Origin of the sequence: Providencia alcalifaciens (assembly GCF_020271745.1) — a bacterium.
Taxonomy (GTDB): Bacteria; Pseudomonadota; Gammaproteobacteria; order Enterobacterales; family Enterobacteriaceae; genus Providencia; species Providencia alcalifaciens_B.
The window spans coordinates 3689432-3920117 of record NZ_CP084296.1; the positions used below are offsets into that span (position 1 = coordinate 3689432).

Below are 230686 nucleotides of genomic sequence, written 5' to 3' on the forward strand. Positions count from 1 at the left end.
TTAGACATAGAATTTCCTTTAATTTTTTAAGTTTGCCATAAGGCATATTAGGTTTGTTTTTTATTTTTACTTATGGGAATTAATTAGAAGGAATTCGCAATGAAGGGTATCTTAGATAACGCTAAATGGTGAACGACTTTAAACTGACTAGCATAAATAGGCCTGTACTTCCAAACCAGTTAAACCATTAGGCCACACAAACACAATAATAGCAAATTTTATATTTCACTCCTTTTTCAGAAAAGCTTACTATTGATAGTATAAATGCAAATTAAAAAGCCATATTTAGCGATTTATTTGAATTCGTTATACCACTATTTATACAGCTAGAGCATATTTTTACAACTTCATAACCTGATTTTTTAGCCATTTTAATTGCTTGCATAGCATTTAAAAAGTTACCCAGATAAAATCTATTTACAGCTATAGGCATATTCTTACATCCAATCTTATGCATTTTATAACTACCCTGTGGTTCCATCATTGTCTGAATGTAATAGTTCATTTTTTCTCCATTAAGCTATACGAGAGGAAGCACACTAACAATCCCCATAATCGATGGTTTTAAACCTCTACACTTAGTTTTCAGAGGCTAAATACCTTTTATTTCCGTGATCTGCAGAATAGTCTTACATCCAGTATACAAGTGAAAATGCAGCTAACAGTAATACAACTATTATTAAAGCATTTCCTGTAAGTGATAAAATGTTTCGGTACAATGTAGATAAATTCATAGGTAGTCCCTTAGGAATTACTTCCCTTGGATACCGCATCTATTTGTTAGATAAAAGCTTGCGAAGGCAAGATTTGCTTTTATAGCAATGAGGCATGATTATTTAATGTACTATAACATACTATCTATACATTAACTTAATTAATAATTTTATAAATGAAAACATTTAGTTAGGAAGCATTTCATGCAAAATACTCTAATAATTAAAATGCTTACTCACTATACATACAATTGATAACAATTTTTTATTAACTTTTTACTTTTAGCTAATTTTATTTTTAGAAAGTAAATTCTATATTTATATTTTATTCATGCGCTTAATAATAACTTAACTTATTGATTCATAATTATTTAAATGGCATTAACCCTTGGTTTTATGCCATTTTCAACTATCATTTAACCTCTTGATTTAACGATATTATTTAAATGGTTTTGGGGAAGTCATTTTCTTAGCCATAAGATAAATTTTACCTTATTTCTTGATCTCCATTAATATTTTACTGTATATAATCACAGTTATTATTTAACTGTTTTTATATACAGCGCTTTATGCAAGGAGAATGTACGATGGTTACTATTAAAGTTCGCTTCGCTGCAAGCATGAAAGGTAAATTACCTGTGGGGACTTTCGACGCATTGAGCAATGAGATCACAAAAAGATTGAACCCCAAATACCCTGATTTAAATATCGATATTAGTTGGGGATCTCAAGCTAATGTTTCTATTGATGGCCTTGGTAAGAACGAAAAGAAAACCTACATTGAAGAAACGCTGGAAGAAATTTGGAATGATGGAGATTGGATGCCTGAAATGAAAGAAACTGAGGAAGTAGAGTATTTCGATAAATGATTAGAGTGCGCCAACTACTCAAGCTGGCGCATTTATATTTTAATTATAGCAATGTGTCATTATCACCAAGGTCATATTGTTTACGTTCCGTAGCTTCCTGTTCTGCTCTTTCCGCTTCTTCTGCTGCTCGTTTAGCTTCTTCTTCAGCTAATCGCTCTGCTTCTAGTTTAGCAAGCCTCTCAGCTTCAGCTAGCTTCTGATTGTAGATAGAATCACTCGGCATATTCACACGAATATCAATCCAGTGGCCATTGGGAATATCACAAGGCTCACCCGGAGTTAACTCAACCATTTCCCCATCGACTTCTTTAAGAAATTCAGGGTAAAGCTTGAATCGCTCATATTGAATATTCTGCGGCAAGTCATGCTTGCGATATGTCGTATAAAGCACGATATCGCCATCCTCATCAGGCTCAACTATGCGACCATCGAATGGGTGCGGTTTACCTTTTTCAAGTACATCATAAAGCGCATACACAAGTGGAAGCTGGTTGATGCCGCATGGAATTGTGATACCACCATTAATACCTCCCCAACTAGCATCAGAGTGAAGGCCAAGAACACCGTGTAACTGATAGATGCCTGTATGCAGTTTTTTGAGCGTTACACCTTCTGCTTCTTCATTTGGATCGACATCGTTAGCGAAAACTCTAACAATCGGAGATGCTGCTTTTAAGTTTCCGTTTGCATCTTTAGTGGTATTTGCCGTGCCATATAAAGTGTTCGCTTTGTACGTTGTTGTATTAGCTGTAATACCAGCACTCGTCTTAACAATGCCAGTATATATATCAACCCCGATGTTAGCGAAAGTGTCACCCGTTTTGAACATAAGATTTGGACAGTATCTAAATGTCCAATCGTTAGTAGCTTCTGTTCTCCATATTGTAGATGCATTAGCCCTGAAGTGTTCGGTAACACTAGCTGTAGTCCAGTTTTGCGCTGTCCCCTCCCCTTTGCCACCCCAGCCGAAATCGCCCGCTAGTACCGCAGTGCCACTTCTGTTAGGGAATGCAATCACAGCGATATTAGCGTTATTTTGATTACGGTGAATTAGGTTAGTCATATTGCCATTGCTGGGGACGTCTGCCTCTAGGCTGACATACGTATCGTCCGCTCTTGCTAGAGTGACGCGCGGATAGTTGCCTGATGCGGTTACTTTCATTGTGTCCCGCGCTTCAACATTACCGTATTTGTTGGCTGTCGCAAGAATTCTAACATTCGATATGTAGTAGGAAGATTTCACCCCGTCATTGACGGGAACGAGTGTCTGGTCCGATACATGCTGAGATATCTCAATGTCCCCCTGCGTATTAGCCAGACAAGTGTAATTAGTGTACGGCGCCCCCCTAAGCCAGATTTCTGCTTTATATGCGTTAATTTGCTTTATTAGAACTGGCGCTATAGTTGCGCTGGCTATGTCAAAGTGGCTGGTGCAGAAGTATGACCCCAAGATATTCTTCTCGGGTTTTGTCCCATTGCCGATAGTAAGATTCAAAATACCGAAGTGCTGGGGTTCTTCGCTGCCAGTCCCAGCTGATGAATAACCAGTAGAGGATGTGTTAGTAACAAAAATTTGGTATCTCTGCGCCCCAGATGAACCGTCTCCAGCACCGATAGTGCAAAGCTTTATGAAAGTTGCCCCTGCGCCAGATTGCCCCGCAAACCAGCTTGCCGCCGCTCTAGCTTCACCGGTAACACGGTTTAATGCAGCAAGGTCTCTACCCTGCCAAGTTAGCTTTCCGTCCTCTGTTAACACTAAAGCTGTTCCAGCGATGTCGTTAACGAACGCAAGTCTATCCTTATCATTAGGAGCGCCGATATACCCGCGGCGTTTCCCGTCCATCTTCTGAAAACCCAAAAATAGTGCTTGATTTTCAGAAGTATTTCTTAAGTTTAACGCATCGCTATTTTTTGTTATTGTCCCGCCAGTTTTATTCAGCTTACCATCTATCTGCTTTTTCAATTCAACAAGACTCTCAAGCCTTACCGTTTCCCCCGTCGGAGTTTTTACCTCAACAATGCCGTCCTGCGTCATCCATGTGTCCATATTTCGCAAGAAATACTGAATATACTGCTGATTTGCTAGCATCTTTCGAACGCCATCGCTCATGCTGTCCAAGACGAATGTCGCAATCTGATACTTCGCCGCTGAAGCGGCAACCGGTACAGGATAAGTGAGATTAATCTCTGTATCTGAGTTCACGGATAACACTGTGTTCATGTAAACAACGTTATTGATGAGATAAGAGATTGGACAACCTTCTGAGATGCCGGCTAAGTTATCTTTCCAGCCCGTTCCTGTGCCGGTAATTTTAGTCTGACCCGCTGTCGTTTTGATTGTGCCTGTTTGATAAATCATATTAACTCCAAAATTTGGACGCAAAAAAAACCGCAATTAAGCGGTTTATCGTTGAATTGAGTATTTAGAAGTAGTCGTTGAAATCGATGCTGTAACATCCCGCATAAACGATTTGGTTGAACATAGAGTTTGCGTACGATGGGTAGCTATCTAGTGTCCACATCTTCGTTGCCTGTATTCGGTTTCCTGAAACAACAAAGCCAGACATATAACAGTTTATTGAGTTCCTTTCGTTCTCCAGCCATGTATTAGGGCTGTCCATAGTGAACATCGGGACGCTGAACTTGCTTGTCGCCACATTGTTGCTTGTATTAACAATTTGTCCGTTGTTATAAAATGGACAATAATCTGATGAAAAAGCTACACCACCGTTTTTATTCCAAATCGTTAACCCATCTGCTGGTTGTAAATTCAATCCATACGCAAAGATAACCACATAAACGTACCCTGCATTTCTCGCAATGACTCTGGAATTGGGTCTATCATAGCGAAGCACTTGACCTGACGATTCCGGTCTTAAAAAAACTAATGCAGATCCACGATTAGGGATATCAGCCGGTATACTCCAATACCCTTTACTGTATTTATCCACATCGATATAAATTTTTTTACGGTACACGCAGTAAGCTACCGTGGATTCTTGCGTGATTGCTCTGAAATTATCAATCGCGGCATCTAGCTGCGAGTTAATGAACAAACCGTACGAATCTTGCGGAGCTTCCTTCAGTACGCCATACAAAAAAAAGTGGGAGTTACCATCACTCCCAGGCAACCAACCCGAATCACCGCCCCACCAGTCATAGTTACAATAGAATGTATCGCCAGACACCCAATAGCTTCCGATACTCACGCCCTGCACAGAACCATAAGCAAGAAAATGACACAATGCTGAAGGCACAATGACCACATTGTATTTCGACATCCCCGGTACATTAACTGACTTATTTTTTTGATATCGCTGAGGCTCAAGTGGGTGAATAACAATATGCTTTAAAAAGGTTAGAGGATAGGAATTGTTAGTGATTTCAATCGGCTTTCCGCCATCCTTTGGGTTTATGAATAGCCCATAATCATCACTCATGCTGGACGCCTCCCCACTTTCACGGCCCATCTTCCATTTTCGTCATAGACTGTCATTCCGGTACCATCGACTAACACCCTACCTGCATCCCCAACGATTTTAAAATCCCCGCTGATGAGCAGTTTGTTAAACTCAGCGTCGCCAGTTTTAGCGTCAATATTAAAACCAACTTTGCCGGGAACGTAATTTGCTGACGTCATTTTGTCAGTTACAACCACGCTATTGAGCCACGCTTTATCGATGAACGTTTCTTTCATGAAAATCTGACCATCTTTCATGTACATAAACGTTTCAAATTTACCGTTTGTAGGGTTGATGAAGGCAAAGTTATTGGCCATAAATCCGATGTAAGTACTGACTTTTCCTGCCTTCACTTCGGCGCTAATAACCATACCTGCTTTATAGAATTGCTTGTTGTACCAAACACCTGCGTTCACATCCCACGTTGCGTAGCCCTCACCTTTTGCCGTAAATTCGGTTGTCGCTTTGGTGTTAACAATCGCCATCTGTTCATCAAGCTTTGACTGAACCTGCGTTTGTGATTCCGCAAACGACTTGTTTAATGACGCGATAGCCTGATCGTTTTTAACAACTCCGGATTTCACTTCACCAATTGAGCTTTCTAATTCAGTGACAGATTTAGAAAATGCTTTGTCTAAATCAGCAATGGCTTGGTCATTCTTGATAACGCCTGCTTTAACGCCATTTATTGATGCATTAACTTCAACAATAGATTGAGCCCATGCCAACTCAGCGCTAGCAAACACACGATCCAGACGCTTAATCTGCGCCACTGATTCGCCGTGTTTTGTGAATAAGTCTTGCTGAACTTCAAAGGTGGCAGCGCTGTTTATCAAGTTAGATTCATTGACCCAATGAAGCTGGTCTTCAAGCCTCTTGCCGGCTTCAGTAGTCATGAACTGACCACCCATTTCATCAATGATATCTTTTGGCAATGCATCTGCTTGCCCAACGGCTTCAACAAATAGTGACTTTCCGTAACTGTTGACTGTTCGAACATAAAACCAATAATCGGTACCCGCTTTTAAACTCTCTTTCGTCCAGAACTGTCCTTGCCCTAACCGATTAGATTTTGTTGTAACTTCCAAATCGTTAGTGTTGGCCAGTTTCTTGTCGCTGAACCAGAATTCAAATGTATAGCCGTGTTGTGCGGATTCACCAGCACGTGGAACGCACGTCAATGAGAACATCCCGCCAGTCACTTCAACACTGACAGGCTTAGGTGGTGCTTGAATATCAAAATCAATAATGGAGGGTGCAGACATGGCGCCAGCGGCATTAATTGAACGAACTTCAGCGCGATAGGATCCGCGAACAAGTCCTGATAAATCGACCCTATCTTGCGGTACCTGAATTGATTGAATCACTTTCCCATCTTGAATAATGTTCACTGTATTGTAGCGAATGTCTGCAGCAGCTGATTTCCAACTCAGATATCCCTGAACAATCTCGCCGATACTAACCGGCACAAATGAGAGGTTTAACGGTGGCGCCACACCGCCCGTCGGCAATACAGTAAACGGTGGTCTAACAAATGGCTTACCGATGACATCCTCATAAATATAAGCACCATCCTCCTCGAGGAGGATATCAACTCCTTCCTGCGGATGAAATTTCCACTCAGCGACACGAAACTCAAGGTTTTGAATACCAATATGAGGAAGATTTAATAAAACAACCTCTCCTGGTCGGTAAGCGTAACCATCCATATTCATGCGCAATTGAATACGGCGACCTGCACGCTTTTCCGTAGATATAAATAAGAAAGTCTAGCTGCTTGGTATGGGCTAGTGACAAACCGGTAATCCATGTTCTCTTTGATTTCTAACCCATCTTCATCAATCCATTCTTCGATAATCACAGGCTCAAAGTCAGTTTTGATGTACAACTGCTCAGCATCAACAAACGTCCCATAAATCGCATTAGTGGCATCGCGCAAAGCCAGTTCCGGCGTGATATTAACGGTATCAATGATTTGATTCGGTTCAATGCGCAATACTGCTGGGCCATTGTAAACCTGCATTAAAATCCCGTGCTTGCCGGCTACATAGGTCGGCTCCGCTGCAATGCATTTGTGCATGTGATCGAGTATCGATGCTGGAGATTCAGAAAGTTCATAGGCCCCATTAATTGTGTAGCGTGGTTCGGCAACACCTTCTGGGCTAACGACTTGTTCGTCACACAGATCTGCAGCGACCTTGAATGATTCAAAATCAATATCAGCATCAGGCACACCAAGATAACTACGATAAAAATCGAGAACTACCAGTGCACCATTGTTGCTCCAGATTGTTTTATTCGTGCGAGGATCGAATAGCTGCTTACCCCAAACCTCTACTTTGACGTTTGGCACACCGTACGGGAATTTTTCAGCATCGTATCTCAGTGTTAATCGTAACCATGCCAAACCATCCCCGATCATGTCCTCTTTCCATGATGGTGCATTCTTTAGCATGTATGGGTCACAATCAGTCCGGGAGTTATGAAACTCATAACCCGCTTTATCGCCGAAAACTCCTATCAAATCATCATTCAGCCAAATCTTGCCGATGTGATCAACTTTGTGTGCAGCAATGGCTAATGCCATAAATAGACGTTCATTTTCATCTTGTTCGCCGCGCTCTTCTTCTGCGAAAAACAATAAACCAGAACACACCGTTTTCCCCACAATAATAGTTTCTGATGCAACCGCAGAGCGTAGAATTTGTTTTCGTTCAGATTGGTCCCGATAGCTCATCGATGGCATTTTATCTTTGAAGATCATGGTACCAGCAGCTTGCACAGCAATACCCGCTACGATTAATGCTGTACCCAATCCACCTGTGGCAATGACCCCTGCAATCATCAACCCAGCAGAGACAATGTTAGTGACCGTCTTTCCCATTTACTCTACTCTCCATGCTTTGACTGGTTGATGATTAACTGGCATTGCTCCTGACTCGGTAACCGCCCAAACTTTATTTGCCCATATAACGCCAAGCGTCTTCCCATCATCGCCGTTAAACATGACGATATCGCCACGCATTGCTTGATTAACTGGAATTTCAAGAAAGTGATTTAAAAGCGCAGACTCAATATCACCGAACTCCGTTTTTAAAACACGCATTGCGCCGGTGCGAGTTTTATATCTTCCACGCACTTTTTCACAGGGATCAAAATCACAGAGCGCAATCACACAATCCGCAGCAAATAAGCAGCAATCGTGCTCACCCCATGAAAATGGCGTTTGTGTTGCTTTTTGTAAGGTTTCAGGGAGTCTGGTTGTCCAGTTAGGATGTCGCATTGCTGATCTCCGGGCATAAAAAAACCCGCCGAAGCGGGTTTATGGAATTCGAATAATTATTTTTTGCACATTTCTAATATGGCTTTATCTTGTTCAGCACTATTAGAAATAATTACAGATCCAACATCAATGTTATACCCATCTATTGCCACTGTGGATATAAACATTCTACTGCCAGCATACCCACCATATATGTTTTTGGAATTCACATACCCACACACAGTAACATTTTTTGATTTACCATTAGACTCATTTGAGTGAGATTCAAAATCTCTAAAAATTGCTGATGAAGGATCCGTCATTTTACTAGAAACTTTTTTCTCTACAGCTTCATATATGGATGACTGAGATACAGAAGCCTCTCGATAAATAAAAACAGCGACAACCACGCCAACTACAACTGCAGAGCTAATCATTAATTGTTTGTTCACTCGAATATCCTATACAGTTTTTTTCAAGAGTAACGACAAATCACTTATAAATAAATGCTGGCGCATCTTTTTTGCTACCCCAATAGATAGCACGCTCCGCCATTTGTGCAACATAACGAAAAATACGATCACCCGTGTGCCTCTTTGTCCATGATTCATCGGTGAATCTATCAGGCAAACCTTGTGACCATCGCTCAAAGCGGTTTGATACCGTCACGGCAACTTCGTTATTATTACCCGTAGTCACACCAATATTTGATATTTGACCAGCGAACACAATTTCAGCTACAGCGGGTTTCCCATCACCACCTAAAGCCACCAGCATTAAACTGACATTTCTACCACGACTTCGCTCATTCATAACATCGGCAATTAAAAGTGAGTCAAAACCAGAAAGTGACAAGATAAGTTGTTGTGGGCTTGTGGTGTTACTTTCCGAAACTGTTTCTATGCTCCCCAAAGAACCCACGCCTAAATAGACTTCCCCCGCAATAATCAAATTGCCAATCCCGGTATGGGCTCTTGTTACCCCTGACTTCAAATCAAGTTTTGCAGCAATGACTAATTCAGCCCCATCATTAATTGCTTTGACCATGCTGTTAGAAAATGGATGATAAAGCATTAGAATAACGCCTCCTCAAACGTAATTGTTACATTAGAAAAGACGCCCGGTCTGTATTGAAAATTACCCTGATCATTGCTGGTTAATTTAAAAACTCCAAATGGACGCACAGTTTCTAATTTATCATTGGCTGCTGGAGAAACCCTTAACATAGGTGAAATAGGGATAACTGCATTCCCTTCTTTGTCACTAATGACATTATCAGTGACCATTTTCAACTCATTACCAACCGTCAAATAATCGCCTTTACGCAATATAATTGAACTAGCTATCCATCCTTTAGTTTGTAATATTTTACCTGTTTGATTGGCGGTACTTATTCTTGCTTCACCTTTTCCAATCAATCCTTGACGCAACCAATTACTAATTTTTACTCGGCCACTTTCACCATCAAGCGCCGCCATAAGAACCTCTAGATCGCGTGATAATTGCTCGGTAAGATTATTAAAGGTTAATGTGCAGCGCCAACGGCTACCAGGAAAGCGCACTGTTTGCACGCTTCCGGTAAAAACAGACGCAAATGATTTACTATTGCTGATTAATTGCCAGTTCATTGTTGCTGGCACAACGGCTTCTGGCCACTCTAATACCATGATTACCTCTCAAGGGATCCTCGGATTTTTCCTCTCGTCATAAAATCACGCTGTATTTTAGCTAAAGCGTCATCTGAACCTTGCTTTGCCCCCATCTTTGCAGCTTCTTGCATTGCATCATAAAGAGCCTGATCACCATTGCCAGTAACGTGGAATGTTTGATGAATAATAATACTTGGCGCGGCTGATTGTGCTTGCTCCAACCCTAGAACCCTAACGCCTAGCGAACCATCCCTTCCGCGAGTTAATGGCATAATCGCCTCTGGTCCAGCCTCACCCATTAACCCCATCCCAGGAACGCCACCCTTAGCAAAAGGAAATAACGTTGGAGATTTCACAATACTATTACGATGGGCGCTTAATCCAGGAGACTCATAAGTATTACCTTTGGCATTTGGTGTGGCTTTTAGTCCCATTGCATCACCAAAAGCGGTACCAGTAAAACCTGCTTTTAGAGCATTGAAGATCATCATCTGGAAGATCATTTTAGTAATTTCAGTCACTACTGATTGGGCAAAATCGGCAAAGTTTAATTTCCCTGTCGCAACGAAGTTAGCCAGCATACCTGACATGTCACTGAGGGCTGAATTACTAATAGATCGCATTTGGTCATAAACATTTTCAGCTGTATTGCCAAAATCTTGCACACCTCTAGCCATTCCTTTGTAAGCATCCTTCTGATCTCTAGATTTATCTTTCGACGATTGACGAACAATTTCTAACTGCTTTTGCTCTTCTTGAAGTAAAAATGCCGTTTGGTCAGCATAGAGTTGAGATTTTTTATCTGAAACTTCCTTGTCCAATTGATAGCGTCTTTGCCTGAAATCATCTTGAATACGCTGCTCTTCAAGCATTAAATCATAAGCATTTTGACTCATCGTCATTTGCAAGATTTGATTTGTTGCATCTTGACTAATTTTTGACGTTTTTTGCATAACCTCAAAATTTTGGTCATCAAATTTCTTTCGCAACTCCTTAAATTTAATTTCTTTTTCTAACTCAGCGTTTTTTAGTAACTGTGTGCGGATCTCAACATGGTGTGATTGGATGCTTTTTTGTCGAGCATTTAAATGCTGCCCTTGCAATCCAATTAATTCTTGTTCAAAGGAAGCAAGCTTACGCTCTGATGCAGTAAGACCTTCAGTTTCTTCCAATTGAGCTCGTAGTGCGGCACCTTGTTGCAAAAGCTGTTCTATACGCTGCTTTCCTTCATCAACAACAGGGTTGCTACCTGTTTTCTTTGGGGCAGTAAATAACTTATCCAGCCCTTTTATGGCTTGTTGATATTCATTTGCGGAAATAGTGCCCTTATCCAACATCTCTTTGAATTGCTTTTGCCTTTCAGAGCGTTCCTTTTGCTGATCTGTTCCTGCTTTAAATGCTGCATTAAAATTTGTAGTTATCTCAAGTTGTTTATATGCAGCTTCTTTTTGCTCTAATAATTGCTTTTCTTGTATTTGCGCCTGTTCTTTTTTTAGTTTTATTGTTTCCTCTAAGAATGCATTATTCACTTGTGTATTTATTTTTACATAATTACTACCGTTAGTTACCTCATATAGTCCTTGATAGCTACGCCTAAGAGATTCAACCTCATTTTTTTGTGCTTTTAGCACTTCACTTTGCGTATTTTCCGCTTTTACCTTAGCTTGCAGTGTCGATATTTGAGCTAATTCGGAAGCCTCTCTTGTTTTTCCTTCCCTTTCAAGTAGCGCGATGCGCTGAACAATATCTGATTCGACAACAACGCCTTCATCAATTAGTTTTTTTATTCCAGTTAATGGCTGTTCACCTATAGAAACCAATTTACTAATAAGCAAATCAACGCTACCACCAGACTTTTCCATCTGAACACCAAGCTCTGAAACTTGGTGAAGCAAATCACCAGAAAAACCCGCACTAGCTGCGGCAGTCACAGATTTATAAGCTTCTGCAGTTCCACCTAGCTCATTCGCTAGATTTCGTAGATCATAGGCGGTTGTTACAAGCCCTAACCCGCCTTTTTGCAAGGCTGCATTGAAGGCTTTTTGGCGCTCTTCGGCTTGCTGATATTGAGAGTATAAATAAGTAAAGGCACCCGCTGACGCCATAATGCTAATACCAACAGCGCCCCCCATCATGCCCCATGCACTTTTAAACAAACTGGCACTATTCGCCGCTGCCCGCTGTGAGAAGGTTAGTTCTTTGCTGGCATCGGATAATTGAACTGTCGCAGCTGCTAGATTTTTCTTACCATCAAGCTCGCTTTTATCAGCCAAAATAATGGCATTAGACGCACTCTGCATTCGCTTCTTGGCATCGGCTTCGGCAATATTTGCCTCACTGATAATGCGTGCGTTTTTAGCATGATCCTCAGCATAGCTGACTGATATACCATGCTGCTTATTCACTTCAACTTGTCGCTCTAAATACTCATCGAGTGCAAAAGCTTGCTCTCTGCGGGCAATGGCTTCATCACGCATTTTTGCTGCAAGATTGATTTTTTCTTGGGCGCTTTTTCTATCCGCTTGAGCCCCTTCGATTTGAGCACGAGATAAATTAATAGCCTCTCTCGCGGCTTCTTGTGCGACTCGCTGCTGTTCTGCTAAAGAAAATTTAACACTGTTGACGTTCTCTAATGAGCGTTCCAGTGCAGGAATAAAACCCCCAATTAAACTACTGGTCGCTACCGATGAACCCGCAGAAACACTGGTAAGTGCATTTCTTAGTTGAGCAAATCCAAGTTGTGAGTGTCTCGCCAATTGGCCAGAAGCAGATAAATCAGCACCCGCCTTTCTGGCACTGGCTGACACTTCTAATAATCTTTCCGCTGTGTTACCCGCATCTTTCGTTGCTGCTTGTGCGAATTTTTGGGATTCTTTTCGCGCAGAGTCATACGCATCAAAGACTTGTGATTTAAAAGAGGCTGCGTTGAGGTGTAACGCAACCGCTAAACTTGCAACGTCAGCCATTTAAGATCCTCATGACATTATTACACTGCTCTTCCACATTTGATGGAAGCGGTGTTTGGGTTATTGGAGGGTGTTCGCCTTGCTCCGGCTCCTGATCAGGCTCATGAGAGAAAAAAGCCTGCCAGTGAGTGATAATATCTGCAGGCAATTGTGCTATTTTGCGTGGGTCTGGCTCACCCCACCTGTCAGCCAGTTGGAAAATCAACTTAAGATAGGGTGAGTTGGTTAGTTTTTTTTAGCTTCCTCAACCGAGCCATAACTGTATTTTTGTACGAATGCCATCGCAGAAAGTAGTGTTGGCGTATCGTGTACCGTCACTAATTCATCCGCTGTAGGTAACTCATCTTCAGGGATTGGATTACCTTTTTCATCGCAAATCGCTTTTAAAATCAACTTAGCACCAGCCTTACTAGCGTCTGAACTAAATCCGGTTTTTTGAGCTTCCTGAAGGTCATGCTCATATTCATCAAGCTCAGCAATTGTTAGCCGGCGAAGAAAGACTTTGGTACCTAAAATTGAATGTTCTTCAATGTGGGGTGTAGGTTTCAGAAGAGATGACTTCAGAGACATTATTCTGTACCTCCAGCAGTAGCAACACCCCATGTGATGTTATTTTGCTTACCTTTTACAGTAATTTGGATAACCTCATTCGCAGGCGCTTCAAGGCTATTCATTTCCCAGCCAGATAATGCCAAAATCATGGTTGCTGTACGTTTGTTAGGTAGCTCAAGGTAAAACTGCACTACTTCACGGGCATTCGCAGCGTTCAAAAATGCAGCAAAATCCGCATTCTCTGGATCATCGATAAACCCAAGTGATTTTTCAGGTCCATCCGGTAAATCAGAGATTGATTGTTTGTTTTTATCGATAAGCGTAGTGCAATCAACAAACCCGCCAGTTAGCCCCGTTGCGCCTGTTGCTTTGCAGTTTTCCAGTGCTTTCATCTGCTCAACGGTATCACCCGGTTTACCAAATTTAACGATAGTGCCGGCAGGCAACATTGCATATTCAGGGGATGATTTTTTATCAGCCATATTGATAGCTCCAATAGTTTAATTAACGATATTTTTCGATGCTTGCACGTATTTCCGATGCAAGTGTGTTGAGAATAAATTGACGGTTATAATCCAACGCAGGTCTGATGAATGGATTCGGTATCTGTTTGATGGTGCCAAATTCTTGCGCCTTTGCTTTCATATAATGCGCTTTAGTAGGACCCACTCTTACTGTCATGACAGAGAGTGTTTTGTTGTCCTTCATTCGGCTTGTGGTCGTAATTTTGATGCTGTCTCTCATGTGTTCAGCTTCGCTTGTCGCATCATAACCAGCATGCTTTTTCATATCGTCCAACACGGGTGTCATTGCCTCTCGCCCCGCTTGCCTTAACACCTTTGTGGTAATTTCTTCTCCTAGTTTATTTAGCTCATATTCCAGGTCTTTTAACCCCTTCACTTCGACCGTCATTCTCATGTGGCGTCCTCTGGATAAGTAAGAACAAAATCACGCATCACTCTGAAAATAACGCGCTTATCTGTCTGCTCCTCTCGTGACTGCATGAAGGCCCCACGCTGAACGGTTTGTACTGGATATGATCCGATATGACCGTGCGTAATGTTTTCCCAATCTTTAAGTACTAAGGCCTCTAGCTTCAATGCTTTGGCATAATCATTGGGGATCTGGAAGGTGATTTGAAAGCGCGATTGAACAAGGGAGGTTTTAGCGAGCCCAGTAAGCACTTTAGGGTCGCTGATGCGCTGATAAATAACCCCTTCCAACACATCGGATGGCAGCCCTAACGGATATGCCTTTAATCCAGTTAGTCGCTCCAAATCGGCTTTAATGTCAGTTTCTATCATGCTGATTGTCAGCCTCCGTCGTTATGATTAGTCGGTCTGACTGGTTTCTATCAACAGCGCGAACCGTGAAGTTGCGGTTTTGATAAGTGATGATCCACCCGATATTAACGTCGCTGCGTGGTCGAATAGTGAATTGGTACGTTTCAATAACCTGCTGTTGATCGGCGGTGCGTATTTTCCGGTTAGACATCGCCTCCGCTTTTGCCCAAACCTCTTTGACTTTCACCAAACTAGATTTAGGGACGCCGAACTCATCCCTCACTTCCTCGATACGCGATAACAAAATCCGCTTATTGAGTTCGCCCGCTTTCATATCACCCCCCCTAAATATTAATATAGCGATATGGCTCCAATAGAGCTTTAAACCCGGCAGACATTCCCGTTGTTTCTCTATTTTCATAGAAATGACCCACCGCCAGCATAATGGCCAACTCAACATCCTCCGAGATCTGCAAACCATCTGGATCGGATTCAGGAATATCACCGTCATAAAGCGTTCTATTGATGTAGTTTTCTGCCCGCTTCTTAGCCGCAAGCATATACGTGATCAGCAAGTCATCTTCTGTTGCATTGTCATCGTCAATCCGACATTGCGCCTTTAACTTCTCCAATGTGGGTAATGGCATGTTTTCACCTTAATGCCTGCGACCATGACCAGATCGCAGGCACAAAAAAACCGCAATTAAGCGGCACTTGACTGGGGGAGATTAATAATTATTTTGTGGTGCCTTTACCGACCAGCGCCTTAATCGCTGAAGTATCTTCAAGGACACAATCGAAGCGGTGGAACGCCAAAAATGCGGTCTGATCATACTCTGCATAACGCTCAACTAAACGTTTCAGAGTCATGTAGGTCACACGACGCAAAATGAATCGGTCAAAGTCACCGCAGAAGATGAATTTCTTACCCGCTTCCATTTTATCAATGGCCTGATCAACCACATATTGCATACCCAAGATAGTCGAAGGAGCAACTCCGGCAATCGATGGCAACCACAGTGGGCGTTTTTGTGCATCCTCCATTTCTTTCAGGTTTTTTAATGTGTCATCGTTGAACGCTAAACGGAACTTAGGTCCATTTCGGTAGGCAGGGTCTAACGCATGTTCTAAAGCGTTAATATCTTTCCACCCAAACGTTGCGGATGCATCAATCGTACCAGTGACGGAAGCATCTAGCCCTTTAGGCTGCAGCGGCGATCCAGTCCCTGTGCCTTTAACTAAATACTTCGCTTCACCGCGACCAATCCGCTGAGCAATACGGCTACCTAAATATGCTTCAATATTCACGCCGCTATCTTGAAGTAACTCGTTTGATACGCGAATAATTTTAGAGGAAAGCTTTTTCGCACCTAAGATTGCAGTGCCAAATTCTACATCTTGTTCGCTAGCCGCTGTATTTTCGCCTAATAATTCCCCTTCTTCCTCTGTGCCATCCGAAGTGGACCATGTAATACCTTGTCCTGTTGATGTTGTTAAAATTTGTGCGACGCTGGCAATGCCACCATATGCCTTCATCTGCTCAATAATTTTATTCAGCATTTGTGTCGGTACGGTATACCCGCCTTTTTCATCCGGCGATGTTCCCTGCGCACGTAATTCTTTAAGCGCTTGACGCTCTTCCGTTGATAACTCACCGAACCCGCTACGCACAAAGCGATCAAAGGCTAAATTACGACGTTCGACTTTTGCCGCTTCAGGGTCATTTTCAGGATTACGACGCTGCTCTTGCTCTTTATCGTCAACAAACTCCTGGTCTAATGAACGAAGCTGCTCTTCACGCTCAATTTGTGCTTCCAAGTTTTCAAGCTCTGTTTTCGCTTTATTCCACTCGGTGCGCTGCTCATCGGTCATCACACCTTCACCCACTTTTTCGTGAATAGCACGCATATCGACAGCGATGGTGTTACGTTTCTGTTTTAATTCATGAAGCTTCATAGTCATAGTATTACCTTATGCATTGAGTAAAGTTAAAATGCGCTCACGCGCTAATTTTTGATTAATCGCTTTTTGCAGATCACCGCCGTTTCTGGCTTCCTTCCAAGCTTCCATCGAGCGAACTGCGGCACCGGCGTCTTGATAGGCTGGGTAGGTCACTGGACTCACATCGAATAAGCGCGAGAATTTGTGAATTTCACGAATAATCACGCCTTCATCATCTTGATACCAATCTTCACCATCTCGGGCGACACGAAAAGCAAAAGAACTTTGGTTGATATCGCCACGCTGCATCGGGGCTAGCACTAAATCACGGATAGTTTGGGTACCAGGGGCGGTAATGTCATAAACCAAGCCACGCTCGTTCACACTTAAAGACAGCGTTCCTGCCGCTGTTCTTCCGAGAATATAGTTAGGATCATGATTGAATAATCCGCGAACATCATCATTAAGCACGTCATCAAACGCCCCCGGCTTAATAATTTCTTTAAATCCATACATCAGCTCAGAACGAGAGTCGAAAACAGAGCCTAACCCAATAATATGGGTTGCTTGATTCTCATCTCCAGGTTCAGCTCTCACCTCCCCCATATAGCAGCGAGTTTCTTGATTACTGCTCATCATTATCTCCTTTGGGTTTTTCTGTTTGACTTCCCACAGGCTGAGCAGCGTTAACACTGACTAACATTTCGTCCAGCCCATCAACTGGGTTCATATCTTCAAAAGCACGCACTTCATTTCGACTCATCCAACCATCAGTAATGGCATAATGATAAAATTGCGCGCGCTCTTTCGCGGTACCACGTAATAAACCCGCCAAATTAAAGCGAGCATAAAACCCTGCCACTCTTTCTTGTCTTGTGAACAAGCGTCGATTAAGTTCCTGCTCCCAATTAACCACCCACGGCATGATGGTATGGCGAACAAACTGAATGGATTGCTCAGAAATATTAGAGTAAGTCGCCTTTTCAAGGTCATTAATCATGTGAGCAGGAACGTTAAAGATCCCCGCAATCATAGAGCGGTTTAATTTCAACATATCGATAAGCTGAGCATCGACAGGGGAAACGGTTAACGCTTTGTAGTCTAGATCTGCGGGGATAAGCATAGTTTTATTCTCCTGACTACGGAGTGAGGCACTTGCCTTTTGCCACATATCTTTTATACGCGCCCAGCCGTCTTTATTTAGCTCACCTTTAACAGACAAAATACCAGCCGGTCTTGCATTTCCTCCGAAAAAAGAGCTGGTGTATTTCTGTCCGCTCATTCCCATACCGATAGTTTCAGCATGCTGGGCAATAGGGCTTAACCCCATGCGTTGGTTATTGCCCAGAGCTCGAATGTGGATCATGTCATCAGGACTGATGGCAAAATTACCGAGTTCATTGTAAACACCGTAGGTATAACGCCCGCCTGTATTCAATAGGGTAGTTTCCCACGGCATACATGCCTCGAGATTGGTCACTTCCCCTTTGCGGTTACGTACGACCTGCGTGTAACCATTTCCCCAGCCTAAAATGTGTCGATGTTTCGTTTCTCGCCATTTATAGCTGGTTTGCCACTCGTTAGGTTCATCGTGAACAAGATGAAATAAGGAATGGTCGCGCGCTGTTTCAACTTTATTGCCCGATTTACGCATAATATGTAATGGCATTTGAGCAATAGATGAAGAAAGCACGTAAATACACGCATACACTGCGGCAAGCTTCATCGATGTTTCAGGGCTAACATGTACATCAGCAGTGAAAATTCCATCGGTATCAATGGAATCTGAGGTAATAGGTACCGATGGATTTTCAATGCTTGTCAGTTCATCATTACGAAATAACGCATTAAGAAGCACGTTTCCCCCTCATTGCCGCCACTAATGCATAAACCACCAGCACGGAACCGCCGATCATTAATGTATTGGGGAGCCCATAATTTAGATAACAGCCTGCCATCACCGCCCCAAAACCAATCAAGGCAGTCAAATCAAGAAATAAATTTTTCATAGGAATAGTATGTCTTCGTCAGGATCAAGAGAGGAAAGGAAATCGGATGATTCATTCAGCATGGCTCGGCCTACACCCATCATGGCAGAAACAGCACCATCAATTTTATTTTCATTGCCATCTTTGGTTGGCCTAACAACATCATCGCTACCCGGCAAATACTTGCCAACCACATTTTGGAAGCACCACGTCATGATAGGGTTACCATCATGATGAAATCGACCAGCAGCAAGTGCGGCTTCAATCTCTTTCATTGGGTCACTCATGTTTGTGTAGTTTTGCGTAATCGAAATGGGCTCCAGTCCTTCATCCTGCAATCGATGCGAAAGCGCAATGGCACCAGAGGGGTCGATAGGGCTTGAAACGATGTTGAAATGCGCTCTCAATTTTAAAATTGAGTCCTCAATGAGCCGATAATCAACTTCTGCACCATCGCTAGGAATGAGAACACCTTGATTGACAAAACTTTGATAGCGTTCAGCGGTTCGTAACTTGTCAGTATCCGTTGAATAAATGGTATCTTCAGGCGCAAAAAATAAGGGTGACACTGAAAAGTAATGTTTTTTACCGTTAATTTCGCGCTTAAAGATAGGTGCGACACAGTTCAAGTCCAGCTTTGTTGCTAAGTCGATCCCCAAATAAACATCTTCACCGTAGAAATCTTCAATTTTTAGGCTCTTGTCCTCCGCTTTTCGCCAGTGGTCCATGTTATAGAACGCTGACTTAGCGGTTACCCAAATATTGAAATGCTTTGTTTTGATTTTATTGGTTTGCCTCGGCGTTGTAATGCCAAGCTCTTGTTTTGCCAAGAGATAGTCATACTTAACCGAAACACCACAATTTGGGTTAGATTTGATGACCGATTCAGGTAATTTCCAATCATCGTCTTTATCAATCGTGTAAATAATGCCAAAGATTTGATCATTGGCCCCGCCAGTACGAATCCCCTCAAGAATTTCAGTTACTTGGCTGCGTTTATCATAACAAGGGCTTTGAATATCAAAACCTGCCGTCGTGATAATGAGTGTAAGCGGTTGCTCACGCGCTCCCATCCCCGTTGTCATTGTCGTATACAGCGCATCCGTTGAATGCTCGTGGTATTCATCGATAATGGCACACGTTGGGTTATCACCATCACCGGGATCACCAATTAAGGGCGCAAATACTGAACCATCTGGGCGAGTCATTTTTTCTGCCCACGGCTTGATTTGAAAGCGTTTTCTTAATGATGGAAGCTTTTTGACCATCGCTAAAGCAGGTTCAAAGACTTTCCATGCTTGCTTTTCAGTGGTAGCGCCACAATACACCTCAGCGCCGTACTCACCATCAGCACAAAACATGTAATTACCGACGGCGGCCGCAATGAGCGACTTCCCATTTTTACGGGGTACTTCAACATACATTTCTGTAAATCGACGATTACCACATTTCTTTTTTACCCAACCAAAAACCACACAGAAAATAAATAGCTGCCATGGTTCAAGTGTGATCCGTAACTTTCGTTTTGCCCAGTCACCTTTGGTGTGCGGCATAAGTTGAGCAAAACGACAAAACCGCTCAGCCTTATCTTTATCAAATCGATATGGCCAGTTTTTATCTTTCGCTTTCTGGAGATCATCTAAATGCCGTTGGCATGACTGTTTGACGTAGATACATGATGGAATCTTTCCGCTAACAATATCTCTAGCATATTGATTTGCCGCGTTGACGCTCGGATAAGTAGCCATAATTAAAACTCATCGAATTCGTTTCCATCATCATCTTTCTCTTTTGCGCCAGTGCTTCTCATTCGACTCAACGGGTCTAGGCCGAGCAATGATCCCAGTCGTGCTATTTGCGAAACGCTGTCATTTCGAACGGCAACAGCAGGATGTTTTTTCAGTCCACCCATTCCACTCATTTCAGTAATACCGCCACTTTCCAAATCTGCTTTGGCATGTTTTAAAATAACTTGTTCCGCTGTTAGCATCAGTTGAAAAGCATTGCAGTACGCGACTAGCAACGGAGCATCTTCAAGTTCAAACGTGCCGCGCTCAATTAAAATCTTACTTTGTGTTTTCCAAAGTTTTATTGCTGCATCACCCATTAATTCATCGGGTGGGGCGATTCGAGTAATGCTGCTTTTTCCGTTTTTAGCAGGTAAATTTTTGTGTCGACCGCCACCCGAGGCACGGATACCAGTTGCCATTTAGCCTCCTAAAAAATGTTAAATTTGTTAAAAATATCGAAAAAAATAATCCTTATTTCGCGTCCGTAAAAATTGACTTAAGGCGGCGGTACTACAAGGCGAAAGTGGTAGGGATTTGCCCCGCCCCTCCCCTTGTGAGTTGTCGCTCGTATAGCGGCTATCTTCTGGTTCGTTCGCTTGCTGTCTTACTTCTATGACATAGCCAGCACAACGATTGCAGGTTGCTATCATCATCGGTACCACCATGCGCCTTGGGTTTGATATGGTCCACTGTCCTTGCTTCTGTTGGTCTACCTGACTTCAAACACTCTTGGCATAGATGTTTATCACGATACAAAACGCGAGCACGTATCTTGTCCCACTTGGAGCCATAACCGCGCTCATGACGGCTCTTGCCTTGCTGGTGGTTTTCCCATCCTGTATTCATGTGCTCTTGACAATAACCACTACGGTCAGTGGTTGTTTTACTGCAGCCATGCTTGCGACAAGATCGAGGTATGCGAGGCGGCATAATTTTCTCCACAAATGAAAAAGCCACCAGTGATTAGCTGATGGCTATAAACCTTTACAAATATAAGGTAGCTATTATGTAGGTAACCGCGTACTGTTGCCGCGTTGAAGTATGCTTTAGCTTTGAATCCTAAACATGCATGACCTTTCAACAAAACCTAAAAACAATAAGTTCTATTAAAGCCTACGACATTAAGACCCTCTTTAGACACGGGGTCTATTTTTTAAATCTAATCTTCCAGTTGCAGAACGCCATGCTCTTCAGAGCCTTAATAAGCAATCAGACCTCCATAAATAATTTCGTCACCATCACGGATAGTGATTACTTCATGGTGTAACACAACTGACCATCTTATTGTGTAAATTCATGTAGTGATTAATTTGCGCCTGTATCTTAATGAATCTCAGCACCTTGAATGCCATTAAAACTAATGCCCTCGAAATGAGTCATGCGGTCAAGTACCACTACGACACTCGAATTGTATCCGGAGCCATAAGACGGAAAGCTGTAGGTTTTCACTATGCTGTTATCTCCGCATTAATTTTCAAATGTTGGAATAATTATACCAATTAAAAAGCCCCGTATTGCGAGGCTCAGATTTGTAATATCCGCTTGAGATTACTACTTTTTTAATGTTGTGGTCATTCACGATTAACGTATAGTGAAGCTCTATTCATAAGCAGTTATTCTCATTTAGCCCCGATATCTGGGGTATTTTTATTTATCAAAAGCAAAAAGCCACCGGTGATTAGCCGATGGTTATGAACCTTTACAAATATAAGTTGGCTATTATTTAAACAATGGAGTACGTTGAATAGGCTCGCTTACCAAGCTAATACTAGCCGCGAGCATGCATGGCACGTCTACTCAGACAAAACATAATAAGACTTAAACTATCCTATACATTCAGACCCTCATTAGACACGTGGGTCTATTTTTTAATTCTCTCAGCTTCAATTTCCTGTATTGCTTTAAGCTGCTCATTCGCCTTCTCTATCGTTCCTAGCAATAATCTGTTCCATAATACAGACGCTTTGAATGATAGGGTTTTACCATCACTGTCAGGCGGCAATGGCGGTACCACAGAGTTAGTTAACGTCGATGGAATTGGAACGCATTGCGCGCTCTCGTAGCTCGTTTGTGTACTCGAACAAGCCATCAGTAACAAGCTGAGGCACAAGAGAATCACAAGAAGACTCTGCTTTGAGTATCGTTTTATATTCAATGATTTTCTCCTGTGCTTTCGCATCAGCTTGAATGCCGTTCCGGTATGCTGTTGTTGCTATCTGATTGAAGCGATTGAATTGAAATGACTGACGGGCAATGACTGCGCTTTGTTTGATGTTATCTTGCTTTAACTTGTCGTTGTCGCTCTTAACTGCAGTGTTGTTATCATAAAGCGTTAATGCCAACCAGCTAACAGCAACTAACATTAAAAAAAGCCAAAACGAGTTATCTATCTTCATAAGTTAACCTGCCGGGCTTTGTTGTAATTAACCGCACTTTGGCAGCGTTTTTCTAAACTTACCTTGTCAGTGCCACCACAGGTATTGTCATTGAGTGCGTATATGCCAGCTGCCAAACAGACGGGGATTCCGATAATGAAAGCGGATAAGCATAAGCAAACTCGCCATGGCATACGGCGTTTTCTATCTCTCTGCGTGTTATCAAGCCTTTCCACTCTTTACCCCCTGCGTATGTCCAGCGTTTAAGTTCGTTGCAAGCGCCAGCGATATCACCAGCGTTTAGCTTCTTCAGCATCGTAGAACGAGCAAAAGCACCTGTACCTACGTTGTAGGCAAACGAATAAATAGCGGCTCGTGTGTTATCGTCGATATCAACTTTGATTAGAGGGTCCACACCCTTTCTGACTTTGTTGAGGTCTTTTTCAAGCAAGGCTAAACATTCTGATTCTGTATAGGTTTTGGTGGGAATAATGTCTGCGCCGGTGTGCCCAAAACAAACCGTGGTTACGCCTACTACGTCTTTGTATGGCTTATATTCAATGCCTTCAAAATAAGCAATCATTCCGACTGTTAATGAAATTAAGCCACCAGCAGCGGCAACCTTGATTTTATTTGGTATCTTTGCCACTGTTAGCCTCTCTTAATTTGAATTCTTTCCGCTTGTAGTACCAATTCACCAAAAATGTGGCGACTGTACAGATGATCCCAATGAGTACCGCCCACTGATCTAACGATAAAGCCCCGACTGCAGTAGTGATGACTCCGAGAGCATAAGAAAAGGGGCTAGAGTATTTTTCGTGCATACGCATATCCACCCCCTGCGGAGTGTTCCGATGTTTTAGTTAATTGGTAGCCACCAGCAACTTCAATGTAGTAATTAAACATGTTGAACTTGATTTGCTGTGGATAATATGAAGAAAGCCGCACTAGGCGACTTTATGAAATGAATGACCGTTTCCCCTGGCTAACGCCATTTAGTGTTACTCATCCACAAGTCGGGACTTACTATGGCAGCATATCCATTGTTACCACTTTCTGTTTATTTCCTCGAATTCAAGGAAATTAAAATAGAAAGGTACACCATATAGCCATCGACGAAAACCTCATCTGATGACCATCACAACACAACTCTCAAAAATGAAGAATGTGCATATACTATAAAGCCCCACAGACGTGAGGCTTTATAGTTATTTGGTCCGCCATCGAGGCATCGAACCTCGACTCTTAACCTTAATTAAGCTAAATACTCTTCCAGTTGAGTTAATGGCGGGATGTACTTACTTTAGCCAATCTAACGTTACGTAGATCACTAAAAACATAAGTGCAATGATAAAAACATTTTTGATGAACCTAAAAATACAGTCATAAATAATAGATCCTGCCATGGTTTTTCCTTGGGCATTTTCCCGCCGGATACCACATCTATTTTTTAGATAAAAACTTGCGATTGCAAGGCTTGCTATTTATAGCAATGAGGTATGTTGTCTTAAACACCATAGCACACATATCGAATGGATACTCAATTAATAACAAAAATGCCGATTGACGAGGCTTCATCCTATAAGTTAGGTAACAACGTATTCACTCTTATCAGATTGGCACCTAAAATTCGTAGAATAAAGTATGTAGCCACACCCAATAGCAGACTTCTCAAGACCCCAATAGCAGCCCATTGCGCCGATGAAAAACCATCTAATAATTGCTTTAACCAGTAAACGTTGAACCTGTCGAAGCAGCATCGGAGGCGTCAGTCGTTAATTTATCCATATGCATATACTCCTTCAGAGTGTCCGATATTTAGTTAATAGAAAGTCACCAGCAATAACAGCTAGAACTGAATAGTTGGCAGACGCAACTCCGCCTTATGCGCAGCTATCTATTTCTCTACATGGGGTTTTCGATAAATTCATGAAATACTGCTCGCCAATAAACTTTGTATTTGGAATCGGTGAGGAAACAACGGAATGACCAAGAGAGGCTTAATTTCTTTTTTGCTTTACCAGATAACTTATTACACAGATTAATAAATAAATTTTTCATTTTTTCTTCAATAAAAAAGGTCACCGAAGTGACCTAATATTTTGAAATTAAGTTATTGGAGTCATTTACCTAGGATACTTTGTTCCAGATAAAATCGTCACTTTGTAATTTATGTGAGCCATAATGCACTTTATAGCCATTACCTAATAACGATGCTCTCAATTCCGCTTGAGTTTTAGTAGCATGTACGCTATCAAGATGCCACGGGTTATATTTAACCACTCCCCATCCCAAAACTGAATTTATATTGTCTGGGTCTGGCAGTAATTCACTATCTACAAACATATCTATTTCCTTTATTGGGTACCCAGAGATAGATTATTGTATTTACTGCTAACTAGCTAATGACTTTAACTGAGATATCTGTGGCGTCACTATCACAATGAGTGGTCACAATGGCTACCTCACTTGAAATACAATCAATATTGTATTTTTTGTTAAATTTAGTATCCGACTACCGTTAAAGGTATCTTGTACCAACAGATTACCTTGTTGGTATATCTCAAATGAAATTACCCATTAAGCTTAGTTACGGTGACTAGGATTTTTTCACTCGATACTTCTCTTAAATAGAAAAAGGCATACGCTATGCGCAGCCCTTGGAATATTTTGTTGTTGAATTACTACCTATACTTAAAATGATAGTAACTAGTATTTATCGTTTTTTTTCAAAAACGCTATTCTCAGCTTGCATATTAGTCATGCATTCAGGACAACTAACAACAGTGCTCGCAGTCATGCTTTCAACTTTCTGTACTGCGCCATATTCACCAAAATAATAACCAACATAAGCAGCATTACTGTGTTGAATAAGTTGCGGGCATACTTTTTTATGTAATACGACTATTCCATCGCGATCACTTTTCGTTAAATAATAATCCATAACGCCCTACCTTATTCTTTTCCCCGTTATTTCAACCTAGCAAATAGACGGCTTCACATCAATGAATAGATCTAACGCAGATAAATAATTGGAAGAATATATGAGTAGGTACTCAGCATTCGCGTTATCCACAATGAAAAGGTAACTCCTAGCTTTGCGGGTCGATTTAAAGAGTGGCAGACCTACCATTTAAACGTTATAGAAAATAAATAAAACGTACCGACCGACTTTATGGATTACTTTGTACTTCACTCTTAACCTTTGGTAGCATTAATAATTACCCTTTAAAAACAGGATAAAGAGTATGCGTAAAAACAAAGCTATATTAGTATTTTTTATTATCGCCTTAGTAACAAGTTGTTCATCGAACACTAAGCCCCAAGCTAAACCAGATACTTGCGTGATAAAGATGGATACTCCCGAGGGTAACTTACCGGGTAAAATAGAGCAATCCAGTGGAAATGGTCCTGAATGTAAAGCGATTGAAAGAGCTATAGATAAAACTATCTAGCATATGAATTAGACAGAAGATGGCAAATAGAGCTTTCATTATTGAGAAAGCAAAAAACCCCGCAGATGCGAGGCCTTAAATTTGTTTACTGCCTTGCTTGTACAGCTTCGTGCAGCATATACGAAAACTATAACTTTATCGGCAAAATAGTCAAGGCTTATTCACTATAATGATACTTATGGTCGAATTCGTCACACATTGGGCGATATAACATAAACTCGGCAACACTTAACCACGCCTTAACTCTGTCCTGATATGTACGAAGGCAGTAACGCTCTTCTTTATCACAAAGCTTCAGAGCAATCTCATGCTGAGATTTTTTATAAACATAATGCTCTTTTAGAATATTCAATAAACCAGTATCAGCATTCATGACCTCGCAAATGACTTTATCCATTTTGCTACCTTCAGCATCAGAGCAGAACCACATACTACTTAGAGTTTTTTTATCCTTAAACTCTTCAAGAAACATTAATAGCGTTTCTTTGGATAGCCCTGAAGTACGCATTCTTTTCATTGCGTCTCTTAATGCTTTTTTGGTGATTGTTGGCCCATCCAATAACTGATTAAACATTCCTGCTGCACTCGGAACCTTACTAAATGCTGCCCATCTTCCCCACATTTTTAAACGCCCACGGATCCACACGCTTTCCAGTGTACGTAATTTTAAATGTTCTTCGCCTTTGCCTGTTGTTAATGGATAAATCACTTAATACCTCTTTAGCAGACCGCACTCTGCATTAACCGAATACACCTAGACCAATAGAGCGATCTAGAAATTTAAATAACAAAACTAACTGGCTACCGTTTTCTTGTTCCCACTGCTTTGGATCCTTGTGTAACTCGCTGTGGTGAATTCGACACAGTGGGATAGTGAACAAGTCATGAGCTTTTGTGCCTATGCCACCTTGCCCGTAGCCGATAATATGATGGGCATCGTCAGCTGTGGCGCCACAAACGCAACAAGGCTGTGATTTAACCCATTTCAAGTAGTCGTCATTAGTCCAGCGCTGGAGCTTAGGAAACTTCATAAAGCTTGCTGTTGGCTCAGGATCTATAGCTAAGTTCATTACTGGTGTTAATGCTTCAATCTCATTCAACTTGTCGCTGAGGTATTGTTGAGAAAGAGAGATAAGCCCCGATGGTTTATGCTTTAATTCTGCAGGCAAAGTCATCAGCAACATTCTTCCGCTGAATGTATTCATGTGCATACCTGGCTTAAAAATCACAGCGCCAATTTCTGGTACCAATATTGGCGTTAGTATCCATTGATAACTCATGCTATTCCCCCATCTACGCAACCGCACTTGCGCTTTCATGCAAACTGATTGTTATTTCAAAACGACCGCCTTTGACAACTTCACACCACTCCATTTCCAGTCTCTTCACTTGGTCATCATCTTTCCAAATATTGGCATGTGTTAATGCGTCAAACGGTGCTTTTAAATAGTTATCAATGTCTCGCTTGTGATTTGTTGGCGGATACATTTTCACCTTTACAGAAACGGGCTGAGTTATCGCTATCGGTTTACGCTTCAATTGTTCATAAATAGCAACAATCGCACTCCCCCGAAATTTACGCCCCTTTTCACTGATTAGTGTTCTGCCATTCACATTACGCCAGCATGCATTTACGCTCGGTGGAAATGGCAATACGAGTGATATGCTCATCCTCTGACTCCAGCCAGTAGTGCATCAAATTTCCGAACTAAAGCGAATAAAGCAGATTCAGCAGCAATCCCGTTTGCACTCGCAGAGGAATCATGAGAACGAAATTTCCCCTCTTTTAGCATTTGCTCACAATTAGCAGATACACGATAAAGCCCGTCCTGATCTTGATAAATCAATCCATAGTTCAATAAAGATTTGATGATAGCTGTCGCTCCAGCCCGTTTTTTCATGTTGAATTCATTGAAAAGATCATCGCGGCAAAAAGCCCTACCATTGAAATGTGTTGTGTACTCAATATACCGACGCTTTTGTGCTGAAATCATGCCATCACCTCTTTCGCTTCTTGCTCTGCTGCCTGTTGCCAAATACCTGCCCATGCCTTACGTCCAACAAAATCACTCATTCGACGCACACCAGATTTACCTGCTAACTCCGCTGCAATTTCTTCGATGCGATTTCGAGGCTTAGAATGTGAGCCGATGATGCGAGTGAATGCCTCATCACGCTGAACTTGGTCGATGGAAACCTTTTGCTCCCCCGCTAAACGGAGGGTTAAATCATCCCACTGGGTACGCAGTGTTCTTGGACACTGAACGTTTTTCTTCCAGAACTCATCATGGCTAACACGTTTGTAGAATTGGCAAATCTCTTTGTGGGTGCGACCGTCTTGGCTAACCATCAGGCGAACATCGTTAGCCCACTCAGTGAAATTTGGTTCTTTCGGTTCTTGCAGCCCAAGCTCTTTGAAAACTTCACACTTGCGGCTAAACAGCCATTCAGCACACTTGAGATCATCCGCAGCTCCCCATTTCTGGAAGTTAGGACTGTAAATCACCGCCTCTGGGTAACGATTTAAAAAATCAATTTTAGGCTTGTCGCTGGATTCGCTAGAATTCTGCGACGAAGGATTAGTTCTTGATGGATCTTGTTTTGAAGTTACTAACGGATCGCCCCCAGATTCTGACGGGTCAAAACGATTATTTTTGCTCGATTCTGACGGGACGGATTTTGATGCAACAGATTTTGACGCGTCAGAATTTGACGTATCAGATTCTGCTGGTTGAGGTAATGCGGCTCTCGCTGCTGAAGCTAATTTATTAACATTAAGCTGATAGATATTGCTCGCATTACGGTTGCCTTTGCGACGCTTTTCTCTCGATAACCAACCATCTTTTTCTAAATCTTTGATGGCGGTACGTACAGTGCTTTCACCCGCACCGATTTGACGAGCAATTGTCGGTACCGATGGCCAACACACGCCCTCATCGTTTGAGAAGTCAGCGAGACGAGCCATGATAGCAACCGAGGTTATCTTCAAACCTGCTGGCGCACAGCCATCCCAAACATAACTTGATAGTTTTACGCTCATAGTTGCTACCTACTCGACTCTTCTGAATTCATCTTTAAATTTGTATAACGGAGCAAAGCATTCATGCTCATAGCCTTCTCGCATGTAAATGACCCACATTTTTTCCCGGTCATAACGAACAACACGAACAGGAATGCCGCGCTTGTCGAGATAAATGCGATTGAGATTATTTGGATCTTCATCAGTCATGTGCCTCGTCTTTGCTATTGAAGTAAAAGTTAGCCCAGTCACTTCTCAACTCAGCGATATCTACCAATTTCTCATTTCTCTGGTAGTTGCCCGACTCATCTGCTGACGTTATGATTTCTACATATTGAAGCGAACCTTGTTTCGAGACTGGTAAGCATCTAAATTGCTTTATTGGTTGAATTTGGCATACACTATTCATGCTAGTAGTTGCTCCACAAAAGTTGTTATTAGCACCGACGCTCGGGACCGCATATCCTGAGCGTCAACCTTCCTAAAATTAGTCATTACGCTTTAACCCCATAAACAACAGGTAGTGAATCAATAAAGTGCTTTGCATAAGCAAAAACCTTTTGAGATTTTTTGTTTATCGCGGTGATTTCATCGCCAGTTAAAATGCCATCAGCTATGCTTTCTTGAATTAAAACGGCAAGCGCCCCCTGCATTGCACCTAACTTCATTCGAATATCAAACAGCTCAACCTGATCGAGTTTTTCAGCTTCAATGGGTTCCATCGCTGTCATGCAATGGCGATCTAGGTGATACTCCACCAGCAACTTAGTTCCCGACAGTTCTTCTATTGCCTCTAATTCGTCATGCTCAAAGAATCGACAACCATTCTTTTCATACAGCTTATTGTTGAAAGTGGTTTCAGATATTCCCAAAGCACCCGCTATCGCTGAACGACCACCAGGGAATGCTTTGCACATTTCTTTCACAACTTCTTTTAGTGTTTTTTTGCACATATCTACAATTCCGTTGTTTTGTTTGTAGTTAACTCTGTTAGTTGTTATTTGTAGAATCTACCCGTTGTTATGGATAGAGATCTGGACGTAATGTATTTCGTGAAACCCCTGATGCCCGTTCAACTATTAGCACCTTGTCTGCCGGCACTCGTTTGTTTCTGTTCAGCCAATTCCAGATTTGCTGCTGCTTTACTGGCTTATTTGAAATGTCACTGATACGTTTTGCTAATTGAGTCTGCCCGCCTGTTGCATCAATTGCCTTTTGCAACCCGATAACGCACAACTCGACAATTGAGTTACCCATAACTCCCCCTTAAGTTGTAAAAACAACTTAAGGTTAATTCAAAATAACAACTTTGACAACTTTTAGATGTTGGAACTCTCAACACTTAAAGTTGTAAAATGTCGAATAAATGGGAGGGATCACAATGTCTATAGCTAAACGGTTGTTAGATGCGCGAATAAAAGCCGGAATGAGCCAAGCAGATCTGGCAGAAAAAGTCGGTGTTAGTCAGCAATCCATTCAAAAGATTGAAGCGGGTCAAACAAATTCACCTCGTCGAATTGCTGATATCGCGAAGGCTGTTAATGTATCTGCTCAGTGGCTGCAGTTCGGTACCCATGATGGAAACGGGTTAAAAACAGAGTTTGAAGTAAAGGAATGGGAAGAAATCCCTAGTCATGGCAATGTTGAATTTGTCGATATTCCGGTACTTGATATTGAACTAGCAGCAGGAAGCGGATCTAGCGCAGAACTTATTGAATTAGAAGAATATACCTACCCATTCAGAAGGGATGAATTACGTAAATATGGCGTTTCTGCAAGTAATGCAAGGATAGTTAAAATAGTTGGAAATAGTCTCTACCCTGTTCTTAATGGTGGTGATTTAGTAGCCGTTGATATCACCAAAAGAGATATCAAAGATGGGGATCTTTATGCAATAAGAGATGGTGTTTTATTGCGCGTTAAGATCTTGATATATCGACCTGATGGCGGACTAATAATACGTAGCTTTAATAGGGACGAATACCCTGATGAGCAGCTACCTAGAAGTGAAGCTGTCACCAGAGTTCATGTTATTGGTAGGGTCTTTTGGTCATCAAGAAGCTGGTAAGAATTTCATTAAAATATCTTCTGTAGTTATTTTAATACTAGATTTACCACTATCTCTATCTTCAATAGCCTTCTCAATTTTTCGCCCGTGGCTGGAGTACCTCCAATCGCGGGATGATAGAGCTCCAATTACAAGGTAATCAGCAGATTGTGTCACCCTATCAATAACTTTACCTCCTGCCTTCTCTATAATTTCTGAAACTAAAGATCTCTTTCCTGTCACGAAATTTCCAGTCAAACAAACTGTTGCACCAATTACATTGAAATTATCAATGTCGTCACATGGTAAATGGCATGAGAGTCCGTCAACAATCCCGCTATCTAGATCTGTACCAGAGAAATCAACCATGGCTTTATAAAGCAGCTCACTTTCGCTTTTCTCTATAATTCCATCCTCTTTAATGGATTTAATTAGTTCATATAAGTGCTTGCCAGGATAATTTCTCTTTAGCATTCCATTCTGAGTAAGCCACCAGTCAAGATAATTAATCTCATCAATGCCCAACTGTCTATCCGCAACTATTCCTTTGCACAAGCCATTGAGTAGATTGATATCTGACTCTTTTGAATATAAGTCAATATTTGGCATATCCATTATTGACCGCTGAACCTCTAGTAAAACGCCTTTCAATTCTTCTCTTTCATCTGCTGTAATCACTCCATCATCCAGAACTCTTGCTATTCTTTCCTGTAAAAGCACTACAAATGGGTTGTCTGAAATTTGCTCTGAGTCAGAAAGCCATGTGGTCATGTAAATAATTTCAGAATCTGATAGTTCATTGTCTGATAAAACGCCATCGATAATAGAAATTAGGTTCGCAAATAGCTTGTCTCTATTCTGCTTATAGTTAAAAGCTGGGTTGATATTCATAGTCTCTCCTATTTTCTCTATCCTTTAATTTTCTTTAACTTAAATCAAACAACATAAAGTTGTTGACTTTAGTTTTGAATACAACTAAATTACAACCAAATGGTGTTTTGAGAAGTTATTCTTATATACAACTTTGACAACTTAGGAGTACTTATGCATACCACTCCAATAGAACCAATCGTAACCTTTAGCGTGCCAATGTCTCAGGAAGATGCGCAGGCGTGGATCCTTCAAAAGGCCGCTGAATTTAATACCCTTGAGTCACTTAAGTCTAAACAGGCTCTGTACGAGCAAGAGAAAGAAGATTTGCAACGCAAGATTGAAAAACTCGATGATGAGATTTTCGACCAAGTAGAACGCTGTAAAGTCATTATTAGTGCTTAGTTGATTTAATTTTGTGGGGTAATTGGTATGTGCGGAACTACTAACGAAAAGAAAGTAATAAGGTTCTACTCTCTTGTTTTTCATAAGAATGCATTAACACTGTCAACCGACAATCATGAAGACTTTTGGTTAGAGCTTCACTCAACTGTCGGTTGGGTTAAATTTAAAAAGATAAATAATGAAGATGAATTCACTAAGGGTGGAGCACTGTTTGTAGCCACTGAACTGCGTTCGGGATCTGATTCAGTCCCTTGCCCAATATTTCAAGCACGATGTGTTTTGTGGCGTCAGCGGGAAGCTCTTTTAAGCGCTGCAAATACCCTTTCTTTTCTTCTGGGTCGGTAACGTTTTGATTAATGAAGTCACGAAGAACGGCTAAGGTATCATCATGCAATTTTACAGTGACGATTTTTAATGATGCCGAGATACTTCCATCTTCGCTTAATAAATTAATAGCATGTTTTGTCGCTTTAATAAGATCTATGGCTGCATCAGGACCTTCCATATATCTTTCGATACCACCAGTAATTAATCCCTCCTCTTCGAGGTAGGCAATATTTGCACATAGTTTTTTGTTATCTATGTCATACAGTTCTTTGGGAATATTTTCAGGTTCGATTTGATCAGGGTAATCATTTACAGCTAGCTCTAAAATTTTAAATTGTAAGTCTCTATCGAAATTAGACATTTCAAATTCTCTTGGTTGTGTAGGGCTTCCAAGAATACCACAGCCGCCTGATGTGGCTAAGTTAGTTCAGGCTCTCATTATCATCTCTATTGGTGTTTTAGTTATTGATAATTTTTGGCGGTGCCATGCCGTCTCTTTTTCTAAATATAAATAAGACCATTGGCATCAGTCCATACGGGTAAATATGTACTTAATTACTGCCAGTGGTCTTATTTATATTGTGGCTAAAATATACTTAATCTGTATGCGGCAGAATGTGGAGGTAATTATGCAAATGCTAACTTTGGAGGAATGGGCGAGCGAACGTTATAGAAGTCGCCCTCCTCGACTGGGGACATTACAACGCTATGCTAGGAGTGGCTTGTTCTATCCACCAGCACAAAAAGAAGGTGGTATTTGGCGCGTGAGAGAAGATGCCGACTTAGTCGGTAATTTGACATCACCGGTTATCAATAAGAGTGATAACCCTAAATTACAAAGGATTTTAAACGATGGCTGCCCGTCCACGTAAAAATAACGTCAATATCCCTAATCTCTACCCACTATTTAGCAGAAAAGCTAACAAGGTTTATTGGCGTTATCGCCACCCTATAACTGGCAAATATCATGCACTCGGTGACAATGAGGCTGAAGCCCGTGAAATTGCTATTGAAGCTAATAACCGATTAGCGGAACAACGCAGCCGTCAAGTCATGGCAATCAGCGATAGAGTAGCAAGAATTAAAGGTAAAGAGATCACCGTAAATACTTGGCTAGATCGCTACTGGGTAATACAAGAGGAGCGCCTTGCTGACGGTGATATAAAACAAAACACATATAAGCAAAAAAGAAAACCTGTGGACCTAATGCGCCACTCTCTCGCAATGAAGCCTTTGCCAGCAGTTGATGCGAGAGATATCGCATCAATACTCGATGAATATAAATCTAATGGCCAACATCGTATGGCACAAGTTATTCGATCCGTATTAATCGATGTGTTTAAAGAGGCACAACATGCTGGTGAAGTTCCACCAGGGTATAATCCTGCACTCGCCACTAAGCAGCCAAAACGGCGGATCACCCGCCAGCGCTTAAACTTGGAAGAATGGCAAAAAATATTTGATATTGCTGATAAACAACATAAGTATTTAGGCAATGCAATGCTATTAGCGGTAATTACTGGACAACGACTTGGCGATATTTCAGCAATGAAGTTTAGCGATATTTGGGATGACCATTTGCATATCACACAAGAAAAGACCGGGAGTAAATTAGCTATTCCATTAGCGCTAAAATCTGATGCATTAAATATGTCATTGAGAGAAGTTGTTTCAAGATGTCGTGACCGCGTTGTTAGTCAGTATCTGATCCATTATTTCCATACAACTTCTCAAGCAAATCGTGGTGAGCAAGTCACAGCAAATACAATAACAACAAATTTTAAAAAGGCGCGAAATAAAACTGATATTAATTGGGGGGAAGGAACGCCAGCTTCATTTCATGAACAGCGCTCTTTATCTGAAAGGCTATATCGCGAGCAAGGGATAAACACTAAAGATTTGCTGGGTCATAAAAACCAACAGCAAACCGATAGGTATAATGATGATAGAGGTAAAGATTGGTTGCTAGTTAAGCTTTAGGGTGGATGCTGCAGTAATTCTCATCCAAATCATCGATTAGCGCAAAAATATCATCTATCTCCTTAATAGTTAAATATATGTTCTTATGCCTGTACTCCTTTCTCTTAAATTGTGCAAAGAAAATAGGATTATCAATTGTACTTTGTGTAGTATCTAGAGCAACCATAGTGACCTCTTGGCAGTATGGTTCTCTTCTAGCTATCTCTGCCAATTTAAATAAGTAAGGCTTATATTTACTCCATTTCTCATCTAAGCTTTGCACATCAATAGCATGTTCATCTATAGGGGAAATTGAATATTTGTATTTTTGTTTTGTAGGATATAAATCATCAATGGGTTGATGTGTCAACTCATATGAATTGGCTTTCAATTGCATTTGGAAATATTTAATTCCCCTTCCTTGAAGGGTTTCCATAATCAACCGTATATTTTTCTTTTCCATTCGCAAACCAAAATAAATAGACCTTACAGCTCTGAAATCGTAATACTGTTTACCCTCACTTGGAGTGATAATTCTGATTTCTTCTTCATACTGCCATCTCTTAGATTTTACACTTGTTAATTTTTGGAGAGTCTTGTTTTGATTTTCTGAGGCAAACATGCTGTCAACATTCATTGCCGGTGGCTTATTTTGATATATGACATCAAAAATAGAATATTTAGTACTTTCAAAGTCGCACAATTTATCTAAATCATATTCAATACAAAAGCCATAATGGCTATTAGCATAATGCGCCCATAATAGTTCATCAGTAAAAGTTTTGCTTAAAGAGTAAATTCCAGACTTATCTTTAATAGCAATTAAATCTCTAAATGCCTCTTTCACTGAATCAAATGAAATAAAAGAAGCTTGTTCTGCATTAGCAAACACATTATTTAAAACATTTAATTGTTCAAAGACTTGGTCTGTTAGTACTAGACCTTCACATGGGTCATTTAGGTTGCCATAATTAGGAGACCAAAAATAATCCTGTTCTAATGAAGATAAGTCCCTTGAAAACACCTTATCATCCCCAGCTCTATACTTAAATACTCTCATACCAAATCCCCTTAGGACGATATCATTAAGATATAAATTATCAGTAGATAATATAGGCTATTTTGATAATTCGTTTTGATAACTTTTTGATAACCATTTCAAATGTGACAATAAAAAACGGGAACTATTAAGTTCCCGTTATTAATCACACTACGTAATAAATTACATGTGTTTAATGATTGCGTCGCCGAATTCGCTACATTTCAGTAATTTAGCGCCTTCTAATTGACGTTCGAAATCGTAAGTTACAGTTTTAGCCGCGATTGCGCCTTCCATACCTTTAACGATTAAGTCTGCCGCTTCAACCCAACCCATGTGGCGCAGCAGTATATCCCCAATTAAACTCTATCACATTGATTTTAAATAAATTTAAACTTTATTTTTTATGGTTTTAAACGATTCAATTATACATATAACATGTTGATTTATATCGTAGTGATAAATAGTTTTGGGGAATGGTTTTTTGGGTCAACTAAGATTTGCAATTTTATAATTTACTGGTTATAAATGTACTGTATAAATAAACAGTTAAATGAGAGGTTACATTATGCCACGCATTGAAATTCTCTTTGATAAAGAATCAAAGCAAAAGCCTTCTGACAAAACTCGCAACGCCCTGCAGGAACAAATTATAAAAAGGATTGGTGACCGGTTTGGTCCATTGAGTTTACGTGTCGCTATGAGTTCCTCACAATCACTAACTATTAGCGGCACTAAAACAGATGATGAGAAAGAAGAGATAGGTCAAATTTTGGAAGAGATTTGGCAGGATGATTCGTGGGTGTCCGCATGAAAAATGACGAATGTGTAGAGCTTGAAGCTGATAACGCAGAATTCATTCCGAAACTGGAGAAAGCACAGGTATCTATTGATAACCCACCCGGCTTTGTTTTCATGAAATTTGTTTTTTCTGATCCTAGACTCAATGAAGAGACACGAGAAATGCAAAATATAGAAAGGGAGCCTGTACAATCTTTTATGGTTGAAAGTGTCGCTAAAGATTTGTTAACCCAGCTGGAGCGGCATTTTTATGGTAGCTCTGATTCCGATAAAATTGAGTTTATAAAATACCTTATGTGATAAGAAGCCACCATACCTCGGTGGCTTTTTTATCGATACTTATAAAGCTTTTTATTTTCATTGTCTAAAAATGTCATTAACGCTATGATCACAAAAGATAATTACCTAATGAGATAAGTTGAATGCGCTTTGCGTTACAAAATTTAAAGAAGATTAACATTCTAAATTTCTGTATTTTATTATTTTTTGTTTGTTTGTCGCATCTTGCCCTCGGGTATGAATTTAAGGCTATTTACGCATTCGCGGTGTTTTTATTATTGCTTGCCGTAAATACCAATAAATTTATATACTTAACATCAGTGTTCCTTTTGGCATTTATCGCTGCAATTTATTACCCAACGGCTATGTTATACGGGGAGCCAAGCTTCAATATCGCAACAGCAATGTTATATACCGATAGAAAAGAATCATTAGAATTCGTTTCTAATATCCCATATTACTATTATGCAGTGTCATTCCTCATATTATTGCTTGGTTATGCTTCAATCCGCTTCAGATTTGAAATTTCAAATAAATTTCGATTAATTTTCATTTCAATTTTTTCTATTATTTTCCTTCAAGCGCCTATAAAAACAGCCATTAGCGATCATCATTTTTCTTTATTAGATACAGGCATTCCGGAAGTTAAATTTTTAAAGCAGTCTGTAGCAGCCATTTCATCAACAATTGAAGAACACAAGCGCATTAGTGAAATGCTAGCTAAAGATGATGATTACCCAAAATTAACCAGCGCTGGAGAGTATGATACTTATGTTATTGTTATCGGCGAAAGTGTTAGAAAAGACTTGCTACATTCCTATGGATTTGAATTAGAGAACACCCCGTTTTTAGATAAAGTAAATGGGAAAATTTTCACTAATTATATATCAGCTGCACCATCCACAGTTCCGTCTTTAACACACACCATTTCAGAGCATGTGAAAATTCAGAACAACATCATTACCCTCGCTAAAAAAGCCGGTTTTTATACCTATTGGATCTCGAACCAAGGCTCCATCAGTGGTGCAGATACTCCTATTGCCAGCATAGGAAAGCGAGCAGATAACCCAATTTTTATCAAAAAAGGTTCTTTCACATCTAATGAAAATGATAACGAACTTATCCCTTATATTGATACAGCTATTAAGCAACAAGTGAAAGGTAAAAAGCTGATCGTTGTTCATTTAATGGGAAGCCACACGCCAGCCTGTGAAAGAACAAACAATGAGTATGATGATTTCTATCTTAGTAACCGAGTTTCTTGCTATGTTAAATCAGTGAAGAATACAGATCGCTTACTGCGCACCATTTACAATGATTTGAAGTTAAGCAATGAACGATGGTCTATGATGTATTTTGCCGATCACGGTGTCTCTTTCTCAAATAGAGACATGCCATCTAAACTCGATTTAATTCACGGGGATGAATATAAAGAAAACTACGCGGTTCCTTTTTTTCTTACATCTTATAATGATGTAAATAGAGAGTTCATTACCGCACGAATCAGTGGCATGAACTTTCTTTCTCTCTACTCTGAGTGGCTTGGTATTAGTTTGTATAAAAAAGCTAACTGTCAATTTATCTCAAATCAAGACTGCAAATTTAGCAATAGCGTTTTAAATTTTAAAAATAATGTAGTCAGTTTTGATAAATTACCTAATGATATAATTCCTCATCATTAAATATTAAATGGGGCAACCGCCCCATTTCCATTAACTAATTCTATACCATCCCATTAACATGATATATGCGTTAGTTACTGTTATCGCCGAGCCACTACCAGCGTTGCCAATCGTTCCTGTTACCGTATGTGTATGAGCCCCGCTATTTGAAGTATCTCCACTCCACGTTTTAGACGCATCTAAATTAACTTGCGAAACAGAACTATTCACTGTGCCAGACGCAGTATTCACTTTTAATGTACGTGTAGTTTTACTAAATGCACCTTCCACAAATCCGGGGGCTTCACCTTCTGACTTTCCACCACCTAATGCAAATGCACCAGTTATGTTCATCGTACCTCGCGAATGCGTGTGACCTCCAGCGGAAGCAGTCGTGCCTGAGAAACTATGGTTGTGTACTGGCATTTGAGATGCATTTAAAGTTATCGAGTCAGATCCACCTGTAGATAAGACATTGTTACCACTCGACGAAGCTAACCGAATGGTTTTATTTTCACCAATATATTGCCATTTAGTATTAGGAAACAAATTATTAGGGTTTATATTTTGAGCAAACCAAACTACGATACCAACAGGGTAGATAGTATTGAGATTAACGGCATTTTGTAAGGCATCGGTAACCGCTTTCTGACTCATTACATTGGCTGTTGAACTCCCTGTTCCCTGAGCTACATTACTTGTATTGAGTTTTGTATTTAATCCGTTGGTTAGTGCAGTATTAGTTGCATAATCACCAGCTGGTTGATAATTCCCTTTCGGCTGTAATTTTCCAATTTCAGCCGTAAACAAACCCAGGCTAGGCACGTTGTCATTATCATTGCCCTTCGTGACCGAAATGTTAGCTTTGTCGAACTTTTTGTTAAGTTCTAAGTTCATTGCAGCAGTAGTTGAATACTTATCTAGACCAAGAAAGAGTCCAAGTGTTGACCATGACGCCTGTGATTTATCTGGTTGCTCACCTTTAGTTTCTTTAACTGATACATAAACAATGCTATTAAATTGAACAATGGCAGTTTTTGGGTATGAGAGCGATGCATCCCACTCGGCCACGCCGCGTTGAGTTAAATACATCAACCATTCATCGACGCGCTTACCGATAGCATTGAACCATTCCAATGGTGGCTTGCCCGCTGTTCTCTCTAAAGTGATACCCCATCCGCGTAAGATGTCAGGGAATGATTCGATTTCGCCAGTTTTGGCATCCTGAGCAAATATTTTTAAGTCTGGTTTTTTAATTACTGACATTCATGAGCCTCGTAAATTTTCCATCACCAAATCCGAACGCATAGGGATCATGACTGAATCCAAATGGGTGAGAGTCTGTGATAACTAAATATTTATAATTAACGCCAATCGGTCTGACTAAGATGTCTAAGTTTTTGATGGCGTGAAGTCGGAATGGCGTTAAGTAATCTGCAGGAACAACGATATTCATCGTCATGTCGTAGTTATCAATGATAAACGTCTGCTCGCCTAACAGAGTTCTTACTGAATATGTGATATTTTCTATTGTCGGATGTTGGTAATTCTTAGTGATTTTCGCTCGAATAAAAAAACGGTAATCGTCATCATCCAGTTTTGATGACTCTTTTAACGAATCACCATATCGGTAAAAAACACCAACATTAAACCCAAGCGCACCATCGATACCTAGGAATCCAAAATAGTCCTTTGGGATGAATGACTTCATTATGCGAGTGATACCGACATGCTTACCTATCAGATCCAGCCCATATCCTGACGACTTTTCAACATCTAATACCGTTGATAGTTGGATGACGGATTCAAAGGTTTTCTTAGTTTCAGATAGCAAAAGCCCGACTGTTTGTCGGGCCTTCGGTTTTCCTCTGTATTGCCAGATCAAAAAATCTTCTCTCTGCTTACTCAATCAACACCTCCACATCTTCAGGTCTGATTTGAGCACACTGTCGAATACCAATGCTGACAGAGGCAGTGCCATTGACAGTAATGGATTTAATATAGAACCCTTGCACAGAATTCACTTGGCAAGTTAATCGCATGGCATAGACAGATTCCCCAATTTCGAACTTAGTTGATGCTAATGCTGACTTTATGCCATCTGTATCGATATCATGAAAGCCGCCGACACGCTCAAGAATCAGTTTCACCTTAATATTTGCGATGCTAGCCCTGTCAAACCTTACCGTCCTTTCCGCGCCAGCATAGTTCTGTGTGCTACTGATGCTACCAAACACACCACAACCACCTATTTTTTTCTTTAAAATAGTCATGGCAATATCATTATCTGAACCACCAATAACAACCGCATTCAATGAGTGCGCAGGAATACCATTGACATTAGTTGCCCCTGTAAAGTTTTCATACACTCGAGCTTGTTTAACGTCTGGAATATCCAGCAATGCGCCTTCTAACCCCTGACGATCATCATGATTATTAATCGAATGGGAGCGCATAAAACGCATTAGTAAATCACCATCCGTTTCCGCAAAAGTGCCCGCTTTGGCTTGCTTTGTTGTCACGGCTTTTTCAATGCCGACAGTCACGGTGTCCATTTTTAGTTCTTTATTCGCAGGCAGAGTAAATGAACCAAATTCTCGGCTGCGCATATTTACCCTAACGGAACCATTCTCACCAGACACAACATCATTCAGTGTTACCCATTTAGTATTGTTGTCATCGGTAAATACGCTGTCTTTGCGTACTGTAACGCCTCGCTTGCCGGTAATGATGACATCATCAAGATAACTGTAATCAGCACCGCTGCGAACAATCCCTGCATACATTGCGCGTTGTTCTAGCCATGAGCCTGTCGCTTTATAGGGATCGAGCATTTGCACAACCATCGCAATAGCCTGGTTAATGTTTTCTATCTCTTGCGAAAACAAACCAATCATTTGACCATCAGGGCTATCAGCATCGAGATTAATATCATCCCCATAAATACGTTTAAACCCTTCAGTTAAACGTTGGTGAACCGCTGTTAGGCTATCAATGACAATGCCCGTTTCAGTTATTTGGAGCATTTGTATTTACCTCATTTTCATGGCCATAAATGTCGATGTAAGTAACGGTAATTGTCATTGCGCGAGTATCCGCATTCAGCGTGATATCAAACTCTGTGATTTTATCCACGCCTTGCGTGTTTAATACCGTACTTTTAATTTCTGATTCCATCGCAATCATGTTGGGATTTTTGCGTAAGTAATCGAACCAACGAACACCATGCTCAAGGTTGAGAAACCAGTCGTTACGCAATGATAGCAATCGTGTTAGGACCGACTGACTAATGGCTTCAGATTGCATAGCATAATCTGCACGGCCGCTGCCAAACGTCCAATCATGGTTATCATCTAATCGTCTTACCTTCATTTATTGGGTTCCCCTGTGTTACCGCCATGACTATCAGGGTGATTGTGTTTTTCAACATCGACACCGCCAAATACCCCAACGGCAGCAGAAATTTTACCTGTTGATTTAGCCTCGCCTTGAGTCTGACTCCAGTTTCCTTTCTGTTCGTGTTGCCCTGTCTGCTCACTATTACCCACATGCTCTATGTCGCCCTTTATTTTTATTTTCCCTTTTTGCATGCGGATATAAGTAGAGCCATCATCGGTCTGCATCGATAGAGAATCACTGGAGTAATCCGATATTTTATTTGGTTGACTACTACCTTGCGGGAAGAAAAAGGCATCAGAGAGATCATGAAATCGGGTATCGAGAGGGGCTGATTGATTTCCAGATGCATACCACCCGTCAATACAACGCTCGGCAAATATTGCCAACCCCTCATCACCGGCTTCTAGAGGTACAGTGACGCAAAATCCACCCCCTCGATAAAAACCAACTGGAACATCTACCAAAGGCGGCAGCGCTATTGAACTACCATCTTTCATTAAATGGCTGATCATTAATTCAACCGTGACACTGTGTCCATCGCAAGAAACAACTTTAGCCGGTAATGCGGTATGGATATCTTGGCGCTGGTTTTCAGCCTGTCGATTCATTACATCGAGTAGAGTTGGCTCTGTCATTTCTCAACCTTCTTAAACTTACCGCCAATGCAAGTGACCTGCGAATACCATTCATCACCCATAAAATCACCCGAATGGCTCAATTCAGTGATTTTAAAATCACCGTTATATTCCGGCATGATTGACTGGACTCTGACCAGTCCTCCAATCCGCAAGGCAGGGTTGTACAAGCACGTTAAATGAAGACCATCATCCGACTTTTCGGGTGATCCAATCATTCCAGTCTCTTGTGAAAGCACAAAGCCTTCATTGTCTGCAAGCACCTTATCTTTCGGTAAGACCGTCATTTGTCCGTCTTGAATTGACCACTGAGCATTATTATTTTTGGCTATTTTATGGAGTAACTCACGAGGATCACCGAACATAACTTTACCTCGCGGTAGTTGTCTGTCCTTTGGCAAATCTGTCACGCCCGTTTCAATCCCCATCGCTTGCGTGTTCTCTTTGAGGATTTCAGAGTCACTTTTACCTGCAGATAAAGTTTTATTGATAAGCTTGGTGGTATAGGCTTGAAACCCATCACCGCATATCAGCTCACTAATAAAATCCTCACCATCTCTCAGTGTGTTAGCTTCAACAATATCCCCCGCGTAGATTTGCCGTAGATCTTCATAGCCAACAGATAACAAGGCCCGATTAAATTCTTTGCTTGTTAGTAAGTTTCGATGAGATGCGTTGAGGTTATAAATGCGGATAACTGCGGGATTGGGTTCTGGTGTTAATGTTTTTTTGACTTCAAAGGTGACTCTAAGGTTTGTTATTTCCAGTGATTCTTTATTACTACCGATCACAAGCTTAAGCTGTCGTCCGAATTGCCTCACGCCAAGCCTCCTTATCGACAATGTAGAGCAATAGTCGATTACCTAACTCATTCTGAGAAATGGAATTAATGCCGAACTGTGATTTATCAGACAACATCAGAATAAAAGGCAAATCCTTTTCCAATAATGACGGAGCATTAACAGCTAATCCCTGACGTTGAGTGATCACCTTGTTTTTATCTGCATCGAACAAGTCAAACTGCCAGCCTTTTGACACTGAGTTAAAATAAATCGTTAATCGAAGATTCATATCAAAGAGCGTGAACATTTGCTCTTGAATGGGTTTGTTTGATACCGGTATTTCGTAAATCATCCAAAAATATCCTTCAATGTCGATTTGTTACTTCCCTTTGACTCTGTCCCTTTGCTCTTCGGCTGTGTTCTACCCATACTTGATTTTTTAGGCTGGCCTTTTAAATCAGGATGAAGCCCTTGAGCAGATTGATTCTCAACAATAAATATCTCCTCAAGCGTTAGAGTGATTTCCGCAGATCCCGGCTTATCTTGTGATGACCCAATATTCGTTATCATCATGTTTTTGTATAAGCGGATCCCCGTTTGAACATCTATCGTCTCACCCGATTTTTGTATGACTAACAGGCAGTCATACGCACGACCCACTCTGTCTAATGTTTGGGATTGATCTGCGCTGCCAATCCCTGAATTTGGATACCATGGTGCGATAGCTTTAGTCGCTTTATCCTTTACTGACTCTCCCAGCGACATATATTGTCCCAAGATAGCTTCCGCTTGATTTACTGATGCGGTGATCTCAATAGGAAGTGGGTACTCATCTAAAATACTCGTATCAAATCCCAGCTTATTTTTAATATGCTGCGGGGGTTCATACCCAACAACAATTCCCGTCACGGTTAATACTTTTGGCTCCAATATCGCGTGATCCGCAATATCAGCCCCAGACTCAATCGGGTTCTTTGTTATTCGTAATGAAGATTCATGATCTTCTCTAACAGTACAATCGAGCATGAAGTCACCAATAGTTCGAGTGATAACAGAGGCTCGCCCCGTGTATAATCCGCTTGTTAAGTCCATCGGTGGCTCCAACATGAAATCCCCGGTTAAGAGGCGTGATGATTTTGAGTCAATAAAAAACCCACCGAAGTGGGCTAGTTTCCTATGGCGCTATCCATTGCTCGATAGGCGAGCTTTTGGCTGTTTTTATCAATACTGTTTGCGGCTATTGATGCGGCTTTATCGGGCGTGTTAGCCGAGATACTTTGTGTTACGTTCATATCCCCTTGGTTAATAGTGATAGATTTGTTACTCACCATTTCACCTGCAGAACTAGGGAGATTCGCGCCATACATTGTCGTATTGATGACTGAGCCAACAAAATTCCCTGAAGCATTAACACCATCGCCCATGCCGACCATTTCCTTCAGCTTACCCACACCATCTGTCACTGCTGTAACGAGTGATCCAAATGTTTGATTGACCCAATCAAATGCAGCCTTAAATGGGGCTTTAATCAACTCAGTGACTTTATTGAACACATTGCCTATACCATTCACAAACTGCGCGGTATCCGCATCACTGATGCCAAAAAGACTTTTCACCAACTCCCACCCGGCTTTAAAGGGTGCAAGCAAGAAATCTTTTATCGCAGTGAACACCTTACTTAATTTTTGAGTCCATGTTGTAGAATCATCGGTAAAGATACCGTACAGTGATTGAATTAATTCGAACGCCGCATTAAAAGGCGATAACAAAAAATTCTTCACTGCTGAATAAACCCGACTCAATCCATCGACCCACTGAGTGGTGCTTTGCGTAAACCTATCGTAGATGGATTTAATTTGATTAAATGCCGCTTTGAAAGGGTAAAGCAGAAAATCAATAATTCTCGCGAAGATAGCTTTAACGCCAGAGATAAAACGACTGGCTTGTGATTTTATCCAATCAAACGCTTTTCCTGCGCCTTTTTTGATGCCTTCCCATGCGTTATTGGCTGCGCTTACTGCAACGCCCCACATGACTAAAAGGAAATCAAAGAACGCACTGAAATACGCTTGCAGCCCATCCCATATCTGCATGAAGCTATCGACCATACCTTGCCAAGCTTCAGCCATCATTTCACTGTCGCCGGTGAATAACCCGACAAGGAATTTTAGGCTATTGCCAAGGTATTTCATCAAGCCGCCAAACACTGTCATCATGGCGTCAATTGCTCGATAGAAAATATCGGCTAAAGCGTCAAACGTAGCTTTGTTCTCAGTGTAGAACTTATTCCACCATGCCATGACGGACTTCACCCACTCAATCGCAGGCCCCCAAAACTCACCAAAGAGCGAGTCCCCACCCTCTAAGTAAACCATGAGATCATCAAGCAACAGCATTAAGCCCACAATACCGGCGATGACCCACGTTATCGGGTTAGTAATAAACGCCATGAGCATTGAGCGTTTTAATACCGCGAGAACTGCAACTAAAACACCGAGCGCAACTTTCCAACCAACCGTTTTATCAATCAGCATCGCAATCGCTTTGATGGAGTTAACCACCATTTGAATGCCTTTTGCGCCCCACTTGATAACTTGAGTCAATCCTTCTGAGATTAATTCTTTATTCGAGCCTAGCCAGTCATTAAAGCCCTTGGTCACTCGGGTTAATTGCGGCACTAAATTTAGGGCTATCTTAGTTTTAATGGAATCGATAGATAGTCCTGTTTTTTTCATCGCCTCCTGGTATTCGTCAGCTTGCTTTAATTCTTGCTGAGAAATTTTAAATAACGCCCCTTTCTCATTCGCTAAATCTTTAGCACCCGCCAGAGAACTATCAATAAACCCTAGCACCTTAGCAGCGGCTAAACCGACAACGGCAGACACCCCCAATGCCAGCATTTTCAACTTACTGATACTAGAGCCTGTCTCTTTGGCTTTTTGGGTCGCTATTTCAGTGCTTTGAATGGATTGTTCGCCAACCGAATCAAGGGTTTTATTCACTTTGTTGGCTTCGTTGGCAACTTGAGTCGCAGCCGCGCCGAGGGCAACAACGACTTCTTTTATTTTGGCCGCTTGTGACGTATCAACGCCGATGGCGACCAGAAGCTCTTCGATTTCCATCATCTGCCCTCTGCTGAGACAATAAACGCTCGACATAGGCTTCATGAAAATCAAGCACATCTTCGAGCGTTGCTGTCGTTCTTAAGTCATGCCCTGTATATTTGCCTTCCATAATTGGGAGCATCTTGAACCAATCAACGGTACTTACGCTGTCAGCGCCGCCAAGTTTGGTATATTGACTTTGGATGCAACCCCAGCGGGCAAAAAATCCGCGAAGTGAAATTGAATGCCATCGAGAACCAAAGCGAAGTAATGAGAGCGGTATTTATTAAAGTGAGCATTGAATACATCCACTTTATCCAGCTGAATAACATTGCCTTCTTCATCTTTAGCGGTGACCCATTTTAAGATGAATTTCTCAATGGTTTGCATATCCGGTGAGCCAATGTTTGCTAGAACGCCGCCCACATCGATATCGACTTTATCCCCCTGCAAAGTAATGCAGCCTTTCAACACACCAAGCAATTTCATTGAGTTGGTTTTCGCTTCAATAAAGTTACTGTGGCGATGTTCGTAAGTAATATTATCTTTTTCCATCAGTTCAGCGCTCCTTTGGCTAATTTCGTTTTGATCCGTTCAAATTGAATGGTCCATGTGTTTGGGTTATGGCCCGTACCACGACTGTGGGTTGGTGGCGTTGTAAAGAATCCAGCATGTCCAACAAACTCATCGCCGTTCCACGTATCTTTCATGTACATTTCAATCGGTGTTGGCGCAGACTGACTGCTGAGGATCTGGTTTCTTAAGTCAGATAGAAATTTATTATCTTCTGAGTGTTGGAGTAGCTTAAATGTTAATACACCCGACTCATTGCCTGTGAATACAAATACCCCGTTCCCAGCTGCGCCAATGGTATATGCACCATCGTCGCCAATCGGCGAAAGGGAGAATGAATCTGTTGACTCATCCCATGCTGTAATTTCATAGCCGTTCAGTGTTAAAACACTTCGGTCATGTCGATAAATAGCCATCGTTCCCCCTAGCGATTAAATTGAATGAGCAGATCTGCCGAATGCCCCGCGCCGGCTAATTTAATTGCACACATAATAGGCATCATTTTTCGTGCTTCACGATCTGCCTGTGACTGCTTATCGAAGCTGTCTGAATAAAAATAGAATCCGTCATCGAGGCGGTCACCGTATGTCAGCTCACCAACATCATCCCCGCGCCAGATACCACCGGCTAAGAATCCGTTACGCACAAATTCATTACCAATAACGACCAAAGAACCGATAAGGCGGGATTGGCCCTTATCTGTTTGAGGAACTTTCGTTGGAGTTGCTTGCAGGGTTGTGAATGCTTGTTTTTGGCAAGAGTCCAGAAAAGCATCCAGCCCCATCACTTCATCAATAAATGTCCCGCCGAGCATAGTGCCTTCAGCCAACATATTGATCCCGTCATAGTCGGTGTAAAAGTTGATACCGAGGCGACGACACTTTTGCGCTTCGTTTTGAGTCACTCGGTCATCAGAACGTACTGAGGTTTGCTGCTTAAACTTCACTGTTTTAGCTGTATTTTGAGCATTCCAAACCGTTGAGACTGCAATGGCCAGTAATTCTGCTGCGGCGTGGTCATCACCTGTTTTATTGAACTGAACCATCAAGCGTCCGCTGTTCTTATCAAACAGCTTCTTCAACATGTTATCGTTGTTCCACTCAATTTGTTCATCACGCGTAGCGGTATAAGCCATGACTTTCAAATCAGCCGACGTGATCCAAGTGTGCGCATCATCTATCTGTTCGTCCGTCAGCGCATCAGCAAAATAAGCGCCGTACCAGTTTTGGTATAAGTCTTCAAGATTATGCAGTGCTTCTGATGGACTTTCTGCTTTCACCGTCACAGCCGCTTGGCCTGTCACGATTGTTGCTTGCCCATCTTCCAGCTTAAGCATGCTACCAACATAGGAACCTTGCCCCGCTGCTGTTGCATAACCAATACGTGTCGCTGGGTATGCCCCTGCGGTTTGCGCTTGAACAATAATCCGATGGCCTACGATGTCCCAAATAGCCTGTAGGTTTAAATCCTCTGGCAAGGTAGCACTAATGACTTGTGCAATATCAGAAAAATCAATGGCAGCGCTAAAATCCATTCCCGTTAGTTCTGTTGATTTCCCACCGACATTTAGCACCATCGAGCCATCCGAGATGGCTTTGAATGCATTAATACCCGTGGATAATGGCGAGCCTTTTAACGCATTCGCGGTTGCTGGTATTTCTTGTTGCTCTTTCACGAATCGAGCAACCATTGCACGCTTAAGCTTTGGTCTCGCTGAAAATAGAGACATTGACGCTTTATGTGCGTTCGAGTTTGTTCCGAATAGGTTTGCAACATCGTCAGGGGTAGAAACAAAAACATAACGTGTCGAGGCATCCTGAAATGCCACGCCCACCTCTGATGTAAAAATGGCGACCATACTTAAATCTCGGCGTTGTGCCGCTGCCGATTGTGGCAAGATTTGAGCGTTGATCACCTCTTTGATTGATAAACTCATGGATTAACCCTTTTGAGTAGTGATAACGACCGACTCACCACGATTGAGCGGTGCTTCGATACGATGATTGTGAGAAAGTGTTAAATCGATTTGTGCCCGTTGTTCTTTGCCACCGGCGACTGCTGTCGGTAGGTTGCGAATTTGAGATTTACGGACAATGCCAGCGCCTATTGATTTGAATAGTTGCTGAGCAAAAGAGGTATTCAGTGATGACTCGAAGGTTTCTAATAACTGATAGGCATTTTTACCGAAAGCATTGATTGAGATAATGGTTTCTCGCGTTGTCGTAATGATTTCTTTTTCATTCGAGCCATCAAACTTAATTTCCGTCCCTATGGGGTCAGAGTTAAGCTGATTCACTGAAATAAAATACTTCCACTCCGATACATCCGTCTCGCCATTACCATCAATCACCTTGTCTTCAGGTAATTGGGAAACCTTCGCTATCGCCAGTCTGACTGCCTTCATATCGAGTCGCAAGAGTGTCGTAATAGCCATAATCGTTCCATAGAGATTTGCTGATCACTCGCCAACGATGACCATTCCAGTAAAACAGGTCTTTGCTCTCAATCTCCTCCTGTGTCATTACGCGAACGGTAGGGTTATAACGGTCACCTTCCGGCAAAATTTGCAGGTCATCATTACTGGCTGGCTGAATAATGCAGGTCAAGGTGCGCTTAACACCGGATTCGGTTTCGAAATCACAATCCTGACCGAAGAACGGATCGGAAAAGATATCTGCAACAAAATTATCCATCATTTATCGCGCACCTCGTAAGTGATTGACTGAAGCAGGTTGCCAGTGTCAATAAGCGGCTTAGAAGACCCTTTTCGCTTTACTGTTTTTGGATCAAGAGCAGGGCTAATGCCAGACTGTATTTTCCGTTTAACCTCAGCAGAGAGCTTTTCACCAACAATCGAAAAAGCCTTGCCGGAAAAGTCCCCCTGAGCGATATCGGCTTTTAGTTCTCGAATTAGAAAACCCGCTGCCTTATCTTTATTCCCTCCCAATGTTGACCGCAGGAATGAGCGTTCAGGGATGTGACCAGGAACACCAAATTCATGCGCCGCGGCAATGGTTGCATTACTCAGCCCATCTTTGCGCTCGCCATTCGTTTCCGCCGGCACACCAATCACAACCTTTTTCTTACCCATTGCACGAATGCGAGCCTCTAAAGCTTTCAGGCCCGTACCATTTAATTTGCCAGAGTTTTTAATCACGGAACCACCATCACATGAATACCCACCAACTTACGAAGCCGGAGGTATTCTTGCCCATAAGAGCTTGACGCATACCCATCATGATTAGCGCCAAATCCCGCATCAGGAGCAGAGTAACCAACCGATAAACCACCGGCACTTTTACTCGTCGCCGTTTGGATAGGTTTTCCGTTGCTGTGACCTGAGCGGGTTAATGCGCCTGATTGATACAAAAGATGAGCGGCAAGTGCGTGTTGACCTTGTTCGTATAACTTGCCCCACACTTTGCGACTCATCTGATTAGATGCATCCTGTAAGGCAAGTTCGATTCGGGGCTGTTTAGTTTTGGCAAACTCGGGGTAACGTGTGAGGAAAGTCATATTACCCCCAAAGGCTAAGCTTTGTAATCTACGTAGATAAAGCGATCTAACTTACGGATGATGGCACCAGTAAATTGTGCCTCAACAGGAATTTCAAAGCTCGTACTTGAACGTTGGAATACCGCACCTGTTGACGGTGGGCGTGCCCAGTCAGTAAAAATCGTTTGCTCGTCATTGGTATAGACGGCCGCTCGGTTGACACCCGCTTTAGCAACACCTTGAGCAAACCCCATAGGCACACCCACGATTTCAATAGACTGACCTGCAAATTCATTTAGAGACTGTTTGATCGCTTGCAAAGCATTAACGTTAGTCGCTCCGTTAGTGATCGAGGAATCGTACAAACCTGATAATGTCAATAAGTCCATGTTATCAATAGCAATCGTATTAGGCATGATAATTTCATCACTGGCCTGATAGCCTAATTTGATGAGATTAATAAACCACGCACGGGCTTCCTCACCGGTCATTTCAGAAATCGACTTAAGCTTTGACATATCCTCGATATTAACTGCACGATTATTTAGCATGCCAGTGACATCAGTACGTCGAGCATGGCCGATAAGTGCAGTCTTTTGAATGGTACGCAAACACACACCGCGTAGGTTTTCAAGTTTTGATGTATCCAGTTGAATGCCGAGCTTTTTAGCACGCTCAACGCCCAGTCGGGTATAAACGACCACTTTACCCCAATCGATGTAACCCATTTTTTTGGCTTTGATGTTCACATCTTCTGTTTCTAAAGAAGTTGTGCTTTCATCAATCACACCGTTGTCGAGATCTTGAGTACCCGTTTCTTCCCCGTAGGCCACATCCGTAGTTTGAACATTACCCTTATTGGTAATCGTCATAAACTTACCCAACTGAATATCGGGGTACTCTTGTTTTTCAAACGTTTTATCAAAATCAACTGCTGTTTGCTCTAAAACGTCTTGAACTTCTAATTCATCCATTATTACTCTCCTGTACCTGCTGCTGCCGGTGTAACTTCGTTACGCATAATCTTGGCAAGGCTGCCATTGACATCTGTAACATAGAAATTGGTTTTGATATCGCCATTGTGACTTGCCGTGCCGATATCTTTACCCTTCGCAACGACGGTAACCGCATCACCAAGCGCTAACGTACTATCCTCTGCCATCTGTACGACAACTTCAGAGCCGTGAGGTAATGTCATTGGAGACAAATTTCTACCCGGCTTAAATTCATGGTGTACGCCAATCACCATCGCAACACCGAGAATTTTATCCGTTGCTGAAGTGACGTTCTTACACCCTTGAGCCACATTGCCCATCGCCACAAAATAGCCGCCCTTAATAGGCGTATCTCCAACATTGATATAAGATGGAGCAACAATGCCAGACTCACCAGCTCGTGCCACTTGACCAGCAAACCAGCGTTTTCCTAAATAACGATTTTTTCCGGTTTCCATTATTTACCCCCGAATTTTTTAGTGAAATTGCGCGGCTCTTCTGGCTTGGCATCGTTAAACAAATGCTTACCAATATCGCTGCGTGGTTTAGTTGACACCTGTAAGGCCACATACGCTGAACGGAGTGCCTCATCTGTCATGCTTTTAACTGCAGAGTCATTGAATACACCACGCTGAACTAATACCGCAGAGTGAATATCACGCTCTGACTTTGCATCTTTGAGATTCACTTTCGGGAATCGCGATTTCGCATCATTTAACGTAGTTTCGGTTGATTGTGCGTTTTTAAGACGTTCTAACTCATCTTTGAGCGAGTTATTCTCTGTCTCTAATTCCGTCACTTTGGCTTGTAGCTGCGCATTTTGCTCTTTCAATGTAGCAACATCATCATTAGAGCTGCCATCTGCATTGCCATCATTGTCATTTGGCCCCGCTTTCATTCCTTCGAGCTGCGCTTTTAATTCAGAAAGTTGCGTTAATACCTCCTGTGCTTTTGCAGCAGCTTCTTCAGTGCCTTGTCCGTTCAAATCCTCCAATGACTTCTCAAGAGCAGCAATCATGCCTACAATTTCATCGGCTGTTAGCGTGGCACCCTCTGCGTCATTAGCTCGCTTACCTTTAAGCAGGTTAACAAGGTCTTTTAATGTGTATGGTTTTTTCATTGCCTTACCTTTTTTGTCATTTAATCGGCATTCAGAGCCATAACGCCCATCAGCCACTACCGCAACATGATTGCCGCGAATATTGATTTGATATAACTGTCCTGACCGCTCTTCGATTTCAGCGGGTTCATACCCGACAGACACCTCTCTAACGTCTGTATCCTCTAATGTTTTGATTGCCAGTGCGTCAGTGATGTAAACGTCACAGACAACCTCATCACCATCAATTCGTACATTTTGAATATGACCTGATGATTTCTCTTTGTGATCCTGCGCAGTCACCTCTCCATCATCAGGATGAGTTAACGTGAGTGGCAAACCTTCAAAGGATTTAAGCGTTTCTGATTTTGAGAGTTCTGAGAGAGTGCGGATGATTGATATTTTTTTGTTGGCATCGCTGCCGGTAAGCCCAATTTCATGACCGTAATACTCAATCGGCCCTGCTCGGGTAATTGTCGCAGTGGTGACAACGTACCCCTGCGGTGTTTTTTTCCATGCCATTGATTAATCCCATGAGACGTAAGGGAGAGGTACGCATCGACAACCATAATCCTGACCAGGATTACCCTCGAATGCTCCAATTGATTTGCGCTTTTTCCAAGTCTTCCCCAAATCATCTGAGTAAACAGTAGGATCGGAGTATTTACACAGCATGCCATTCAACACAAAATGACTATCACGCTCTCGCTCATCACCAGCACCGCCCCACTCGTACAAGTCGAGACCAAGCGCACGACTACGTGATTCTGTAAATGCGGCGTTAAGCTTTGCTGTTTGGTCACGCGCGATAAACTTGGCACGCACTTTCGATACTTCGCCACGCTCTTTGATAATTGACGTCAGATTTTCATGACGCCCACCGCGAGATAGGTTCGTAAAAACCTTCTCACCAATCTCATTGATAAAATCGGTTTGAATCGACGTAATTAAATCCACATTCTCTTTTACCGCTTTATCCATATCCTCACGTATGGCGCCATCACCCAAAAGCCCTGAAAGGTCAATCCCAAAGGCTTGATTATAAATTCGCTGGGTTTGTTCTTTGTTTTGCTGATTAGCTCGGTTTACCAATCCAAATGACAAACGATTAGCAATATCAGCAATAGAAAGGTTGGCAACTTTTTGTATGGCTCGGGAGAGTTTTGCAGTAATACTGATCGGTGGTGTTGGTGAGTCATTTAATGTAAGGCTTTCCAGTTCGTTGATGACAATATTCGTCATCTCATCAATCACAGCGTAGAGCCGTTCTCGATACCAGACCTCTGCCCGTTTACTCTGTTTGATTGGTTGCATTCGCCGGCGGCGAGGCTTACGTCTCCCCTGCTTGCGCACCAAAAGTTGCTGAAGCTCCATTGTTGACCTCATTAGTTCCGGCACTGACGATAATAGACTCAATATCTTTTTCTGTTACCGTCGTGAGTAATCCTCTTGCGATCATTTCACGCAAGATCGTTTTCTCATCCAGAATATAATCTTGAAACAGCGTGCTAAAACCTGACGCATACGCAGTAAAACGAGTTGCCAACTCTGCTTCATTGATACTATCGATAGAGGGGTATGTATATTTTAGTTCATCCACAATCGCCAATTTATCGAGAATAAATTGATCGATAAAATCCTGAATAGGCCGTAAACGCGATTCCTGCCGCCCATTGATATCTTCGTAATAGGCTTTGTTGTCCTCTTCGCCAGAACTAAACCCTGTTGCTGATTGTCCAAAAAGGATTGATAACGGTCGACTTAATGCCCCTGCTAGCACACTAAACATTTTTGTAATCACATCCGAAAGACCGGCGAATTGAGCGTTCTTCTGTTCATATCGACCTTGAATCGATGAGTCCCCTGCATCAATAGCTAGAATGCCTGTTGATGATTTACCTTCTTTCATGATGCGTAAATAACTTAGAACCTTATCTTCCTGCCCTGCTGCTATTTGCTCATTCATATTTGGTATAAACAACACATCAACGTTAGCTTCTTGAATTGTGTCCCCCGTACTTACAATTGCAGTATCAAAAATCTTGATGGCTTCGTAGGAGGCTTGTATATCTGATGTGCCAAACTTACAGCGATCCTTGATGCTATGTTTACCCAACTTAATGCGATGGCATCGTGAATGGTGGAATTTCAGTTCACCAGTACCAATATCGATATGATAGATAATTGGTTCACCAAGATGCGGGGATTGAATATCACAAATCACTTTAGAGTCAGGGGTGTATTCTCCCTTACGTAGCACCAAGAATTTGACGATATTTTCATTTTGCAGATCAAGAGGTGACACTATTTGAACATCATCGCAATCAGTAATTGCAACAATCAACGCATCACCCAGCAAGGATGACCATGTTAGCGCATCATGTTTAATTTGATATGTGCCAAGTTTCGTTTCAATGTCCTCAATTTGCTGCTTTAGAGAACTATCAATATCACCAATAAATACACGGGGAACCTTAAGCATATCGTCAGCGGTTTTATTAATGTACTTCGCTACCACCCACGAATTTTCATACATCGCCATAAGTTCTTTATCAGACACTTTTGGTTTTTTATCGCTATAGATCACCGCTCCAATTTTTTCACCAAGCGATGTGATCATGCTGCTCAGGCTATCTTTCAATCGCCCGATAAATGTTGTCTTTGTCATATTAAAGGATATCCAGAGGGCTGATTGAATGCTTTTGATACAAATCACGCAATGCCTGCGTCATAGCATCCACTGTGTCGTCATTGCCAGCGAACGGGAATGTGGTAATTTCTTCCACTGTTTCTACAATCCACGGAGCAATATCTTTGTGCGGTAGCCACACATTTCCCGCTTCCCATTCCGCGGTGCATGCGTGGGCGCGTGCAATTTTGCTGCCATCAGGTTCAACAGGAATCAAGCCCGATACTGTAGATTTCAATGAGTCTATAACTGCTGGGCCATTGGCTTTATCTTCCACCAGCTTACGCCTACCTTCGGGAAATTTTTCTGCCAAAAGCTTCACTGCATCTTTCGTTTGAGTAAAGCTCATGCGTTTTCGAATTTGGTACAGTAGATACGCATTGGCACCTTTCTTGCCCCAAACCTGACCAACCACATAGTCGGTACCGTCGCTATCTTTAAAGGTCATATCCCAACTATGAATAACCTTGTCGAATTTTTCAGGCAGGTCTTTAGGTAAGTAATAACGAACAAATTCTTCATGGAAGATTTGCCCATCACCCGGCTTCGGTGATTGTTGATACATGGCAGACCAGAAGTAATCTCCAAGGATTGCTTTGGTTTCCAGTAGTTTGTCAATTGGGTGTAATTCTGGTACCAGCGCTTCACCTTGCTCGTTGATAGCAGGAAATGCAAGCACCTTAGTTTCAGGTGCTTTATCTTTTAATTGACCAGATAAGTCATCCGTCGCCCAGCGGGTCGCCATGATGATCTCGCCACTGTTTTTTGATAAGCGGGTCTTAAAGGTCGATACGTACCAGTTCCAAATCGATTTTTTAACTGTCGGGCTAAGTGCTTCTTTCGAGTTCTTTATCGGATCATCAATAATACCAAGGTCAACTTTCTTCCCCGTTAATGGGCCACCGACACCCGCACACACATAGCTGCCTTTGTGATTGGCAATACCGAACTCGTCAGAGTTACGTTTAACAGCAATGCCATTTTCAGGCTTGTTGCCTAACCAGCTCTTAGGAAACAAGGCACGATATTCAGCTGACATCATAATCCGCTGAACATCGGTATTCATATCACCGGCTAAATCAGAGGAATACGATAACGCCCCAACCCGCATGTTGGGGTATTTTCCAAAGAAGTAAGCAGGAAGATAGCGGGAAACAATATCAGACTTACCATGCTGTGGCGGTGCACCCAATATTAATTTAGGGCGCTTACCTGCCATCATATCAACCAAGAACTGGTCTAGCGCATCACACACCGTTTGAGAGAAATGGCTCGTGATGTATTCAGGGTTTATATACTGAATGAATTCATGCAAACTACGGCGTGCTATCTCCCTTTCGATCTCTTCATCAAATAAGCTGAAATCGATATCCATAGTCACACCTAAAATGTAATAAATAGCCCTTTCACCTCAAAACGACAGTGAAATGGAAAGTAAGTTTTTGATAACAAATTAGCAACAAATAAAAAGCCCAAATTCAAAGAGAAGATTTAGGCTTTTGTCGGTTTAGGGTGACATTTTAATTGAGTTGAAAAGTCGCAGGGCATGTAAGCACCATTATGTTAAATAAGGCTAGTTTTTTGATTTTTTTCTCAACTGCATGAGCTGTTCAAAACTCAAATGACTAAGGTCAATTCCTGTCGATTGAATAGGCCCACCATCAGCGCCGGTTATCTCAGTCTTGTTCTTAACCATCCCCAAATGCTGTGCAACCATTTTAAGCGCATCATCTTGATTACGAGTGATCACCTCGATACCAAACTTACCCTCTTTCACACCAGCGAATAAACGACGAGCAGCGCCAGTTAAATCGCGTGTATCATGAAAATGCGCACGACCAATACCAAAACCACTACAGCGAGGGCAATCAGGATTAGGATCAAGTGAATTGTCATAACCGTAACCGCCATTATCATTCGGTATCTTTTTCTTTTTAGCCCTAGCTTCAGTAATAGCATCCTCAAATTCTATCGCATCGCGCCACTGATAATTAAATCCGAAGCCCCAACAATGACGACAGCATAATCGGCGATATTCAGTTAGCTCATTTACGTCTGCAGTTGCAATATCCCACCACATTTTTAATACGGCATCTTGGGTTATTTCAGTCCGACGTTCTCGTTCTGCTAGCGCGTCCGCGATTGCTCTTGAAACCTTAGCATTTCTTAGCATTCGAGTAGCATTTACATAAGCTGTATTGCCCTCGCCTTTATAACCGGCTCGCTTATATGCAGCAGCTCGATTTAAGTCGATAAGATACTCATTGACGAATTTGACTTGTGAGTCATTAAGCCCGTAGTTGCGCACATCAAAGGTATTTTCATCATCGTGCGCATTATCTTGCTCTCTACTCTGCGCAGTTCGTATTGTGCTATTACATATAGGCTCTTTTGCACATTCTTTATCGTGAGCAGTGCGCAATTTCTTTTGCGCAGTTTTTTGCGCACTCTGCGCATTTGATATCTTGATGTATCGTCGCGCAGTTGCGTAATTGAGTCCCTGGTCTTCACACCACTCTTTAGGGGATATTCCTGATTTAGCATGGTCAGACAGGAACTGTTTTTGTAGCTCGCTCCAATCCGGCTTAGCCATAATGTTTCCCTCATAACAAATTAAAAAGCCGGCTCACTCGAACTGGCTTTGTGATTGGTTATTCCGCTACTTCATCGTTGAATAACGTTTTCTTTGTTTCCTGCACTCGTTGATAGACAAAGACCCATTACCTAAATATTGGCTCGATGTTTTTTAGATGTGTGTGCATGTGGTGCTCAGGGTGAAATGCGTACTACTGATTACAAACCTTGAATAAACGTAACCTTATTTTACCTTTGCTTTCGTTACGTGACCTTGGGATAGGTATATTGGCTCCATCGCAATAAATCCTTTTTTCATATAAGCCCCAATCCTTTCAGCCTCTAACCTATGGAGGCTATTTTTTTGTCATTAAAAATCCCCGCATTTAGCGAGGCTCAGATTTGTAACATCCGCTAAGGATTACTACCTTTTTAAGGTTGTTGCTATTAATGATTAACGTATAGTGACGTTGTATTCATGAAATATTATTCTCTACTTTGCCCCAGATATCGGGGCATTTCTTTAGCGTCAAATTTCACGCATTGCTAAAGCAAAATACATACCAAATTAAATCAACAAGTTAAAACAGGTACTCATATAGGGAAACCAACCCCATCGATAACCTTAACTTAGGAGATTTACATGGTACGAATTACTGAATTATTAATTAAGCTCGTTGCTGCCGTAGTTGTTTATTTGTGGCTACGGAATAAGAAACCAGAGCACGCCATCGCTCTAGCCGTTTCCATTCTTGACGCCTAACCTATCAACTTCAATTTCCCGCATTGCTTTCCTGTTAAAAATATACTTAACTAATAGGTTAATTTTTCATTGCATAAGAGGGAGTATCAATATATGTATACCAATCCAATTACTCTCTTAGTCATATTTCTTCCTATCCTTGTCTGTATCTTATTCATTATTGCTCAAGATAAAAAACCATCAGACGTAATGACTATTTTTTTGAAGTTCTCTATCTACTTGTTAAGCGCTCTTACTTTCATAAATTTATTTTTTTTTGCAAGAGCATTTACTGATTGGTATTAACGTAAACAGTCAGTTCTAATGTGGTTTTGAGTTACTTCTAGCCGCTTCAATATCTCGAATGGCTTTCTTGTCGAGGTTGCACTTTGCTATTGAATTCATAGCACCAACGAGTAGTTGCGGCATATCACCCCAATCCACGTTTTCAGGGATATTTGGCTGTTCACAGTCAGCGGTTAAGTGCGGGGGTATCGGTACTGGCTGAACGGGAATCAATACCTCTTTTGTACTTGTGCAACTCACTAACAACATCATCGGGCACAGCAGTATTAGCGCACTCATTGTCTTTGAGCACTGTTTTGATAACAGTCTTAACTTTGACATGTTCTGAGTCCTCTAGTTGCTTTGCTTTGATGTTATTGAGTGAAACTTGATAGTGAAGAGTTATTGCGGATTGGGTTACTTTGTTTAGTAGCTGGCTTGCGGATAGTTCGTTAGACTTTTTGTCATATTCAGCCTTTAACTTATCAAAGTCATTCATAACCCAGATAAGCCAGAACAACAAGATTGCGCAAGAAGCCATCAATACTTTAGTCAGTACGCTTAATTGCTGCCCCATCGTGCTTTATATCCTCTCACATCAATATGCGTGAATGTCTTGTAGCGACCAATGCCGTAGCTGTCAGGAAACTGAGATTCAAGATAATCAGCGACCATTTTCGGCGCCACATCTTTAATCTTGATATCTGCCGCCGTACCTAATAAGTGCTGAGATTTAGGAGCGCCACCTACTTTACTGTTGTGCTTAGCACAGCGACGACCGCTAACAATCACTACCGGCTTGCCAAAATGGGCGCGAACACCTTCAAGAATCTCAATTAGCTTTGATTCAACTTGTTTTGATCCACACCCGTCTTTACATGCAAATTCATTGCTATCAAAATGTTCACTTAATTTCATTTCTTCACCTTAGAAGTAAAAGGTCGCATCATCAGCAACCCGATTGATTTAGCTTTTTCTATAAGTTTGCTGATAACGACAATGGACATAATGTTGCCACCAGCAGAGAAAATAATGAGGAAGATAACGCCATCAAAAAGCACATCTGATGGTGCAGAAATACGATCACCAACTAGGGTTTCGTATATTTGATAAACCCAGCAAATAAACAGCGCGGTACCAACAATGGAGTCACTATGTTTTGCATACCGACAAAGAAACACTGTTATTGCAGACGCCAGCAAAAGAAAAACATCGACAGTTTCGAGTGGGTGACTGTCTACCCATAGCGAAATACTATTTAAGTAATTAAGGACGGTACTCATTAGCTACCTCCTTTATTTCGCCAATCTTTAATGGCTTGCGTGATACTGTTGAAGTTTTTATCTATCGAGGTAAATGTACGGCTAAATAATTTTTTGAGGTTATCTCTATTTGCTGCAAGAACGAGAACAGGGATAAGTAATGCCGAAATAACAATTGCCATTATTTTGGGGCTAATATCCCAACTCCATATCTGCGAAATAACATCGGAAGCCTCTTTAGCGATAAGGATCCCCGCACCAAGAGCTAAAATAAAATGAAGTATCTTTCTCCGGTTATTATCTCTGGATGCAATAACTGAGGCTGATGCTCCGATAATAGCTCCTAGCACGACGCCATAGTCGGCACCAATAAGGAACCCACCCATAGCACCGCCACCAGCAGCACCGAGGGTTATCCCTATTGATGTGCTCATAAATTATTTGTTCTCTATGGAATTTAGATAATAAAAAAGCTACGCATTGCGCAGCTTAGAATAAGTGCCAGTTGAGCGACTGGCAGCGCTTTTCCTTATCTGATCATTTCAAATCAAAAACATTCTGTAGGCTCAGAACTACCGTAGGCTGCATTGCTATATTTATCCATACGCATGACCTCTCCCGACGATTGCCTGTATTATATTTACTCAATGAATGACGAGCCAAAAACTAATAATTCCTGTTCTTTTGACAATCTCAATATAAAGACTTTAAATACCTATGAATTATAACTAGACTGGCCCCTTAGATCTCCAGACAGTTGGTATCACTTAAATTAGTGATAATCTTAATACTAGTTTTTAGACTAGTTCTTGGAGATAACATGATCGAGATATTAGGTCCTGAACGTAGAAAACGTCGTTCCCCACAAGAAAAAATGGCGATTGTTCAGCAAAGCTTTGAGTCGGGTATGAGTGTTTCCATGGTTGCCCGCCAACATGGCATAGCAGCAAGCCAGCTTTTCCTTTGGCGTAAACAGTATCAAGAAGGAAGCCTGACTGCAGTGACAGCAGGTGAACACGTTGTTCCTGCCTCTGAGCTAGCCTCAGCAATAAAGCAAATTAAAGAGCTACAGCGTTTACTCGGCAAAAAAACAATGGAAAATGAACTTCTTAAAGAAGCTGTCGAGTATGGCCGTGAAAAAAAGTGGATAGCGCTCGCGCCCTTATTACCCAAGGATGGAAAATAAGTTTAGTGAGTCGAACATTACGTGTGTCACGAGCACAGTTATACGTTTTAGCGAAACGAAAAAGTGATTGGAAGGATAAGCGAGGTAGATGCTGTCAAGATGATAGTGATGCGCTTGCTCGTATACATAATGTCATTGATAAGCTGCCTACGTATGGTTATCGCCGCGTCTGGGCAATACTTCGTCGGCAATCTGAGAATGAAGGTATCGCGATGATTAATGCCAAACGCGTTTACCGTCTCATGAAGCAATCCGCATTATTATTGGAACGTAAACCTGCAATGCCAGTCTCAACGCGTGCTCATACAGGAAAAGTATCGGTGAATGAAAGCAACCAACGTTGGTGTTCAGATGGTTTTGAGTTCCGATGTGATAATGGTGAAAAACTGCGCGTCACGTTCGCTTTAGACTGTTGTGATCGCGAAGCCCTGCATTGGGCAGCTAGCACGGGAGGCTTCGACAGTGAAACCGTGCAAGATGTCATGTTAGGCGCTGTGGAGAATCGCTTCGGTAACGAGTTACCCTCAAAGTCAGTTGAGTGGTTGACAGACAACGGTTCAGCATATCGAGCCCATGAAACACGGAGGTTCGCTAAACAAATTGGCCTATCACCGAGACATACGGCGGTACGGAGTCCACAAAGTAATGGAATAGCAGAAAGCTTTGTAAAAATCATGAAGCGTGACTACATAAGTCTCATGTCAAAACCGAACGGATTAACGGCAGTGAAGAATCTTGCGGCAGCCTTCGAGCATTATAATGAATGGCATCCCCACAGTGCACTGGGTTATCGTTCACCGCGAGAGTACCTGCGGCGTCGAACCCATAATGCAATAAGTGATAAAAAGTGTCTGGAAATATAGGGTCAAATACAATAACTAAGGAAATCATATGAATAAAAAAGCTTTGTACTTCATAGGGGCAGTTATTGCTCTTAGTGGATGTAGTTATAAAAATGAATTTTCTGGCGTAGACAAATCTCACTGCGATACTATTTATAATGAATTTAAAACATCTTTTGATTCCGCAGATGCTTGTATTGATGAGAATTTATCTAAGCTGTATAACGCAGGAACAAATCAGGAGCTTCTCGAAGTTATCTATCACAAATGCAGAAAAGATCTGAACACATCGAATAAAGCGTATCTACATTCTATCTATTGTAAGATGGCGCAGGATAATAACGAATCTTATTTTACAATAAATGAGAGTATTTCTGAGCAAACAGAATACGAGTATTTAAATAGGATAGAGCAAGATACAAAACACGAAATTCTTGAAAAAATAATGAAGTACCGTTCTGAAAAATAAACAAAAAACCCAGCACATTGGCTGGGTTAATTCGTCACGGTTACTAAAACGGCAACTTATACGTAAATAGTGGATCATTGGCTCAAAGAAGTCAACACGTTCTTGCTATTATTTTTCTTTTTCAACTCATTTTCGCGTATTTTAAACGCATCATAGAGATGTGGGTATATTAAATACTCCGCATAAGCAATGATTTCTTTCGATTCACGTCTGCATGTAGACATTGAGGGTCTTCTATATTCAATTGTTCGATTTCTACGGACCATTTGCCGTGGTTGAGAGATACCATAATAATAACGGGCGATAGCACGATCAGAACTCACAAAAGCATAACGTAATAACAGCAATGTAAATGCGACCCTGTCTATATGATAAATTTTATCGACTACTTTGGTAATTAACATTCCGTCATCGTCATTACACATTTCCCTTTCTGGATAGTCGCGTCTTTCGACTGTTGCCATAAATTCAGCGATGATACTACTCTGCCGTTTTTCTAATCTACCGCTGTAAACCCAAGCGCCGAATTTGGATAGCCAACCTTGCAACCAAGCTTCTTGCTCAGCATCAAGTACAAGCCCATCAGAAATATTTTTTATACTCGACATGCTCGCAGCTCCATGACTTCTCTTTTGGTTTGTTCTAATAACTCGATTTCGGTACCGTGAATTTCTTGCCATGTTTTTGGCGCTGCATGAAAACCAGTATCGTAACTAGGTCTGTGATGAGGTGGACATAACGGTAAAACATCTTTATGGCTAGCTCGCTGCGCCATTCCCTGCCCCGTTCTTACATGATGGATTTCCGCAGGGCTTGCTCCATAGCCCATATTTCGGCAGCAAATACAGCCAAGTTCTGCTACATCTGATAGCCACTGTTTATCTTCTTTGGTCTTTGATTTGGTCATTGGTCTTGCCTCTAGGTAAAATCTAATAACTGGCCAGCTGCATTTTCAGCTGCTTCTTGTGTGGGGAATTTACGGAACAGAATGAAGTTCCAGAGTACATCGAGGGTTGATTTATAGAGTTCGCCAAAGGCTAAGTCATCCATTTTGGCAAAGCTGATTGATTTAGCAACGCGGCGCAAGCTGCCATCCGGCATTTCAAAGGTTTCGTAGTGACCAGATTGCTCAACGACCCAGTAGCGAAAGGCATCAAAGGATTTAGCGGCTGAAATATTGCGAGCGCGTTTCTGTGCTATATCATCGAGATAAACATCTGCGGCAGATTGGAGGGCATCATCATTATCGGTGTAGTGAGCGAGGAATTTAACGTAACCACGAACCAATTCTCTTTCTTCAGGCGAAATGGTACCGCCGGTTGGTTCCCAGTATTCATATCCTAGGTTAAGCAATGCGAAGTATTTACGGTGGAATCGTGGGTTTCGTGCCTTCTTAAAATCAGCATAAAGCACATCACCACACTTGATTTTTGAATGCAAAAAATCTCTCGCAGCTGGGTTAGCAGGTACAAGAGTATCGTTAGACATTTTGATAAAGCCATGCTGTGCCATACTTTTTCTCTCAGTAGACACAGCAAGTGTTTAGGGTTGGGTGTTCAGACCAATAGGAAAATTATACAGTAAATATGGTTATATAACCAGTTTCAGTTCATGCCATCCCTGTGTTATCCAACACTCTGAATCACCATCAAGACAGCATTCCTTTACTGGTAACCGTTCACCACATTTACCACAGCAACGGTTGGATAATTCCGCAATTTCGCGCGTAAGTCTTGTATTATCATTTCGTATTAGCATCTGAATATATTCACTTTCATCATATGGCTCACGCCCTGGTCTACGCAATGCACAATTACGCTTAATCATTTCATGTTCTTCAGATTCAACTTGCCACTGTGGGATAACAAAGCCAGCTTCACGTTGGCGTTTGCGTTGTGCAGCTTTGCGTTCTGCTGCTGATTTAGTCATTGGTCTTGCCTCTAGGGTGACATTCAATCATTACTACCCGCTGTGTGTCTCCATCAATAACAGCAATTAAGCTATCTGATGATTGGACGTATTCATCTAATTCATGGAGTGAACACTTGATATCCATAAAATTAAAACATCCATAAGTAACACTATATTGGTTCATAAATTCACCTCTGGGAGGTGTGCCCATGCGATTACATCAACATCAATTAAAGGATCGATGCCTCCACCAAATGCTTCTTTGACATACGGAGCACTTTCATAAAAATCATCATGCCGATCACGATAGCCAACAACCATACAATCATGAGTTTTAAGCAGTACACCAACATCTTGCGGTGGTAACTGTTCTTTGCACTTAGTCCATGCTTGAGGGTAATTATCTCGTGATGCTCTCCACACTAACCACATCGCATATTCAGCCATTTCACTAGCTTCTGGATGATTATCTTTAACCCAGTTTTCAAATTGCTGTCTTGATTGATCTATTTGTTTACTCATACCTTCATCACCTCACGCCAATGATTTAACCTATCTCTAAAAAATTCCCGATGTACCTCTGGTGCTTTTTCAATTTCCACCAGCACTCGCTCTCTGTTTATTTTTCGATGTTTCAGTTGCCGAATTAGCCGGCTAGCGAATAAATCAAGTTGCTCCAGTTCGCGATATTCTTCTGGCCATAAAGCACGATTGTGAGGAAGTCCATCAGGTAAATATTTACCTGACATAACTACCTCGGCTTTTGTGGTTTTAAAATTTGCTGATATGGCGCCCTAGTTCTTGCTCGCGCAGCTGATTGAATACGCTCAATGTGGCATGGTGTATGATCCAAACCATCATCAAGTAATATGGGGTGATTGCTCCGGACGAGTGACTCGCCGGTGATTGGGTCTTTAACTGTCATGGTCTTGCCTCTAATTACAATTCAATGGCTTGGTCGAGCCGAAATAATCACTTAAAACTCTTGTAGTTCTTGTTGCCCTTTTTTGACATATGAGCGGCTATTTACTTGCCCCTTCATCGCCAATCGCTCAGCTTCACCTTGGCTGATATTTTTGATGTATGAATCTACCAGTTGCCCATAAGCTGTGCCTGTATTACCGTCACGGTTTAAACGTAAAATAATCTCCATTAGTGAACTGTCTGCATTTTTGTTATAGACCGCATCGCGGTATAAGCCAATCCATACATCACAGTCTTGCTCTATCTGACCTGTATCGCGACTATCTGCGGCGGTAGGTCGTTTATCAGCTCTCTCTTCCAGCTTTCGGTTTAACTGGGTAAGAAGCAGCACCACACAGTCCATTTCTTTAGCTAAGTTTTTTAAGCCGGTTGTAATGTCGCCATAGGCAATATCACGGCGCTCTGCATTGCCCGCCTTAATTAAGGTTAAATAATCGACGGCAATTAACCCTACCTGCCCTTTGATTCGTTTTATTTTGCGGCATTCTGAAATAATGTGGTTCAGATCAACGCCCGGAGTGCTGTCGATGTACATATTCGACTCTGCAATTTCTTCAGCTCTAGCCAGTGCTCGAGCCATTTCCATTTCATCATGTGCGCCAGTGTAAAAAATATCTGAAGATACTCCTCCCTCTTGGGCGATCATCCGTTCAATGATCCCTCTGTCTGTCATTTCCAGACTAAACAACAGCGTGGGTAGTCGATGATTTAGCGCAAAATGAGTCGCTACACGATTGTAGAATGCAGTTTTACCCATTTTAGGTCTGGCACCAACGACGACTAAAGAACCTCGTAGCGCTTGTTTGGGTGCCATTATGCTATCAAGTGATTCTATCCCTAAAGTAAAACCAACCGCATTCTGAGGATCATCAAAACGACGTTCAACCTCACTAATCCAATCACCAACAACATCACGGGCAGATCTTAAACCTTTTCGCTTCCCATTTTTGGCATGCTCGATGATGCTAGAAACTACTTGCTGGACGCTTCCAAGCTTATCGCTGATGTCCATGCCATCATTTGTCATTAACATTTCTACGCAAGTATTTAGGTTATTAATGGCATATCGCTGGACCGCTTTGTCACGCACAATGCGAGCATAATTAACTATGTTAGCGGCTGAAGGTATCCGACAAAGCTCAGCCACATATGCAAAACCGCCAACGTTGTCTAAATCACCATTCGCATTCAATGAGTCACTCACAGTAATCACGTCAGTTGGCTGATTGGTTTTAATCAATCTCACAATCTCAGCAAATATCCGATTATGTGACCATTGATAAAACGACTCAGGCTTAACCAAAGAAATTACATGCTGTCGCTTGTCTTCATCGGTGCTGATCATTAACCCACCCAGTACAGCTTGTTCAGCTTCAAGGCTGCTTGGTGGAACAAATAAATTATTTGTCATTGGCACGTTCCTCCTTGACTGCAACGTAGCAACGCTCAGTGATCAAGTAATCCAAATTCTTACGGCGCCATGTGCCACCACGCCCATTGTCACGATCTTCCATCATCCACCGACAGTGGCTCCCAATGTACGATAAATAATTTACCCAGCGTTCCTGATTAAATTTAAATTTAACCCAGAAGCTTTTCAGTTTTCGCTTACGCTCATCAGTCAGAACTTTGACAGCTGGCATATCTGGTAAAATTTCGTGATATGAATCGATAATTTTTTCATAATGCAATTTAATTTTTGGTGAGGGTTTGTTGTCGTCAGGTTCACCTGACGTACCATCAATAATCTCTGTAGTAGTCTCTGTAGTAATCTCTGTATTTGTCTCACGTTTAGAAGTGGGGGCTGTCACTTCTGTATGTGGGGGCTGTCCCGTTTCAACGTACCCCCTATCACGTTTAGAAGTGATACCTGTTACAGAAACAGGTTCTTTTTTTGTTTGATTATTAATCAATGGGATAGAGTTTGTTATTTCCTGAATACATTCAACAACTGGCTCAAGAAATACCACATTGTTGCACAGTCCACTTACTGTATTTATGGTGCGAAATTCAAGCGTAATAACACCTTTTGCCTTCAACCGTTTTATCGCTTCGGTAACTTCCCGCTTTGTAAAACCAAATTGATCCGCAAATGATTGATAGCTACGTTGCAACTTATCGCTTTGAAACCGCTTGCGCCACCCTTGAAGTTCACCAGTAAACTCGTCCCGAATTTCTGCTGGTCGGTACCAGTAAATAATTTCTGAAAGCAATATGATCCCAATATTATCAGGCTTGCCACTTGGCATTTTGATGTGATGCCACCAGTTCGCAGGGATCACATTACCAGTTATGTTCATGCGCCCTATTTGATTAACGGTTTCTGTCATTAATAAATTATTCACTTTAAACCCCCAGTGCGCGTGCAATATCACGGCAGGCGTTCTGGTACTGTTCCGGCGTGAGTTTCTTTGAAAGCAGCTTTTGTTTTTGTTGTTCGTACTGTTCCCATACGCTTAGCGCAGCAACTCTTCTACCCTCGAAAACGTCTTCGATTTTCTCTCTATCCGCTGGTTCTCCGTTTAACAAAAAACCATTGCGATAGGTTATCTTCTCAATTGTTCTTAGCATTGGTCTTGCCTCTTGAATTAATGCACGCTGGTCTGACGTGGTATCGCATTTAACGCAATGACTGCATTATTAATATGGTGTGACATGTCACGACCCTCTAATAAAATTTCGCTAATTGCCTCAGCAAATCGCTGTATTGCAATTGAAGCTAGGTAATTTTTTGTATCACCACGAACGCGAGCTAATCTCGATGCTGGTAATGCAATTTCTATTGCCGGCATTAACTCAACTATTTTTCTGATAGATGCGGGGGAATCACCACGCAACCAACGAAATATCTGTTGCCGGTTATTATTAATCGCTTTCCAATCAGCCCTGCCCGATTCGTCTTCAATCACATGCAAACGCCCTTGTGACCTGTTTTTTACAATGCCTAAATAAGCACGGCTAACCTCAATAGCGACATGCTCTTGACCTTGCTCCGCTGCCCAATCCTCAATTTCAGAACGGACAATATCGATATCAAAATTCATCTACTCGCGTCTCCTGTCGCAAAATTGATTATTAAGAATCAGTTTTTATTTTTTAATCAAATACACTAATAAACAGTGAGCTGCATATGTTTAAAATAACAACATGATTTTAGGCAACATTCTTACTACCGCTGATTAACCATGATGGTTCGCACTTTAAAGCACTTGCGATCTCAATAATAAATCTAGGTTTTTTTATAAGTCCTGATTCAATTTGCTGGATAGATTGCTGCTTCAATCCAACCATATCTGCAAGTTCTGACTGAGTTAAATTGAGTTCAACTCGGCGACTCTTAACTCTTTCTGAAAGCGTATTCATTTGCGTCTCCTTTTTAACAAAGTTTCTTGTATTTAAAAACAAACTAACTTGTTTGTCAATTACAGGTTTTCTTGTAATCATCTTCTTGTATTTTTTAGGGGGTTATATGTCGATTTCTGAACGAGTTAAAAATAAAAGAATTCTTCTCAATCTGACTCAGGCAGAGTTAGCTGAAACCGTTGGAACTACCCAGCAATCGATAGAACAACTAGAAAGCGGAAAAACTAAGCGCCCTAGATTTTTACCTGAATTAGCAAAAGCATTATCTTGCTCAGTTGATTGGCTTGTCACAGGAAGAGAAAACAACAATGACTCACTCCCTCCGGAAAATGAGTGGGGAAATATTAAGTCATGGGATAGTAAAACCCCATTAGAATCTGATGAGGTTGAAGTTCCTTTCTACAAAGATATAGAGTTTGCCTGTGGTAATGGCAGCTGTATTGATATTGATTATAACGGCTTTAAATTGAGATTTTCTAAGTCAACACTACGTCGAATTGGCGCACCTACTGATGGGTCAACTATTGCATGTTTTCCTGCAAATGGGGATAGCATGGAACCAGTAATACCTAGCAATGCAGCTGTAGCAATTGACATGGCAAATAAAAAAATAATTGATGGTAAAGTCTACGCTATAGACCAAGACGGTCTAAAACGCTTAAAAATGTTATATAGAAGACCAGGTGGAAAACTAATTATTCGCAGTTATAACCGTGATGAATATGAAGATGAAGAAGCTGATGAAGACAGCGTGACGATTATCGGCAGAATGTTTTGGTATTCTGTTCTTGATTACTAAGGTAACTCTATGGAAAATTTCAAGTTAAAGCTTAAAAATCATGTGGACCATGTAAAACAGGTTGGGCAACACTGCTCAACAGAGGAAACCACAAAACAGGCGTTAATACTGCCTTTTCTCGATATCCTCGGCTTTAGCCCTTATGACCCACAAAAAGTTAAGGCAGAATACGGCGCTGATTTCCCTGGTGTAAAAGCAAATGAGCGTGTTGACTATGCGCTCTTTTGCCAAGATGTTCCCGTTATGTTCATTGAAGCCAAATGTTATTTTGAAAAATTAGATAACCATTGCCCTCAACTTTCTAGATATTTCAATTCCACACCTGAAGTCACTATATCAGCTATAACTAATGGATTGGAATGGCGTTTCTTTACTGATTTGAAACAAAAAAACGTTATGGATCCAACTCCATTCTTACGCATTAGAATGGATGAAATTAGTGATTCAGATGCAGGTCAATTATTTCGCTTTAGACACGATAAATTCAAACCTGAAGCATTAAGAACTCTAGCTGAAGAGAGCGTATATCTATCTGCTTTCACTAAAACTATTAGTTCAAGTCTAAGAGATGTTGATAGTGAGTTTGTTCGCTATGTTGCTAGCCGCTCGAATGTTGAAAGACAATTAAATCAGCGCTTTATCGATTCTATAACCCCTCTAGTCAAGCAAGCTGTTGAACGTTCTGTCAGTGCAATGGTAGTTTCAGGCTTATCTGGTAAGTTTACTTATGGCGAAGAGCCCGTAGAAACAGCAACAGAGGAAACTCAAGAGTCTAATGAATTAAAAGATATTATTGATCCTGATAATCCAAACATTATTACCACCACTAATGAATTAACTTTATTTGAAAAAATAAAACAGATCACCGGGTGTAATGAAATTGAATATAAAGATACTGAGTCTTACTTTGGTATCCTATATCAAGGTAAAGTTAATCGTTGGATAGTTAGATTCTACGATAAGAAAAATAGTGCTTATCTCATGGTTCCGATAGAGATTACTGACCTATTAGGTAATGAAATAAAGCGCGCAGGTTTAGAGTTAACAAATAACCGCATCACAATTCAATCCCCTGAAGATATATTAAGAATAACAGGTATCATTCTTGATTCGTTTGAATATGTAAAAAACGATGAAAACTTCAGAAAAAAATCAGCTAGTGAATAATTATTGTGTAATACCTTTCTGCCCTTGCTTAACGTAAGGGCTTTTTGTTTCCTCCTATCCTCTGTTTCTCTATTCACACCTCATTCAATGGAAAAACCATTTCTGCATACATTGATGTGATCCCCACCTCTTTTCCACAAAATTAAACAAAATAAATATCCTCATAAAAACAACCAACTACAAATAAATAAACAAAAATACAAATTTAAACAAGTTTTTCCATTTACTTTAATACAATTTATCTTGTATATTACAAACATCGAAACAAACAAGACCTCACAGCAAGTGTTTTGATAGGTGTTCAAACCAAATTTAGTTTTGCTGTTATGGCGTAGGAGAACCGTCGCACTCATAGCGACTGACCATGATTACCACGACATAACAGTGAATTTTTGCAGTACCAGGGAATTTAATTAGTTACCGACCAAAGCTACAAGGCAAGACCTGACAGCTCGGAAAGACGGGCATTATCATAAATGACAGGAGACATATTATGTATGTAGGTAAAAATGAAATGAAAAACATTAAATTAGCTGCTGTTTTAGCTTTTTGTAAGCTATTTCCTGAAGCCGTATACCACTGCTGTGGCGACAGTAAGGTTGTAACTCTTGAGTTTGATGAAGGCGTAAAAAAACCCACCTGAGTGGGTTCCTTTACCTCGGGTCGCCGACCAAAGCTAACCGAGAGTTCTACTAGCGCGACCAAACGCTAGAAGAGGCAAGACCAATGATAAATCACTGATCACAGTTATTTTAAAGGAGCTGCTATGAAAGCACAACCTAAAACCCTAAGTGTCACCCTTTACATTCATGCACAAAAGCAATTCGACGGTTCATATCGATACCGACCACTTCCATTCAAATACGATATGGAGTCAGGTTTAGGTTTTGTTGTATCTGAGCATACCGTTGAAATTCCATTTCAAGAGCTAAGTACTGAACAGTTAGTGAATGCTGAGATTGAGTCCTTACGCGCAGAACAAAACAAAATACTGGCTGATGCGCAGGTGAAATCCAGCTTACTGGAAGATCAGATCCAGATGCTGCTTTGTTTAGAAGGCAAGCCAATTTCTAAAATCGACGAAGAAATCCCTTATTAAGAGGCAAGACCAATGAAAACTTTTATTTGTGTATTTGAGCCAACGACCGAGGCTCGCTCCAATGGAGCAGTACCATTAACTATCGCTTTAAATGCAACTAACGAAAAGCTAGCTAGCGCATCAGCAATGATCAAGCTTTCAGAATCTTATCCGGAAGCCATGGATAATTTCAACACTGACGAACCTATCGTTTGTGAAGATGCTATGGGCTCCCCTCGCCCTGCTATCGGTGAGTTTGATGAAGTATTTGCTTCTCAAAATGAATTTAACGGCACTAGCTGGCAGCCTATCGTTTATAAAGACTTTAATAAATTAGCGCCGATGGTCCGTATTGCTGCAACCCTGCTATATGGCAAAACTCAGTTTACAGATGCGGAATATAGCCAAGCCATCAAATTCGTGCACGAAGGTAGCGATCAGCCAAAAATCCGTAATATCGGTAAAGGGCTGGCTAAAATCAGTGCTGTATGCACGATGGATGCAGAACAAACTATCGAAATTGCACAAGCCGTTTCTGAGTTCGCGGATGATGAAATCACCATTGAAGATGCTACCGCCCTCGGTGAAAGTTATTTGAAAGAAGAACCTAAGCAGGAAGTGACATCCGCAACAAAAAGTGAAAACGATGAGCCAATTCTCAAACGTGACTACGCCACGCTTGATATGGAGGTTGCCCTCGCATTAATTGGTGATGTTGATTTTGACGCTATCCGTAGTGCTGATATCCGTAAAGCTAAAGAATTAATGGCAGCTGAAGATAAAGCATGGAAACGTTTATCAATGGACTTGCGCGCACTCCCTAGCGTTCTCGATATCCCTCGCGAAAGTATCTTTTCACTAGTGACCGAAGCAAGAGTGAAACCAGAGCTATTTGATGATGCTAATGCCCGTAAAGCGTTTATTGATGCAAAACTTGGTACCGAAAATCCAAAAGTAACATCCTTGGGTAATGGTCGTTTTTCAGTTGATAACTTAGGTACTAAACCTGCTAATGATGGAGCGCCGGAAGAAACCATAAAGCAAGAAAAACAAAAGCGTACAACCAAGAAAAAGGACGCGCCGGCAAAAACTGAAAAAGAACCAGATTCGATTGTTATCGAAGTGGAACAAGCACCAGTAATTACTGAACAAGTTATCGTTGAGTCTGATGATTTTGAACAACGTGCGGACATCTTAGATGGACTTCTTAAAGATGGCTGCACTAACACTAAAATCTGGAAAAGCGTACAACGCACAGACCCTAGATTCACGAATCCTATACCAAATTCAAGTTATAACAAGACTGGAATTGGCTCCTACTATATGTTCATGCGCGCCACTGAAACATTTGGCCCTATTGGACAAGGTTGGGGATATGAAATACTAGAAGATAAAATGGTTGATGGAAACCCATTATTCGAATCTGTTTTTAATGATAAAAAAGAACAGGTTGGAGTGAGATATCTTAGAGATAATGACGGAAAATTAATTTTCGAATTAAATCATTCAGTCAAAATCAAATTTTGGTATCTAACACCAGATGGGATGCGCGGTGAATTTGAAAGTTACGGTGCTACAGTTTATAGAGATAAGAGAAAGAGTGGACTTAACTCAGATGAAGAGGTTTTTAAAAAATCACTTACCGATGCAATAAAGAAAGCACTATCAATGCTAGGTTTTAGTTCCGATATTTTTATGGGGATGTATGACAACCCAGAATATGTAGCAGCAAGTAAACTTGAATATGATATTAAAGCGGCAGTAGATGATGCCGATGAGATGGCTCGCATTAAAAAAGAGTTAGACGATAAGCTAACCAATAACGCTAAAGCAATGGAAAACGCCGTTACTAAAAGTGAGCTAGAAGGTATTTCCAATTCAATTATTCGCGAAATTAACATTCATATCAAATCAGCCAAAGAACGTAGAGACCAAGAAGTTGAAAAATACTTACGTGGTCGCTTACGTCGATTACAAGAAATTAAAGATAAGCGTTTAATCCAACTGGAACAAAAAGAAGAGGCAATCTAATGACCAAGACAACCGCTATTGCAATGGCTGCTGACTACAGCAAATTACAATTACTCGTCGAAAATGGCGAGTTTACTGCCGAAGATATCGCTGACACACTTCAAGGTATTGAAGGTGAATTAGGCGATAAACTTGACGCAATCATGCTCTACGCTCGTAATTTAGAAGGGCAAGCAAAAACATTAGATGAAGAATCTAAACGTTTGACTGACCGTAAAAAATCATTCGAAAACCAAGTCAAAAACCTGAAAAAATACGCGTTAGATTGCTTGTTAACATCGGGATTGGACAAGTTAAAAACAACTAAAAATACTTTCACGGCTCGCGCCGGTATTGTGCGGGTGATCATCGATAACGAAGCAGCTCTACCGGATGCATTAGTTGATGTTCAGATTATTACCGCACCAGATAAAAAGAAAATCAAAGAAGCAATTGAAAATGGCACTGATGTACCCGGTGCTCACTTAGAAATTGGCGATCGTTCATTGATGGTTCGTTAAATACTTTAGCGCCCAGTAATGGGCGCATATCAGGAGATATTTTTATGGACATGAAATTAGAAGTCATCATTACTCATGATGAAACCAGCAATAAATGCAGTGTTGAGTGGTCCACTGATACAACTGAACATGTGACAACTCAAGAAGAACATACGCTATCAATGGTAAAAAAAGCCGTTTTACTGCAACTAGGCTACCCAGCATCAACGGTAATTATTCACTAGCGTGACATGTCACAAACGAGGCAAGACCAATGCTAAGACATTTTCATAGTAACCAGAGACCAACCGTAAAATTGACCATGCCTGACGGTTCTGTAGGGTTTATAACGACAAATGACCGTTGTTATGTCGTTTATGATTTACCTAAAAATATCAAGATTGAGCCAGTAAAAGAGCCTCAATCCAAAGGGAGCAAATCATGATGTATGCTTTGTTTTTACTGATTTGCAGTGGTGCTGATTGCCTGTATAAACCTTACGGTTATACCTACCCTGACGAACAAAATTGTTTAATGGATAAAGCTACCTTAACTCAAAAAGGTATCTTATCTGAATGCTATCCAATTGATGAAATTATTTCGGTTGATTCTTTTAAGACTGGTAAGTGAGGGAATTATGTCAGGTCACCCACATGCAGACTTAATGGCCAAAGCAGCAGAAATAGCAAAGACAGATAAAGAGTGGTGGAAACACTTTGAAATCAGATTAACAAGGGGTCGTGTTTTTGAATGGCATCAGTTTCATTCTGCAGCGGTATTTTACCCTGATGACGTCTACCGATTCAGCCCGAAACCTAGCACTATAAAAATAGGAGATTACGATGTTCCTGAGCCAGTACGGAAACCTCTTGATGCTGGTCAGAAATATTGGGTTGTTAGCCTTGAATATGGTGCGTGTCCCCATATATGGACAGGCTCCAGTCTGGAAGTATATGGCTGGCTTGCGCGAGGGTTAATCCACCTAAACGAAGAAGCAGCAAGAACTCATATTTCGGCCCTACTCTCTTTTACAAAAATTGATTAAGCATAATCAGTTTTGTTCTTTAGTAATAATTAACATGGTGGTTTATTCAATAATGGATGACCACCATGAAACAACCACAATTAACCCCTTGGAGAACTGGGGAACAGTTATTAACTGAATTCGATATCAAACTAGGCAAGTTAGCTGCAAGTGTAAAAAATCGACCATGCACTGAAGCTGAAATAAAACATGCTTGTGATACTGCAGATAAGATCATTTTATTAATGATGAGGCAAGACCAGAATGAGAAAAAATATCACCGGAGGCTATGATGTCTCGAATGATTAAGCTAGAAGCATGGGCGCAATTAGAATTTGGTGATAGTGCCCCCACCCAACAAGTCTTAATTAAATACGCCAAAGCCAACATGATGATCCCCCCTGCTTTAAAGGTTGGTAAGCGTTGGATGATTGACCGTGATTCAAGGTACGTAGGTTTAGTTTCTAAACCTCAATTACCAGAACAAGCAAATGAAAAATTACTGAGGATTTTATCAGATGGCAGCAAGACCACGTTCTCATAAAATCACCATTCCAAATCTATACCGAAAATTAGATAAACGAAATGGAAAAACATACTGGCAGTATAAACACCCCTTAACTGGCGTATTTCACAGCCTCGGTACAGATGCCGAAGAAGCTACTCTGATTGCATCTCAAGCTAATACCATTATTGCAGAGCAGCAAACAAAGCAAATTTTAAGCATTAATGATCGCCTATCAAATATCAAAAATAAAAAAGTAGGGATCAGCGTTTCTAATTGGGTAGATAAATATTTAGAAATACAACAAGAGCGCGTTGAGCTTGGTGAATTAAAACCTAATTCATACAAACAAAAAATTAAGCCGATTAATTTATTCAAGCAACACTGTGGGTTATTTTCACTTAAAGACATTACAGCTTTGGAAATAGCTAAAATAACTGATTCAGTAAAAGCATTAGGTCATGACCGAATGGCCCAAGTAGTACGTATGGTTTTAATAGATGTATTTAAGGAAGCACAGCATGCAGGTCACGTTCCTCCTGGTTATAACCCTGCACTTGCGACAAAACAACCTCGAAATAGAGTAAAACGTGAACGTCTAACGTTCGAAGAGTGGAAAGTTATTTATGAACAAGCCAAAAACCATCCGCCATATTTGCAGTGCGGAATGTTACTAGCACTTGTAACTGGTCAGCGTATAGGTGATATAGCCAAAATGAAATTTTCAGATATTTGGGATGATATGTTGCACATTGAACAAGAGAAAACTGGATCTAAATTAGCTATTCCTCTTTCAATTAAGTGTGATGCAATTGATATGACACTTAAGCAAGTTATTTCAAAATGTCGTGACTCCGTTCTTAGCCAATATCTCGTGCACTATCGCCATACGACCTCTCAAGCACAGAGAGGTGAACAAGTTACAGCAAACACATTAACCACAACCTTTAAAAAAGCGAGAGATAAATGTGGGTTAACATGGCCAGAAAGATCGGCACCTTCATTTCATGAACAACGTTCTTTATCGGAAAGACTCTATCGAGAACAAGGTATCAATACTCAGAAACTTCTTGGCCATAAATCACAGAAAATGACTGATAAATATAATGATGACCGAGGTAAAGAATGGCAAATTATCGCGATCTAAATAGCCTATTATTTGAGCCGTTTTGGGGAGGGATTTTGGGGGAGTTTTGGGGAAGATTTTAATTGAACAAAAAATAAACGGGAGTTTTTATGCTCCCGTTCTTAATTACATCACGTAATAAATTACATGTGTTTAATGATTGCGTCGCCGAATTCGCTACATTTCAGTAATTTAGCGCCCTCTAACTGACGTTCGAAATCGTAAGTTACAGTTTTAGCCGCGATTGCGCCTTCCATACCTTTAACGATTAAGTCTGCCGCTTCAACCCAACCCATATGGCGCAGCATCATCTCTGCAGACAGAATGATAGAGCCTGGGTTTACTTTATCTTGACCAGCATATTTCGGTGCAGTCCCGTGAGTTGCTTCGAACAGTGCACATTCAGAACCAATGTTTGCGCCCGGAGCAATACCGATACCACCAACTTGCGCCGCTAATGCGTCAGAAATATAGTCACCGTTCAGGTTCATACACGCGATAACATCATATTCTGCTGGGCGCAGCAGGATTTGTTGTAAGAATGCATCTGCGATAACATCTTTAACAATGATATCTTTGCCAGTTTTTGGATTCTTGATTTTAACCCATGGACCGCCATCGATTAATTCACCGCCGAACTCGTCTTGTGCTAATTGGTAGCCCCAATCTTTAAATGCACCTTCAGTGAATTTCATAATGTTGCCTTTATGAACCAAAGTCACTGAATCACGGTTATTATCAATTGCATATTCAATCGCCGCGCGAACTAAACGTTTTGTGCCTTCCTCAGAACATGGCTTGATACCAATACCGCAATCTTGTGGGAAACGAATTTTCGTTACGCCCATTTCGTTTTGCAGGAATTTGATCACTTTGTCTGCTTCTGCGCTACCGGCTTTCCACTCGATACCTGCATAGATATCTTCTGAGTTTTCACGGAAAATCACCATATCTGTAAGTTCAGGCTGTTTAACTGGGCTTGGTGTGCCTTTGTAGTAACGAACTGGACGTAAGCAGATGTATAAATCAAGCTGTTGACGAAGTGCAACGTTGAGGGAACGAATGCCGCCACCAACTGGAGTGGTTAATGGGCCTTTAATAGAAACGCGGTAATCGCGGATTAAATCGAGGGTTTCTTGTGGTAACCAAACATCTTTGCCATATAACTGAGTGGATTTTTCACCCGTATAAATTTCCATCCAAGAAATTTTACGCTCACCGTTATAGGCTTTTTTAACTGCTGCATCGACAACTTTTAACATTGCTGGAGTGACATCAACCCCAATACCGTCACCTTCAATGAAAGGGATAATTGGGTTGTTCGGAACATGTAATTTGCCTTTTGCATCAATGGTAATTTTAGCGCCTTCTGCCGGAACTACTACTTTGCTATCCATTAACCTCTCCTTCACTTGCGTATTTTGCTTGTTAATTTTTTGTAAGAGACCTGTCAATACTACTGCAATCTGCGTCGAACGCCAATGATTACTAAACTAAGCTTTAATGCAGATCGCATTTAACGCATTATTTCCGTGTCTAAACACTCAACAAAAAAGAAATAAAACCAAATAAAATCAATATATTAAATCAATCCCAAGAACTATGGAAAGTTAAAATCCAAGCTAAATCATGGCCTAAATACTGAACGACCTTATTCCATAGCTTATCTAAAATACCCTATCCAAACATTCGTATTGCTCACAGAAATTAATATATTGTCATATTATCTTTATGATTTAATAGATTTAATTAAATTATTCGCACTTAATGGTTTTAATGCACACAACCCAAAACTGTATTGATTTTAAACAATTTTAAATTATTTTCGATTTTATTGAATTCTATTTAAATAAATAATGAGGCTCCTTAATAGATTAAGAAAGATAAACTTTTATTCATTAAAAATATAATTATTAATTCAAGATAAATATAAAGGTGAGTATATGGAAAAGTTATCTGACTTAATTAATCTCAAGCAAAAAGCATTTTCACAGCATCCTTTTTTTCTAAAACCCATCAACCCATCCTTGTCAGCCAAAGAGTCTCTAGCATTTTTACCGAGACTTACGTTCTTTATTTTGGCGTTTGGTGATATTAATAAATACATTCTTCCCTTTGAAAATCCTCAAAATGATTTAGAAATAGCGGTGAATAATCATGCTTTAGAAGATTCCGATCATTGGTATTGGTATATCGATGATCTCCGCACATTGCGAATGAATGAGCCACAACTCTTTACGGATACCTTAGTGTGGTTGTGGTCACCACAAATGGAAGCTAACCGTAAGCTCGTCTATGAATTAATCAGCGCTATCGCCAATCAACCCGCTAAAATTCGCTTAGCCGTCATTGAATGCATGGAAGCAACAGGGCGTACATTCTTCACTTACGTCAATCAAATCGCTAAATTATCGCCAATACCACTGAAATATTGTGGGGAGCTTCATTTAGTCCACGAATCTGGTCATGCTATGGGCAGTGATGCAGAATTAATTGATACCATTAATTATACGGGAGAAGAACACGCTCTTTGTGTGCATTTAATAGAACGAATATTTATCGCTTTTTCTCATTTTTTCGATGAAATAAATCAGTAAATCATAAATCAATATTCCGTAAATCAAGGGAGAGCTACCTGCTGCTTGCTCATCTCTCTCCCTTAGATGAGCGACCAAAACACCCTTACTTTATCGTCAAAATATCGCTATTCTATTGCACATTAAATAAATGACTCTCAACAAAGAATGATGAACGCACCTAATCGCAACCGTACTAAGCAAACGACGCCACATTCAAAGCAACGTCGTTCGTTGGCAATAAATTCATCCTCTCGCGGAAGTCGCCCTTCCCAGCCACGCAAAGTAATTATTTTTAATAAACCATTTGATGTACTGCCGCAATTTACGGATGAACAAGGGCGAGAAACGCTAAAAAATTATATTCCCATCTCTGATGTTTATGCCGCGGGGCGTTTGGATAGAGATAGTGAAGGTCTGTTAGTCCTCACCAATGACGGTAAATTACAAGCTCAGCTTACCCAACCGCAGAAAAAAACAGGAAAAATCTACTATGCTCAAGTAGAAGGTATCCCCGATGAAAGCGCCCTCACGAAATTTCGTCAAGGATTAACTCTAAATGATGGGCCCACACTACCTGCAGGCATCGAATTAGTCAGTGAGCCAGAATGGTTATGGGCACGAGTTCCGCCAATCCGTGAGCGTAAAAATATTCCCACTTCTTGGTTGAAGATCACGCTTTATGAAGGCAGAAATCGGCAAGTTCGTCGGATGACTGCCAATATTGGTTTTCCTACATTGCGATTAATACGCTATGCCATGGGAAATTTTACACTCGATAACTTATCTTCCGGTGAATGGAAGGAGGTCACTGTTGTTTAAACCCAATGTTACCGTTGCCACCATTGTCCATGCCCAAGGGCGTTTTTTAGTGGTCGAAGAGTGGGTTAATAACAAACCCACATGGAATCAACCCGCAGGACACCTTGAAGCCGATGAAACATTAGTGCAAGCTGCCGCGCGTGAACTTTATGAAGAGACTGGCATTATTGGTGAACCCCAAGCATTAATTAAAATTCACCAGTGGGTAGCCCCCGATAACACCCAATTTATTCGCGTCTTATTTTCCCTTGAGTTGGATACTCCCTGCGAAACCCATCCCCATGATGATGATATCAGCGCTTGTCATTGGGTTAACGCAGACGAAATTCTGACTAGCCAATGCCTTCGCTCCCCTTTAGTGGCCCAAAGTATCCGCTGCTACCAAGAAGGTACTCGCTATCCTTTGAGCGTTTTAGCCGCCTTCGGTGATCATTACGAGTAACATTATTCTCCTAATGCTGGTGCAACAAGGGGGCAACGTGCTAGAGTATGGGGCTTGATTTTTCCGCATTGAGACTATTTCCCATGTCAAATAACAGTACCAAATCAGATAACAGCCAAATTAAGGTCATCGTCGGTATGTCCGGTGGTGTTGATTCATCCGTTTCCGCTTACCTACTCAAGCAGCAAGGGTATCAGGTGGTCGGTCTGTTTATGAAAAACTGGGAAGAAGACGATAACGAAGAATACTGTACCGCAGCGACTGACCTTGCAGATGCGCAAGCAGTATGCGACAAACTCGGTATCGAACTGCGCACCATCAACTTTGCCGCTGAATATTGGGACAATGTATTCGAACACTTTTTAGAAGAATACAAAGCGGGTCGTACCCCAAACCCGGATATTTTGTGCAACAAAGAGATCAAATTTAAAGCGTTCTTAGAATTTGCCGCAGAAGATCTAGGCGCAGATTATATTGCAACAGGTCACTATGTTCGTCGCCGTGATGTGGATGGCAAAAGCCAATTACTACGCGGCTTAGACAACAACAAAGACCAAAGCTACTTCCTGTATACCCTCAGCCATGAACAAGTGGCAAAAAGCTTATTCCCTGTGGGTGAGTTAGAGAAGCCTGAAGTGCGTCGTATTGCCGAAGAAATTGGCTTAGTGACCGCGAAGAAAAAAGACTCTACCGGGATCTGCTTTATTGGTGAGCGTAAATTCCGCGACTTCCTTGGTCGCTACCTCCCTGCTCAACCTGGCCCAATCGTCACCGTTGACGGTGAAACCATTGGCCAGCACGAAGGTTTGATGTACCACACATTAGGTCAACGTAAAGGGTTAGGCATTGGTGGCACCAAAGACGGTTCTGAAGAGCCATGGTATGTGGTCGATAAAGACGTTGAAAAAAATCAATTGATTGTGGCTCAAGGTCATGAACATCCACGTTTGATGTCTACAGGCTTAATTGCTCAGCAATTAGATTGGGTCGATAGACAAACATTAGCTGCGCCATTGCGCTGCGTGGTGAAAACCCGTTACCGTCAAGCCGATATCCCTTGTACAATCACCCCATTGAGCGCCGAGAAAATCCAAGTCACTTTCGATTATCCGGTTGCGGCTGTTACTCCGGGACAATCTGCGGTATTTTATATCGACGAAGTCTGCCTCGGTGGCGGCGTTATTGAAGCCCGTATTCAGGAGTAAATGTGGCTAAAAACTATTACGATATCACGCTAGCCTTAGCGGGTATCTGCCAAGCAAGTCTGATGGTACAAAAACTCGCTCATGAAGGTACCTTTAATGAGCAAGATGGTAAAACCATGGTCAATAGCCTGACCAACATGAATCCATCCACCACGCTGGATGTATTCGGTAATGATGAAGCGAATTTAAAAACCGGTTTAACGGCCCTGCAGGGTATGTTAACTGGTGGTAATAGCGGGATCTCTGCAGAGATGACCCGCTATATGCTTAGCATCATGGCGCTAGAGCGCCGCTTAAGCAAAGATGACAATGCCATGAACCAACTCGGTCAGCGAATTGAGCAATTTGAACGTCAAGCCAGCTATTTCGAACCGATGTCTGAAGGCGTTTTTAACGCACTCGCCGGAATTTATGTGGATGTAGTCAGTCCAGCAGGTCCCCGCATTCAAGTGACTGGTTCTCCTGATATTCTGAAAAATACCGTTGTTCAAGCCAAAGTTAGAGCCACATTGCTCGCAGGTATTCGCTGCGCAGTTCTCTGGCAGCAAGTTGGTGGAAGTCGCCTCCAACTGATGTTTTCTCGAAGCCGTCTGTCTAATCAGGCGAAACAAATTTTGTCTCACCTATAAATCTGGAGTTGCTACCAATGGAATTATCCTCACTGACCGCTGTATCCCCGATTGACGGCCGTTACGGTGATAAAGTCAGCGCTTTACGCACTATTTTTAGTGAGTTTGGCTTACTGAAATTTCGTGTGCAAGTTGAAGTTCGCTGGCTGCAAAAACTGGCTGCAACCGCTCAAATCAAAGAAGTTCCTTCATTTGATGCTGACGCAATCGCTTACTTAGATGAAATCGTCGCGAACTTCTGCGAAAAAGATGCAATGCGTATCAAAGAAATTGAGCGCACAACTAACCACGATGTTAAAGCAGTAGAGTATTTCCTAAAAGAAAAAGTGGCGCATATCCCTGCTCTGCATGCGGTCTCTGAGTTTATTCACTTTGCTTGTACATCTGAAGATATCAATAACCTGTCCCATGCATTGATGCTAAAAACTGCTCGTGAAGAGGTTTTATTACCACAATGGCGTCAAATTATTGATAAAGTTAAAGCGATGGCGCACGAATACCGTACTTTACCTTTACTGTCACGTACCCATGGACAGCCAGCAACACCCTCTACTATCGGTAAAGAATTTGCTAACGTTGCGTACCGTTTAGAGCGCCAATTCCGCCAGCTAGAGCAAGTGGAAATCTTAGGTAAAATCAATGGTGCGGTCGGTAACTATAACGCCCACATTGCCGCTTATCCAGAAGTTAACTGGCACGAATTCAGTGAAACATTCGTGACCTCACTGGGCATTCAATGGAACCCGTTCACCACACAAATCGAACCGCACGACTATATCGCAGAACTGTTTGATTGTGTTGCACGTTTCAACACTATCGTGCTGGACTTTGACCGTGATATCTGGGGCTATGTGGCTTTAAACCACTTTAAGCAAAAAACCATTGCCGGTGAAATTGGCTCATCCACTATGCCACACAAAGTTAACCCTATCGATTTCGAAAACTCAGAAGGTAACTTAGGTTTAGCAAATGCGGTATTAGGCCATTTAGCAAGCAAATTGCCAGTTTCTCGCTGGCAGCGAGACCTGACTGACTCAACCGTTCTGCGTAACTTAGGTGTCGGCTTAGGTTATGCTCTGATTGCTTACCAATCCACAATGAAGGGCTTGAACAAGTTAGAAGTTAACGAGCAGCATTTATTGGATGAATTAGATCAAAACTGGGAAGTGTTAGCAGAGCCAATTCAAACTGTAATGCGTCGTTATGGTATCGAAAAACCGTATGAAAAACTGAAAGAACTGACTCGTGGTAAACGTGTTACCGCTGAAGGCATGAAACAGTTTATCGATGGTTTAGAGCTTCCAGAAAGCGAAAAAGAGCGTCTAAAAGCAATGACGCCTGCCAACTACATTGGCTATGCAGTTAATTTCATTGATGAAATCAAGTAATCAATAATGATTAAAACAGGTGGCATTCAGTCACCTGTTTTTTCTTATTTCCCAGGACATCTCAGATTCGATTATTTTTCCGATCTGTTTGACTTATATTTAGTTAAGACCTTGTTCCCTATCCCATCTATTTCTACCATACTCATTATAATATTCTCATTTGCATGCTTTCTTTATGTGAGGTTCTCAGATGCGCATTCTTATCGTCGAAGATAATGCCCTACTTCGTCACCATTTAACGGTTCAACTCAAAGAATTAGGTCATCAGGTGGATTCTGCTGAAGATGCAAAAGAAGCAGACTATTTTCTGAATGAAAGTCATCCCGATATCGCGGTAGTGGATTTAGGTCTTCCTGATGAAGATGGGCTTTCCATGATCAAACGCTGGCGCAGCAACCATGTTAGTATTCCGCTTCTCGTCTTAACCGCACGAGAAAGCTGGCAAGAAAAGGTTCAAGCTCTCAATAGTGGCGCAGATGACTATGTCACCAAACCCTTTCAATTAGAAGAGCTGGTTGCTCGAATGCAAGCGTTGATGCGCCGTAACAGTGGATTAGCTTCCCAAGTGCTTGAACTTGAAAACTTTGTTATTGACCTTTCCCGTAAAGAATTTACGGTTAATGGCGAGCCGATCAAACTCACTGCATTTGAATACACGATTATTGAAACCTTGCTGCGCAATAATGGGAAAGTGGTCAGCAAAGACTCCCTTATGCGCCAGCTCTATCCAGATGCAGAATTACGCGAAAGCCACACTATCGATGTGCTTATGGGGCGTTTGCGTAAAAAGATCCAACAGTTCCATTCCCAAGAGGTGATTGTGACTGTTCGAGGTCAAGGCTATCGTTTCGATGTGAACAACTGATATGAAACTGAGTAAATTTAGGTTCAAACCCCTCTCTTTACAGGCGCGTTTTATTTGTGCGACGTCAGCCGTGATCCTGGCGCTAACCCTTGCTTATGGGATTGTGGCTGTTGTGGGTTATTTGGTGAGTTTTGACCGAACGACCTATACCCTGCTACGTAGCCAAAGTAACCTAATTTACAGCCTTGCGCAGTGGCAAGATAATAAAATTGATATTCAAGTTCCCCCAAACTTTACGTTGAACAACCCCTCGTTGATCATTATTTATGATAAAAATGGGCAAACCGTCTGGCGCCAACGTGAAGTCCCCAGCGTCGAGCGTCTCATTAAACTCGAATGGTTAAAAAAGAATGGGCTATACGAAATTGATACCGATTTCGATGAAACACGCCAATTAATGAACAATAACCCAGACTACAGCCATCGACTCAATGATATTGATAATATCGATGAGCCATTAACTCACTCCGTTTCAGTTAACCAGTATTTAGAAACTGAAACCATGCCAGCACTGACGATTGTCGTCGTCGATACGTTACCTCAAGACTTACAAAGCACTGGCGTTGTCTGGGACTGGTTTGGTTACGTGTTACTCGCTAACTTTATACTGGTGATCCCGCTGTTATGGCTCGCGGCCTATTGGAGTGTGCGCCCCATTAAATCACTGATTTCGCAACTTAGTAGTCTTGAAAAAGGTGAGCGAGAAACGCTGGATGAAAACCCACCAGCAGAGCTGCGAGGCTTAGTGAGGAATTTGAATATTTTGCTGAGCAATGAACGCAAACGCTATAGCAAGTATCGGACTACATTGTCCGATTTAACTCACAGTTTAAAAACCCCTTTGGCGGTCTTACAATCCACATTGCGACTCCTACGTTCCGGTAAGCAAATGACCATCGAGCAAGCAGAGCCTATCATGTTGGAACAGATAGGACGCATTTCTCAGCAAGTTGGCTACTATTTACATCGCGCCTCAAACCAAGGAGATGAAAACCTGATGCTACGGGAAATCGCATCGGTGCCTTCTATCTTAGATAGCCTCTCTAGCGCACTGCATAAAGTGTATCTAAACAAAGGTGTCTCCATCACCGTCGATATCTCCCCTGAAATCACATGGTTAGGTCAGCCCAATGATTTTATGGAAGTGATGGGCAATATTATGGAAAACGCCTGTAAATATTGCCTTGAGTTTGTGGAAGTCACCGCCCTTGCCGATCATAATAGCCTAACCATTTTTGTGGATGACGATGGTCCTGGCGTTCCCGAAAGTAAACGCAGCATGATATTTATGCGTGGGCAACGCGCTGATACTCTTCGACCGGGGCAAGGTTTAGGGCTCTCGATAGCGGTGGATATCATCGACCAATATGATGGCGAAATTACCATTTCAGATAGCCCACTTGGTGGTGCCCGCGTCGCCGTCACCTTTAGGCAGCAAGCGGTGATTGAAGATAGTTAGCCATTGACGAATGATAGCTAAGCCGTAAATGAAGATAATTCGTTCATCCGTATATGAAGATGACTAATCTGTGAACTGACGCCCTCTAAGCCCTGTTTTACAATCCATTTCCGGTATACTATTTAGGAAGTTTTGTCATAACTAGGGAACAATAAGATGGATTATAAACTGAATCTTGACTGGCAGAGTTTTCTGGACAGTCATTGGCAGAAACGACCTCTGCTTATCAAACAGGGTTTTACGCGTTTTATTGATCCTATCTCGCCTGATGAACTCGCGGGATTAGCGATGGAGGATGAGGTTGATAGCCGTTTAGTCAGCCATCAAAACGGGCTCTGGCAAGTCGCCCATGGCCCATTCGAGAGCTACGATCATTTAGGTGACGAAAACTGGTCAATCTTAGTGCAAGCGGTTGACCACTGGCACCACCCAAGTGCCCAACTCATGAAACCTTTCCGTGTTCTTTCTGACTGGCGTATGGATGATTTAATGATCTCCTACTCCGTTCCGGGTGGTGGTGTAGGCCCCCATCTCGACCAATATGATGTATTCATTATTCAAGGCGAAGGTCGTCGCCACTGGCGTGTTGGGGAAAAGATCCCAATGAAACAACACTCCCCACACCCTGATTTACTGCAAGTACAGCCTTTTGATGCCATTATCGATGAAGAAATGGAGCCCGGTGATATCCTGTATATCCCGCCTGGATTCCCCCACGAAGGTTACGCGATTGAGCCATCACTGAATTTCTCTGTCGGCTTCCGGGCGCCCAATGCCCGTGAATTAATGAGCAGCTTTGCTGACCATTTAATTTCCAATGAGTTAGGCAGCTACCGTTACAGCGATCCTGACCTTTCTTTCCGTGATAATCCGGCTGAAATTTTGCAAGGCGAACAAATTAAGCTGCGCGAAATGATGGAATCACTGATTCATGATCCAGAACTATTCCGTAAATGGTTAGGTGAATTTATTTCTCAATCACGTCATGAGCTGGATTTGGCGCCGCCAGAGCCGCCTTATGAACAAGATGAGATTTATAATTTATTGAAAGACCAGCAAGAAACTCTATATAAACTCAATGGGTTGCGCGCTCTTCGTGTTGGTGATCAATTCTTTGTTAACGGTGAGTCTTTAGAGACTAAATGCTACGAAGCCGCAGATAGCCTGTGCCGTTTCGATGCAGTCAATCATGCAAATCTCGGTGACGCGTTAGACGATGTCAATTTTATTGCATTAATGACAGCATTGATTAATAGCGGATATTGGTATTTTGACGACTAATTATGCCTATAATTAACCGCCAATAAACAGCAAATGCCCCGAATATCATCACGTTATATCGGGGCATTTTTATAGTCATGTTTTATATTAAAAATATATCAAAAACTATTTATCGGTATTACGTTTTGCATGGATAGCCGTTAATTCCGCAATTCGCATAATCACGCTCACCGCCTGCTCCATCCCTTCTTGAGTAATAAACTCATGTTTACTATGGAAATTATAGCCGCCAGTGAAAATATTCGGGCATGGTAAGCCTCGGTATGATAACTGCGCACCGTCCGTTCCCCCACGGATAGGCTTGATAACCGGTTCAATACCGCAATCCAGCATCGCTTGTTTGGCTAATTCAACAACATGCGGATATTTCATCACTTCTTTATGCATATTGTAGTAGCTGTCATCCAATGTCAGCTCGATATAGCAGCTTGGGTGCAACCCTTCACCCACTTTTTCCGCGATACGAATAATATTTTTCTTTCTCGCTTCAAAATTGACTAAGTCAAAATCACGGATAATGTAGTTCATTTCCGCTTTTTCCACGTTACCCTTAATGGACGTTAGGTGATAAAAACCTTCATAACCTTCCGTATTTTCAGGTGTTTCCTCCGGCGGTAACATGGAATGAATTCGCGCTGCTAAACCCAACGCATTGACCATCACACCTTTGGCACTACCAGGATGAGTATTGTTACCCACAATTTTAATAGAGACGTTGGCAGCGTTAAAATTTTCGAATTCAAGTTCACCTACGCCACCACCATCAACGGTATAAGCCCAGCGAGCATCAAACTCTTTAAAATCGATATGTTGAGCACCTCGACCGATTTCTTCATCTGGCGTAAAGGCAACGCAGATTTTTCCATGTGGAACATTTAACCCTTCTAAACGCACAATCGCGGTAATAATTTCTGCAATACCCGCTTTATCATCCGCCCCTAATAAGGTTTTGCCATCGGTCATGATTAGCGTCTTGCCAATCATTTCGTGCAATACAGGGAACATAACAGGGGATAAAACTTCATCACCAATGCCTAGAGCAATATCTCCACCACGATAATTCTCAAGAACTTGCGGGCACACATTTTTGCCCGAATAATCTGGGGCGGTATCCAAATGCGAAATGAAGCCTATTGCGGGTACATCCCAATCAACATTGGATGGTATGATAGCCGTTAAACAGCCGTGTTCCGACAGCGTCACTTTTTCAAAGCCAAGGATGCTCAGTTCTTTGGCTAACGCGCGGGCAAATTTTAGCTGGCCTGTGCTACTAGGTACTGTTTTTGCATTCAGTTTTGATTGTGTATCAAACGCAGTGTATTCAAAAAACCGCTCCAAGAGTTTGTCCATACTTCCTCCCCCTAAATATCAATGGGGACATTATGGGAAAGATCACAGAAACAATTATTGTTTCAAATCAGATTTGCAGCTAAAGAGTGAGGAAGATAACTAATTAATTTAATTTATTGTTCCTTTTGGGCTGCACTTTTGGATAACGAAACACGTTAAGTACCATGTTATATAATGACTATCTTATATCACTAAATACGCGATAGCATGATTTCTAAGGTGGGAATACGATGGCAAAAACATTTTTAATTTACGGTGTCAGTAAAGGGTTAGGTAAAGCATTAGTTGAGGGAGTGCCCGACCAAACTGATACTGTGTACGGTGTTTCTCGCTCTAAACCACCTTTTAGCGATGCGCAATTTCACTGGATACTGGCTGATCTTAGTGATACGCAATCAGCCTCAATCATCAAAAAACATCTAGGCGAAAAACCCATTGATACCCTAATTTATAATGTCGGTATTTGGGAAAAGCTCGCCTTTACTGAAGAATATGATTTCGAGTCCACCAGCGATACTGAATTACTCACCATGATCCAAACCAACATCAGTGCCTGCCTGTTAAATTTGAAAGCACTACTCAGCAACTTGCGTTTAGGAACCAATAGTAAAATTATTTTAATTGGCTCTACGTGGGGATTGGATAATCATAATGGCAAAGAAGTCACCTTTAGCGCAACCAAATATGCCTTGCGTGGAATTGTGCAATCACTGAGAGAAACCTTACGCCAAGATAATATCGGTATTTCTATTTTGAACTTAGGTTATCTCGCCACGGAATATCCATTATCCATGCCAGTTGATGAGGTGATTGCCAACAGTGAAGGTACGTTAATTCCACTGCAAGATGTGGTGAATGCCGTGCGCTTTATTCTTAGCACCAGCAGCGCCACCTGTGTAAAAGAAATTACCATGCCTGCCATGTTGGATGGCAACGTGTGATATCCGCCATAAAAGAGGGAGCCAAAGCTCCCTTTTATTTTTATTCTTCGTTAGTTAACTTTGCCAGCAAATCATCCACATATTCACTGACCACTTTACTCGCCAACCCATAATGGCGTTCTTCAAATTCACTTTCCACTTGGCTTGGTTCTAAATTCAATTGTACGGTATGAGCGCCTTGTAAACGCGCCTCATGCACAAAACCTGCTGCAGGATAAACATGCCCCGATGTCCCGATGGAAATAAACAGCGTGGCTTCCCCAAGGGCTTGGTAGATCCTGTCCATTTCAAATGGCATCTCACCAAACCACACAATATGTGGGCGTAATGGCTGTGGGAACTGGCAGCAGTGGCAACGCTCTTCTACGGATAAATCCTCTTTCCATTCGAGGACTTGGTTTGACCAACTACAGCGCACTTTTAATAATTCACCGTGCATATGCACCACGCGCTTACTACCAGCACGCTCATGTAAATTATCAATATTTTGAGTCACTAGCAGGAATCTATCCCCTAGCGCTTGCTCTAATTTTGCTAATGCGTAGTGCGCTGCATTCGGTTGAATATTCTCTTGTTGCAGTTGGCGACGACGTTCATTGTAAAAGCGCTGAACTAATTGTGGATCACGGGCAAAGCCCTCAGGCGTTGCCACATCTTCCACGCGATGCTCTTCCCATAAACCCTCTGCCGAACGGAAGGTTTGAATACCTGACTCCGCAGAAATACCCGCGCCGGTTAATACAACCACGTTAATGTTTTGCATATTCAGCAGTCTATTATCAATGTAATAAGAACGATTACGAAGTCGCTGACGGCGTTTACATTTATTTTTACTTATTTTTTTCAATCTACGGCGAAATCGCAACATCGGAAATTTCCTTTCATCCTTGCTTGCAGTGAATTTGTCGGTGTAAAAAGTAAAAGTATAAACATGGCAAATTATGTTATTTATACATAATTTGGATAGTAACATACTAAAACCCATCACCTCCTGCAAAGTAAAACAAATATCTCAATAACCTCGATTTAATAACTTTTTTATCATCAAAAAGACATTTTTTTCACTTTCAGATGACAAAAAACTTTATCCCCATCACACCTAACCGCTAAAATAACCCTCATCTTACTATTTTGATTTCTCTTATTTGAAGGATTTGCATGGAAAAGTTTTTTGAAAGAATGATGTACGCTTCACGTTGGATCCTTGCGCCCATTTATTTGGGGCTATCGCTGACACTACTGGCGTTGACTATCAAATTTTTCCAAGAAGTATTTCACATTCTGCCAAGCATTTTTAGCATTCCAGAATCTGATTTGATCCTCACGCTGCTATCGCTCATTGATATGGCGCTGGTGGGTGGATTACTGGTGATGGTGATGTTCTCAGGTTACGAAAACTTCGTCTCCCAATTAAATTTGTCTGAGCATCATGAAAAGCTGAATTGGATTGGTACCATGGATGCGACGTCACTGAAAAATAAAGTGGCAGCCTCCATTGTCGCCATCTCATCTATCCACTTATTAAAGATTTTTATGAACCTCAAAAACGTCGAAAACGATAAGTTGATGTGGTACGTGATCCTTCATTTAACTTTCGTGCTGTCAGCGTTTGTGATGGGTTATTTGGATAAAATGACCAAGAAAGCTAAGTATTAGTCTGCCGTAATACGTTTATTTCTGCATTCAAAAGGGGGCGAAGAAAAGCTCCCTTTTTGTTAGATTACTTACCGCTGTGGGGTTATCTTCTTTTGGCAGTTAGATCCTCCAAAATCATCGCTGATTGCTTTGTATCCCTTAACATTATATCCAGCCGCCCATCATTTCATATGTTACTATTCACTCACCTAATCCATCATTTAAAACAGCATTGGATAACAGAATGAGTGACCATTTTGTCGGGAAATTTGAAGCCGAAATTAAATTTAAATTACCCAATTCTGACTCTTTTCTTAAACAGCTTATCAATAATAACGCTGAAGCATTTACTGTAAATAATCATGAAGTTGATGACTTTTTTGACTATCAAAATGGGCAATTAGCCGCGCAAAATATCAGTATGTCCGTGCGAGAAATGACACCCTCTGGCATTAAGTTGTGGATAGTCAAAGGCCCTAGTAGCTCCGAGTGTAAAGCGATTGATATTGCAGACTGCCAACATGTCAAAAACATGCTGAGCACCTTGGGATATCAATGTTACCTAACGATTGCTAAACAACGCAGCATCTATTTTCTGGATGATATTCATATCACTATTGATTACTTAGAAGGTATTGGTTGGTTTGCGGAATTCGCGATCATGACGGACGATGAGAGTGAGTTAGACAACTTGTACACCAAATTACTGTCTACTGCGCAACACTATGGTTTTACAGAAGCATTAATTGAAACTCGCAGCTATAAGCAGATGTACCTTGAGAGTTTGGTTAAATAATGTCGCGTTAAATAATATTCGATGACAAAAGGCGCGACTGTCACCACTCGCGCCTTGTTGATCACTGACCGCTTAGAATACGCGCCGGATCTAGCTTACTTGCGCGTCTTGCTGGATACCAGCTGGCTAATAAGCTCAGAACAACCGTGGTGAACAGCACGTAAATCACATCCATTACATGCAGTTCAGAAGGCAGGAAATCTATAAAGTAGACATCCCCTGATAGGATAGGATGACCGATAACCACTTCAAGTCCCTTAATCATGGTGGTTAAATTCAGGGAGATTAATACCCCCAGCACCACGCCGATAAGTGAACCAACCAGCCCCCCGATTAACCCATACCACAGGAAGATAGCGCGAATTTGTCTATCTTTTGCCCCTAATGTCCGCAGAACCGCAATATCGCTGCTTTTATCTTTGACTGCCATCACGAGCGTGGAGACGATATTAAAACAAGCAACCCCGATGACTAAAATCATCGCTAAATACATGACACTGCGAACCACTTGAATGTCGTTGTACATATAGCCGTAATCGCCAATCCAGCTTTTCACCACCACATGATGCATGGTTTTCAGCCCAGCGTCATACACCACTTTATCGGCTTCGAAAGGATCTTTAGCTTTAATTTCAAAACCGCTAATGCCGTTTCCATAACCGAGATATTCCTGTGCATCCGCCAGCGGAACTAAGGCGAGCTGATGGTCGAGCAATCCACTTAAGCGAAAAATCCCCGTCACTTGGACACGAATACGCTTAGGCTGCTGAATTTTCATGCTGTCATCGGTATTTGGGATCATAATCGTCACCCAATCCCCGACTTTCACGTTCAGCGAATTCGCCACCCCTTGCCCTAAAATGATCGACTGCTTACCCGCTTCAAAATGTTGCCACGCATCATTTAGGATAAACTCAGGCAATGCACTGACTTGGGATTCTGTTTCGTGAGAAACACCCATAATCTGGATGGCTTTAAGATTCGCGCCGCGCTCAAGTAGCCCCGTGAAATTCACATAGGGACTGACCCCTTGTACACCCGGCGTTTTGCGGATCACATTTTGCGCGAACTCCCAATCCTGATAAGGGGCTTCAACGGCGTAAATTTGCCCGTGAGGCACCACGGAAAGAACACGGTTATTTAATTCTCGCTCAAAGCCATTCATGGCGCTTAAGCCGATAATTAATACCGCAACACCTAAAACAATCCCAAGAGTCGAGACAATCGATACCAAAGACACCAGGCCTGTCCTACGGCGTCCTCGGCTAAATCGCAATGCCGCTAGTAGCGTCAGAGGCATTTTAATCATTACATTGCCCCCAACGTAATTTCCTGTTGCAGATGACCATCACGCATTTCTAAACGGCGGGATAAACGACTCGCCAGTTTCATATCATGGGTGACCACTAAAAATGCGGTTTTTTGCTTACGGTTTAACTCACCCAATAATTCAAAAATGGCATCCGCATTGCGCAAATCGAGGTTACCTGTTGGTTCATCCGCCAGTACTAACGCGGGGTCATTCACCAACGCACGAGCAATCGCAACACGTTGACGCTCACCACCGGATAATTCAGATGGACGATGATTGGCTCGGTGCTCTAACCCTACCGCTTTTAACATTTCGGTGGCTTTAGCAAACGCCACTGCTTTCGCCACATCGCCAATTAACAGTGGCATCGCCACATTTTCTAATGCTGTAAAATCAGGCAATAAATGGTGGAATTGATAAATAAAACCGAGGTCTTTATTACGAATAGCCGCACGAGCGTCAGAAGAAAGCTGGTTAATTTGCTGCCCACGGAAAATGACATTCCCTTGGGATGGTGTATCTAGCCCGCCAAGTAGGTGTAATAAGGTACTTTTACCGGAACCTGAGCTACCCACGATAGCCATGGTTTCGCCTTCATTCATCGTGAAGCTGACATTCTTTAACACTTCTGTGGAGAGTGCGCCTTCTTGATAAATCTTGCTTAAATGTTCACAGACCAGAAGTGGTTGATTATTCATATCGTAAAGCCTCAGCAGGTTGTACCGCTGCCGCACGCCAAGAAGGATAAAGCGTCGCCAGCAAAGAAATCAGCATCGCGCACAGCGCAATAATTAAAATACCCGGATAGTCGAGTACAATCGGGAGTGCCACTCCCCGCGGTAATAAGCCAATTAACGGCATAATTACGTTCAGTTGGCTTGATAGCAGCGTACCCAGCACGGTACCAATTAATGTCCCGATAATGCCAGCACCCGCCCCTTGAATCATAAAGATAGTCAGGATTTTGCTACGTTTGAGCCCTAAGGTTTTCAAAATTGCCACTTCGCCTTGTTTTTCCATGACTAATAAAGATAGCGACGTAATGATGTTAAATGCCGCCACTGCGATAATCAGGCTCAGCAGCAGCCCCATCATATTTTTTTCCATTCTCACTGCTTGGAAAAATTCGCCTTTACGCTCACGCCAATCAGTCCACACTAACCCTTCCGGCAGTGTCTGTTTACTCGCCACATCCACTTGCAGAGGTTCGTCCAGATATAAACGCCAGCCAGTAATATTTCCAGTTGGGTAACGTAGCATTCTCGCGGCATCAGGCTGAGCAACAATCAATTCACTCGTATCCGCTTCGCCATTGGTTTGAAAAATACCCGCAACCGTAAATAAACGCTGGCTGGGTATACGCCCCATTGGGGTTAATTGGCTCACACCTGGAATAATTAAGCGCACTTGGTCGCCGCGTTTTACGCCGAGGGTTTCCGCCAGCCGATTGCCAAGAAAAACGTTGTATTGCCCATCGATTAAATCACGGCGATCCCCGCTTATCAGCTTATCGAGTAATAAGGAGGATTCATCAGAACGAATTCCCCCCATCATGCCCACCCCCACATTATTTCGGCTTTGTAAAACCACTTCCGACTGAACAATCGGCTCGATTTTCTTAACACCTTTGAGGTTTTTTAAGTCCGTGATGGGATGTTGATTGGGATCGATATTTCCGGTATTTGAGGTCAATATGGCCTGTGGCATATAGGCAAGTATGCTATCTTGTAACGAACGTTCAAAACCGTTCATCACAGACGTCACGGTAATTAATGCCGCAACACCAAGGGTTATGCCTATCGCCGACAAGCTGGACACAAAACGTCCAAATTTATCGACCGCGCGCCCACGCATATAGCGCAGACCTATAAAGAGTGAGACAGATTGATGCATGAAAACGTAATGTCCCTGTTGCCAAAGCGAAGTGTTCAGGGATAATAAAGGGTACGATTGATGAATGGAACCACCCAACCGCGCTTTTGTGGTTTTTTTTATTATATATACTATTTGTTTAGATCACTTTCAGACTACTCAATGAGTTCTGTGGGTCGTTTAATGAATTTTTAATTACCTAACTAATCATTAATTAACTAGTTAGCTATGAGAAGCTGAATATTTCTATGTCGTCAAATTATCGTTATGAACTGCCCAGTCGTGCTGGCGATGTCCGCCATTTAGGCTGCTTAATTGGTGCTGCGGGTCCCTTAGAATGCGCAGAAATGATTGAACGCCATCAAGGTCCTGTGGTGATTGTCACGCGTGATATGCAAAATGCATTACGCGTTCGTGATGAACTTCAACAGTTTACCCAACATCCTATAGAGACACTGTCGGATTGGGAAACGTTACCCTACGATAATTTTTCACCGCATCAAGAAATCATTTCTCACCGTTTATCCACTCTATACCGCTTGCCAACCCTGCAAAAAGGGGCGCTCATCCTCCCCGTTAATACCTTAATGCAGAAGGTGTGCCCTGCTGATTTTCTGACGGGACATGCCTTAGTGATGGCGAAGGGCGATAAACTCTCACGCGATAGCCTACGAGACGAACTGGATAAAGCCGGATACCGCCATGTTGAGCAAGTGCTTGAGCATGGTGAATATGCCATTCGCGGAGCATTGCTCGACTTATTCCCAATGGGTAGTGACCTGCCATTTCGTATCGACTTTTTTGATGATGAAATTGACAGCCTGCGCACCTTTGACGTCGATACTCAACGCACCTTAGAAGAAGTTAGCGCAATCAACTTATTGCCTGCTCACGAATTTCCGACCGATAAAGACGCTATCGAACGTTTTCGCAGCCAGTGGCGCGAACGCTTTGAAGTTCGCCGTGATCCGGAACATATCTATCAGCAAGTGAGTAAAAATACCCTACCTAGTGGGATTGAATATTGGCAGCCGCTGTTTTTCGCTGAACCGTTGCCTTCTTTATTTGAATATTTACCTGCTAACACCCTGTTTGTTTCGCAAAATCTGCAAGAACCCGCAGAGCGATTCCAACAAGATGCACAGCAGCGTTATGAAAGCCGTGGTGTTGATCCAATGCGCCCATTGCTTCCCCCTGCCGAGTTATGGTTAACCGTCGAACAACTGAATCAGAACTTAAAAAATTGGCCTCGGGTACAGCTGTCTACGGAAAAATTACCGAAAAAGGCTGCCAATACCAATTTAGACTATCAGCCACTTCCGGATATTAGCACCCAAGGGCAAAGTAAAAATCCACTGGAAAAACTGCGCCAGTTCACCGAACAGTTTGATGGCACTATTGTGTTCTCCGTAGAGAGTGAAGGACGCCGTGAAACGGTGAGTGAATTACTCGCACGCCTAAAAATTCGCCCTGAAATTATCAACAATTATTTTGGTCAAACCCAAGATCGCTTTGCCATTACGATTGGGGCGGCTGAACATGGTTTTATTCAACCAGAAAACCACCGCGCCTTAATTTGCGAAAGTGATTTACTGGGTGAGCGAGTCGTACGCCGCCGCAGTGACCAGCGCCGCACCATCAATACCGACACCCTCATTCGTAACCTTGCAGAGTTACGTCCGGGTCAACCCGTGGTTCATATTGAGCATGGTGTCGGACGCTATCAAGGCTTAATCACCTTAGAAGCGGGGGGTATTCCCGCTGAGTATTTGATCCTCACCTACGCAGGCGAAGATAAACTGTATGTCCCTGTCTCTTCATTACATTTAATTAGCCGTTATGCGGGGGGCGCCGATGAAAATGCGCCGCTGCATAAATTGGGTAGTGACAGTTGGGGACGCGCTCGCCAAAAAGCAGCGGAAAAAGTGCGGGATGTGGCGGCGGAACTTCTGGATATTTATGCTCAACGAGCCGCTAAAGCAGGCTTCGCCTTCAAACATGATAAAGAACAATATCGGGAGTTTTGCCAAGGTTTCCCATTTGAAACCACTACCGACCAAGAGATGGCGATTAACGCAGTATTGAGTGATATGTGTCAGCCGCTGGCGATGGATCGCTTAGTCTGTGGTGATGTGGGCTTTGGTAAAACTGAAGTCGCCATGCGCGCCGCATTTTTAGCGATCAACAATAATAAGCAAGTGGCTGTACTGGTTCCTACCACGCTATTAGCTCAGCAACATTATGATAATTTCCGCGACCGCTTTGCGAATTGGCCGGTACGTATCGAAATGCTATCGCGTTTTAAAACGGCCAAAGAGCAGCAGCAAATTATTGCGGAAGCCGCAGAAGGCAAAGTGGATATTTTGATTGGTACCCATAAATTGCTACAAAGCGATATTCAGTGGAAAGATCTGGGTTTGCTGGTGGTGGATGAAGAGCATCGTTTCGGGGTTCGTCATAAAGAGCGCATTAAAGCGATGCGCGCTGACGTGGATATTCTAACCTTAACGGCGACGCCAATTCCACGCACCCTGAATATGGCAATGAGTGGCATGCGGGATTTATCGATTATCGCGACCCCACCCGCTCGCCGCTTAGCCGTAAAAACCTTTGTTCGCCAATATGATGATTTAGTGGTGCGCGAAGCGATTCTGCGGGAAACGTTACGTGGAGGTCAGGTTTATTATCTGTATAACGATGTGGAAAATATCGAAAAAGCCAAAGCACGCCTTGAAGCCTTAGTACCTGAAGCACGATTTGTGGTGGGTCACGGGCAAATGCGTGAGCGCGAACTCGAGCGAGTCATGACAGATTTCCACCATCAACGATTTAATGTCCTGATCTGCACCACGATTATTGAAACGGGTATCGATATCCCAACGGCAAATACCATTATTATTGAACGCGCTGACCACTTTGGTTTAGCACAATTGCATCAGCTACGCGGTCGTGTAGGTCGCTCTCATCACCAAGCTTATGCTTATCTGCTTACGCCGCATCCAAAAGCCATGACTACCGACGCACAAAAACGCCTCGAAGCCATTTCTTCCCTTGAAGATTTAGGGGCTGGGTTTGCACTGGCGACCCATGACCTTGAAATTCGTGGTGCTGGAGAGCTATTGGGTGAAGACCAAAGTGGACAGATGACCACCATCGGCTTCACCTTATATATGGAGCTACTCGAAAGTGCGGTCGATGCACTGAAAGAAGGACGCGAGCCATCCCTTGAGGATCTCACCAGTCAGCAAACCGAGGTAGAGCTGCGTATGCCAGTACTGCTGCCTGATGAATATATACATGATGTGAATATCAGACTGTCTTTCTATAAACGTATTGCCAGTGCTAAAGACCAGTCAGAACTGGATGAGCTACGTATCGAGCTAATTGACCGCTTTGGGACTTTACCTGATGCAGGTAAATTCTTGCTGTCAACAGCGGGCATTCGTTTACAAGCGCAAAAACTGGGCATGAAGCGGATTGAAGCTCATGAGAAAGGCGGGTTTATTGAATTCAATGAACGCAACAAAGTCGACCCGATGTTCTTAATCAGCTTACTGCAAAATCAGCCGAAAACGTTCCGTATGGAAGGTCCTGTCCGTTTAAAATTCTTCCATGATTTAGCCGACAGAGCGACACGTTTAGACTTTATCAAACAGCTAGTCGCAGATTTTGATGAGCATCAACTGGTGTCGTAGAGGCTGAGCTCCTCAACAAAAAAGCCATCGATTCATTACGATTCGATGGCTTTCTTTTATGTGGTTTTAACCAATAAATGACTACTTTTTATTATCTTTCGCATGACCTATCGCTTCTAAATGCCCCTGCGCATCGCTATTACCCTGCGCCGCAGATTTTTGGAACCATTCTAAGGATTGGTGAGCCTCATCAGATAAACGCTCACTGGTTTCATACATCATGCCCATCATATATTGCGCTTGAGCATGCCCTTGGCTAGCGGCTTTCAAATACCATTCAATCGCTTTTTCCTCATTTTCTTCAACCCCTGCGCCCACATCATACAGAGTAGCAATCTCATATTGTGCATCGAGGTCACCACTTTTGGCTTTCAACATGAGTTCATTAAATGAGGGGACACTGCGCGATGTGAAACCTAAAAATTCCAGTAATTTTTTAAGCATGGCTTCTCTTTCTACTCAAACATTCCAAAGGTATTTTTACCCGTTTTGACTTCCAGCATTGTAGACGGCTGATAGGCTTTTGGTAGGTCATCTGGCTTCATACAGTAGAATGGTAAACTGTTTTTTGCCCCTTCTCGCGGGGTTTCACATGCCGCTTTACTGGACATGGTTAAATCTAACTGCCCATTTTCTTCATTAAGAGGGATAAACACCGTTGGCTCATACGGCATTCTCACTTTACCAATCGTATCGCCAATACGGTAAATAACATCATAAGCCACAATAACCTGCTCTAAACTCTTGGTGATCACGCAAGTTCTCGTTTCATTGCTGGAAAATGGTGGTAGTGTTCTTCCTTGTAAGGATTGGATCATCAAAATGGTTCTGCATTCGCGTTGCGCAGGGTGCCAACGAGATAAAGACTCTTGCGTGAATGTACCCAAAATACCTGTGACCGAACAATTTTCATGTTCCACCATACGCGTTGCTTTAATGGGTTCGGTAGATAAAACAGTGGCAATTTTTACTTCGTCACTACGCACAAAAGAGAAATAAACGGCAGCAATTAAGCAAACGACAACAAATGCGGCTAACAACAATTTAATTTTTAGCTTCATTGTTTGCCCTTTTATTAAATAGTGAGTGTGTTAGCTATTGTAGCTTATCTAGTATCAACTACATTAATTACATACAAGAAATATGGTTTTTTAGATTAGTCTGAGTATAAGACTTACATCTTATTGACTTACGCGTGAATCAATTTCAATATATTACACCACATCATAATCTTCTCTATTTCTTTGTTTTCTTTAAATAAAATAAAAAACATAAATTAATGGGTTATGAGTGATTTAAATTAAAAAGATATCGCCTTTTTGTATTAAATCACACTTAACCCAAACTCATTAGGGTAATTAGCTGATTTTATGGCGTCTATTTAATGAATAAGTATTTAAAATATATGCACCACTTAAACTAGGTATTATTACTTATTTTAAATACATCTTTATTCTGATTGGAGGATACACACGATTATTCACTAATAACCGTGTGTATTCTTGCGCTGCAGTATCGAAAAAACGATAATCGTCGATTAATGTAATTTAAGTTTAGGTCGAATAATACGGTTAATACTGCCGACCAGCATCATTAAACCTGTTTTTATATAGCCATGTAATGCAATTTGGTGCATGCGATATAGGGAAATGTAGACGAAACGCGCAATGCGTCCTTCTACCATCATATCTCCTCGCATTAAGTTACCCATCAAGCTACCTACGGTACTAAAGCGAGATAACGAAACTAATGAACCATGATCTTTGTAAATGTAGTTTTTCAGTGGTTTATCTTTCATTAATGCCACGATATTGTCATAGCATAAGCTCGCCATTTGATGAGCGGATTGTGCTCTTGGTGGGACAAAACCGCCTTCCGGTTTCGCACAAGATGCACAGTCACCAATGGCAAAAATCCCATCATCCAAGGTGGTTTGTAATGTCGGCTTAACTACCAATTGATTGATACGGTTGGTTTCTAAACCTGCAATATCTTTCATAAAGTCAGGCGCTTTGATCCCTGCCGCCCACACCATTAAGTCAGCATAAATTTTGCCATCTTCTTTGGTATTTAAGCCATCAGCATCCGCGCTGGTTACCATGGTTTTGGTTAATACTTTCACGCCCAATTTATTCAGTTCTTGGTGTGCTGCGCCTGAAATACGTGGAGGTAATGCAGGTAAAATACGCTCACCCGCTTCTACTAACGTCACATTTAACGCATCAGTATCTAACCCTTTAAAACCATAGCTCGTTAACTGCTCCACCGCGTTATACAGTTCAGCGGAGAGCTCAACCCCGGTAGCCCCACCGCCGACAATGGCGATATTCACTTTTTCTTCCGCATTATCACGCACTGAATAACGCAAGAATAAATTCAGCATTTCATCGTGAAAACGATGAGCTTGCGCAGGACTATCAAGGAAAATGCAGTTTTCTTTTACACCTGGGGTACCAAAATCATTCGAGGCACTTCCCAACGCCATAACTAAAATATCGTAATCAATTTCACGCAATGGCACTAACAGCTCGCCGTCTTTGTCACGTAATTCACCGAGAACCACTTTTTTGTTTTCTCGGTCGATATTCGTAAGAGAGCCTAATTGGAAATGAAATGCATTGTGACGAGCATGAGCTAAATAACTGATAGCATCAACACCGTCATCCAGTGAACCCGTCGCCACTTCATGAAGTAATGGTTTCCATAAGTGACTTGGGTTACGGTCAATCAGCGTGATATCAGCACGTTTTTTACGCCCTAATTTACGTCCTAAACGTGTTGCCAGTTCTAAACCACCAGCACCACCGCCTACAACAACGATTTTAGGTTGAGTTAAGGTCATATGCCCCTCATATAAAATATATTAATGTTATTTAAGATTTCTAATAATAAAAAACTTAAATAACACTAATTCACCATCTTTTATTTTGTTTTAGCTTGAAGAATATCACGCTTGGGTCTTTGGTCATACCAAATGTTGATGCAAATCAATTTAGTTGATTATTATGACAACGATCACGCTCGTCAAATCATTTTTTGAAAAAAAAGAAACGAGTCAGCGTTATTTAACTTAGAGATAAAAAAGCCCGAGAATGACATCATTCTCGGGCTTAGAAACCTAGCATTTTGTGAGGGTATTTTACTTCACTTTTTTAATACGCTCGTCCGTCGGTAACTGAATTGGCGAATTATCTTTGAAGTATTTCATCAGCGCTTCGTTATCCGGCAGGCTATAGATACGATCTTTACCTTGTTTGAAGGCAGAGAAACGGCTTCCACCAGTTGCCAGAAATTCATTGGCGGCCACACGATAGCTTTTCTTCATATCGATTGGCTTGCCATTTAATTTCATGGAGCCTGCAATCACTTTATCGCCAACCGCACGACTGTCATCCCATTCGTAATAAAAACCGTGGGAAACTGGCATGACTTGCGGGCGTTCACGATCCCACTGTTGCTCTAACGCTTGTTTGATTTGCGCGCCAGTTAATGATTGCGTAACGACCACATTCGAGAATGGCTGCACCGTAAAGATATCACCGTAGGTCAGCTCCCCTGCTTTGAGATCAGCACGAATACCGCCGCTGTTCATAAAGGCAATTTGTGCACCACCCGCATCTGGAGTGGCTGCAACATATAACTGAGCATCGGCGATAATTTTACCTAATGTTGAATCGCCACCCGCCGCTAATTTTTTATCCGCCGGTGCACTCAACGTCCCCATCACTTGTTCAGCAATGGGTTTGGAGATGCGTTCATAGTTTTGGATAAAACGGCTTAATTGTGGGTCTTTCTCATAACGGCTTGTTTCAACCGGAATGTTTTTCGCATTGATGCTAACGATATCGTTGGTTTTTCTATCAATTTCAATATTCAATTGAGACAGTAATGTCCCGTTAGATTGTGCTGAAATGACTTTTTTACCATTGATATCACAGTTATACGCTTGATGCGTATGGCCGCTCACCACAAAGTCCACATCCGCATCGAGCTGCTTAACGATCTCAACAATAGGTCCTTTGATGTTATCACAACGGTTAATATCTTTAACCTTGGTATCCACTTGCTGAGTTGCTCCTTCGTGGATCAACACACCAATACTGCGAATTCCTTGCGCTTTAAGCAATTTCACCTGTTGATTAATGGTTTCTGCTTCATTTTTAAACTCTAAGCCTGCGGTACCACTTGGCGTCACGATGGCAGGCGTGCCTTCCAGCGTTAAGCCAATAAATGCCATTGGCACGCCATCAAACTTCTTAACGTAATAAGATGGGAATAGCGTTTCACCGGTCTCTTTGACAATCACGTTCGCGGCTAAATAATTAAAGTCAGCACCAGCAAAAGACTCTTTACCCACACAGCCTGCGGTTGGATGGCATCCACCATTTTGCTTTCTCAGTAACTCGATTTGACCTTTATCGAATTCATGGTTACCCACTGCACTGGTCTCAAGACCAATTGCGCTGAGCGCTTCAATGGTTGGTTCATCATAGAACATCGATGACAGTAATGGACTCGCACCCACTAAATCCCCTGCGCCCACAATGATGGTGTTGTCGTTTTCCGCTTTTAATTGCTTGACCAGTGTCGCAATGGATTCGATCCCACCAAGTTTACCATCCCCCGGCGCTTGTAATGCACCGTGGAAATCGTTAATACCAATGACTTGAACGTTTACGGTATCGCTCTGTTTCGTGGCGCAGCCTGCTAATAAAGCACCTGATACCAGCAATGTTACTAAACTGATTTTATGATTCATCTATTCATTGCCCCCAATTACATTTTAAAGCGATAAGTGGTTGTCATCGAACCAGATAACGAGTGTGCACGACGCGACTCACCATCATACAATTTTGGTGTAGAGTTATCAGACTCTTGCTGATGGTGCCAGCCCATACCGCCACTTAATGAAACGGATAGGTTCTCAGTTGGTTTCCAGTAAGTAAATAAGCCAACCTGACCTTGTTTTAAACGCTCACCTGAGTAAGAGAATTCACTGTAGTTGCTGTTAGCCCCAACAGACCAAGTTGGGTTAACTTGATATTCAGCTTTTAACGCCAGCATGGTTTCGCCATCACGAACATAGTCGATATCGGCATAGGCTGGTGAGTTAAAACGTCCACGGGTGTTACCAATTGGGTTACGCGCAAATTGCCCTACGCCATTGGTTTTATGTGCGGTGGTATGCGTGATGCCTGTCATTAAAGTCCATGGCGTTTCTGGCACGCGCCACTCAATTTCACCCGCATAGTGCCAAGCACGCTTATCAAAGTTTTGTTTGCCACGTTTGGTATCTGTCGATGTACGCTTGCCATCGCTACCGTATTCATGACCATAAATTTGAGAAGATAAGGTGATATCTGAGTTAAGTTTGTATTTGATTTCTAAGCCTTGTTGACGGAAAACATCATCAGCCTGACCAATAAAGTAAGAGGCTTTCAATGGTTTAGTGTTGTAGTTAATGCCACCCGTAACCACATGGTTAATATCGTGATTGACACCGTTTCCGTCACGGAAATACATTCTGTCAATATTCGGGCTATCTCGACGCATCACTTTGCCATCAAGATAGAGTAAATCTAAGTTCCAATCGCTAATGGCGGTGTTGGTATAATAACCATTATAGGTGTTTAAAGATAAACGCTGAGAGTTGGTAAAAATACCCGTATTTTTCAACGTGAACCAACCTGCTTTACCTTTGAAATTAACGGGTTCAAAATCTAATTTGAATTTAGCGTAACGCTGACCAATCTTGTTATAGCCTTTCGCTTCACCATCATCGTTATATAAAATGGCTCGAGAGGCGAAGTCTTTACTTGCTGCCAGTTTTATAGCGCCATAATAAGAGGCATCAAACCCGATAAAATCCGCAAAATATCCTGATTGGTAATCTAATTGAATATTCTGACCCCACGCTTGTGCAACTTGTTTTCTGTAACGTTGCTCATTAGCATCGTAACGGTTTTCTGACTTTAGGTATTTCCACATATTTCGTGTAGAAAGCTCTAATTCAGAGTCTGCAACAAATGAGTTTTCCTTGATGACATTTTCCCAATCGCCCGCATTAGCCCCAAACGCAACGAAACAAGATGGAAACAATATTAACGCTATTTTTTTGACTTTCATTTAAATTAAACCTAGTCGTGATTATTAGAATATAACTACCCATGCCCAAGTTTCATTGGGCGTTATGACACCTTGCTATCTTTCAATAAATAACAATTTTATTTAGCTTTAATTACTGCAATATTTTTAGTGATTATTTAATTTAATTCTCACCTTACACTCTTTAATGTCCAAGTTATTTTCTTGACGTTAAAAATAAAACTTAATTATTTTACAAGTCGAAATAATTAATCTGAGCATATTGATTTTATTTAAGTTAACACCATAGTTTCAGACTTGTTTGGGCGATATTCAACCGCACTCTTAAGTGAGCGTTTTGAGTTGATATTCATAATAAAAAGTATGCTAACGTAATTTTATGTCAATTAACACGATCAGCGTCACAACAAACCAGATGCATTGCAAATAACACACCATTCGATGTGATATTAATCACCTTATTTGCTATTGCCTCTATTAATTGAAAATCCATATTTAAACAATAATCTTGCTATTTTAATCATTTATTTTTAATGAAATGTTATCTACTAAAGTTAAATAACATTCTTATTTAAATCAATAACATTAATCCATGACCAATACCTCCCATTTAAATAAGTGCCCAAGTCAATCATTCTGATTTTAAGTGATACACTGGTTTGATCAGTTGAATTGAGGAATATTTCTCGTATATAGAGAGATTATTTAACGCCAATCAACCATTCTAACTAGGAATTATTCCTAGTTAATTTCATATAATGGCTAATATTAATCAGTGATTTTCACACAGACATTGAATATAGATACAATATTACTAATCAAATATTACAATTGATTTTCTTGTGTCTATTCAATTTATTCCAGCAAAGTTACCCGTAACTTATTCAGTAAATTTAAGATAAAAAAAACCGATGGGTCATTATCCCATCGGTTCATTTTCAAAGCGATTTAATTAGCGGTTACGGTGTTCTTGCCATTTCTCATGTAATTCGACTAACTGACAGTGACTTTGCTTCCAACGATCCACAGATTGCAGCTCATTTAATGTATACTGGCGGCCACTGTGATACAGCTTAGAAGCGCGGCTATCACTTTGTTTAGGTAAATTATCCAGTACACTCACCGCACCTTCACGATTATTACAAACAAGGATCATGTCGCAGCCCGCATTCAAGGATGCTTTCGCTCTCTCTGGATAACTGCCCATAATAGCCGCACCTTCCATCGATAAGTCATCAGAGAAGATAACGCCATCGAAGCCAAGTTGCTCACGTAATACTGATTTTAGCCAAAATGGTGAACCGCTCGCAGGACGATCGTCCGCTTGCGTATAAACCACGTGGGCAGGCATAATCGCATCAAGCAATTCACGCTGAATAAAGTCTTTAAAAATAGACATATCCTTGCCGCGAATTTGCTCTAATGGGCGATCATCTCGTGGCGTTTCTTTATGAGAATCCGCTTTGACAGCACCGTGCCCTGGGAAGTGTTTACCGGTGGTTTTCATTCCTGCGCTGTGCATACCTCGAATGAAACGCTCTGCCATCACCATCGCAATTTCAGGGTCTGCATGAAATGAACGCTCACCAATAGCGATGCTTTCATGCCCTAAATCTAATACGGGCGCAAAGCTAATATCGATATCCATAGCAATCATTTCTGCGGCCATTAACCAACCTGCTTCTTGTGCTAATTTAGCGCCATCCATCTGGTTGTTCAGTGCGGCAAAAGCTTGCGCGGAAGGTAATGCGGTAAATCCATCACGAAAACGCTGTACACGGCCACCTTCTTGATCCACAGCAATCAATAAACGGTGTCTTGATGCATCACGGATTTGTCGCACTAACTCACGCAACTGTGCCGCATCATGGAAGTTACGAGTAAATAAAATCAACCCGCCTACCAGTGGATGAGCTAAAATTTCACGCTCTTCATTGTCCAGTTCATAACCCTGAACATCCAGCATTATCGGACCCATAACATGCCTCACTTGATTAATTTTCACAAATTCTCGTGTTTTCACGGAGATTTTATATTGCCCAATCAAAGACCAAAATAGTCTCGTAATGGGGAAGAATCATTTAAAAACTGCGCTTCTTGACGCTGGCACCACTGGACTTCATACCACATTAACGTCATGTATTTGACCCACGGCTCCCATTGAAGGCAGTGTTGTGCCAAACTGTATTTATCTTTATAGGCGCCATAGGTGTGGCAATATTGCGTCAAGAAATAATCTCGTTGTTCCATCGTCAACCTATTGAATTGAAAATAGGTTTCTAGGGACAAACCAATATCGGTATTTGCCGCGTATTCCCAATCCACCAGCATTTTTGGCACTCCTTGCTCACACAACACATTGCCCGGATGAATATCCATATGGGCGGGTGCGAGCTTTAATACCTTTGGCATTGGAGTGCGAAGGAAGCGATGATGTACCCGCTTCCAGCGTGCAGAGACTCTTTTATTATCAATTAAATAGCCATAATGAGCAATCTCATTACGTAACGGTAATCGGTAATTTAATACGCCATAATTATGGAGTTTAGCAACAATCCCCGCCAAATTTTTTTGAAATTCAAAGGAGAGAAATTGTTCGCCGCTAGGATGGTCTCCATCAATCCATTCCAATAATAACCAATGAGTATTACGCCCAATGACCTGAGGAGAATAAGGAAAATCTTTTAGTTGCTTAAGAATATGCGCTTCTTTACGGCGATTAACGTACAACGCATTTTGCGCTTGCCCATCTGAGCGGGCAATAAATTTAATGGAAGGAGCCGTATCTTGAGTTTGAGTAGAGTTGCGATATTCAACTAAATAGCTGCCACCCGATAACCCCGCTAATGGAGTGACTTCCCAGCATGATGCTAAAACTGCTGGGAAGCATTCAGCAAGTAATGCAAACAGTGATGATTGATTACTCAATACTCTGTTTTCCAGACCACACAATCTCACCGGTTTGCACGTCCATTAACTGCATTTCAATGCTGCGCTCTTTGGCAGAGCCTGACATGACGCTGTAAATCACATACTGGGCTTGGACATAACGCCCTAAGCCAATCGCTTTACTGCGAGTCACCAAACTATCATCCTGCGACAATCCCAATGTTTTTCGGGCAGCACTGACGACACCTTGAGGAACCACTTTAAACTTATTGGTTTTCATGACTTCATTGGTTAATGCAGTGGTGACTGCCTGTGAAGGCAAGCTTCCATTAGTATTATTTTTGACAGAGTCGACCAGTAACACTTTGCCACTTTCAACGCCGTCGTCCGCCACCATTTTATTGACTAATGGCTGTAATGCCCCAGCCCAATCAATAGTTTGCTGCTTTGGCGGCATAGGCACTGTGTCCGTTCGTGGCGGCGTTAATTCCGGCTGCTTTTCGGGCTGTTTCGGTGTGACACCCGGTTCAACAGGCACTATCGGGGGCTTAGGCCCTTGAGGGACTGACGGACAACCTGCCAAAATAAATGCTGCTGCTGCGACCAATAAGATCCGTTTCATTGTGACTCTCCAGCCGTTGAAGGTAAGAAAACATAGATACGTGCATTACGTGCAAGCGGGGATGTCGTGACCTCTTTTAGCATCACTGACGAATTAGCCGGAATGACCTGAGGTTGGCTCTTTGTTGAATCCACTCTCAATCCTTGCTCGTCATACCAAAAGATACGATACAACACAGTCACTGGTTTCTTTTCAATATTGCTCATATTGATAGTTGCCATCGCCGTTACGCGACCAACCTTGATGACCGGTTTTTCTACAATCACGCCCGCAGCTAGCACGGAAGGCTCCATCACGATGCGTTGCTGCTCATTAAATGATAACCCTGTTTTTTTATTCCAAGCACAACCACTGAGAAACAGCATGAGTAAGCTCAGTATAGCCACGTGTTGTAAGGTTGATGCAGCGCATTTCATGATGAGTTACTTTGCCAATAATGGGCCTAATGGACGTCCACCCACTAAGTGCATATGAATGTGGAAAACTTCTTGTCCTGAATGTTTGTTGCAGTTCATAATCAGGCGATAGCCATCTTCTGCAATTCCTTCTTCTTTCGCAATTTTCGCCGCCACGGTAAATAAGCGCCCTAATGCCAGCTCATCATCAACCGTCACATCATTCACGGTTGGGATTAATTTGTTCGGAATAATCAAAATATGCGTCGGCGCTTGTGCCGCGATATCACGAAATGCAGTGACCAGTTCGTCTTGATAGACGATCTCGGACGGGATTTCGCGTCGAATAATTTTACTGAAAATAGTCTCTTCTGCCATGACAAATTCCTTAATAATTTAATTGTTATCTATTTATTGCCCAGCGTGTAAATGGAATAAACGGTTGAAGTTCTCAGTGGTGATGTGCGCCATTTCTTCAACACTCACCCCCTTCAATACAGCCATATACTCCACCACATCACGTACATACGCAGGTTGGTTCTCTTTACCACGATGCGGTACTGGGGCTAAGTAAGGTGAATCTGTTTCCACTAAAATTCTATCTAATGGCACAACTCGTGCGGCTTCTCGGATCTGTTCAGCATTACGGAACGTGACAATACCGGAAAAAGAGATGTACATCCCTAAATCCAGTAAATCGATCGCCGTTTGTTGGTCTTCCGTAAAGCAGTGCAACACACCGCCACACTCGTCAACTTTCTCTTCGCGTAAAATAGTCAGTGTGTCTTCTCGAGCAGAACGAGTATGCACAATCACTGGCTTATTCACTTGACGACCAATGCGAATATGCTGACGAAATGACTCTTGCTGCAACGCCGCATTTTCTTGCTGATAATAGTAATCTAAGCCCGTTTCACCGAGGGCGACCACTTCACTACCTGCCGCTAATTGTGCCAATTTCTCAAAATCATAACCTTCATCCAAGTTTAATGGATGAATACCACATGAAAATGCGACATTGTCGCGCTTTCCAATTAACTGTTTCATGCTTTCAAAACCCGGCAAGGTGGTTGCCACGGCTAACATAAAGCCGACATCTCGTGCAGATGCCTTTGCGATAACATCATCGACGTTTGTGTGTACTTTTTCGTAATCTAAACAGTCGAGATGGCAGTGTGAATCAACAACAAACATAGTCTACTCTTTTTATTTTGAAGGCGAAGCGAATAACGCTTCCCAGTGTAATAACTGATTGGTCAGGAGCAACTCCTGATTTAGTGCAGGTACGGTTAGTAATTGGTAACGACATATTTGCCACTGGCTATGCACATCCAATAGCTGCGAGCTGCTCATGGATGTTGCCAGCAAGGTGATGCATGCTATTTTATCTTGGTTAACAACATACTGCCCTGCTTTTTGCTGCAATTTTATGCCATCGGCAATTAACCCGAGTAGCCAATTAATGCATTCAGGCCCATTATCGGTATTTAACGCGGGTAGAAGCTTTAAAAAATCTTTCTGGCGTATACTCTGTTCTAATTCATTACACAATAGCTGACGTCGTTGCCACAGCTCCGGTTCAAGCAACTGTAATGCGCCGACAGGTGCTCCTTGGCACAATCTTAACGCAGTCACCGCATCCTCTACAGATAAACCTGCCCGCTGTTTTTGCAGCCAATACAATGCAACTTGTTGATCAGGCGCAGGTAAAAAGTGAGTTAAACAGCGACTTCTTAATGTAGCGAGCAAGCTATCAAGTTTTTCACAACCTAATAAAAAATAGGTTTGCCCAGCAGGCTCTTCTAAGGTTTTGAGCAGCGCGTTAGCCGCGGCATCCGTCAGTGCTTGTGCATCGGGAATGGAAACTACTTTTGCACCACTTTGCTGCGCATGGCCACTTAATGTTTCTGTTAGCTTACGAACTGCATCAACACTGATGGCCGTTTTCCCTTTTTCAGGCTCTAGAACATGATAATCAGGATGTGTGCCTGCCAACATTAAGCGGCAGCTGTGGCATTTTCCACAACTTTTTAAACCCTCTTTATCTTGGCAAATCAACCAACGGCTCACGCCATAGCTTAATGCTTCAGCTCCATTGCCCGCTATTGAGTGAATCAACAACGCGTGGTGACCACGCCCTGCTTGATAGGCGCTAATTAATTGACGATAAGCCTCATTAAGCCATGGATACCAATTCATCATTAGTGCCTTATTTTGCCAGCCATGTCAGTAAGGTACTGCGAATATCGGCTTGCACTTGTTCAATATTTTGGCTCGCGTCGATGGTTAAAATAGTCTCATCTGCCGCAGCCAGTTCTAAATAACGCGCTCGGGTGCGTTCAAAGAAAGCCAGTGATTCTTTCTCAATACGGTCTAATTCACCACGAGAGCGTGCGCGTTGTAAACCCAAGTCCGGCGGTAAATCTAAATAGAGCGTTAGTGCGGGTTTAAATTCCCCAAGAACTAAATCTCTTAATGACGCCATTAAGTGGCGGTCGATTTGACGGCCACCACCTTGATAAGCTTGGGAGGATAAATCGTGTCTATCGCCGATAACCCATTTTCCTGCTGCAAGTGCGGGCTTGATGACGGTATCAACTAACTGAACACGCGCAGCGTACAACATTAATAGCTCAGCTTTGTCGGTGACTCTATCACCTTCAATGCCTTGCTTTATCAATTCACGTAGTTTTTCCGCAAGCGGTGTACCTCCCGGCTCACGGGTAAACACCATATCATGGATGCCAGCTTGCTTTAATGTGTCAACAACGGTGTTGATTGCCGTTGTTTTACCCGCACCTTCTAATCCTTCAATAACAATAAATTGGTTTTTCATTTCGTTTATCAATTCTTTTGCTCAATTTGTCGGTAAACCTTAACAGCGCGGTTATGGTCATTAAGATTGCGACTAAAAGTATGTCCGCCTGTACCATCGGCAACAAAGTATAAATAATCTGTTTTTGCTGGGTGAGCCGCCGCTTTTATCGAAGCAAGACCCGGCATGGCAATTGGCGTTGGCGGTAAACCATCGATTTTGTATGTGTTATACGGGGTGTAATTATCTAAGTCACTGCGATAAATTTTACCACGATAGTTTTCCCCTAACCCGTAGATAACCGTAGGGTCTGTTTGTAAGCGCATGTTTTTCTTCAAACGATTCACAAACACTGAGGCAACCTGAGCGCGTTCATTGTCCACGCCAGTCTCTTTTTCAACAATCGATGCCATGATCAACATTTCATAGGCATTCTTATAGGGTAGATCTTTATCGCGACCTTTCCACTCTTCTTCCACAGCAGCTTGCATACGTTTATAAGCGCGCTTGAGTATCTCAACGTCGCTAGTGCCCGCAGTGTATAAATAGGTATCAGGGTACAACCAACCTTCGAGGTTATCGCCCTCTTTAAAATCCAGCATGGCATAAAGCTCAGTTGGCGTTGCATCTTGAGTTTTGTGTTGCATATAAGGAGCATCACGCAAAATATTGCTCCAATCCACCAGTTTGTTACCTTCAATAAAACGAATACTAAATTGTGCTTCTTTACCACTGGCGATCAACGCTAATAATTGTTCCACAGTCATGTTTGGCTGTAAGCGATAGGTACCTGCTTTGAATTGAGCTAAGTCGGGGCGCGCTTTAAGAAGAAGTTGGAAATTATGTCCTTCTTCAATGAATTTTTCTTTGATAAGCAACCCTTCTAAGGCCACTCGCCCTGTCCCTGCTGGCACAGTAAAGATCGTCTCTTGGACAATGTTGATGGGCTTTTTCGCATAATCAAGAACTTGGCGATATTGCAGATACACCACAATCGCGCCGATAACTGCAAGGACAAAGACAATCAGTGTTATTTTTTTCGCTAATTTCATTATGGGTCACTTAAATGCATTGTTTGTCGTTGAATAATTGTGTGTCGTTGAACGATAAGAGTTAAATAGTTATCAGCTTTAAATTTGTCGCTGTAATAGTAAATACTCAAACAGTTCTCTTGATTGATAACTGATTGTTTTATCTTCTGAAAACCGGATACTTTTCACTGGTAAAACAGGCATTAATGCATTGCAAATAATCACTTCATCACATTGAGTCAAAATGGTGGGAAAACGCTCGACTTCTGCCAAATGGTACTGGCTATTATCGAGCTGCGCTATGATCTTTTGTCTCATTAATCCATTAACACCGGAGTGACTAAGAGTGGGGGTATAAACATCACGCCCTATACGCCAAAAAATATTGGCGCTACAGCATTCAACGATGACACCATTCGTATCTAACACCACGGCCTCATCCAATTTAGCCTCGTCAATCTCTTGGCGGATCAACACTTGCTCTAATCGATTCAAGTGCTTCATACCTGCTAAAAGTGGATTGCGGCTTAATGGAGTTTGGCTGAGCAACAATGATGCCCCTTGGCACTGTAATGCTGCGTAGTGTTTTGGGAAAGGAGAAACCATCACGATGATTGTTGGGTGTTCAAACCCTTGAGAGCTATAACCTCGACCGCCCTGACCACGACTTAACATGACCTTCACCACAAACTCTTCATCCGTTTGTTGTTCACAAACCTCTTCAATATGTCGCGTCAGTTGTGGCCAATCTATCACAGGTAATTTGAGGCGCGCGGAATCTTGCTGTAAGCGTAAAATGTGCTTATCTAACATCTTCGCTTGTTGATTCACGCAATAAATAGTCGTAAAGCAGCCATCACCAAAGGCGATAGCGCGATCGGTAATATCAATTTGTTGACAAGAAGCCCCGTTAACCCAATAAGTCATGACCATTTCTTATAATAAAAGCTGATAAATCAGGCAGTAACATAGTGTGTAATATCATAAACTAAAGCACAGAGTACTGCAAAAAGAAGGCAAAAATAAAGCCCCAGTATCAAAGACACTGGAGCTTAGAAATGCACGGTATTATTGATTATTCCGCGTGATAGCGGCGGAAAATTAAGGAACCGTTAGTACCACCAAAGCCGAATGAGTTACACAGAGCATATTCCATGTTTTCAACTTTACGGGCTTCGCCCGGAACAAAATCAAGCTTACAACCTTCATCTGGGTTATCTAAGTTGATTGTTGGTGGAATGATTTGGTCGCACAGAGACAGAATAGTAAAAATAGATTCAATCGCACCCGCAGCGCCTAATAAGTGGCCTGTCATGGATTTTGTTGAACTGACTAATACATTCGTGTCTTCACCAAATACAGAGATAACCGCTTGCGCTTCCGCTAAGTCACCTGCTGGCGTTGATGTACCGTGAGCATTGATATAGCCAATATCACTTGGTTTAATGCCTGCATCATTTAGCGCATTGACCATCGCTAATGCAGCGCCTTCACCATTTTCTGGTGGTGACGTCATGTGGTAAGCATCACTACTCATACCAAAGCCTGCGATTTCAGCGTAAATTTTCGCCCCACGCGCTTTAGCATGTTCATATTCTTCAAGTACGATAACCCCTGCTCCATCACCAAGAACAAAACCGTCACGGTCTTTGTCCCATGGGCGACTAGCCGCTTGTGGGTCATCATTACGGGTTGATAATGCACGGGCTGCACCAAAGCCAGCTACACCTAATGGTGTCGTCGCTTTTTCGGCACCACCAGCCAACATCACATCAGCATCACCGTACGCAATCATACGTGCTGCGTGTCCAATATTATGAACACCAGAGGTACATGCAGTAGCGATTGAGATGCTAGGACCACGGAAGCCATACATAATGCTTAAGTGACCAGCAACCATATTGATGATTGTTGAAGGTACGAAGAATGGGCTCACTTTGCGAGGACCACCGTGTAACATAGATTCACAGTTGTCTTGAATGAGACCTAACCCGCCAATACCAGAACCAATCGCCAAACCGATACGAGTAGCATTGGCTTCTGTTACTTCCAATTCAGCATCTTTGATAGCTTGATAGCCCGCAGCAATACCGTATTGAATAAATGGGTCCATCTTCTTCGCATCTTTGCGAGAGATGTCAAAATCTTCGTAGTTGAAATCTTTTACTAATCCAGCAAATTTAGTTGCGTGGTTAGTAGTATCAAAATGATCGATTAGGCTGATACCACTCTGTCCGTCACAAACAGCTTTCCATGATGACTCAACTGCGTTGCCGACAGGAGATAACATGCCCAGTCCGGTTACGACTACACGACGCTTAGACACGTATGTCCTCCAAGGAGGGAATTAGTTACAAAAGAAACATAGGCGATCGAATGATCGCCTAGATAAGTTTTACAGCTATTACTCAGATGCTTTGACGTAGTCAATTGCAGCCTGTACTGTAGTGATCTTTTCAGCTTCTTCGTCAGGGATTTCGCAATCGAACTCTTCTTCCAGAGCCATAACCAGTTCTACTGTGTCAAGAGAATCAGCGCCCAAGTCATCAACAAATGAAGCTGTATTCACAACTTCTTCCTCTTTAACACCCAGTTGTTCAACGATGATTTTCTTAACGCGTTCTTCGATAGTGCTCATACTATTAAAATTCCTATCAAAACTCGCTTTCGCGATGGTTTTCGTAGTTTATGAAATACAGGAAAAGATACAACCCAATCCCGGCTGTGGAAACCATTATTTTGCATAATTTTGTATTAGGCAACACAAAAATATGCAAATGGTTCCCTCATTTCTTTAGATCATGTACATGCCACCATTGACATGCAATGTTTCACCTGTGATGTAAGCAGCTTCGTCAGAAGCTAAAAATGCTACAGCACTGGCAATTTCTTGTGCATCACCCAGTCTATTCGCAGGAACCTGAGATAAAATGCCTGCACGTTGTTCGTCTGTCAATGCCTTAGTCATATCAGTTTCGATAAAACCAGGCGCTACAACGTTAACAGTGATACCACGAGAAGCGACTTCACGAGCTAATGATTTACTAAAACCAATCAGCCCAGCTTTCGCTGCCGCGTAGTTTGTTTGTCCCGCATTTCCCATGACACCCACAACAGATGCGATGGAAATAATACGCCCACAACGTTTTTTCATCATGGCACGCAAAACGGATTTAGACAAACGGTAAACGGATGAAAGATTCGTGTCAATAATATCTTGCCATTCATCATCTTTCATACGCATCAATAAGTTATCACGCGTAATACCAGCATTATTAACTAAAATATCAATTTCGCCAAATTCCGTACGGATCTGGGTCAATGTTTCTTCAATTGATGCTGGATCTGTCACGTTTAACGCTAAGCCTTTGCCTTTACCATCCAAATAGGCAGTAATCGCTTCCGCGCCTTTTTCGCTTGTTGCAGTACCGATAACGGTCGCACCGCGTGCTGTCAATGTTAAAGCAATTGCTTTACCGATCCCACGGCTAGCACCAGTTACCAGTGCAATTTTTCCTTCAAAGCTCATTGTCGTCCTCAGATAGTTTCTAAAGCCGAGTCTAATGATACAGGATCATTGACTGCAACGGCAGTTAAATTAGAGACAATTCGCTTGGTTAGACCAGTCAGAACTTTACCTGGACCCATTTCAACCAATTGCTCAATGCCTTGTTCCGCCATAAATTCGACTGTTTCAGTCCAGCGCACCGGATTATATAATTGGCGCACTAATGCATCACGGATATTTTTCGCAGACGTTTCCATTTTAACATCAACATTGTTAATAACAGGATAGGTCGGCTCACAAAATTCAATTTTTTCTAATGCTTCAGCTAATTTATCTGCAGCTGGCTTCATTAATGCACAGTGGGAAGGCACGCTAACAGACAGTGGTAACGCACGTTTTGCGCCCGCTTCTTTACAAGCCGCGCCTGCACGCTCAACTGCAGCTTTCTCTCCCGCAATAACAACTTGGCCAGGTGAGTTAAAGTTCACAGGTGAAACCACTTGCCCTTGTGCTGCTTCTTGGCATGCTTTCTCGATAGATTCGTTATCTAAACCGATGATTGCATACATTGCGCCAGTACCTTCAGGCACCGCTTCTTGCATCAGTTTGCCGCGCAGCTCTACCAATTTAATGGCTTGTTTGAAGTCAATAACACCTGCACAAACTAATGCTGAATATTCACCAAGGCTATGTCCTGCCATCAATGCAGGCATTTTGCCATTTTTTGCTTGCCAAACACGGAAGATAGCCACTGACGCTGCTAATAATGCAGGTTGAGTCTGCCATGTTTTGTTTAATTCTTCTTCCGGTCCATTTTGAACTAATGCCCAGAGATCGTAACCCAATGCTTCAGACGCTTCAGCGAATGTTTCTTTAATTAGCTGATTTTGTTCTGCTAAATCAGCTAACATCCCTAAAGACTGGGAACCTTGTCCCGGGAATACCATAGCAAATTGTGTCATGTTTGTTTTCTCAGTAAATTAAAAACGAACCAGTGCGGAGCCCCAAGTAAAGCCGCCACCAAATGCTTCTAATAACACTAATTGGCCGCGCTGAATGCGACCATCGCGCACTGCTTCATCGAGTGCTGTTGGGACTGATGCCGCAGAAGTATTTCCATGGCGATCCAGCGTAATAACCACTTTATCCATGGTCATATCCAATTTTTTTGCGGTCGCGGAAATAATTCGTAAATTTGCTTGATGCGGTACTAACCAATCAAGTTCTTCTTTTGCAATGTCGTTTTGCGCCAATGTTTCATCAACGATATGGGCTAATTCACGCACAGCAACTTTAAATACTTCGTTACCTGTCATGGACAAGTAAGCTTGGTCATCTGAACAACGGCTACGGTTTGGTAAGGAGAGCAAATCCCCATAACGCCCGTCGGCATGCAGATGTGTAGAAATGATACCCGGCTCTTCAGAAGCACCGATCACCACAGCTCCCGCCGCGTCACCAAATAGAATAATGGTTCCACGATCATTCGGGTCTAACGTTTTAGATAACGCATCCGCACCAATCACCAGCGCTTTTTTAGTCATGCCCGTTTTAACGAACTGATCAGCGATACTGATAGCATAAGTAAACCCAGCACAAGCTGCTGCCACATCAAATGCCGCGCAATCATTAATTTCCAGCATTTGCTGAATTTGACACGCTGCACTTGGGAATGCGTGAGTTGCGGAGGTTGTCGCGACAATAATTAAACCAATTTCACTGCTGTCGACCTGTGCCATTTCAAGCGCATTTTTTGCTGCTTGGAAGCCCATTGTGGACACGTTCTCATCGGCAGCTGAAATTCGTCTCTCTTTAATACCGGTACGCGTTACAATCCATTCATCAGAAGTATCAACCATTTTTTCCAGATCAGCATTGGTACGAACTTGCGATGGCAAATAGCTGCCTGTTCCTAATATTTTACTGTACATAGGTTATTGATCACTCCTGGGTAAAACAATATTAAGTCGAGCTGTTATTCTTTGGGGAACTTGTCGTTCAACAGCCTGTACCGCACGTTCAATTGCGGCTTTAAACGCATTCTCATTCGCTGCGCCATGACTTTTGATGACAATCCCTTTTAATCCTAACAGAGTCGCGCCGTTATACTGGTCGGGGTTCATATCCCCAAAACGCTTCATTAGCCGTCTTTTCAACCATTTCTTAGCGAGTTGCATAAACCAACTGCTTTTTTTGTTCTCTTCACCGGCTGATTTTAACAATGAAAGAATGACACGAACCACCCCTTCCATTGTTTTTAGTGAGACATTACCTGCGAAGCCGTCACACACTAATACATCCGTCTTGCCTGTCAGCAACTCGTTGCCTTCAACATAACCAATGTAATTAATTGACGCCGTTTCTTTCAACATAGCGGCGGCTTCGCGGATATTGTCCAGCCCTTTACTCTCTTCTTCACCAATATTGAGTAAAGCGACTTTAGGTTGATTGATGTTGGCGATTTCTTCCGCCACCACTGAACCCATCACTGCGAATTGCACGAGCATTTCACTGCTGCAATTCACGTTAGCCCCTAAATCGAGGACAACAGTTTTTCCTTTTTTCTGATTTGGCAAAATGGTCATTAACGCTGGGCGTTCAATACCTTCAATTGATTTTAACATCAACTTTGCCAAGCCCATCAATGCACCCGTATTACCCGCACTCACGCAAGCCTGTGCTTGACCTGTCTTCACTAACTCTAATGCCACTCGCATTGATGTCCCTTTGCTTTGGCGAATTGCGTGGGATGGCTTAGCATCGTTAGCAATGACGTTTTCAGCAGGGATAATTTCGATACGCGAAATTTGCTCCGCACTTTGTTGTGCAAGCAAAGGATGAATGGCTTCGGGTTGACCGACAAGCAGTAATTTCAATGCTGGATTAGATGCCAGTGCCTGCAATGCAGCAGGCACCGTGACGCGGGGACCAACATCCCCGCCCATGGCATCTAACGCGATGGTTAGACTAGCCAAAGTATCAACAATTACTTGCTGATAACCTTACGACCACGGTAGTAACCATCTGCAGTCACGTGGTGACGCAGGTGAGTTTCACCGGAAGTTTTATCTACAGAAACTAGGGTAGCAGTCAGTGCATCATGTGAACGACGCATACCGCGTTTTGAACGAGTTGGTTTATTCTGTTGTACGGCCATTGACCTTACTCCTTAAGTACTTTTCTTTAAACTGGCTAATACGGCAAATGGATTTGGTTTCTCTACCTCAGGAGGTAGTTCACCATACACCATGTCCGCTTCGGACACTTCACAGTGTTCAGAATCATGAACCGGAACCACTGGTAGGGATAGAATTATTTCATCTTCTAACATTCCCAGCAAATTTATTTCACCAAATTCATCTACATAAACTGGTTCATACTGTTCCGGTAATGCTTCGGCCTTTTCGTCACTGACGACAGGACTAAAACAATACGATACGTAGACATGATGTTTGAAATCTTTTCTGCAACGTTGGCATTGTAGGGTGACATCCAATTCAGAATGTCCCTCTATGACCGTCAAGCGCTGATTATCAATTTTAAATGATAATTTGCTTTCAACATCACTATCTACACTGACTACTGATTCGGCAATTCGTGTAACTTGCTCAGGTGTGTAACTCCCGACATAGTCGAGGTTTTTCTGAGCTGCACGCTGCGCATCGATAGTCAGGGGTAATTTTACCTTTTGCATAAGGCGCGCATATTAACTTTGTAATGAACTATAGTCAAAGAAAAAGGCGGGATAAACTCGCCTTTTCACCAAAAAATCGCCGGTTAAGCGGATATAGTTTAAAATGAGTTAACCCTTTTGGCTATGAGTTTCGAGAAAAATCATGAAATCGATTATTTTGGCGTCAACCTCTGAATACCGACAAGCCTTACTGAAGAAGCTGGGCATCCCATTTCTAGCCGCTGCACCCAACATTGATGAAACCCCTATTCTACAGGAATCGGCTCAAGCTTTAGTGATGCGCTTATCTCACGAAAAAGCCAATGCATTGGCTTTTCAATATCCACAACATTTAATTATCGGCTCTGACCAAGTCTGCGTCATTGACGATAAAATTGTCGGAAAACCGCACAATTTTGATAATGCGTTTAAACAACTCAAGGCAGCTTCAGGTCATCGGGTGACTTTTTATACTGGGCTTTGCTTATTAGATAGTGCGACAGGTAAATTCAATCTTCAGTGCGAACCCTTCGATGTCTATTTTAGACAGCTCACTGATGAAGAGATCACGCAATATCTGAATAAAGACAAACCTTACCAATGTGCGGGCAGTTTTAAATCGGAAGGATTAGGCATTAGCCTGTTTGATAAGCTTTCAGGGCGAGATCCAAACACACTGATTGGTTTGCCGACTATTTTATTGCTGGAGATGTTACGCCAGCATGGTGTCAACCCACTCTTAGACTAACGAATAAGGTTAGCTAACCTGCGGGGGGTGCTAACCTTTATTATCATTATTACTGCGCTTTTTTCGCTCTCAACACTTTCAGACACTGATTCAAATCGTTATGTAGCGGCGCAACGACCCGCATCTCCTCACCTGTTTTCGGATGAGTGAATTTCAGTGAATACGCATGCAAGAACAAACGCTTCAGTCCTGTATCTGCCAGCTGGCTATCAAATTGCTTATCACCATAACGATTATCAAAAGCAATTGGGTGACCTGCATGTAAAGTATGTACACGGATCTGGTGAGTACGCCCGGTTACTGGGCTCGCCTTAACTAACGTTGCATTCTCAAAACGCTCTTCGACTTTAAACCGTGTTTCCGAAGGCTTTCCTTCACTACTGACTCGAACAATACGCTCACCGCTTTGCAAAATATTTTTCAATAATGGAGCTTGTACAACTTTAGTATGTGACTGCCAATTGCCACGCACTAACGCTAAATAATCTTTTTGCATCTGTTTTAAACGTAATTGTTCGTGAAGCGCACGTAACGCCGAACGTTTTTTAGCGACCAATAAGATACCGGAAGTGTCTCTATCTAAACGATGCACCAGCTCTAGAAAGCGGGCTTCTGGGCGTAATGCGCGTAGCCCTTCAATCACACCGAAGCTTAATCCACTGCCACCATGAACCGCGGTACCTGATGGCTTGTTGATGACTAAAATGGATTCGTCTTCAAATAGAATGCAATCTGTTAATGCTGCCACCTTATCCAATTTCGCTGAAACAGGTGCAGTTTCACGCTCAGCAACACGCACTGGCGGCACGCGAACTTGATCCCCTTCGAGGAGTTTGTATTCAGGCTTAATTCGCCCTTTGTTGACGCGCACTTCACCTTTACGGATGATGCGATAAATCATGCTTTTAGGAACACCTTTTAACTTGCTCAGCAAGAAATTATCAATGCGTTGCCCTGCTTCGTCATCGCTAATATCAATAAATTGGACTTGGTTTTCTGTTTTCATTCGGGAATGCGTTAACTCTGATTGATGAATAAATAGTCTCACTTACATCGGTATATCATACCGACTCCACGAATTTTTTTATGTTTTTTTTTAAATTGCTCAATTTCTGCATGATCGGCTCAATTTCTTAATAAAATTTCCATATAACTTACGTTGCACTTGCTATAATGCACTTGGCAATGGAATAATAAGCGGTGCCAAGATGTTTAAAAACGAAAATTGGCTTTGCTATGTTAGCTTTAGGTGTTTTTACACTTTCGGCTATAATTATTTTTAGCTAGTAGAATACAAGTTAGACGTAATACTGTAGGAATTTATTATTTGATGGCGTAACGATGCTGCAATGGCGTAAGACATCTAACTAAATCAAATAAATTAGCGAGCAACGAATTTTAGCTTATTGGGTTGGGAGTCTCCGTTTTCTAAGAAATCTACGGCATCCTGATTAAGAACGCTGAATTTTTAATCTAAAAATCAGGTTCACCGAATACTGCGCGTCTCTATACGAACGACTGCCGAGAGGTAGACGGCTTTGTAAAAATCATGAGGCCATCGGTTTACAGTAGCTCCTTCTTTCGCTGCTCTTTATTATTTAAAAAATAATGAGTAAGTAATAACATGAAAAGAATGCTAATCAACGCAACTCAACAGGAAGAGTTGCGTGTTGCCCTTGTTGACGGGCAACGCCTCTACGATTTGGATATTGAAAGCCCAGGTCATGAGCAGAAAAAAGCCAACATTTATAAAGGTAAGATCACCCGTATTGAACCAAGCCTCGAAGCTGCTTTTGTTGATTATGGCGCTGAAAGACACGGTTTCCTGCCTATCAAAGAAATCGCTCGCGAATACTTCCCTAGCAATTATCACTCCCAAGGTCGTCCTAACATCAAAGATGTTCTGAAAGAAGGGCAAGAGGTTATTGTTCAAGTTGATAAAGAAGAGCGTGGTAACAAAGGTGCAGCCTTAACCACATTCATCAGCTTAGCGGGTAGTTATTTAGTTCTGATGCCAAACAACCCACGTGCCGGCGGTATTTCTCGCCGCATCGAAGGTGAAGACCGTACAGAATTAAAAGAAGCATTATCTTGCTTAGAAATTCCAGATGGTATGGGATTAATCGTCCGTACTGCGGGTGTGGGTAAATCAGCTGAATCCCTGCAACAAGATTTACTGTATCGCTTACGCCACTGGGAAGCGATTCAAAAAGCCGCTGAAAACCGTCCAGCTCCGTTCTTAATCCACCAAGAAAGTAATGTGATTGTCCGTGCTTTCCGTGATTATTTACGCCCTGACATCGGCGAAATCCTGATCGATAACCCGAAAGTGGTTGAGATGGCACGTAACCATATCGAAGCGATTGGTCGCGGTGATTTTGCTAGCAAAATTAAACATTATAGTGGCGATGTTCCTCTATTTAGCCACTATCAAATCGAATCTCAAATCGAATCTGCGTTCCAGCGTGAAGTGCGTTTACCTTCTGGCGGCGCGTTAGTTATCGATACAACCGAAGCATTAACGGCTATTGATATCAACTCCTCACGCTCAACCCGTGGCGGTGATATCGAAGAAACGGCATTCAATACTAACCTTGAAGCGGCTGACGAAATTGCACGTCAATTACGTTTACGCGACTTAGGTGGTCTGATTGTTATCGACTTTATCGATATGACCCCAGTTCGCCACCAGCGTGAAGTTGAAAACCGTCTGCGTGAAGCCGTTCGCCAAGACCGAGCGCGTATTCAAATCGCGCGGATTTCACGCTTTGGTCTATTGGAAATGTCTCGCCAGCGTCTTAGCCCATCACTGGGTGAGTCCAGTCATCACGTCTGCCCTCGCTGTACAGGTACGGGGACTATTCGTGATAACGAATCCCTGTCACTGTCAGTACTGCGTTTAATCGAAGAAGAAGCACTGAAAGAAAATACCCATGAAGTGCATGCGATTGTCCCTGTGCAAATCGCGTCATATCTGTTAAACGAAAAACGCCAAGCAGTCACGGAAATTGAACAGCGTCAGCGTAACGTGCGCGTTGTGATTGTACCGAATGACCAGATGCAAACACCTCACTTTAACGTCATCCGTATCCGTAAAGGTGAAGAAATTCAAACCCTGAGCTACAACTTAGCCCAGTATCATGAAGCTGAAACTTTAAACCACGGTGAAGAAGCGACAACTGAACGTAAAGCACCTGAGCAACCTGCTATTTCTGCATTTGCACTGCAAGAACCCGTTGAAGTTCCTGCACTGAAACCAAAAGAAGCGCCAGCTAAAGCACCCGTTCATGCAAAAGTGGATGAGCAACCTAAGATTGGTTTATTTAGTAAAATTGCTGCTTTCTTTAAAGGTCTCTTTGCTGAAGAAGAAAAAGCAGTTGAAAAACCAGCACAAAAGCCACGTCAGAATAACAATGACCGTCGCCGCAATAATGATCGTCGTCGCAATAATAACGACCGCCGTAATAACAATCGTCGCGACCGCGATGATAATTACGACAATCGTGATAACCGCGACAACCGCGATAACCGTAATAATCGCAATGCACAATCTGAAGATGCTGCAAACCGCAACAAGGGACGTAATAACAAGAATGCGAACCAAGTTGAAGAGCAAACCACTGACAATGCAAATCGCGAAAATCAGCAGCAACGTCGTGATCAGCGCGCAGAACGTCGTCGTCGTCAAGATGAAAAACGTCAACAACAAACTGCAAAAACGCAGCAAGATAACCAGCAAACCGCTGTTGATAATGCCGCTGTAGAAAAAGATGAAGAAGAACAACGCCCTGTTGCTCCTCGTCGTCAACGTCGTCAATTAACACAAAAAATTCGTGTGACTGACAATGACCAAACAGCAGAAACGTCAATGGTTGCTGATACCGCTGTTGTTGCAGAAAAACCTGCAGCACCGATTGCGGCATTGCCAGCAGCAGTGAATGTTGAGAAAAAACAATCTCATGTTTCTCTGGATGAAGATGACAACTTAGCGACTAACTCAGAACAATTGGATGATGATGAAAAACAAGACACCATCATTCCACGCCGTTCTCGTCGTTCACCTCGTCATCTGCGTGTAAGTGGTCAGCGTCGTCGCCGTTACCGTGATGAGCGTCATCTGAATAAATCACCAATGCCTTTAGCGGCGGCTGTAGCCTCCCCTGAATTAGCCTCTGGTAAAGTATTTATTCGCTACCCTGTTGTTCAACCTCAACAAGAAAGCATGGCTATCATGACCAATGAAGAGATGCTGGAACAACAAAATACCGTTCAAGCACCTGTGGTAGCTGCACCGATTGAACATGTTGAAGTGAAAGCCGAGCTCACTGAAGCCCCAGTTGTTACTGAAACTGTTATCGATGCACCGAAAGTAGAAACGGAAGCCCGCGTTATTGTTGAAACCGCAGCAGTGGAAAGCGATGTTGTTGAAAATATTGTTGCTGAGAATGTTGTTGAGAATGTTGTTGAGAATGTAGCAGCAGACGTTATCGAAGAGACAAAATCAGAAGTCGTTGAAACCCTGGTTGAAGTCCCTATCGTTGAAGAGGTCAAAACTGTTGTTGAACCTGTCGTTGCAGATGTGGTGATTGAAACCGCAGTTACTGCAGCAGCAGTTGTTGAAACTGCCGTGATTGAACCCGCTTCAACAGCAAATACAGTTAGCTTACACAAACGCCATGCATACTCACCAATGACGAAAGCCCCAGCTCCTGCTGTAACGGCTTCAGACTTTGAAATTAAAGAGTATCAACGTGAGCCATCAACCTTTGAATCTAAAGGCGCTGGTGGCCATGTGGCAGCCAATGTTGCGACATCAGAAATGGCAAAACCTGCTAGCTTCTGATTTTAACGAGTCACTGACGAAAGCCTTGATGGGAAACTATCAAGGCTTTTTTATTGGTAACACATTTATCCATCGCTAATTTGCATAAAACCCACAAAAACAAAAAGAGCCTTTAATTAGGCTCTTTTTTCGTATTTTAACGCTTTAGATTGGGGATTATTTAGTGTCTAACTTAGAAGAGAGTTCACCCATTTCTTTAAGCTTTTTAGAGATCTCACGACGCTCTTTGGATAATTCAGCGTTCTTAATGATGTAATCATCGATACGATCATCATAGTCGCTACGCATGTTTGCAATAATGCCATGGATATCATCAATGGACATACCTGGTTTGATGTACTCACTCAGGTTATCTAACAGCAGAACACGCTTTTGGTTATCACGAATTTTCTTTTCGTTATCCGTGATTTCGCGACGAATTTTATTTTTACGACGAAACATACGCACAAATTCCAGTACATTTTGGAAAGTTGGTTTGTTGGCGTTGTCCATGTTTAAAATCCCCTATTCAATAATCAAAATGTATTGTCTATTAACACAATACCTTCTTCTAGGGTCTCCTTACAAGACACATTCGCTATTTTATTGATTTGAATTTAATGATTTGCATTGCCAATGCATCTTTAGGATTTGATTTGCGAGCGTGCTCGTAAGCCATTTACATACAGACAAACTTCCTCCATTAAATTCCGCCTGTTTTATTAATCAATGTTAGTAATAACGTTCTTTACTGAAACAAAACACTTGAACATTGTAGCCTATAAGATACCATGAGGACATATGCGTATAATCCGGCATTATTTAACCACGGATGGTAAAGATCCATGCTCAGATTTCATCGATAAAATCAAAGACCCAATTGCTAGAATTAAAGTGGTCTTACGTATTAACCAACTGGCTAAAGGAAATTTAGGGAAACACAAATATTGTCGAAATGGAGTATGGGAGTTAAAAATTGACCAAGGACCTGGATATCGAATCTATTACAGTTTAGTTAGAGACGAGATTATTTTACTGCTTTTAATAGGTACGAAAAAAACACAGCAAGCAGATATTGATATCGCAATTCAGTATCTAACCGATTATTTAAGGTAGGAACAAACATGGCTAAATCTCGATTACATGACGATGCAGTGGTTGAAATGCTACGTAAAGATCCAACTCTCATCCCAATTTACCTACAGCAAGCCTTTGTACAGATTGATGAAGATGGCGGGCAAGCCGCATTTTTATTAGCTTTACGCCATATTATTGAAGCTCGAGGAGGGATGGCGGATATAGCCGAACAGTCCGGCTTGTCCCGAGAAACACTCTATCGAACATTATCCCCAAGCGGAAACCCAACGTTAAAAACGCTACGTAGCATCATTAATGCAACTGGAATACCATTTTCTTCACTCGCGACGCTATCCCCCACATAAGTTTAGATTTTCTGTCAGATGGTTTACCATAGCATCAAACCGTTATGCGTTTGCATTACTCACCTAAATCGACGATGGACCTCATTTTGAAAAATAAGCATAATCAGCCGACCTTTTTTATCCATGACTATGAAACATTTGGTAAGCATCCGGCTCTGGATCGCCCTGCTCAGTTTGCGGGTGTGCGCACAGACTTAGATTTCAACATCATCGATGAACCTGAAGTATTTTACTGCAAACCTACGGATGATTATCTACCTCAGCCAGAAGCAGTAATGATAACCGGCATTACCCCGCAAATCGCGATGGCCAACGGCGTGAATGAAGCGGAATTTGCGAAGCGCATTCATAACGCATTCAGCGTACCTAACACCTGCATTATGGGTTACAACAATATTCGCTTTGATGATGAAGTGACGCGGAATATTTTCTATCGCAACTTTTATGACCCATACGCCTATAGCTGGCAACAGGGTAATTCTCGCTGGGATCTTTTGGATGCATTACGTGCTTGCTTTGCACTACGACCTGAAGGGATCAACTGGCCAGAAAATGATGACGGGCTACCTAGCTTACGCCTTGAGCACTTAACCAAAGCTAACGGCGTCGCCCATGAAAATGCCCATGATGCGATGTCTGACGTTTTAGCAACCATTAATATGGCTAAGTTACTGAAACAAGCTCAACCCCGCATGTTTGATTATTTCTATCAACTGCGAAATAAAAACAAAATTAACCAGTTGATCGACATCGTGGATATGACCCCGTTAGTTCATGTATCAGGGATGTTTGGCGCGGTACGCTCTTATATCAGCTTAGTTGCCCCTCTCGCTTGGCACCCTGAGAATAAAAATGCGGTGATTATGTGCGACCTGTCTGCCGATATGTCACCGCTTCTAACGTTAAATGCGGATGAACTTCGTGAGCGCTTATACACACCGAAAGCCGAACTAGGTGACGAGCTACCCGTCCCAGTTAAACTGGTACATATTAACAAATGCCCAATCCTTGCCCCTGAGAAAACCTTGCGAACAGTGGATGCTGAGCGTACAGGTATTGATAGAGACCTGTGCATGCGTAATTTGGAATTATTGCGCAAAAACCCTGATGTGCGGAATAAATTGATTGAGCTGTTCAGCGTCGCCCAAAAATTTGAAGAAAATAACGATGTGGATAGCCAAATCTATAATGGTTTTTTCAGCCCGTCTGATCGCTCTACAATGGACATTATTCGCGAAACGCCACCACAGAATTTACCCGCATTGGATCTTAGCTTTGAAGATAAACGGATGAAGGCGCTATTTTTCCGTTATAAGGCGCGCAATTTCCCTGCAACTCTCTCTTATGATGAGCAGCAGCGTTGGTTACAGCATCGCCGCGATTATTTTACTGAAAGCCGTTTAACGGATTATTTACAGCAAATTCAATTGCTCATGGAAGTTCATCATGAAGATGAAAAACGCTGTCAGCAATTAAAAGCCTTAGTGAACTATGCCGCAGAATTAGCAAGTTGATTGTCAGTGATAGAGATAAAAATAGCTCTTTTGAGTTGTAAAATTAACGAGGAAAATCAATTTATTGATTTTCGCCTGATAACACAAAGAGGGAAAAACCACGTTTTTATCCCTCTTTGTCATCAATCTCATGGGCAGAAAACCTGCCCATTTTTATTATCTTTTAGTGGTCTAGTGATCTAGTGGTCACAACCACAATCCCCTTCCCAATGTTTCCGCTTAGTGGTCTTTCCAAGACCTGGATTCATGGTGTTTGTTGGGTCTGACTCTTTATAAAATGATTTCAATTGTTCTGGCGCTTGATACAAATGCCCAACGTTGTGCTCTGCTGGGTACTGAGCACCTCGCGCATCCAGTAACTCCAACATTTTTTGCTTCAGCTCTTTCGGATCTACGCCTTTTTTCAAGACATAATCTTGGTGCATGACGTGGCACATAAAATGTCCGCAATATAATTTATGCACAATCAGGTTTTCAATTTCTGGTGGCAATTTTTCAAACCAATCACGGTCATTACGCCTTAGTGCTATGTCTAGCGGCAGGACATCTTCCACATCATTATTATGTACAGCATGGTAGCGAACAGCAGATCCCGCAGCGGCAAAGCGATGTAAGAATGCTTTTGCGCCTTCTTCTGGTGTGCATTCAAAATAACCACCATCCGCTGTGGCGAAGAAGGATTTCAACCAGACTTTGGCTTCATCAATGCCATCACCTGCCATTTTGAGCATTAAATGGTGCTCATACTGGTCACGGAACTGTTTCATGCGCGGTGGTAGATGAGATGGCCACAGTTTGCTTAGCAGCTGCATGGTACGGTCAATTAAGTTTGATGGCAGTAGTGGCACTTTATTTAACACCGCATCCATTCGCCCTTTAATGGTAAAGAATATTGGCATTTTATCGGTACCAAATTTATCTATCATTAAGAACGTATCTTTGCCGTAAATTTCTGCAATATCAAAACAGCCACGGTGCATATACTCACCCGCAACAGGCAAGTTTTCAAACTCGCTCAAAATATGGCGGCGAATGTCTTCTAGAACATCTGGATTGTTCGAACCAATATAGAAAACTTGTGTGGCTTTGTCCGCAGGGAAAGTGTCTAAACGAACAGCGAAGACCGCTAACTTGCCAGCACAGCCAGAGGCTTCAAACAACCGACGCTCGTCCGCATTAAAGCGCGATGGTGTATCTGCATCAACATCACGCACGCGTTCTGCATAATCATGATCGGATGCCAACTTTTCACTATTTTCAATATCTTCACTGCTATAGCGACGGTTTTGTAGGTTGGTTAAGATCTCTTCGGGGGTTTTCCCCAATTCGATACCTAAGTGATTTACCAGCTCAACTTTGCCATCTTCATTGACGCGCCCATATAAAGCCAACTCAGTATAAGCAGGGCCGCGACGTACAAGGGAGCCACCAGAACTATTACAAATTCCTCCCACAACGGAAGCACCAATGCATGAAGAGCCAATTAAGGAGTGTGGTTCACGCCCCAGTGGTTTGAGGATTTTTTCGAGGTCATAGAGCGTACTGCCTGGCATCGCGACCACTTGGTTAAATTCGGGTAACACTTGAATTTGGTTTAGGCGTAACGTACTGATAATGACGATATCACGATCATAATCATAACCGCTCGGCGTAGAGCCTTCGGTAAGCCCTGTGTTTGCCGCTTGCATAATCACAATTTTGTCAGCTTCGACACAGGCTTTAAATACATACCACTGTTCGAGTAACGTGGTTGGGAATACAACGGCAATGGCATCACCCACTCCTGAGCGGAAGCCTTTGCGATAACGTTCTGTTTTATGGGGTTCGGTAAGGATATTTTTTTTGCCAACAATGTTCCTGAGTGTGAGTAATAATCGTTGGTTCTCAGGATTTTTTACATCATTCATCTCATGCCTTCCTGTCAGGGTCTTGTCATTAAACCCATCCACAATATCACATAAGATTAATATGTTAAGGAATTATTAATGCCTTTTAGAAACAAAAACAGCACCCAAAGGCGCTGTTTTTATTCGTCATCAATTTCAGTTTGCCGTTTGCCGTTCAATCATTTTGATGCTTACACACATTCAAAATAATTCGTGTTGTAGCTAGGCGGCAAATAAAGTCATCCCGATGAGCATACATGAGTATGTGATTCGGGTGACTTTATGATGCCAACAACGCTACGGCGCGAAATATGAAGAATATATCTATACGTCGCTCATCTGCGGCATCGGCCTACGGAACATACGAGTCAGCACAACCATATACACCAGACCAACCGCCGTCCAAATCAGACCATAAACCATTGAATCTTCTTCGATATTCAGCCACAGCACACAGACTGTTAGCGTACCGATGATCGGTAATATCAAATAGTTCATGATGTTTTTGAAGCCTTTAATACGACGTTCACGGATAAAGAACTGGCTGATGACTGAAATATTGACGAATGTAAATGCAATCAGTGCACCGAAGTTAATTAATGCTGTTGCAAAATCCATCTCAAACCAGATAGCGCCGAGGGCTAAGAAGCCAACTAATAAGACGTTATAAGCTGGTGTACGCCATGTTGGGCTAACGTAGCCGAACACTTTTTCTGGGAATACGCCATCACGACCCATTACATACATTAGACGCGCACTACCCGCATGAGCCGCCATACCGGATGCTAATACCGTGACACAAGAGAACACAAGGATAATGGCTTGGAAGAAGGACCCCGCCACAAATCGCATAATGTCAGGCTGTGTTTCGTTAATATTCGCAAAGCGTGAAACGTCTGGGAAAAATTGCTGTAAGAAGAACGAAACAGTAATAAAGATCACGCCACCAATCAGTGCGGTTAAGAAAATTGCACGAGGAATGACTTTACCTGCGTTTGGTGTCTCTTCTGACAGTGAACTTAATCCATCAAAGCCTAAGAATGAGAAACAGAGAATTGTCGCCCCAGCAATAAGTGGGATTAATTCTGTTTTTTCATTAGCAAATGGATTGAATGTCCAGATCTCCCCAGTCCCCTCTCCATTTGAAACCCCGTGGATCACTAAACCTGTGAATACGGCCATTACCCCTATTTGGATAATCGCAATAACCGTACTTAAGTTTGCAATCACGTTGATGCCTCGTAAGTTTGCGGCGGTCATTAAAATAACCAAACCAATAACAAAAAACGCAGGTTCAACATTTGGGAAAATATCTTGTAAATAAATTTTCGCCAATAAGATATTGATCATTGGCATGAAAATGTAGGACAGCAAAGATGTCCAACCCACAAGGAAACCAATATGTGGACTCATTGATTTCTGGGCATAAGTATATGCTGAACCAGCGGATGGGAAGCGTTTAACCAGCTTACCGTAGCTCAGTGCAGTAAACAGTATCGCAGCAAGTGCAATAATGTATGAAGTCGGGACGTGACCACCCGTTTTATCTGATACCATTCCGAAAGTATCAAAGATAGTCATTGGCTGAATATACGCAATACCGATCATGACAACTTGTACAAGCGTTAATGTCTTCGCAAGTTGAACACGGTTATTGGCGCCAGTTTGGTTGTGGCCGATATCTAAAGGTACGGAATTATTTTGCATGATAAAGCCCTCCCATAACTTTCGATTGCGTACTTCGACTCAATCGACAGTTACTGGGAAGACTTTGCATCTGCCTATAAGCAGAAAAGAAAGAGGAGAAGTGAAAAAGTGTCTGTGCGAAGCCGGTGTTTGCTCCGTAGTCATCAATGCGGCAACGACGGCCGCTTGGCCCTGCTGCCAGTGCGAAAAAGTAAGCCATAAAAGCATTCCTCAAAGCTGTAGCGTGAAATATTAGCTACACGTAAATATTTATTTATCTATCCGGCCTGATATCCGGCCCCGTTAAAATGAAAGAACCCTAAAAAGCAAAAAAACCGATGCCGGTTTTTATCAGGCATCAGTCATTTTTTAGTCCGCGCATTTTGCACGTCATACCTGTAAATAGCAAGCCAATTTGTTAACAAAACGCCCCCTTTTCGATGAGAAATTCTGATAATTTTGGACTTTCCGTTCTGATAGCTAATATGACACATTTTTAAGATGATAAATGACACTCAAGCCGATTGATTATCCTTAGTAAAGTGCTAAATCGGTCGGTTTAATTTTGCTGCGCTTTTTTCCAATAACAGATCTAAACTTGAGTGCAGTAATTTACTTTTTACGGCTTTGGTTTCTGACTGCAATGGACTACCGATTTTGTTATCCATCGTATAGACCGTCACGTTCCCCTTTTGATGGTTATAAATCAATAAACCATCCACGCCATAATCATATTGGTCTTTAAAATTACCCAGTACCGATTGCATACTGTTTCTCGCCTCAACATCACCATTGACGGCTTTACGGAGTGCTTCAATGGATAACCCCACCGGAACTGAGTAGACATACAACACTTCCACATCGGAATCACCATCATCACTGCCATTACACATAAAGCAGGCGTCTCTTTGTACTGAGGATAGCCTCTCCATTTTGCGCAATTCGATTAATAATTTTTGACCATCTTGATACGGTGATTGCGAGATATCGAGAAAAACTAATCGGTAAGGTCCCGGATCCCCTGCAAGAGCGTGAGAAATACCGCCTATAAATAGTAAAAAGCTCAGACAACTAGCTCTAAAATAACGGTTAAACTTGGGCATAGTCTATTCCTGCTCGGCTCCATATCGCGGTGAGGAAGATTGACGCAGTCAGTGATAAATAACCATATCTTTATTTCTGAAATATTTATTTTCTTTTTGAATACCTATTTTCTTTTTAAATAATAGTACAAAAAAGCCCTTTGGCGATTAACCAAAGGGCTTGGATGAATAATAATTAATAGTTTAATTAGAAGTTGTAGTTGATGCCGATATTATAACGACGGCCTTCTAATTCAGCCCCATAGGTTCCTTGATCTACACGGCGGTCTAGCACGTTATAAACACCACCAACAATGTTGGCATTTTTACTGAGTTTATAACTCGTACCTAGGTCAAACAGTGCATAAGAAGGTGTTCCTTTACTCATTTGCTGACCACGACCTTGATAATCTGAAGTTTCACTACGGAAATTCATACGGCCCCAAGTTTGTAGATCTTCCGTTGTATCCCAAGTCAAAGTGGTATTTACCATGTGCTTAGGCTGTTTACTCAACGGCTTACCTTTATTTACGCCACTTTTTTGTTCTGTGTGCGTATAGGTATAGTTCGCTGCAAATTCGAGGTTATCAAGAATTCCCCAGTTGAAAGTCACTTCAACACCTTGCATTCTTGCTTTGTCGACGTTGGCTTTATCGCTAATAAAACGGTATGGTTTACCTGGTTTATCACCTTCACCATCTTTTTCTACAGTACAATCTCTGATCGTGTCAATGCTATCATCACAACGTCGAACTTCTGTTATTTTGTCTTTGAAATCAGTATTATAAATAGTAACCCCTGCAGTTAGGTTATTCTGATTATTCCAAATAACACCTATCTCTTCAGTGATACTTTTTTCTGGTTTCAGATCTGGGTTACCGTAAATGACGGCATTTCCTTTACCGCCACCAGTTGCTTGTCCCCAGTTTGCCGACGACTCACGTAAACTTGGTGCTTTATAGCCTGTAGATACACCACCTTTAATCGTCCATTGCTCATCTGCATGCCAAACACCATATAAACGAGGAGTCCAATGAGCACCGTAGTTTTCATCATTATCCATTCGCAGACCACCTGTTAATGCAAAGTCATTTGTCATTAACCATTCATCTTCTGCAAATAATGCCCAGCTGTATCTGTCTAATTCATTATATTGTTTAAACTTATTTCCTTCATCTTTCAGTTTCTCTTTACGGTATTGCCCACCAATACTTACGCTGTGGTCACCTAATAAAAAGACACTTTGATTTCGGAACACAAGGTCTTCTGCGGTCATTTTACGACCCGGGTTTTTTGTTTCATCGTACTGAACATAAGTGTCCGTCGATGCAACGTCATAAATACCCGTATGAGTTAACGCCATGTGGGTCAATTCATATTTACTAAAACCGCTACCATCACCCCTTTTATTTGTATAACCTTCACGGTCATCACGATGCTGGTTATCACGTTTAAATTCCGCATCAAACGTGTTTTTATCATCTGGAGTTAATGACACAGTCGCTCCGCCACTAGTCATAATTTGACGATTAAATCCATCAATGATTTTGTCTTCACTACGATGTGAATACTGTCCTTGGGCTTTAACTCCCAATAAACCGTCAATTAATGGTCCAGATGTATAGAAGCTTCCTTGTCCTGTATTACCCGAATTTTTGCGTTCTGTAATGGTAGTATCTGCACGTAAACTGGTCGTCCATTCTTGTTGTACACGGCGAGTAATAATATTAATTACCCCACCCATTGCATCAGAACCATATAGCGATGACATAGGACCACGTACTACTTCAATACGCTCAATCGCCGGTAATGGTGGCAACCAGCCTTGTTCGATACCTGAGTTATCACTATTTGGGCGAGTACTACGTGTATCTACACGTTTCCCATCGATAAGGATCATGGTGTATTTTGCATCCATCCCTCGGATACTAATATCGGAGCTGCTACCACCACCGGTAACAAGAACACCTGGAACATCCTTCAGGGCATCCGTCACATCGCGATAAGCTTTAGTTTCTAGCTGTTCACGGGTCACAACGGAAATTGATGCTGGTGCATCTTCAATTTTTTGCTGATAGCCTGATGCAGTTGTTACAAAAATTTTATCGCTGCTGTCATTCGCAAAAGCAGGTACCGCAGTGATAGCTGCAATAATGCTAACTGCTATTTTTCTTTTAGTAAAAACAACCATTCCCAATTCTCCAAGAGATTTCTTTATCTTAACAATGAATTTTCTATGCTCAGCATGGGTCGTCTAACGCCCCAAAGGTTTATTATTCTTTTGACATGATACTTTCTGAGGTTTACCACTTTCGAAGCTAAATCAATTAAGTAATTAACTCTCATTTGCAGGCGGTAACAATAATGCAAATGGTAATACTTATCAATACCATTGATGAATGATTCATGACTTTCAGCGATAAATTATGTGACTTAATTCAAAATTTTGATTATTTGAAGGGGAAATGTCGATATGGACACTACTGATAGATAAAAAAACAGCACCATTAAGGTGCTGTTTTTATTGGTTTTTTAAGAGAAAATTACTTCTCTAAATTCTCTTTATATGACGGGAAGCTCATCTCTTTATAACGGATAATCGAGGTTTTCTTCACGATTTTATATCCGAACCAGATAGCTAAGAACAGAGGGATACCGATATAGGTTGCGGTGACCCCCACCCAGTCAATTTTATCTTCTAAGAAGGCTTGGTAGTTCTGACCCAGTGTAATCACTAAGCACAGAATAAAGGCGAAGATTGGCCCGATTGGGAAGAAACCTGAGCGGTATGGCAAGTCATTAAGATCTCTACCTTGCGCAATATAGCCTCTTCTGAAGCGGTAATGGCTGATAGCAATCCCTAGCCACGCGATAAACCCGGTCATACCTGACGTATTTAATAACCACAGATACACCGTTTGGTTACCAAACATTGAGCTTAAGAAGCACAGACCCGCCACAACCGTGGTTGCCAGCAATGCATAACGTGGTACGCCACCTTTTGACAAGCGAGCAAAGATTTTCGGTGCTTTACCTTCACGAGCCAAGGTGTACAGCATACGCGTTGACGCATACATACCGGAGTTACCCGCAGAGAGAACCGCTGTTAAGATAACGGCATTCATCACCGCTGCTGCTGATAATAAACCTGCATTTTCAAATACTAACGTAAATGGACTCACGCTAATATCTTTTACGTCATTGCGCAGTAAGCTTGGATCAGTGTAAGGAATAATTAAGCTGATAATTAAAATCGCAAAGATATAGAACAGCAAAATACGCCAGAATACTTTACGCACCGCACGCGGGATATTTTTCGCTGGATCTTTTGACTCACCCGCCGCAATACCGATTAATTCAGTACCTTGGAATGAGAACCCTACGATCATAGCAACACCAATCATTGCAGAGAATCCCCCTGCAAATGGTGCATCACCAATTTCCCAGTTATGCCAACCTGCATTTTCGGCACCGTTCATAATGCCGAAAATCATAAGCACACCGACAACGATAAAAATAATCACTGTGGTCACTTTGATTAGCGAGAACCAATATTCTGCTTCACCGAAGCCTTTAACAGAAATGTAGTTCAGTAAGAAAATGATCGCTAAGAAGATAGCACTCCAGATCCAACCTGGGGTATCTGGGAACCAGTAGGTCATCACTAATTGTGCAGCCACAAGGTCAACCGCAATAGTAACAGCCCAGTTGTACCAGTAGTTCCAACCTAATGCGAAGCCAAAGCCTTCATCGACATATTTTGCGCCATAAGTCGCAAAGGAGCCGGAGACGGGCATGTACGCCGCTAATTCGCCTAAGCTGGTCATTAAGAAGTACACCATTAAACCAATAATGGCGTATGAGAGGAGCGCCCCACCCGGCCCAGCTTGCGCTACGGTGGCACCCGATGCCACAAATAGACCGGTTCCGATGGAGCCGCCAATTGCGATCATCGCGAGGTGACGAGCTTTTAGTTCTCGACGTAATCTTGGTCCGCCGCTCATCGATGTCGTAGTATGTTGTTCTGCCATCTGTTCCCTGTATTTTATTTTCAGTCAATAACACGGGGATTCTAACAAACTCAAACGGCAGAACTAAGCAACACTTTGCTGTTATAAGATACCTTCATAATCCAGCAATAATTATTAGCAAAACACGTTATGGTAAAGAAAACGTCAATTACAATAATCCAGCAGATTCGTTATCGCGTTAGAAAGATGCTTCTGACGGTGATAAATCAGGTATAACGTACGCTCAAGTTGTAACTCTTCCACTTCAAGCTCCACCAGCGTACCATTCTCTAGCTGCTCAGCAATCACACGTCGAGATAAACAGCTGATACCCATCCCAAAGCGTACCGCATGTTTAATCGCTTCGGAATTACCTAATTCCATTAAAATATGAAAGCCCGGAAGGTGTGCAAATAGTAGTTGGTCTAGTACATCACGCGTACCAGAACCTCTTTCACGCAAGATCCATGGCGCATCTTTTAACTCTTTTAAGGTCACTTTTTTCTGCGCTAATGGGTTACTTGGTGCAGAAAATACCACTAACTCATCTTTTAACCACGGTTTTGAAATCAGCTCAGGGCTATGACAAACTCCTTCAATCAGCCCCACATCCGCCCGAAACTCCATCACACCTTTAATGACTTCCTCGGTATTCCCGATAAATAATTCCAGTGGAATTTCAGGATTATCATGACGGTACCCGGCTAAAATCTCAGGCAACATATAATTACCTATTGTGGTACTTGCCGCCAAACGAACTGCTCCCATCTCTTTTTTGAACAGTTGTTCGACTTCAAATGCTTGTTCTAATAACGCTAATGCCTTTGGGTAAAGTAGGCGCCCATGTTCGTTAGTGACAAGCCGTTTACCTACACGGTCAAAGAGTTGCACACCTAACTGCCCTTCCAAGTCAGTCAGTGAAGCACTCACTGCGGACTGCGATAACGCTAATAATTGCGATGCCTGCGTCGTGGAGCCACTTTTCAATACTTCCGTGAAAACTTCAAGCTGCCTCAGTGTAATACGCATACAGAAAGCTCCAAGATAATTATGTAGTTGTAATAATATTGTTAATATTAATCATTTATTAGCAATATACCAGAAGAAACTCTTAATCTATTTTTTAGATAGATAATAGAAAAACAATCAATTTATATTATTTAATTTTTTGTTATATGCTTATTCCAACTTAATCTAAGTCGTCATAAAGAGTGTAGTCATGGATAAAACTGGAACCAAAGCAATAATACAAAATCGTTCGTTCCCTATTCTAAAACTTGTTCCGGGGATCATTTTAGCGGGAGTTTTAACAGCCATTGCCATATACCTTGGTGAACAGTCATGGTTTATGGATATCGGGCTGGGCGCGCTCACTCTGGCTATTCTTCTTGGTATTTGCGTAGGAAATACCATTTACCCTGCGATTAGTACAAGTAGCAATGCGGGGATCAAATTCGCCAAGCACTATTTTTTACGTGCCGGTATTATTTTATATGGTTTTCGCCTAACTTTTCAGCAGATTACCGACGTGGGAGCCACAGGACTGATTATTGATGCGCTCACATTAACCTCCACTTTTTTCTTAGCTTACTGGCTTGGTAAAAAAGTGTTCAAACTTGATGATGAAACCACCATGTTAATTGGTGCTGGTAGCAGTATTTGTGGTGCCGCAGCCGTAATGGCAACCGAGCCAGTGGTTAAAGCGTCTGCAAGTAAGGTCGCTGTTGCCGTTTCAACCGTGGTTATCTTCGGTACCATCGGTATTTTCGTTTACCCATGGTTATATCAGTTAAATGCGCATTTCGGATGGTTCCCTGCAACTCAGGAAACGTTCGGGATTTATATCGGTTCAACCGTTCATGAAGTCGCCCAAGTCGTTGCCGCTGGTCACACTATCGGTCCAGATGCAGAAAATGCTTCAGTAATTGCGAAAATGTTGCGTGTCATGATGCTGGCTCCGTTTTTAATTATCTTGTCTGCATTTATTAGCCGTAAAAATGCGGCTAGCACACAAGAAGGCGCCCAAAAAAGTAAAATTACTATTCCTTGGTTTGCCGTGATTTTTATTTTGGTCGCCGCGTTTAACTCATTCAACTTATTACCTGAACAACTGGTTAAACAAATTATTACGTTAGATACCATTTTATTAGCGATGGCGATGGTAGCATTGGGGTTAACCACGCATGTCAGTGCAATTCGACAAGCAGGGATCAAACCTTTACTGATGGCTGCTATCTTATTTGCTTGGTTAATTTTCGGCGGTATCGTGATTAACGTTGTTATTCAGTCGGTGTTTTAACCCTCATTTTCTACTTGCTAAGTTTGTCTCCTTTTTTGAGCACCTCCGATTGCCGCTTTTTATAAGCGGCAGAGGTTGCTGGCAAAGAGGGATAAAAGCGTGGTTTTTCCCTCTTTGTGTTATCAGGCGAAAATCAATGAATTGATTTTCCTGGTTTATTTTACAACTCAAAAACACCATTTTCAGCCCCCTAGGGTTGAAAATGGTCTATTGCCGATTTTTATAAGCGGCATTTTTTTATTGGTTTCATTTCTTTAGTTATTAATGGCATACTCCTGAAAAAAGGAGTCAATCATGAAATATATTGGAGCACATGTCAGCGCCTCTGGCGGCGTTGACCAAGCAGTAATTCGCGCCCATGAAATTGGGGCCACCGCATTTGCCTTATTTACCAAGAACCAGCGTCAATGGAAAGCCGCCCCCCTTAGCGATGAATTAATTAAAAGCTTCAAACAAAACTGCGCTAAATACGGTTATGGAAAACACCAAATTTTACCCCACGACAGTTATCTCATTAATTTGGGACACCCTGAATTTGAAGCATTAGAGAAATCTCGCGTCGCTTTTATTGATGAAATGCAACGCTGTATGCAATTGGGGATCGATCTGTTGAACTTCCATCCCGGCAGCCACCTTAAGCAAATTGAAGTTGATGACTGCTTAGCGCGCATTGCAGAATCGATTAATATCGCCTTAGAAGAAACTGAAGGCGTTATCGCCGTCATTGAAAATACCGCAGGACAAGGAACAAACCTTGGTTTTGATTTTACTCATTTAGCTAAAATCATCGAACGTGTAAAAGATCAAAGCCGTGTCGGCGTTTGTATTGATACTTGCCATGCCTTTGCCGCAGGTTATGACTTACGCACAGCGGAAGATTGCGAGAAAACATTCCAACAATTTTCTGATATTGTAGGCTTTGAATTTTTAAAAGGTATGCATCTTAATGATGCGAAAAGTGAATTTTCCAGTCGTGTTGACCGCCATCATAGTTTAGGTGAAGGCAATATTGGCTATGCGCCATTTAGCTACATTATGAAAGACTCACGTTTTGATGGTATACCGCTGATTTTAGAAACCATCAATCCCGATATTTGGCCACAAGAAATTGCATGGTTAAAATCGCAACAAACTCGCTAGAACTGCCAATAAACTAAAAGCATCGCTAACAAAAAGGCGGCCTTCTATAAGCCGCCTTCTCAATGAAATAATCGTAAAATAATTACAGCGATTTCATCTCAATTTTTGCCATCATATCAGCCAGTTTATTACGATTTTTCAAGCCAACATCAGGCTGAGAAACTGATAACGCAGAAATTGCGGTCGCCATACGGAGTGTATGTTCGCTAGTCTCACCATTCAATAAACCGTAAGCTAACCCTGCAACCATTGAATCGCCAGCCCCTACCGTACTGACAACCTCACATTGAGGGGGCTTAGCTAGCCATGACCCTGAAGCATTTACCCAAAGAGCGCCTTCTTCACCAAGGGAAATGACCACGTGAGAAATGCCTTTATCGCGTAGCTCATGCGCCGCCGCAATAACATCTTTTAAATCCGGTAATTTGCGCCCTACCCATGTTTCTAGCTCTTGACGATTAGGTTTAACTAACCATGGGGATGCTTTCAGACCCGCTTTTAATGCTTCGCGACTGCTATCAAAGATAATACAAGGGCATAACTGACGCAGGCGAGTCATCCAACGTGTGAATTCTTCAGGTTCAATCCCGTTAGGTAAGCTTCCACTTACCACCACCATATCAAAATGACCAAGCCAATTAAGGGATTCCGTGGAAAAACGGTTCCAGTCCTCTTTGCTGACATCAAAACCAGAGAAATTAAAGTCTGTCGACTCACCGTTATTTTCTGTGAGCTTAACATTAATGCGTGTACGACCTGGCACCATGCTAAAACGGTTTGCCATGCCATTTTCACTAAAGAAGTGTTGGAATTCTTCTTGGTTATCCTTACCCATAAAGCCGCTAACAGTGATATCAATACCGAGGTCACGCAGGACTTTCCCAACATTGACCCCTTTACCTCCAGCATTGAGACTAGCGGTTTTAACTAAATTGACTTCACCGACTTCGATGGAAGGGCATAGCCCCACAAGGTCATAAGCAGGATTTAATGTAATTGTAGCAACCCGGCGAGTCATAACTACTTATCTCCCTTATCATTATTGTCTTCGTGCAGACAGTCTTATTACAAGATTTTCAGGGCATAGTTATAACATTAATAACTGTTGGTTTCAGTGATATTTGTATTTTTCCTGATTGTAATTTGAAAGTAACGTGGCAAAATTCTTTCCTTTATAAAAATAAGAAGAAGGAAAAATAATGTCGGATCCTCAATATGTTGTTGTTGGCGTCGGTGTGCTAATTACGAATGCCCAAGGGCAAATTCTACTGGGTAAACGTAGCAGTCAACATGCACCTTATTGGTCCATTTTCGGAGGGCATGTTGACCCTGGAGAATCTTTCGAAACCTGTGCAATCCGTGAAATAAAAGAAGAGATTGGCATTGATATCGATACGCCAACTGTATTTGGTATCAGCAATAATATCGAAACCTTCCAACAAGAAGGCAAACATACCGTTTCTATCTGTATGCATGTGGAATATAACGGAGACAAAGCTCCACAAATCATGGAAGCGGATAAATGCGAAAGCCTGTTGTGGATCTCCCCGACTGACCCATTACCTGAGCCTCATTTTGAAGCTAGCCGTAATACCATCGAATTATGGTTCAGTAAACGTTTCTATCAGCCACATATCTAAACCTAATATGCACAAATTTCACACCACTTGTGCATATAACAACCACTCTTAGCTATTTTTTATTTTATTATCTTTTAGATGTTTACATTATTTCACACCTAATGTATCGTTCAGCTAGTACAGTGAAACAATCATTCAGGAGTCATCATGGAAGTCGATGTTACAAAACCACCAAAGCGCCCCTCTATTTTAGGCGGTTCAATGATCATAGCCGGTACCGCAGTCGGTGCAGGTATGTTTTCTATTCCTATGGTGACTTCAGGTGTTTGGTTTTCCGGTTCAGTTGTCTTACTGATCTACACATTTATCTGTATGTTATTATCAGGATTAATGATTTTAGAAGCCAATATGAACTACCCGGCAGGCGCTAGTTTTCATACCATGGTGAAAGATTTATTAGGCTCTGGCTGGAATACCATTAATACCCTCTCCATTACGTTTGTGTTGTATATTTTAACCTATGCCTATATTTCGGCGGGTAGCTCAATCATTACAGAGAACATTTCACAATATGTTCAAGTTCCACAAGCACTTTCAGGCTTTATTTTTGCGGTCGTTATCGCGTTTTTTGTTTGGTTATCTACCCGTGCAGTTGATAGGTTAAGTACGATTTTAATTGGTGGGATGGTGATCACGTTCATTATGTCTATTGGTGGCATGGTCACAACTGCTTCACCTTTAGTTCTCTTCGACCAATATGAAAATAGCCAAAGTGAATATTTACCTTACGCATTAGCCGCTTTGCCTTATTTACTGACCTCTTTTGGTTATCACGGTAACGTACCGGGGTTAGTGAAGTACTACAATAAAGACAGCCGTAGCGTCATGTTGAGCTTAGTGTACGGTGCAGGAATTACCGTCACTATCTATATCTTATGGCAGTATGCTATCCAGGGTAATATTCCTCGCTCATCCTTTATTGCGATCAGAGAAAATGGTAACAATATTGGCGCGTTACTGAATCAAATGAATATTTCCGCACAGAGTAGCTTTATTTCGCAATTTTTAACACTGTTCTCTTATATGGCATTAGCAAGTTCGTTTTTAGGCGTATCCCTCGGCTTATTTGATTTTATCGCTGACTTCTTTAAATTTAACGATAGCCATCAAGGGCGTTTTAAATCCATTATTATTACATTCTTACCGCCAACGATTTTAGGTTTAGTGTTCCCTGATGGCTTTATTTATGCCATCGGTTTTGCAGGACTCGCAGCAACTATTTGGGCGGTGATTGTCCCTGCGATGATGGCAAGAGCAAGCCGTAAGCGTTTCCCTAATAATAGCTATCGAACACCTGGGGGAAGCTTTGTTATTGGGTTCGTAATCTTATTTGGTTTGATTAACGCAGCAGCACATATTTTGTCTCTGTTAGGTTTATTACCTGTCTATTAAGTTATTCAAAGACAATCATTGGTTAAAAAGAGATCCCTAGCGTGAAAACTAGGGATTTTTTTGATGTTAACATCTTGCCTAATCCCTTATCTGCGAGTAATTTTGTCGAACTCTTTTTGACAATAACAAAGAAGGTTATTTATGGCCAAGGCCAACGAAATCAAACGTGGTTTTGCAATAAACTACAATGGGAAATTACTGCTGGTTAAAGACATTGATATCCAATCCCCAAGCGCTCGTGGCGCAAGTACACTGTATAAAATGCGCTTTACCGATATCAAAACTGGCCAAAAAGTTGAAGAACGCTTCAAAGGTGATGATATTTTAGACACTATTTCACTCACTCGCCGTGCGGTAAGCTTCTCTTATATTGATGGTGATGAGTATGTGTTCATGGACAATGAAGACTATACCCCATATATCTTTAAAAAATCGGATATTGAAGAAGAGCTGTTATTTATTCCTGAAGAAGGTTTACCAGGAATGCAGGTTTTAACAATGGATGGGCAAGTTCTAGCACTTGAATTGCCACAAACTGTCGATATGGTGATTGCTGAAACAACACCGGGCATTAAAGGCGCTTCTGCAAGTGCTCGTACTAAACCTGCAACAATGCCGACTGGCTTAACAGTTCAAGTTCCTGAATATATAACTACCGGTGAAAAAATCCGTATTCATATTCCTGAACGCCGTTATATGGGCCGTTGTGATTAATTATTTTGCCCTATTTTCTCAGTAAGAAAATAAGCTTACATTACCTATGGGCATTCAGCCCATAGGCGTCATATAAATAAACATTACTCATTCATCCTAGAATAGAATTCCATTTAACATTCAAAAATTAATATAAAAATGACAATATAGTTATTAGTCATAAATAACTGTATAAACCCCTGTTTTATTCTCCTTGCTAATCCATTTGAATGTCTGAGTTCCTTTCTTATTTGGAAGCACAGTCCCTTTTTCTGTTAATTTATTAAATGTTACTGACGTCCTTTTAACAACGCCATCATCATTCCAACATTTCGTATCAATGCTCTGTTCGATACTCGTGATAACACAAGGTGATGCGACAATCGCGCCAACAAAGTGGATAGTACCTGATGCAACGGATTTTGCTTCGCTGTGCGTAGAGGCTTTAGCGTGCATACCGAATGTTAATGCCATTAAAGAAAATACTACTAATGTTATTTTTTTTACTGAGTGATCCACAAGAATTTCTCCGCTTAAAATTAAGTTATCGTCAATTACTAGAATTTATTTACATCTAATTGATGCGTTATTTAATAAATTTCGGATATAAGCTTAATTTGTGAAGAGAAATGGTTATTTCACTTATAGTCGCTATTTTTTATTTTAAAAAAACACGAAAGAAGAGACTAAATTTTCAGCATTTTAAATTTAACTTAAATATAATGAATTTCTTTGAAATCGGTTTCATTTATACAACAAATCACTTTCTATTTTATTAAAATTAGTCATCTTCTCCATCAATCACATTTGATATTTATAAATACTATCAACAACTTTCTATATAAATTCATTTTATTAGTGAAAATTTAATTTATTTAATTCCTTTCGTTTATTAAAAACGTGAAATTTTATAGCATCTAATAATGAACATAATTGTTTATCCCTATTCATTTGAAGACTAATGCATAAAAAACACACGATGATGAAGTAAGAATATCCGCAACATATACCTATCGAATACAGCTAATTCTTTTTACATTAAGGTGACAAACAATATAAATTTAAACTTCTTTACAAATCAGATTGAAATTTAAAAAATTCCCTCTTTTTTTATAAAGATATTAGATAATAAACGTGACTATGATCATGTTTTCTTTGAAAATGGTCTCTGTAAGAGCGCAAAAACTCTGGATTATTCGCATTATGAAGGCAGGTTGATGATGGATCTCTCGTTTTATATAATGTTTTGTAAATTATGCCCCTATTAACTCGCCATTTCAGCTTTGTTTATGTATATTCTTTATGTTTGGTTAAAGATCTCAATATTCATCAGCCAAATATATAAAATAAGTACGATTTTTAGCAGCTTCTGATTATCTTTATATAATCAACAAGTGTTAGAGCACAGGGCAGCTGCTAATTTAGAGCATAATTTGTTCGATACATAAACACTTTCTGCGAAAAATGCACTCAGTCGATAAAATGCGTTTTTCACAGGGATCCGTTTAAGTGTGTTGTGTAGTTTCCACACAGCAATAAATAAAATGGCAAGGGATATTCTATTAATGTTAACTTCTGAAAAATTTAAGCGCTATGTCTGGCGCATTGTTCCGGCAGTCGCAATTGCCGTAACGCTTTCAGCATGTACGGCACCGAAAACGTCAAAGAATGGTCAAACTACCGCAAGATCTTCAGATGTCCGCATGTTAAATGCAACATCGAGTGACTCACTCGCAATGGCATCTCAAGATGAATTCGAAGATTTAGTCAGAAGTGTTGATACCAAATCCAAAATCATGGATCAATATGCAAGCTGGAAAGGCGTAAGCTACCGTTTAGGCGGAACCACTAAAAGTGGTGTTGACTGTTCTAGCTTTGTACAACGTACTTTCCTCGAACAATTTGGCGTGCAATTACCACGTACCACCTCTGAACAAGAATCTTCAGGTAAAAGTGTAAAACGTAATAATTTAAGAGCGGGTGACTTAGTTCTGTTTAAAACTGGTCGCACGATGAAGCATGTAGGGATTTATATTGGGGACAACAAATTTGTTCACGCCTCTACAAGCAATGGCGTTATCGTTTCTGAAATGACTAGCGATTATTGGAGCAAGCGTTATTACGCAAGCCGTCGTGTGGTTAATGGTTCCTAAAATCCAGAAATATTAATGCAATAACATATAGATATCTTGCCAATAAAAAAGCTTCCAGTCTCTAAACTGGAAGCTTTTTTATTGGGCCGAATAGTATAAATACGACCTGAAAATTAAATAGTTTCAATGCCATTAGGCACAATAGAAACCAGAAGCCATTTCTGCGATAGCAACACCCGATGCTTTTAAACGACACATCGCTGTTAGCTCATCACTCGCTCGGATAAATAAACACATCTCTTTTTGCCATTCTAAAATAGCATTATCGATCTGCATGTCCGATAACGATTCAGACAAATGCTTCATTGCAATACAATCTGTTGCACAGTCGTGGCTCAGCAATTTTAGCCCCACTAGCTTATCGCCATTGATATCATTCATAGGCACAACCTCAACATCCGTACCTATTTTTCCCGATAACCAGCGGTAGCTTTGCGGCAGCCTGTGCACCACCGAAAGACCTAATTTTTCCACAAAAATTTCCTATTAAAACATGTCATCATTTTGCCAAGTAAATTGACTAGCCAAATCACTATTTAATTTACATTTCACTCAATGAATATCGATTCTTTTAGATACTGAAACTCCCCCAAGAGACAACGTCCCTCTTCCTTGTACCTCTCTCTATATTAGAGAGTGAATAGAGCTACATATGTCTTAAAGAAATCCTCGTTCAAACCGAACTTTTAATCCAATCAAAAAAGTAACATGAATGTTAAAAGTAAGCACTTAAATATAACATTAAAAAAGTAGCATGTCGTTAAATTTTTGTGACACACATCATTGCATACGCATTTTTTTGACAAAAAAGTTAATTATTAAACAAATTTTGAGAATAACACTCAAAATAGGCCATAATAAAGCCATTTATTTTTTACAATGTTATTCAAATAGATTAACAATTATCTATTTTTTAAGCTCAACCAGACTTATTTCGGATCACCAAAAAACTAATTCTGCATTGATTCAAAAACAGAAATTTAACAAACATTCCAGTTAAGATAATTGATATGGATCATTTTTTGATGAATAGTTTAATTACAATGCGCAATTAATCGATTTTACCGATGCTTTTGGCAGGTTAATCTATAGGTATTATGAATAGTATGTTCGTGATATAAATCAGAATGATATAAGTAATTGAGAGAAACTAATAAATTTATCAGTTTCATCCTTGAAACTGATTAAATTAGAGATGTTATTTTGCTCGTTTAGCTAAAAGCACAAATAACATGGAGAGTGCAACACAACCTACCATCGAGCCTACCATCGGCCATGCATTTTTAGCTGGGATCATCGATAACAATGTCCCCACCAATGCGCCAATAGAAAAACGAATTGTGCCGGCAAGTGAAGAAACTGTTCCCGCAATATGGGGATAATTATCAAGGATCACCGCCATCGAATTCGAGGTGATCATGGCAATCCCACTCACATAAATCGCGACGCCAATCACCAATGTCCAGAAATCCATACCCAATGCTGTCGTCGTTAATAACCATATACCCATGACGAACTGGACAACAATCCCGAAGTATAACATTCGCTCCGCGCCAAATTGCCTTACAAATTTGCCGTTAATCGTCGTCATAATAAATAAGAAGACAATATTGATGCCAAAGTAATAGCCAAAATGTTGAGGCGATACCCCGTTAAGGTCGATATAGACAAATGACCCTGCATTCAAGAAAGAAAACATACCGGAAAACGAGAATGAGCTGGCCAAAATATAGAACAATACTTGGCGGGCTCTGAATAACGTCGCAAATTGGCGTAGAGTGGTTCCGATATGGAATTTTTGTCGTCTTTCAACCGGTAGCGTTTCTCGGATAAATAAACTGACCAGCACCACAGCAATGACAGCCGCAATCGCAATGCTCCAGAAAATGGCATGCCATGAGAACCAGCGCATCATTTCGCCGCCCATGATAGGCGCCATCAACGGCGCAATGGTCATCACCAACACGACGAAAGACATGCTTCTGGAGAATTCATCTTTAGTAAACATGTCGCGCATTAATGCGTTGATCACGACGCTGGCTGCGGCGGCCGCAAATCCATGAAGGAAACGCAACCAGATAAATGTATCGATAGATTCAGCAACTGCACAAGCCGCAGAGGCTAATGCAAAAACAATCACCCCACCTAAAATTACGGGCTTGCGTCCTAAACTATCCGCCATCGGACCATAAAAAAGCTGACCAATTGCAAAACCAAAAATGTAGCTGTTTAGGGTCATCTGAATGCGCCCTTCATCTACATTAAAGTAACCTGTCATTGCAGGGAAACTCGGTAAATACATATCAATCGCTAATGGCATTAGCATTGATAGCAAACCTAAAATTAAAATCAGCCCCAAATAGGATGAACGCTGCTGTTGCACTTATTAACTCCTGCTATGACATCATTAACGGGGAACCGTAATACTCTCAATCTCTGCTTCAGTCAGTGGGCGATATTCACCCGGCTCTAACTGCTCATCTAAACGAATTTCCCCGACTCGCTCACGATGCAAACCACACACATGATTTCCGACTGCCGCAAACATCCGCTTAACTTGATGATAGCGCCCTTCGCTGATTGTCAGTCGGACGTCACGTGGAGAAATAATCTCCAATTGCGCAGGTTTCGTGAGTGATTTTTCACCATTTAACATGACGCCCTGTTCAAATTGAGTGGCGACATCGTCAGAAATATCTTCACTCAGTTGAACTCGGTAGGTTTTCTCGCAATGATGTTTTGGCGAAGTAATGCGATGAGACCATTGCCCATCATCCGTTAATAACACTAACCCAGTCGTATCAATATCTAAACGACCTGCTGCATGCAGTTTTTGAGCGATGGGCTCATCAATAAAATAGAGAATTGTCGGGTGCGTTGGGTCATCGGTAGAGCAAACATAGCCTTCTGGCTTATTGAGCATAAAATAGCGAGGTCCCGTGACTTGCACTAACACATTGCCATCATAGGCTACTTCATTATCAACACCCACCTGCATCGAGCCTGATTTTACTACTTCATCGTCAACCATGACATTACCGGCACGCAGCTCACGCGCCACCAAACTCCGGCTTATCCCAAGTTGCTGGGACAAAAATTTATCCAGTCGCATAGATTCTCTTAACTTGATGGAATGTCAGCGAGAGGTACAATAGCACCGCGCTGTCATAAGATAGAAAGATGGATTGCTGTGATTACTATCACATAATTTATTATACCAATAACCAGTTACAAGTGATAGCGCAGCAAAGGGAACGTTTAAATTTAGACCTAGCCACGGATTTAACTTAAATTTAACATTAATAATCTGACTTTTTTGAAAAAACTAACTCATATGCCTGCAGCTTCATCCAGTTTTACTTTACGCCCTTACCAACAAGAAGCCGTTGACGCGACGATCCAGCACTTCCGACGTCATACTACACCTGCGGTAATCGTGCTCCCGACAGGGGCAGGAAAAAGCTTAGTAATCGCTGAATTAGCGAGGCTGGCTCGTGGCCGCGTATTAGTTTTAGCGCATGTCAAAGAGTTAGTAGAGCAAAACTACGGCAAGTACCTGACTTATGGCCTAGAGGCAGATATCTTTGCGGCAGGCCTCAATCGCAAAGAATCCCACAGTAAAGTGGTCTTTGGAAGTGTGCAATCGGTAGCACGTAATCTTGAGCACTTTGGTGACAAATTTTCCTTAGTGATCATCGATGAATGTCATCGAATCAGCTTAAACGAAAAAAGCCAATATCAACAAATTATCCTAAGCTTACAAAAGCATAACTCTGCACTGCGTATTTTAGGCTTGACCGCGACTCCCTATCGCCTAGGGCATGGATGGATTTACCAATATCACTACCACGGAATGGTTAAAGGTGATGAACACTGTTTTTTCCGTGATTGTATCTATGAATTACCGCTACATTACATGATCAAAAACCAATTTTTGGTTCCCCCTGAACGCCTTGATATGCCAGTGCTGCAATATGATTTTAGTCAGGTATCGGTTAACCAATCGGGAATTTTTAGCGAGCAAGAACTCAATTTATCCCTCAAAAAACAGCAGCGCATTACACCGAAAATTGTGGCGCAGATTGTTGAGTATGCAACGCCATTACAAGGATGCATGATTTTTGCCGCTACCGTTGAGCATGCTAAAGAGGTCCTAGGTTATTTACCTCAAGATACCGCGGCTTTAGTCACCGCAGAAACACCATCCCTTGAGCGCCAAAACATCATTCAGCAATTTAAAAACAAGCAATTACATTATCTTGTCAACGTTTCAGTACTGACCACAGGTTTTGATGCGCCACACGTAGACGTAATTGCCATTTTACGCCCAACAGAGTCCGTCAGCTTATATCAGCAAATCGTTGGACGTGGCTTACGCTTGAGCGAAGGGAAAAAACAGTGCCTAATTCTGGACTATGCTGGAAATCCTCACGACCTCTTTCGTCCCGAAGTGGGTAGCAGCAAACCCAACTCCACCAGCGTTCCAGTCCAAGTTTTCTGTCCACTGTGTCAGTTTGCCAATGTTTTTTGGGGGAAATGCACCGCCGATGGCCAAATTATCGAGCACTACGGGCGCCGATGCCAAGGGTGGGAAGAAGATGAACATGGACGAAAACAGCAATGCGAGTTTCGTTTTCGATTTAAACAGTGTCCCCATTGCGGCGCTGAAAATGACATTGCCGCACGACGTTGCCATAAATGCCAAGAGGTGCTTACAGACCCCGATGATATGCTCAAAGCCGCATTACGACTCAAAGACGCGCTAATCTTACGCTGCGGGGGAATGGAACTCACGTCAGGCTTGGATGCAAAAGGCGAATGGCTGAAAATCACTTACTATGATGAAGATGGTACGTCGGTGTCTGAGCGCTTTCGACTCACCACTCCCGCTCAAAAACGCGCATTTGAATTCCGCTTCTTACGAGAACATCATCGTGCCCCAGGCGTTCCTTTCCATTGGAATAATGCGAACGACATTATTTCACAGCAAGCTTTATTACGTTACCCGCAATTTATTGTAGCTCGAAAAAAAGAAAGCTACTGGGAGATTAGAGAAAAAATCTTTGATTATCAGGGGCGTTTCCGTCTTGCCGCATCATTAAGATAATAAGAAAAAAACCGATTACTGACGAATAAATCATGCCAAGTCAGAAAGATAATGATCTTAATGATTGCCCGCTAGCCGTTTTTTCGTTAAAATGCCGCCCGCCTTTGTATGTCTCGCTTCGCGAAATGATGTTACAGGGCCAAATCTCGAACCTGCTGCTGGGTCGCCTGTAGCAGGATTTTTATTTTTTCTTTTATAGAGAAATTGTAATGTTAACTATCAATGCAATTGAACGTAAAGAGCAGGGTAAGGGTGCGAGCCGCCGCCTGCGCAGAGCTAACCAACTGCCAGCTATCGTTTACGGTGGCAACCAAGAAGCTATCTCTGTTACTCTGAACCACGATGAAATCATTAACCAAGAAAGCAAAGCAGAATTTTACGAAGTTCTGACTCTGGTTATCGATGGTAAAGAAACTAAAGTAAAAGTTCAGGCTGTCCAACGTCACCCATTTAAGCCAAAAGTGACGCACATCGACTTCCTGCGCGCTTAATTAAGCCCATAGCCGAGCTTTAAAGTTTTTTCGGGACGCCGAGTAAATAACGCCGCAATTGCGGCGTTATTTATTTCTAACGTAAGATTTCTAACGTAAGATTTCTAACATAAAAATTTCTACAGAAAATCTATCGTTCACTACTTATTACCGCGGCGTTGCAACTGGTCACGTAAATTTGGCGGTGTTCCACGAATAGTGAGTGTGTCTGTTACAGGATCCCAAAAAATACGTTCTCCCATTAACATTGCGTCAAAGCTAATCGTAATCCCCCCACCACTGCCTGAAAATTTGGTTAACTGCTTCAAAGTACCGCGGTCAGCAGGAAAACTCTCTTCCAGTTGATAATCATTCTGGCGAGTAAAATCTTCAAAGCTTTGCTCTTCCACCATCGGCAACTCTTTTGAGAGTTCCTTCAATTCAATTTCTTCGCCTGATTGCAATTGCTCACTGCAATAGCTATGAACTTGCTGTCGATAGGCTTGGCGAGTGTTTTTATCCATTTGCGCATTATCACAAAAATCATCCAATGCTTGGACTAACCCTTTATTCTGTACCTTCGCATTCAAACCTTCAGACGCTGCTAAAAAGTCCATAAAGAAATCAGACACTTTACGCCCTACTCGCCCTTTAAGGAAAGTCAGATAACGCTTAGATTCTGGATTAGTTTCCCATTCAGTCAAATCAATACGCGCCACAATATCCGCATGAGGGATATCTAAGTAGTGGGTCGTACCCAAATCGAGGGATTCCGTTACAAACATGCTATCGCAACTATTCAGAACAGCGATAAGGAGATATTCCACTGCCAAGTAACGATATTGGCAAAAGAGAACGATGCCGCCTTCAGCAAACGGGTATTTTGCCAGCTCATCTTTTAAACGCACGGTCATTGCGCGGCTAAAGCCTAAAAACTCTTCTTCACCCTTACGAAGTAACGTTAACGCTTCAGCCAATTCACTCTCTTCGTTGAACTCACCAAATGCCTTACTTTTTGCACTGTATACACGATGTAATTCTGCCATCATGTCTTGCACAACATTGTCTGTCGTCAATAACGAATCACGCAACATGACTTCTAAGGTCTGTTCATCTCGTTTAATCAACTGGTGTAACGCTATCTGGGTAATTTCCAGACTCATTGTTGGCTCCTTTCGCTAGCAGAAATAATGTCGCGTATTCAAACACTGTTAGTATTTGTCTGCAACTGAAACTGTTAACAGTCATTTTTTTATTACTTTTATGGCGAACTATTATCCACTTCGGTGATCTAAATAAACATTATTATCAATTAAACGAAAATTTGTTTAAAGAAAGAAGAAAAGTCACCCACAATGGGCTATCATATGGAGCTTTCATTAATTTAGGATGTCATAATTTATGCCACAATCATCTCGCTATAGTGATGAAAAAGTTGAAGGTTTACTGTCTGACCTTGTTAGTGTGTTAGAAAAAAACCATACTCCCGTTGATCTATCATTAATGGTACTCGGTAACATGGTTACCAATCTGCTTAATACGTCTGTTGCCCCTGCTCAGCGTAAAATGATTGCAGAGTCCTTTGCCAATGCATTAATTTCTTCTGTAAAAGAAGATAAATCACACTAATTTGGTTGATAAATAAACAGCATGGTCACCCATCAGCGCTACCGTGATAAAGTCTCCAACATGATTGGTTGGGGGCACTGGTTTGCACTTTTTAATATACTACTTTGCCTTTTGCTAAGTAGCAGCTATCTGTTTATTTTTGACTGGCCAGATACCTTCGCTGGTCGCGCTTATGCCTTCGTCAGTTGGTTGGGTCATTTCAGTTTCGTGGTGTTCGCCACTTATTTGCTAATCATCTTTCCGCTGACCTTTATCGTCATGTCCCAACGATTGTTGAGGGTCATCTGTGTAGCCCTAGCCACTGCAGGGCTAACTTTATTACTCTTTGATATTCGCGTCTTTAGCCAATTTGGTCTCCATCTTACCCCACAGGTATGGGATTTAGTCATTAACCCCGCCAAGGGTGAAATGGCGCGCGAATGGCAACTGATGTTCATCAGTATCCCCATTATTTTTCTTATCGAGATGCTATTTGCGACCTGGAGCTGGCAAAAATTACGCAGCTTAAGCCGCCAAACATTTGGACGCCCACTGGCCGGTCTATTCATCGCAACTTTTGTGATGTCGCATTTAATGTATGCGTGGGCGGATGCCAATTTTTATCGCCCGATCACGATGCAACGCTATAACTACCCGCTGTCTCAACCAATGACTGCACGTAAACTGCTTGATAAATATGGCCTACTCGACCTAACAGCACATCAAAATCGCGTATTCCAGCAAGGTAGCCCAACTGCACTGAAACTTCAGTACCCATTGAAACCACTTAGCTACCAAGACCAAGGTACGGGCTATAATTTACTTTTATTGGTTGTCGATGATTTAGGTAATGTTTCTCAGCAAAACCAAATGAACTCTCTGAAAGAGTTCAAAAATATCAGCTCCCAATTTACCAATCACTATACTTCTGGGTTGCGCAATGACACCGCCCTATTTGGGCTGTTCTACGGTATTTCATCAAGTTATATTGATAACATTCTCAATGGTCGCCACCCTTCTGTATTGATTGAAGCTTTACAGCACCAAGGCTATCAGTTTGGTTTATTCTCCACTGATGGGTTTAACTCACCATTATTCCGACAAGCGATTTTGTCTGATTACTCCTTGCCGACAAAAGCGTCAGACAGTGACAAACAAACTATTGCACAGTGGAATTTATGGCTGAATAACGTGAAGCATGGCTCTCCTTGGTTCTCATTCTTAAACATCAAAGGAGCGCCAGGAAGTAATCAAACGGATAACCAAATCAGCCAAGTAATTGATTCGTTGAAGAGCCAAAACAAGCTAAACAATACCATTGTGGTGATCACGGCAAACTACAACAGTAATGGTTCGCAAGATACTGACTGGGTGAATAAGAAACACTTTAACCGTGACAGTATGCAAGTCCCGTTATTTATCTACTGGCCGAATACTCCAGCACAACAAATTGACAAACTGACTAGTCATCAAGATGTTATGACCACCATCATGCAGCGTGTGTTGCATGTCAATAACCAGCCTGATGATTACAGTCAAGGAGAAGACCTATTCAGTGCGCAGCGCACTTACCCTTGGGTGATCACCGGAGATAAAAGCGATGTCGTCATTACCACCAACAGCGCTACCATGTATATGGATCATAATGGCCAATTTAATATCTATGACCCGCAAGGTCACGAGCAAACTGACGACAAACCAGACCTTGCTGAGCTACTGAAAATCTTTACTGAACTTAAACGCTTCAATGAAAATTAGCGCTTAAGTTTCAATCAATCATCTGGATTTGCTCTTGATTTCGCCAACGTTTTAAGTAGTATATTTTTGCCTAAAGCCTTTGTTGTAAAGGCAGGCATTTATTAATCGGCACGTAGCGCAGCTTGGTAGCGCACGGTCATGGGGTGTCCGGGGTCGGAGGTTCAAATCCTCTCGTGCCGACCAAATTCTCGCAAAAGCTAGCCTATTCGGTTAGCTTTTTATAATTCAATACTTTCCTTTCTTTGATCATTATCTGATATCCAATTGCATCGTTATTAGAATAATAACTACCATTCCTTTAACCTTTTATTGAAGATACGGCATGCGCATTTATTTTTCCAAAACAAACGTTTGATTCACACGAAAACGATCTAAACTTTGTGCAATACCTCACTTAACAAAATCATTTTTTGAATAATTCGGAATAAATCTTAATAAACTAAATTAATTCAGAATAATCATCCATTATGTTTTATGTAAGATTTTGCGAGTAATTTACATTCATGAAACATTTTTTTACACTTTATTTTTGGTTTTAGTTAACAATTTATATTAAAAATTAGAAATAACTCAATTAATAGTATTTCTCTTATATTATCACCTGATACCACCCCGTATATGTGTGAAATTATTTATATATTCTGATTTTTTTAATAATCACCTCTGTTTTCACCATCAAAATTTCCTGCAAATTATCCACTCTCATTTATTAGAAATTAAAAAATCGTTGATTTTAAATGATTTTTAATTAATTAATTAGGCGGAAATTCACAAAAACACGTTCTGCCTCACTCAAGCATAAAATCACATACATTAGAAACCTTGATCTATCTAAATTAAAATTATATAAAATAGAAAGCCGATTTAAGCCAAATTAAAGTTTAATAATATATTTCATTTGCAAATTGTTCATATTTAAAACGATTAATATCACTAAAGGATTTCCAAAATGTCAGATAGCTTCCAAAATGAAGTGCCGAAGGCTCGGGTTAATATCAAATTAGACTTGCACACAGGTGGTGCGCAAAAAAAAGTGGAATTACCACTTAAATTATTAGCTGTTGGTGATTACAGCAATGGACAAGATAGTCGAGCATTATCTGAACGAGAAAAAGTTAATATTAATAAAAATAACTTTAATAGTGTACTCACTGAATTTGCGCCGACCATTAACCTCACTGTGAAAAATACCCTTGCAGGTGATGGAAGTGAAGAAAGTATCAATCTCTCTTTCAAAAACATGAAAGATTTTGAACCTGAGCAAGTTGCCCGTCAAATTCCACAACTGCGCGCAATGCTAGCCATGCGCAATCTGCTACGTGACCTGAAATCTAATCTCCTCGATAACGCAACGTTCCGCCGTGAACTGGAAAATATTCTTAAGGATCCAGAACTCAGTGATGAACTTCGTGAAGAACTAGCACAGTTAGCACCAAAGAAAGATTAATTTGGATTATTAAAGGATTATGCTGATGTCTGTAAAAACTGAATCAACTCAAGGCGCAACAACTGTACTGGATGACACATCAAGCCAAGGTGTTTACGCTTCTTTGTTCGAAAAAATCAATTTAACGCCAGTCGCATCAATCAGTGATATTAACGCATTCCAAGACAATGCGGCTTTAGCTGATGCTACGGCTGACGAGCGTGTCACTGTCGCCGTTCAAGTCTTTCTAGATCGTCTAAAATCATCAGGTCAAAAAGTCGAGCGTTTAGACAGAAATCTACTCGACCACCATATTGCTGAACTTGATAAGCAAATCAGCCAACAACTGGATGAAGTCATGCACCACCAAGACTTCCAAAAAGTTGAATCTACTTGGCGTGGCTTGAAATTCCTCGTTGACCGCACTGATTTTCGTCAAAACGTCAAAATTGAACTGCTGGATATTGCTAAAGACGATTTACGTCAAGATTTTGAAGATAGCCCTGAAGTCATTCAAAGCGGTCTTTATCACCATACTTACATTGCTGAATATGACACCCCAGGTGGCGAACCTATCGCGGCAATGATTTCTAACTATGAATTTGACCGTAGCCCGCAAGATATCGCCTTACTGCGTAGCATCTCCAAAGTCTCAGCATCCGCACATATGCCATTTATTGGTTCAGTGGGACCAAAATTCTTCGGCAAAGAGACGATGGAAGAAGTCGCGGCAATCAAAGATATTGGCAACTATTTTGACCGCGCTGAGTACATCAAGTGGAAATCATTCCGTGACTCTGATGATGCTCGATATATCGGCTTAACCATGCCTCGCGTCCTTGGTCGTCTACCATACGGCCCAGATACCGTGCCTGTTCGTAGCTTCAATTACGTTGAAGAAGTGAAAGGTCCTGACCACGAGAAATACCTGTGGACCAACGCCACCTTTGCTTTTGCGGCCAACATGGTGAAAAGTTTTATCAACAACGGTTGGTGCGTACAAATTCGTGGACCTCAAGCTGGTGGTGCGGTTAAAGACCTCCCGATCCACCTGTTTGATTTAGGCACAGGTAGCCAGGTAAAAATTCCATCCGAAGTGATGATCCCAGAAACCCGTGAATTTGAGTTCGCCAATCTTGGATTTATCCCGCTGTCTTACTACAAAAACCGTGATTACTCCTGCTTCTTCTCTGCTAACTCGGCGCAAAAGCCTGCGTTATATGATACCGCTGATGCCACCGCAAACAGCCGTATCAACGCCCGCTTACCGTACATTTTCTTACTGTCTCGTATCGCCCATTACTTGAAGCTTATTCAACGCGAAAACATTGGTACCACCAAAGACAGACGCTTACTTGAGTTAGAACTCAATAACTGGGTTCGTGGCTTAGTCACTGAAATGACCGATCCAGGTGATGACTTACAAGCTTCTCACCCGCTGCGTGATGCAAAAGTGGTTGTTGAGGATATCGAAGATAACCCTGGCTTCTTCCGTGTGAAACTGTATGCGGTTCCACACTTCCAAGTTGAAGGTATGGATGTTGATTTATCGTTAGTTTCGCAGATGCCTAAAGCTAAAGCCTAAAGGTTATTAAAGGTCATTCAGGATGAAAATCTACCGTCCCCTATGGACAGACGGGGCCTTTTTGGCCCCTCAGCAATTTCAACAGCAAGCCCGTTGGGACGGTCATGTTGCTGAAGTCGTCGCACAAATGGGTATCGCCTCCACGTGGGGCGTCATTAGTACCGAGTTTGATATCAGTGCATTAACGCTCTCTCGCGTAAGCGCCCAAAAAATAGTGGTGCGCTTTCACGACGGCACACTGATTGACACAACCTTAGCTGATGCCCTTCCTCCGGTATTGTCCCTCAATGATTATGCGGACCGCCAATCATTGGATATCGTTCTGGCGTTGCCTTTAATGTTAGCCAATGGCGGAAACTTAGTTCCTGAAACAGGAACTGACCGTCCACGTCGATTTAGCCAAGAATGGGTTAAAGTCCAAGACCTATTAGGGCATGAACAAACAGACATTGCCGTGCTACGTCACGTGGCAACACTGCGTTTTGCTCATGATGAGAATGAAGCCTATATGACCTGCCCTGTTGCACGCCTTATTCGCAACGCTCAAGGGATGTGGGAATTTGATAACCACTTCATTCCCCCCTTACTTTCCTGCCAAGGAAGTTCTGAATTACAAACATTGCTTTCTGAGTTTATGCACCGTTTAGTGGCTAAGCGCCGTCGTTTAATGGCGCTACGTCGTGAAAGTAATGAAAAAATGGCCGACTTTGTGGTTGCTGATGTTTCACTGTTTTGGTTACTGAATTCACTCAATAGTGCCGAGCCTGTCCTCAATGAACTCAGCACAGCGTTACATCGCCATCCTGAATTACTCTATCGAGAGCTAGCTCGTTTAGCGGGCAGCTTATTAACTTTTTCCTTAGAAAGTAAGTTGGAAGACATTCCGCTGTACAAACATGAGCAACCAGAGCTCGTTTTCCCACCTCTTTTCGCCTTATTAAATACACTGCTTGAAGCCAGTTTGCCTTCTCGTGTTATTAGCATTGAACTGGCGAAAGAAGGTCCATTCTGGAAGGGTCAACTTCATGACGGTCGACTACGTGAAGAAGCCGATTTTTACTTATCGGTTCGCTCATCATTGCCTGCTCACTTATTGATCGCTCAATTTCCACTACTTTGCAAAGCGGGCAGCAGTGATGATGTGGCTGACGTCGTTAATGTGGCTCTCAATGGAATTCCATTGAAACCTCTCAGTCATGTCCCAACAGCGGTTCCTCTTCGCTTAGAAAATCAATATTTTGCGCTAGATATTGAAACACCTGCGGGTCAAGCCATGCTCTCTTCTGGGCAATGTGCTTTCTATGTTCCAAGCACGTTAGGTGACATTCAATTAGAGCTGTTTGCGGTACTTCGCTCATGAACAATACAACATCGCACCATACTATCGACATGATATTCGCCCAAACTTGGCTGATGGTTTGCCAATTACATCAAGGCACCGCCATCACTCAAGGGGATAGTTTTTATCGTCGCGTTTGCCAGCTCATTGATGAAACACGTCAAAAACTGCTCGAACATGGCTATCCTGAATCCGCCATTGAGCACATGCAATACGCTCAATGTGCTCTGATTGATGAATCTGTGATGAATCGCCAGCACCAAGATGATGGCTACAACACATGGATCCAATCTCCTTTGCAAGCTCGCTACTTCAATACATTAGAAGCGGGAGACAAACTTTGGGATCGCCTACGCGGCATTTTAAATGAAACCGCCCCTAACCCTGACGTTTTGCTCTGTTTTCATCGCGTGCTTACCCTCGGATTTGTCGGTAAGTTTCGTCAAAAAGAGGCGCCAGAACGTGAGCGCATCGTCGCTCAACTCAATGTTCAACTTCCAGACTATCTGATCACCTCAGAATTACCACTCGTCGTAAAACCTAAATTACGGTTTAGCCGTCGCAGACTTTACTGGTTTGGTTGGATAGGCGGCATCCTCATAATCTCCGCCATGTGGTGGGGGTTCAGCGCTTCGCTAGAACATTTACTACAACAGTGGATGACACAAGGATAGGCATGCAAAATCCAATCAAACAGTGTCTGACGCTTTTTGCTACGGGGCTTTTCTTGTGGCTACTCTGGGGATTTTGGTCTCTGGGGCAAAGCGTCACCATTTTTGTTTCCGTCTTCGTCTTAGCACTGACAGGTGGAATGTTGCTTTGGCAATATAAACAACGACGCCAAGTGTTATCCACTGAACATGATTATACGGGTGCATTTCCTACTGATAATTATCAGGGGCCAGTCATTTTAGTTTGTGGTCAATCTCAAGCGCTATTTCTGGATGACCAATTACACAGAGAAACAAATCAAGGTTGGTATATTCGCGTATCCGCGCCCACTGAGCTCGTTAAACTGATTGCCGCATTAGTGGAATATGCCCCTTCGCTATCTGGGCACTTATCCTTACTTTACGTTGTATTACCCGAGCAACTTACCCAACAAGAAATCCTGACACAAGCGCTACTCAACTGGCGTCGAGCCATTGGGGAAAGCCGTCAAAAAATAGGGGCTAAATTGCCATTTTGGGTAACGGTATACCTTTCTAAGCCTCATCACGCTGATACCGCTATGCATGTTGATGATGAGCATACCCCTTGGATGACGTTACTCAGCCACCAAACTGAATTTCAGGTAGAGCAAGAAAGTGCTATGTCAGTCCCTTACTCGGTATGGCTACCCACGCATATCGGACAGTCAGAACAAAGCCTACAATTTTCTCTATGGCTAGATACCTTACAAAGCTGGCTAAACCAAGTTTTAGTTCCGCAATTCACCCTGCCTCAAGCTGGAGCGCCGAAGCAAATTCCTTCTGCATGGGCCATTCAGTGGATTGATATCACTAGCCAGCCTAACAATTTATGGCAGCAATTTATCCAAGAAAAAACCACATTGCCATTGCGTTCCTCAGTACAAACAACGGATTTACTCCCTTTGCCGGATGTCATGCTACGCCGCTTACATCATGATATTAGCTTAAGCCGAACGGAAAAAAGCCTCGGTGCAATTGGCGTTATTTTTGGGATTTTCTTAGCGGGTGCTTTAGTCGGTAGCTACCATCATAACCAGCAACTCATTCGCCATATTGGCGAAGATATCGCTCGTTTCTCTCAGCTTTCTGAGACCCCACTCGCACCAAAATTGACCGCTTATCAGCAGCTACAAGATGATGCCGCTGAACTTGCACGTTGGGAGCGCGAAGGGATCCCAAGCGCTTACTCTTTAGCTATATATCAAGGTAATCGAATATTGCCTTACTTACATACCCTGCTAGGAAGTTGGGCGCCTTCTCAACCTGAAATCGCCCCTGAAGCACCTGCTGCACCACCTCAAATCGTCACGTTGGATAGTTTGTCCTTATTCGATGTTGGGCAATACACACTCAAAACGGGCGCGACCAAAGTGTTAGTTGATACGTTACTCAATATCAAAGCCAAACCCGGCTGGTTAATTATGGTTTCTGGCTATACCGATAACACCGGGAATCCAGAACAAAACCAAAAACTGTCTTTAAAACGCGCAGAGTCTGTCCGTGATTGGATGATCCAAACCAGCGATATCTCACCAACCTGCTTTGCAGTGCAAGGCTACGGACAAAATAACCCCGTTGCCGACAACAACACCGCTGACGGACGCGCTCGCAATCGTCGCGTAGAAATTCGCCTGATACCTCAAGCTGAGGCTTGTCAGATATTGGGCGTCAACACCGTACCATCGATGGATGGTGGTACACATTCCACACTAAAGGAGAAGTAGTTATGGCTATTCCAGTTTATTTATGGCTGAAAGATGATGGCGGTGCTGAAATTAAAGGTTCTGTCGACGTACAAGACCGTGAAGGCAGCATTGAAGTGGTTGCTCAAGACCATAACCTGTACATCCCAACGGATAACAATACCGGTAAATTAACCGGTACTCGCATCCATACGCCATTCATTTTTGTGAAAGAAATTGATGCTTCAAGCCCTTATCTTTACAAGGCTGTTACCACCGGTCAAACCCTGAAAGAAGCTGAATTCAAATGGTATCGCATTGATGATGCAGGGCAAGAAGTCGAGTATTTCAACACCAAGCTCGAAAACGTCAAAGTCGTGAAAGTGGCTCCAAAAATGCATGACATCAAAGATCCAGGCAAAGAGAAGCACAACCATCTCGAAGAGATTGAGCTGCGCTACGAAAAAATCACTTGGACATACAAAGACGGCAACATCATCCATTCCGATTCTTGGAATGAGCGTGCTACCGCTTAATTAAGATAAGCAGGCGTTTCGGCGTCTGCTTTTTTCTTGCGCCCCTTGCGCAACCTCACTCACACACAACACATTTTGCCATTAAACAAGCTATACGCGCTTTCAACCGCGCATTCCCATCGCGAATATCACCTTATGAACCTCGGTTAACGGTTAGGGGCGGTAGCGTGCCTAAACACATTGATATCCACCAGATTATCTAGGGAGAGAACATGGAAAATTCTTCAGTTATGTTATTGCGTCGCCTAAACCCTTTCTGTGCAAATGCACTAGAGGCAGCAGCTTCCTTGTGCCAAACACGCGCCAATGCTGAGATCACCATCGAACATTGGTTACTCAAGCTGCTTGAGCTAGGAGAAAGTGATATCACGGTGTTAGCGCGTCGCTATGAATGGGATATTTCCACACTTTGGCAAAGCCTGTTAACAGAAATCGACAGCCTACCTCGCTCTATCCATAGCCGCCCATCCCTCTCAAAATCACTCCTAAACTTAATTCAAAACGCATGGGTGATAGCTTCATTGGATGAAGATATCGAGCACATTCGCAGCGTCCATATTCTGGCGGCGATGGTGAAGCAACCCTCTTTAGTTCCGAACGACGCTCTTTGGCCATTAATGACCTTAAGCTTCACGCAATTACAGCGCTTAAGACCGATGCTTGATGCGCAATCCGATGAGCGCCCTGAAGTTCAGCAACTTGCGGCGCATAATCAATCTTTGCCAGCAGAAGCGCCACTTGAAACGCAGTCAGCAAACGAAACTCCAGCACCGAATGTCATCGGTAACACACTGAATGATGCCTTACTGGCCGTGCTGAATAAATTTACGGTGGATGTGACCGAAAAAGCGCGTGAAGGTGCAATTGACCCTGTCTTTGGACGTGATGACGAAATCCGTCAAATGGTGGATATTCTGTCTCGCCGCCGCAAAAACAACCCCATTCTCGTGGGCGAACCCGGTGTTGGGAAAACAGCGTTAGTGGAAGGTTTAGCCCTACGTATCGTTGAAGGTAATGTTCCTGTCAGCCTGCAAACCACATCATTACGCACATTAGATTTAGGGCTACTGCAAGCAGGAGCTGGCGTCAAAGGCGAATTTGAACAGCGCTTAAAAAACGTGATTGAAGCCGTACAACAATCTCCTACTCCGATTTTACTGTTTATCGATGAAGCCCATACCATCATTGGCGCAGGCAACCAAGCTGGTGGCGCTGATGCCGCTAACTTACTCAAACCCGCCCTTGCCCGTGGTGAATTACGCACGATTGCCGCCACCACTTGGTCTGAATATAAACAATACTTCGAGCGTGACGCCGCTTTAGAGCGCCGCTTCCAAGTGGTTAAAGTTGATGAACCTGATGACGAGAAAGCTTGCTTAATGCTGCGTGGACTAAAACCACGCTATGCAAAATATCATGGTGTTCACATTACCGATGATGCGGTCAAAGCCGCTGTCACCTTATCTCGCCGTTACTTAACCGGTCGCCAACTCCCCGATAAAGCCGTGGATTTGCTCGATACCGCCAGCGCCCGTATCCGCATGAGCCTCGATACGCTTCCTGAAGCACTGACCCGTTTAAAAGCCAAGCGCCATGCGTTAGAGCTTGAACAGCAAGCGATTCTAGATGATTTAGCGATTGGCAACACTACCAACCAATCCCTGCTGAGCGAATTAGTCACCCAAGACGCGCAAATCGCCTTGCAACTGACTGAGTTAGAACAGCGTTTTGAGCAAGAAAAAAACCTTATCAGCCAGCTCTTAGAGCAGCGCCGTCAATCCCAAGATGTCAGCAATATCCAATCACAGTTAGAACTCGTTCAACAAAATGAACCGCTGATCACCCCCGATGTGGATGTTAGAACCGTAGCCACGGTCATTGCCGACTGGACAGGCGTGCCATTATCCAGCCTCTTAAAAGACGAACAAACCGAACTGCTGGAGTTAGAAGACTCGCTAGGCAAACGTGTTGTGGGTCAAGAAAGCCCATTACTGGGGCTTGGACAACGACTGCGTGCTGCTCGCACGGGTCTCGCCTCAGAAAATGGTCCTCAAGGGGTATTTTTATTAGTGGGTCCAAGCGGAATCGGTAAAACTGAAACCGCCTTAGCCTTGGCAGATGTCCTGTTTGGTGGCGAAAAATCCTTAATCACCATCAACATGTCCGAGTATCAAGAAGCCCACACCGTCAGCCAATTAAAAGGCTCGCCTCCAGGTTATGTTGGTTATGGTCAAGGCGGGATTTTAACGGAAGCCGTCCGCAAGCGCCCTTACAGCGTCGTGTTACTCGATGAAGTAGAAAAAGCCCACCGCGATGTGCTCAACCTGTTTTATCAAGTTTTCGACCGTGGATTTATGCGCGATGGCGAAGGTCGTGAAATTGATTTTCGCAATACCGTGATCTTAATGACAGCCAACTTGGGCAGTGACTTGCTTATGCAGCAACTCGAAGAGTTTCCTGAGTCTACCGACGGCGAGCTGCAAGAACTGCTGCGCCCAACCTTGCGCGACCACTTCCAGCCAGCTTTACTCGCACGCTTCCAAACCCTGATTTATCGCCCATTAGGCCCTGTGGCACTGCGCCAAATTGTTGAAATGAAATTGGGCAGCGTGATTAAGCGTCTTTACACCCACTACAAGCTTGAAGGCATTATCGAAGAAGCGCTGTACGACACGCTGGTGAGTGCCTGTTTATTACCCGACACCGGTGCCCGCAATATAGACAGCCTACTGAATCAGCAGATTTTACCGGTACTTAGCCAACAATTACTCATGCGCCAAGCTAACCACCAGCAAGCGCAAAGCCTGACTTTGGGGTATAGCGAAGAAGACGGGATCACCCTGCATTTCAGTGATATTGAGGAGATAAATCCATGAGCCTACTCGATACAACCAAAAACCTACTTCAAGGTCAAAACCGCTATCGCTTAGAAGTGCAAGGCTGCTCAGATTTACTGGACGTTGAACATTTTACGGGTCGTGAAGCCGCTAGCGATACTTATCGCTACCAAATTACGTTTACCTGTTCCGCCCAAGATCTTTCTGCTCAACAATTATTGCGCCGTAATGCCAGCCTGACCTTTTGTGCACCGATAAGTAACTTAATGGGACTCGCCACTCAGCCGAGCGTTGCCAAGCGCGTTCATGGTGTAGTGACGGATTTCCGTCGTCTCTCTGGCTCTGCGGATGAAGCTCGCTACCAATTAGTTATTGAGCCTTTCTTTGCGCTACTGCGCCATCAAATTCGCAGCCACCGTTTCTTTATCAACCAATCCATCCCTGATGTGGTTGAACAAATTCTGCGTGAACATAATTTCAAAGGCTGGGAGTTCGAATTTCATCTCGACAAAGCGTACCCAAAACGCGAACAAATCAACCAAATTAACGAAAGTGACCGCCAATTTATCGAGCGTTTACTCAGTGAAGTGGGTATTTTTTATCGCTTTGGTTTACAAGATGACACCCAAACCGAGGTACTCCATTTTACGGACAGCCAACGCGGCTATGTGTATGACAAAACGCTGCCATTAAATAGCCCATCTGGGCTGAGCGATAACCATGTTGACAGTGTTTGGGGATTATCTTTACGTCATCAAGTAGTTGAAAGCACTGTTTTTGCCAAAGATTATAACCACCGACTGGCGGAAGATACGTTGATTTCCGCCGTCGCAGACATGACTCGCGGTGATGGCGAAAAAATCAACTATGGCGATGTTTATCACTATAAAGGCCGCCACCTAACCCGTGGAGACAAAATTCGCCCTGAAACTGAAACCGCTAATTTCTGGGCAAGACTCGATCACGAGCGCTTTTTGGCTCGACAAACTTTACTACGCGGAGAAAGCAGCGCAGCAGACCTGACGCCATTATTAGTGCTAAGCATTCAAGATAACCCGCTCAGTTCGACGTTACCCAGCGTATTCAAATCACCCGTTTTAATTACTCGCTTACGCTTTACCGCCAGCCGAGATAAAGCACTAACCGTCCGCTTTGACGCCGTGCCTTACACGGAATCACTGTGCTGGCGCCCTGCACTCAAACCGCGCCCGGTGATTGCCGGAACCTTAATGGCGCGCGTCACCAGCGCAAAAGACCACGATATTTATGCCCACCAAAATGAACATGGATTTTATTGGGTCAAATTCGACGCAGATCGTGATGATAAAACCAAGGGCTATGAAAGTATGCCCGTTCGTTTGGCGCAACCTTACGCAGGCGATACTTACGGGATGCATTTCCCGCTGATCCAAGGGACTGAAGTCGCTATCGCCTTCCATGAGGGTGACCCAGACCGTCCTTACATTGCTCATGCACTGCATGATTCCCGCCACCCTGACCACGTGACGGATAAAAATAACACCCGCAATGTTATCCGCACGCCTGCGAATAACAAACTGCGCATGGAAGATAAACGCGGGCAAGAGCATATTAAGCTCAGCACCGAGTATGGCGGAAAATCCCAGTTAAACCTGGGGCATTTGGTCAACGCCGAGCGCGAACAACGCGGTGACGGTTTTGAGCTACGTACTGACAGCTGGGGTACGATTCGTGCAGGTAAAGGGTTGTTTATTACCACCGATAAACAGGATAAAGCCGGTGGTGACGTGTTGGCGATGGAAGAGGCTGTTGCCCAGTTAAAACAAGCCCAGCAGCTCACTGAATCTCTTAAAGAAGCAGCAAAGATCGCAAAAGCTGAGCTGGCTGATTTACAAACTCAAAAAGTTCTCCTCTCTGACACTCTTCATGAACTTAAACAATCTGCGCTGCTTATTTCTTCTCCAGAAGGTATCGCACATACCTCACCTAAAAGTATTCAACTTTCATCTGGTGAAAACATTATTGCAACCGCGCAGAGCAGTGCCGATTTTAGTATTGCCAAAAAATTTACCGTTGCCGCAGGCGAAATTATTAGCCTATTTGCACAAAAACTCGGTATCAAAATTTTTGCTAATCAAGGCAAAATCGCTATCGAAGCTCAGCACGACGAAATGTCATTAGATGCATTAAAAGATTTAAGCATCAGCAGTCATGATGGCAAAGTCATTATCAAGGCTAAAAAGGAAATTATCTTAACCAGTGGTGGTGGATATATTCGTATTGCGGATGGTTCTGTGGAATGTGCCGCACCGGATAAGATTATTGAGCGAGGCGCTGTGTGGCAAAAATTCGGAGGGCAGAGTATTAATACTGCAATGCAATCTTGGGAAAGCTCTGAGTTTGCGGTTAAGCCTCAGTTTGTGAGTTATGACAAAGAAGCACAAATTGATTTATCACATCCTGTTGGCATTATTGCTGACGGTGCTAAAAGTTCTAGTACTAGTGACACATTAGGAAACGTATCTGAACAAAAAGGATTAGGTCTCGATAAATTGAACATTGAATTTAACGACAAGAAATAGTTTGTAGCTATTAAATATGTTCATTTCATTTTAAGGAATTTATATGGTCGATAAATCAGATAACGAAGCAAAAATTGGTGAGTGCCAGCACACTTCATATCATTTACCTCAATGGGATGAAAATGGGAAATGCAGTTGGGTTGATATCCAACGTCAACATAAATCCCTCAATGCTGAAGCGAAATGTATCGTACCGCCAACAAAAGTTATTCCTGTCATTTTTATTCCGGGGATTATGGGGACAAATCTTAAACATAAGTATACAAAAGAGTCGTTATGGAAATCAGATCTAACATTAGGTATTGATTCTACTTACTTAATTCCCAAAAGCGGTGCAGAAAGACGAGAGATACTAAATCCAGACACCACCATTATTGATAATAGAAAAGCTAGTGTGAGTCCCAAAATACATACTCGATTCTCGGATGATGGCGGACTATTCCCTACTCGATATGAACGTCATTGGGGGGAGGCTTTGTATTTAAGTTATGGTGAATTTTTATCTACATTTCAGTATGCATTATTAGATGATTGGCAAAAGCACATAGCTAAAATGGCTAAAATGGCTAAAATGGCTAACATGAAAAAGTATCTTTATGATGAAGAAAGGAATACAGGGGTTTTAAGTCATTTAATAGATAAAAAATTGGGAGATAAAAATGATTCACCATTAAATAAAGAAGAGCTTGAGCATTTTAAACTTTTTCTTTTTCCTGTTCATGTATTTGGCTACAACTGGCTAGTTGACAATGCAACATCAGCCGAAGAGTTGGTTAAATATATTGATGAGGTACTTAAAACTTACAAAAATAAACACGGCTATGGTTTAGCTATAGAAAAAGTAATTCTAGTTACCCATTCTATGGGAGGGTTAGTAGCTCGTTATGCTATGAATCCATCAGAGGATTCTACATTTAAAGGATGTAAAGATAAGGTTTTAGGAGTTGTTCATGGTGTTATTCCTGATTTAGGGTCACCAGCAGCTTATAGAAGAATAAAAACAGGCGCTGGACAGGAAGGTAAAATAGTTGGTCAGGTTTTAGGGGGAACTGCGAGAACTCTCATGCCAGTGCTAGCTAGAGCTACATCAGCACTACAGTTATTACCTTATCCAACTTATAAATCACCATGGTTAACTATTAAGAATGATGATTCATATCCAAAAGTGAAAGATCCTAAAACGAATAAAAATGACCCATTCTCCGAGATATATTTACGAAATGATGTTTGGTGGAAAATGTATGAACCAGATATTATTGACTCAGATCCATTAACTATCAAAAATAATTGGAATGAGTATTCAAATTTAATGAGAAATAAAGTTAAAACATTTATGCTTCATCAAGAAAAAGGACTTTATCACCCTAATACATATGTTTTCTATGGTAATGAAGTTAAATCAGATAACTGGTTGGAGTGGAAGCTAGAGTACGAAGGAAAACCTAGTTTTAATACAGGCATGTTCTCTTTAGATAAAGATAAATATAGAGAACAGATATCTAATAATAGATATATGGATGTAAAAAAAGATGGCTCCTGGTATCAACAATTTGTATTAATTCCATCAGAAAAAGAAGGGGATGGTACTGTTCCTATTGAATCATTATATGCTATTAACAATAGTTCTGATGTAAAGAGTATATTAAAAACTAACGTCGAACACCAAAGTGCCTATGGCGTTGATGGGGTTGAATTTTCTGAATTTACTAATGCAGTGAAGTTCACTTTAAGGTCAATAATAAAAATGGTGCAAGATATCAATGCAGATAAAGCCAAATAAAATAAAAACGTACATAACTACTCTTGGTGTAATCGTTATTTTTATTATCACTGGGTTTTGGTTGAAAGTTGAATTCAAAGAACCTATATTAAAAAATGAGGAAAACATTATGATTGATGAGCTTTTTAAAGATACTAAACCTCAATGTATTGGCCGTTACATTATTGACATCCCAATATCTTTCAATAACAAAATCAGCAATGTAAAATATATTGATGAATTTAAAATTGAAAGTAAATTTATTTATCCCCCAGCATTCAAACAACGAGTAGAGTTGAGAGAAAAAGAATTAAGAGAAAGCAATGCCAGTATAGAAAATAGCCCTGTTTTAAAAAGAATTATCCAATTACCTGATAGTAAAGGTATTATATTTGATAGAAATCAACCGAATTCTAATGATTCCTATAGAACATTGGAAGCTCATGTTTATGTTAATCATATAGCCTTTATTATTACTACTGACATTTTGGATTTATCTGACCCTAAATATTCTGACGAGAAAAAATCCTACATGGAAGTATCTGGTTTTAGTGAGGCCGATACAGATAACAGTTCAATTAAACTATCTGATATGCAATCTTTAATATCTAGACTTAGTGGTCGTTTAGATAACGAAATCCCTAAAGATAAAGGCACTTGTATTCCTAACGGATTTATTCTTGATGATAATAAACCACACAAAAATGATATTTATTTTTTATATGAAAATGATAACTTTAGAATATCTGTAAATACGTCAAGTAACAATCAAAAACAGAATGATTCATTACTAACTAGAGAATCTGAAGGACGAAAAACTCTTATGAAGAATAATAAGAAAACATTAAGAACAAATAATATAAATCATAATGGTATTAATTCTCAAGAATGGCTCATTAGCGGAGAGCAATCCATTTACAATGAAATTAAAAAGAAAGTAATTTCAGATTACCCATATTATTACTTTAGGCTTGAAACATCACTACCAACATCTCCACTGTTAAGTATATCGATGTATAATACCGAGGTGGAAACTATATATAGTAAATCTGAAATGATTGAAATTTGGGATAGGATAGTCGGTTCTTTGCGCTATAAACCTAACGCCTTTTAATTTAAATAAGAATTATAATTAGGTAATTGAAAGTTAAGTAGTAGTATCATTAATCACTCATATTCAATCATCATTTATCATCGCCTATTCCATGCTTTTATACGTATTATTTAATAATATATTTGGTGAGTAACCAGCCTAAAAACACCATGAATCTATTAAATAACACTCTCCCGTCCGATAGTAAAATAATAGGGATTAATATTTGTGCGACTCATTAAAAACCACTATTGGAGCGTAATCATAATTATCGTGATTATAATACTTGTTGGACTCATTCTTTTTACAGAGCAACAAACGCACACCGAACTGAATGATAAAGAAAAATAGTAATAAATTCATTATTTGAGGAAGCTAAGCCGCAATGTATTGGGCATTATATTATTGATGTTCCAATTGGCTAGGAAAACGGTTCTCATGATAGTCTGTTTATTGATGATTTACATATTGAAAGTAAATTTATTTACCCTCCCGCCTTTAAACAACGTATTGAATTACGTGAAAAAGAATTAAGAGAATGGAAGCAAAGCGCAGAAAATTCACCAGCTATTAAAGAAGTTATCCAATTACCAGATGGTAAAGGTGTTATTTTTGATAGAAATCAATCTGGGTCTGATGATGCTTATAGAATATTGGAAGCATATGTATATATCAATAATATTGCATTTATAATAACAGCAGATATTTTGGATTTGTCAGATGCTAAATATGCTGATGAAAAAAAATCGTATATCGAAGTGTCTGGGTTTAGCGAAGCAGATACTAATACTCGACCTATGAAACTGGCTGAAATACAATCCTTGATTTCACAACTGAGCGGACGATTAGATCATGAAATCCCGACAGAAAAAGGTTTGTGTATCCCTAATGGCTTTATTCTCGATAGCGGAGACAAACATTCAGAAAAGGTTGGTTTTTCTTATAACACACCAGATTTTATTATTGGCTTACAGTCAGATAATACTATAGTTGGTTCAGATGACACACTTTTCAACCGAAGCAGTGCGATAGATAAGTCACTCAATTACACTTATTTTAAAACCATTCAAAAACAAAAGTTATCGCCAAATGGTATTCCCGCAGAAACATGGTTATTTGGTGGTGAACAAGTTTATGATGGCGTAAAAATGAAAGTGTATAATTTTGATTTTTATGCGAACGAAGCTACATCATCAAATAATAACCCATGGTTAAACATTATCTTAAATAGCGAATATAGACAAACCAGTTACAGTGAAGTTCAAATGGTCGAAATTTGGGATAGAATTGTCGGCTCGCTACGCTATAAATCTAATGCTTCCTGAAAAATCTAATCAGTCTCATTACTCGTCAATATTGACCTATTAAAGATATTAAATCTCCACAAATTAAAAATCACTCACCATTAAGTAAAATACAGTTTCACTTTAAATAAACATTAAAAGGAATAAATCATGAAATTCCCGTCAAAATATAAACTATTAATTATCACCTTCGCATCTTTAGTTTTTATTTCTGCCTGTCAGAAAAAAACAACTACAACAGAGCGAAATGAAAACATTCAAATTGTGAGTCCTTTTTCAGGTTCTGATACTGAAGGGCAATGCTATAAAATAACTGCCGAAAATAAAGATTATTATGGGCGACTAGATAAAAATGGTCATCCTTTACAAATTCCCGAACTGAAAGATAAAGATATTAAAGTTAGTTTAAGTCTATTAACCGATAGAGACTGTAAAGAAAAAGGAATTTAACCCTTTCATCATATTAATTACATCTAACTTATTGACCTTATACCTCAAAAGTAGGCTTTCTATGAAAGGACTTGTCTGTCTAGGTAGCAAAAATACCCATGGAGGCCACGTGCTCTCGGCTTCATCCACAATGTACATTGATGGTAAACAAGTTGCACTCATCGGAGATCTTGTTTCCTGCCCTAAACACGGAAATAACACCATTATAGAAGGGTCTGATTCCACTTTTGATAATGGAACTGCCGTTGTGGTTGATCAGTGCCTATGTTCATGTGGGTGTCGAGTAATCAGTTCTGAGCCTACAACTTGTATAGAATAGATAAGGATATCAAACTAATGCATTGGAAAATCCCCGCTATCCCTGATAAAACACCGAGAAAGAATCCCAGCTATAAAATTTTAATTGCTTGTTTCATAGGGATAGTTACCGCAATTTATGCTTACGGAGTAACATTACCGACCGAACAAAAAATGCGTTTATTTATTATCACATTACCAGTAACGACTCTTTTATTTCTGGCATGTTTTAGTTTTTTATATATACGCTATCAGCATTCCGTAATCACCTGTAATAACTGGGAAAAAGAAAAGAAAATCACCGAAATGGAATGGCAGCGTTGGTGCCAATCCTCAATGATATCTCTTGGTTATGTTAACTATACACCTGATAAAGAAGGCGCTGACGTATTTCTAAAAGATAACGAATCTATCCCAATGTTCCCCAATAAGCCACGGCAGTTATTCAACAAACAAAAAATTGATGAAGACCTTTTTTCAAAAATTGATAAAAATCTTGAAAAGCAGTGTCCAAATTATCGAGCGTATCTGTCAAATATTTATATCTTCGATAATGAAAATCGTTTTGACAGTGATACTCTAGTTTACAATCAATGGTCTCTTAAACCGACTGAGTCACCATCATATCAAACTATTTTTTCCGCTTATGACACTAAACATGAAGATACATTTTTGATTATAACTATCCAATCAGAATCAAATTTTAGTCAATTCGTTTCAGCACAATTATTTTCAACTCATAATCAATTAATTAATGCAAGTAATTCTCGCGTAAGTATAGAAAGGATTATGGAGATTGATATGCAAGATATTGATAATGAAATAATCAAGTTTATAAACTATAGCGGAATATCAAGAAAACATAAATTTCAAACCTGGGTAACAGAGTCTAAGCAAAATGTAATTGATAGTATTCTAATCAATTACAGTGATAAAAAAATCGAATTTGATAAACAGCACCCTATTTACTCTCTAGCATTATCTTATTCAGTTCCTCATCCGAATGCATTTTTAAGTTATCTCTCCTTGATGAGTGAAATAGCAAAAAAATCAGGTACAGATCAGGTTCTCATCCATTCTAATACTAACGGTTCTAGCTATGCCGTTTACATTCACAGGTTTTAATATGATAAATAGAACATCTATCAATTTACCTAGAGGGAAATTATTTTTTATTCTTTTCCTCGTTGTTATTCTCTCATTGATAACTCTGTTTTTTGTTTATCAATATACACCTTTTGATACAAGTCCATTCCTGATAGGAATATCTGTACTTAGTATAATTGCTCTATTTCTTATCTCTTTTTATCCCATAAAAAATAAGTTAACACAAAAAAAGCAACAAAAAGAATTCAAACCTCAAAATAATCCAATCGATTTGAATGCACCAATTAAAGAGATAAGCTTATTGCATAATGAAATTATTCAAGCATTACGCAACCAATACGGCACTTTCTGGCATTCCAAAGTCTCCATTCAGCTCCTCCTCGGCTCCCACTCCGCCATCGAAAAACTTGCCCCTAGCCTGACGCAAGAAATCTGGCAAGAGTGCGATGGCACCCTGCTGATTTACGGTGGCGATATCGGGAGTTCCATAGATTCTGAGCGACTAGAAACCCTCAAACACCTGCGCCGACGTCGTCCGCTTGATGGTGTGATTTGGGTGACAGAAAACAGCATTTCATCCCAGCTTTTAGACAACAGCGTCACGTTCACTAACCTCAATACCGCAACAGCCCACAATGCGGGGCGTGCTATCCAAAACCTTTTCCAAGAATTAGGTTGGCGAGCGCCTGTTTGGGTATGGAGTGTCAGTGACCAACAATCCCTCAGCGCTGTTGAAACGCCCTCTATCCTCTGCATGACAGAGCAAAATATGCCAGCCGAGGCGCTATCGCCTAGCTTATTAAGCCTAATCCCCGCGCTCGTTATCAACGGAACCCAAGCGTTATTGCGTGAACAGAAACACACCTATCTGCTTGCTTTGGCTCAATTTTTACAAAACGGTGGCAGCCAACAGCTCGCTACCGCATTAGCCCCACTCAATACCCAATTACGTACGCTGCCTTTTTCCGGCATTGCATTTAGCTCGTCTATCAATCCGTTAAATCAGCAACGCTTACCCAATAGTTGGCACCCTGATACCCGTTGGAAAAGTTGGTTGAATGTACAATCTGAACTGGCATCCGGTTTACAGCCTGCCGCTTTAGGCTTTGACAAAAAACGTCTGGTTCAATACGGCGCGGCCACTGCCATGACCTTGTGGGGCGCAGGCATGATTGTCTCTTACTTCGCCAATCGCCAGCTCATCGAAGAAAGCTACCAAAGTGCGAGCGTCGCCGCTAACAGCCAATTACCGGAAACTGAACGCCTCAAAGCCCAGTATGATTTTCAGCAAACCTTAGGCTTACTCAATCATCGCAAACAAACTTCGGTGCCTTTCTGGCTTCATTTTGGTTTAAATAGCAATGAACAACTGCTAGCTCGTTTATGGCCGCTATATCAACAAACGGTATTACCCCCTTTGCGGGATACCCTCGCGCAACAATTGACTCAACAATTACAAGCCTATGCCCAGTTATCCCCTAACAGTGATGACCGTCGTCAAGCCACCCAAGGGGCATATCAAAGCCTAAAAACTTACTTAATGATGACTGCCCCTGAGCGCATGGATCCCGCGTTTTTTACTGATAGCGTGCTCACGACCCTCCCCGCCCCGCAAGGAATGAATGACGGGGAATGGCAAACCCTCGGCAAAGAATTACTGATGTTCTACGCCCAGCAGCTACCGAAGCACCCCGAATGGCAATTAACTGCCAACAATAACCTGATTAATCAAAGCCGTACTTTACTCATTCGACAAATTGGTCAACGCAGCGAAAGCGCCACGTTGTATCAAGAAGTGTTACTGCAAGCGCAGCATCAGTTCCCCGATATGACCTTAGATGATATGACGGGCGATACCGATGCCAGCTTTTTATTCACCACCGATGAGTTTGTCTCGGGCATTTTTACCCGCAAAGCGTGGGAAGAATCTATTCAACCCGCCATCAAAAAAGTGGTTGAATCCCGCCGCAATGAAATTGACTGGGTATTGAGTGATAGCCAGCATGAACTTAGCCAAGATATTTCGCCTGATGCACTCAAGCAGCAGCTTACTGAACGCTATTTTGCTGACTTTTCTGATAGCTGGTTAAACTTCCTCAATAGCCTACAATGGCGTCACACTGAAAGTTTGTCTGATACTATCGATCAATTATCTTTAATGAGCGATGTGCGCCAGTCACCCGTCATTGCGCTAATGAATACCGTGGCTTATCAAGGTAAAACCGGACGCCAGCAAGAAAAACTCGCCGACTCCTTTATGAACTCCGCGAAAGACCTGCTCAATAAAGAACAGAAACCGGTCATTAGCCAAAAAGCCGATTTTACCGGACCGCTTGAAGAGACTTTTGCTCCAGTTCTGAATTTTGTGGACCCACAAGCCACCACGCAAACAAGCGATAACCTCAGCCTACAAGCCTATCTCACCCGTATCACTCGCGTACGATTAAAACTTCAGCAAGTGGTCAATGCCCCTGACCCACAGGCTATGTCCCAAGCATTCGCCCAAAGTATCTTAGAGGGAAAAAGTGTCGACTTTGCAGAAACCCGAGATATGGGCAGCTTAATTGCAGCAAGCTTTGGGCAAGAGTGGCAAAGCTTTGGGGATGCACTGTTAGTCGAGCCAATGACCCAAGCATGGCAGCAATTACTCACACCAACCGCCCAAGGCATTAATAGCGAATGGCAAAATGCCATTGTCAGCGAATGGAATAACGCTTTCGGCGGACGCTATCCGCTAAAAAATACCCAAAGCGATATCTCCTTACCGTTGATGGCGCAATATCTGCGTCCCGATAACGGACGTATTCAGCGCTTCTTAGAAACGCGTCTGCAAGGGGTTTTACGCAAAGAAGGCAACCATTGGGTACCCAATAGCACCAATGCCCAAGGCTTACGCTTTAACCCTGCCTTTTTAAACGCGCTAAATACCCTGACAGCGTTAGGCGATGTGGCCTTCGCAAACGGGGAAGCACGTCTTTATTTTGAAATGCGTCCAGGCACCAGTAAAAACGTCATGCAGACTATATTGGTGATCGATAAGCAAAATCTCACCTACGATAACCAGTTCCCGGAATGGCAACGTTTTGTTTGGCCTGCCGATACCGTCGCGTCTGGGGCATCATTAACCTGGGTGACCACGTCTTCGGGCACCCGACTCTATGGCGATCATCGTGGTGTATGGGGTCTGATCCGTTTACTCGAAACGGCCAACGTTGCACCTTACGCGGGCAGCACCAGCAGCTATACCGTCTCGTGGGTCACACCGGATGGCAACACGCTGAATTACCAACTGCGCACCGAAATGGGTCAAGGCCCGCTGGCGCTACTAAAACTGCGCAATTTCGTTCTACCTGAAAACATCTTTTTGGATTAACTAAATGGACTTATCGATAGATATTTTAAGAGAGTACTTTGAGAATCATAAAAAATAAATTTAAGGTAAATTATGACTATTGGATATTTCTTACGAGTAGGGGATAAGAGCACATGTGGTGGGCAAATTCTAACGGGTGATAATACCATGCAATGGTACGGTATTGCAGGTGCGAGAGAAGGCGACATAGTGAGTTGTGGTAAACATTCTGGGGTATACCACATTCTAGGTGGAGTTAGCAGTATATGGCTTGAAGGTAGAAAGCACGCAGGAAGCTTGGAAAGTTTCAGTTCATGCCCTTGTCATTCAAGATTTATACCTTCTATTTCAGACTGTTATAGTAGCGATGATGAATCATCAATCAACAATGAAACCGAATTGATAAAAAACATAATACCTCAACAAGTCATCGATAAATGGATTACTTTCAAGTTGCCATCTAATAGAGATTATTCAGGGTTTAATTATGTTGTTACGTTGGATGATGGGCAGTCCATAAAAGGAACTTTTAATGATGAAAATAATGTGAAAATAAGTTTAAAAACAGGAAGTCATGAGGCAAGTCTAAAAATAGAAAATCTAGAAATAAATGATGCTAGTAATAGTCTTAGTGAATTGTTATTAGCCAAAATAAAAGGATAAGAAATGAGTGATGGGAAAACAACTGGTGAAATAGCGGGTAGTTACTTGTTAGATAATGAGTATCTACTTCAAATGGATTATGTTTTAGATAATGCTATAGCGGCTTTTGAGGGGGCTGCAGCGCGATTTTCTATTGATGCAATAAGTGACGCTAAAGTGAGATATAGTTACCAACAAAATATAAAACGTGTAGTCAGTGAAGTAAAAGAAATGGTTAATTCTAAAAAAATATCAGTCAAGGAAGCTTCTATATTTTGTTATGAAATGAGAAATCAAATAATGGCAGAACATAGAAAAGTAACTTCACCTCAAGGATTAGCTAAAGCTGAAAAGCATAAAAAAGTACCATTATCTTTAGATGAATTATTAGATAAATATTCTAAAAATAAATATGGGCTTGATATGAAAAGCCTCACAGAAAGTCAAAAGAATGTTGTTTATTATGAAGTGATGGAGGCGGCGGCTAGAGATAATGTTCAAATATCTACGGAAACTAAGCGTTTAAAAATATTGGGAAAAGTAGGGATATTAATTACAGCTACTCTTGCAACATATGAAATATTAGAGGCAGAAAATAAACCCAAAGAAACTGTTAAGCAAGGTATGGCAGTAGGAGGAGGGCTTTTAGGCGGTTGGTTAGCAGGTTTTGCTGTTGCTCCATTATGCGGGCCTGGAGCTCCAGTTTGTGCAGTGGTTGTTGTTTTAATCGGCGGAACAGCAGGTGGTATTGCAGGTTCAGTAACTGCAGATAGTCTTGATGAGGAAATAGAAGAGTTTACTAAATGGGATATAAAATAGAAGATCGAGTTCTTTGTGAAGCTTTATCATATGCGTTTCTTGATACTGAAATTGATTATGATTATATAGCTTCTATTGCTAAAAACTATTCTACGGAACATGTTGAATACATGTTTTTCAACTATGTTGCACGATCTTGTTATTATAATACTGTAGCGCCGATTCCTTCTATTGTTTATTTTTTTGATCCTGATGAATTACATGAAAATATTGAATCCATCATGAAAAGGGATAAAACGATACACGGAAAGTTATGGATGAATATATTTGTTTGTTATCTACGGTTTAAATTTAAAAAAGAATGGCTTCAATTAAAATCACTTCTATAAGAATAATGTGTAGATAGTTTGATTTCCAGAAAATCCACTATAATGAATTGGTATATCCACTCTTAACCATATTCTGGCTCAAATCCCTAAAAAAGAGAGCCAACTTTCCAATTCGGCCACTCACTAGTCACGCATTCACGTCGATAGGACATCACCTATGCCTTTATTAACTGCCTTGCGCACCGCTTGCTTTACTGGAAATCCACTTGCCGCAAACCTGCTTGTTGAGCAGCAAGTGGCACTATGGGAGCGCTGGATCCTGCCCATTACCGCCGAAAATCCGATGGGAGATGACCCCGGTTATGACGATGACTTCGAACGCATGAAAGAAGAAGTCAACAAACTTTCAGGCTCGGATACGGAGTTAATTTGCGCCCTTGCCGAAAAACTGCTGACCAACGTCTGCAAAGATGCGCGAGTTATCACTTACTATATTTGGGCACGTTTGCATCGTGAAGGGGAAACAGGATTAGCCGATGGGCTAGGTCTACTCGCCGGATTACTGCATCGCTACCATGACAGCCTATTACCTACGCGTCCAAATAGCCGAAAATCCGCCATCGAATGGCTAGCCGGTCAACGTGTCATCGACAGCTTATCCCTCTACCCTGAGGTGGATAGCAACGAATTTTCGCGTATTGTGGCGCTACTTAGCGCGATCGTGGATGAGTTTAATACGTGGGATGAAGCAAGCCGCCCTAACCTTGCTCCCCTCTTACGCGCCTTAGAAAATCGGCTCGCCCAATCAGGGGGGGCTAATAGCGTCGTCCCGCAAAATATCAAAGCGTCTGAAAATGTCGCAACAAAACAAATTGCCTCGGCTATCAGCCCTATCGCCCCCATCCAATCGGGTCGCGAGCTGCTCGATCAAGCCAAAGTGCTTGCCAATTATCTACGAAATCAACCCAACGGCTGGCTGTCGGGTCACAGGCTGATGAAATCTGTCCGCTGGGATACCCTGCACCAATCGCCACCACAGAACCAGCATGGTTGCACACGTTTAGCTCCACCGCGCTCGGATGCGAAAGCCCAATTAAAACGTTTATATCTGCAACAAAACTGGTTAGAACTCACCGAACAAGCCGACCGACTATTTGCCGAAGGCGTTAACCATTTTTGGTTAGATGTTCAATGGTACTTACACCAAGCGCTCAGTAAATCTCCGGCACCTTGGAACGGTTGGGCGGACGTTATTGCCTCGGATTTAAAACAATTTTTACTGCGCCTACCGGGATTAGAAAATCTCGCATGGGAAGATGGTACTCCCTTTGCTGATGAAGTGACCCTCGCGTGGATCAAACAGCAGATTCTAGAAGATAACATTCAGTCTCTGCACTCTATGCCAGTTCAAGGCGCGGATGACGATGATAACGGCTCGATATTCGCCTTAGAGCAAGAAGCGTTAACGCAAGCCGATACCGAAGGGGTAGAAGCCGCGTTAGCATGGTTAATGTCTCGTCCGAATATTCAAACCACCCGCCAAAAATGGTTACTAAAATTAGTGATGGCCAGAGTCGCAGAGCAGTTTGCCCGCCATGATTTGGCGCTGAACTTATTGCGTGAATTAGATAATCGCGCCGAGCACATGCAACTGGCTGATTGGGAGCCGCATTCCCTGTTTGAAGTCAAAGCCCGTCAATTACAACTTCTGCGCGGTAAAGCGCAACGTAACACACCGGATAAGGCCGAGTTACATCACCAAATGTCTGAATTATTGGCCCAATTAACCCGCTTAGATCCTGTCCGAGCACTAGTGCTCTACCCTTAAATTAATCAGTGAGAGTGATACGAATGGATGATTTAACCCTTCGCTATTATGATGCAGAAATGCGTTATTTACGCGAAGCTGCGAAAGAGTTCGCCCAAGCTCACCCCGACCGGGCGGCACTATTGGATTTAGACAAAGCCGGCATTCCCGACCCTTTTGTTGAGCGATTATTTGAAGGTTTTGCCTTTTCGATGGGGCAACTTCGCCAAAAAATTGATGATGATTTACCTGAATTAACAGAAGGATTGGTCAGCCTACTTTGGCCTCATTATTTACAAACCATCCCTTCACTATCGGTGGTTGAACTTGCACCGGATATTCACGATATGAAATTATCGTCGGTGATCCCAGCCAATTTTGAAGTGCTTTCACGCCCGATTGGCGAGAAAAAAACCGTTTGTCGTTACCGCACCACACGGGATTTAACCTTAAACCCCATTACGCTATCCACAGTGAATTTAACCACTGAGCCTGATGGACGTTCCGTGATCCGATTACGCTTCGATTGCACAAAACTGGTCGATTGGAAACAGAGCCCTCTTGGCGCCATTTCCTTTTATTTGGCGGGTGACGTCCCAACCACTTACGCCCTGCATCTGGCTCTCACTAAGCAGGTCGCAGCGACCTATATTCGTTTACCGTCATCCCCTGACCGCGTTCGTTTACCGCTGTGGTTTTCTCCCGGTGGATTTGCCGAAGAAGACCAACTGTGGCCCAAAGGAGATAGCACCTTTAGTGGCTACCAGTTATTGCTGGAGTATTTTTCTTTTCGCGAAAAGTTTTTCTTCGTCAACTTAAACGGACTTGGCGAAATTCAATTACCCGAAGGATTAAGTCACTTTGAGCTGGAAATTGTGCTCGATACCCTGTGGGATAGCGACATTCCATTAAGTCGCGATAACCTAAAACTGCACAGTGTTCCGGTGATCAACCTATTCAATATTGAAGCTGACCCACTCACCGTTAACGGGTTAGAAAGTGAATATTTACTGCGTCCCCGCCGCCTACAAGACGGGCACACTGAAATTTACGCTGTCGATATGGTTCATGGCACAAGGCGAGGTGAGCACATTCACTATGTTCCATTCAGCAGTTTTCGCCATCGGGGCGGTATGTTGCGCCGCAATGCACCAGAACACTACTACCATACTCGCGTTAAGCGCGGGGTCAGCGGGTTGCATGATACGTGGCTAATTTTAGGGGGAGAACGCGAACAGCCGACTGCCGCCCTTGAAAGTGAAACCTTATCTTTGCAATTAACCGGCACTAACGGGCAACTTCCACGCAAAGCGCTACAAAGTACATTACTCGACAGAACCGAAGAAACGCTACAAACCCAATTGCAGGTTCGCAATTTATGCAAGCCAACCCTACCTTGCTATCCTCCAGCCGAAGACCGTTTCCATTGGCGCGTTCTTAGTCACCTTGGCGCCAGTTTCCTCAATATGATGGACAACGTAGAAGTATTACGCGGCACATTGGCGCTCTATGACTGGCGAGAGGATGATTTAAACAGCCGCAAACTCGATGCCATGATCCATGTTGAACAGCATCTTATTGAGCGTTTCGAAAAAGGCTTTTTACAGCGCGGTATTGCCATCGATATCACTCTTGATAGCAACGGATTTAACGGTGAAGGTGATATTCATCTCTTTGGTGAAATGCTCAACCGCTTTTTCGCACTTTATACCGACGTGCATCTATTTAACCAATTGACTCTCCATATTTTACCAACAGGAAATAGCCTCACATGGACAGAGAATCATCCTCAGTAAATCAGCTTTTTGATGCGCTAGGGGAGCGTCTACCACGGGTTAACTTCTATCGGTTTTGCCAACTGCTAGAACAGAGTAATAAACAGCGCCCGCCACTGGGTAGCACCCAAGACCCGAGAACAGATGTTATCCGGTTTCGTCCCCATCGTGGGATGGGTTTTCCTGTCACCGAAATTAAAGGCATCGACATTGAAGACCGCTACCGAGATAGCAACACACCCAGCATTCGAACCACCTTTTTAGGGTTATATGGCGTCACATCGCCGTTACCCACCGCCTACCTCGATGACATCGCGCAGCAACGGGAAGGAACTGAATCGCTCACGGATTTTTTGGATATTTTTAACCATCGGCTCACCACGCAGTTTTACCGTATTTGGCGAAAATATTCCTATCCAGCGACCTTTTCCGCAGGTGGCGAAGACGAAACTTCCCAGTATTTGTATGGATTAATTGGCTTGGGGATCCCTGGCACTGCCCAACATGTGCAAGCGCCTTTATCCCGCTTTCTCGCCTTACTGGGTACGTTACGTTTTCCAACGCGCACCGCAGAAGGCGTTGCATCTCTCGTTAAATTACTGGCGCCTGACACTCATGTAAAAATCAAACCCCATGACCCACGGCGTATCGAGCAAGTAACTCAAACAGGGCTATCGTGCAAAACACCGATGACCTTAACCAACAAGCCGGTTTTAGGTCAGTATTCTACCGATGTCAACAGCCAAATTTTGATTACCTTACGGACAGATAACTTTGATGAAGCCCGCAATTGGCTGCCTGACGGACAGCTCTATCAAGATTTAATGGCGCTGTTGCATGTCTACCTAGGGTCAAGAGTCAATGCGCGTCTTTGTCTCAAATTACCCAGAAAGTTGCTCCCTAACGCAACGTTAAGCGCGCAATCTCACCAAGGTGTTCAACTGGGACGTACAGCCGCAATGGGCACATTAATCCCTAATGCCCCTCACCGAGAACACATTATTACCTTAAATTTGGGGCGCTATCAGCGATTATCGGCAACATCACACTCTACGCCGCCCTCACAGTATGCTAATTATCGATTCTAATTCTGGAACTCTCCTATGAAACAACTCCCTTTATTGCCATTTTGCGGTAAAACATTGGTGCTTCTGACTGCATTAAACCTCACCGGATGTGGGCTCACTCAAATGGTCAGCGATGGTACTCGCAATGCCGCAAACGCAATATTTTATAAGCAAGTAAAAGTCGTCCATCTTGATTTCGTGGCGCGTGAAGCACTCAATACCGATGATACAGGCGCATCGCTGTCCACCATCATTCGCGTATATCAATTAAAAGATACGGAAAGCTTTGATGAGAGTGATTACGCGTCGTTATTTGCCAAAGATAGCCAAGTACTCAAATCCTCTCTCGTAGTCCAAAAAGATTTACGCATTCGCCCAGGTGAGTCGATTTCCCTCGATATGCCCCTTGAAGAAGGCGCTGAATTTGTTGCCGTTGCGGTGATGTTCCATCACCCTGACCTTATTACCGACGACTGGCGCGTAGTGATCCCCAAAAAACGGTTACTACCGGATGACCCACGCTTGCTCACTCTCGCGGATAACTCCATGACCTTAAAACCACTTGGAGAAAAATAGCATGTCCCAACCTTCATTATATGAAATGTTAACGGGTTATTTTTCGGGAGGACTGGATATCGATGCTATACCAGAACATGACCAAGTGATGGTGTCTGTGATGGACAATATTCGCCGTATTCTCAACGCCAGAGCGGGCAGCATCGAGCACCTTCCCGACTACGGGCTACCTGATATGAGTAAAATGATCCAAGGTCTCCCCGGCACCGCTCACAATATGATGACCATTTTATCGGCAACGTTACTCAAGTATGAGCCTCGCATCAAATCACTCTCTTTAGTGTTATTACCGCAAAACAGCTTTGGGGCGCTTCATTATGCCCTTGAGGTTGAATTACATGAGCAAGGTTTGATCCGCTATGGCACTGAGTTTATGCCGGATGGGCGTATTCTCGTCCACCATCTAAAAAAACAATTCGATACGATTTAAACCGACGACAGCGTGAGAAGACTATGAACCCAGATTTAAACACATTGCGCCTTGGTGGCGACCCGCGCACGCTGGCTGATTTTGCCGCGCTCAAAGAAGAATTAAATAAACGCTTTCACCCTGCCCGCCCAGATGTAGACTGGGCACGTGCCCATGGGCTATGTTTGTCCTTATTCAACCAAAACGGTGCTGATTTACAAACTTGCGCATGGTTTACCTTGATCCGCCAGCATCAAAATGGCATCGCAGGGTTAAACGAAGGCTTATCTTTACTCCAACATTTACTAAGCCGCCATTGGCAAGGATTATGGCCACAACAAACCCATGCCCGGGTTGAAATTCTTGCTACGCTGAGCCAGCAACTCATGACCGGGTTACGCGCCCATGCGCCTGTTTATGCTGACCTTCCAGCACTGTATCAAACTGAAGCAACGCTCAACCAAATTGGACAATTACTGCAAACATTAGAGCTCAAACACCTCACTCAGCTGGAACGACTGCAAAACTTGCTCACCACCCAAGCCAAGCAGCTCGAAAATACCGATGTTCCCGACAGTGGTTTTATTCCACCAACGCCGCTGCAATTGCCAAAAACCTCGCCATCGTCATTTCATGCCCGTACCGCCGCAACGCCAATTTCCATCAAAGCCAATGCCACTATTAGCACTCCAGCGTCCACCCAGCCTTCTTACCGCAAAGGCATCTGTGTGGGTCTGGCTTTCGGTATTGTGCTCACAGGCGCGCTGTGTGCAGGAACTTTGTATGTTTTACACCCGAAAATCAATAACCACGTTTTAGCGCAAGCTCTTCCACAGCTCCCTGACTTTACGCCGAATATTGCCTCAATACTTGAGCAACAATTACAACCTAATGCCGCACAACCCAATAGTTTTTCCCCTGAAAAACTCAAGATAATCGATAACTACCTCGTGAAATTAGAGTCCGTCTCCCCAATTTGGTCTCAGCAGTATGGATTAAACATGGTGAGTTACCTCACTAAGCAATATGGTGAACGGCAAGAGGTAAACGCGTTTAACGATAAATGGCAGCAAAATATGCAAATTAATGCGTTATCTAACGATAAATTACAACAATGGTCTGAAGGAATGAGCAAGTTAAATAATCTCAGTACGCGCTTAGACAGTCTTGATGGTAAACCTCGCAGCTATATCACGGGGTCTGAGTTAAAAACCATTATTTTCAATGCCCGCCAGCATTTTAATCAAAGCGTTCCGTTAGAAGAAGAATTGCGCCGCCTTGAGCAACTTCAAACCCAAGGTTCCGTCCCTGAATCTGAATACCAACGGATTGATAATCATTTTAAACAGCTACTGAATCGCTATGCGTTGATTCAGCAAAATAAGTAGTTATTCATCACTCAATTAAGCCAGCATGCTCAATTCAAAGGACACGCAATGAGCCAAGATGAACAAAGCGAAAAGCCGTTGCTCTACCTCGGCAAATGAAGCCGAGGCATATTTCTCTCAACACTCTATTTTTAAACATATTTTAGAGAAACCACTTTCGTCAGAGGATACAAACCTGCTTTCGTATGGTGAAACGGGGAAATATCGTAGCTTACTGCTTCCGCTTCATGTTTTTGGTTATAACTGGTTACAAGACAACGCTCAGTCCGCACGAGACCTCGTCAACTACATTGATGAGGTTTTAAATTTATATCGGCCCAAACGTAATGGCGGGATTGGACATGGGCTCGCTTTTGAAGAAGGGCATGAGAAAGTCATTCTTGTGACCCATTCGATGGGAGGATTGGTATCCCGTTACGCTTCCGAATTATTAGCAACGCCCTACAAAGATAAAATTCTTGGCATTGTGCATGGTGTGATGCCTGATTTGGGTTCGCCAACCGCCTATAAGATGATGAAAATCGTGGAACATTCGTTTCCGATGTCCCTTGTTTTGGGGGCGAGTACCACACGGCTTATGTCTGTTTTAGCGCAATCCCCAGCGCCGTTACAACTTTTACCTTCTCCGAAATATAACCATGGTCAACCGTGGCTGCGGATTGAAAAAGGCAGTCCTGATGGGGTAACTGATTTATTGTTGCCGCAAAAAGGTGATCCGTTTGAAGATATTTATCTTAGAGATGGTGTTTGGTGGCAAATATATGAGGCTGATATTTTGGATAAGGATAAGGAAATAATTAATTCTAATTTGAAAAAATATAAAAAAATAATAAGAGATACAGTTAAACCATTTATTGAAGATATGGATAGTCAATATCACACCAATACTTACCAATTTTACGGCGCATATGACGATAAAAATGACACTAAGCTGGCTCAAGACTCTCGCCGTTCAGATGAAACGGTGACCTGGAAATTACGGGATAAAACGTCGTGGTTATGGGTATCTGACGATAGTCGAGAGACAGTGGAATATGGTGATAAACGGGAGTATACATTACTTAAATCCAGCTATGCATGGAAAAGCCCCAATGGAAATTATGAAGGAGGTGCGGGAGATGGTACGGTGCCTAAATACGCTATCAACCTACAGGAGTCGTGGCGATTTAAAGATATTTTAGAAACGAATGTTGACCACCAGAATGCCTATAAATTTGAGCCTATGAAGGGGGATGGCGTTTATGGTGAGGGTAAATTATCACCAGCAATAAAATTCACATTGCGCTCCTTATGCCGAATATTGCAAACGGATGAGGTTAAACCATGATAAGAAATAAATTTATTGCTTTTTTAAGCTTAGTCTTATTGGGGGCTTTGGTTGCGTGTTCGGTACCCAATAAAACCTATTCCCGCTCACTTAATGAAAAGGATTCTGCTGTGATTAATACTCTGTTTGATGATGCACCGACCTACTGTTTAGGTCGCTATACGTTTAATTACCCAAAAGCGTTGACCCAAGAGCTTTCATCTATTATTACCATCGATGATATGACGATTGAAAGTCAGTTTATGTACCCTCCTTCGTTTAAACAACGCATTGAATTACGGGAAAGCGAGTTAAAAAACAACGTGTTAGTGATGAATCAGATGGACCCTTTCTGAAAGATATTGTGCGATTAGATAAGGGAGTTATTTTTGATAGAAATGAAAGCTATGCTTATCCAGATGCAGCGAGAGTATTAGAGACTCATGTGTATATTGATAATGTTGTTTTTATCATCACTTCAAAATATAGCGATATTACTAAAAATAAATATAAAAATAGGCAAGAAAGATATAAAAAAAACAATAGATTATTTACCGATAAACCCCAAAAACTAGCAGCGATGCAATCCTTGATTTCCCGCTTACAGGGTCGTCCAAAGAATGAAATTCCGACCGAAAAAGGAATCTGTATTCCTTATGGCTTTATTCACGATGATGGACGTGACCACAAATTTAAATTGTCTATGCTCTTTAAAAACAATCAATTTGCATGGGCGATTGTGATGGATAATTTGCTAGGAAGTGAAGATGACAGTTTATTGGAGCGTTCATCTGAAGTTAAACCGATTATGCGAAAATTAGGGGCTTCTACCTTGAAAAAAGGCCCAGTGAAATACAACACGATTGCTGGTGAAGAGTGGTTAATTTCCGATGAAGAGGACGGAGATAAAAAATACCGTTTTCAATACAATGCCAATGAGAAAAATGTCACTTATTTACAACCTTTAGTGCTTATTTTACTCCACAACTCCGGAATATTGACGGTGAAAGATTACACCGATGCGCAAATAGTTGAAATCTGGGATCGGGTTTTACAGTCATTTAAACTTCGCCCAAATGCGTATTAAGATTTAATGCAATGACAGAATATCCCCTGTCATTGCACGTTCTATGCCTGTCATTATCAATGAATAGGCCAAAAGTTTGAATAAAAGATTTCCTGACAACGCTCTTAAGCTATTCCTCAAAATCAATTGCTATCAATTAAATAGAACTGCACTTTTTATGAGTGCCAATTTTCTATAACTAACTGTTTTCTATAAATAACTATTTTCTACAAATTACAAAGGATGTTTTTTAATGAATTGGAATTTAACTCGAACGCAATATATGGCTGATTTTATTGTTGTTCCTATTTACGTGATTTTGGCATTTACTGTGGCACTTTTTCGTGAAAATGCTCAATTATCTTGGCTGATTTATTTTATTTTGGGATGGTGTATTTGGACACTAATGGAATATATTATTCATCGTTATGGTTTCCATTTTTATTATAAACGTGACCACGCGCGACACCATGTCAAACCGCGAGCATGGATAGGAACAACGCCTTTAGTGAGCACCTCTCTTCTTGCAATAATTTGGGGGCTATGCGCGATTTTAAGTAATAGCATCGGGCTAGGTAGCATTATTTTTATTGGCTTTTGCTTTGGTTATTATAGTTATATTGGTATTCATTATTTAATTCATCATTCTAAGCTGGCAATTATTAACCCCCTTCGCCACCATCATGAATTACACCATCGTAACCCTCGCATCAATTATGGTGTTTCCGTTAGATTTTGGGATTATATATTTAGAACGAAAGCGTAAATTCAGTAAAACTATTCAAGGGAAATTAAGTCACATTGACAAAAATATCTGCTATTTCATCGTGCTTATTTTCCCTTACCCTCACACCGATATTTCTTGCAAATATTCCCTTTCTTACCGATCGCTACTTATGCCATCAAAATCAACTTCTCCCGTGATTTTGTCGATATCAAAATACGCAATAACTGGGGTGGTCATGGGATCTGCAGCACCGCGACACCCTACAGACTGGTGATCTTCACGCACTAGCAGCCTCATAAAATCTGCATTATTAATCCCCTCATAAAACAGGCATCGATCTTCCGTACTCAACCATAATGAAATCACTCGGGTTGCTAAGTCTAATTCAGAAGGATTCACATCGTTACGGTAACTGTCACCGTGATGCAGTTGCCATAGTTTCTCTTTACTCAGCCACCCCCTGACAATATCACCGGATACCGTATAGTAATTGACGAGAAGAAACTCCCCTTCTACTTCCATTTGTCCAGACACTTGATCGCCAGCAATCACGAAAACATCCTCGACTAAACATGTGTCATCCGGTGCAGAATAAAAATACGCTTTATCCTTAACGATCATGGTACTAAAGTGAAAACCTGCATCAGCGATAGAAAAGTCTGCGTCCTTTTCACACAGTTCATTTGCATATAACGGCGCAGAAAAACACAACAGCAAGCATAAATAGAACTGTTTCATTTCATTCCTTGAAACGCAGTGATTAGTGCATCCTTTTTACCAGTGATATACTCAATTTACTTTAGGAAAAACACCCGATTATTAAATTCAAGGAATACCCCATGCTTCGCAATGCTGCTCGCATCGCTCACCAACTACGTCATGCATTTCATTCTCGACCACGCTTTTTGGTCTCGCTTATTGTTGCTTTCATCACTTTCTTCGCTTTATTTCAAACACAAAGTCTGATTATTAACTTAATTATCAGTTGGAACGCATTTGCGTGGTGTTATTTGCTATTTCTGCTCCAGAGAATTATTAGCCACAATGTGAAAGACATTCGTAAGCTGACGAAAATCGAAGATGAAAGTGCAAGCATGGTAATATTTTTCTTGATGTCGGGCTGCTGCGTCAGTTTATTAGCGCTATTTTTTGCCTTAGGTGGACACAGTGATATTCTGAAAGCCGATAAAATTTATTCCTATATTTTAACTGCCTCTACATTGATATCCTCTTGGCTACTCTTACCAATGGGCTTTACCATGCACTACGCTCATCTCTATTACGGCAATAGTGAAAATGAAAAACCGTGGCTAATTTTTCCCGATAAAATCATCCAACCGAGCTATTCGGATTTTATGTATTTTTCATTCACCATTGCCGTTGCCTCACAAACGGCAGATGTGGAAGTTGCCTCACCCTCTATGCGTCGTGCAGTATTGCTCCAGTCCGTTATTTCTTTTGTCTTTAATATGGCAATTTTAGGGTTGTGCATTAATATTTCCGCCAGCTTTTTTTAAAGGATAAACAGCCTTTATAGGAATAACTTGCCGAAATAAAAAGAATTAGCCTGCTATCACAATAAAAAAATATTCGTTGCGGGATATTGACAATATCCCCATATAGATCTAAAAATACTGTATATTAATACAGTCTTTAGTAGAGGCTATTATGTTACGCATCGAAGTGTTATTTGATAAGAATTCACCGCAAAAACCAAATAGCTTGGTTTTACAAGCTTTAGAATCTGAGATTTTACGCAAGCTACAGCCACAGTACCCTGATATGGTCACTCGAGTGGGCTTTAGCTCTCAGCAGGCAATTAATATTTCAGGAACGAAGATTGCGGATGATAAATTGCGCATTGAAGAAATCTTAGAAGAAATTTGGATGGATGACGGCTGGCTACCTGAAACAAATACCGATGATTAGATGATTAGCAGAGAAATGGAAGGGTAATATCCATCTTCCATTTCTTAATTATTTGTTATGCTTTAAATTTAAATCGCTTTCAATGTGTTCCTGTCTATCGCTTATACACTTCTGCCTATAAAAACCAATAGCACCACAATTCACTCTTCCGCCATTGTCGAAAGAATGTTAATAAAGTTTCTGACGAAGATACGATTTAAACTCATTCACTGGATTACGTTTCGTTTTACTCACTTCAAGTACCCGAGTCTCTACTAAGCAAGTTTTCGCATCAGTGCATCGCGGAACTTCATTTAATTTCGTATGATTCAACGCCAATTGTGGCTTATTGGAACTCTCTCCCATAAATACCATGGCGATAAAAATAATCCCGATAAATAGAGGCACTTCAATATACGCTCGTTTCATGATGAATCCTCTTGTTATAGTTGTTGACTGTATATTAGTGCTTTTACATTTTAGTACCTTAATATTTGGTTAAATCAATCTTAAGGGATGCTTAAGGGGATAAATATCTTAGTTGCTGGGTGAGCAGAGTCTGCTTATACTCCGCAACAGAGGTAATAAATATGAATATTTTATTGGTAGAAGATGATCTTCATCTCGGCAAAGCGTTATGTCGTGGACTGGAATTAGCCGGATTTAATCCTTGCTGGGTCAGATTATTATCTGATGCTAAGCAGCAATTACAAACACGCAACTTTGATGTCATGCTATTAGACTTGGGATTACCTGATGGAGATGGTCAAGAGGAATTAATTTCATGGCGCCAATCTGGAGAATCGATACCGATTATTATTCTTACCGCTCGCAATAAAATGGATAATTTAGTGACGAGTTTAGATTCTGGTGCCGATGACTTTTTAACAAAACCCTTTGAAATGCCAGAGTTGATTTCTCGCGTAAAAGCTATTAGCCGCCGTATAGCTGGGTTTTCATCTGAAATCTGGCAATTGGATAATCTGCAATTAAATCCGTTAAACCATCAAGTTACCTTGGATGGTCAATTATTATTACTCTCTGGTAAAGAATATCTATTGCTATATGAATTAATTAAAAATGCAGACAATGTCGTGCGAAAAACAGATTTAGAACAACGTTTATTTGGCTTGGATGATGTGGAAAGTAACTCTCTCGAAGTTCACATTCATAATTTACGCCGCAAAATTGGTAAAGACAGAATTATTACTATCCGTGGCATCGGTTATTTACTAAAAAAAGAAGCACAATCTAGTGAAGATTAAATCCTTTCTTGTCTACACATTTGGTATTCAGATTGGCGCAGTTATCTTTTTATGGCTGCTGCTAATGGGTTGGCTGCAATTTTTTTATCTCCCTGATCTGGTCGATGATGATGAATTTAACCAACAGCAGCAAATCGTCACACAGGGTATTGCTCGTACGCTAGGGACCGTTTCAGGCACCCCAGAATATTTTGATAAACTCGCGGTTATCCTGCAAAAAATGTACACCGATGTCATGGAAAACGGCATCGAAACTAGCTATAAACCTTATATGGTTGTGCGGGATAATCGGGGACATGTATTATATCGCAATAGTGAAAAAATTTCGGACCCATCACTAAAATCTGTCGAGAAGCTTACTGCCCAATATAAAGATTGGCATTTCACTTCTGCATGGGATGATGCCCATACCCTCGAAGTTGTGATTGCAGAATCGTATCTTGAGCGACGAAAGTTAATCGGTAATCCAGCCGAAGGCACTGCTATTCCTCTCGCCTTTATTTTGGGCATAATGTTAATCGCTATTTTGATCACGGCCTATTTTAGTATTCGTCCAATTAAGCAAGTTGCTAAAATTATTTCATCGCGTCAACCGGGAAATTTAACGCCGATTGATACCAAAGATATGTATAAAGAAACTCGTCCCATTATTTCTGCAATTAACCAATTAATGGCGCGAGTAGATGCCACAAATTTACGCGAAAAACGTTTTATGGCGGATGCGGCTCATGAATTGCGGACTCCGATTGCAGCGGTGACCGCACAATTACATTTGTTAATGCATATCGATAATCCAAAAGAAAAAGCCGAGATTATTAATGATATGAAAGAGACATTAACGCGAGCCGCCTCATTATCTCATCAATTAATTGATCTCGCACGTTTGGAAGCAGAAGATTTTGCTATTCGTAAAGAGCAAATTGATTTACCGATGTTAATCGGTAATCTCATTTCATCCCATATTCCTTATGCACTCAATAAAAATATTGATGTGGAATTATCTAGCCCAGATTCCTTTTATGTCGAAACAGATAAGCTGGCGCTGAGTAATGTGTTCACTAATTTAATCGAAAATGCGATTAAATATTCACCAGAAAAAGCCAAAATAAAAGTGACACTGACAGATCTCACACCTTTTGGTGCCACCATTACAATTCAAGATAATGGGCGAGGTATTCCAGAAGATAGTCGTGTACATCTATTTTCTCGCTTTTACCGAGTCCCCGGAACATTAGAAGCAGGGAGCGGCTTAGGGTTATCTATTGCCCATAATCTGGCATCAAAAATAGGTGCAACATTAAAAGTCACTGATGGATTAGAAAATAAAGGTATTGGATTTATTATTGATTTACCTTAATTAAGAAAATTATCGAGAATAATACCATTATTTAAAATAATGGTATTCAGTTAACATCCCTAGCGCTCAATAAACATTACAATTCTCTCTTACGTTAAATTACTTAATTGTCATTAAATGACTTAATGCCAATTAAATTACTTAGCCATAAAAAGGGGCAATAATGTCACAGGCGCTAATCATCATTGATCTTATTAACGATATTGTGGGTAAAAATGGTTTATCCAATAGCAGTTATTCCCAAGTCAATTCCCGCAATATTATTGAAAAGGCGAATCAAGCCGCTAATTACGCAAGAAATCAGCGTATTCCTGTTATTTGGGTCAAAGTTGGCTTTAACGATAATTATCAAGATATCCCCGCGGGCTCCCCGTTTTTTTCACAAGCCAAACAGAAAGGCGCATTAAAATTAAGCGGCTATGGCTGCCATTGGGTGGAAGATTTGGAAGTTCATATGCAAGACAGAGTGATCATTAAGAAAGGTGTTTCTGCATTTGCAGGCAATAAGCTCCATCAATGGCTTAATGATAATGATATTACCCAGCTCTATTTTGGCGGAGTAAGTTCGCTGATGGCAATCCAAAGTAGCGTGAGACAAGCCCATGATTTAGGCTATTTTTGTCATGTCCTCGAAGATGTGTGTGCCGCTGCAACCATTGAACTACACGAACAAAGCATGCAGGCACTGGCAGGCCTAGCCACGATTTCATCCAGTAAGACGTTTATGCAAGGCAAATAACCGTCATGATGAGTATGTTGTAAACAATAATTTACAAGTCTCACCCCAAAAATTAGTTTAATCTTTAAAATATCTTTTAGTTGATTATTGACTTTGATCAATAAAAAACTAGAATGCTCCTACGTGATCAAGATCACACATTAACATTCGGAGCGAACATGAAAAGCATCAAAGAATTTTTCGTTAACCTGCAAGAAGTTGTTGAATTACTGTCCAAGCGTTTTATGTAATTTGTTTTAAACCATAGTCAATCAAACCTTTCATTTACCTCATTCAAGTATTTGCAAATTTTTGCTAACGGCCTTTTTTAAGGCCGTTTTTTTATTCAAATACGTTCTCAATAATTTCAGCGACCACTGCCGTTCCAATCGCCACCAAAATAAGATCTCTCCCACTCATTTTCCATTCATAGCCCTCATAGACTGGCAATTGATGAATAAATTTTGCTGGTAGCACTTTTTTTGCAATCCCTGGTGGTAACGGCTTGCCTCTTCTCACTTGTTTTGCGATGCCCGGCGGTAACCCTTTGTAGCCCGTAAGGCCATACTCAATGGCTAAAGGTCGAACATTCCCAAAATTCACACTAAAACTAATATTAGGTGAAATACGCAACGTTCCTTGAATACCCGAATTATCATTGTTCCATTGCTTCACTTTATAATGATCATCATCTTTATTCTTATGGCTGTTGTTGCCTTTAAATTCTTTATTATTATGTTTATTGCCGTTTCCATGCCCGTTGTTACCATTTGGGTCAGAAAACGCAAATGGTGATGTCCCCATGAATGCTAAAAGAAGAACCAGTGGTAGACTGCTATTTTTCGTAGGCTTTTTCATCCGTATTTCCTCATAAACATGATCGTCTGAGAGTATTCCTCAAATTATAGAGCATCAATCAGACTAACCGCCATTTTCCGTAATCTTATGTAAATATTCAGTATATTTCACAAACTTAAATCCTATTTGCTTATACTGGGTCGTCATTTATGGATAACGCAATAAAGGAGAATTTATGCAGCAGCAACTGCTCGACTGGGCTCGCCAGTTTAATCAAGACTATGCCACCCTCGCCTCTCTCTTAATGGTTCTTGGGCTGATACTGATTGTCGCCCTAATTTTGCATCTTTTTCTGCACAAAATATTGCTTCCCACCATTGAAAGAAGAGGATTAAAAGCGGGGTCCGGTTGGCAACATCAACTCACGCAATATAATCTTTTCAATCGAATTGCCTTTATTATTCAAGGTGTTGTTGTCAATATTCAATCCACCTTATGGCTATCTTCTGGTTCAACACCACAAATGGTACTGAATGTAGCCTCTCAAGCATGGTGCTTACTGTTTGGCTTGCTGACTATTTATTCCATTTTAGATATCACGCTGGGCGTATTACAACGTGCGGCAAAAACGGCACATCTCCCGCTCCGTGGTATTTTCCAAAGTATTAAGCTTATCGCCACTGTTTTGATTTCAATTATGATCATCGCGCTACTGATTGGTAAATCTCCATTGATTATCCTCAGTGGTTTAGGTGCGATGACAGCCGTCATGATGTTGGTGTTTAAAGATCCAATTATGGGTTTAGTCGCCGGTATTCAGCTCTCTGCGAATAACATGGTCAACATTGGTGATTGGCTTGAAATGCCGAAATACGGTGCAGATGGCGCAGTAATTGATATTGGGTTGACCACAGTTAAAGTTCGAAATTGGGATAATACTGTCACCACCATTCCAACTTATGCACTGATTTCAGATTCATTTAAAAACTGGAAAGGAATGACTGAATCAGGTGGGCGCCGTATCAAGCGCAGCCTACGTATCGATGCCAATAGTATTCATTTCTTAAAGCCTGAAGAAGTGAGCAACTTTGAAAAAGCCAACTTATTAGAGCCTTACATCGGGAAAAAAGTCTCTGAAATTCAGGTCTACAACTCTGCGTTACCAGAGGATAAAGCGACGCCACTCAACCAGCGACGCCTCACAAATATCGGGACATTTCGCGCCTATATTGAAGCGTATCTGCGTGCTCACCCACAGATCCATAAAAATATGACCATAATGGTTCGTCAACTGGAGTCAGACTCAAACGGCATCCCAATTGAGATTTACGCATTTACCAACACGACAGTGTGGTTAGAATATGAACGTATCCAATCAGATATTTTTGACCATATTTTTTCCATTTTGCCGCAGTTCAACTTATCCGTACATCAATCACCTACCGGTAATGATGTTCGATTCTTAGGTCGTTCAACGAATCAATAACTCATCATAGGTAACTTATAAATACTACTTAATGATTAGCGAACATGACCAACCTACCTAGAGGGGGAAACCCCTCTTATAGCCACCGATCCTACCCCATCATTATATAATTTTTAATATAACGATTGATAATAAAAACAGAACAAAACGGATATCCCTGATAAGAAAACTCCTTATAAATTAAATAAATAAAAATATCCGCCCTGGTTTTATCAAAGATATTGTTGATGCATATCATGTTAGTGAGTGGGTATTTTTCCTAACATATTGAACATACCTAATACGTTATTTACATATAGGCAATGTCAATGCATAAAAATAAAACAAATACTCATTTCGCAGAACTGAGCAGGAGGGAGTTTCTTCAGACCTCCGCAACCGTAGCGGGTGCAGCCGCCGTTGCAGGTTCAATCACTCTGCCTTTTGCTGCTCAAGCAAAAACACCAGCAATCATGCCCGATGAAGTCAGCGAAAAAATCAGCTACAGCGCTTGTTTAGTCAACTGCGGTAGCCGCTGCCCTCTTAAAGTTCATGTGAAAGATGGCGTTATCAGCCGTATTTCCAATGAAACCATGTATGACGATTCAACACTGGGAGAGCATCAGATTCGCCCTTGTCTACGTGGTCGTTCCGTTCGCTGGAAAACTTATAATCCAGACCGTTTAAAATACCCTATGGTACGTGTGGGTAAACGTGGTGAAGGTAAGTTCAAAAAAATTAGCTGGGATGAAGCCACCACTATCATTGCTGAAAAACTGAAATACACCATCGATAAATACGGCAACGATGCCATTTATTACCAATATGGTTCCGGTTCAACGGGGGCCAACTTGCATGGTCGTGCTGCCTGTAAGCGTCTTTTAAGTTTAACGGGTGGATTTTTAGGTGACTACGGGACTTATTCTTACGCGCAGTTAATGGAAATCACGCCATATGTTTATGGCAGTGTGGAAGAATCTTATTTAACTGAAATCCAAAACTCCGATCTCGTCGTGATGTTCGGTCATAACTTGGCTGAAACCCGTATGTCGGGCGGTGGTCAGTTCTATGAAACACTCAATGCGCTCGATAAGAGCAAAGCAAAAGTGATCATTATCGACCCACGCCGTACCGATAGCGTAACAACGTTAGGGGCTGAGTGGATCCCTATCTATCCAGGCACTGACGCTGCATTAGTGGCCGCTCTGGGTTATGTGATGATCCAAGAAGGCTTAACCGATGAAGAATTCCTGAAAAATTATTGTGTGGGCTGGGATGAATCAACCCTGCCAGCTTCAGCACCACGTAATGCCTCTTACAAAGATTACATCTTGGGCAATGGTCCTGATGGGATTGCTAAAACCCCTGAGTGGGCGAGCAAGTTAACGGGTATTTCGGTTTCACGTATCATTCAGTTAGCCCGTGAAATTGGTAACGCTCAACGTGCTTGGATCTCACAAGGCTGGGGCTTACAACGTACCGAAAATGGTGAGCAAGCATGTCGCTCCATCATGATGCTGCCTATTATGTCAGGTAATATCGGTCGTTCAGGGACTAACACTGGTTTATGGGGTAACAGTTTTGCCTATCCAGTGGCTGGATTTGGCTTACCAAACCCAGTGAAAGCGTTGATCCCTACCTACATGTGGTCAGAAGCAATTGTGCGCGGTAAAGAGTTAACCGCAGAAAATGGCGGGATCAAAGGCGTTGATAAGCTGAATAATGACATCAAATTTATGTGGTGTTATTCCAGTAATGTTATCGGAAACCAGCATGGTGATTTGAATAAAACCCATGAAATTCTGTCTGATGAATCAAAATGTGAGTTTATCCTTGTTTGGGATAACCACGATACCCCATCGGCAAAATATGCCGATTTACTGCTGCCGGATGTGACCACCGTTGAAACAAACGACCTGATCAATAACTCCTATGCAAGTGGAGCTTATCACTACCTGGTACGTCTACAAAATGCCATTGAACCACTGTGGGAAAACCGTCCAAACTACGATGTGTTAGCCGAGATTGCAGAGAAAATGGGCGTGAAAGATCAGTTCACTGAAGGTCGCACCTACGCAGAATGGATTGAGTTTTGCTACAACAAAACCCGTGAAAAAATGCCTCATTTGCCAGAATTTAGTGAGACCGATGGCGCGGGGATCATCGATCGTAAGTTCCTCAATAGTGCTGAAAACGTGGCACTGAAAAGCTTCCGTGATGACCCAGTGAATAATCCACTGAAAACCCCATCCGGCAAAATTGAAATTTACTCCGAAAAACTGGCTGAGCGCGTGAAAAACTGGGAACTTCCAGAAGGTCAGCGTATTCCGGCTATTCCTGAATATTGTGTGAATAAAGAAGGTGTTGAAGCACAAGCTGCACAGAAAAAACACTCTTTATTAATGACAGGCTTCCACGATAAGGGCCATGTTCATTCAACCTATTACAACGTGGCTATGCTACGTGAGGCGATTCCTCATCAATTCTGGTTAAACCCAATTGATGCACAAGAACGTGGTTTGAAGAACGGCGACTTAGCTGAAATCTTCAATGATCGCGGGCGTATTCAGATTAAAGTCAAAGTGACTGAGCGCGTCTTACCCGGTGTGATTGCGGTTCCTCAAGGTGCATGGCGCACATTGAATACCGAAGGTTTAGATGTTGGTGGTTGTATCAACACCCTAACCTCCCATGTCCCTTCTCCACTGGCGAAAGGCACACCACAACATACTAACCTTGTTGAAGTCAAACGCGCTTAAGGAGTTAATTGATGAAACAGTATGGCTTTTATTTTGACTCCACAAAATGCACTGGCTGTAAAACCTGTCAGGTCAGTTGTAAGGACGAAAAAGATTTAGACTTAGGTCCTAAATTCCGCCGAGTATATGAATTCGGTGGCGGTAGTTGGCAGAAGCAAGACGGTATTTGGCAACAAAACGTCTATAGCTACTATCTGTCTATTTCGTGTAACCACTGTTCGAACCCAACTTGCGTAGAAGGTTGCCCAACTGGCGCAATGCACAAACGCAGTGAAGATGGTTTAGTGGTTGTTGACCAGTCTATCTGTGTAGGTTGTCGTTACTGTGAACTGCGTTGCCCATATGGTGCACCACAGTTTGACGAAAAGAAAAAACTGATGAGCAAATGCGATGGCTGTTATGAACGTGTCGCAAAAGGAATGAAGCCGGTTTGTGTAGAGTCTTGCCCGCAGCGCGCTTTAGATTTCGATGACATTACCGTTTTACGTGAGTTACACGGTACGGAGTGCGGCATTGCACCAATGCCAGATCCAAGCCTGACTAACCCGAATATCGTCATCAAGCCACACAAAGATGCTAAGCCATCGGGTGATAAAAGTGGCGAATTGAAAAACCCTGCGGAGGTCTAATATGCATGAGTTACCACTGGTTTTCTTTACTGTCTTAGGGCAATCCGCGGCGGGTTTATTTCTGTTAGCTTATATTGCGAAAAAAATGGGTTCAATCGACGATAAGCAGCTGAAAACAGCCAATATTATCGGATTTATCATTGTGATGATTGGCTTGGGTATTGGCGCACTGCACGTCGGCCAACCACTGCGTTTCTTCAATATGTTGTTGGGCGTGGGTCGCTCACCAATGAGTAATGAAGCGTTCTTAAGTGGCGTGTTTGTGGGTTGTGCTGCCGCTACACTGTTTTTCACCCACTTTGTTAAACAAGCAGCTCTGCGTGAGTTGTCTAACATTGCGGCGGTGATTTCAGGGTTAGCGTTCGTTTGGTCAATTCCGCAGGTGTATAACATTGCGACAATTGCTAACTGGGATACCCAATTTACCACGCTGCAAATGTGGACAACCCTGTTTGTGGGCGGTGGCGCACTTGCGATGGCAATCGGCGCTCGTGGTTTAGGGTTAACAGCGTTTTTAGTCGGTACCTTTGCGATTTTTGCCAGCCGTGCCAGCTACCAAGCATTTTTAAGCGAAACAGCACCCGTATTAAGTACAGAGCAGACAGGCTTTTGGGGCTTCCAAGTGATTGTATTAGCGATTGCCTTAGCCGCATTCGTTGGATTTGCTATCAAGCAGCGTTCACCAAAAATCCCATTACTGACCTGTGCAGCTGCCGTATTACTCGCAGAACTGTCTGGTCGTATTGCCTTTTATAACCTGTGGCAAATCACCATGTAAGGTGCTATAACCGCAGATTATGGTTAGCAGTATAAGATAAATAATAATATAAGAGCCTGAATTCAGGCTCTTTGTTTTAAGTTAATTGAAGCTTTAAATTAATTGCGGCTTTATAGGTAATATCATGCAAACTCTCGATACCACACTTTTTCGTATTTTAGGGGGAATGTTTTACTACTCTCCTGAAACCCCCACGTTTCAAACGCTGCAACCTGTACTGCGTGAAATCCCATCCCTGTATGATTGGCAGGAATCCACTCAGCTGATTGCCGATTGTGAAGCATTAAGTGATTACCCAGCAGACACGCTTACCTATGATTTTTCGATTCTTTTTGAAGGTCAAGGTGCAATGCCAGCGCCACCGTGGGGCTCGGTGTATCTGTCGCACGACAACACCGTTATGGGGGATTCCACCAGCGCCTATCGCCAGTTTTTAATGTCCCATGGGTTGGTTACCGATACGGGATTACGGGAACCGGAAGACCAATTTGGTCTGATGTTAATGGCAATTTCAGCACTTGCAGAGCAAGGTCAAGACGACGCCATTGTGGAATTACTCGAACAACATTTATTGCCTTGGGCGGAACGTTACTTAACGTTAGTCCAGCAAACATTAACTGAACATGAGTTTTACCCGACCCTTGCCAAAATCACTCAAACCTATTTGACTGATGTGCAAAAACAGCTAGGTCTACAGCCTGTGACGGCTGAACTTTTCCGTTAATAAACCTTAAAATAAAATGAGTTTGCTGACACCTGAGCAAACTCATTTTTATGTAGACGAACTAGAATGACGAGTTAGGCTGCTGTAAAAAAGCAATTTCTTCTCGAGTTGACGGTCGGCCGAGGATCTCATTGCGGTGCGGGTAGCGCCCAAACTTATCGATAATGGCCTTATGGCGCATTTCATAATCCAACGTACTATCATCCCCTAACATACGAAATAGCTCTACCGCTTGCAGGTGGATAAAACTTGATTCTGAATGCATAAACGGCATCAACATAAATTTGCGCTGAGAGAGCGTAAGCAAATGATAATCCGGCTGCTTAATAGCTTCTTGCGCTAATACTAACGCCATCGTATCTTGCGCGAATGCTTTTGGTGTATCACGCCATAAATTACGGGAAAACTGGTCAAGAATAATAATCTCCGCTAAACGACCGCGAATAGAGACTCGCCAATAAGCCAGCTCCCCTTTTGCCGCTTGTTCACTGAGCGCAGTAAAACGTTTTGCGATGGTTAAGTCAAATTTCTCGCTTTTTTCAAACCACTGTTTTGGGGTCGATTCTTCAAACCAAAATGAAAGCACTTCTTCCACTGCATTCATAAGTTACCTATTTATATTATTATTGCGATATTAGGTTCATCGTAGATAAAAACAGTTCAAATTGACAGGATGGAGATCTGAAAACACAAATTTGCAGATAAAAATTTTGTTATTTGCGAGCTAGACCTAAAATAATCGCGATAACACTCTGTAACTTCCTACTGTTTTTTATTGCATCACGTTTTTATTGCATCAAAAGAAATATTCTTTTTTTGATAATGATAAATGCACTATTACACCTTCTTATTTGCTATTTAATGTGAATTTAAATTTATCTATCGTATGAATACATACATTTATTTAATCCAATGTTAGAATTTAACTTATTATTTTGTAGACTAAGCATTTTATAGACAAAACACTTTATAGACAAAGTAAGCGCCCGTATATATTGAGCGTGTTGATTTGACATCTTGGGTGTACTTCATTAGCAGTGAGTGGGAAGGCAAGATAAATGGCAGGACATATGGTACTTATCGGTTGGGCGTTGTGGGTCAGTCCTTGTGGCACCGATTCATGTGATGCATTACCCGTGACCGAAACCATTTTTACCCAAGAACAATGCATGAGCCGAAAATCCTATTTAGAGGCAAAACGCCCTAATTTATTTTTCTTATGTGGTGAAGTTTATCGTGATAGCGATGAAATAGCCAAAGAGGAAAAAAGTGTCATTCCCGCACCTAACCCACCATTACCCGTACGCAACTTACCGGAACGTAAATCACGTTGAGTTACAATTAAATGGGTAAGGCGGTGGCTGTTCGCCACCCCCTATTAATTAGCCATTAGCCATTTACAGTTAAATAATCTCCGCAATTTTATTATCTGCATTAATAAAATCCCCTTGTTTAGCCGTATATTTCAGTTCCCCTGAACGATGGGCTATGACTTGAACTTCCATTTTCATTGCCTCCATCACACCAATTATTTCCCCTTCAGTCACCTTATTGCCCTGAGGAACTAACCAGTTGAATAGCACGCCTGAAATGGGGGCATTCACACTGTTAGGGTTATTTTCCATCCCTTGAGGCGCTGAGGTAACTGGCGTTGGGTTTAGCGCCATTCCAGCAAACAGTTGCGCGGGTAAACCCAGCTCGCAACGTTTTCCGTCAATTTCAATAAATGAACGTGTTAACGCTTGTTCAGCTTGCGGTAACTGGCGTTTCGCAGGTGGAATTTCAACGCTAAATTCTGTTTCAATCCAGCGAGTATGCACTTTAAAGTTTTCACAAAAATCCGCTTGTTCCATCACCGCACGATGGAAAGGTAATACGGACGCAACTCCTTCAATCTTAAATTCAGCTAATGCACGGCGCGCACGCACAATCGCCTGTTCACGGGTTTGCCCGACCACAATTAATTTTGCCATTAGCGAGTCAAAGGTACCGGGAATGGTTTTGCCTGTTTCAACGCCACTATCAACACGGACCCCTGGGCCTGATGGAGCATCAAAACGTAAAATGGTTCCCGGAGTTGGTAAGAAGCCATTCCCTGCATCTTCCGCATTGATACGAAATTCAAAAGCGTGACCACGAGGTTTAGGGGTTTCTTGAATACTCAAAGGCAAACCTTCCGCAATACGTAGCTGCTCAACCACCAAGTCAATTCCTGCTGTTTCTTCTGTGACCGGGTGTTCAACCTGCAAACGGGTGTTCACTTCTAAGAAGGATAAAGTGCCTTCTTGGCTTAATAAGAACTCAACCGTTCCCGCCCCCACATAGCCGGCTTTACGGCAAATATCCGTGGAAGCGCGAATAATTTGTTGCTCCAGTTCAGGGGTTAAAAATGGTGCTGGTGACTCTTCCACCAACTTTTGATTTCGGCGTTGCAATGAACAATCCCGCGTTCCCACGACAACAACGTTACCATGGGTATCGGCGATGACTTGCGCTTCAATATGGCGCGGGTTATGCAAAAATTGCTCAATAAAACATTCCCCACGACCGAATGCCGCTGTCGCCTCACGCACCGCAGAGTGGTATAACTCTTCGACTTCGTGCATCTGCCATGCCACTTTTAAACCGCGACCACCGCCGCCAAATGCGGCTTTAATTGCGATGGGCAGCCCATGTTGATGGGCAAACTGCACCACTTCTTGGGCGGTTTCAACCGGGTCTTTGGTTCCTACAACAAGTGGCGCACCCACTTGCAAAGCAATATGGCGGGCTTGAACTTTGTCCCCCAAAATATCAATACTTTCTGGGCTTGGTCCAATCCAAATCAATCCTGCTTGTTGTACTGCTCGCGCGAATTCAGCACGTTCAGAAAGAAAACCGTAGCCGGGATGTACCATGGTTGCACCGGATTTTTTCGCCACTTCTATCAATTTTTCAATATTTAAGTAGCTCTGTGCTGGGGTATTTCCACCTAGCCCATAAGCTTCATCCGCCATGTTGACATGCAATGCGTCAATATCACTATCGGCATACACTGCCACAGACGCAAAACCATAATCACGGCAAGCACGAATAATGCGTACGGCTATCTCACCGCGGTTGGCAATCAATACCTTATGCTGTGTATTTTTATTATTGGTATTCATAAGCTTCATGACTCCCTTCAAGTTGATAAAATTCACGTAATGGATTAAAGCGGATTTTGCCATTCACGGGGATTTGCCCCGCAAGATCCAAATGATAGTCACACACCGCCCCGATCACTGGATATCCCCCCGTCAATGGGTGGTCATTTAAAAATAAGACTGGCTGCCCATTAGCTGGGACTTGGATAGCGCCAATACAGGTGCCTTCGCTTGGTAGTTCTTGCAACAGTTCACGGCTTAGCGGCACTTCACCTGCAAGGCGTAACCCAATACGGTTTGAAGCGGCAGTCACCTGCCAAACTTGCTGGCGCAGTAATTCGGCAGCTTGTTCAGTAAACCAATCGGTTCTAGGCCCCATTACCACATCCAATACCACCACGTCATCTGCTGTCGGGTAGTTAAAGGCGGGCGATTCAGTGAGTGAAATGGCGCGATGGTTCATTTTCTGGTGAATCGATAAAGATTGCCCAATCATTAATGGTGCGGGACCAACCTGAGCTAAAGTATCGAATGAGCAGCTTTCAAGAATCGGTGCCACAGAAAAGCCTCCGCGTACTGCAAAATAGCTACGTACACCTTTAGTTGGGCGTCCTAATTGCACCACATCCCCTTTTGCGAGGTGAATAGGTTGGTAAGTTGCTGAGGTATATGTTTGCCCGTCTTCCGTGGTGATGGTTATAGGGCACTCGGCGCCTGTAATACCGACCAACAGATCCCGATTAGCGCGGACTTTTAAGCCGCCTTGCGTCACTTCCAGTACAGTTGATTGCGTACAGTTACCGACCAAACGATTTGCACTGTATAGCGCCGATTTGTCCATCGCTCCTGATTCAGAGATCCCTAATGCTGATTGCCCTATACGCCCTCTATCCTGAAATAAGGTTTGTAGTCCTGTCGCCAGCACCGTGAGATCATAAGTTTGGTTCTCATCGATAGGTTTAATGTTAGTTCGGCTGGGTAAACTATAGCTCACGGAACTCTTGCTTTGGTCAACAAATTGCACCCGATAACCTGCTTGTAAAAGCGCAGGTTCTGGGCGATTAATATCCCACACAGCTAAATCAGTCTGACCTATCAGTTGCCAACCACCGGGGCTGGCTTGTGGATACACGCTACTAAATTCCCCCGCTAATGCCACTGAACCTGCGGGAATTCGGACGCGGGGGGATTGACGGCGCGGTACCTGTAATTGCGCTTGCTTCGATACCATATAACCAAATCCAGGCGCGAAACCACTAAATGCCACCAGATATTCACTTTCAGTATGACGGCGGATCACCTCTTCGATAGAGGCCCCTAAATACTCCGCCACTTCCGGTAGATCTTCCCCGGTATAGAGGACTGGAATGGTCACTAATTTTCCCGTTTTAGCTTCACTACCTTCAATGTTGCGCAGAGAAATTTGCTGCACAATCGCATTAACATGCTCAATTGCTGGGTTATAACGCACTAATACCGTTCGTGCCGCTGGGGTTATCTCTTCAATGCCATTAATTGGGCGATGCGTTAATGAGTCTGTCAGTGCCATTGTCTGTTCAAGACTCGGCAGTTCAACCATAAACGCGCTTAAATTGACAGGTAAAAAACGCATAAGTCCCCCTATACGTGGTAAGCGGCGTCAGGAACATCCGTGATAAACATATATCCCGGAGCATGACTTAACGCAAAAGGAACACCCGACTTCATCACCGCCGCTTGAGGGGTCACACCACAAGCCCAAAATACGGGAATTTCACCGTCTTCAATACGGACTGCATCCCCAAAATCAGGGCGCATAATATCTTGGATCCCCAGTAATTCTGGTGCGCCAACATGTACGGGAGAGCCATGTACCGCGGGAAAACGCCCCGATATCATGACGGCATCGGCAACACGGTCAGCAGGGATCGGACGCATGGATACAACTAGCTCGCCCTCTAAACGCCCCGCAGGACGACATAATCGGTTAGTTTTATACATCGGTACATTGGAACCATCGGTAATGTGGCGAACATCAATACCCGCCTCTATCATCGGTGTTTCAAAGGTAAAACTGCACCCAATCAAGAAAGTGACTAAGTCAGGGTGTTGCTGATAAATGGCCGTCGCATCCGTAATTTCATCCACCAATTTACCCTGTTCCCATACGCGATAACGAGGAATATCGGTACGCAGATCGGCGCCTTCGGCTAATACGGTTTGCCAACTCCCTGATTCGCACACATCCAAAACAGGGCAACTTTTGGGATTACGTTGAGCATAAAGTAGGAAGTCAAACGCCCAATCTCGCGGCAATGCAATCATATTGGCTTGGGTCATTCCCGGTGCCATCCCTGCTGTTGGTTTGTCATAGCCATGGCGAATCGCTTCTCTCGCCGCTTTCGCAGCTTGAATTGCCTCTTTTGAGGCTTTCATTAATGCATTCACGCTTGACCTCTCTTTCCTGCAAATGCACGGATACCGATCCCTTGCAGCTCAAAGAGCTCACGCACTTTTTTCGCCATCTCTAACGCACCGGGACTATCCCCATGTACACAAATGGAACCCGCTTCAATGGGAGTGAATTTCCCATCAATAGCGACCACACCGCCTTCATTCACAAGCTGTAACATGCGCTTAGCCACTAATTCTGGGTCATGCAGGACAGAGCCTGCTAGCTTGCGAGACACCAGCGTACCATCGCTGTTGTAAGCTCTATCCGCAAAGGCTTCTGCGACCACCGTCAAACCACTCTCTTTTGCCCAACCAATCAATGGAGATCCTGCCAATGCCACCAGCGTTAATCGGTTATCAATCCTCAAAATCCCATCAATGACGGCCATTGCTTGGCGTTTGTCATGGGCAATAGTGTTATATAGTGCGCCGTGTGGCTTAACATATTCCACTTGGGTGCCAGCCGCCGTTGCAAGCCCCTTTAATGCGCCAATTTGATAAATCACGTCTGCGGTTAATTCGTTAGACGCAATATCCATATTTCGACGGCCAAATCCGACTAAGTCAGGGTATCCCACATGTGCTCCCACCGTTACACCCTGTTTTTGCGCGGCAATGAGTGTTTGGAGGATCCCATCGGGAGAACCCGCATGAAACCCACAAGCAATGTTGGCACTACTGACAATGCTCAGCATTGCCTCATCATTGCCCATTTTCCATTGACCAAAACTTTCACCAAGGTCGCTATTTAGGTCGATTTGCTTATTCATTATTGTTCCTCAATCCTTGATAACGGCTTATTTTAAGTAGTTGAAAATTGCACTCACGGACATGGCGCCCATGTACCAGGTTAACGCGCAGGTCACGACACCCGACCACAGTAACCAACGTGGGTAATGATACCCTTCCATTAAATCTGCACGTTTCCAGCCGATATAGACAAACAGAGTCAGGCCAATCGGTAAAATCAAGCCGTTAAAGCCACCTGCGAAAACCAATAAGGCTGCTGGCGCGGTTCCCATTAACAGGTAAACAGCCAATGAAACAGCGATGAACAGGATAGTGGCAATATTACGTTGTCTTTCCGTAATGGAAGATTTAAACGCTTTTAAAAAGCTCATGGAGGTATACGCTGCGCCGATAACGCTAGTCAGTGCTGCCGCCCATAAAATTAAACCGAAAATACGTAAACCGAAGTTACCTGCTGCGGCTTGGAAGGCTTGAGAGGCAGGGTTCGCCGCTTTACCGGAAATATCAATTGTCACACCACTAGCAACCACACCTAAGATGGCTAAAAACAGGACATAGCGCATTACGCCGACGACGATGATCCCTTTGGTCGCTGCGCTAGAAACCGCTTTGATGTTTTCGACGCCAACTTCGCCTTTATCCAGTAAACGATGCGCCCCTGCGTAGCAGATATAGCCACCGACCGTACCGCCCACAATCGTGGTGATCATCGCAAAATCAACGGTATCTGGCAGTACGCTTTGGCGTAATGCTTCGCCAATTGGTGGGTTAGATGCAATCATCACAAATAAGGTTAAGCCAATCATGACCAAGCCTAATGCAATGATTAATCTATCAATAAAGCTACTGGCTTTGCGGGACGAGAATATATAAATCGCTAAGAGCGCACTGAGTAAACCGCCCCATTTGGGATCTAACCCCACCAACGCATTCAAACCTAACCCTGCCCCGGCAATGTTACCGATATTAAATATCAATCCCCCAAAGATGACCAACACAGCCAGTAGATAGCCACTTCCGGGAATGGTTGCATTGGCGATATCCGATGAGTGCATTTTCGTGAGTGTAACCACTCGCCAAATATTTTGCTGTACCACGAAATCAATCACGATGGAGGCTAAAATACCAAACGCAAATGCGGCACCTAAAGTGACGGTAAATGTCGCGGTTTGGGTGATAAATCCGGGGCCAATCGCCGATGTTGCCATTAAGAAAATAGCGCCAATCAGCGAGGAACGACGTTTCTTCACATATTCTGCTGTCGAGATATTTTCATGAGCTGCCATATGCATACTCCTCTGTAGTTTTTGTTGTTATCTGTATTTTGATGTTGTGCAAGTTTTTTAATACTGACTCGTTTGTAGAGGCAATTTTCGTGCCATTGTTCTATCAATAGTATGAATTGTTAACTTATTGAATATAGATTGTTGAACAATTAATACGTAGCGATGAATAATTAAGCAATCAAAATCGTTTCCGATGAGTTAAAAATCAAATCTTGATCACTTTTTTAACAATTAGCGTTTACCTGTAACATTAAGGATGAGAGCCGTAATACGTCAAAGCACCAATTTAGTGCTCAAAAATAAAAACGCCCTGAATTAGTGCATAAAAGGAATCTTGCTGCCCTACGGCGAATATGTGAAGATAGCGCTTAAATACCTGTTTTAATGAACTGTTCACCCTACTTTTCTTCAACTAGGCTCGCCTTTTTATGAAAAAACAGCCCGTCGCACAAACGTTGTCAGTCACTATCGCAGAAACCATCCGCCATAAAATTACTATTGGTGAGTTAACTCCGGGACAACGTTTATCAGAAGCCGCATTAAGTGAAGAGCTGGATATTTCCCGTAATACCTTAAGGGAAGTCTTTCGCGTATTAACCCAAGAAGGTCTACTCACCTACGCCCCCAATAAAGGTGTGTATGTTTCCGTCCCTGATATGGCGGCGATTATTGATATTTACCAAGTACGTAGATTAATTGAATGTGATTCCTTGACTCATGCTTATGCTTTGCATCCCGCCGTTCAAACAATGAAACTTGCTGTCGCTGAAGCTCGGGAACATGAAAAAACGGAAAATTGGGTGGGTGTAGGTACCGCCAATATGAAGTTTCATACCGCGATTGTGGAATTGTCGGACAGTGAAAGGTTAATTAAGCTTTATCATAATATCACCGCTGAATTACGATTAGCCTTTGGTCATTTAAATGATGCCAAACTGCTCTACGCTCCCTACATTGATAAAAACCAAGCTATTTTAGAGTTACTTGATGCAGGTCGAAATCAAGATGCGGCCACTGCTCTTTTACACTACCTCGATTTATCTGAACGAACATTACTTGCCGCCTACAAGCGTAGCCAATCACGACTATAAAATCCTCAATCTTGCAGATTGCTCGTCTTATTCCACGCCTTTTGTTCCCCCTCTATTTTTTTAATTCAGTATCTATGCAAATAACCTTGCATAGATATTGCAGAATTAAACACCCCATAAAAACTTTAACTCACAAAAATTGTATTTAACAATTTTTATGGATTAGATTAATCGCTTTTTATAATTAATATCGAAACATATGCAGATACAAATTTAAATATAAATTAACAAATCAACTAATTTCAGCAACTTAATTTACACTTTGTTATAGATAACCATTGTAAATAACTCTACTTTCTCGAATAAATGATTGTGGTTTTTCCGAATATTAGTTATAAAACTGAGCATAATAAAAATACAATGTTAAATATTATTAATATAAACGAGAATTATTTATGACATTAAACAACATCGTTCCAAAAAAACCATTTAAATTTGGTTTAGGGTGGCAGATTCTAGTTGCGCTTATTTTAGGTGTTATCGTTGGCGCTTTATTGCATGAAAGCGTGGAATACAAAGATTGGTTAATACTGAATGTTCTCTCTCCCGCAGGTAAGATTTTTATTCAATTAATCAAAATGATTGTTGTGCCTATCGTCATTTCGACCTTGATTGTGGGGATAGCCGGTGTCGGAAATACAAAACAATTAGGTACGCTGGGTTTCAAAACGATCCTTTACTTTGAAGTCATTACTACCATTGCCATCATTGTGGGCATTTCGTTTGCCAATATCTTCCAACCAGGTGTGGGCATTGATATGTCTCAGCTCACTCAAGTGGATATTTCTCAGTACCAAAAAACGACGCAGGAGGTTGCTAGCCATCCTTCAGGGATCGTGAATACTTTATTATCTTTGGTACCGAGCAATATTTTTGCTGCTATGGCGAGTGGCGATATGCTTCCGGTGATCTTCTTCGCGGTTTTATTTGGTTTAGGGTTATCCTCTTTACCAGTAGCAAAAAAACAACCGCTGTTAGATGTTCTGCAAACCTTTTCTGAAACCATGTTCCGTGTGACCAACATGATCATGATGTATGCACCAATCGGGGTGTTTGCATTAATTTCCGTCACCGTTGCAAACTTTGGATTTACTTCATTGGTACCACTGCTGAAGTTAGTTATTTTGGTTCACTGTGCGATTATTTTCTTCGCCGTTGTGGTACTTGGAATTGTGGCTCGTTATTGCAAAATCAATATTTTCACGTTGATGAGAATATTAAAGGATGAGCTGCTTCTTGCTTATTCAACAGCCAGCTCTGAAACTGTACTTCCACGTATTATGGATAAAATGGAAAAGTATGGTGCGCCAAAATCCGTCACCAGTTTCGTTATCCCAATTGGTTATTCATTTAACTTAGATGGCTCAACGTTATATCAGAGCATTGCCGCCATTTTTATTGCTCAGCTATATGGTATTGAGCTGTCATTAGGGCAAGAGCTTATTTTAGTCTTTACCTTAATGATCACTTCCAAAGGTATTGCGGGGGTTCCAGGGGTTTCATTTGTCGTCTTACTGGCAACGTTAGGTTCTGTGGGTATTCCATTAGAAGGTTTAGCCTTTATTGCTGGCGTTGACCGTATCCTCGATATGGCAAGAACCGCACTTAATGTGGTTGGTAACGCGTTGGCCGCCTTGATTATCGCCAAATGGGAACACAATTATGATGAGAAAAAAGCTCGAGAGTATGAGGAGAGTTTTTGATTAAGGACTAATTATCCTGGTTCCTCTTATTTATAACCTAAGCCATCTTTAAAAGATTAAAGATGGCTTTGAATATAACCTACCTATATATCTAGCTACTTTTACATAATTTGAAATTTAATTTATTACTTATGTGATATTTACTCGCAAAATTTTATTTGGTTGCTACGCTAAATATACCCTTTAATTTAGGTCATTCTTTATTTGGATTAGCAGCAATGAATCAGGTCAGACGCTTTCTTACATTCTTAAACGTTTTACAGCATCTAATGGTCATTTTTGTATTTACACTGTCATATTTTATGTTTCAGAATTGGCTATAATTCGATAAAGTTGAATGTAAACCCAAAGCCCCCTTCTATAGTAAAACAATACACCGACTATTTAGGGGGAAACTTCTGAGACGTTATTTGGATGCATTTTACAGTGGATATTTAAGTGCACTACTCCGTGTTAAAACGCCGCATCCATCAAGATAAATTTAGGCTCCGCTCTTTGATAGTGGTTAATCATCGGCACTAATCGTTGGAAGTGTTCAGATGCACAATGTGAATCTAATGCGGCTCGATTGGGCCACTCTTCAATAAAAACAAAATGCCCAGGATCCTTTTCATCAATATAAAGGTCATAAGCGATACATAGCGGTTCTTTCTTTGTTGCTTCAACAAGTGCCTTATAGAGTGGCAACACGATTTCTACCGCTTCCGGCTTGATAAAATCTTCAGCAATGACTTTTAGCATTGTAATCCTCTTTATTTAACTTGTTAAAATTCAAATCAATCCCTTCCAGCTCAGCGGGTTGCGGAAATAATTACTGATTCAGCTTACCATTCATATTTTTAATTATCTGCGCAAATTTTGCCTCATCTTCATCAGAAAGATAATCAGAGTATTTTTCAATAACGCGCTGAATTCACTCTGCCTAAGCAATAATTTTCTCAGTTGCTTTGTTGATGTCATCTTGATGGGTATTCATGTTGAGCCTCATTAACCTGCATCATGACAAAAAGAAGGCATCATGCGTTTGGTTAATGATCATCAAATATACCTTTACATGGCATATAAAGATTACTGAAAGCTTATCCTAGCGACAGAAATGTACTGAAAATACAAGGTGAAATTGAGGATACAGATAATTAATAAAGAAAGAACCCGCTATATCTTTCGATATAGCGGGTTCTTATTTGGTGCCGGCTACCGGAGTCGAACTGGTGACCTACTGATTACAAGTCAGTTGCTCTACCAACTGAGCTAAGCCGGCTAATTTGGCGGAGAGATAGAGATTCGAACTCTAGGATGGTTGCCCATCGGCGGTTTTCAAGACCGCTGCCTTCGACCGCTCGGCCATCTCTCCATGGGGCGCGATTATGGAGGAATCCCGGGGGCTTGTCTACCCCTGACAGTAAAATAATTGCATTTTTTTGTTCATTTGACTAATCTTCACTCAATTGTTCTCTATTGCCCTAAAAAAATGCTAATATCTGTGCAAAATCGGTGTCTATAGCGTGCCTAGGCGTATGATTTTTAATCTGATTAATCTAATTTGCCAGTGTGACAGCGTGGAACTGTATGTACAAACAATTATTATTAAAACCGAATGTTCTTTCTCGCATTTTTATTGCCTTTATTGTGCTACTCGTCACAATGCTTTCATTGTCACTCTATAATTATTATCACGCATGGATGTTAGCGCACCAAGCCGCTATCAACACCCTTGCTAATCGGCTCGCTTATCAAATTGAAGATTATCGCTATCAAGCGGGCCACATCTATAAGCTGGCGAATGATAAAACCACACCAGACTCTGTTAGTGACATTTCCGTGACAGAAATGCGCCACGATATTTATTGGCTAAGTAGTAATAACCAGACCATTGATTCCGTTGTGTTTGGTCTCAATAAACCAAGCAATAAAATCTTAGCGGCAAAGCTCGCAAACTATATGGAGATTGTATGGGGGGCACGGAATGAATTTAACTCCATGTACTACCTGAATGGGCAAGACAACTCCTTAGTACTAGTCACAACCTCTTCCATTCTAAAGCCAGAGTTACGCTATAAAGAAAGTTATTTAACGCTAACGGCCGAAGATAAACGCTCTGATATGATCACGCAATCAACATTATTAGATCGCCGTGAAGTTATCTCTAATATGCAGAAAAATGCGCAGGATAATGTTTACTTCTATACCTATCGTTTAGTCTTTAACTCACCAGGGCGCTTAAGTAGCGTGATCTCCTTTGATATTTCTATCAATTCAATCCTCCCTTTTACATTACAGGGCGATGATATTTCACTCTCGCAACGACCGAATAATCAAGAAAATATCCAAGCGACCAGCGACCTCGTTGGTACCAACCTGATGTTATCTCAACCCATTGAAGGCACAAATTACCAGATTAACTATACCCTTTCGCTGAAAAGTATTATTTTCGGGGTACTAAGTTACAATTTTTGGTTAATTACCTGCATGATTGCCGTCAGTGTTTTAGCGCTGATCACCACAATGTTTATCCGTAAGCGAATTATTTCACCTAATGCTTCAATGCTGGATGAGCTTCAGTTTAAAGATTCCCTTAATAATGACATTCTTAACCATATTTCTTATGGCATCCTAGTCTTTGATTTTAATAGCAATAAAAAATTATTGAGCAACAGTATCGCGAACCACTTATTGCCGTCTATGGACCTGATTCATATCAAAGAGATGGCAACCGATCATAATGATGTCATTCAAGTTTCCATAGAAAACAATATCTATGAAATTATTTTGGTGAAGAGCTTAATTAAAGAAAATACCATTTTGTTTATCATCATAGATAAAGATAAAGAAGTTTTGACGCAGAAACGCCAAGAAATGGCTACGCGTGAGTATCAAAGAAATATTCAACTTAGAAACGTGGTTTTCGAGAATATTTGTCAGGAAGTTCTGCCGGTCATTAACCAGATTGATACCAAATTTAATCAATTGAGCACTTCATTCGACGAGCCTAAAAATCCATTATTATCTGAAATTCAAAACCAACTGTTTTATATCAATAATTGGTTTAGAAATATCGAGCTTATTAGCCAGCTTGAAACTCAACAGATTGAGTTTAAAACAGAAAAATTTGCTGTTGGTCAGGTGATTAACCAATACCTTAAACAAAACTTAACCCATTTAAATCGGAAAGGACTTTCATTCTATTTTTATAACAATATTAATCCGGACTCATTAATTGAAAATAATCTAGCTTATTTCCAGATTTTATTTCAATCAATTTGGGAATACTCAATAGAAACCACAGCCTTTGGTAAAATTGTCGTTTCAATTGACTACCTTGCAGAAAAAAATGAAGTTTCTATTGATATAAAAGACAGTGGAATTGGATTATCTCATATTGAATTGAATAACTTGCACAGCCCATTCACGGGGAAAACGCAAAGTTCATATCAATTTAAGCGTTCCGGCATGACCTTTTATCTCTGCAAATTATTAACGAAAAAAATGCAGGGAACATTTAGTATCAAGTCAAGTGATACCATCGGTAGCCACTATCAAATTAGGCTTCCAGCGCAACCTCAAATGCAAAGCCATGAATCCCCTGCTCTGCTTGAAGATATTTATATTCGTTTAAATATTCAGAATATTGATACGCATCGAATTGTTAAACAGACCTTATCCCATTATGGTGCTGAGTTTCTTGATATCGATGAAAGCTCGCAGCATAGTAACTGGGATCTATTGATCGCCGACAATGATGATATTTCCTTTAATAACATGATTAAAGTTAAGGGAAATCTATCTTCAATAAATTGTATTAACCAAAATTACATTGAAGTTAACTACAATTTCGCAGATGAACTTCTCGAGGCTATCTCATTATTGATAGAACAAGCGGATGAAGTAGAAGATAATAATCAATCCGAGCTACCTTCATCACTCGTTCTACAAGAAAATAACTCTCAATCGAATAATTCCATCAATAGCATTCTTTCAGACTATCATTTAATTCTCTCAAAGAGCGATTATAAAGATTTGTTTATCTCAACAGTACCGATAGATATTAATAAACTGTATAATAGTGAAAGTGTTGCGAATTTAACCGAATTAAAAGACACTGCACATCGTTTAAAAGGAGTTTTTGCTATGCTTGAATTTCATTATCTTCATAAACTTTGTGAAGATTTGGAGCATTACATAGCAGATGAAAACGGATTTGAAATAAAAAATTGCATTAGAGAACTGGATGTCTCAGTGAAAAGACTAATGCCAGAAGGTAACCAATAATATGAATAACCTAAATGTCATTGTTGCCGATGATCATCCTATTGTTCTTTTCGGTATCAGAAAGTCGCTTGAACAGATTGAATGGGTAAACATCGTCGGTGAATTTGAAGATTCTACTTCTTTAATTAATAACTTAGCACGCCTGAATGCAGACGTTCTGGTTACTGATTTGTCTATGCCTGGCGATAAATACGGCGATGGTATTACATTAATTAAATACATTAAGCGCCACTACCCTGACTTATCAATTATTGTCCTCACAATGAACAATAATCCGGCTATTTTGAGTGCTATTCTTGAGCTTGATATTGAAGGTATCGTACTAAAACAAGGCGCGCCTGCTGACTTACCAAAAGCGCTAGCAGCCTTACAAAAAGGGAAGAAATTTACCCCTGAAAGCGTCAGTAAATTACTTGAAAAAGTGAATGCGAGTGGCTATGGCGATAAACGTTTATCACCAAAAGAAAGTGAAGTTCTACGCTTATTTGCGGAAGGCTTCTTAGTCACTGAGATTGCTAAAAAGCTGAATCGCAGCATCAAAACCATCAGTAGCCAGAAAAAATCGGCAATGTTAAAACTGGGTGTTGAAAATGATATCGCACTGCTGAATTACCTTTCATCAGTCAGTATCGATAATACCCCTTCTGAATAACTGTTTTTTTGCGCTAAAATAGAAGCCCGTTCAGGGCTTCAGACCATTGACAACCCCATCAGGTTTGGAAATGGCCCTTTTGGGTTGTAAAATTAACAAGGTAAATCAATTTATTGATTTTCGCCTGATAACACTTTTTTCCTGATCACACTTTTTGCCTGATAACACTTTTTGCCTGATAACACAAAGAGGGAAAAAACACGCTTTTATCCCTCTTTGTCATCAACCTCAAGCCCGTTATAGGGCTTTTATTTTTTCTATTCAATAGAGTAGCTATTTAAGCAGTAATTTATTCACTGGGTTTAACATACTTCACCAGCGATTCCCGTAGCACACCAATCGATGTAGGCTTCGAGAGACAATCATTCATACCTGCATCAAGACAACGCTGCTTCTCTTCCGCCATTGCATTTGCCGTTAATGCCACAATAGGCTGCTTAAAGCCTTGTTCTCGCAACGTGCGCGCCAATTGATAACCGTCCATATTCGGCATATTCACATCAGAAAGAACAATATCCGCATGATTATGCTCAAGGAATTTCAATGCATCTAATCCATCGACTGCAGTACTTGTCATAAAACCAATGCTAGCTAGCTGTTCTGTCAATAGCATTCGGTTAATGGGATGGTCATCAACAATCAAGACTTTAAACGTATTCAAATCTGTATCGGCATCTTCAAGATCATGGTTCTCTAAACTCTCTTTAGTGTCTTCAACCAGCTTAACAATGATTTTATCAATCAACATGGGCAACTTATCGAGCTGATAAGTGTTATAGAGCCAATTATTTGGTTGAGTTTCAAATAATTCGCCTGAATATAAACTACTGAGTTTGAGTAATTTTCTATTCTGTAAGGCAATATTTTCCTGGTTATCCGTGATCAACAAATCATACGTCTCATTGACATCAATGGATGAGGCCGTCACCACATTAAAATGGTGGTGTTCGAGTAATCTTACAAGAAAATCAATCAAGAATGCATTTTGCCCCGTTACGACTATACGATAATTTTTCCGGTACTCCGGAATAATGGGGACTAAATATTGCTGGCCATATAGTGGAATGCGGATCGTAAACGTACTTCCCAGCCCCGCTTGAGAATTCACCCCAATATCACCATCCATCAAGTTGATGAGCTTCTCACAAATAGCGAGCCCTAACCCTGTCCCTTTGTGCCCATTATTTTGATCGTAAACTTGGAAGAATGGGTCAAATAATTGCATAACCACCGCCGAGGTCATTCCAATACCCGAATCTTTGACCTCAATTTTTAAATAATTTTCATCTTTCCAAACATGCAGCATCACAAAGCCAGAGTCCGTGAACTTTATACTATTATTCACAATATTAGAGATAACCTGTTGTAATCGCACAGGATCACTAAGCATTAAATCGGGAATGTTAGGCTCAATGTAAGAGTACAGAGATACTTGTTTTTTGGTTGCCAATGGCACGTAATTTGCGAGCACATACGCAAAGACGTTACGGCAATTGAATAATTTATTTTCTATTTTCAGTTGCTTTGATTCAATTTTGGAGAAATCTAAAATATCACTGATAATCTGCAATAACAGAGACGATGAATTATCCATCGTAGAAACAAGCCGAAGCGCTTTATCTGATAAATCATAGCGTTGTAATAATTCGATATTACCAATGATTCCATATAGTGGTGTTCTTAATTCGTGGCTGACGGTAGCCAAAAACATGGATTTGGCTTGGTTGGCTTGTTCCGCTGCCTCAGCGACATCCTGTAATGATTTTTCCATCTGAACACGGATGCTAATATCAATCAGTACACAAATGGCTACATCTTCATTCTGATAGCGCGAATTGACGAAACTAATTTGTAAGTGTGTGCCGCTTGTCGCCACTACATCAATATAGTTACTGGATTTTTGACGAATAATCGTCAAGATACGCAATTTATCATCCTCACTGAGTAGGCGAAAATAATTATGGGCAAGCTCATTACTCAAAATATTTCCGCCATCGCTCAGTCTAAGGATAATTATCCCAACAGGCGCTGATGCCACAATTTTGTGGTTAAACTGTTCATGTTCTTCTAAACGAATTGCGGTGTTTGCCGCAGGTTCCAGCATCCGCCGTTCTAATAACCAGATTAAAAAGAAAATTAATCCACCGGATAAAACATTAATTAAAACAGCATAGATGATGGATGTTTTTAAATTTCCGATCAAATATGACGTTGGAATAGAGTAGATAACAGTAAGCTGGGAAGATGATAAGCGCTTTTTAAAAAATAATTGGGTGTAGTCAGAATTAAACCCGAAATAGTTTTGTTCTCCAGACGTCAATAATTGGGAACTTTTAATATTCTCATCCGATGAAGTGTACAAAACAGGCTGGTTTGATGAATTAATTAATATAATTTCAACAGCTGGATTATTACGTAGATTGAACTGATTTAAATTGAGCGAACGCTCAACCCCAACAAAACCGACAATTAAGCTTTTCTCATAAATAGGGATCATCAAATAGAGTTGACCGTTTGATGGTTGAGAACTGTGGGTAATGGTATATAAATTGCGTTCTTGCCCCTGCTGTCTTAGCTGTTTGTAGATCCGCACATTGTCATAGACCACTTTTTTTAACGTATCAATATCAGAAACTGCAGCACGAATTGAATAATCCATCATGCAATAACTGCCGGTTCCAAAAACAAATACGTGGTTTAAGCCTTGAGGTACCGCAACACTGTCTTTCCAGAAAATATTGAGTTGTTCAAAGGCAGAAAGGTAGTTCTGAGTTCGCTGCTTAAATACATCACAATCTGCCGATGGTATGAGTGGGTATAGCGAGTATGAGGTGGATGTGGGTAAAGTGACTTCTTCTTGTTGAATACCCACTTTTTGTTGATGTTCTCGCTGCTGCTCCGTCATGGAGTGAATAAGGCGAAGTGTAGCATTTGACTGCTGAATATAAACTTGCAGGTTTTCATAACCAGAATGGAATTGCTGGCGTAGATCAGATTTATGCTCATTAAACTGCGTGTAAAGGAAAAACAGCGTGATGAAAAGCCCCATTCCCCATAGCATAACGCCTAGGACACGAAAAAGATCTCTAGATAATCTAAGGGATGTTTTAAACGAGGGTAAATATCTCAATCCGTTACCTACAAGTACATTATCACTAATACTGAGTATACTCGATTAACTCAATGAAAAGCGACAACCAATAACTTCCATGTATATTGCTAGTGTAAAGATACAAAAACGGGCGGATAATCCGCCCGTTTCATTGATGAATAATACTTACTCTTCGGTGTCTACATCAGCCTGCGCATCACCGTCAACATCAATACCCTCTTCATCGGCATTTTCATCGTCTTCAGTTTCAGCAACACGTTGTAAACCAACTACTTTTTCATCTTCAGCAGTACGGATCAACGTCACACCTTGAGTATTACGCCCAACAACGCTAACTTCAGAAACACGAGTACGAACCAGAGTCCCTGCATCCGTAATCATCATAATTTGGTCGGTATCCTCAACTTGGATAGCGCCAACCACTTGACCATTACGCTCACTCACTTTAATGGAGATAACCCCTTGAGTTGCACGAGATTTTGTTGGGTATTCTGCTTCTTCGGTACGCTTACCAAAGCCGTTTTCAGTCACGGTCAGAATATGGCCTTCACCACGAGGAATAATTAAAGAAACAACTTTATCGTCGTCCATTAATTTAATACCGCGAACACCTGTCGCTGTACGTCCCATCGCACGAACGGCATCTTCTTCAAAGCGCACCACTTTACCTTGCGCAGAGAACAGCATGACTTCATTGCTACCGTTGGTTAAATCAACACCAATCAGCTCATCGCCTTCGTTCAAGTTTACGGCAATAATACCGGCACTTCTTGGACGACTGAAATCTTGCAGAGGGGTTTTCTTCACGGTACCGCTCGCGGTAGCCATAAAGACATAATAGCCCTCTTCGTATTCACGCACTGGTAAAATCGCGGTGATACGTTCATCTTGCTCAAGTGGCAGTAAGTTCACAATTGGACGTCCACGAGCACCACGGCTAGCTTCAGGCAATTGATAGACTTTCATCCAATATAAGCGACCACGACTTGAGAAACACAAGATAGTATCGTGGGTATTCGCCACCAACAGACGCTCAATAAAGTCTTCTTCTTTAATGCGTGCTGCTGATTTACCTTTACCACCACGGCGTTGTGCTTCGTAGTCAGATAATGGCTGATACTTCACATAACCTTGGTGAGATAGCGTTACCACCACATCTTCTTGGTTAATCAAATCTTCGATATTGATATCTGCGGTATTTTCAGTGATCTCAGTACGACGCGGGTCGTTATAAACATCACGGATCGCTTCTAACTCTTCACGAATAACTTCCATTAAACGCTCAGGGCTACGCAGAATAAACAGTAATTCTTCGATTTGTTTCAGAAGTTCACGGTACTCTTCCAGCAGTTTTTCATGCTCAAGACCGGTTAATTTCTGTAAACGCAGATCCAAAATGGCTTGTGCTTGCTGTTCAGTCAGGAAATATTTGCCTTCATGAACGCCATATTGCGGCTCTAACCACTCAGGACGAGCAGCGTCATCACCCGCACGTTCCAGCATTGCAGCAACATTACCCAGATCCCAAGAACGGGCAATCAGGCCAGCTTTTGCTTCCGCTGGTGTAGGTGCTTTACGGATCAATTCGATAATTGGGTCAATATTAGCCAGTGCCACAGCCAATGCTTCAAGGATATGAGCACGGTCACGGGCTTTACGCAGTTCGAAAATAGTACGACGAGTAACCACTTCACGACGATGGCGAACAAACGCGGCAATAATATCTTTCAGATTCAGAATTTTTGGTTGCCCCTGATGCAGAGCCACCATGTTGATACCGAAAGAAACTTGCAATTGAGTCAGTGAATACAAGTTATTCAGTACCACTTCGCCGACTGCATCACGCTTAATTTCAATGACAATACGCATGCCGTCTTTATCAGACTCATCACGCAGTGCACTGATGCCTTCAACGCGTTTTTCTTTAACTAATTCCGCAATTTTTTCAATCAAGCGCGCTTTGTTCACTTGATAAGGAATTTCGTTGACGATAATGGTTTCACGACCATTTTTCTCATCAACTTCGACCTCGGCACGCGCACGAATGTACACTTTACCGCGACCGGTACGATACGCATCGATAATACCACGACGGCCATTGATAATAGCGGCAGTCGGGAAATCTGGGCCAGGGATGTGTTCCATCAAGCCTTCGATACTAATATCTTCGTCTTCTATATAAGCTAAGCAACCATTAATCACTTCCCCTAAGTTGTGCGGAGGAATGTTAGTTGCCATCCCAACCGCTATCCCCGAAGAACCATTGACCAAAAGGTTAGGTATCTTCGTTGGCATCACTTCTGGGATTTGCTCTGTGCCATCATAGTTAGGAACAAAGTCTACGGTTTCTTTTTCTAAATCAGCCAGCATTTCATGGGCAATTTTCGCCATACGGATTTCCGTATAACGCATTGCAGCGGCGGAGTCTCCGTCAACTGAACCAAAGTTCCCCTGACCATCTACCAGCATGTAGCGCATAGAGAAAGGCTGCGCGAGACGGACTATGGTCTCATAAACGGCACTGTCTCCATGTGGATGGTATTTACCGATGACGTCCCCGACGATACGGGCAGACTTTTTATAGGGTTTATTCCAATCATTTCCCAGTACATTCATCGCGAATAACACTCGGCGGTGTACTGGCTTCAGTCCATCACGAACATCTGGAAGTGCACGACCGACGATAACGGACATTGCATAATCCAAATAGGAACTTTTCAGTTCTTCTTCGATATTGACTGGGGTGATTTCTCTGGCAATCTCGCTCATGGAACCACTGTCCCTCATAACTTCAGATTCAAAGAGTAAACTATACCACAACTCCCTTATTTAATTAAGAGATAAGAGAAGTGAGTATTTGTCTTTCAAGCTATGTATAATAGCGGAAAAATGAGCTTATGTGTCCGAATCTTGTAGAATTTCAAGCAATAGTCTCTCAAGGATTTTCATATTTGGTCCATAATCCCAATAAATTAACTCACGGGCAGCTATCGTCCCATTACTCATTCCAGTCTATATTTACATTTCGCAAAATAAATATAGTTCAATAGGTAAAAATAAGTAATGCGCGGATAGAAATAGATATAGGAGTTCCTCAGATGAATGATACCCAAGACCAAACGTATTTGAATGTCGACAAACAAGAGATTGAAAAGTTTGAATCGATAGCGTCACGTTGGTGGGATCTTGAAGGCGAGTTTGCCCCATTACACCGCATTAATCCCCTGCGTTTAGGCTATATCATGCAACGTGTAGACGGCATTTTCGGTAAAAGAATCCTCGATGTTGGCTGCGGTGGCGGTATTTTATCTGAAAGCATGGCGCGCGAAGGTGCGGATGTCACGGGTTTAGACATGGGAGCAGACCCGTTAATGGTCGCTCGTTTACACTCATTGGAATCTGGTATTCCTGTGGAATACGTCCAAGAAACTGTCGAACAACATGCGGATAAACACCCTCAGAGCTACGATATTGTCACTTGCATGGAAATGCTTGAGCACGTCCCTGACCCTCAATCTGTTGTCAGAGCCTGCGCGAGATTAGTCAAACCTGGCGGGCACGTTATTTTTTCCACCATTAACCGCAATAGAAAAGCTTGGCTGATGGCGGTTGTTGCCGCGGAATATGTGATGAAAATCGTGCCAAAGGGTACGCATGATGCCAATAAATTTATCCGTCCCTCTGAATTAATTAGCTGGGTCGATAAAACACAGTTAAAAGAACAACATATGATTGGATTGCATTATAACCCAATCACCGATAAATTCTGGTTAGGGCCTAACGTTGATGTGAACTATATGCTGCACACGATCAGCGAATAGCATCAGCGAATAAATAGCAAGCGGTACGTTTAAGAAAACAGCAAACGGTCTCAACTTTACAAAATAATTTTTAGTCAAATGTCGGTAAGTCAATTTTTAGCAACTCCACTTCTCATGCTGCTTACCGACATGATCAATTTTTCTTATCCAGCTGTTATCCACAAAAACTATCGGATTTGTACACTTGATAAAATCCCGCATTAACATTATCTTGTTATTAGATTCTTAACAAACTACTACATATAGTGGTATTCCCAAATTTAATATACAAGTCTCATGATTCGTCATCATGAGCTTTTTTACGTTTGGAACTCCCTATTTGTACCCCAACCAAGGTGTACTTACTCATGAACCAGAGTCTGTTAGTCACAAAACGTGACGGACATAAAGAACGCATTGACCTCGACAAAATCCATAAAGTTATTACATGGGCGGCGGAAGGTCTTAGTAACGTATCAGTTTCACAGGTGGAGTTACGTTCTCAGATTCAGTTTTATGATGGGATCAGAACTTCTGATATTCACGAAACGATGATTAAAGCCGCGGCTGACTTAATCACCGGTGAAACACCAGATTACCAATACCTTGCTGCACGCTTAGCGATTTTTAACCTGCGTAAAAAAGCCTATGGTCAGTTTGAGCCACCAAAATTATATGCCCACGTAAAACATCTGGTTGAGATGGGTAAATATGATAAGCATTTGCTGGAAGACTACTCTGAAGCAGATTTCGAGCAAATGGATGGTTTTATTGACCACTGGCGTGATATGAATTTCTCCTACGCAGCTGTTAAACAGTTAGAAGGGAAATATTTAGTTCAAAACCGTGTCACCGGTGAAATCTACGAAAGCGCCCAGTTTTTATATATTCTGGTTGCTGCATGCTTGTTCTCTCATTACCCACAAGCAACCCGTTTAGATTACATCCGCCGCTTCTATGACGCGGTATCAACATTCAAAATTTCTTTACCTACGCCAATTATGGCGGGGGTACGCACACCGACACGTCAATTCAGCTCTTGTGTTCTGATTGAGTGTGGTGACAGCCTTGATTCTATCAACGCAACCTCAAGTGCTATCGTGAAATATGTGTCTCAGCGTGCCGGTATCGGTATCAACGCAGGTCGCATCCGTGCACTGGGTAGCCCAATCCGTGGTGGCGAAGCATTCCACACTGGCTGTATCCCATTCTATAAGCATTTCCAAACTGCGGTAAAATCTTGCTCTCAAGGTGGCGTACGTGGTGGTGCAGCAACCCTGTTCTACCCTATCTGGCACTTAGAAGTAGAAAGTTTATTAGTGCTGAAAAACAACCGTGGTGTTGAAGGAAACCGTGTTCGTCATATGGACTACGGTGTACAGCTCAACAAGTTAATGTATGAACGCCTGATCAAAAACCAAGATATCACCCTATTCAGCCCATCTGATGTTCCAGGCTTATACGATGCATTCTTCGCTGATCAAGACGAATTCGAACGCCTATATGTGCAATATGAGCAAGATGAAAAAATCCGTAAATCCAGCGTAAAAGCGGTAGAATTATTCTCTTTGATGATGCAAGAACGTGCATCCACAGGCCGTATCTATATTCAAAACGTTGACCACTGCAACACCCACAGCCCGTTTGACCCTCAGGTTGCCCCTGTTCGTCAATCCAACCTGTGTTTGGAAATCGCACTGCCAACTAAGCCATTAAATAACGTCAATGACGAAAATGGTGAAATTGCCCTGTGTACGCTATCTGCATTCAACTTAGGTGCGATTGAAAGCCTCGATGAGTTAGAAGAGTTAGCTATCTTAGCGGTTCGTGCATTAGATGCACTATTAGACTACCAAGATTACCCAATCCCTGCGGCACAAAAAGGCTCTATGGGCCGCCGTACTCTAGGTATTGGTGTGATTAACTACGCATACTACTTAGCAAAACACGGCGTTCGTTACTCCGATGGTAGCGCCAACAATCTGACTCACAAAACATTCGAAGCGATTCAATATTACTTACTGAAAGCCTCAAATGAATTAGCGAAAGAGCAAGGTGCTTGCCCGTGGTTCAATGAAACTACCTATGCACAAGGCGTGTTACCTATCGACACTTACAAACGTGAGCTCGATAAATTAACTGACGAACCACTGCATTACGATTGGGAAGCTCTGCGCCAAGAGATCAAACAGTATGGTCTGCGCAACTCAACGCTATCTGCATTAATGCCATCAGAGACCTCGTCTCAGATTTCGAACGCGACCAATGGTATCGAACCACCACGCGGTTATATCAGCATTAAAGCATCAAAAGACGGTATCCTGCGCCAAGTGGTGCCAGATTATGAAAATCTGAAAGGGGCTTACGAGCTATTATGGCAAATGCCTTCCAATAGCGGCTATCTGCAGTTAGTTGGGATCATGCAGAAGTTTATCGATCAGTCGATTTCTTCTAACACAAACTATGACCCAACCCGTTTCCCAAATGGCAAAGTGCCAATGAATCAACTGTTAAAAGATTTATTGTTAGCTTACAAGTTTGGTGTGAAAACACTTTACTACCACAACACTCGCGACGGTGCTGATGATGTTCAGGGGGATCTGGAAGAAGTTGTTGAAAGCGCAGATTCTGATTGTGAAGGCGGGGCTTGTAAAATTTAATAGGGATGGTTATGTCACATTCATACACGATTTTTTCTCAGAAAAAAAATAACCAGCTGCTGGAGCCGATGTTTTTCGGCCAGCCTGTGAACGTTGCTCGTTTTGATCAGCAAAAATATCCTATTTTTGAAAAACTGATTGAAAAGCAGCTCTCATTCTTTTGGCGTCCAGAAGAAGTTGACGTGGCGCGCGACCGTATTGACTATAATGCGCTGCCTGATCATGAGAAACATATTTTTATCAGCAACCTGAAATACCAAACGCTGCTCGACTCTATTCAGGGTCGCAGCCCTAACGTGGCATTTTTACCACTGATTTCAATCCCAGAATTAGAAACTTGGGTTGAAACTTGGTCATTTTCAGAAACAATTCATTCACGTTCATACACGCATATTATTCGTAATATCGTGAATGACCCGGCGATTATCTTTGACGATATCGTTGAAAATGAAGAGATCTTAAAACGCGCTCGTGATATTTCTGAGTACTACGATACGCTGATCGAAATGACCAACTATTACCATATGTTTGGTGAAGGGACGCATACGCTGGGTGGTAAACAAATCACGGTTTCACTGCGTGCACTGAAAAAGCAACTTTATTTATGCTTAATGAGCGTTAACGCCCTCGAAGCAATTCGTTTCTATGTCAGCTTCGCGTGCTCTTTCGCCTTTGCTGAACGCGAATTGATGGAAGGTAACGCAAAAATCATCAAGCTAATTGCTCGCGATGAGGCGCTGCACTTAACGGGAACTCAGCATATGCTGAACCTGTTACGTTCAGGTCAAGATGACCCTGAAATGGCAGAGATTGCCGCTGAGTGTGAAGACGAATGCTATCGCCTGTTTGTGGATGCCGCAGAACAAGAAAAAGAGTGGGCTGAATATCTGTTCAGCGAAGGCTCTATGATTGGTCTGAACAAAGATATTCTGTGCCAATATGTGGAATATATCACCAACATTCGTATGCAAGCGGTTGGCCTGAAATTACCATTTGAAGCCCGTTCTAACCCTATTCCATGGATCAACGCATGGTTAGTGTCAGACAACGTTCAAGTGGCGCCACAAGAAGTGGAAGTCAGCTCTTATTTAGTCGGTCAGATTGACGCTGAAGTTAACACCGATGATTTGAGTGACTTCGAACTGTAATTATGGCTAGTCATAAAATCACCCTGCGTCTCACGCAGGGTGTGCAAGTCCCCTACCACACTGATGTTCACACCAGTTTATTGGACGCCCTTGAAGATAGTCGAGTGCCTGTCGAATATCAATGCCGAGAAGGCTACTGTGGCTCATGCCGCGTAACCTTATTAAAGGGAAAGGTTGGATACAAACAGAAGCCTTTAGCCTATGTTCAAGAAGGTGAGATATTACCCTGTTGCTGCCATCCACTTTCCGATATTGAAATCGAGTAGCGGCGCGAGTAATACGATATATCTAACAATAAAAAGCGATTGCTTTGATGACTCGAGCAATCGCTTTTTACTTATAAACTTTCTGCTTATAAAGTAATGCCCAAAATAATTAGAGTTGCAGGTAGGCAGCAAATGAAATTAGTCGGAACACATACACAAGTATGTGACCCGACTAGCTAAGCGCAGCTAACACGCCTGAAACTTGAAGTATGACGGATATCTTTATAAATAACCGTACATCGCAGCAAATATCCAACCAAACACACAGGATACACCCACCCCGATTAAGCCTGGCAGGATAAAGCTATGGTTGATAACAAACTTACCAATGCGCGTGGTACCAGAGCGGTCAAACTGAATAGCCGCAAGGTCACTAGGGTAAGTTGGCAGGATATAGTAACCATAGCACGCTGGTGCAGAAGCAATGATATATGCAGGGTCAACACCAATACCCAGAGCAATTGGTACCACCGCTGCTAATGCCGCCGCCTGTGAGTTCACAAATTTAGATACTAACAATAAAACAACCGCATAAGCCCAAGGGAAATCCTTCACCAAAGTCCCTAACGTTCCTTTGATTTCATCCATATGAGCACCGAACATGGTTTCTGCCATCCATGCAATACCGTATACCGCAACAATAGCTATCATCCCTGAACGGAACACTTCGTTTTTGGATATCTGTCCTGGATTGGTTTTACAGATAATAATAATCAGCGCACCGGCTAATAACATAAACATCTGAATTACCAAGACCATAGACAACGGCTTACCGTTAATTAATGGTCTTAATTCAGAGAATGCACCAAGCAAAGCAACAACAACAATAGAGGCTAAAAAGATCCACATTGCCACCCAGTTAATTTTAGGCAGCTTTTTATCCAGTAGCGTAACCGTCTCGCCATAAACATAATCATGGTTTTCTGGAACAGAAATAAATTCTTGGAATACCGGGTCTTTATCCAGATCTTTACCGCGGAACCAGCTAAAGATACCTATTGCTAAGATACCAATTAAGGTGGATGGAATGGTGATGGCCAGTAAATCTAAAAATTCAAGTGATTTACCGTTGATGGACACGCCATTTAACATGGCGACTAAAGAGACAACCGCTACGGAAACAGGGCTGGCAATAATCCCCATTTGCGCACCAATACTACTCGCCGCCATTGGTCTTTCAGGACGAATATTATTCTTGATCGCTGCATCATAAATGATTGGCAAAATGGTATACACCACATGCCCGGTACCACACAAAATGGTTAAAATACAGGTAACGAAAGGTGCAACAATGGAAATGTATTTTGGATTTTTACGCAGTAAACGTTCTGCGATTTGCAGCATAACGTCTAAACCGCCTGATGCTTGTAAGGTTGCTGATGCTGCAACAACAGCAATGATAACAAGCATAACGTCTACAGGGGGTTTTCCTGGAGGTAAACCAAAGCCAAAGACAAGTATAACTAGGCCAACACCGCCTAGCAGCCCGAGTGCCATACCGCCTTTTCTTGCTCCGTAGAACAAGCAGACAAGTATAATGGCAAGTTGAATCATAAAGTCCATAGGTCCATCCTTTATTTATAGGTTTCCACTATTATCTAGAGGGTCTTAATGTATTAATTTGATTTATATTAATTTAAAAAACAATATTGTTTTATTTTCATTCCTAATATTTTGCCCCCATCACAAAATTTACCTTTAGTTGCTGCCATAATGCTCAGTTAAATAACATAATGAGTAAAATCAATCTTATAACCCCCATTTTTTAACATTTAAACCCCATCAAGTTTCACGTCTTATTTTCATTCTTAACAAAAAATCACCCTTGGCGAGCAATTTGTCACGCCCCCATACATTAATAGAATTTTTGCCTTATTTTGACTGTAATTTATTATTTACACGAACTGTAATTCAGATTTGACAGAGTAATCGCAATCGCATAATCTGCTTAAATTATTAATAACCCGAATTCAATCAGAGGAATTTGTGAAGAATCGTACCCTTGGCAGTATTTTGATCGTGGCAGGAACAACAATTGGTGCAGGAATGCTAGC

General features: G+C 41.9%; 234 protein-coding genes, 3 tRNA genes and 3 pseudogenes (2 of these 240 cut by a window edge). 101 read left to right on the plus strand and 139 right to left on the minus strand.

Going from position 1 to position 230686, the window contains the following annotated elements; genetic code table 11:
• Positions 1–8 carry the 5' end (the start) of a transcription antiterminator/RNA stability regulator CspE gene (gene cspE / locus LDO51_RS17005; protein WP_036975560.1) on the minus strand. It extends 205 nt beyond the left edge of the window, so the window shows 8 of its 213 coding nt (coding positions 1–8); its start codon is at positions 6–8; its stop codon lies beyond the left edge, outside the window.
• Positions 9–271: 263 nt separating this feature from the next.
• Positions 272–505: a hypothetical protein gene (locus LDO51_RS17010; RefSeq protein WP_154599176.1), complete on the minus strand. Its 234-nt coding sequence runs from the start codon at positions 503–505 to the stop codon at positions 272–274.
• Between the two features lie 795 nt (positions 506–1300).
• On the opposite strand from LDO51_RS17010, the gene LDO51_RS17015 reads away from it, so the two are divergent.
• The gene (locus LDO51_RS17015) at positions 1301–1582 is read left to right on the plus strand and encodes a DinI-like family protein (protein WP_154636887.1); all 282 of its coding nucleotides are present in this window, start codon (positions 1301–1303) and stop codon (positions 1580–1582) included.
• A gap of 43 nt (positions 1583–1625) precedes the next feature.
• Here the strand turns inward: LDO51_RS17015 and LDO51_RS17020 are convergent, their stop codons facing one another.
• The 25 genes from LDO51_RS17020 to LDO51_RS17140 all read right to left on the minus strand — a co-directional run bounded on the left by LDO51_RS17020 (position 1626) and on the right by LDO51_RS17140 (position 23679).
• Complete coding sequence (locus LDO51_RS17020) at positions 1626–3941, minus strand: hypothetical protein (protein WP_154636886.1); 2316 nt, start codon at positions 3939–3941, stop codon at positions 1626–1628.
• 64 nt (positions 3942–4005) lie between these two features.
• Positions 4006–5022, minus strand: a complete 1017-nt coding sequence (locus LDO51_RS17025; protein ID WP_108478932.1) for a DUF6453 family protein — start codon at positions 5020–5022, stop codon at positions 4006–4008.
• Positions 5019–6752: a phage tail tip protein J-related protein gene (locus tag LDO51_RS19815; RefSeq protein ID WP_225575525.1), complete on the minus strand. Its 1734-nt coding sequence runs from the start codon at positions 6750–6752 to the stop codon at positions 5019–5021. Before LDO51_RS19815 ends, LDO51_RS17025 begins: the two co-directional genes overlap by 4 nt.
• Positions 6753–6754: 2 nt before the next feature.
• Positions 6755–7927 (minus strand): hypothetical protein, encoded by a 1173-nt coding sequence (locus LDO51_RS17035; protein WP_225575526.1) that lies wholly within the window; start codon positions 7925–7927, stop codon positions 6755–6757.
• Complete coding sequence (locus LDO51_RS17040; RefSeq protein WP_154636884.1) at positions 7928–8326, minus strand: DUF6950 family protein; 399 nt, start codon at positions 8324–8326, stop codon at positions 7928–7930. It abuts the gene before it with no gap.
• Between the two features lie 56 nt (positions 8327–8382).
• Positions 8383–8757 (minus strand): hypothetical protein, encoded by a 375-nt coding sequence (locus LDO51_RS17045; RefSeq protein ID WP_154636883.1) that lies wholly within the window; start codon positions 8755–8757, stop codon positions 8383–8385.
• A 40-nt stretch (positions 8758–8797) separates the two neighbouring features.
• Positions 8798–9379 carry a hypothetical protein gene (locus tag LDO51_RS17050; protein ID WP_154636882.1) on the minus strand — a complete coding sequence of 194 codons (582 nt, stop codon included), beginning with the start codon at positions 9377–9379 and terminating at the stop codon, positions 8798–8800.
• Positions 9379–9972: a hypothetical protein gene (locus LDO51_RS17055; protein WP_154636881.1), complete on the minus strand. Its 594-nt coding sequence runs from the start codon at positions 9970–9972 to the stop codon at positions 9379–9381. Before LDO51_RS17055 ends, LDO51_RS17050 begins: the two co-directional genes overlap by 1 nt.
• Positions 9973–9974: 2 nt before the next feature.
• Complete coding sequence (locus tag LDO51_RS17060) at positions 9975–12920, minus strand: phage tail tape measure protein (protein ID WP_154636880.1); 2946 nt, start codon at positions 12918–12920, stop codon at positions 9975–9977.
• A 225-nt stretch (positions 12921–13145) separates the two neighbouring features.
• A complete protein-coding gene (locus LDO51_RS17065; RefSeq protein WP_036975543.1) occupies positions 13146–13490 on the minus strand; it encodes a hypothetical protein in 345 nt (114 codons plus the stop codon).
• Complete coding sequence (locus LDO51_RS17070; protein WP_036983293.1) at positions 13490–13954, minus strand: major tail shaft subunit; 465 nt, start codon at positions 13952–13954, stop codon at positions 13490–13492. The genes LDO51_RS17065 and LDO51_RS17070 overlap by 1 nt, the downstream gene beginning before the upstream one ends.
• 22 nt (positions 13955–13976) lie before the next feature.
• The gene (locus tag LDO51_RS17075) at positions 13977–14390 is read right to left on the minus strand and encodes an HK97-gp10 family putative phage morphogenesis protein (RefSeq protein WP_154599483.1); all 414 of its coding nucleotides are present in this window, start codon (positions 14388–14390) and stop codon (positions 13977–13979) included.
• Positions 14387–14776, minus strand: a complete 390-nt coding sequence (locus tag LDO51_RS17080) for a hypothetical protein (RefSeq protein WP_154599482.1) — start codon at positions 14774–14776, stop codon at positions 14387–14389. The genes LDO51_RS17075 and LDO51_RS17080 overlap by 4 nt, the downstream gene beginning before the upstream one ends.
• Positions 14763–15089, minus strand: a complete 327-nt coding sequence (locus LDO51_RS17085; protein WP_154599481.1) for a phage head closure protein — start codon at positions 15087–15089, stop codon at positions 14763–14765. Before LDO51_RS17085 ends, LDO51_RS17080 begins: the two co-directional genes overlap by 14 nt.
• A 10-nt stretch (positions 15090–15099) precedes the next feature.
• Entirely contained in the window at positions 15100–15402 is a 303-nt protein-coding gene (locus LDO51_RS17090; protein WP_154636879.1) for a head-tail connector protein, read from the minus strand.
• A gap of 88 nt (positions 15403–15490) precedes the next feature.
• Positions 15491–16711 (minus strand): phage major capsid protein, encoded by a 1221-nt coding sequence (locus LDO51_RS17095; protein ID WP_225577301.1) that lies wholly within the window; start codon positions 16709–16711, stop codon positions 15491–15493.
• A 15-nt stretch (positions 16712–16726) separates the two neighbouring features.
• The gene (locus tag LDO51_RS17100; protein WP_154636878.1) at positions 16727–17332 is read right to left on the minus strand and encodes an HK97 family phage prohead protease; all 606 of its coding nucleotides are present in this window, start codon (positions 17330–17332) and stop codon (positions 16727–16729) included.
• Positions 17322–18554 carry a phage portal protein gene (locus tag LDO51_RS17105; RefSeq protein ID WP_225575527.1) on the minus strand — a complete coding sequence of 411 codons (1233 nt, stop codon included), beginning with the start codon at positions 18552–18554 and terminating at the stop codon, positions 17322–17324. Before LDO51_RS17105 ends, LDO51_RS17100 begins: the two co-directional genes overlap by 11 nt.
• Positions 18544–18705, minus strand: a complete 162-nt coding sequence (locus tag LDO51_RS19820) for a hypothetical protein (RefSeq protein ID WP_195848338.1) — start codon at positions 18703–18705, stop codon at positions 18544–18546. Before LDO51_RS19820 ends, LDO51_RS17105 begins: the two co-directional genes overlap by 11 nt.
• Entirely contained in the window at positions 18702–20432 is a 1731-nt protein-coding gene (locus LDO51_RS17115) for a terminase large subunit (protein WP_154636877.1), read from the minus strand. The genes LDO51_RS19820 and LDO51_RS17115 overlap by 4 nt, the downstream gene beginning before the upstream one ends.
• A gap of 2 nt (positions 20433–20434) precedes the next feature.
• Positions 20435–20893 carry a phage terminase small subunit P27 family gene (locus LDO51_RS17120; protein ID WP_154636876.1) on the minus strand — a complete coding sequence of 153 codons (459 nt, stop codon included), beginning with the start codon at positions 20891–20893 and terminating at the stop codon, positions 20435–20437.
• Positions 20894–21050: 157 nt separating this feature from the next.
• On the minus strand, positions 21051–21404 hold the full coding sequence (locus LDO51_RS17125) for an HNH endonuclease (RefSeq protein ID WP_154599475.1): 354 nt from the start codon (positions 21402–21404) through the stop codon (positions 21051–21053).
• Positions 21405–22492: 1088 nt separating this feature from the next.
• A complete protein-coding gene (locus tag LDO51_RS17130; protein ID WP_006658964.1) occupies positions 22493–22870 on the minus strand; it encodes a hypothetical protein in 378 nt (125 codons plus the stop codon).
• Positions 22871–22928: 58 nt separating this feature from the next.
• The gene (locus LDO51_RS17135) at positions 22929–23498 is read right to left on the minus strand and encodes a lysozyme (protein WP_272537288.1); all 570 of its coding nucleotides are present in this window, start codon (positions 23496–23498) and stop codon (positions 22929–22931) included.
• A complete protein-coding gene (locus LDO51_RS17140) occupies positions 23479–23679 on the minus strand; it encodes a phage holin family protein (RefSeq protein ID WP_036975504.1) in 201 nt (66 codons plus the stop codon). Before LDO51_RS17140 ends, LDO51_RS17135 begins: the two co-directional genes overlap by 20 nt.
• A 134-nt stretch (positions 23680–23813) precedes the next feature.
• Here LDO51_RS17140 and LDO51_RS19470 point away from each other — a divergent pair, with 134 nt between their 5' ends.
• Positions 23814–23936, plus strand: coding sequence for a hypothetical protein (locus tag LDO51_RS19470; RefSeq protein WP_263869881.1), 123 nt, complete (start codon positions 23814–23816; stop codon positions 23934–23936).
• Positions 23937–24428: 492 nt separating this feature from the next.
• Here the strand turns inward: LDO51_RS19470 and LDO51_RS19935 are convergent.
• The 3 genes and pseudogenes from LDO51_RS19935 to LDO51_RS17155 all read right to left on the minus strand — a co-directional run.
• Positions 24429–24542 (minus strand): annotated as a pseudogene (locus LDO51_RS19935) (hypothetical protein); the annotation flags it as partial.
• Positions 24543–24979: 437 nt separating this feature from the next.
• A complete protein-coding gene (locus LDO51_RS17150) occupies positions 24980–25195 on the minus strand; it encodes a hypothetical protein (protein ID WP_154609787.1) in 216 nt (71 codons plus the stop codon).
• 370 nt (positions 25196–25565) lie between these two features.
• The gene (locus LDO51_RS17155; protein WP_154609788.1) at positions 25566–25793 is read right to left on the minus strand and encodes a hypothetical protein; all 228 of its coding nucleotides are present in this window, start codon (positions 25791–25793) and stop codon (positions 25566–25568) included.
• Between the two features lie 304 nt (positions 25794–26097).
• Here LDO51_RS17155 and LDO51_RS17160 point away from each other — a divergent pair, with 304 nt between their 5' ends.
• A complete protein-coding gene (locus LDO51_RS17160) occupies positions 26098–26304 on the plus strand; it encodes a thiamine biosynthesis protein ApbE (RefSeq protein WP_154609789.1) in 207 nt (68 codons plus the stop codon).
• A gap of 157 nt (positions 26305–26461) precedes the next feature.
• On the opposite strand, the gene LDO51_RS17165 is transcribed toward LDO51_RS17160, so the two are convergent.
• The 8 genes from LDO51_RS17165 to LDO51_RS17200 all read right to left on the minus strand — a co-directional run bounded on the left by LDO51_RS17165 (position 26462) and on the right by LDO51_RS17200 (position 30580).
• Positions 26462–27013, minus strand: coding sequence for a DUF1133 family protein (locus tag LDO51_RS17165; protein WP_225575528.1), 552 nt, complete (start codon positions 27011–27013; stop codon positions 26462–26464).
• A gap of 31 nt (positions 27014–27044) precedes the next feature.
• The gene (locus tag LDO51_RS19940; RefSeq protein ID WP_154636905.1) at positions 27045–27584 is read right to left on the minus strand and encodes a DUF968 domain-containing protein; all 540 of its coding nucleotides are present in this window, start codon (positions 27582–27584) and stop codon (positions 27045–27047) included.
• 13 nt (positions 27585–27597) lie between these two features.
• Positions 27598–27975 carry a RusA family crossover junction endodeoxyribonuclease gene (locus LDO51_RS17175; RefSeq protein ID WP_154636875.1) on the minus strand — a complete coding sequence of 126 codons (378 nt, stop codon included), beginning with the start codon at positions 27973–27975 and terminating at the stop codon, positions 27598–27600.
• Positions 27972–28298 (minus strand): hypothetical protein, encoded by a 327-nt coding sequence (locus LDO51_RS19825; RefSeq protein ID WP_154636874.1) that lies wholly within the window; start codon positions 28296–28298, stop codon positions 27972–27974. The genes LDO51_RS17175 and LDO51_RS19825 overlap by 4 nt, the downstream gene beginning before the upstream one ends.
• Entirely contained in the window at positions 28295–29344 is a 1050-nt protein-coding gene (locus LDO51_RS17185) for a helix-turn-helix domain-containing protein (RefSeq protein ID WP_154636873.1), read from the minus strand. Before LDO51_RS17185 ends, LDO51_RS19825 begins: the two co-directional genes overlap by 4 nt.
• Before the next feature lie 9 nt (positions 29345–29353).
• Positions 29354–29533, minus strand: coding sequence for a DUF4222 domain-containing protein (locus LDO51_RS17190; RefSeq protein ID WP_112860221.1), 180 nt, complete (start codon positions 29531–29533; stop codon positions 29354–29356).
• A 284-nt stretch (positions 29534–29817) separates the two neighbouring features.
• Positions 29818–30276, minus strand: a complete 459-nt coding sequence (locus LDO51_RS17195) for a YmfL family putative regulatory protein (RefSeq protein ID WP_154636872.1) — start codon at positions 30274–30276, stop codon at positions 29818–29820.
• A 67-nt stretch (positions 30277–30343) separates the two neighbouring features.
• Positions 30344–30580, minus strand: coding sequence for a transcriptional regulator (locus tag LDO51_RS17200; RefSeq protein ID WP_112860224.1), 237 nt, complete (start codon positions 30578–30580; stop codon positions 30344–30346).
• 124 nt (positions 30581–30704) lie between these two features.
• On the opposite strand from LDO51_RS17200, the gene LDO51_RS17205 reads away from it, so the two are divergent.
• Positions 30705–31391: an XRE family transcriptional regulator gene (locus LDO51_RS17205; protein WP_224050318.1), complete on the plus strand. Its 687-nt coding sequence runs from the start codon at positions 30705–30707 to the stop codon at positions 31389–31391.
• Here LDO51_RS17205 and LDO51_RS17210 read toward each other — a convergent pair.
• A complete protein-coding gene (locus LDO51_RS17210; RefSeq protein ID WP_154599467.1) occupies positions 31377–32261 on the minus strand; it encodes a BRCT domain-containing protein in 885 nt (294 codons plus the stop codon). The genes LDO51_RS17205 and LDO51_RS17210 overlap by 15 nt on opposite strands.
• Before the next feature lie 153 nt (positions 32262–32414).
• On the opposite strand from LDO51_RS17210, the gene LDO51_RS17215 reads away from it, so the two are divergent.
• Entirely contained in the window at positions 32415–32645 is a 231-nt protein-coding gene (locus LDO51_RS17215; RefSeq protein ID WP_154636871.1) for a hypothetical protein, read from the plus strand.
• Positions 32646–32838: 193 nt separating this feature from the next.
• Here LDO51_RS17215 and LDO51_RS17220 read toward each other — a convergent pair whose 3' ends face one another.
• Positions 32839–33333: a hypothetical protein gene (locus LDO51_RS17220; protein ID WP_154636870.1), complete on the minus strand. Its 495-nt coding sequence runs from the start codon at positions 33331–33333 to the stop codon at positions 32839–32841.
• 268 nt (positions 33334–33601) lie between these two features.
• Between LDO51_RS17220 and LDO51_RS17225 the strand changes: the two genes are divergently transcribed.
• Positions 33602–33844 carry an excisionase gene (locus tag LDO51_RS17225; protein WP_154609795.1) on the plus strand — a complete coding sequence of 81 codons (243 nt, stop codon included), beginning with the start codon at positions 33602–33604 and terminating at the stop codon, positions 33842–33844.
• Positions 33825–34952 carry a phage integrase Arm DNA-binding domain-containing protein gene (locus LDO51_RS17230; RefSeq protein WP_154599465.1) on the plus strand — a complete coding sequence of 376 codons (1128 nt, stop codon included), beginning with the start codon at positions 33825–33827 and terminating at the stop codon, positions 34950–34952. Before LDO51_RS17225 ends, LDO51_RS17230 begins: the two co-directional genes overlap by 20 nt.
• Here LDO51_RS17230 and LDO51_RS17235 read toward each other — a convergent pair.
• Positions 34942–35991, minus strand: coding sequence for a DUF2971 domain-containing protein (locus tag LDO51_RS17235; protein ID WP_154599464.1), 1050 nt, complete (start codon positions 35989–35991; stop codon positions 34942–34944). The genes LDO51_RS17230 and LDO51_RS17235 overlap by 11 nt on opposite strands.
• Before the next feature lie 162 nt (positions 35992–36153).
• Positions 36154–36318: pseudogene (locus LDO51_RS17240) on the minus strand (NADP-dependent isocitrate dehydrogenase); the annotation flags it as partial.
• Between the two features lie 220 nt (positions 36319–36538).
• Here LDO51_RS17240 and LDO51_RS17245 point away from each other — a divergent pair.
• From LDO51_RS17245 to LDO51_RS17255, 3 genes are all read left to right on the plus strand, one after another.
• Positions 36539–36784, plus strand: a complete 246-nt coding sequence (locus LDO51_RS17245) for a DinI-like family protein (RefSeq protein WP_039862222.1) — start codon at positions 36539–36541, stop codon at positions 36782–36784.
• Positions 36781–37071 (plus strand): hypothetical protein, encoded by a 291-nt coding sequence (locus tag LDO51_RS17250; RefSeq protein ID WP_225575529.1) that lies wholly within the window; start codon positions 36781–36783, stop codon positions 37069–37071. The genes LDO51_RS17245 and LDO51_RS17250 overlap by 4 nt, the downstream gene beginning before the upstream one ends.
• Positions 37072–37193: 122 nt before the next feature.
• The gene (locus LDO51_RS17255) at positions 37194–38732 is read left to right on the plus strand and encodes a phosphoethanolamine transferase (protein WP_225575530.1); all 1539 of its coding nucleotides are present in this window, start codon (positions 37194–37196) and stop codon (positions 38730–38732) included.
• 30 nt (positions 38733–38762) lie between these two features.
• On the opposite strand, the gene LDO51_RS17260 is transcribed toward LDO51_RS17255, so the two are convergent.
• The 28 genes from LDO51_RS17260 to LDO51_RS17395 all read right to left on the minus strand — a co-directional run bounded on the left by LDO51_RS17260 (position 38763) and on the right by LDO51_RS17395 (position 60779).
• Positions 38763–39977, minus strand: coding sequence for a phage baseplate protein (locus LDO51_RS17260; RefSeq protein ID WP_225575531.1), 1215 nt, complete (start codon positions 39975–39977; stop codon positions 38763–38765).
• Positions 39964–40620, minus strand: a complete 657-nt coding sequence (locus LDO51_RS17265) for a DUF2612 domain-containing protein (RefSeq protein ID WP_225575532.1) — start codon at positions 40618–40620, stop codon at positions 39964–39966. The genes LDO51_RS17260 and LDO51_RS17265 overlap by 14 nt, the downstream gene beginning before the upstream one ends.
• Positions 40613–41737: a baseplate J/gp47 family protein gene (locus LDO51_RS17270; protein ID WP_225575533.1), complete on the minus strand. Its 1125-nt coding sequence runs from the start codon at positions 41735–41737 to the stop codon at positions 40613–40615. The genes LDO51_RS17265 and LDO51_RS17270 overlap by 8 nt, the downstream gene beginning before the upstream one ends.
• The gene (locus tag LDO51_RS17275; protein WP_225575534.1) at positions 41721–42083 is read right to left on the minus strand and encodes a hypothetical protein; all 363 of its coding nucleotides are present in this window, start codon (positions 42081–42083) and stop codon (positions 41721–41723) included. The genes LDO51_RS17270 and LDO51_RS17275 overlap by 17 nt, the downstream gene beginning before the upstream one ends.
• Positions 42080–42745 (minus strand): Gp138 family membrane-puncturing spike protein, encoded by a 666-nt coding sequence (locus LDO51_RS17280; RefSeq protein WP_225575535.1) that lies wholly within the window; start codon positions 42743–42745, stop codon positions 42080–42082. Before LDO51_RS17280 ends, LDO51_RS17275 begins: the two co-directional genes overlap by 4 nt.
• Positions 42742–43566, minus strand: coding sequence for a phage protein (locus LDO51_RS17285; protein ID WP_225575536.1), 825 nt, complete (start codon positions 43564–43566; stop codon positions 42742–42744). The genes LDO51_RS17280 and LDO51_RS17285 overlap by 4 nt, the downstream gene beginning before the upstream one ends.
• Positions 43541–43879: a phage baseplate plug family protein gene (locus LDO51_RS17290; RefSeq protein WP_225575537.1), complete on the minus strand. Its 339-nt coding sequence runs from the start codon at positions 43877–43879 to the stop codon at positions 43541–43543. The genes LDO51_RS17285 and LDO51_RS17290 overlap by 26 nt, the downstream gene beginning before the upstream one ends.
• The gene (locus tag LDO51_RS17295; protein WP_225575538.1) at positions 43876–44634 is read right to left on the minus strand and encodes a phage baseplate protein; all 759 of its coding nucleotides are present in this window, start codon (positions 44632–44634) and stop codon (positions 43876–43878) included. Before LDO51_RS17295 ends, LDO51_RS17290 begins: the two co-directional genes overlap by 4 nt.
• A 59-nt stretch (positions 44635–44693) precedes the next feature.
• The gene (locus LDO51_RS17300) at positions 44694–46652 is read right to left on the minus strand and encodes a hypothetical protein (RefSeq protein ID WP_225575539.1); all 1959 of its coding nucleotides are present in this window, start codon (positions 46650–46652) and stop codon (positions 44694–44696) included.
• On the minus strand, positions 46612–46761 hold the full coding sequence (locus LDO51_RS19830) for a hypothetical protein (protein WP_225575540.1): 150 nt from the start codon (positions 46759–46761) through the stop codon (positions 46612–46614). The genes LDO51_RS17300 and LDO51_RS19830 overlap by 41 nt, the downstream gene beginning before the upstream one ends.
• A gap of 32 nt (positions 46762–46793) precedes the next feature.
• On the minus strand, positions 46794–47186 hold the full coding sequence (locus tag LDO51_RS17310; protein WP_225575541.1) for a phage tail assembly chaperone: 393 nt from the start codon (positions 47184–47186) through the stop codon (positions 46794–46796).
• Positions 47186–47620 (minus strand): phage protein, encoded by a 435-nt coding sequence (locus LDO51_RS17315; RefSeq protein WP_225575542.1) that lies wholly within the window; start codon positions 47618–47620, stop codon positions 47186–47188. Before LDO51_RS17315 ends, LDO51_RS17310 begins: the two co-directional genes overlap by 1 nt.
• Positions 47621–47628: 8 nt before the next feature.
• Positions 47629–49140 carry a DUF3383 domain-containing protein gene (locus LDO51_RS17320; protein ID WP_225575543.1) on the minus strand — a complete coding sequence of 504 codons (1512 nt, stop codon included), beginning with the start codon at positions 49138–49140 and terminating at the stop codon, positions 47629–47631.
• A 3-nt stretch (positions 49141–49143) separates the two neighbouring features.
• Entirely contained in the window at positions 49144–49638 is a 495-nt protein-coding gene (locus LDO51_RS17325; protein ID WP_225575544.1) for a phage neck terminator protein, read from the minus strand.
• The gene (locus tag LDO51_RS19835) at positions 49562–49900 is read right to left on the minus strand and encodes a hypothetical protein (RefSeq protein WP_225575545.1); all 339 of its coding nucleotides are present in this window, start codon (positions 49898–49900) and stop codon (positions 49562–49564) included. The genes LDO51_RS17325 and LDO51_RS19835 overlap by 77 nt, the downstream gene beginning before the upstream one ends.
• Complete coding sequence (locus tag LDO51_RS17335) at positions 49897–50361, minus strand: hypothetical protein (protein ID WP_225575546.1); 465 nt, start codon at positions 50359–50361, stop codon at positions 49897–49899. The genes LDO51_RS19835 and LDO51_RS17335 overlap by 4 nt, the downstream gene beginning before the upstream one ends.
• Positions 50358–50720: a DUF4054 domain-containing protein gene (locus tag LDO51_RS17340; RefSeq protein ID WP_225575547.1), complete on the minus strand. Its 363-nt coding sequence runs from the start codon at positions 50718–50720 to the stop codon at positions 50358–50360. Before LDO51_RS17340 ends, LDO51_RS17335 begins: the two co-directional genes overlap by 4 nt.
• Positions 50721–50734: 14 nt before the next feature.
• Entirely contained in the window at positions 50735–51673 is a 939-nt protein-coding gene (locus LDO51_RS17345) for a major capsid family protein (RefSeq protein WP_225575548.1), read from the minus strand.
• Positions 51674–51675: 2 nt separating this feature from the next.
• Entirely contained in the window at positions 51676–52152 is a 477-nt protein-coding gene (locus LDO51_RS17350; RefSeq protein ID WP_225575549.1) for a structural cement protein Gp24, read from the minus strand.
• A complete protein-coding gene (locus LDO51_RS17355) occupies positions 52152–53315 on the minus strand; it encodes a DUF2213 domain-containing protein (RefSeq protein WP_225575550.1) in 1164 nt (387 codons plus the stop codon). The genes LDO51_RS17350 and LDO51_RS17355 overlap by 1 nt, the downstream gene beginning before the upstream one ends.
• A 3-nt stretch (positions 53316–53318) precedes the next feature.
• Positions 53319–54179, minus strand: a complete 861-nt coding sequence (locus tag LDO51_RS17360) for a phage minor head protein (RefSeq protein WP_225575551.1) — start codon at positions 54177–54179, stop codon at positions 53319–53321.
• Positions 54124–55461: a DUF1073 domain-containing protein gene (locus LDO51_RS17365; RefSeq protein WP_225575552.1), complete on the minus strand. Its 1338-nt coding sequence runs from the start codon at positions 55459–55461 to the stop codon at positions 54124–54126. Before LDO51_RS17365 ends, LDO51_RS17360 begins: the two co-directional genes overlap by 56 nt.
• 1 nt (position 55462) lies before the next feature.
• Entirely contained in the window at positions 55463–56857 is a 1395-nt protein-coding gene (terL, locus tag LDO51_RS17370; RefSeq protein ID WP_225575553.1) for a phage terminase large subunit, read from the minus strand.
• A 198-nt stretch (positions 56858–57055) separates the two neighbouring features.
• Positions 57056–58075 carry a terminase small subunit gene (locus LDO51_RS17375; RefSeq protein WP_225575554.1) on the minus strand — a complete coding sequence of 340 codons (1020 nt, stop codon included), beginning with the start codon at positions 58073–58075 and terminating at the stop codon, positions 57056–57058.
• 1044 nt (positions 58076–59119) lie between these two features.
• The gene (gene lysC, locus LDO51_RS17380; RefSeq protein WP_196232789.1) at positions 59120–59425 is read right to left on the minus strand and encodes an Rz1-like lysis system protein LysC; all 306 of its coding nucleotides are present in this window, start codon (positions 59423–59425) and stop codon (positions 59120–59122) included.
• A gap of 219 nt (positions 59426–59644) precedes the next feature.
• The gene (locus LDO51_RS17385) at positions 59645–60001 is read right to left on the minus strand and encodes a D-Ala-D-Ala carboxypeptidase family metallohydrolase (RefSeq protein WP_225575555.1); all 357 of its coding nucleotides are present in this window, start codon (positions 59999–60001) and stop codon (positions 59645–59647) included.
• Positions 59998–60366 carry a hypothetical protein gene (locus LDO51_RS17390; protein WP_225575556.1) on the minus strand — a complete coding sequence of 123 codons (369 nt, stop codon included), beginning with the start codon at positions 60364–60366 and terminating at the stop codon, positions 59998–60000. Before LDO51_RS17390 ends, LDO51_RS17385 begins: the two co-directional genes overlap by 4 nt.
• Positions 60366–60779 (minus strand): putative holin, encoded by a 414-nt coding sequence (locus LDO51_RS17395; protein WP_225575557.1) that lies wholly within the window; start codon positions 60777–60779, stop codon positions 60366–60368. The genes LDO51_RS17390 and LDO51_RS17395 overlap by 1 nt, the downstream gene beginning before the upstream one ends.
• 386 nt (positions 60780–61165) lie before the next feature.
• Here LDO51_RS17395 and LDO51_RS17400 point away from each other — a divergent pair.
• Both LDO51_RS17400 and LDO51_RS17405 read left to right on the plus strand, forming a co-directional pair.
• A protein-coding gene (locus LDO51_RS17400; protein WP_225574958.1) for an IS3 family transposase occupies positions 61166–62394 on the plus strand; the annotation gives its coding sequence in 2 pieces (ribosomal slippage) (positions 61166–61481 and positions 61481–62394; 1230 coding nt in all).
• A gap of 28 nt (positions 62395–62422) precedes the next feature.
• On the plus strand, positions 62423–62842 hold the full coding sequence (locus LDO51_RS17405) for a hypothetical protein (protein ID WP_225575558.1): 420 nt from the start codon (positions 62423–62425) through the stop codon (positions 62840–62842).
• Positions 62843–62916: 74 nt separating this feature from the next.
• Here the strand turns inward: LDO51_RS17405 and LDO51_RS17410 are convergent, their stop codons facing one another.
• The 11 genes from LDO51_RS17410 to LDO51_RS17460 form a co-directional block, all read right to left on the minus strand.
• The gene (locus LDO51_RS17410) at positions 62917–63450 is read right to left on the minus strand and encodes an antiterminator Q family protein (protein WP_225575559.1); all 534 of its coding nucleotides are present in this window, start codon (positions 63448–63450) and stop codon (positions 62917–62919) included.
• Positions 63438–63749, minus strand: coding sequence for a Ref family recombination enhancement nuclease (locus LDO51_RS17415; RefSeq protein WP_225575560.1), 312 nt, complete (start codon positions 63747–63749; stop codon positions 63438–63440). The genes LDO51_RS17410 and LDO51_RS17415 overlap by 13 nt, the downstream gene beginning before the upstream one ends.
• 11 nt (positions 63750–63760) lie before the next feature.
• Positions 63761–64354 carry a DUF1367 family protein gene (locus LDO51_RS17420; RefSeq protein WP_225575561.1) on the minus strand — a complete coding sequence of 198 codons (594 nt, stop codon included), beginning with the start codon at positions 64352–64354 and terminating at the stop codon, positions 63761–63763.
• Positions 64355–64432: 78 nt separating this feature from the next.
• The gene (locus LDO51_RS17425) at positions 64433–64771 is read right to left on the minus strand and encodes a hypothetical protein (protein ID WP_225575562.1); all 339 of its coding nucleotides are present in this window, start codon (positions 64769–64771) and stop codon (positions 64433–64435) included.
• A gap of 162 nt (positions 64772–64933) precedes the next feature.
• Entirely contained in the window at positions 64934–65275 is a 342-nt protein-coding gene (locus LDO51_RS17430) for a hypothetical protein (protein ID WP_225575563.1), read from the minus strand.
• The gene (locus LDO51_RS17435; protein ID WP_225575564.1) at positions 65272–65502 is read right to left on the minus strand and encodes a hypothetical protein; all 231 of its coding nucleotides are present in this window, start codon (positions 65500–65502) and stop codon (positions 65272–65274) included. Before LDO51_RS17435 ends, LDO51_RS17430 begins: the two co-directional genes overlap by 4 nt.
• A 227-nt stretch (positions 65503–65729) precedes the next feature.
• The gene (locus LDO51_RS17440) at positions 65730–67148 is read right to left on the minus strand and encodes a replicative DNA helicase (RefSeq protein WP_225575565.1); all 1419 of its coding nucleotides are present in this window, start codon (positions 67146–67148) and stop codon (positions 65730–65732) included.
• Positions 67138–68082 carry a replication protein gene (locus LDO51_RS17445; protein WP_423810946.1) on the minus strand — a complete coding sequence of 315 codons (945 nt, stop codon included), beginning with the start codon at positions 68080–68082 and terminating at the stop codon, positions 67138–67140. Before LDO51_RS17445 ends, LDO51_RS17440 begins: the two co-directional genes overlap by 11 nt.
• A 1-nt stretch (position 68083) precedes the next feature.
• Positions 68084–68308 (minus strand): hypothetical protein, encoded by a 225-nt coding sequence (locus tag LDO51_RS17450; RefSeq protein ID WP_225575566.1) that lies wholly within the window; start codon positions 68306–68308, stop codon positions 68084–68086.
• Between the two features lie 17 nt (positions 68309–68325).
• Positions 68326–68781 (minus strand): toxin YdaT family protein, encoded by a 456-nt coding sequence (locus LDO51_RS17455; RefSeq protein WP_225575567.1) that lies wholly within the window; start codon positions 68779–68781, stop codon positions 68326–68328.
• Positions 68782–68890: 109 nt separating this feature from the next.
• On the minus strand, positions 68891–69100 hold the full coding sequence (locus LDO51_RS17460) for a helix-turn-helix domain-containing protein (RefSeq protein WP_039855066.1): 210 nt from the start codon (positions 69098–69100) through the stop codon (positions 68891–68893).
• 106 nt (positions 69101–69206) lie between these two features.
• On the opposite strand from LDO51_RS17460, the gene LDO51_RS17465 reads away from it, so the two are divergent.
• From LDO51_RS17465 to LDO51_RS17520, 12 genes are all read left to right on the plus strand, one after another.
• Positions 69207–69899 carry an XRE family transcriptional regulator gene (locus tag LDO51_RS17465; RefSeq protein ID WP_225575568.1) on the plus strand — a complete coding sequence of 231 codons (693 nt, stop codon included), beginning with the start codon at positions 69207–69209 and terminating at the stop codon, positions 69897–69899.
• 9 nt (positions 69900–69908) lie between these two features.
• Complete coding sequence (locus LDO51_RS17470) at positions 69909–71066, plus strand: type I restriction endonuclease (protein WP_225575569.1); 1158 nt, start codon at positions 69909–69911, stop codon at positions 71064–71066.
• A gap of 493 nt (positions 71067–71559) precedes the next feature.
• Positions 71560–71709: a hypothetical protein gene (locus LDO51_RS17475; protein ID WP_225575570.1), complete on the plus strand. Its 150-nt coding sequence runs from the start codon at positions 71560–71562 to the stop codon at positions 71707–71709.
• A 123-nt stretch (positions 71710–71832) separates the two neighbouring features.
• The gene (locus LDO51_RS17480; protein ID WP_225575571.1) at positions 71833–72165 is read left to right on the plus strand and encodes a hypothetical protein; all 333 of its coding nucleotides are present in this window, start codon (positions 71833–71835) and stop codon (positions 72163–72165) included.
• Between the two features lie 12 nt (positions 72166–72177).
• Positions 72178–74175 carry a hypothetical protein gene (locus LDO51_RS17485; protein ID WP_225575572.1) on the plus strand — a complete coding sequence of 666 codons (1998 nt, stop codon included), beginning with the start codon at positions 72178–72180 and terminating at the stop codon, positions 74173–74175.
• Entirely contained in the window at positions 74175–74675 is a 501-nt protein-coding gene (locus tag LDO51_RS17490) for a siphovirus Gp157 family protein (protein WP_225575573.1), read from the plus strand. The genes LDO51_RS17485 and LDO51_RS17490 overlap by 1 nt, the downstream gene beginning before the upstream one ends.
• Positions 74676–74719: 44 nt before the next feature.
• Positions 74720–74899, plus strand: a complete 180-nt coding sequence (locus LDO51_RS17495; protein ID WP_225575574.1) for a hypothetical protein — start codon at positions 74720–74722, stop codon at positions 74897–74899.
• A gap of 196 nt (positions 74900–75095) precedes the next feature.
• Positions 75096–75284, plus strand: coding sequence for a YebW family protein (locus tag LDO51_RS19840; protein ID WP_225575575.1), 189 nt, complete (start codon positions 75096–75098; stop codon positions 75282–75284).
• A 7-nt stretch (positions 75285–75291) separates the two neighbouring features.
• A complete protein-coding gene (locus LDO51_RS17505) occupies positions 75292–75699 on the plus strand; it encodes a hypothetical protein (protein WP_225575576.1) in 408 nt (135 codons plus the stop codon).
• Positions 75700–75764: 65 nt separating this feature from the next.
• The gene (locus tag LDO51_RS17510; RefSeq protein WP_225575577.1) at positions 75765–75971 is read left to right on the plus strand and encodes a hypothetical protein; all 207 of its coding nucleotides are present in this window, start codon (positions 75765–75767) and stop codon (positions 75969–75971) included.
• On the plus strand, positions 75971–76222 hold the full coding sequence (locus LDO51_RS17515; RefSeq protein WP_225575578.1) for an excisionase: 252 nt from the start codon (positions 75971–75973) through the stop codon (positions 76220–76222). Before LDO51_RS17510 ends, LDO51_RS17515 begins: the two co-directional genes overlap by 1 nt.
• Positions 76197–77330, plus strand: a complete 1134-nt coding sequence (locus LDO51_RS17520; protein WP_225575579.1) for a phage integrase Arm DNA-binding domain-containing protein — start codon at positions 76197–76199, stop codon at positions 77328–77330. The genes LDO51_RS17515 and LDO51_RS17520 overlap by 26 nt, the downstream gene beginning before the upstream one ends.
• 122 nt (positions 77331–77452) lie before the next feature.
• Here LDO51_RS17520 and icd read toward each other — a convergent pair whose 3' ends face one another.
• Positions 77453–78706 carry an NADP-dependent isocitrate dehydrogenase gene (gene icd / locus LDO51_RS17525; RefSeq protein ID WP_224057822.1) on the minus strand — a complete coding sequence of 418 codons (1254 nt, stop codon included), beginning with the start codon at positions 78704–78706 and terminating at the stop codon, positions 77453–77455.
• Positions 78707–79252: 546 nt separating this feature from the next.
• On the opposite strand from icd, the gene LDO51_RS17530 reads away from it, so the two are divergent.
• The 9 genes from LDO51_RS17530 to LDO51_RS17570 all read left to right on the plus strand — a co-directional run bounded on the left by LDO51_RS17530 (position 79253) and on the right by LDO51_RS17570 (position 87976).
• Positions 79253–79906: a hypothetical protein gene (locus LDO51_RS17530; RefSeq protein WP_225575580.1), complete on the plus strand. Its 654-nt coding sequence runs from the start codon at positions 79253–79255 to the stop codon at positions 79904–79906.
• Between the two features lie 150 nt (positions 79907–80056).
• Positions 80057–80707 carry a 23S rRNA pseudouridine(2457) synthase RluE gene (rluE, locus tag LDO51_RS17535; protein WP_225577303.1) on the plus strand — a complete coding sequence of 217 codons (651 nt, stop codon included), beginning with the start codon at positions 80057–80059 and terminating at the stop codon, positions 80705–80707.
• The gene (locus LDO51_RS17540) at positions 80700–81149 is read left to right on the plus strand and encodes an NUDIX hydrolase (RefSeq protein WP_225575581.1); all 450 of its coding nucleotides are present in this window, start codon (positions 80700–80702) and stop codon (positions 81147–81149) included. Before rluE ends, LDO51_RS17540 begins: the two co-directional genes overlap by 8 nt.
• A gap of 83 nt (positions 81150–81232) precedes the next feature.
• Entirely contained in the window at positions 81233–82354 is a 1122-nt protein-coding gene (gene mnmA, locus LDO51_RS17545; protein ID WP_225575582.1) for a tRNA 2-thiouridine(34) synthase MnmA, read from the plus strand.
• A 2-nt stretch (positions 82355–82356) separates the two neighbouring features.
• Positions 82357–82983, plus strand: coding sequence for a high frequency lysogenization protein HflD (gene hflD / locus LDO51_RS17550; RefSeq protein WP_225575583.1), 627 nt, complete (start codon positions 82357–82359; stop codon positions 82981–82983).
• Positions 82984–83000: 17 nt separating this feature from the next.
• Positions 83001–84371 carry an adenylosuccinate lyase gene (gene purB, locus LDO51_RS17555; protein WP_154627130.1) on the plus strand — a complete coding sequence of 457 codons (1371 nt, stop codon included), beginning with the start codon at positions 83001–83003 and terminating at the stop codon, positions 84369–84371.
• Between the two features lie 190 nt (positions 84372–84561).
• Positions 84562–85236, plus strand: coding sequence for a two-component system response regulator PhoP (gene phoP, locus LDO51_RS17560; protein ID WP_225575584.1), 675 nt, complete (start codon positions 84562–84564; stop codon positions 85234–85236).
• 1 nt (position 85237) lies between these two features.
• Entirely contained in the window at positions 85238–86695 is a 1458-nt protein-coding gene (gene phoQ, locus LDO51_RS17565; protein ID WP_282560271.1) for a two-component system sensor histidine kinase PhoQ, read from the plus strand.
• A gap of 156 nt (positions 86696–86851) precedes the next feature.
• Positions 86852–87976 carry a cupin domain-containing protein gene (locus tag LDO51_RS17570; RefSeq protein ID WP_225575585.1) on the plus strand — a complete coding sequence of 375 codons (1125 nt, stop codon included), beginning with the start codon at positions 86852–86854 and terminating at the stop codon, positions 87974–87976.
• Between the two features lie 105 nt (positions 87977–88081).
• Here LDO51_RS17570 and pepT read toward each other — a convergent pair whose 3' ends face one another.
• Positions 88082–89326 (minus strand): peptidase T, encoded by a 1245-nt coding sequence (gene pepT, locus LDO51_RS17575; protein WP_225575586.1) that lies wholly within the window; start codon positions 89324–89326, stop codon positions 88082–88084.
• Between the two features lie 230 nt (positions 89327–89556).
• Here pepT and LDO51_RS17580 point away from each other — a divergent pair, with 230 nt between their 5' ends.
• Entirely contained in the window at positions 89557–90267 is a 711-nt protein-coding gene (locus LDO51_RS17580) for an SDR family oxidoreductase (RefSeq protein ID WP_225575587.1), read from the plus strand.
• 40 nt (positions 90268–90307) lie between these two features.
• On the opposite strand, the gene cobB is transcribed toward LDO51_RS17580, so the two are convergent.
• The gene (gene cobB, locus LDO51_RS17585) at positions 90308–91132 is read right to left on the minus strand and encodes a Sir2 family NAD+-dependent deacetylase (protein WP_225577305.1); all 825 of its coding nucleotides are present in this window, start codon (positions 91130–91132) and stop codon (positions 90308–90310) included.
• Between the two features lie 293 nt (positions 91133–91425).
• On the opposite strand from cobB, the gene LDO51_RS17590 reads away from it, so the two are divergent.
• Together LDO51_RS17590 and LDO51_RS17595 are read left to right on the plus strand one after the other, a co-directional pair.
• Positions 91426–91923, plus strand: a complete 498-nt coding sequence (locus LDO51_RS17590; RefSeq protein WP_225575588.1) for a TIGR00645 family protein — start codon at positions 91426–91428, stop codon at positions 91921–91923.
• Positions 91924–92146: 223 nt separating this feature from the next.
• Positions 92147–92698: a class IV adenylate cyclase gene (locus LDO51_RS17595; RefSeq protein WP_225575589.1), complete on the plus strand. Its 552-nt coding sequence runs from the start codon at positions 92147–92149 to the stop codon at positions 92696–92698.
• A gap of 61 nt (positions 92699–92759) precedes the next feature.
• On the opposite strand, the gene lolE is transcribed toward LDO51_RS17595, so the two are convergent.
• From lolE to lolC, 3 genes are read right to left on the minus strand one after another with little or no spacing between them, the layout of a single operon-like run.
• Complete coding sequence (gene lolE, locus LDO51_RS17600) at positions 92760–94007, minus strand: lipoprotein-releasing ABC transporter permease subunit LolE (protein ID WP_225575590.1); 1248 nt, start codon at positions 94005–94007, stop codon at positions 92760–92762.
• A complete protein-coding gene (gene lolD / locus LDO51_RS17605; protein WP_225575591.1) occupies positions 94007–94708 on the minus strand; it encodes a lipoprotein-releasing ABC transporter ATP-binding protein LolD in 702 nt (233 codons plus the stop codon). Before lolD ends, lolE begins: the two co-directional genes overlap by 1 nt.
• Positions 94701–95903, minus strand: coding sequence for a lipoprotein-releasing ABC transporter permease subunit LolC (gene lolC / locus LDO51_RS17610; RefSeq protein WP_225575592.1), 1203 nt, complete (start codon positions 95901–95903; stop codon positions 94701–94703). Before lolC ends, lolD begins: the two co-directional genes overlap by 8 nt.
• Positions 95904–96130: 227 nt before the next feature.
• On the opposite strand from lolC, the gene mfd reads away from it, so the two are divergent.
• Positions 96131–99577: a transcription-repair coupling factor gene (mfd, locus tag LDO51_RS17615; RefSeq protein ID WP_225575593.1), complete on the plus strand. Its 3447-nt coding sequence runs from the start codon at positions 96131–96133 to the stop codon at positions 99575–99577.
• Between the two features lie 81 nt (positions 99578–99658).
• Here mfd and LDO51_RS17620 read toward each other — a convergent pair whose 3' ends face one another.
• The 23 genes from LDO51_RS17620 to yceD form a co-directional block, all read right to left on the minus strand.
• Positions 99659–100021, minus strand: a complete 363-nt coding sequence (locus LDO51_RS17620) for a tetratricopeptide repeat protein (RefSeq protein ID WP_225575594.1) — start codon at positions 100019–100021, stop codon at positions 99659–99661.
• 11 nt (positions 100022–100032) lie between these two features.
• Complete coding sequence (umoD, locus tag LDO51_RS17625) at positions 100033–100638, minus strand: UmoD family flagellar biogenesis regulator (RefSeq protein ID WP_225575595.1); 606 nt, start codon at positions 100636–100638, stop codon at positions 100033–100035.
• Positions 100639–101114: 476 nt separating this feature from the next.
• On the minus strand, positions 101115–102419 hold the full coding sequence (locus LDO51_RS17630) for an NAD(P)/FAD-dependent oxidoreductase (protein WP_225575596.1): 1305 nt from the start codon (positions 102417–102419) through the stop codon (positions 101115–101117).
• Positions 102420–102716: 297 nt separating this feature from the next.
• On the minus strand, positions 102717–104336 hold the full coding sequence (locus LDO51_RS17635; RefSeq protein ID WP_225575597.1) for a bifunctional metallophosphatase/5'-nucleotidase: 1620 nt from the start codon (positions 104334–104336) through the stop codon (positions 102717–102719).
• A 17-nt stretch (positions 104337–104353) separates the two neighbouring features.
• Positions 104354–105703, minus strand: coding sequence for an OprD family outer membrane porin (locus tag LDO51_RS17640; RefSeq protein WP_225575598.1), 1350 nt, complete (start codon positions 105701–105703; stop codon positions 104354–104356).
• Positions 105704–106634: 931 nt separating this feature from the next.
• The gene (gene nagZ, locus LDO51_RS17645) at positions 106635–107660 is read right to left on the minus strand and encodes a beta-N-acetylhexosaminidase (RefSeq protein WP_225575599.1); all 1026 of its coding nucleotides are present in this window, start codon (positions 107658–107660) and stop codon (positions 106635–106637) included.
• A gap of 65 nt (positions 107661–107725) precedes the next feature.
• Positions 107726–108610, minus strand: a complete 885-nt coding sequence (locus LDO51_RS17650) for a phosphotransferase (protein WP_225575600.1) — start codon at positions 108608–108610, stop codon at positions 107726–107728.
• The gene (gene lpoB / locus LDO51_RS17655; RefSeq protein WP_225575601.1) at positions 108603–109193 is read right to left on the minus strand and encodes a penicillin-binding protein activator LpoB; all 591 of its coding nucleotides are present in this window, start codon (positions 109191–109193) and stop codon (positions 108603–108605) included. The genes LDO51_RS17650 and lpoB overlap by 8 nt, the downstream gene beginning before the upstream one ends.
• Positions 109190–109609, minus strand: a complete 420-nt coding sequence (locus LDO51_RS17660; protein ID WP_225575602.1) for a YcfL family protein — start codon at positions 109607–109609, stop codon at positions 109190–109192. The genes lpoB and LDO51_RS17660 overlap by 4 nt, the downstream gene beginning before the upstream one ends.
• Positions 109610–109615: 6 nt before the next feature.
• On the minus strand, positions 109616–109966 hold the full coding sequence (gene hinT / locus LDO51_RS17665; protein ID WP_006660814.1) for a purine nucleoside phosphoramidase: 351 nt from the start codon (positions 109964–109966) through the stop codon (positions 109616–109618).
• A gap of 33 nt (positions 109967–109999) precedes the next feature.
• Positions 110000–110782, minus strand: coding sequence for a metal-dependent hydrolase (locus LDO51_RS17670; protein ID WP_225575603.1), 783 nt, complete (start codon positions 110780–110782; stop codon positions 110000–110002).
• 12 nt (positions 110783–110794) lie between these two features.
• Positions 110795–111787, minus strand: coding sequence for a DNA polymerase III subunit delta' (holB, locus tag LDO51_RS17675; protein WP_225577306.1), 993 nt, complete (start codon positions 111785–111787; stop codon positions 110795–110797).
• A gap of 10 nt (positions 111788–111797) precedes the next feature.
• Positions 111798–112424 (minus strand): dTMP kinase, encoded by a 627-nt coding sequence (tmk, locus tag LDO51_RS17680; protein WP_225575604.1) that lies wholly within the window; start codon positions 112422–112424, stop codon positions 111798–111800.
• 8 nt (positions 112425–112432) lie between these two features.
• Positions 112433–113455, minus strand: a complete 1023-nt coding sequence (gene mltG, locus LDO51_RS17685; protein ID WP_225575605.1) for an endolytic transglycosylase MltG — start codon at positions 113453–113455, stop codon at positions 112433–112435.
• 78 nt (positions 113456–113533) lie between these two features.
• Positions 113534–114361 carry an aminodeoxychorismate lyase gene (gene pabC / locus LDO51_RS17690; protein WP_225575606.1) on the minus strand — a complete coding sequence of 276 codons (828 nt, stop codon included), beginning with the start codon at positions 114359–114361 and terminating at the stop codon, positions 113534–113536.
• Between the two features lie 148 nt (positions 114362–114509).
• Complete coding sequence (gene fabF / locus LDO51_RS17695) at positions 114510–115760, minus strand: beta-ketoacyl-ACP synthase II (protein WP_225575607.1); 1251 nt, start codon at positions 115758–115760, stop codon at positions 114510–114512.
• A gap of 78 nt (positions 115761–115838) precedes the next feature.
• A complete protein-coding gene (gene acpP / locus LDO51_RS17700; protein ID WP_006660807.1) occupies positions 115839–116072 on the minus strand; it encodes an acyl carrier protein in 234 nt (77 codons plus the stop codon).
• 156 nt (positions 116073–116228) lie between these two features.
• Positions 116229–116963: a 3-oxoacyl-ACP reductase FabG gene (gene fabG, locus LDO51_RS17705; RefSeq protein WP_225575608.1), complete on the minus strand. Its 735-nt coding sequence runs from the start codon at positions 116961–116963 to the stop codon at positions 116229–116231.
• A gap of 8 nt (positions 116964–116971) precedes the next feature.
• A complete protein-coding gene (gene fabD, locus LDO51_RS17710; protein WP_225575609.1) occupies positions 116972–117904 on the minus strand; it encodes an ACP S-malonyltransferase in 933 nt (310 codons plus the stop codon).
• An 18-nt stretch (positions 117905–117922) separates the two neighbouring features.
• On the minus strand, positions 117923–118873 hold the full coding sequence (locus LDO51_RS17715) for a beta-ketoacyl-ACP synthase III (RefSeq protein ID WP_225575610.1): 951 nt from the start codon (positions 118871–118873) through the stop codon (positions 117923–117925).
• A 3-nt stretch (positions 118874–118876) separates the two neighbouring features.
• A complete protein-coding gene (gene plsX / locus LDO51_RS17720) occupies positions 118877–119917 on the minus strand; it encodes a phosphate acyltransferase PlsX (RefSeq protein WP_225575611.1) in 1041 nt (346 codons plus the stop codon).
• Between the two features lie 11 nt (positions 119918–119928).
• Positions 119929–120099: a 50S ribosomal protein L32 gene (rpmF, locus tag LDO51_RS17725; RefSeq protein WP_006660802.1), complete on the minus strand. Its 171-nt coding sequence runs from the start codon at positions 120097–120099 to the stop codon at positions 119929–119931.
• A 12-nt stretch (positions 120100–120111) separates the two neighbouring features.
• Positions 120112–120636: a 23S rRNA accumulation protein YceD gene (gene yceD / locus LDO51_RS17730; RefSeq protein ID WP_036953067.1), complete on the minus strand. Its 525-nt coding sequence runs from the start codon at positions 120634–120636 to the stop codon at positions 120112–120114.
• Between the two features lie 142 nt (positions 120637–120778).
• Here yceD and LDO51_RS17735 point away from each other — a divergent pair, with 142 nt between their 5' ends.
• Positions 120779–121363: a Maf family protein gene (locus LDO51_RS17735; RefSeq protein ID WP_225575612.1), complete on the plus strand. Its 585-nt coding sequence runs from the start codon at positions 120779–120781 to the stop codon at positions 121361–121363.
• 49 nt (positions 121364–121412) lie between these two features.
• Here LDO51_RS17735 and rluC read toward each other — a convergent pair whose 3' ends face one another.
• Entirely contained in the window at positions 121413–122369 is a 957-nt protein-coding gene (rluC, locus tag LDO51_RS17740) for a 23S rRNA pseudouridine(955/2504/2580) synthase RluC (protein WP_225575613.1), read from the minus strand.
• A 618-nt stretch (positions 122370–122987) separates the two neighbouring features.
• On the opposite strand from rluC, the gene rne reads away from it, so the two are divergent.
• Positions 122988–126206, plus strand: a complete 3219-nt coding sequence (gene rne / locus LDO51_RS17745) for a ribonuclease E (protein ID WP_225575614.1) — start codon at positions 122988–122990, stop codon at positions 126204–126206.
• 156 nt (positions 126207–126362) lie between these two features.
• Here the strand turns inward: rne and tmaR are convergent, their stop codons facing one another.
• On the minus strand, positions 126363–126698 hold the full coding sequence (gene tmaR / locus LDO51_RS17750; protein ID WP_225575615.1) for a PTS system regulator TmaR: 336 nt from the start codon (positions 126696–126698) through the stop codon (positions 126363–126365).
• A 288-nt stretch (positions 126699–126986) separates the two neighbouring features.
• Between tmaR and LDO51_RS17755 the strand changes: the two genes are divergently transcribed.
• The 3 genes from LDO51_RS17755 to sbcB all read left to right on the plus strand — a co-directional run bounded on the left by LDO51_RS17755 (position 126987) and on the right by sbcB (position 129141).
• Positions 126987–127301 carry a type II toxin-antitoxin system RelE/ParE family toxin gene (locus LDO51_RS17755; RefSeq protein WP_225575616.1) on the plus strand — a complete coding sequence of 105 codons (315 nt, stop codon included), beginning with the start codon at positions 126987–126989 and terminating at the stop codon, positions 127299–127301.
• An 8-nt stretch (positions 127302–127309) separates the two neighbouring features.
• Positions 127310–127627 carry an addiction module antidote protein gene (locus LDO51_RS17760; protein WP_225575617.1) on the plus strand — a complete coding sequence of 106 codons (318 nt, stop codon included), beginning with the start codon at positions 127310–127312 and terminating at the stop codon, positions 127625–127627.
• 74 nt (positions 127628–127701) lie between these two features.
• Positions 127702–129141, plus strand: a complete 1440-nt coding sequence (sbcB, locus tag LDO51_RS17765; protein ID WP_225577307.1) for an exodeoxyribonuclease I — start codon at positions 127702–127704, stop codon at positions 129139–129141.
• A gap of 179 nt (positions 129142–129320) precedes the next feature.
• Here sbcB and dld read toward each other — a convergent pair whose 3' ends face one another.
• The 6 genes from dld to yieE all read right to left on the minus strand — a co-directional run bounded on the left by dld (position 129321) and on the right by yieE (position 138834).
• Positions 129321–131048 carry a D-lactate dehydrogenase gene (dld, locus tag LDO51_RS17770; protein WP_225575618.1) on the minus strand — a complete coding sequence of 576 codons (1728 nt, stop codon included), beginning with the start codon at positions 131046–131048 and terminating at the stop codon, positions 129321–129323.
• A 303-nt stretch (positions 131049–131351) separates the two neighbouring features.
• Positions 131352–132734, minus strand: a complete 1383-nt coding sequence (locus LDO51_RS17775) for an APC family permease (protein WP_225575619.1) — start codon at positions 132732–132734, stop codon at positions 131352–131354.
• 524 nt (positions 132735–133258) lie between these two features.
• The gene (locus LDO51_RS17785) at positions 133259–133816 is read right to left on the minus strand and encodes a hypothetical protein (RefSeq protein ID WP_225575620.1); all 558 of its coding nucleotides are present in this window, start codon (positions 133814–133816) and stop codon (positions 133259–133261) included.
• A gap of 187 nt (positions 133817–134003) precedes the next feature.
• Positions 134004–135986: a ligand-gated channel protein gene (locus tag LDO51_RS17790; protein WP_225575621.1), complete on the minus strand. Its 1983-nt coding sequence runs from the start codon at positions 135984–135986 to the stop codon at positions 134004–134006.
• 352 nt (positions 135987–136338) lie between these two features.
• Positions 136339–137826, minus strand: a complete 1488-nt coding sequence (locus LDO51_RS17795) for an amino acid permease (RefSeq protein WP_154603563.1) — start codon at positions 137824–137826, stop codon at positions 136339–136341.
• A 144-nt stretch (positions 137827–137970) separates the two neighbouring features.
• Complete coding sequence (yieE, locus tag LDO51_RS17800) at positions 137971–138834, minus strand: DNA-binding transcriptional regulator YeiE (RefSeq protein ID WP_036953026.1); 864 nt, start codon at positions 138832–138834, stop codon at positions 137971–137973.
• 190 nt (positions 138835–139024) lie between these two features.
• On the opposite strand from yieE, the gene LDO51_RS17805 reads away from it, so the two are divergent.
• Entirely contained in the window at positions 139025–140104 is a 1080-nt protein-coding gene (locus LDO51_RS17805) for a YeiH family protein (protein ID WP_225575622.1), read from the plus strand.
• 294 nt (positions 140105–140398) lie between these two features.
• Positions 140399–141244: a deoxyribonuclease IV gene (gene nfo, locus LDO51_RS17810; protein ID WP_225575623.1), complete on the plus strand. Its 846-nt coding sequence runs from the start codon at positions 140399–140401 to the stop codon at positions 141242–141244.
• Positions 141245–141326: 82 nt separating this feature from the next.
• On the opposite strand, the gene fruK is transcribed toward nfo, so the two are convergent.
• Positions 141327–142262 carry a 1-phosphofructokinase gene (gene fruK, locus LDO51_RS17815; protein WP_036953017.1) on the minus strand — a complete coding sequence of 312 codons (936 nt, stop codon included), beginning with the start codon at positions 142260–142262 and terminating at the stop codon, positions 141327–141329.
• A gap of 181 nt (positions 142263–142443) precedes the next feature.
• Here fruK and LDO51_RS17820 point away from each other — a divergent pair, with 181 nt between their 5' ends.
• The 3 genes from LDO51_RS17820 (at position 142444) to yeiP (ending at position 144990) form a co-directional block, all read left to right on the plus strand.
• Positions 142444–142884: a nucleotide triphosphate diphosphatase NUDT15 gene (locus LDO51_RS17820; RefSeq protein ID WP_225575624.1), complete on the plus strand. Its 441-nt coding sequence runs from the start codon at positions 142444–142446 to the stop codon at positions 142882–142884.
• A gap of 147 nt (positions 142885–143031) precedes the next feature.
• Positions 143032–144276, plus strand: a complete 1245-nt coding sequence (gene mtr / locus LDO51_RS17825; protein ID WP_225575625.1) for a tryptophan permease — start codon at positions 143032–143034, stop codon at positions 144274–144276.
• Positions 144277–144417: 141 nt separating this feature from the next.
• Positions 144418–144990: an elongation factor P-like protein YeiP gene (yeiP, locus tag LDO51_RS17830; protein ID WP_154603558.1), complete on the plus strand. Its 573-nt coding sequence runs from the start codon at positions 144418–144420 to the stop codon at positions 144988–144990.
• 153 nt (positions 144991–145143) lie between these two features.
• On the opposite strand, the gene LDO51_RS17835 is transcribed toward yeiP, so the two are convergent.
• The gene (locus tag LDO51_RS17835; RefSeq protein ID WP_225575626.1) at positions 145144–145488 is read right to left on the minus strand and encodes a hypothetical protein; all 345 of its coding nucleotides are present in this window, start codon (positions 145486–145488) and stop codon (positions 145144–145146) included.
• Between the two features lie 1046 nt (positions 145489–146534).
• On the opposite strand from LDO51_RS17835, the gene mepS reads away from it, so the two are divergent.
• A complete protein-coding gene (gene mepS, locus LDO51_RS17840) occupies positions 146535–147122 on the plus strand; it encodes a bifunctional murein DD-endopeptidase/murein LD-carboxypeptidase (protein WP_225575627.1) in 588 nt (195 codons plus the stop codon).
• 132 nt (positions 147123–147254) lie between these two features.
• Here the strand turns inward: mepS and LDO51_RS17845 are convergent, their stop codons facing one another.
• The 3 genes from LDO51_RS17845 to rsuA form a co-directional block, all read right to left on the minus strand.
• Complete coding sequence (locus LDO51_RS17845) at positions 147255–147596, minus strand: hypothetical protein (protein ID WP_225575628.1); 342 nt, start codon at positions 147594–147596, stop codon at positions 147255–147257.
• A 724-nt stretch (positions 147597–148320) separates the two neighbouring features.
• A complete protein-coding gene (locus tag LDO51_RS17850) occupies positions 148321–149505 on the minus strand; it encodes a Bcr/CflA family multidrug efflux MFS transporter (RefSeq protein ID WP_225575629.1) in 1185 nt (394 codons plus the stop codon).
• Between the two features lie 24 nt (positions 149506–149529).
• Positions 149530–150234, minus strand: a complete 705-nt coding sequence (gene rsuA / locus LDO51_RS17855; RefSeq protein ID WP_225575630.1) for a 16S rRNA pseudouridine(516) synthase RsuA — start codon at positions 150232–150234, stop codon at positions 149530–149532.
• A 222-nt stretch (positions 150235–150456) separates the two neighbouring features.
• On the opposite strand from rsuA, the gene LDO51_RS17860 reads away from it, so the two are divergent.
• Positions 150457–152229 carry a DEAD/DEAH box helicase gene (locus LDO51_RS17860; RefSeq protein ID WP_225577308.1) on the plus strand — a complete coding sequence of 591 codons (1773 nt, stop codon included), beginning with the start codon at positions 150457–150459 and terminating at the stop codon, positions 152227–152229.
• 209 nt (positions 152230–152438) lie between these two features.
• Complete coding sequence (gene rplY, locus LDO51_RS17865; RefSeq protein ID WP_006660420.1) at positions 152439–152720, plus strand: 50S ribosomal protein L25; 282 nt, start codon at positions 152439–152441, stop codon at positions 152718–152720.
• A gap of 140 nt (positions 152721–152860) precedes the next feature.
• Here the strand turns inward: rplY and yejK are convergent, their stop codons facing one another.
• Positions 152861–153862, minus strand: a complete 1002-nt coding sequence (yejK, locus tag LDO51_RS17870; RefSeq protein WP_108477940.1) for a nucleoid-associated protein YejK — start codon at positions 153860–153862, stop codon at positions 152861–152863.
• A gap of 238 nt (positions 153863–154100) precedes the next feature.
• Between yejK and LDO51_RS17875 the strand changes: the two genes are divergently transcribed.
• The 31 genes and pseudogenes from LDO51_RS17875 (at position 154101) to LDO51_RS18025 (ending at position 189975) form a co-directional block, all read left to right on the plus strand.
• Complete coding sequence (locus LDO51_RS17875; protein WP_039855328.1) at positions 154101–154328, plus strand: YejL family protein; 228 nt, start codon at positions 154101–154103, stop codon at positions 154326–154328.
• A gap of 21 nt (positions 154329–154349) precedes the next feature.
• A complete protein-coding gene (gene yejM / locus LDO51_RS17880) occupies positions 154350–156065 on the plus strand; it encodes an LPS biosynthesis-modulating metalloenzyme YejM (protein ID WP_225575631.1) in 1716 nt (571 codons plus the stop codon).
• Between the two features lie 106 nt (positions 156066–156171).
• A tRNA-Pro gene (locus LDO51_RS17885) sits at positions 156172–156248 on the plus strand.
• 766 nt (positions 156249–157014) lie between these two features.
• Positions 157015–157512 carry a type VI secretion system contractile sheath small subunit gene (gene tssB, locus LDO51_RS17890; protein ID WP_225575632.1) on the plus strand — a complete coding sequence of 166 codons (498 nt, stop codon included), beginning with the start codon at positions 157015–157017 and terminating at the stop codon, positions 157510–157512.
• A gap of 19 nt (positions 157513–157531) precedes the next feature.
• Positions 157532–159076: a type VI secretion system contractile sheath large subunit gene (gene tssC, locus LDO51_RS17895; RefSeq protein ID WP_225575633.1), complete on the plus strand. Its 1545-nt coding sequence runs from the start codon at positions 157532–157534 to the stop codon at positions 159074–159076.
• Positions 159077–159098: 22 nt separating this feature from the next.
• Positions 159099–160436 carry a type VI secretion system baseplate subunit TssK gene (tssK, locus tag LDO51_RS17900; RefSeq protein ID WP_225575634.1) on the plus strand — a complete coding sequence of 446 codons (1338 nt, stop codon included), beginning with the start codon at positions 159099–159101 and terminating at the stop codon, positions 160434–160436.
• On the plus strand, positions 160433–161089 hold the full coding sequence (gene tssL / locus LDO51_RS17905; RefSeq protein ID WP_225575635.1) for a type VI secretion system protein TssL, short form: 657 nt from the start codon (positions 160433–160435) through the stop codon (positions 161087–161089). The genes tssK and tssL overlap by 4 nt, the downstream gene beginning before the upstream one ends.
• Positions 161090–161091: 2 nt before the next feature.
• Entirely contained in the window at positions 161092–162831 is a 1740-nt protein-coding gene (locus LDO51_RS17910) for an OmpA family protein (RefSeq protein ID WP_225575636.1), read from the plus strand.
• A gap of 2 nt (positions 162832–162833) precedes the next feature.
• Positions 162834–163325, plus strand: coding sequence for an Hcp family type VI secretion system effector (locus LDO51_RS17915; RefSeq protein ID WP_006660409.1), 492 nt, complete (start codon positions 162834–162836; stop codon positions 163323–163325).
• Between the two features lie 212 nt (positions 163326–163537).
• On the plus strand, positions 163538–166201 hold the full coding sequence (gene tssH, locus LDO51_RS17920) for a type VI secretion system ATPase TssH (RefSeq protein ID WP_225575637.1): 2664 nt from the start codon (positions 163538–163540) through the stop codon (positions 166199–166201).
• Entirely contained in the window at positions 166198–168723 is a 2526-nt protein-coding gene (locus tag LDO51_RS17925; protein ID WP_225575638.1) for a type VI secretion system Vgr family protein, read from the plus strand. The genes tssH and LDO51_RS17925 overlap by 4 nt, the downstream gene beginning before the upstream one ends.
• A gap of 43 nt (positions 168724–168766) precedes the next feature.
• Entirely contained in the window at positions 168767–170503 is a 1737-nt protein-coding gene (locus tag LDO51_RS17930; RefSeq protein WP_225575639.1) for a lipase family alpha/beta hydrolase, read from the plus strand.
• Positions 170484–171596, plus strand: coding sequence for a T6SS immunity protein Tli4 family protein (locus LDO51_RS17935; RefSeq protein ID WP_225575640.1), 1113 nt, complete (start codon positions 170484–170486; stop codon positions 171594–171596). The genes LDO51_RS17930 and LDO51_RS17935 overlap by 20 nt, the downstream gene beginning before the upstream one ends.
• Before the next feature lie 461 nt (positions 171597–172057).
• A complete protein-coding gene (locus LDO51_RS17940; RefSeq protein ID WP_263869908.1) occupies positions 172058–172900 on the plus strand; it encodes a T6SS immunity protein Tli4 family protein in 843 nt (280 codons plus the stop codon).
• Positions 172901–173029: 129 nt separating this feature from the next.
• The gene (locus LDO51_RS17945; protein WP_225575641.1) at positions 173030–173329 is read left to right on the plus strand and encodes a hypothetical protein; all 300 of its coding nucleotides are present in this window, start codon (positions 173030–173032) and stop codon (positions 173327–173329) included.
• A 61-nt stretch (positions 173330–173390) separates the two neighbouring features.
• Positions 173391–173648, plus strand: a complete 258-nt coding sequence (locus LDO51_RS17950; RefSeq protein ID WP_225575642.1) for a PAAR domain-containing protein — start codon at positions 173391–173393, stop codon at positions 173646–173648.
• 17 nt (positions 173649–173665) lie between these two features.
• Positions 173666–174751, plus strand: a complete 1086-nt coding sequence (locus LDO51_RS17955; protein ID WP_225575643.1) for a hypothetical protein — start codon at positions 173666–173668, stop codon at positions 174749–174751.
• Position 174752: 1 nt separating this feature from the next.
• Positions 174753–178106 carry an ImcF-related family protein gene (locus LDO51_RS17960; protein ID WP_423810947.1) on the plus strand — a complete coding sequence of 1118 codons (3354 nt, stop codon included), beginning with the start codon at positions 174753–174755 and terminating at the stop codon, positions 178104–178106.
• 72 nt (positions 178107–178178) lie between these two features.
• Positions 178179–178748, plus strand: coding sequence for a PAAR domain-containing protein (locus tag LDO51_RS17965; protein WP_225575645.1), 570 nt, complete (start codon positions 178179–178181; stop codon positions 178746–178748).
• 3 nt (positions 178749–178751) lie between these two features.
• On the plus strand, positions 178752–179546 hold the full coding sequence (locus LDO51_RS17970) for a hypothetical protein (protein ID WP_225575646.1): 795 nt from the start codon (positions 178752–178754) through the stop codon (positions 179544–179546).
• Complete coding sequence (locus LDO51_RS17975) at positions 179531–179875, plus strand: DUF7079 family protein (RefSeq protein ID WP_225575647.1); 345 nt, start codon at positions 179531–179533, stop codon at positions 179873–179875. The genes LDO51_RS17970 and LDO51_RS17975 overlap by 16 nt, the downstream gene beginning before the upstream one ends.
• Positions 179876–180032: 157 nt before the next feature.
• Positions 180033–181643 (plus strand): type VI secretion system protein TssA, encoded by a 1611-nt coding sequence (gene tssA, locus LDO51_RS17980; RefSeq protein WP_225575648.1) that lies wholly within the window; start codon positions 180033–180035, stop codon positions 181641–181643.
• A 23-nt stretch (positions 181644–181666) separates the two neighbouring features.
• Positions 181667–183418, plus strand: coding sequence for a type VI secretion system baseplate subunit TssF (gene tssF, locus LDO51_RS17985; protein WP_225575649.1), 1752 nt, complete (start codon positions 181667–181669; stop codon positions 183416–183418).
• Complete coding sequence (tssG, locus tag LDO51_RS17990; protein WP_225575650.1) at positions 183394–184485, plus strand: type VI secretion system baseplate subunit TssG; 1092 nt, start codon at positions 183394–183396, stop codon at positions 184483–184485. The genes tssF and tssG overlap by 25 nt, the downstream gene beginning before the upstream one ends.
• 15 nt (positions 184486–184500) lie before the next feature.
• Positions 184501–185040, plus strand: a complete 540-nt coding sequence (gene tssJ, locus LDO51_RS17995) for a type VI secretion system lipoprotein TssJ (RefSeq protein WP_225575651.1) — start codon at positions 184501–184503, stop codon at positions 185038–185040.
• A gap of 1 nt (position 185041) precedes the next feature.
• Complete coding sequence (tssE, locus tag LDO51_RS18000; protein WP_225575652.1) at positions 185042–185470, plus strand: type VI secretion system baseplate subunit TssE; 429 nt, start codon at positions 185042–185044, stop codon at positions 185468–185470.
• 23 nt (positions 185471–185493) lie between these two features.
• The gene (locus LDO51_RS18005) at positions 185494–186837 is read left to right on the plus strand and encodes a VasL domain-containing protein (RefSeq protein ID WP_225575653.1); all 1344 of its coding nucleotides are present in this window, start codon (positions 185494–185496) and stop codon (positions 186835–186837) included.
• Between the two features lie 58 nt (positions 186838–186895).
• A complete protein-coding gene (locus LDO51_RS18010; protein WP_225575654.1) occupies positions 186896–188164 on the plus strand; it encodes a lipase family alpha/beta hydrolase in 1269 nt (422 codons plus the stop codon).
• A pseudogene (locus LDO51_RS18015) lies at positions 188161–188696 on the plus strand (T6SS immunity protein Tli4 family protein); the annotation flags it as partial. The gene LDO51_RS18010 and the pseudogene LDO51_RS18015, both read left to right, overlap by 4 nt.
• Before the next feature lie 27 nt (positions 188697–188723).
• Complete coding sequence (locus LDO51_RS18020; RefSeq protein ID WP_263869909.1) at positions 188724–189230, plus strand: T6SS immunity protein Tli4 family protein; 507 nt, start codon at positions 188724–188726, stop codon at positions 189228–189230.
• Between the two features lie 232 nt (positions 189231–189462).
• Positions 189463–189975: a sterol desaturase family protein gene (locus LDO51_RS18025; RefSeq protein WP_225575655.1), complete on the plus strand. Its 513-nt coding sequence runs from the start codon at positions 189463–189465 to the stop codon at positions 189973–189975.
• A 114-nt stretch (positions 189976–190089) separates the two neighbouring features.
• Here LDO51_RS18025 and LDO51_RS18030 read toward each other — a convergent pair whose 3' ends face one another.
• Positions 190090–190674: a hypothetical protein gene (locus tag LDO51_RS18030; RefSeq protein ID WP_225575656.1), complete on the minus strand. Its 585-nt coding sequence runs from the start codon at positions 190672–190674 to the stop codon at positions 190090–190092.
• A 101-nt stretch (positions 190675–190775) separates the two neighbouring features.
• On the opposite strand from LDO51_RS18030, the gene LDO51_RS18035 reads away from it, so the two are divergent.
• Both LDO51_RS18035 and LDO51_RS18040 read left to right on the plus strand, forming a co-directional pair.
• On the plus strand, positions 190776–191453 hold the full coding sequence (locus LDO51_RS18035; RefSeq protein WP_225575657.1) for a DUF1345 domain-containing protein: 678 nt from the start codon (positions 190776–190778) through the stop codon (positions 191451–191453).
• 151 nt (positions 191454–191604) lie between these two features.
• On the plus strand, positions 191605–191865 hold the full coding sequence (locus LDO51_RS18040) for a DinI-like family protein (RefSeq protein ID WP_225575658.1): 261 nt from the start codon (positions 191605–191607) through the stop codon (positions 191863–191865).
• Between the two features lie 168 nt (positions 191866–192033).
• Here LDO51_RS18040 and LDO51_RS18045 read toward each other — a convergent pair whose 3' ends face one another.
• Positions 192034–192273: a hypothetical protein gene (locus LDO51_RS18045; RefSeq protein ID WP_225575659.1), complete on the minus strand. Its 240-nt coding sequence runs from the start codon at positions 192271–192273 to the stop codon at positions 192034–192036.
• 161 nt (positions 192274–192434) lie between these two features.
• Here LDO51_RS18045 and LDO51_RS18050 point away from each other — a divergent pair, with 161 nt between their 5' ends.
• From LDO51_RS18050 to LDO51_RS18060, 3 genes are all read left to right on the plus strand, one after another.
• Positions 192435–193109, plus strand: coding sequence for a response regulator (locus LDO51_RS18050; protein ID WP_225575660.1), 675 nt, complete (start codon positions 192435–192437; stop codon positions 193107–193109).
• Complete coding sequence (locus tag LDO51_RS18055) at positions 193099–194466, plus strand: sensor histidine kinase (RefSeq protein WP_225575661.1); 1368 nt, start codon at positions 193099–193101, stop codon at positions 194464–194466. The genes LDO51_RS18050 and LDO51_RS18055 overlap by 11 nt, the downstream gene beginning before the upstream one ends.
• A 163-nt stretch (positions 194467–194629) precedes the next feature.
• The gene (locus LDO51_RS18060) at positions 194630–195205 is read left to right on the plus strand and encodes a cysteine hydrolase family protein (RefSeq protein WP_225575662.1); all 576 of its coding nucleotides are present in this window, start codon (positions 194630–194632) and stop codon (positions 195203–195205) included.
• Positions 195206–195526: 321 nt separating this feature from the next.
• Here the strand turns inward: LDO51_RS18060 and LDO51_RS18065 are convergent, their stop codons facing one another.
• Positions 195527–196042, minus strand: a complete 516-nt coding sequence (locus LDO51_RS18065) for an anti-virulence regulator CigR family protein (protein WP_225575663.1) — start codon at positions 196040–196042, stop codon at positions 195527–195529.
• Positions 196043–196217: 175 nt separating this feature from the next.
• Here LDO51_RS18065 and LDO51_RS18070 point away from each other — a divergent pair, with 175 nt between their 5' ends.
• The 5 genes from LDO51_RS18070 (at position 196218) to LDO51_RS18090 (ending at position 202337) form a co-directional block, all read left to right on the plus strand.
• Positions 196218–197468: a mechanosensitive ion channel family protein gene (locus LDO51_RS18070; RefSeq protein ID WP_225575664.1), complete on the plus strand. Its 1251-nt coding sequence runs from the start codon at positions 196218–196220 to the stop codon at positions 197466–197468.
• A gap of 308 nt (positions 197469–197776) precedes the next feature.
• Positions 197777–200206 (plus strand): DMSO/selenate family reductase complex A subunit, encoded by a 2430-nt coding sequence (locus LDO51_RS18075; RefSeq protein ID WP_225575665.1) that lies wholly within the window; start codon positions 197777–197779, stop codon positions 200204–200206.
• Between the two features lie 11 nt (positions 200207–200217).
• Positions 200218–200835: a DMSO/selenate family reductase complex B subunit gene (locus tag LDO51_RS18080; RefSeq protein ID WP_036952921.1), complete on the plus strand. Its 618-nt coding sequence runs from the start codon at positions 200218–200220 to the stop codon at positions 200833–200835.
• Between the two features lies 1 nt (position 200836).
• Positions 200837–201613 carry a dimethyl sulfoxide reductase anchor subunit family protein gene (locus tag LDO51_RS18085; protein ID WP_225575666.1) on the plus strand — a complete coding sequence of 259 codons (777 nt, stop codon included), beginning with the start codon at positions 200837–200839 and terminating at the stop codon, positions 201611–201613.
• A 124-nt stretch (positions 201614–201737) separates the two neighbouring features.
• Complete coding sequence (locus LDO51_RS18090; protein WP_225575667.1) at positions 201738–202337, plus strand: TorD/DmsD family molecular chaperone; 600 nt, start codon at positions 201738–201740, stop codon at positions 202335–202337.
• A gap of 61 nt (positions 202338–202398) precedes the next feature.
• On the opposite strand, the gene LDO51_RS18095 is transcribed toward LDO51_RS18090, so the two are convergent.
• Positions 202399–202941, minus strand: a complete 543-nt coding sequence (locus LDO51_RS18095; protein WP_225575668.1) for a DUF924 family protein — start codon at positions 202939–202941, stop codon at positions 202399–202401.
• Positions 202942–203395: 454 nt separating this feature from the next.
• Here LDO51_RS18095 and LDO51_RS18100 point away from each other — a divergent pair, with 454 nt between their 5' ends.
• Complete coding sequence (locus LDO51_RS18100; RefSeq protein WP_225575669.1) at positions 203396–203671, plus strand: hypothetical protein; 276 nt, start codon at positions 203396–203398, stop codon at positions 203669–203671.
• 69 nt (positions 203672–203740) lie between these two features.
• Here LDO51_RS18100 and LDO51_RS18105 read toward each other — a convergent pair whose 3' ends face one another.
• Genes LDO51_RS18105 through LDO51_RS18125 form a run of 5 tightly spaced genes read right to left on the minus strand, consistent with a single transcriptional unit; the run spans position 203741 to position 209931 of the window.
• Positions 203741–205483: an acetyl/propionyl/methylcrotonyl-CoA carboxylase subunit alpha gene (locus tag LDO51_RS18105; protein ID WP_225575670.1), complete on the minus strand. Its 1743-nt coding sequence runs from the start codon at positions 205481–205483 to the stop codon at positions 203741–203743.
• Entirely contained in the window at positions 205470–207074 is a 1605-nt protein-coding gene (locus tag LDO51_RS18110) for an urea amidolyase family protein (protein WP_225575671.1), read from the minus strand. Before LDO51_RS18110 ends, LDO51_RS18105 begins: the two co-directional genes overlap by 14 nt.
• Positions 207075–207082: 8 nt before the next feature.
• Positions 207083–207889 carry a putative hydro-lyase gene (locus tag LDO51_RS18115; protein ID WP_225575672.1) on the minus strand — a complete coding sequence of 269 codons (807 nt, stop codon included), beginning with the start codon at positions 207887–207889 and terminating at the stop codon, positions 207083–207085.
• Entirely contained in the window at positions 207886–208665 is a 780-nt protein-coding gene (locus LDO51_RS18120) for a LamB/YcsF family protein (RefSeq protein WP_225575673.1), read from the minus strand. Before LDO51_RS18120 ends, LDO51_RS18115 begins: the two co-directional genes overlap by 4 nt.
• Positions 208666–208692: 27 nt before the next feature.
• Complete coding sequence (locus tag LDO51_RS18125; RefSeq protein ID WP_132495390.1) at positions 208693–209931, minus strand: NRAMP family divalent metal transporter; 1239 nt, start codon at positions 209929–209931, stop codon at positions 208693–208695.
• 428 nt (positions 209932–210359) lie between these two features.
• Between LDO51_RS18125 and LDO51_RS18130 the strand changes: the two genes are divergently transcribed.
• Together LDO51_RS18130 and gltP are read left to right on the plus strand one after the other, a co-directional pair.
• Entirely contained in the window at positions 210360–211022 is a 663-nt protein-coding gene (locus LDO51_RS18130; RefSeq protein WP_225575674.1) for a GntR family transcriptional regulator, read from the plus strand.
• Between the two features lie 395 nt (positions 211023–211417).
• Positions 211418–212725, plus strand: coding sequence for a glutamate/aspartate:proton symporter GltP (gltP, locus tag LDO51_RS18135; protein WP_225575675.1), 1308 nt, complete (start codon positions 211418–211420; stop codon positions 212723–212725).
• 453 nt (positions 212726–213178) lie between these two features.
• Here gltP and LDO51_RS18140 read toward each other — a convergent pair whose 3' ends face one another.
• The 3 genes from LDO51_RS18140 to LDO51_RS18150 all read right to left on the minus strand — a co-directional run bounded on the left by LDO51_RS18140 (position 213179) and on the right by LDO51_RS18150 (position 214079).
• Positions 213179–213466: a putative quinol monooxygenase gene (locus LDO51_RS18140; RefSeq protein WP_154599427.1), complete on the minus strand. Its 288-nt coding sequence runs from the start codon at positions 213464–213466 to the stop codon at positions 213179–213181.
• 444 nt (positions 213467–213910) lie between these two features.
• A tRNA-Thr gene (locus LDO51_RS18145) sits at positions 213911–213986 on the minus strand.
• Positions 213987–213991: 5 nt separating this feature from the next.
• A tRNA-Ser gene (locus tag LDO51_RS18150) sits at positions 213992–214079 on the minus strand.
• Between the two features lie 215 nt (positions 214080–214294).
• On the opposite strand from LDO51_RS18150, the gene rcsD reads away from it, so the two are divergent.
• Both rcsD and rcsB read left to right on the plus strand, forming a co-directional pair.
• A complete protein-coding gene (rcsD, locus tag LDO51_RS18155; RefSeq protein ID WP_225575676.1) occupies positions 214295–216994 on the plus strand; it encodes a phosphotransferase RcsD in 2700 nt (899 codons plus the stop codon).
• A 1-nt stretch (position 216995) separates the two neighbouring features.
• Positions 216996–217646, plus strand: a complete 651-nt coding sequence (gene rcsB / locus LDO51_RS18160; RefSeq protein ID WP_154628155.1) for a response regulator transcription factor RcsB — start codon at positions 216996–216998, stop codon at positions 217644–217646.
• 289 nt (positions 217647–217935) lie between these two features.
• On the opposite strand, the gene rcsC is transcribed toward rcsB, so the two are convergent.
• Together rcsC and gyrA are read right to left on the minus strand one after the other, a co-directional pair.
• Positions 217936–220776 carry a two-component system sensor histidine kinase RcsC gene (rcsC, locus tag LDO51_RS18165; protein ID WP_225575677.1) on the minus strand — a complete coding sequence of 947 codons (2841 nt, stop codon included), beginning with the start codon at positions 220774–220776 and terminating at the stop codon, positions 217936–217938.
• Between the two features lie 147 nt (positions 220777–220923).
• A complete protein-coding gene (gene gyrA / locus LDO51_RS18170; RefSeq protein ID WP_225575678.1) occupies positions 220924–223527 on the minus strand; it encodes a DNA topoisomerase (ATP-hydrolyzing) subunit A in 2604 nt (867 codons plus the stop codon).
• A 329-nt stretch (positions 223528–223856) separates the two neighbouring features.
• Between gyrA and ubiG the strand changes: the two genes are divergently transcribed.
• The 4 genes from ubiG to yfaE all read left to right on the plus strand — a co-directional run bounded on the left by ubiG (position 223857) and on the right by yfaE (position 228632).
• Positions 223857–224579, plus strand: a complete 723-nt coding sequence (gene ubiG / locus LDO51_RS18175; protein WP_225575679.1) for a bifunctional 2-polyprenyl-6-hydroxyphenol methylase/3-demethylubiquinol 3-O-methyltransferase UbiG — start codon at positions 223857–223859, stop codon at positions 224577–224579.
• Between the two features lie 347 nt (positions 224580–224926).
• Positions 224927–227218: a class 1a ribonucleoside-diphosphate reductase subunit alpha gene (gene nrdA, locus LDO51_RS18180; RefSeq protein ID WP_225575680.1), complete on the plus strand. Its 2292-nt coding sequence runs from the start codon at positions 224927–224929 to the stop codon at positions 227216–227218.
• An 11-nt stretch (positions 227219–227229) separates the two neighbouring features.
• The gene (nrdB, locus tag LDO51_RS18185; protein WP_225575681.1) at positions 227230–228366 is read left to right on the plus strand and encodes a class Ia ribonucleoside-diphosphate reductase subunit beta; all 1137 of its coding nucleotides are present in this window, start codon (positions 227230–227232) and stop codon (positions 228364–228366) included.
• A 2-nt stretch (positions 228367–228368) separates the two neighbouring features.
• Entirely contained in the window at positions 228369–228632 is a 264-nt protein-coding gene (gene yfaE / locus LDO51_RS18190) for a class I ribonucleotide reductase maintenance protein YfaE (RefSeq protein ID WP_225575682.1), read from the plus strand.
• A 222-nt stretch (positions 228633–228854) separates the two neighbouring features.
• Here the strand turns inward: yfaE and LDO51_RS18195 are convergent, their stop codons facing one another.
• Complete coding sequence (locus LDO51_RS18195; protein ID WP_225575683.1) at positions 228855–230195, minus strand: anaerobic C4-dicarboxylate transporter; 1341 nt, start codon at positions 230193–230195, stop codon at positions 228855–228857.
• Positions 230196–230678: 483 nt separating this feature from the next.
• Between LDO51_RS18195 and tyrP the strand changes: the two genes are divergently transcribed.
• A protein-coding gene (gene tyrP / locus LDO51_RS18200) for a tyrosine transporter TyrP (protein ID WP_423810950.1) crosses the window boundary here: on the plus strand, positions 230679–230686 show its 5' end (the start). Its footprint extends 1141 nt past the window's final position; the window shows 8 of its 1149 coding nt (coding positions 1–8); the start codon lies at positions 230679–230681; its stop codon lies off the right edge, out of view.

Coding starts and splice junctions, on each gene's coding strand:
- LDO51_RS17010 (WP_154599176.1), bottom strand. CDS start 505: ATGAACTATTACATTCAGACAATGATGGAACCACAGGGTAGTTATAAA.
- LDO51_RS17735 (WP_225575612.1), top strand. CDS start 120,779: ATGAAATCGATTATTTTGGCGTCAACCTCTGAATACCGACAAGCCTTA.
- mtr (WP_225575625.1), top strand. CDS start 143,032: ATGGAAGTCGATGTTACAAAACCACCAAAGCGCCCCTCTATTTTAGGC.
- rpmF (WP_006660802.1), bottom strand. CDS start 120,099: ATGGCCGTACAACAGAATAAACCAACTCGTTCAAAACGCGGTATGCGT.
- LDO51_RS17195 (WP_154636872.1), bottom strand. CDS start 30,276: ATGTGCAAAAAAACACTAAAAGAAGTTGTGAAAGAAATGTGCAAAGCA.
- nrdB (WP_225575681.1), top strand. CDS start 227,230: ATGTCACATTCATACACGATTTTTTCTCAGAAAAAAAATAACCAGCTG.
- LDO51_RS18085 (WP_225575666.1), top strand. CDS start 200,837: ATGCATGAGTTACCACTGGTTTTCTTTACTGTCTTAGGGCAATCCGCG.
- LDO51_RS17490 (WP_225575573.1), top strand. CDS start 74,175: ATGACCAAGACAACCGCTATTGCAATGGCTGCTGACTACAGCAAATTA.
- rluC (WP_225575613.1), bottom strand. CDS start 122,369: ATGAAAACAGAAAACCAAGTCCAATTTATTGATATTAGCGATGACGAA.
- LDO51_RS17230 (WP_154599465.1), top strand. CDS start 33,825: ATGGCTGCCCGTCCACGTAAAAATAACGTCAATATCCCTAATCTCTAC.
- LDO51_RS19470 (WP_263869881.1), top strand. CDS start 23,814: ATGAATGACCGTTTCCCCTGGCTAACGCCATTTAGTGTTACTCATCCA.
- LDO51_RS17275 (WP_225575534.1), bottom strand. CDS start 42,083: ATGAAGGTAAGACGATTAGATGATAACCATGATTGGACGTTTGGCAGC.
- LDO51_RS17220 (WP_154636870.1), bottom strand. CDS start 33,333: ATGTCTAATTTCGATAGAGACTTACAATTTAAAATTTTAGAGCTAGCT.
- LDO51_RS17205 (WP_224050318.1), top strand. CDS start 30,705: ATGTCTATAGCTAAACGGTTGTTAGATGCGCGAATAAAAGCCGGAATG.
- LDO51_RS18075 (WP_225575665.1), top strand. CDS start 197,777: ATGCATAAAAATAAAACAAATACTCATTTCGCAGAACTGAGCAGGAGG.
- LDO51_RS17795 (WP_154603563.1), bottom strand. CDS start 137,826: ATGGCAGAACAACATACTACGACATCGATGAGCGGCGGACCAAGATTA.
- LDO51_RS17300 (WP_225575539.1), bottom strand. CDS start 46,652: ATGATGGAAATCGAAGAGCTTCTGGTCGCCATCGGCGTTGATACGTCA.
- LDO51_RS17975 (WP_225575647.1), top strand. CDS start 179,531: ATGGGATATAAAATAGAAGATCGAGTTCTTTGTGAAGCTTTATCATAT.
- holB (WP_225577306.1), bottom strand. CDS start 111,787: ATGAATTGGTATCCATGGCTTAATGAGGCTTATCGTCAATTAATTAGC.
- LDO51_RS17250 (WP_225575529.1), top strand. CDS start 36,781: ATGAAAAATGACGAATGTGTAGAGCTTGAAGCTGATAACGCAGAATTC.
- LDO51_RS17120 (WP_154636876.1), bottom strand. CDS start 20,893: ATGGCAACTGGTATCCGTGCCTCGGGTGGCGGTCGACACAAAAATTTA.
- gltP (WP_225575675.1), top strand. CDS start 211,418: ATGACATTAAACAACATCGTTCCAAAAAAACCATTTAAATTTGGTTTA.
- LDO51_RS17245 (WP_039862222.1), top strand. CDS start 36,539: ATGCCACGCATTGAAATTCTCTTTGATAAAGAATCAAAGCAAAAGCCT.
- LDO51_RS17015 (WP_154636887.1), top strand. CDS start 1,301: ATGGTTACTATTAAAGTTCGCTTCGCTGCAAGCATGAAAGGTAAATTA.
- yejM (WP_225575631.1), top strand. CDS start 154,350: ATGGTCACCCATCAGCGCTACCGTGATAAAGTCTCCAACATGATTGGT.
- rcsB (WP_154628155.1), top strand. CDS start 216,996: ATGAATAACCTAAATGTCATTGTTGCCGATGATCATCCTATTGTTCTT.
- LDO51_RS17790 (WP_225575621.1), bottom strand. CDS start 135,986: ATGGTTGTTTTTACTAAAAGAAAAATAGCAGTTAGCATTATTGCAGCT.
- LDO51_RS18110 (WP_225575671.1), bottom strand. CDS start 207,074: ATGCGTTTTTTACCTGTCAATTTAAGCGCGTTTATGGTTGAACTGCCG.
- LDO51_RS17215 (WP_154636871.1), top strand. CDS start 32,415: ATGCATACCACTCCAATAGAACCAATCGTAACCTTTAGCGTGCCAATG.
- LDO51_RS18105 (WP_225575670.1), bottom strand. CDS start 205,483: ATGAATACCAATAATAAAAATACACAGCATAAGGTATTGATTGCCAAC.
- LDO51_RS17465 (WP_225575568.1), top strand. CDS start 69,207: ATGTCGATTTCTGAACGAGTTAAAAATAAAAGAATTCTTCTCAATCTG.
- nagZ (WP_225575599.1), bottom strand. CDS start 107,660: ATGGGTCCGATAATGCTGGATGTTCAGGGTTATGAACTGGACAATGAA.
- LDO51_RS17225 (WP_154609795.1), top strand. CDS start 33,602: ATGCAAATGCTAACTTTGGAGGAATGGGCGAGCGAACGTTATAGAAGT.
- LDO51_RS17260 (WP_225575531.1), bottom strand. CDS start 39,977: ATGTCAGTAATTAAAAAACCAGACTTAAAAATATTTGCTCAGGATGCC.
- LDO51_RS17755 (WP_225575616.1), top strand. CDS start 126,987: ATGCGTATAATCCGGCATTATTTAACCACGGATGGTAAAGATCCATGC.
- tssL (WP_225575635.1), top strand. CDS start 160,433: ATGAACAATACAACATCGCACCATACTATCGACATGATATTCGCCCAA.
- LDO51_RS17185 (WP_154636873.1), bottom strand. CDS start 29,344: ATGAGCGTAAAACTATCAAGTTATGTTTGGGATGGCTGTGCGCCAGCA.
- nrdA (WP_225575680.1), top strand. CDS start 224,927: ATGAACCAGAGTCTGTTAGTCACAAAACGTGACGGACATAAAGAACGC.
- yieE (WP_036953026.1), bottom strand. CDS start 138,834: ATGCGTATTACACTGAGGCAGCTTGAAGTTTTCACGGAAGTATTGAAA.
- LDO51_RS17035 (WP_225575526.1), bottom strand. CDS start 7,927: ATGGGAAAGACGGTCACTAACATTGTCTCTGCTGGGTTGATGATTGCA.
- LDO51_RS17475 (WP_225575570.1), top strand. CDS start 71,560: ATGTATGTAGGTAAAAATGAAATGAAAAACATTAAATTAGCTGCTGTT.
- LDO51_RS17155 (WP_154609788.1), bottom strand. CDS start 25,793: ATGGATTATTATTTAACGAAAAGTGATCGCGATGGAATAGTCGTATTA.
- yejK (WP_108477940.1), bottom strand. CDS start 153,862: ATGAGTCTGGAAATTACCCAGATAGCGTTACACCAGTTGATTAAACGA.
- LDO51_RS17055 (WP_154636881.1), bottom strand. CDS start 9,972: ATGGTATTAGAGTGGCCAGAAGCCGTTGTGCCAGCAACAATGAACTGG.
- rplY (WP_006660420.1), top strand. CDS start 152,439: ATGTTAACTATCAATGCAATTGAACGTAAAGAGCAGGGTAAGGGTGCG.
- LDO51_RS17345 (WP_225575548.1), bottom strand. CDS start 51,673: ATGGATGAATTAGAAGTTCAAGACGTTTTAGAGCAAACAGCAGTTGAT.
- LDO51_RS17150 (WP_154609787.1), bottom strand. CDS start 25,195: ATGTTTGTAGATAGTGAATTACTGCCAGACCCAGACAATATAAATTCA.
- pepT (WP_225575586.1), bottom strand. CDS start 89,326: ATGGACAAACTCTTGGAGCGGTTTTTTGAATACACTGCGTTTGATACA.
- LDO51_RS17485 (WP_225575572.1), top strand. CDS start 72,178: ATGAAAACTTTTATTTGTGTATTTGAGCCAACGACCGAGGCTCGCTCC.
- LDO51_RS18065 (WP_225575663.1), bottom strand. CDS start 196,042: ATGAAAAAGCCTACGAAAAATAGCAGTCTACCACTGGTTCTTCTTTTA.
- tssK (WP_225575634.1), top strand. CDS start 159,099: ATGAAAATCTACCGTCCCCTATGGACAGACGGGGCCTTTTTGGCCCCT.
- LDO51_RS17140 (WP_036975504.1), bottom strand. CDS start 23,679: ATGCGTATGCACGAAAAATACTCTAGCCCCTTTTCTTATGCTCTCGGA.
- terL (WP_225575553.1), bottom strand. CDS start 56,857: ATGGATATCGATTTCAGCTTATTTGATGAAGAGATCGAAAGGGAGATA.
- hinT (WP_006660814.1), bottom strand. CDS start 109,966: ATGGCAGAAGAGACTATTTTCAGTAAAATTATTCGACGCGAAATCCCG.
- LDO51_RS18100 (WP_225575669.1), top strand. CDS start 203,396: ATGGCAGGACATATGGTACTTATCGGTTGGGCGTTGTGGGTCAGTCCT.
- LDO51_RS17410 (WP_225575559.1), bottom strand. CDS start 63,450: ATGTCGAGTATAAAAAATATTTCTGATGGGCTTGTACTTGATGCTGAG.
- LDO51_RS18035 (WP_225575657.1), top strand. CDS start 190,776: ATGCTTCGCAATGCTGCTCGCATCGCTCACCAACTACGTCATGCATTT.
- umoD (WP_225575595.1), bottom strand. CDS start 100,638: ATGAAGCTAAAAATTAAATTGTTGTTAGCCGCATTTGTTGTCGTTTGC.
- lolE (WP_225575590.1), bottom strand. CDS start 94,007: ATGATTAAAATGCCTCTGACGCTACTAGCGGCATTGCGATTTAGCCGA.
- LDO51_RS17350 (WP_225575549.1), bottom strand. CDS start 52,152: ATGGAAACCGGAAAAAATCGTTATTTAGGAAAACGCTGGTTTGCTGGT.
- LDO51_RS18005 (WP_225575653.1), top strand. CDS start 185,494: ATGAACCCAGATTTAAACACATTGCGCCTTGGTGGCGACCCGCGCACG.
- LDO51_RS17025 (WP_108478932.1), bottom strand. CDS start 5,022: ATGAGTGATGATTATGGGCTATTCATAAACCCAAAGGATGGCGGAAAG.
- LDO51_RS17860 (WP_225577308.1), top strand. CDS start 150,457: ATGCCTGCAGCTTCATCCAGTTTTACTTTACGCCCTTACCAACAAGAA.
- LDO51_RS17290 (WP_225575537.1), bottom strand. CDS start 43,879: ATGATTTACGAAATACCGGTATCAAACAAACCCATTCAAGAGCAAATG.
- tssA (WP_225575648.1), top strand. CDS start 180,033: ATGCCTTTATTAACTGCCTTGCGCACCGCTTGCTTTACTGGAAATCCA.
- LDO51_RS17425 (WP_225575562.1), bottom strand. CDS start 64,771: ATGACTAAATCAGCAGCAGAACGCAAAGCTGCACAACGCAAACGCCAA.
- tmk (WP_225575604.1), bottom strand. CDS start 112,424: ATGAAAAACCAATTTATTGTTATTGAAGGATTAGAAGGTGCGGGTAAA.
- LDO51_RS17115 (WP_154636877.1), bottom strand. CDS start 20,432: ATGGCTACTTATCCGAGCGTCAACGCGGCAAATCAATATGCTAGAGAT.
- tssG (WP_225575650.1), top strand. CDS start 183,394: ATGGACAGAGAATCATCCTCAGTAAATCAGCTTTTTGATGCGCTAGGG.
- LDO51_RS19830 (WP_225575540.1), bottom strand. CDS start 46,761: ATGGAAGGCAAATATACAGGGCATGACTTAAGAACGACAGCAACGCTC.
- LDO51_RS18045 (WP_225575659.1), bottom strand. CDS start 192,273: ATGAAACGAGCGTATATTGAAGTGCCTCTATTTATCGGGATTATTTTT.
- lpoB (WP_225575601.1), bottom strand. CDS start 109,193: ATGAAACGGATCTTATTGGTCGCAGCAGCAGCATTTATTTTGGCAGGT.
- LDO51_RS17365 (WP_225575552.1), bottom strand. CDS start 55,461: ATGACAAAGACAACATTTATCGGGCGATTGAAAGATAGCCTGAGCAGC.
- LDO51_RS18140 (WP_154599427.1), bottom strand. CDS start 213,466: ATGCTAAAAGTCATTGCTGAAGATTTTATCAAGCCGGAAGCGGTAGAA.
- LDO51_RS17915 (WP_006660409.1), top strand. CDS start 162,834: ATGGCTATTCCAGTTTATTTATGGCTGAAAGATGATGGCGGTGCTGAA.
- LDO51_RS17405 (WP_225575558.1), top strand. CDS start 62,423: ATGAATAAAAAAGCTTTGTACTTCATAGGGGCAGTTATTGCTCTTAGT.
- LDO51_RS17125 (WP_154599475.1), bottom strand. CDS start 21,404: ATGCCGCCTCGCATACCTCGATCTTGTCGCAAGCATGGCTGCAGTAAA.
- LDO51_RS18060 (WP_225575662.1), top strand. CDS start 194,630: ATGTCACAGGCGCTAATCATCATTGATCTTATTAACGATATTGTGGGT.
- LDO51_RS17805 (WP_225575622.1), top strand. CDS start 139,025: ATGGATAAAACTGGAACCAAAGCAATAATACAAAATCGTTCGTTCCCT.
- purB (WP_154627130.1), top strand. CDS start 83,001: ATGGAATTATCCTCACTGACCGCTGTATCCCCGATTGACGGCCGTTAC.
- LDO51_RS17435 (WP_225575564.1), bottom strand. CDS start 65,502: ATGTCAGGTAAATATTTACCTGATGGACTTCCTCACAATCGTGCTTTA.
- LDO51_RS18120 (WP_225575673.1), bottom strand. CDS start 208,665: ATGAATAAGCAAATCGACCTAAATAGCGACCTTGGTGAAAGTTTTGGT.
- LDO51_RS19820 (WP_195848338.1), bottom strand. CDS start 18,705: ATGAAAAATTTATTTCTTGATTTGACTGCCTTGATTGGTTTTGGGGCG.
- rsuA (WP_225575630.1), bottom strand. CDS start 150,234: ATGCGACTGGATAAATTTTTGTCCCAGCAACTTGGGATAAGCCGGAGT.
- yfaE (WP_225575682.1), top strand. CDS start 228,369: ATGGCTAGTCATAAAATCACCCTGCGTCTCACGCAGGGTGTGCAAGTC.
- LDO51_RS17640 (WP_225575598.1), bottom strand. CDS start 105,703: ATGAAAGTCAAAAAAATAGCGTTAATATTGTTTCCATCTTGTTTCGTT.
- LDO51_RS17360 (WP_225575551.1), bottom strand. CDS start 54,179: ATGAGGTCAACAATGGAGCTTCAGCAACTTTTGGTGCGCAAGCAGGGG.
- LDO51_RS18010 (WP_225575654.1), top strand. CDS start 186,896: ATGAACAAAGCGAAAAGCCGTTGCTCTACCTCGGCAAATGAAGCCGAG.
- LDO51_RS17355 (WP_225575550.1), bottom strand. CDS start 53,315: ATGGCATGGAAAAAAACACCGCAGGGGTACGTTGTCACCACTGCGACA.
- LDO51_RS17955 (WP_225575643.1), top strand. CDS start 173,666: ATGCATTGGAAAATCCCCGCTATCCCTGATAAAACACCGAGAAAGAAT.
- LDO51_RS17945 (WP_225575641.1), top strand. CDS start 173,030: ATGAAATTCCCGTCAAAATATAAACTATTAATTATCACCTTCGCATCT.
- mfd (WP_225575593.1), top strand. CDS start 96,131: ATGTCGTCAAATTATCGTTATGAACTGCCCAGTCGTGCTGGCGATGTC.
- LDO51_RS17085 (WP_154599481.1), bottom strand. CDS start 15,089: ATGAAAGCGGGCGAACTCAATAAGCGGATTTTGTTATCGCGTATCGAG.
- LDO51_RS17395 (WP_225575557.1), bottom strand. CDS start 60,779: ATGAGCACATCAATAGGGATAACCCTCGGTGCTGCTGGTGGCGGTGCT.
- LDO51_RS18090 (WP_225575667.1), top strand. CDS start 201,738: ATGCAAACTCTCGATACCACACTTTTTCGTATTTTAGGGGGAATGTTT.
- LDO51_RS17280 (WP_225575535.1), bottom strand. CDS start 42,745: ATGACAGAGCCAACTCTACTCGATGTAATGAATCGACAGGCTGAAAAC.
- LDO51_RS17390 (WP_225575556.1), bottom strand. CDS start 60,366: ATGAGTACCGTCCTTAATTACTTAAATAGTATTTCGCTATGGGTAGAC.
- icd (WP_224057822.1), bottom strand. CDS start 78,706: ATGGATAGCAAAGTAGTAGTTCCGGCAGAAGGCGCTAAAATTACCATT.
- LDO51_RS17415 (WP_225575560.1), bottom strand. CDS start 63,749: ATGACCAAATCAAAGACCAAAGAAGATAAACAGTGGCTATCAGATGTA.
- LDO51_RS18020 (WP_263869909.1), top strand. CDS start 188,724: ATGCAATCCTTGATTTCCCGCTTACAGGGTCGTCCAAAGAATGAAATT.
- tssJ (WP_225575651.1), top strand. CDS start 184,501: ATGAAACAACTCCCTTTATTGCCATTTTGCGGTAAAACATTGGTGCTT.
- LDO51_RS17510 (WP_225575577.1), top strand. CDS start 75,765: ATGAAACAACCACAATTAACCCCTTGGAGAACTGGGGAACAGTTATTA.
- LDO51_RS17925 (WP_225575638.1), top strand. CDS start 166,198: ATGAGCCTACTCGATACAACCAAAAACCTACTTCAAGGTCAAAACCGC.
- sbcB (WP_225577307.1), top strand. CDS start 127,702: ATGGACCTCATTTTGAAAAATAAGCATAATCAGCCGACCTTTTTTATC.
- LDO51_RS17470 (WP_225575569.1), top strand. CDS start 69,909: ATGGAAAATTTCAAGTTAAAGCTTAAAAATCATGTGGACCATGTAAAA.
- LDO51_RS17930 (WP_225575639.1), top strand. CDS start 168,767: ATGGTCGATAAATCAGATAACGAAGCAAAAATTGGTGAGTGCCAGCAC.
- LDO51_RS19835 (WP_225575545.1), bottom strand. CDS start 49,900: ATGATGGATAATTTTGTTGCAGATATCTTTTCCGATCCGTTCTTCGGT.
- LDO51_RS17430 (WP_225575563.1), bottom strand. CDS start 65,275: ATGAGTAAACAAATAGATCAATCAAGACAGCAATTTGAAAACTGGGTT.
- LDO51_RS18040 (WP_225575658.1), top strand. CDS start 191,605: ATGTTACGCATCGAAGTGTTATTTGATAAGAATTCACCGCAAAAACCA.
- LDO51_RS17630 (WP_225575596.1), bottom strand. CDS start 102,419: ATGACCTTAACTCAACCTAAAATCGTTGTTGTAGGCGGTGGTGCTGGT.
- rne (WP_225575614.1), top strand. CDS start 122,988: ATGAAAAGAATGCTAATCAACGCAACTCAACAGGAAGAGTTGCGTGTT.
- LDO51_RS17460 (WP_039855066.1), bottom strand. CDS start 69,100: ATGAATACGCTTTCAGAAAGAGTTAAGAGTCGCCGAGTTGAACTCAAT.
- LDO51_RS17255 (WP_225575530.1), top strand. CDS start 37,194: ATGCGCTTTGCGTTACAAAATTTAAAGAAGATTAACATTCTAAATTTC.
- LDO51_RS17670 (WP_225575603.1), bottom strand. CDS start 110,782: ATGTTTGTTGTTGATTCACACTGCCATCTCGACTGTTTAGATTACGAA.
- lolC (WP_225575592.1), bottom strand. CDS start 95,903: ATGCATCAATCTGTCTCACTCTTTATAGGTCTGCGCTATATGCGTGGG.
- LDO51_RS17210 (WP_154599467.1), bottom strand. CDS start 32,261: ATGAATATCAACCCAGCTTTTAACTATAAGCAGAATAGAGACAAGCTA.
- LDO51_RS17660 (WP_225575602.1), bottom strand. CDS start 109,609: ATGAAATGCGCTGCATCAACCTTACAACACGTGGCTATACTGAGCTTA.
- LDO51_RS19825 (WP_154636874.1), bottom strand. CDS start 28,298: ATGATTTCAGCACAAAAGCGTCGGTATATTGAGTACACAACACATTTC.
- tssC (WP_225575633.1), top strand. CDS start 157,532: ATGCTGATGTCTGTAAAAACTGAATCAACTCAAGGCGCAACAACTGTA.
- tssF (WP_225575649.1), top strand. CDS start 181,667: ATGGATGATTTAACCCTTCGCTATTATGATGCAGAAATGCGTTATTTA.
- LDO51_RS17775 (WP_225575619.1), bottom strand. CDS start 132,734: ATGCAAAATAATTCCGTACCTTTAGATATCGGCCACAACCAAACTGGC.
- LDO51_RS17340 (WP_225575547.1), bottom strand. CDS start 50,720: ATGACTTTCCTCACACGTTACCCCGAGTTTGCCAAAACTAAACAGCCC.
- LDO51_RS18125 (WP_132495390.1), bottom strand. CDS start 209,931: ATGGCAGCTCATGAAAATATCTCGACAGCAGAATATGTGAAGAAACGT.
- LDO51_RS17580 (WP_225575587.1), top strand. CDS start 89,557: ATGGCAAAAACATTTTTAATTTACGGTGTCAGTAAAGGGTTAGGTAAA.
- mltG (WP_225575605.1), bottom strand. CDS start 113,455: ATGAAATTAGCGAAAAAAATAACACTGATTGTCTTTGTCCTTGCAGTT.
- LDO51_RS17970 (WP_225575646.1), top strand. CDS start 178,752: ATGAGTGATGGGAAAACAACTGGTGAAATAGCGGGTAGTTACTTGTTA.
- acpP (WP_006660807.1), bottom strand. CDS start 116,072: ATGAGCACTATCGAAGAACGCGTTAAGAAAATCATCGTTGAACAACTG.
- LDO51_RS17385 (WP_225575555.1), bottom strand. CDS start 60,001: ATGAAATTAAGTGAACATTTTGATAGCAATGAATTTGCATGTAAAGAC.
- LDO51_RS17420 (WP_225575561.1), bottom strand. CDS start 64,354: ATGGCACAGCATGGCTTTATCAAAATGTCTAACGATACTCTTGTACCT.
- yceD (WP_036953067.1), bottom strand. CDS start 120,636: ATGCAAAAGGTAAAATTACCCCTGACTATCGATGCGCAGCGTGCAGCT.
- LDO51_RS17090 (WP_154636879.1), bottom strand. CDS start 15,402: ATGCCATTACCCACATTGGAGAAGTTAAAGGCGCAATGTCGGATTGAC.
- LDO51_RS17820 (WP_225575624.1), top strand. CDS start 142,444: ATGTCGGATCCTCAATATGTTGTTGTTGGCGTCGGTGTGCTAATTACG.
- LDO51_RS17450 (WP_225575566.1), bottom strand. CDS start 68,308: ATGCTAAGAACAATTGAGAAGATAACCTATCGCAATGGTTTTTTGTTA.
- LDO51_RS17715 (WP_225575610.1), bottom strand. CDS start 118,873: ATGTACAGTAAAATATTAGGAACAGGCAGCTATTTGCCATCGCAAGTT.
- LDO51_RS17590 (WP_225575588.1), top strand. CDS start 91,426: ATGGAAAAGTTTTTTGAAAGAATGATGTACGCTTCACGTTGGATCCTT.
- LDO51_RS17635 (WP_225575597.1), bottom strand. CDS start 104,336: ATGAATCATAAAATCAGTTTAGTAACATTGCTGGTATCAGGTGCTTTA.
- LDO51_RS17100 (WP_154636878.1), bottom strand. CDS start 17,332: ATGAGCAGTAATCAAGAAACTCGCTGCTATATGGGGGAGGTGAGAGCT.
- LDO51_RS18050 (WP_225575660.1), top strand. CDS start 192,435: ATGAATATTTTATTGGTAGAAGATGATCTTCATCTCGGCAAAGCGTTA.
- LDO51_RS17320 (WP_225575543.1), bottom strand. CDS start 49,140: ATGAGTTTATCAATCAAAGAGGTGATCAACGCTCAAATCTTGCCACAA.
- rcsD (WP_225575676.1), top strand. CDS start 214,295: ATGTACAAACAATTATTATTAAAACCGAATGTTCTTTCTCGCATTTTT.
- lolD (WP_225575591.1), bottom strand. CDS start 94,708: ATGAATAATCAACCACTTCTGGTCTGTGAACATTTAAGCAAGATTTAT.
- LDO51_RS18025 (WP_225575655.1), top strand. CDS start 189,463: ATGAATTGGAATTTAACTCGAACGCAATATATGGCTGATTTTATTGTT.
- LDO51_RS17875 (WP_039855328.1), top strand. CDS start 154,101: ATGCCACAATCATCTCGCTATAGTGATGAAAAAGTTGAAGGTTTACTG.
- LDO51_RS17040 (WP_154636884.1), bottom strand. CDS start 8,326: ATGCGACATCCTAACTGGACAACCAGACTCCCTGAAACCTTACAAAAA.
- dld (WP_225575618.1), bottom strand. CDS start 131,048: ATGAATGATGTAAAAAATCCTGAGAACCAACGATTATTACTCACACTC.
- LDO51_RS17960 (WP_423810947.1), top strand. CDS start 174,753: ATGATAAATAGAACATCTATCAATTTACCTAGAGGGAAATTATTTTTT.
- LDO51_RS18080 (WP_036952921.1), top strand. CDS start 200,218: ATGAAACAGTATGGCTTTTATTTTGACTCCACAAAATGCACTGGCTGT.
- LDO51_RS17270 (WP_225575533.1), bottom strand. CDS start 41,737: ATGCTCCAAATAACTGAAACGGGCATTGTCATTGATAGCCTAACAGCG.
- mepS (WP_225575627.1), top strand. CDS start 146,535: ATGTTAACTTCTGAAAAATTTAAGCGCTATGTCTGGCGCATTGTTCCG.
- LDO51_RS17060 (WP_154636880.1), bottom strand. CDS start 12,920: ATGGCTGACGTTGCAAGTTTAGCGGTTGCGTTACACCTCAACGCAGCC.
- ubiG (WP_225575679.1), top strand. CDS start 223,857: ATGAATGATACCCAAGACCAAACGTATTTGAATGTCGACAAACAAGAG.
- fabG (WP_225575608.1), bottom strand. CDS start 116,963: ATGAGCTTTGAAGGAAAAATTGCACTGGTAACTGGTGCTAGCCGTGGG.
- LDO51_RS17495 (WP_225575574.1), top strand. CDS start 74,720: ATGGACATGAAATTAGAAGTCATCATTACTCATGATGAAACCAGCAAT.
- LDO51_RS17520 (WP_225575579.1), top strand. CDS start 76,197: ATGGCAGCAAGACCACGTTCTCATAAAATCACCATTCCAAATCTATAC.
- tssB (WP_225575632.1), top strand. CDS start 157,015: ATGTCAGATAGCTTCCAAAATGAAGTGCCGAAGGCTCGGGTTAATATC.
- tmaR (WP_225575615.1), bottom strand. CDS start 126,698: ATGGACAACGCCAACAAACCAACTTTCCAAAATGTACTGGAATTTGTG.
- phoP (WP_225575584.1), top strand. CDS start 84,562: ATGCGCATTCTTATCGTCGAAGATAATGCCCTACTTCGTCACCATTTA.
- nfo (WP_225575623.1), top strand. CDS start 140,399: ATGAAATATATTGGAGCACATGTCAGCGCCTCTGGCGGCGTTGACCAA.
- LDO51_RS17570 (WP_225575585.1), top strand. CDS start 86,852: ATGGATTATAAACTGAATCTTGACTGGCAGAGTTTTCTGGACAGTCAT.
- LDO51_RS17175 (WP_154636875.1), bottom strand. CDS start 27,975: ATGAGCATATCACTCGTATTGCCATTTCCACCGAGCGTAAATGCATGC.
- LDO51_RS17455 (WP_225575567.1), bottom strand. CDS start 68,781: ATGAATTTTGATATCGATATTGTCCGTTCTGAAATTGAGGATTGGGCA.
- LDO51_RS17065 (WP_036975543.1), bottom strand. CDS start 13,490: ATGTCTCTGAAGTCATCTCTTCTGAAACCTACACCCCACATTGAAGAA.
- rluE (WP_225577303.1), top strand. CDS start 80,057: ATGAACGCACCTAATCGCAACCGTACTAAGCAAACGACGCCACATTCA.
- LDO51_RS18195 (WP_225575683.1), bottom strand. CDS start 230,195: ATGGACTTTATGATTCAACTTGCCATTATACTTGTCTGCTTGTTCTAC.
- tssE (WP_225575652.1), top strand. CDS start 185,042: ATGTCCCAACCTTCATTATATGAAATGTTAACGGGTTATTTTTCGGGA.
- LDO51_RS19815 (WP_225575525.1), bottom strand. CDS start 6,752: ATGGATGGTTACGCTTACCGACCAGGAGAGGTTGTTTTATTAAATCTT.
- LDO51_RS17950 (WP_225575642.1), top strand. CDS start 173,391: ATGAAAGGACTTGTCTGTCTAGGTAGCAAAAATACCCATGGAGGCCAC.
- LDO51_RS17515 (WP_225575578.1), top strand. CDS start 75,971: ATGTCTCGAATGATTAAGCTAGAAGCATGGGCGCAATTAGAATTTGGT.
- LDO51_RS17935 (WP_225575640.1), top strand. CDS start 170,484: ATGCAGATAAAGCCAAATAAAATAAAAACGTACATAACTACTCTTGGT.
- LDO51_RS17595 (WP_225575589.1), top strand. CDS start 92,147: ATGAGTGACCATTTTGTCGGGAAATTTGAAGCCGAAATTAAATTTAAA.
- LDO51_RS17760 (WP_225575617.1), top strand. CDS start 127,310: ATGGCTAAATCTCGATTACATGACGATGCAGTGGTTGAAATGCTACGT.
- LDO51_RS19840 (WP_225575575.1), top strand. CDS start 75,096: ATGATGTATGCTTTGTTTTTACTGATTTGCAGTGGTGCTGATTGCCTG.
- LDO51_RS17130 (WP_006658964.1), bottom strand. CDS start 22,870: ATGAAGATAGATAACTCGTTTTGGCTTTTTTTAATGTTAGTTGCTGTT.
- gyrA (WP_225575678.1), bottom strand. CDS start 223,527: ATGAGCGAGATTGCCAGAGAAATCACCCCAGTCAATATCGAAGAAGAA.
- LDO51_RS17160 (WP_154609789.1), top strand. CDS start 26,098: ATGCGTAAAAACAAAGCTATATTAGTATTTTTTATTATCGCCTTAGTA.
- LDO51_RS18095 (WP_225575668.1), bottom strand. CDS start 202,941: ATGAATGCAGTGGAAGAAGTGCTTTCATTTTGGTTTGAAGAATCGACC.
- LDO51_RS17070 (WP_036983293.1), bottom strand. CDS start 13,954: ATGGCTGATAAAAAATCATCCCCTGAATATGCAATGTTGCCTGCCGGC.
- LDO51_RS17910 (WP_225575636.1), top strand. CDS start 161,092: ATGCAAAATCCAATCAAACAGTGTCTGACGCTTTTTGCTACGGGGCTT.
- LDO51_RS17200 (WP_112860224.1), bottom strand. CDS start 30,580: ATGGGTAACTCAATTGTCGAGTTGTGCGTTATCGGGTTGCAAAAGGCA.
- lysC (WP_196232789.1), bottom strand. CDS start 59,425: ATGTCAAAGTTAAGACTGTTATCAAAACAGTGCTCAAAGACAATGAGT.
- tssH (WP_225575637.1), top strand. CDS start 163,538: ATGGAAAATTCTTCAGTTATGTTATTGCGTCGCCTAAACCCTTTCTGT.
- LDO51_RS17050 (WP_154636882.1), bottom strand. CDS start 9,379: ATGCTTTATCATCCATTTTCTAACAGCATGGTCAAAGCAATTAATGAT.
- LDO51_RS17315 (WP_225575542.1), bottom strand. CDS start 47,620: ATGGCTATTTATCGACATGACCGAAGTGTTTTAACACTGAACGGCTAT.
- LDO51_RS17310 (WP_225575541.1), bottom strand. CDS start 47,186: ATGGAAAAAGATAATATTACTTACGAACATCGCCACAGTAACTTTATT.
- LDO51_RS17505 (WP_225575576.1), top strand. CDS start 75,292: ATGTCAGGTCACCCACATGCAGACTTAATGGCCAAAGCAGCAGAAATA.
- LDO51_RS18130 (WP_225575674.1), top strand. CDS start 210,360: ATGAAAAAACAGCCCGTCGCACAAACGTTGTCAGTCACTATCGCAGAA.
- mnmA (WP_225575582.1), top strand. CDS start 81,233: ATGTCAAATAACAGTACCAAATCAGATAACAGCCAAATTAAGGTCATC.
- LDO51_RS17095 (WP_225577301.1), bottom strand. CDS start 16,711: ATGAAGCTTCATGAATTAAAACAGAAACGTAACACCATCGCTGTCGAT.
- LDO51_RS17235 (WP_154599464.1), bottom strand. CDS start 35,991: ATGAGAGTATTTAAGTATAGAGCTGGGGATGATAAGGTGTTTTCAAGG.
- LDO51_RS18030 (WP_225575656.1), bottom strand. CDS start 190,674: ATGAAACAGTTCTATTTATGCTTGCTGTTGTGTTTTTCTGCGCCGTTA.
- LDO51_RS17620 (WP_225575594.1), bottom strand. CDS start 100,021: ATGCTTAAAAAATTACTGGAATTTTTAGGTTTCACATCGCGCAGTGTC.
- LDO51_RS17075 (WP_154599483.1), bottom strand. CDS start 14,390: ATGAGAATGACGGTCGAAGTGAAGGGGTTAAAAGACCTGGAATATGAG.
- LDO51_RS17530 (WP_225575580.1), top strand. CDS start 79,253: ATGGAAAAGTTATCTGACTTAATTAATCTCAAGCAAAAAGCATTTTCA.
- fruK (WP_036953017.1), bottom strand. CDS start 142,262: ATGACTCGCCGGGTTGCTACAATTACATTAAATCCTGCTTATGACCTT.
- LDO51_RS17785 (WP_225575620.1), bottom strand. CDS start 133,816: ATGCCCAAGTTTAACCGTTATTTTAGAGCTAGTTGTCTGAGCTTTTTA.
- fabD (WP_225575609.1), bottom strand. CDS start 117,904: ATGACACAATTTGCTATGGTATTCCCGGGACAAGGTTCCCAGTCTTTA.
- LDO51_RS17965 (WP_225575645.1), top strand. CDS start 178,179: ATGACTATTGGATATTTCTTACGAGTAGGGGATAAGAGCACATGTGGT.
- pabC (WP_225575606.1), bottom strand. CDS start 114,361: ATGACTTATTGGGTTAACGGGGCTTCTTGTCAACAAATTGATATTACC.
- LDO51_RS17020 (WP_154636886.1), bottom strand. CDS start 3,941: ATGATTTATCAAACAGGCACAATCAAAACGACAGCGGGTCAGACTAAA.
- LDO51_RS19940 (WP_154636905.1), bottom strand. CDS start 27,584: ATGAGTTATCAATGGATACTAACGCCAATATTGGTACCAGAAATTGGC.
- LDO51_RS17325 (WP_225575544.1), bottom strand. CDS start 49,638: ATGGCTATTACGACACTCTTGCGACTCGATATGAAGGCAGTCAGACTG.
- LDO51_RS17440 (WP_225575565.1), bottom strand. CDS start 67,148: ATGACAAATAATTTATTTGTTCCACCAAGCAGCCTTGAAGCTGAACAA.
- LDO51_RS17375 (WP_225575554.1), bottom strand. CDS start 58,075: ATGGCTAAGCCGGATTGGAGCGAGCTACAAAAACAGTTCCTGTCTGAC.
- LDO51_RS17190 (WP_112860221.1), bottom strand. CDS start 29,533: ATGACTGATGAAGATCCAAATAATCTCAATCGCATTTATCTCGACAAG.
- LDO51_RS17295 (WP_225575538.1), bottom strand. CDS start 44,634: ATGTTGGAGCCACCGATGGACTTAACAAGCGGATTATACACGGGGCGA.
- yeiP (WP_154603558.1), top strand. CDS start 144,418: ATGGCCAAGGCCAACGAAATCAAACGTGGTTTTGCAATAAACTACAAT.
- LDO51_RS17080 (WP_154599482.1), bottom strand. CDS start 14,776: ATGATAGAAACTGACATTAAAGCCGATTTGGAGCGACTAACTGGATTA.
- phoQ (WP_282560271.1), top strand. CDS start 85,238: ATGAAACTGAGTAAATTTAGGTTCAAACCCCTCTCTTTACAGGCGCGT.
- LDO51_RS17480 (WP_225575571.1), top strand. CDS start 71,833: ATGAAAGCACAACCTAAAACCCTAAGTGTCACCCTTTACATTCATGCA.
- LDO51_RS18070 (WP_225575664.1), top strand. CDS start 196,218: ATGCAGCAGCAACTGCTCGACTGGGCTCGCCAGTTTAATCAAGACTAT.